198 protein-coding genes, 6 tRNA genes, 8 rRNA genes, 5 pseudogenes and 2 riboswitches (2 of these 219 cut by a window edge) are annotated in these 230,686 nt (G+C 52.6%); of the genes and pseudogenes, 106 read left to right on the top strand and 111 right to left on the bottom strand.

What is annotated here, in order from left to right:
- From ubiC to malK, 4 genes are all read right to left on the bottom strand, one after another.
- A protein-coding gene (gene ubiC / locus E6P06_RS05120) for a chorismate lyase (RefSeq protein ID WP_003031688.1) crosses the window boundary here: on the bottom strand, positions 1-105 show its start. It extends 393 nt beyond the left edge of the window; the window shows 105 of its 498 coding nt (coding positions 1-105); its start codon is at positions 103-105; its stop codon lies beyond the left edge, outside the window.
- A 180-nt stretch (positions 106-285) separates the two neighbouring features.
- Positions 286-1,233 (bottom strand): maltose operon protein MalM, encoded by a 948-nt coding sequence (gene malM / locus E6P06_RS05115; RefSeq protein WP_139935001.1) that lies wholly within the window; start codon positions 1,231-1,233, stop codon positions 286-288.
- Positions 1,234-1,346: 113 nt separating this feature from the next.
- Entirely contained in the window at positions 1,347-2,702 is a 1,356-nt protein-coding gene (locus E6P06_RS05110; protein ID WP_003031683.1) for a maltoporin, read from the bottom strand.
- Between the two features lie 77 nt (positions 2,703-2,779).
- Positions 2,780-3,889 carry a maltose/maltodextrin ABC transporter ATP-binding protein MalK gene (gene malK / locus E6P06_RS05105; protein WP_139935000.1) on the bottom strand — a complete coding sequence of 370 codons (1,110 nt, stop codon included), beginning with the start codon at positions 3,887-3,889 and terminating at the stop codon, positions 2,780-2,782.
- A gap of 360 nt (positions 3,890-4,249) precedes the next feature.
- Between malK and malE the strand changes: the two genes are divergently transcribed.
- From malE to nhaC, 5 genes are all read left to right on the top strand, one after another.
- Entirely contained in the window at positions 4,250-5,440 is a 1,191-nt protein-coding gene (gene malE / locus E6P06_RS05100) for a maltose/maltodextrin ABC transporter substrate-binding protein MalE (RefSeq protein ID WP_003031680.1), read from the top strand.
- Between the two features lie 131 nt (positions 5,441-5,571).
- Positions 5,572-7,116, top strand: coding sequence for a maltose ABC transporter permease MalF (gene malF / locus E6P06_RS05095; RefSeq protein ID WP_044702287.1), 1,545 nt, complete (start codon positions 5,572-5,574; stop codon positions 7,114-7,116).
- Between the two features lie 14 nt (positions 7,117-7,130).
- Positions 7,131-8,021 carry a maltose ABC transporter permease MalG gene (gene malG, locus E6P06_RS05090; protein WP_060854503.1) on the top strand — a complete coding sequence of 297 codons (891 nt, stop codon included), beginning with the start codon at positions 7,131-7,133 and terminating at the stop codon, positions 8,019-8,021.
- 302 nt (positions 8,022-8,323) lie between these two features.
- Positions 8,324-9,502: a MalY/PatB family protein gene (locus tag E6P06_RS05085; RefSeq protein ID WP_032948311.1), complete on the top strand. Its 1,179-nt coding sequence runs from the start codon at positions 8,324-8,326 to the stop codon at positions 9,500-9,502.
- Positions 9,495-10,946 (top strand): Na+/H+ antiporter NhaC, encoded by a 1,452-nt coding sequence (nhaC, locus tag E6P06_RS05080; RefSeq protein ID WP_032938203.1) that lies wholly within the window; start codon positions 9,495-9,497, stop codon positions 10,944-10,946. Before E6P06_RS05085 ends, nhaC begins: the two co-directional genes overlap by 8 nt.
- Before the next feature lie 75 nt (positions 10,947-11,021).
- On the opposite strand, the gene psiE is transcribed toward nhaC, so the two are convergent.
- Positions 11,022-11,432, bottom strand: a complete 411-nt coding sequence (psiE, locus tag E6P06_RS05075; RefSeq protein WP_003031674.1) for a phosphate-starvation-inducible protein PsiE — start codon at positions 11,430-11,432, stop codon at positions 11,022-11,024.
- A 138-nt stretch (positions 11,433-11,570) separates the two neighbouring features.
- On the opposite strand from psiE, the gene E6P06_RS05070 reads away from it, so the two are divergent.
- Positions 11,571-12,023 (top strand): acyltransferase, encoded by a 453-nt coding sequence (locus E6P06_RS05070; protein ID WP_139934999.1) that lies wholly within the window; start codon positions 11,571-11,573, stop codon positions 12,021-12,023.
- A gap of 97 nt (positions 12,024-12,120) precedes the next feature.
- On the opposite strand, the gene E6P06_RS05065 is transcribed toward E6P06_RS05070, so the two are convergent.
- From E6P06_RS05065 to pgi, 5 genes are all read right to left on the bottom strand, one after another.
- Positions 12,121-14,217, bottom strand: a complete 2,097-nt coding sequence (locus E6P06_RS05065) for a YjbH domain-containing protein (protein ID WP_003031671.1) — start codon at positions 14,215-14,217, stop codon at positions 12,121-12,123.
- A complete protein-coding gene (locus E6P06_RS05060; protein WP_139934998.1) occupies positions 14,217-14,954 on the bottom strand; it encodes a capsule biosynthesis GfcC D2 domain-containing protein in 738 nt (245 codons plus the stop codon). The genes E6P06_RS05065 and E6P06_RS05060 overlap by 1 nt, the downstream gene beginning before the upstream one ends.
- Positions 14,951-15,589 (bottom strand): YjbF family lipoprotein, encoded by a 639-nt coding sequence (locus tag E6P06_RS05055; RefSeq protein ID WP_032938210.1) that lies wholly within the window; start codon positions 15,587-15,589, stop codon positions 14,951-14,953. The genes E6P06_RS05060 and E6P06_RS05055 overlap by 4 nt, the downstream gene beginning before the upstream one ends.
- A 119-nt stretch (positions 15,590-15,708) precedes the next feature.
- On the bottom strand, positions 15,709-15,951 hold the full coding sequence (gene yjbE, locus E6P06_RS05050) for an exopolysaccharide production protein YjbE (RefSeq protein ID WP_003826562.1): 243 nt from the start codon (positions 15,949-15,951) through the stop codon (positions 15,709-15,711).
- A gap of 419 nt (positions 15,952-16,370) precedes the next feature.
- Positions 16,371-18,020 (bottom strand): glucose-6-phosphate isomerase, encoded by a 1,650-nt coding sequence (gene pgi / locus E6P06_RS05045; RefSeq protein WP_139934997.1) that lies wholly within the window; start codon positions 18,018-18,020, stop codon positions 16,371-16,373.
- Positions 18,021-18,334: 314 nt separating this feature from the next.
- Between pgi and lysC the strand changes: the two genes are divergently transcribed.
- Positions 18,335-19,684 carry a lysine-sensitive aspartokinase 3 gene (lysC, locus tag E6P06_RS05040; RefSeq protein WP_003844704.1) on the top strand — a complete coding sequence of 450 codons (1,350 nt, stop codon included), beginning with the start codon at positions 18,335-18,337 and terminating at the stop codon, positions 19,682-19,684.
- A gap of 42 nt (positions 19,685-19,726) precedes the next feature.
- Here the strand turns inward: lysC and E6P06_RS05035 are convergent, their stop codons facing one another.
- The gene (locus E6P06_RS05035) at positions 19,727-20,512 is read right to left on the bottom strand and encodes a nucleotidyltransferase domain-containing protein (RefSeq protein ID WP_139934996.1); all 786 of its coding nucleotides are present in this window, start codon (positions 20,510-20,512) and stop codon (positions 19,727-19,729) included.
- 5 nt (positions 20,513-20,517) lie between these two features.
- Positions 20,518-21,645 carry a slipin family protein gene (locus E6P06_RS05030; protein WP_139934995.1) on the bottom strand — a complete coding sequence of 376 codons (1,128 nt, stop codon included), beginning with the start codon at positions 21,643-21,645 and terminating at the stop codon, positions 20,518-20,520.
- A 448-nt stretch (positions 21,646-22,093) separates the two neighbouring features.
- On the opposite strand from E6P06_RS05030, the gene rtcR reads away from it, so the two are divergent.
- The gene (gene rtcR, locus E6P06_RS05025) at positions 22,094-23,680 is read left to right on the top strand and encodes an RNA repair transcriptional activator RtcR (protein ID WP_139934994.1); all 1,587 of its coding nucleotides are present in this window, start codon (positions 22,094-22,096) and stop codon (positions 23,678-23,680) included.
- 20 nt (positions 23,681-23,700) lie between these two features.
- Here the strand turns inward: rtcR and E6P06_RS05020 are convergent, their stop codons facing one another.
- Together E6P06_RS05020 and E6P06_RS05015 are read right to left on the bottom strand one after the other, a co-directional pair.
- Positions 23,701-24,039, bottom strand: a complete 339-nt coding sequence (locus tag E6P06_RS05020) for a helix-turn-helix domain-containing protein (RefSeq protein ID WP_003841397.1) — start codon at positions 24,037-24,039, stop codon at positions 23,701-23,703.
- A complete protein-coding gene (locus E6P06_RS05015) occupies positions 24,036-24,392 on the bottom strand; it encodes a type II toxin-antitoxin system RelE/ParE family toxin (RefSeq protein WP_016149391.1) in 357 nt (118 codons plus the stop codon). The genes E6P06_RS05020 and E6P06_RS05015 overlap by 4 nt, the downstream gene beginning before the upstream one ends.
- Before the next feature lie 191 nt (positions 24,393-24,583).
- Between E6P06_RS05015 and E6P06_RS05010 the strand changes: the two genes are divergently transcribed.
- Positions 24,584-24,856, top strand: coding sequence for a DUF3811 domain-containing protein (locus E6P06_RS05010; protein ID WP_003031655.1), 273 nt, complete (start codon positions 24,584-24,586; stop codon positions 24,854-24,856).
- On the opposite strand, the gene rluF is transcribed toward E6P06_RS05010, so the two are convergent.
- Positions 24,853-25,734 (bottom strand): 23S rRNA pseudouridine(2604) synthase RluF, encoded by an 882-nt coding sequence (gene rluF / locus E6P06_RS05005; RefSeq protein WP_003031653.1) that lies wholly within the window; start codon positions 25,732-25,734, stop codon positions 24,853-24,855. The two genes, E6P06_RS05010 and rluF, sit on opposite strands and share 4 nt — an antisense overlap.
- 343 nt (positions 25,735-26,077) lie before the next feature.
- On the opposite strand from rluF, the gene E6P06_RS05000 reads away from it, so the two are divergent.
- From E6P06_RS05000 to E6P06_RS04965, 8 genes are all read left to right on the top strand, one after another.
- The gene (locus E6P06_RS05000; RefSeq protein WP_003844696.1) at positions 26,078-27,031 is read left to right on the top strand and encodes a sugar-binding transcriptional regulator; all 954 of its coding nucleotides are present in this window, start codon (positions 26,078-26,080) and stop codon (positions 27,029-27,031) included.
- Between the two features lie 70 nt (positions 27,032-27,101).
- On the top strand, positions 27,102-27,908 hold the full coding sequence (locus E6P06_RS04995; protein WP_088902849.1) for an SDR family oxidoreductase: 807 nt from the start codon (positions 27,102-27,104) through the stop codon (positions 27,906-27,908).
- Between the two features lie 9 nt (positions 27,909-27,917).
- Positions 27,918-28,325 carry a mannose/fructose/sorbose PTS transporter subunit IIA gene (locus E6P06_RS04990; RefSeq protein ID WP_139934993.1) on the top strand — a complete coding sequence of 136 codons (408 nt, stop codon included), beginning with the start codon at positions 27,918-27,920 and terminating at the stop codon, positions 28,323-28,325.
- Positions 28,325-28,819, top strand: a complete 495-nt coding sequence (locus E6P06_RS04985) for a mannose/fructose/sorbose PTS transporter subunit IIB (RefSeq protein WP_003844693.1) — start codon at positions 28,325-28,327, stop codon at positions 28,817-28,819. The genes E6P06_RS04990 and E6P06_RS04985 overlap by 1 nt, the downstream gene beginning before the upstream one ends.
- A 65-nt stretch (positions 28,820-28,884) precedes the next feature.
- The gene (locus E6P06_RS04980; RefSeq protein ID WP_044715019.1) at positions 28,885-29,682 is read left to right on the top strand and encodes a PTS mannose/fructose/sorbose transporter subunit IIC; all 798 of its coding nucleotides are present in this window, start codon (positions 28,885-28,887) and stop codon (positions 29,680-29,682) included.
- Positions 29,683-29,693: 11 nt separating this feature from the next.
- Entirely contained in the window at positions 29,694-30,518 is an 825-nt protein-coding gene (locus E6P06_RS04975) for a PTS system mannose/fructose/sorbose family transporter subunit IID (RefSeq protein WP_003031641.1), read from the top strand.
- Positions 30,519-30,585: 67 nt separating this feature from the next.
- Positions 30,586-31,809: an L-sorbose 1-phosphate reductase gene (gene sorE, locus E6P06_RS04970; protein WP_139934992.1), complete on the top strand. Its 1,224-nt coding sequence runs from the start codon at positions 30,586-30,588 to the stop codon at positions 31,807-31,809.
- 1 nt (position 31,810) lies between these two features.
- Positions 31,811-32,623, top strand: a complete 813-nt coding sequence (locus tag E6P06_RS04965; protein ID WP_139934991.1) for a shikimate 5-dehydrogenase — start codon at positions 31,811-31,813, stop codon at positions 32,621-32,623.
- Positions 32,624-32,672: 49 nt separating this feature from the next.
- Here the strand turns inward: E6P06_RS04965 and E6P06_RS04960 are convergent, their stop codons facing one another.
- On the bottom strand, positions 32,673-33,029 hold the full coding sequence (locus E6P06_RS04960; protein ID WP_106108076.1) for a hypothetical protein: 357 nt from the start codon (positions 33,027-33,029) through the stop codon (positions 32,673-32,675).
- 131 nt (positions 33,030-33,160) lie between these two features.
- Between E6P06_RS04960 and E6P06_RS27610 the strand changes: the two genes are divergently transcribed.
- The 3 genes and pseudogenes from E6P06_RS27610 to E6P06_RS28190 all read left to right on the top strand — a co-directional run.
- The gene (locus E6P06_RS27610) at positions 33,161-33,334 is read left to right on the top strand and encodes a hypothetical protein (RefSeq protein ID WP_032938222.1); all 174 of its coding nucleotides are present in this window, start codon (positions 33,161-33,163) and stop codon (positions 33,332-33,334) included.
- 70 nt (positions 33,335-33,404) lie between these two features.
- Positions 33,405-33,566 carry a phage protein gene (locus tag E6P06_RS04955; protein ID WP_003841416.1) on the top strand — a complete coding sequence of 54 codons (162 nt, stop codon included), beginning with the start codon at positions 33,405-33,407 and terminating at the stop codon, positions 33,564-33,566.
- Between the two features lie 22 nt (positions 33,567-33,588).
- Positions 33,589-33,696 (top strand): annotated as a pseudogene (locus tag E6P06_RS28190) (DNA-binding protein); the annotation flags it as partial.
- A 9-nt stretch (positions 33,697-33,705) separates the two neighbouring features.
- Here the strand turns inward: E6P06_RS28190 and E6P06_RS04950 are convergent.
- Positions 33,706-34,023 carry a helix-turn-helix domain-containing protein gene (locus E6P06_RS04950; RefSeq protein WP_003844682.1) on the bottom strand — a complete coding sequence of 106 codons (318 nt, stop codon included), beginning with the start codon at positions 34,021-34,023 and terminating at the stop codon, positions 33,706-33,708.
- Positions 34,013-34,372: a type II toxin-antitoxin system RelE/ParE family toxin gene (locus E6P06_RS04945; protein ID WP_003844680.1), complete on the bottom strand. Its 360-nt coding sequence runs from the start codon at positions 34,370-34,372 to the stop codon at positions 34,013-34,015. The genes E6P06_RS04950 and E6P06_RS04945 overlap by 11 nt, the downstream gene beginning before the upstream one ends.
- A 213-nt stretch (positions 34,373-34,585) precedes the next feature.
- Here E6P06_RS04945 and pepE point away from each other — a divergent pair, with 213 nt between their 5' ends.
- A complete protein-coding gene (gene pepE / locus E6P06_RS04940; RefSeq protein ID WP_139935893.1) occupies positions 34,586-35,275 on the top strand; it encodes a dipeptidase PepE in 690 nt (229 codons plus the stop codon).
- 65 nt (positions 35,276-35,340) lie between these two features.
- Here the strand turns inward: pepE and E6P06_RS04935 are convergent, their stop codons facing one another.
- Both E6P06_RS04935 and metH read right to left on the bottom strand, forming a co-directional pair.
- A complete protein-coding gene (locus tag E6P06_RS04935; RefSeq protein WP_003031618.1) occupies positions 35,341-36,972 on the bottom strand; it encodes a Na/Pi cotransporter family protein in 1,632 nt (543 codons plus the stop codon).
- Positions 36,973-37,211: 239 nt separating this feature from the next.
- Positions 37,212-40,895 carry a methionine synthase gene (gene metH / locus E6P06_RS04930; protein ID WP_139934990.1) on the bottom strand — a complete coding sequence of 1,228 codons (3,684 nt, stop codon included), beginning with the start codon at positions 40,893-40,895 and terminating at the stop codon, positions 37,212-37,214.
- A 195-nt stretch (positions 40,896-41,090) separates the two neighbouring features.
- On the opposite strand from metH, the gene iclR reads away from it, so the two are divergent.
- Positions 41,091-41,915, top strand: coding sequence for a glyoxylate bypass operon transcriptional repressor IclR (gene iclR, locus E6P06_RS04925; RefSeq protein ID WP_003844677.1), 825 nt, complete (start codon positions 41,091-41,093; stop codon positions 41,913-41,915).
- Positions 41,916-41,936: 21 nt separating this feature from the next.
- On the opposite strand, the pseudogene aceK reads toward iclR, so the two are convergent.
- From aceK to E6P06_RS04875, 10 genes and pseudogenes are all read right to left on the bottom strand, one after another.
- A pseudogene (gene aceK / locus E6P06_RS04920) lies at positions 41,937-42,875 on the bottom strand (bifunctional isocitrate dehydrogenase kinase/phosphatase); the annotation flags it as partial.
- A gap of 39 nt (positions 42,876-42,914) precedes the next feature.
- Positions 42,915-44,122 (bottom strand): IS3 family transposase gene (locus E6P06_RS04915; protein ID WP_089617520.1). Its coding sequence is split into 2 segments (ribosomal slippage): positions 42,915-43,801 and positions 43,801-44,122, totalling 1,209 coding nucleotides; the frame shifts between segments, so codons are not numbered across the junction.
- Positions 44,123-44,211: 89 nt separating this feature from the next.
- A pseudogene (locus E6P06_RS04910) lies at positions 44,212-45,036 on the bottom strand (isocitrate dehydrogenase kinase/phosphatase AceK regulatory subunit); the annotation flags it as partial.
- A gap of 102 nt (positions 45,037-45,138) precedes the next feature.
- Entirely contained in the window at positions 45,139-46,443 is a 1,305-nt protein-coding gene (gene aceA / locus E6P06_RS04905; RefSeq protein WP_003031609.1) for an isocitrate lyase, read from the bottom strand.
- A 31-nt stretch (positions 46,444-46,474) separates the two neighbouring features.
- Positions 46,475-48,076 carry a malate synthase A gene (gene aceB, locus E6P06_RS04900; RefSeq protein ID WP_032948287.1) on the bottom strand — a complete coding sequence of 534 codons (1,602 nt, stop codon included), beginning with the start codon at positions 48,074-48,076 and terminating at the stop codon, positions 46,475-46,477.
- A gap of 268 nt (positions 48,077-48,344) precedes the next feature.
- Positions 48,345-49,274: a homoserine O-succinyltransferase gene (metA, locus tag E6P06_RS04895; RefSeq protein ID WP_103849047.1), complete on the bottom strand. Its 930-nt coding sequence runs from the start codon at positions 49,272-49,274 to the stop codon at positions 48,345-48,347.
- Between the two features lie 136 nt (positions 49,275-49,410).
- Positions 49,411-49,824: a YjaA family stress response protein gene (locus E6P06_RS04890; RefSeq protein WP_138828092.1), complete on the bottom strand. Its 414-nt coding sequence runs from the start codon at positions 49,822-49,824 to the stop codon at positions 49,411-49,413.
- An 84-nt stretch (positions 49,825-49,908) separates the two neighbouring features.
- Positions 49,909-50,024 (bottom strand): 5S ribosomal RNA (rrf, locus tag E6P06_RS04885).
- A gap of 95 nt (positions 50,025-50,119) precedes the next feature.
- Positions 50,120-53,024 (bottom strand): 23S ribosomal RNA (locus E6P06_RS04880).
- A gap of 233 nt (positions 53,025-53,257) precedes the next feature.
- A 16S ribosomal RNA gene (locus tag E6P06_RS04875) occupies positions 53,258-54,798 on the bottom strand.
- Together the 16S, 23S and 5S rRNA genes form the textbook arrangement of a ribosomal RNA operon.
- A 621-nt stretch (positions 54,799-55,419) precedes the next feature.
- On the opposite strand from E6P06_RS04875, the gene purH reads away from it, so the two are divergent.
- On the top strand, positions 55,420-57,009 hold the full coding sequence (purH, locus tag E6P06_RS04870) for a bifunctional phosphoribosylaminoimidazolecarboxamide formyltransferase/IMP cyclohydrolase (protein WP_139934989.1): 1,590 nt from the start codon (positions 55,420-55,422) through the stop codon (positions 57,007-57,009).
- Between the two features lie 15 nt (positions 57,010-57,024).
- Positions 57,025-58,314: a phosphoribosylamine--glycine ligase gene (gene purD / locus E6P06_RS04865; RefSeq protein ID WP_003033057.1), complete on the top strand. Its 1,290-nt coding sequence runs from the start codon at positions 57,025-57,027 to the stop codon at positions 58,312-58,314.
- On the opposite strand, the gene zraR is transcribed toward purD, so the two are convergent.
- Together zraR and zraS are read right to left on the bottom strand one after the other, a co-directional pair.
- Positions 58,311-59,636: a sigma-54-dependent response regulator transcription factor ZraR gene (gene zraR / locus E6P06_RS04860; protein ID WP_139934988.1), complete on the bottom strand. Its 1,326-nt coding sequence runs from the start codon at positions 59,634-59,636 to the stop codon at positions 58,311-58,313. The two genes, purD and zraR, sit on opposite strands and share 4 nt — an antisense overlap.
- 5 nt (positions 59,637-59,641) lie before the next feature.
- Complete coding sequence (gene zraS / locus E6P06_RS04855; RefSeq protein WP_139934987.1) at positions 59,642-61,027, bottom strand: two-component system sensor histidine kinase ZraS; 1,386 nt, start codon at positions 61,025-61,027, stop codon at positions 59,642-59,644.
- A 57-nt stretch (positions 61,028-61,084) separates the two neighbouring features.
- Here zraS and E6P06_RS04850 point away from each other — a divergent pair, with 57 nt between their 5' ends.
- On the top strand, positions 61,085-61,273 hold the full coding sequence (locus E6P06_RS04850; RefSeq protein WP_139934986.1) for a hypothetical protein: 189 nt from the start codon (positions 61,085-61,087) through the stop codon (positions 61,271-61,273).
- Positions 61,274-61,291: 18 nt separating this feature from the next.
- Positions 61,292-61,735, top strand: coding sequence for a zinc resistance sensor/chaperone ZraP (zraP, locus tag E6P06_RS04845; RefSeq protein ID WP_032945657.1), 444 nt, complete (start codon positions 61,292-61,294; stop codon positions 61,733-61,735).
- Between the two features lie 61 nt (positions 61,736-61,796).
- Here zraP and E6P06_RS04840 read toward each other — a convergent pair whose 3' ends face one another.
- The 6 genes from E6P06_RS04840 to nudC form a co-directional block, all read right to left on the bottom strand.
- Positions 61,797-62,489 (bottom strand): DUF1481 domain-containing protein, encoded by a 693-nt coding sequence (locus E6P06_RS04840; protein ID WP_003842011.1) that lies wholly within the window; start codon positions 62,487-62,489, stop codon positions 61,797-61,799.
- Between the two features lie 11 nt (positions 62,490-62,500).
- Positions 62,501-62,773, bottom strand: a complete 273-nt coding sequence (gene hupA / locus E6P06_RS04835; RefSeq protein ID WP_001044509.1) for a nucleoid-associated protein HU-alpha — start codon at positions 62,771-62,773, stop codon at positions 62,501-62,503.
- Positions 62,774-62,959: 186 nt separating this feature from the next.
- The gene (locus tag E6P06_RS04830) at positions 62,960-63,550 is read right to left on the bottom strand and encodes a YjaG family protein (protein ID WP_003842015.1); all 591 of its coding nucleotides are present in this window, start codon (positions 63,548-63,550) and stop codon (positions 62,960-62,962) included.
- Between the two features lie 33 nt (positions 63,551-63,583).
- Positions 63,584-64,264, bottom strand: coding sequence for a deoxyribonuclease V (gene nfi, locus E6P06_RS04825; protein WP_003033072.1), 681 nt, complete (start codon positions 64,262-64,264; stop codon positions 63,584-63,586).
- 9 nt (positions 64,265-64,273) lie between these two features.
- On the bottom strand, positions 64,274-65,338 hold the full coding sequence (gene hemE / locus E6P06_RS04820) for a uroporphyrinogen decarboxylase (RefSeq protein ID WP_057102433.1): 1,065 nt from the start codon (positions 65,336-65,338) through the stop codon (positions 64,274-64,276).
- A gap of 50 nt (positions 65,339-65,388) precedes the next feature.
- Positions 65,389-66,162 (bottom strand): NAD(+) diphosphatase, encoded by a 774-nt coding sequence (nudC, locus tag E6P06_RS04815; RefSeq protein ID WP_003033074.1) that lies wholly within the window; start codon positions 66,160-66,162, stop codon positions 65,389-65,391.
- Positions 66,163-66,258: 96 nt separating this feature from the next.
- Between nudC and E6P06_RS04810 the strand changes: the two genes are divergently transcribed.
- The 7 genes from E6P06_RS04810 (at position 66,259) to thiH (ending at position 72,369) form a co-directional block, all read left to right on the top strand.
- Positions 66,259-66,747: an Rsd/AlgQ family anti-sigma factor gene (locus E6P06_RS04810; RefSeq protein WP_003033077.1), complete on the top strand. Its 489-nt coding sequence runs from the start codon at positions 66,259-66,261 to the stop codon at positions 66,745-66,747.
- A gap of 51 nt (positions 66,748-66,798) precedes the next feature.
- Positions 66,799-66,921, top strand: a riboswitch (TPP riboswitch).
- An 80-nt stretch (positions 66,922-67,001) separates the two neighbouring features.
- On the top strand, positions 67,002-68,900 hold the full coding sequence (gene thiC / locus E6P06_RS04805) for a phosphomethylpyrimidine synthase ThiC (RefSeq protein WP_048216976.1): 1,899 nt from the start codon (positions 67,002-67,004) through the stop codon (positions 68,898-68,900).
- Complete coding sequence (thiE, locus tag E6P06_RS04800; RefSeq protein ID WP_032937283.1) at positions 68,900-69,535, top strand: thiamine phosphate synthase; 636 nt, start codon at positions 68,900-68,902, stop codon at positions 69,533-69,535. Before thiC ends, thiE begins: the two co-directional genes overlap by 1 nt.
- On the top strand, positions 69,528-70,286 hold the full coding sequence (locus tag E6P06_RS04795) for a HesA/MoeB/ThiF family protein (protein ID WP_032937282.1): 759 nt from the start codon (positions 69,528-69,530) through the stop codon (positions 70,284-70,286). Before thiE ends, E6P06_RS04795 begins: the two co-directional genes overlap by 8 nt.
- Positions 70,267-70,467 (top strand): sulfur carrier protein ThiS, encoded by a 201-nt coding sequence (gene thiS / locus E6P06_RS04790; RefSeq protein ID WP_003033088.1) that lies wholly within the window; start codon positions 70,267-70,269, stop codon positions 70,465-70,467. The genes E6P06_RS04795 and thiS overlap by 20 nt, the downstream gene beginning before the upstream one ends.
- Position 70,468: 1 nt before the next feature.
- Positions 70,469-71,239 carry a thiazole synthase gene (gene thiG, locus E6P06_RS04785; RefSeq protein ID WP_032937281.1) on the top strand — a complete coding sequence of 257 codons (771 nt, stop codon included), beginning with the start codon at positions 70,469-70,471 and terminating at the stop codon, positions 71,237-71,239.
- On the top strand, positions 71,236-72,369 hold the full coding sequence (gene thiH / locus E6P06_RS04780) for a 2-iminoacetate synthase ThiH (RefSeq protein WP_139934985.1): 1,134 nt from the start codon (positions 71,236-71,238) through the stop codon (positions 72,367-72,369). Before thiG ends, thiH begins: the two co-directional genes overlap by 4 nt.
- A gap of 119 nt (positions 72,370-72,488) precedes the next feature.
- Here thiH and cspG read toward each other — a convergent pair whose 3' ends face one another.
- A complete protein-coding gene (gene cspG, locus E6P06_RS04775; protein ID WP_003033098.1) occupies positions 72,489-72,701 on the bottom strand; it encodes a cold shock protein CspG in 213 nt (70 codons plus the stop codon).
- A 1,091-nt stretch (positions 72,702-73,792) separates the two neighbouring features.
- On the opposite strand from cspG, the gene E6P06_RS04770 reads away from it, so the two are divergent.
- Together E6P06_RS04770 and E6P06_RS04765 are read left to right on the top strand one after the other, a co-directional pair.
- Positions 73,793-74,098 (top strand): PTS sugar transporter subunit IIB, encoded by a 306-nt coding sequence (locus tag E6P06_RS04770; RefSeq protein WP_003033102.1) that lies wholly within the window; start codon positions 73,793-73,795, stop codon positions 74,096-74,098.
- Between the two features lie 4 nt (positions 74,099-74,102).
- The gene (locus E6P06_RS04765) at positions 74,103-74,420 is read left to right on the top strand and encodes a PTS lactose/cellobiose transporter subunit IIA (RefSeq protein WP_003033104.1); all 318 of its coding nucleotides are present in this window, start codon (positions 74,103-74,105) and stop codon (positions 74,418-74,420) included.
- 111 nt (positions 74,421-74,531) lie between these two features.
- Here the strand turns inward: E6P06_RS04765 and rpoC are convergent, their stop codons facing one another.
- From rpoC to E6P06_RS04700, 13 genes are all read right to left on the bottom strand, one after another.
- Complete coding sequence (rpoC, locus tag E6P06_RS04760) at positions 74,532-78,755, bottom strand: DNA-directed RNA polymerase subunit beta' (protein ID WP_003033107.1); 4,224 nt, start codon at positions 78,753-78,755, stop codon at positions 74,532-74,534.
- A 76-nt stretch (positions 78,756-78,831) separates the two neighbouring features.
- Positions 78,832-82,860 carry a DNA-directed RNA polymerase subunit beta gene (rpoB, locus tag E6P06_RS04755; protein WP_003033111.1) on the bottom strand — a complete coding sequence of 1,343 codons (4,029 nt, stop codon included), beginning with the start codon at positions 82,858-82,860 and terminating at the stop codon, positions 78,832-78,834.
- 320 nt (positions 82,861-83,180) lie between these two features.
- On the bottom strand, positions 83,181-83,546 hold the full coding sequence (rplL, locus tag E6P06_RS04750; protein WP_003033114.1) for a 50S ribosomal protein L7/L12: 366 nt from the start codon (positions 83,544-83,546) through the stop codon (positions 83,181-83,183).
- Between the two features lie 66 nt (positions 83,547-83,612).
- A complete protein-coding gene (rplJ, locus tag E6P06_RS04745) occupies positions 83,613-84,110 on the bottom strand; it encodes a 50S ribosomal protein L10 (protein WP_001207203.1) in 498 nt (165 codons plus the stop codon).
- Positions 84,111-84,528: 418 nt separating this feature from the next.
- Positions 84,529-85,236, bottom strand: a complete 708-nt coding sequence (gene rplA / locus E6P06_RS04740) for a 50S ribosomal protein L1 (RefSeq protein WP_003033119.1) — start codon at positions 85,234-85,236, stop codon at positions 84,529-84,531.
- 3 nt (positions 85,237-85,239) lie between these two features.
- The gene (gene rplK / locus E6P06_RS04735; protein ID WP_003033122.1) at positions 85,240-85,668 is read right to left on the bottom strand and encodes a 50S ribosomal protein L11; all 429 of its coding nucleotides are present in this window, start codon (positions 85,666-85,668) and stop codon (positions 85,240-85,242) included.
- Between the two features lie 154 nt (positions 85,669-85,822).
- Entirely contained in the window at positions 85,823-86,368 is a 546-nt protein-coding gene (gene nusG, locus E6P06_RS04730) for a transcription termination/antitermination protein NusG (RefSeq protein WP_003033125.1), read from the bottom strand.
- Position 86,369: 1 nt separating this feature from the next.
- A complete protein-coding gene (gene secE, locus E6P06_RS04725; protein WP_003033128.1) occupies positions 86,370-86,753 on the bottom strand; it encodes a preprotein translocase subunit SecE in 384 nt (127 codons plus the stop codon).
- A 230-nt stretch (positions 86,754-86,983) separates the two neighbouring features.
- On the bottom strand, positions 86,984-88,168 hold the full coding sequence (gene tuf / locus E6P06_RS04720; protein WP_003031109.1) for an elongation factor Tu: 1,185 nt from the start codon (positions 88,166-88,168) through the stop codon (positions 86,984-86,986).
- 118 nt (positions 88,169-88,286) lie between these two features.
- Positions 88,287-88,362: transfer RNA gene (locus E6P06_RS04715), tRNA-Thr, on the bottom strand.
- A 5-nt stretch (positions 88,363-88,367) separates the two neighbouring features.
- Positions 88,368-88,442 (bottom strand) — tRNA-Gly (locus E6P06_RS04710).
- A gap of 114 nt (positions 88,443-88,556) precedes the next feature.
- Positions 88,557-88,641, bottom strand: a tRNA-Tyr gene (locus tag E6P06_RS04705).
- An 8-nt stretch (positions 88,642-88,649) separates the two neighbouring features.
- Positions 88,650-88,725: transfer RNA gene (locus tag E6P06_RS04700), tRNA-Thr, on the bottom strand.
- Positions 88,726-88,744: 19 nt separating this feature from the next.
- Here E6P06_RS04700 and E6P06_RS27890 point away from each other — a divergent pair.
- A pseudogene (locus E6P06_RS27890) lies at positions 88,745-88,825 on the top strand (hypothetical protein); the annotation flags it as partial.
- 290 nt (positions 88,826-89,115) lie between these two features.
- On the top strand, positions 89,116-90,066 hold the full coding sequence (gene coaA / locus E6P06_RS04690) for a type I pantothenate kinase (protein WP_003031107.1): 951 nt from the start codon (positions 89,116-89,118) through the stop codon (positions 90,064-90,066).
- 32 nt (positions 90,067-90,098) lie between these two features.
- Here coaA and birA read toward each other — a convergent pair whose 3' ends face one another.
- The 9 genes from birA to btuB form a co-directional block, all read right to left on the bottom strand.
- Complete coding sequence (gene birA / locus E6P06_RS04685) at positions 90,099-91,061, bottom strand: bifunctional biotin--[acetyl-CoA-carboxylase] ligase/biotin operon repressor BirA (protein ID WP_003031105.1); 963 nt, start codon at positions 91,059-91,061, stop codon at positions 90,099-90,101.
- Positions 91,058-92,086, bottom strand: coding sequence for a UDP-N-acetylmuramate dehydrogenase (gene murB, locus E6P06_RS04680; protein ID WP_044703033.1), 1,029 nt, complete (start codon positions 92,084-92,086; stop codon positions 91,058-91,060). The genes birA and murB overlap by 4 nt, the downstream gene beginning before the upstream one ends.
- A gap of 221 nt (positions 92,087-92,307) precedes the next feature.
- Positions 92,308-92,423 (bottom strand): 5S ribosomal RNA (rrf, locus tag E6P06_RS04675).
- Between the two features lie 95 nt (positions 92,424-92,518).
- Positions 92,519-95,424 (bottom strand): 23S ribosomal RNA (locus E6P06_RS04670).
- 198 nt (positions 95,425-95,622) lie between these two features.
- Positions 95,623-95,698: transfer RNA gene (locus E6P06_RS04665), tRNA-Ala, on the bottom strand.
- Positions 95,699-95,803: 105 nt separating this feature from the next.
- Positions 95,804-95,880, bottom strand: a tRNA-Ile gene (locus E6P06_RS04660).
- Between the two features lie 72 nt (positions 95,881-95,952).
- A 16S ribosomal RNA gene (locus E6P06_RS04655) occupies positions 95,953-97,494 on the bottom strand.
- 378 nt (positions 97,495-97,872) lie between these two features.
- On the bottom strand, positions 97,873-98,724 hold the full coding sequence (gene murI / locus E6P06_RS04650) for a glutamate racemase (RefSeq protein WP_003028870.1): 852 nt from the start codon (positions 98,722-98,724) through the stop codon (positions 97,873-97,875).
- The gene (gene btuB, locus E6P06_RS04645; RefSeq protein WP_003028868.1) at positions 98,669-100,525 is read right to left on the bottom strand and encodes a TonB-dependent vitamin B12 receptor BtuB; all 1,857 of its coding nucleotides are present in this window, start codon (positions 100,523-100,525) and stop codon (positions 98,669-98,671) included. Before btuB ends, murI begins: the two co-directional genes overlap by 56 nt.
- Before the next feature lie 64 nt (positions 100,526-100,589).
- Positions 100,590-100,777: riboswitch (cobalamin riboswitch) on the bottom strand.
- Between the two features lie 115 nt (positions 100,778-100,892).
- Between btuB and trmA the strand changes: the two genes are divergently transcribed.
- Positions 100,893-101,993, top strand: coding sequence for a tRNA (uridine(54)-C5)-methyltransferase TrmA (gene trmA, locus E6P06_RS04640; RefSeq protein ID WP_003028866.1), 1,101 nt, complete (start codon positions 100,893-100,895; stop codon positions 101,991-101,993).
- Between the two features lie 82 nt (positions 101,994-102,075).
- Here trmA and E6P06_RS04635 read toward each other — a convergent pair whose 3' ends face one another.
- Both E6P06_RS04635 and fabR read right to left on the bottom strand, forming a co-directional pair.
- On the bottom strand, positions 102,076-102,435 hold the full coding sequence (locus E6P06_RS04635; RefSeq protein ID WP_003028863.1) for a YijD family membrane protein: 360 nt from the start codon (positions 102,433-102,435) through the stop codon (positions 102,076-102,078).
- Positions 102,436-102,450: 15 nt separating this feature from the next.
- The gene (gene fabR, locus E6P06_RS04630; protein WP_003028862.1) at positions 102,451-103,086 is read right to left on the bottom strand and encodes an HTH-type transcriptional repressor FabR; all 636 of its coding nucleotides are present in this window, start codon (positions 103,084-103,086) and stop codon (positions 102,451-102,453) included.
- Positions 103,087-103,277: 191 nt separating this feature from the next.
- Here fabR and sthA point away from each other — a divergent pair, with 191 nt between their 5' ends.
- Positions 103,278-104,678 (top strand): Si-specific NAD(P)(+) transhydrogenase, encoded by a 1,401-nt coding sequence (gene sthA, locus E6P06_RS04625; protein WP_003028860.1) that lies wholly within the window; start codon positions 103,278-103,280, stop codon positions 104,676-104,678.
- On the opposite strand, the gene oxyR is transcribed toward sthA, so the two are convergent.
- From oxyR to argC, 4 genes are all read right to left on the bottom strand, one after another.
- Complete coding sequence (oxyR, locus tag E6P06_RS04620; protein ID WP_003028858.1) at positions 104,661-105,578, bottom strand: DNA-binding transcriptional regulator OxyR; 918 nt, start codon at positions 105,576-105,578, stop codon at positions 104,661-104,663. The genes sthA and oxyR overlap by 18 nt on opposite strands.
- Before the next feature lie 263 nt (positions 105,579-105,841).
- Positions 105,842-107,215, bottom strand: a complete 1,374-nt coding sequence (gene argH, locus E6P06_RS04615; RefSeq protein ID WP_003028856.1) for an argininosuccinate lyase — start codon at positions 107,213-107,215, stop codon at positions 105,842-105,844.
- 62 nt (positions 107,216-107,277) lie between these two features.
- Complete coding sequence (gene argB, locus E6P06_RS04610) at positions 107,278-108,051, bottom strand: acetylglutamate kinase (protein WP_003028854.1); 774 nt, start codon at positions 108,049-108,051, stop codon at positions 107,278-107,280.
- A gap of 9 nt (positions 108,052-108,060) precedes the next feature.
- Positions 108,061-109,065 (bottom strand): N-acetyl-gamma-glutamyl-phosphate reductase, encoded by a 1,005-nt coding sequence (gene argC, locus E6P06_RS04605; RefSeq protein ID WP_048234190.1) that lies wholly within the window; start codon positions 109,063-109,065, stop codon positions 108,061-108,063.
- Between the two features lie 155 nt (positions 109,066-109,220).
- Between argC and argE the strand changes: the two genes are divergently transcribed.
- The 12 genes from argE to nagE all read left to right on the top strand — a co-directional run bounded on the left by argE (position 109,221) and on the right by nagE (position 126,878).
- Entirely contained in the window at positions 109,221-110,372 is a 1,152-nt protein-coding gene (argE, locus tag E6P06_RS04600) for an acetylornithine deacetylase (RefSeq protein ID WP_139934984.1), read from the top strand.
- 269 nt (positions 110,373-110,641) lie between these two features.
- On the top strand, positions 110,642-113,293 hold the full coding sequence (gene ppc, locus E6P06_RS04595; protein ID WP_003840542.1) for a phosphoenolpyruvate carboxylase: 2,652 nt from the start codon (positions 110,642-110,644) through the stop codon (positions 113,291-113,293).
- A gap of 211 nt (positions 113,294-113,504) precedes the next feature.
- The gene (locus E6P06_RS04590; RefSeq protein ID WP_139934983.1) at positions 113,505-115,238 is read left to right on the top strand and encodes a phosphoethanolamine transferase CptA; all 1,734 of its coding nucleotides are present in this window, start codon (positions 113,505-113,507) and stop codon (positions 115,236-115,238) included.
- 151 nt (positions 115,239-115,389) lie between these two features.
- Positions 115,390-116,241, top strand: a complete 852-nt coding sequence (locus E6P06_RS04585; RefSeq protein ID WP_139934982.1) for an AraC family transcriptional regulator — start codon at positions 115,390-115,392, stop codon at positions 116,239-116,241.
- Positions 116,242-116,485: 244 nt separating this feature from the next.
- Positions 116,486-117,148 (top strand): fructose-6-phosphate aldolase, encoded by a 663-nt coding sequence (gene fsa, locus E6P06_RS04580; RefSeq protein ID WP_016151282.1) that lies wholly within the window; start codon positions 116,486-116,488, stop codon positions 117,146-117,148.
- A 12-nt stretch (positions 117,149-117,160) separates the two neighbouring features.
- The gene (locus E6P06_RS04575) at positions 117,161-118,264 is read left to right on the top strand and encodes a glycerol dehydrogenase (RefSeq protein ID WP_016151281.1); all 1,104 of its coding nucleotides are present in this window, start codon (positions 117,161-117,163) and stop codon (positions 118,262-118,264) included.
- A 171-nt stretch (positions 118,265-118,435) separates the two neighbouring features.
- Complete coding sequence (locus tag E6P06_RS04570) at positions 118,436-119,182, top strand: DeoR/GlpR family DNA-binding transcription regulator (protein ID WP_048234192.1); 747 nt, start codon at positions 118,436-118,438, stop codon at positions 119,180-119,182.
- Positions 119,183-119,345: 163 nt separating this feature from the next.
- On the top strand, positions 119,346-121,769 hold the full coding sequence (locus E6P06_RS04565) for a formate C-acetyltransferase/glycerol dehydratase family glycyl radical enzyme (protein ID WP_139934981.1): 2,424 nt from the start codon (positions 119,346-119,348) through the stop codon (positions 121,767-121,769).
- Between the two features lie 13 nt (positions 121,770-121,782).
- Positions 121,783-122,697 (top strand): glycyl-radical enzyme activating protein, encoded by a 915-nt coding sequence (locus E6P06_RS04560; RefSeq protein ID WP_048234194.1) that lies wholly within the window; start codon positions 121,783-121,785, stop codon positions 122,695-122,697.
- A gap of 9 nt (positions 122,698-122,706) precedes the next feature.
- Positions 122,707-123,444, top strand: a complete 738-nt coding sequence (nagB, locus tag E6P06_RS04555; RefSeq protein WP_048234195.1) for a glucosamine-6-phosphate deaminase — start codon at positions 122,707-122,709, stop codon at positions 123,442-123,444.
- A gap of 16 nt (positions 123,445-123,460) precedes the next feature.
- A complete protein-coding gene (gene nagA, locus E6P06_RS04550; RefSeq protein WP_048234196.1) occupies positions 123,461-124,603 on the top strand; it encodes an N-acetylglucosamine-6-phosphate deacetylase in 1,143 nt (380 codons plus the stop codon).
- Positions 124,604-124,865: 262 nt separating this feature from the next.
- Positions 124,866-126,878: an N-acetylglucosamine-specific PTS transporter subunit IIBC gene (nagE, locus tag E6P06_RS04545; protein ID WP_139934980.1), complete on the top strand. Its 2,013-nt coding sequence runs from the start codon at positions 124,866-124,868 to the stop codon at positions 126,876-126,878.
- Between the two features lie 45 nt (positions 126,879-126,923).
- Here nagE and katG read toward each other — a convergent pair whose 3' ends face one another.
- The 3 genes from katG to E6P06_RS04530 form a co-directional block, all read right to left on the bottom strand.
- Positions 126,924-129,104 carry a catalase/peroxidase HPI gene (katG, locus tag E6P06_RS04540; protein WP_003028832.1) on the bottom strand — a complete coding sequence of 727 codons (2,181 nt, stop codon included), beginning with the start codon at positions 129,102-129,104 and terminating at the stop codon, positions 126,924-126,926.
- A gap of 168 nt (positions 129,105-129,272) precedes the next feature.
- The gene (metF, locus tag E6P06_RS04535; RefSeq protein ID WP_003028830.1) at positions 129,273-130,160 is read right to left on the bottom strand and encodes a methylenetetrahydrofolate reductase; all 888 of its coding nucleotides are present in this window, start codon (positions 130,158-130,160) and stop codon (positions 129,273-129,275) included.
- A gap of 157 nt (positions 130,161-130,317) precedes the next feature.
- Positions 130,318-131,226, bottom strand: a complete 909-nt coding sequence (locus E6P06_RS04530; RefSeq protein WP_139934979.1) for a LysR family transcriptional regulator — start codon at positions 131,224-131,226, stop codon at positions 130,318-130,320.
- Positions 131,227-131,315: 89 nt separating this feature from the next.
- Between E6P06_RS04530 and E6P06_RS04525 the strand changes: the two genes are divergently transcribed.
- Entirely contained in the window at positions 131,316-131,693 is a 378-nt protein-coding gene (locus E6P06_RS04525) for a carboxymuconolactone decarboxylase family protein (RefSeq protein ID WP_003028825.1), read from the top strand.
- A gap of 38 nt (positions 131,694-131,731) precedes the next feature.
- On the opposite strand, the gene E6P06_RS04520 is transcribed toward E6P06_RS04525, so the two are convergent.
- Complete coding sequence (locus tag E6P06_RS04520; RefSeq protein ID WP_032950720.1) at positions 131,732-133,288, bottom strand: bifunctional UDP-sugar hydrolase/5'-nucleotidase; 1,557 nt, start codon at positions 133,286-133,288, stop codon at positions 131,732-131,734.
- A 133-nt stretch (positions 133,289-133,421) separates the two neighbouring features.
- Between E6P06_RS04520 and E6P06_RS04515 the strand changes: the two genes are divergently transcribed.
- On the top strand, positions 133,422-134,597 hold the full coding sequence (locus tag E6P06_RS04515) for a cytoplasmic protein (protein ID WP_139934978.1): 1,176 nt from the start codon (positions 133,422-133,424) through the stop codon (positions 134,595-134,597).
- Between the two features lie 35 nt (positions 134,598-134,632).
- Here the strand turns inward: E6P06_RS04515 and metL are convergent, their stop codons facing one another.
- Both metL and metB read right to left on the bottom strand, forming a co-directional pair.
- Positions 134,633-137,065, bottom strand: coding sequence for a bifunctional aspartate kinase/homoserine dehydrogenase II (metL, locus tag E6P06_RS04510; RefSeq protein WP_071697854.1), 2,433 nt, complete (start codon positions 137,063-137,065; stop codon positions 134,633-134,635).
- Between the two features lie 2 nt (positions 137,066-137,067).
- On the bottom strand, positions 137,068-138,228 hold the full coding sequence (gene metB, locus E6P06_RS04505) for a cystathionine gamma-synthase (RefSeq protein ID WP_003028818.1): 1,161 nt from the start codon (positions 138,226-138,228) through the stop codon (positions 137,068-137,070).
- 264 nt (positions 138,229-138,492) lie between these two features.
- Between metB and metJ the strand changes: the two genes are divergently transcribed.
- Complete coding sequence (gene metJ / locus E6P06_RS04500; protein ID WP_003028816.1) at positions 138,493-138,810, top strand: met regulon transcriptional regulator MetJ; 318 nt, start codon at positions 138,493-138,495, stop codon at positions 138,808-138,810.
- 52 nt (positions 138,811-138,862) lie between these two features.
- Here metJ and E6P06_RS04495 read toward each other — a convergent pair whose 3' ends face one another.
- The 3 genes from E6P06_RS04495 to rpmE all read right to left on the bottom strand — a co-directional run bounded on the left by E6P06_RS04495 (position 138,863) and on the right by rpmE (position 141,600).
- Entirely contained in the window at positions 138,863-140,287 is a 1,425-nt protein-coding gene (locus E6P06_RS04495) for an MFS transporter (RefSeq protein WP_003028813.1), read from the bottom strand.
- A gap of 78 nt (positions 140,288-140,365) precedes the next feature.
- Positions 140,366-141,046 (bottom strand): oligogalacturonate-specific porin KdgM family protein, encoded by a 681-nt coding sequence (locus tag E6P06_RS04490; RefSeq protein ID WP_003028811.1) that lies wholly within the window; start codon positions 141,044-141,046, stop codon positions 140,366-140,368.
- A gap of 341 nt (positions 141,047-141,387) precedes the next feature.
- The gene (gene rpmE / locus E6P06_RS04485; protein WP_003028810.1) at positions 141,388-141,600 is read right to left on the bottom strand and encodes a 50S ribosomal protein L31; all 213 of its coding nucleotides are present in this window, start codon (positions 141,598-141,600) and stop codon (positions 141,388-141,390) included.
- 204 nt (positions 141,601-141,804) lie between these two features.
- Between rpmE and priA the strand changes: the two genes are divergently transcribed.
- From priA to E6P06_RS04440, 8 genes are all read left to right on the top strand, one after another.
- Positions 141,805-144,003, top strand: a complete 2,199-nt coding sequence (gene priA / locus E6P06_RS04480) for a primosomal protein N' (protein WP_139934977.1) — start codon at positions 141,805-141,807, stop codon at positions 144,001-144,003.
- A 156-nt stretch (positions 144,004-144,159) separates the two neighbouring features.
- The gene (cytR, locus tag E6P06_RS04470) at positions 144,160-145,185 is read left to right on the top strand and encodes a DNA-binding transcriptional regulator CytR (protein WP_003028807.1); all 1,026 of its coding nucleotides are present in this window, start codon (positions 144,160-144,162) and stop codon (positions 145,183-145,185) included.
- 93 nt (positions 145,186-145,278) lie between these two features.
- Positions 145,279-146,259, top strand: coding sequence for a cell division protein FtsN (ftsN, locus tag E6P06_RS04465; RefSeq protein ID WP_003840513.1), 981 nt, complete (start codon positions 145,279-145,281; stop codon positions 146,257-146,259).
- 91 nt (positions 146,260-146,350) lie between these two features.
- On the top strand, positions 146,351-146,881 hold the full coding sequence (gene hslV, locus E6P06_RS04460) for an ATP-dependent protease subunit HslV (protein WP_003028805.1): 531 nt from the start codon (positions 146,351-146,353) through the stop codon (positions 146,879-146,881).
- 9 nt (positions 146,882-146,890) lie between these two features.
- Positions 146,891-148,222, top strand: a complete 1,332-nt coding sequence (hslU, locus tag E6P06_RS04455; RefSeq protein ID WP_003028803.1) for an HslU--HslV peptidase ATPase subunit — start codon at positions 146,891-146,893, stop codon at positions 148,220-148,222.
- Between the two features lie 67 nt (positions 148,223-148,289).
- Positions 148,290-149,219 carry a 1,4-dihydroxy-2-naphthoate polyprenyltransferase gene (gene menA / locus E6P06_RS04450; RefSeq protein WP_003028801.1) on the top strand — a complete coding sequence of 310 codons (930 nt, stop codon included), beginning with the start codon at positions 148,290-148,292 and terminating at the stop codon, positions 149,217-149,219.
- 92 nt (positions 149,220-149,311) lie between these two features.
- Entirely contained in the window at positions 149,312-149,797 is a 486-nt protein-coding gene (gene rraA / locus E6P06_RS04445; protein WP_003028798.1) for a ribonuclease E activity regulator RraA, read from the top strand.
- Positions 149,798-149,957: 160 nt separating this feature from the next.
- Positions 149,958-150,701: an SDR family NAD(P)-dependent oxidoreductase gene (locus E6P06_RS04440; protein WP_096890306.1), complete on the top strand. Its 744-nt coding sequence runs from the start codon at positions 149,958-149,960 to the stop codon at positions 150,699-150,701.
- A gap of 202 nt (positions 150,702-150,903) precedes the next feature.
- Here E6P06_RS04440 and zapB read toward each other — a convergent pair whose 3' ends face one another.
- Complete coding sequence (gene zapB / locus E6P06_RS04435; protein ID WP_088732415.1) at positions 150,904-151,149, bottom strand: septal ring assembly protein ZapB; 246 nt, start codon at positions 151,147-151,149, stop codon at positions 150,904-150,906.
- 428 nt (positions 151,150-151,577) lie between these two features.
- Between zapB and E6P06_RS04430 the strand changes: the two genes are divergently transcribed.
- The 4 genes from E6P06_RS04430 to fpr all read left to right on the top strand — a co-directional run bounded on the left by E6P06_RS04430 (position 151,578) and on the right by fpr (position 155,941).
- Positions 151,578-152,423, top strand: a complete 846-nt coding sequence (locus E6P06_RS04430) for an MIP/aquaporin family protein (RefSeq protein WP_003028793.1) — start codon at positions 151,578-151,580, stop codon at positions 152,421-152,423.
- Positions 152,424-152,444: 21 nt separating this feature from the next.
- Positions 152,445-153,953 carry a glycerol kinase GlpK gene (gene glpK, locus E6P06_RS04425; RefSeq protein ID WP_003028792.1) on the top strand — a complete coding sequence of 503 codons (1,509 nt, stop codon included), beginning with the start codon at positions 152,445-152,447 and terminating at the stop codon, positions 153,951-153,953.
- Positions 153,954-154,088: 135 nt separating this feature from the next.
- Positions 154,089-155,099 carry a class II fructose-bisphosphatase gene (gene glpX, locus E6P06_RS04420; RefSeq protein WP_139934976.1) on the top strand — a complete coding sequence of 337 codons (1,011 nt, stop codon included), beginning with the start codon at positions 154,089-154,091 and terminating at the stop codon, positions 155,097-155,099.
- Positions 155,100-155,194: 95 nt separating this feature from the next.
- Positions 155,195-155,941, top strand: coding sequence for a ferredoxin--NADP(+) reductase (gene fpr / locus E6P06_RS04415; RefSeq protein WP_003840504.1), 747 nt, complete (start codon positions 155,195-155,197; stop codon positions 155,939-155,941).
- Positions 155,942-155,998: 57 nt separating this feature from the next.
- On the opposite strand, the gene E6P06_RS04410 is transcribed toward fpr, so the two are convergent.
- Positions 155,999-156,427 (bottom strand): DUF805 domain-containing protein, encoded by a 429-nt coding sequence (locus E6P06_RS04410; protein ID WP_003840502.1) that lies wholly within the window; start codon positions 156,425-156,427, stop codon positions 155,999-156,001.
- 100 nt (positions 156,428-156,527) lie between these two features.
- Here E6P06_RS04410 and E6P06_RS04405 point away from each other — a divergent pair, with 100 nt between their 5' ends.
- On the top strand, positions 156,528-157,124 hold the full coding sequence (locus E6P06_RS04405; RefSeq protein ID WP_016151274.1) for a YiiQ family protein: 597 nt from the start codon (positions 156,528-156,530) through the stop codon (positions 157,122-157,124).
- A 111-nt stretch (positions 157,125-157,235) separates the two neighbouring features.
- Positions 157,236-158,003: a triose-phosphate isomerase gene (tpiA, locus tag E6P06_RS04400; protein ID WP_003028783.1), complete on the top strand. Its 768-nt coding sequence runs from the start codon at positions 157,236-157,238 to the stop codon at positions 158,001-158,003.
- A 39-nt stretch (positions 158,004-158,042) separates the two neighbouring features.
- On the opposite strand, the gene E6P06_RS04395 is transcribed toward tpiA, so the two are convergent.
- The 7 genes from E6P06_RS04395 to cpxP all read right to left on the bottom strand — a co-directional run bounded on the left by E6P06_RS04395 (position 158,043) and on the right by cpxP (position 165,750).
- The gene (locus tag E6P06_RS04395) at positions 158,043-159,515 is read right to left on the bottom strand and encodes a DASS family sodium-coupled anion symporter (RefSeq protein WP_016151273.1); all 1,473 of its coding nucleotides are present in this window, start codon (positions 159,513-159,515) and stop codon (positions 158,043-158,045) included.
- Between the two features lie 113 nt (positions 159,516-159,628).
- A complete protein-coding gene (locus E6P06_RS04390; RefSeq protein ID WP_139934975.1) occupies positions 159,629-160,933 on the bottom strand; it encodes an SLC13 family permease in 1,305 nt (434 codons plus the stop codon).
- Positions 160,934-161,006: 73 nt separating this feature from the next.
- Positions 161,007-161,756 carry a CDP-diacylglycerol diphosphatase gene (locus E6P06_RS04385; RefSeq protein ID WP_044701838.1) on the bottom strand — a complete coding sequence of 250 codons (750 nt, stop codon included), beginning with the start codon at positions 161,754-161,756 and terminating at the stop codon, positions 161,007-161,009.
- Positions 161,757-161,860: 104 nt separating this feature from the next.
- The gene (gene sbp / locus E6P06_RS04380; RefSeq protein WP_139934974.1) at positions 161,861-162,850 is read right to left on the bottom strand and encodes a sulfate/thiosulfate ABC transporter substrate-binding protein Sbp; all 990 of its coding nucleotides are present in this window, start codon (positions 162,848-162,850) and stop codon (positions 161,861-161,863) included.
- A 203-nt stretch (positions 162,851-163,053) separates the two neighbouring features.
- Positions 163,054-164,016 (bottom strand): 6-phosphofructokinase, encoded by a 963-nt coding sequence (pfkA, locus tag E6P06_RS04375; protein WP_003028778.1) that lies wholly within the window; start codon positions 164,014-164,016, stop codon positions 163,054-163,056.
- 183 nt (positions 164,017-164,199) lie between these two features.
- Positions 164,200-165,102 carry a CDF family cation-efflux transporter FieF gene (gene fieF / locus E6P06_RS04370; protein WP_003028775.1) on the bottom strand — a complete coding sequence of 301 codons (903 nt, stop codon included), beginning with the start codon at positions 165,100-165,102 and terminating at the stop codon, positions 164,200-164,202.
- 147 nt (positions 165,103-165,249) lie between these two features.
- Entirely contained in the window at positions 165,250-165,750 is a 501-nt protein-coding gene (gene cpxP, locus E6P06_RS04365; protein WP_003028767.1) for a cell-envelope stress modulator CpxP, read from the bottom strand.
- Positions 165,751-165,900: 150 nt separating this feature from the next.
- Between cpxP and cpxR the strand changes: the two genes are divergently transcribed.
- Both cpxR and cpxA read left to right on the top strand, forming a co-directional pair.
- Complete coding sequence (cpxR, locus tag E6P06_RS04360) at positions 165,901-166,599, top strand: envelope stress response regulator transcription factor CpxR (protein WP_003028763.1); 699 nt, start codon at positions 165,901-165,903, stop codon at positions 166,597-166,599.
- Positions 166,596-167,969 (top strand): envelope stress sensor histidine kinase CpxA, encoded by a 1,374-nt coding sequence (gene cpxA / locus E6P06_RS04355; RefSeq protein ID WP_003840485.1) that lies wholly within the window; start codon positions 166,596-166,598, stop codon positions 167,967-167,969. The genes cpxR and cpxA overlap by 4 nt, the downstream gene beginning before the upstream one ends.
- Before the next feature lie 61 nt (positions 167,970-168,030).
- On the opposite strand, the gene yiiM is transcribed toward cpxA, so the two are convergent.
- Positions 168,031-168,705 carry a 6-hydroxyaminopurine reductase gene (yiiM, locus tag E6P06_RS04350; RefSeq protein WP_003028749.1) on the bottom strand — a complete coding sequence of 225 codons (675 nt, stop codon included), beginning with the start codon at positions 168,703-168,705 and terminating at the stop codon, positions 168,031-168,033.
- 152 nt (positions 168,706-168,857) lie between these two features.
- Between yiiM and E6P06_RS04345 the strand changes: the two genes are divergently transcribed.
- A complete protein-coding gene (locus tag E6P06_RS04345) occupies positions 168,858-169,754 on the top strand; it encodes a dihydrodipicolinate synthase family protein (protein WP_139934973.1) in 897 nt (298 codons plus the stop codon).
- A 41-nt stretch (positions 169,755-169,795) separates the two neighbouring features.
- On the opposite strand, the gene kdgT is transcribed toward E6P06_RS04345, so the two are convergent.
- On the bottom strand, positions 169,796-170,779 hold the full coding sequence (gene kdgT / locus E6P06_RS04340) for a 2-keto-3-deoxygluconate transporter (RefSeq protein ID WP_003028743.1): 984 nt from the start codon (positions 170,777-170,779) through the stop codon (positions 169,796-169,798).
- 233 nt (positions 170,780-171,012) lie between these two features.
- The gene (gene sodA, locus E6P06_RS04335) at positions 171,013-171,633 is read right to left on the bottom strand and encodes a superoxide dismutase [Mn] (RefSeq protein WP_003840480.1); all 621 of its coding nucleotides are present in this window, start codon (positions 171,631-171,633) and stop codon (positions 171,013-171,015) included.
- Between the two features lie 289 nt (positions 171,634-171,922).
- On the opposite strand from sodA, the gene rhaT reads away from it, so the two are divergent.
- Complete coding sequence (gene rhaT / locus E6P06_RS04330; RefSeq protein WP_003840477.1) at positions 171,923-172,957, top strand: L-rhamnose/proton symporter RhaT; 1,035 nt, start codon at positions 171,923-171,925, stop codon at positions 172,955-172,957.
- Here the strand turns inward: rhaT and rhaR are convergent.
- Positions 172,954-173,802 (bottom strand): HTH-type transcriptional activator RhaR, encoded by an 849-nt coding sequence (gene rhaR / locus E6P06_RS04325; RefSeq protein ID WP_003840475.1) that lies wholly within the window; start codon positions 173,800-173,802, stop codon positions 172,954-172,956. The genes rhaT and rhaR overlap by 4 nt on opposite strands.
- 131 nt (positions 173,803-173,933) lie before the next feature.
- Complete coding sequence (gene rhaS, locus E6P06_RS04320) at positions 173,934-174,782, bottom strand: HTH-type transcriptional activator RhaS (RefSeq protein WP_139934972.1); 849 nt, start codon at positions 174,780-174,782, stop codon at positions 173,934-173,936.
- 303 nt (positions 174,783-175,085) lie between these two features.
- Between rhaS and rhaB the strand changes: the two genes are divergently transcribed.
- The 5 genes from rhaB (at position 175,086) to rhaM (ending at position 180,368) form a co-directional block, all read left to right on the top strand.
- A complete protein-coding gene (gene rhaB, locus E6P06_RS04315; protein ID WP_054527929.1) occupies positions 175,086-176,555 on the top strand; it encodes a rhamnulokinase in 1,470 nt (489 codons plus the stop codon).
- Positions 176,552-177,811, top strand: coding sequence for an L-rhamnose isomerase (gene rhaA, locus E6P06_RS04310; RefSeq protein ID WP_049002116.1), 1,260 nt, complete (start codon positions 176,552-176,554; stop codon positions 177,809-177,811). The genes rhaB and rhaA overlap by 4 nt, the downstream gene beginning before the upstream one ends.
- A 143-nt stretch (positions 177,812-177,954) precedes the next feature.
- A complete protein-coding gene (rhaD, locus tag E6P06_RS04305) occupies positions 177,955-178,782 on the top strand; it encodes a rhamnulose-1-phosphate aldolase (protein WP_086529718.1) in 828 nt (275 codons plus the stop codon).
- Positions 178,783-178,908: 126 nt separating this feature from the next.
- Positions 178,909-180,057, top strand: a complete 1,149-nt coding sequence (gene fucO, locus E6P06_RS04300; protein WP_139934971.1) for a lactaldehyde reductase — start codon at positions 178,909-178,911, stop codon at positions 180,055-180,057.
- Positions 180,054-180,368 (top strand): L-rhamnose mutarotase, encoded by a 315-nt coding sequence (rhaM, locus tag E6P06_RS04295; protein WP_139934970.1) that lies wholly within the window; start codon positions 180,054-180,056, stop codon positions 180,366-180,368. The genes fucO and rhaM overlap by 4 nt, the downstream gene beginning before the upstream one ends.
- Positions 180,369-180,425: 57 nt before the next feature.
- Here rhaM and E6P06_RS04290 read toward each other — a convergent pair whose 3' ends face one another.
- Positions 180,426-180,974, bottom strand: a complete 549-nt coding sequence (locus tag E6P06_RS04290; RefSeq protein WP_003028726.1) for a helix-turn-helix domain-containing protein — start codon at positions 180,972-180,974, stop codon at positions 180,426-180,428.
- A 101-nt stretch (positions 180,975-181,075) separates the two neighbouring features.
- On the opposite strand from E6P06_RS04290, the gene E6P06_RS04285 reads away from it, so the two are divergent.
- The 6 genes from E6P06_RS04285 to E6P06_RS04260 all read left to right on the top strand — a co-directional run bounded on the left by E6P06_RS04285 (position 181,076) and on the right by E6P06_RS04260 (position 186,948).
- Positions 181,076-181,735: an AzlC family ABC transporter permease gene (locus E6P06_RS04285; RefSeq protein WP_139934969.1), complete on the top strand. Its 660-nt coding sequence runs from the start codon at positions 181,076-181,078 to the stop codon at positions 181,733-181,735.
- A complete protein-coding gene (locus tag E6P06_RS04280) occupies positions 181,735-182,058 on the top strand; it encodes an AzlD domain-containing protein (protein WP_003847885.1) in 324 nt (107 codons plus the stop codon). Before E6P06_RS04285 ends, E6P06_RS04280 begins: the two co-directional genes overlap by 1 nt.
- Before the next feature lie 182 nt (positions 182,059-182,240).
- Positions 182,241-182,687, top strand: a complete 447-nt coding sequence (locus tag E6P06_RS04275; RefSeq protein ID WP_003847887.1) for a PTS fructose transporter subunit IIA — start codon at positions 182,241-182,243, stop codon at positions 182,685-182,687.
- 10 nt (positions 182,688-182,697) lie between these two features.
- Complete coding sequence (locus E6P06_RS04270) at positions 182,698-184,143, top strand: PTS fructose-like transporter subunit IIBC (protein ID WP_003847888.1); 1,446 nt, start codon at positions 182,698-182,700, stop codon at positions 184,141-184,143.
- The gene (locus tag E6P06_RS04265) at positions 184,133-185,203 is read left to right on the top strand and encodes an aminopeptidase (RefSeq protein WP_003847889.1); all 1,071 of its coding nucleotides are present in this window, start codon (positions 184,133-184,135) and stop codon (positions 185,201-185,203) included. Before E6P06_RS04270 ends, E6P06_RS04265 begins: the two co-directional genes overlap by 11 nt.
- Positions 185,203-186,948 (top strand): putative frv operon regulatory protein, encoded by a 1,746-nt coding sequence (locus E6P06_RS04260; protein ID WP_003847892.1) that lies wholly within the window; start codon positions 185,203-185,205, stop codon positions 186,946-186,948. Before E6P06_RS04265 ends, E6P06_RS04260 begins: the two co-directional genes overlap by 1 nt.
- Before the next feature lie 55 nt (positions 186,949-187,003).
- On the opposite strand, the gene E6P06_RS04255 is transcribed toward E6P06_RS04260, so the two are convergent.
- Positions 187,004-187,216 carry a DUF1471 domain-containing protein gene (locus E6P06_RS04255; protein ID WP_139934968.1) on the bottom strand — a complete coding sequence of 71 codons (213 nt, stop codon included), beginning with the start codon at positions 187,214-187,216 and terminating at the stop codon, positions 187,004-187,006.
- 129 nt (positions 187,217-187,345) lie between these two features.
- Here E6P06_RS04255 and E6P06_RS04250 point away from each other — a divergent pair, with 129 nt between their 5' ends.
- Entirely contained in the window at positions 187,346-187,867 is a 522-nt protein-coding gene (locus E6P06_RS04250) for a Crp/Fnr family transcriptional regulator (RefSeq protein ID WP_003847894.1), read from the top strand.
- Between the two features lie 58 nt (positions 187,868-187,925).
- Positions 187,926-188,432: a YgjV family protein gene (locus E6P06_RS04245; RefSeq protein WP_003847896.1), complete on the top strand. Its 507-nt coding sequence runs from the start codon at positions 187,926-187,928 to the stop codon at positions 188,430-188,432.
- Here E6P06_RS04245 and fdhD read toward each other — a convergent pair.
- Positions 188,399-189,235 (bottom strand): formate dehydrogenase accessory sulfurtransferase FdhD, encoded by an 837-nt coding sequence (gene fdhD, locus E6P06_RS04240; RefSeq protein ID WP_003847897.1) that lies wholly within the window; start codon positions 189,233-189,235, stop codon positions 188,399-188,401. The genes E6P06_RS04245 and fdhD overlap by 34 nt on opposite strands.
- A gap of 192 nt (positions 189,236-189,427) precedes the next feature.
- On the opposite strand from fdhD, the gene fdnG reads away from it, so the two are divergent.
- Genes fdnG through fdhE form a run of 4 tightly spaced genes read left to right on the top strand, consistent with a single transcriptional unit; the run spans position 189,428 to position 194,951 of the window.
- Positions 189,428-192,478, top strand: a complete 3,051-nt coding sequence (gene fdnG, locus E6P06_RS04235; RefSeq protein WP_139935892.1) for a formate dehydrogenase-N subunit alpha — start codon at positions 189,428-189,430, stop codon at positions 192,476-192,478.
- Between the two features lie 12 nt (positions 192,479-192,490).
- Positions 192,491-193,393 carry a formate dehydrogenase O subunit beta gene (gene fdoH, locus E6P06_RS04230; protein ID WP_003847898.1) on the top strand — a complete coding sequence of 301 codons (903 nt, stop codon included), beginning with the start codon at positions 192,491-192,493 and terminating at the stop codon, positions 193,391-193,393.
- The gene (gene fdoI / locus E6P06_RS04225; RefSeq protein ID WP_003028686.1) at positions 193,390-194,025 is read left to right on the top strand and encodes a formate dehydrogenase cytochrome b556 subunit; all 636 of its coding nucleotides are present in this window, start codon (positions 193,390-193,392) and stop codon (positions 194,023-194,025) included. Before fdoH ends, fdoI begins: the two co-directional genes overlap by 4 nt.
- A complete protein-coding gene (gene fdhE / locus E6P06_RS04220) occupies positions 194,022-194,951 on the top strand; it encodes a formate dehydrogenase accessory protein FdhE (protein ID WP_003840450.1) in 930 nt (309 codons plus the stop codon). The genes fdoI and fdhE overlap by 4 nt, the downstream gene beginning before the upstream one ends.
- 36 nt (positions 194,952-194,987) lie before the next feature.
- Here fdhE and E6P06_RS04215 read toward each other — a convergent pair whose 3' ends face one another.
- Together E6P06_RS04215 and E6P06_RS04210 are read right to left on the bottom strand one after the other, a co-directional pair.
- Positions 194,988-195,362 carry a type II toxin-antitoxin system VapC family toxin gene (locus E6P06_RS04215; protein WP_003840448.1) on the bottom strand — a complete coding sequence of 125 codons (375 nt, stop codon included), beginning with the start codon at positions 195,360-195,362 and terminating at the stop codon, positions 194,988-194,990.
- The gene (locus E6P06_RS04210; RefSeq protein ID WP_043018956.1) at positions 195,362-195,604 is read right to left on the bottom strand and encodes a CopG family transcriptional regulator; all 243 of its coding nucleotides are present in this window, start codon (positions 195,602-195,604) and stop codon (positions 195,362-195,364) included. The genes E6P06_RS04215 and E6P06_RS04210 overlap by 1 nt, the downstream gene beginning before the upstream one ends.
- A 205-nt stretch (positions 195,605-195,809) precedes the next feature.
- Here E6P06_RS04210 and E6P06_RS04205 point away from each other — a divergent pair, with 205 nt between their 5' ends.
- A complete protein-coding gene (locus E6P06_RS04205; RefSeq protein ID WP_003840443.1) occupies positions 195,810-196,718 on the top strand; it encodes an alpha/beta hydrolase in 909 nt (302 codons plus the stop codon).
- A gap of 150 nt (positions 196,719-196,868) precedes the next feature.
- Here the strand turns inward: E6P06_RS04205 and fabY are convergent, their stop codons facing one another.
- From fabY to E6P06_RS04170, 6 genes are all read right to left on the bottom strand, one after another.
- Complete coding sequence (gene fabY / locus E6P06_RS04195; RefSeq protein ID WP_003825286.1) at positions 196,869-197,810, bottom strand: fatty acid biosynthesis protein FabY; 942 nt, start codon at positions 197,808-197,810, stop codon at positions 196,869-196,871.
- A 44-nt stretch (positions 197,811-197,854) separates the two neighbouring features.
- On the bottom strand, positions 197,855-198,292 hold the full coding sequence (gene dtd, locus E6P06_RS04190) for a D-aminoacyl-tRNA deacylase (protein WP_003028671.1): 438 nt from the start codon (positions 198,290-198,292) through the stop codon (positions 197,855-197,857).
- Entirely contained in the window at positions 198,289-199,161 is an 873-nt protein-coding gene (locus E6P06_RS04185) for a virulence factor BrkB family protein (protein WP_139934967.1), read from the bottom strand. The genes dtd and E6P06_RS04185 overlap by 4 nt, the downstream gene beginning before the upstream one ends.
- Positions 199,155-199,754: a glucose-1-phosphatase gene (yihX, locus tag E6P06_RS04180; RefSeq protein ID WP_003028663.1), complete on the bottom strand. Its 600-nt coding sequence runs from the start codon at positions 199,752-199,754 to the stop codon at positions 199,155-199,157. The genes E6P06_RS04185 and yihX overlap by 7 nt, the downstream gene beginning before the upstream one ends.
- Positions 199,755-199,859: 105 nt before the next feature.
- Positions 199,860-200,663 (bottom strand): DeoR/GlpR family DNA-binding transcription regulator, encoded by an 804-nt coding sequence (locus tag E6P06_RS04175; RefSeq protein ID WP_003847907.1) that lies wholly within the window; start codon positions 200,661-200,663, stop codon positions 199,860-199,862.
- Positions 200,664-200,696: 33 nt separating this feature from the next.
- Positions 200,697-201,593, bottom strand: coding sequence for a sugar kinase (locus E6P06_RS04170; protein WP_003847909.1), 897 nt, complete (start codon positions 201,591-201,593; stop codon positions 200,697-200,699).
- Positions 201,594-201,759: 166 nt separating this feature from the next.
- Here E6P06_RS04170 and yihU point away from each other — a divergent pair, with 166 nt between their 5' ends.
- The 8 genes from yihU to ompL all read left to right on the top strand — a co-directional run bounded on the left by yihU (position 201,760) and on the right by ompL (position 211,399).
- Positions 201,760-202,656 (top strand): sulfolactaldehyde 3-reductase, encoded by an 897-nt coding sequence (gene yihU / locus E6P06_RS04165; protein ID WP_003847911.1) that lies wholly within the window; start codon positions 201,760-201,762, stop codon positions 202,654-202,656.
- A gap of 10 nt (positions 202,657-202,666) precedes the next feature.
- A complete protein-coding gene (gene yihT / locus E6P06_RS04160) occupies positions 202,667-203,542 on the top strand; it encodes a sulfofructosephosphate aldolase (RefSeq protein WP_003847913.1) in 876 nt (291 codons plus the stop codon).
- 14 nt (positions 203,543-203,556) lie between these two features.
- Positions 203,557-204,798, top strand: coding sequence for a sulfoquinovose isomerase (gene yihS / locus E6P06_RS04155; RefSeq protein ID WP_032938394.1), 1,242 nt, complete (start codon positions 203,557-203,559; stop codon positions 204,796-204,798).
- A gap of 18 nt (positions 204,799-204,816) precedes the next feature.
- On the top strand, positions 204,817-205,659 hold the full coding sequence (locus E6P06_RS04150; protein WP_139934966.1) for an aldose-1-epimerase: 843 nt from the start codon (positions 204,817-204,819) through the stop codon (positions 205,657-205,659).
- A 48-nt stretch (positions 205,660-205,707) separates the two neighbouring features.
- Entirely contained in the window at positions 205,708-207,744 is a 2,037-nt protein-coding gene (locus E6P06_RS04145; RefSeq protein WP_003847919.1) for an alpha-glucosidase, read from the top strand.
- A gap of 45 nt (positions 207,745-207,789) precedes the next feature.
- Entirely contained in the window at positions 207,790-209,172 is a 1,383-nt protein-coding gene (locus tag E6P06_RS04140; protein ID WP_003028647.1) for an MFS transporter, read from the top strand.
- A gap of 46 nt (positions 209,173-209,218) precedes the next feature.
- Complete coding sequence (locus tag E6P06_RS04135; RefSeq protein WP_003028645.1) at positions 209,219-210,640, top strand: MFS transporter; 1,422 nt, start codon at positions 209,219-209,221, stop codon at positions 210,638-210,640.
- A gap of 66 nt (positions 210,641-210,706) precedes the next feature.
- Positions 210,707-211,399: a porin OmpL gene (ompL, locus tag E6P06_RS04130; protein WP_003028643.1), complete on the top strand. Its 693-nt coding sequence runs from the start codon at positions 210,707-210,709 to the stop codon at positions 211,397-211,399.
- Between the two features lie 70 nt (positions 211,400-211,469).
- On the opposite strand, the gene typA is transcribed toward ompL, so the two are convergent.
- Positions 211,470-213,293, bottom strand: coding sequence for a ribosome-dependent GTPase TypA (gene typA, locus E6P06_RS04125; RefSeq protein WP_003028641.1), 1,824 nt, complete (start codon positions 213,291-213,293; stop codon positions 211,470-211,472).
- 380 nt (positions 213,294-213,673) lie between these two features.
- Between typA and glnA the strand changes: the two genes are divergently transcribed.
- The 4 genes from glnA (at position 213,674) to E6P06_RS04100 (ending at position 218,056) form a co-directional block, all read left to right on the top strand.
- Positions 213,674-215,083, top strand: coding sequence for a glutamate--ammonia ligase (glnA, locus tag E6P06_RS04120; RefSeq protein WP_003028638.1), 1,410 nt, complete (start codon positions 213,674-213,676; stop codon positions 215,081-215,083).
- A gap of 281 nt (positions 215,084-215,364) precedes the next feature.
- The gene (gene glnL, locus E6P06_RS04110; RefSeq protein WP_003028636.1) at positions 215,365-216,414 is read left to right on the top strand and encodes a nitrogen regulation protein NR(II); all 1,050 of its coding nucleotides are present in this window, start codon (positions 215,365-215,367) and stop codon (positions 216,412-216,414) included.
- Positions 216,415-216,424: 10 nt separating this feature from the next.
- Positions 216,425-217,834, top strand: a complete 1,410-nt coding sequence (gene glnG / locus E6P06_RS04105; RefSeq protein ID WP_003028633.1) for a nitrogen regulation protein NR(I) — start codon at positions 216,425-216,427, stop codon at positions 217,832-217,834.
- A gap of 111 nt (positions 217,835-217,945) precedes the next feature.
- On the top strand, positions 217,946-218,056 hold the full coding sequence (locus tag E6P06_RS04100; RefSeq protein WP_003028631.1) for a YshB family small membrane protein: 111 nt from the start codon (positions 217,946-217,948) through the stop codon (positions 218,054-218,056).
- A gap of 89 nt (positions 218,057-218,145) precedes the next feature.
- Here E6P06_RS04100 and hemN read toward each other — a convergent pair whose 3' ends face one another.
- The 3 genes and pseudogenes from hemN to E6P06_RS27885 all read right to left on the bottom strand — a co-directional run bounded on the left by hemN (position 218,146) and on the right by E6P06_RS27885 (position 220,571).
- Positions 218,146-219,519 carry an oxygen-independent coproporphyrinogen III oxidase gene (hemN, locus tag E6P06_RS04095; protein ID WP_139934965.1) on the bottom strand — a complete coding sequence of 458 codons (1,374 nt, stop codon included), beginning with the start codon at positions 219,517-219,519 and terminating at the stop codon, positions 218,146-218,148.
- Between the two features lie 188 nt (positions 219,520-219,707).
- Positions 219,708-220,217, bottom strand: a complete 510-nt coding sequence (yihI, locus tag E6P06_RS04090) for a Der GTPase-activating protein YihI (RefSeq protein WP_003028627.1) — start codon at positions 220,215-220,217, stop codon at positions 219,708-219,710.
- 168 nt (positions 220,218-220,385) lie between these two features.
- Positions 220,386-220,571 (bottom strand): annotated as a pseudogene (locus E6P06_RS27885) (hypothetical protein).
- 209 nt (positions 220,572-220,780) lie between these two features.
- Between E6P06_RS27885 and yihA the strand changes: the two are divergent.
- A complete protein-coding gene (gene yihA, locus E6P06_RS04085) occupies positions 220,781-221,413 on the top strand; it encodes a ribosome biogenesis GTP-binding protein YihA/YsxC (RefSeq protein WP_003840416.1) in 633 nt (210 codons plus the stop codon).
- 333 nt (positions 221,414-221,746) lie between these two features.
- Here the strand turns inward: yihA and polA are convergent, their stop codons facing one another.
- Entirely contained in the window at positions 221,747-224,533 is a 2,787-nt protein-coding gene (polA, locus tag E6P06_RS04080) for a DNA polymerase I (protein ID WP_003028623.1), read from the bottom strand.
- A gap of 363 nt (positions 224,534-224,896) precedes the next feature.
- Between polA and E6P06_RS04075 the strand changes: the two genes are divergently transcribed.
- Complete coding sequence (locus E6P06_RS04075) at positions 224,897-225,832, top strand: acyltransferase (protein ID WP_003028622.1); 936 nt, start codon at positions 224,897-224,899, stop codon at positions 225,830-225,832.
- A 13-nt stretch (positions 225,833-225,845) separates the two neighbouring features.
- Here E6P06_RS04075 and dsbA read toward each other — a convergent pair whose 3' ends face one another.
- From dsbA to E6P06_RS04060, 3 genes are all read right to left on the bottom strand, one after another.
- Positions 225,846-226,469: a thiol:disulfide interchange protein DsbA gene (gene dsbA, locus E6P06_RS04070; RefSeq protein ID WP_003028621.1), complete on the bottom strand. Its 624-nt coding sequence runs from the start codon at positions 226,467-226,469 to the stop codon at positions 225,846-225,848.
- Between the two features lie 16 nt (positions 226,470-226,485).
- Positions 226,486-227,472 (bottom strand): serine/threonine protein kinase, encoded by a 987-nt coding sequence (locus E6P06_RS04065; RefSeq protein WP_134216438.1) that lies wholly within the window; start codon positions 227,470-227,472, stop codon positions 226,486-226,488.
- Between the two features lie 76 nt (positions 227,473-227,548).
- Positions 227,549-227,818: a YihD family protein gene (locus E6P06_RS04060; RefSeq protein ID WP_003028616.1), complete on the bottom strand. Its 270-nt coding sequence runs from the start codon at positions 227,816-227,818 to the stop codon at positions 227,549-227,551.
- 126 nt (positions 227,819-227,944) lie between these two features.
- On the opposite strand from E6P06_RS04060, the gene mobA reads away from it, so the two are divergent.
- Together mobA and mobB are read left to right on the top strand one after the other, a co-directional pair.
- Positions 227,945-228,472 (top strand): molybdenum cofactor guanylyltransferase MobA, encoded by a 528-nt coding sequence (gene mobA / locus E6P06_RS04055; RefSeq protein ID WP_230320601.1) that lies wholly within the window; start codon positions 227,945-227,947, stop codon positions 228,470-228,472.
- Positions 228,469-228,972: a molybdopterin-guanine dinucleotide biosynthesis protein MobB gene (gene mobB / locus E6P06_RS04050; protein WP_032938387.1), complete on the top strand. Its 504-nt coding sequence runs from the start codon at positions 228,469-228,471 to the stop codon at positions 228,970-228,972. Before mobA ends, mobB begins: the two co-directional genes overlap by 4 nt.
- Positions 228,973-229,102: 130 nt before the next feature.
- On the opposite strand, the gene rrf (E6P06_RS04045) is transcribed toward mobB, so the two are convergent.
- Positions 229,103-229,218, bottom strand: a 5S ribosomal RNA gene (rrf, locus tag E6P06_RS04045).
- Between the two features lie 95 nt (positions 229,219-229,313).
- A 23S ribosomal RNA gene (locus tag E6P06_RS04040) occupies positions 229,314-230,686 on the bottom strand (it continues 1,532 nt past the right edge of the window).

The following is a 230,686-nucleotide window of genomic DNA, read 5'->3' as shown; positions in this document are numbered from 1 at the left end:
CATGGAATCTTCCAGTAACAACCAGTCGAGCAGTTGGGGGTCCAGCGCCGGGATCGCATCAAAATAACGCAGCGCACGCAGTTGCGTTAACGCAGGGTGTGGCATGCCTTACTCTCCGATTTATAACCTGAAGGCATTGTATCGCAGAAAATGCATTACGGGGTGAGCAAACACAATTAAGTGATCGTCAGAGCAACATAAGTGTAACAATTAGCACCGAAGGATAAAAAAAGGTGCGCCAGGAGACGCACCAGTTGTTGCAAAATCAGCACTGCGGGGAGACGTTTACCCCTTGCCTTTTACACTGCTGATAAAGGTGGATCGGGCAGATTTGGATCCCAGACGTTCAGCTTCATCAAGCAGCTTCAGCGCTTTATCGACATCGCCTTTCGCCACGGCATCCTTAATGCCCTGGTTAAAATAACTTTCCGTGTCATTTAACATCGGCTCACTTTTCTTCACCGGTTGTGGCGCTGGAGCGGCAACGGCTGCCACCGGAGCCGCATAAGTAACTGCAGGCGCTGCGGTATTACCCACCGTGACAGGGCCAGGGCCGGATGAGCCAAACAGCGGCCCTACCAGCACGCTGGAGGAGGAACTGGTTTTGACTTTCAGCTTCAGCAGACCGTCGGTGGTATGACGGGCGATCGGGTCAGGGATATCCGGAACAGCGTTACCTACCCCCTTGGCATAGGCTTTTGCCGGGTCAAGCAGGGTCGTGGTCTGCTGGAGATCTTTATCTGTGGTAAAGACCAGAACATAGAGCTTTTGCTGGCCCAGCGCTGGCGTCAAACGCATTACGCCTTCCAGACGATCGGCACTCATCACGCCGGGTTCCTGGTAGGTGAAATAGCTGCTGGGGAAGAACGCAGATGGCGTCATGTTCTGATCAAGAATTAAAACGTTTGGTGCAAATACACTGGTTTGTTTGTTGACTTCACTGGTCAGCGTCAGAGTTAACTCACCAATATTCGCGGGGACGCTGTACGCGGCGACTGGGCCAGTAATACCAGCAACATCCAGACGCTGACCCGCTGCCGCGAGTTGTGTCGCCTGGGTTTTGGATTGATCAACCGGCGTCCAGGTTAACTGTTGTAGCGCAGCAGTGGGAATAGTTGGAGCCGCGGTGGTGTTCTGCGGAACAATATTTACATCGGCCAGGCTGATGCCAGGCGCGCTGGCAAATAACCCTGCAGATAAACAAAGGGCAACGAGACTTTTCTTCATTTTCATTGTTATCACCTCAGATAGCATGGGTTCAGCGGTGGCCAGGCAATAGCGCGCTAAACCGTAATCAAGAGGGGCTGGCGCCCCTCTTTCGGTCTCTACGTCAGGTTAGTGCTGAATTACCACCAGATTTCCATCTGGGCACCGAAGGACCACTCATCGCTGTCGCCACGGCTGGTTGTGCTGATACCAGAGTTGGTTGCAGCGGCGTATTTGGTTACGTCGTTACCATTTTTAACGTAGCCCCACTCTTCATCCCATTTGGCATAGGTTGCAAAGACACGAATTGCCGGGCGGGACCAGATGCTGTCGCCAGCCTGCCACTGTTGCGCCAGGGTGATTTTGTACTGGCTGTTGCGATCGCCAGTTTGCTGAGATTTGACGTTGTCGTAACCGACTTCCAGCAGGGTGCTCATGATCGGTGTCCATTTGTACATCGGACGAATACCGACGGTGTACCATTCGGTCCCCAGGTCGTTATCCATATCGAGGTTCTGGTACATACCGACGTACATCAGATCCCATTTGTCGCCCAGGGAGATTGCACCGTGGTCAAGTACGCGGAACAGGCTACCGTTGTTATTAATAACGTTATTGGCGTAATTCGTTTTACTACCGTCTGGGTTAGTAACGGTGAAGGAGGATGAACCGTAAGACCCTTGGTTCAGACCTTTACCCTGAGTGGTCATAGAATCTGTCGCGTACTGAACAACAAACTTGTTGTAGCCCTTCAGCATGCTCTGGGTATGTTCAGCGGTGAACATCCAACCATCTTTAGATGCGCCGTCTGCCAGGTGGTAATCATCGGTGGTATTCGCACGGCCATAGTCAACGCCCAATTCCAACATCCCATCCGGGTTAGTTGCCAACTGTGCTAAACGAACGTCAAATACGTCGTTGGCGGTGTCTTTGGTACGATCATAGATATTCTGGCTGCTGAAAGCATATGAACCACCCGCTTCCTGTGAACGGCTCGCGGCCAGAGACAGTTTACCGAAGCCCAGATCGATGTTTTCAATACCAGCACCAGGACCTGAAATATCCCAGTAGTAGAAGTCGATCATGTGAACATCATGACGCTGATAGAAGCGCTTACCTGCCCAGATAGTGGAGCCTGGCAGCCATTCAATCAGGTTTTTACCCTGCACGTTGGCTTCACGGAAGGCCGGGTCAGTCCCTTCCCAGTCATTCTGCTGTGCGACGGAATAGGCAACGTTAGTGTCGAAGTAGAAGCTCTTATCGCCCTCTTTCCACACTTCCTGACCTAATTTAATTTCCGCATAGGTTTCACATTCGTTACCAAGACGGTATTTACTTTGGGCGCCGGTTGCCTGGAAACACTGTTGTTCACCGCCGCTACCCGTCCAGCCAATACCGGAACGTGCATAGCCATGGAAATCCACAGCCATTGCCTGAACAGACATAATGCCTGCCGCCACAGCAACCGCCAGAGGGAGTTTGCGCAGAGTAATCATCGTTCTATCTCCTGAGATCATTGCTTTTCTTTAAACGCTTCACCTTGACGGTTTTGCGCTTTTTTTAATGGGATACCTTAAACACCCGGCTCTTGATGCAACCGACGACATGCACTGCCATCCTCACGGAACAGATGGCAACGCTCTGGCGGCAGGCCGATAGCGAATGTGGCACCCTCTTCTACCAACACCACGTCGTTCTGGCGGTAAACCAGGTTTTGACGGATGGCGGGGATCTGGATATGAATTTGTGTTTCGTGACCAAGCTGCTCGACCACCTGCACTTCACCTTCGAGGGTGACATCGGCGATATCGCTGGGCAGCAGATGTTCCGGGCGGATACCTAAAGACATGTTGGCACCAACCTGCACCGCATGGCTGTCTACCGGGAGCCATATTTGCTGGCGGTTAGGCAGTTCAACCTGCACCTGATCGATGGCCGTCCCGGTGACTTTCACCGGCAGGAAGTTCATCTTCGGCGAGCCAATAAACCCGGCAACAAAGCGGTCAGCCGGGTAGTGGTATAGCTTCAGCGGTTTACCGACCTGCGCTACGCGACCGGCATCCAGCACCACAATTTTGTCAGCCAGGGTCATCGCTTCGACCTGATCGTGGGTGACGTAAATCATCGTGCGACCAAGACGTTTATGCAGGCGGGAGATTTCAATACGCATCTGGACGCGCAGCGCGGCGTCGAGGTTTGACAGCGGTTCGTCCAGCAGGAATACACGCGGTTCGGCGACCAGCGTACGGCCAATCGCCACACGCTGACGTTGTCCGCCGGAAAGCGCTTTTGGTTTACGCTCCAGCAGGTGTGCCAGTTGCAGAACTTCCGCAACCTGGTTCACACGTTGGTTCATCACCTCTTTTTTCGCCCCGGCCAGTTTGAGGCCGAATGACATGTTTTCCGCGACAGATAAATGGGGGTATAACGCGTAGGACTGAAAGACCATACCCACACCGCGTTCGGCGGGCGGAATGTCGTTCATCCGGGTCTCCCCGATAAACAAGTCACCACTGGTGATGGTTTCAAGCCCGGCGATCATACGCAGCAAGGTCGACTTACCGCAGCCTGACGGTCCGACAAACACCACGAATTCCCCTTCGTGAATGTCGAGATTGATATCTTTCGATACCACCACGTCACCCCAGGCTTTTGTTACATTTCGCAGCTGTACGCTCGCCATGCCCTTCTCCCTTCGTTACAACCTGTCATCGACAGCAACATTCATGATGGGCTGACTATGCGCGATCACTTGACTGCGTGAATCCTCCACCCCCCGGCTTTTTTATGGGGGAGGAGGCGGGAGGATGAGAGAGCAGCGTCTGAGACCCAGGCTACCCGCCGCAGAGGAATTTCGTGATGCAGCCTGCAAAAATCGGTGGGTTTTTATGTGCGCCAGTACGCAATACTCACATTTATGTAACACAGATCACATAAAGAGCGGGTGGGGCGTAGGGGTAAGGAGGATGGAAAGAGGTTGTCGTATAAAGAAACTAGTAACCGTTAAGCCACCTCTGCAAAATCACCAAACAGGATGGGAACTATGAAAATCAAAACTGGCGCACGCATCCTCGCATTGTCTGCATTAACGACGATGATGTTTTCCGCCTCGGCTCTCGCCAAGATTGAAGAAGGTAAGCTGGTTATCTGGATTAACGGCGACAAAGGCTATAACGGCCTCGCTGAAGTGGGCAAAAAATTCGAGAAAGACACCGGGATCAAAGTCACTATTGAGCACCCGGACAAACTGGAAGAGAAATTCCCGCAGGTTGCCGCGACCGGCGACGGCCCGGACATCATCTTCTGGGCTCATGACCGTTTTGGCGGTTACGCTCAGTCTGGCCTGCTGGCTGAAATCACGCCTGACAAAGCGTTCCAGGACAAACTCTATCCGTTCACCTGGGATGCCGTACGCTATAACGGCAAACTGATTGCCTACCCGATCGCGGTTGAAGCGCTGTCGCTGATTTACAACAAAGACCTCGTGCCAAACCCACCGAAAACCTGGGAAGAAATTCCTGCACTGGATAAAGAGCTGAAGGCGAAAGGTAAATCCGCGCTGATGTTCAACCTGCAAGAGCCGTACTTCACCTGGCCGCTGATTGCCGCCGACGGCGGTTACGCATTCAAGTTTGAAAACGGCAAGTACGATGTGAAAGACGTGGGCGTGGATAACGCCGGCGCGAAAGCGGGTCTGACCTTCCTGGTTGACCTGATCAAGAACAAACACATGAACGCGGATACCGATTACTCCATCGCCGAAGCGGCCTTTAACAAGGGCGATACCGCGATGACCATCAACGGTCCGTGGGCGTGGTCCAATATCGACAAGAGCAAAATCAACTACGGCGTCACGCTGCTGCCAACCTTCAAAGGTAAAGCGTCTAAACCATTTGTTGGCGTTCTGAGCGCCGGTATCAACGCCGCCAGCCCGAACAAAGAACTGGCGAAAGAGTTCCTCGAAAACTACCTGCTGACCGATCAGGGTCTGGATGAAGTGAACAAGGACAAGCCGCTGGGCGCCGTTGCGCTGAAATCCTTCCAGGATCAGTTAGCAAAAGACCCACGCATCGCCGCCACCATGGATAACGCCCAGAAAGGCGAAATCATGCCGAACATCCCACAGATGTCCGCATTCTGGTATGCCGTTCGTACCGCAGTGATCAACGCAGCCAGCGGCCGTCAGACCGTCGATGCCGCGCTGAAAGATGCACAAGGTCGTATCACCAAGTAATGCTGTAGCACACGTGCCGGATGGCGGCATAAATGCCTTATCCGGCCTACAACACACCGTAGGCCTGATAAGCGCAGCGCCATCAGGCACGCTGACCAACAGGTTTTCATTGTTGTTGAGGATTGAACCCCATGGATGTCATTAAAAAGAAACACTGGTGGCAAAGCGACACGCTGAAATGGTCAGTGATGGGTCTGCTTGGGCTGCTGGTCGGTTACCTTGTTGTTTTGATGTACGCTCAGGGGGAGTACCTGTTTGCCATCATGACGCTGATTTTAAGCTCTGCTGGCCTGTATATTTTCGCTAACCGTAAAGCCTATGCCTGGCGCTATGTTTACCCGGGCGTTGCCGGTATGGGGCTGTTTGTCCTGTTTCCGCTGATTTGTACGATCGCCATTGCCTTTACCAACTACAGCAGTACTAACCAACTGACCTTTGAACGTGCTCAGGAAGTCCTGATGGATCGTTCGTATCAGGCTGGGAAAACCTACAACTTTGGCCTGTATCCGGCGGGTGATGAGTGGCAATTGGCTCTCACCGACGGTGAAACCGGCAAGAATTATGTTTCCGACGCCTTCAAATTTGGCGGCGAACAGAAACTGCAACTGAAAGAAACGGATGCTTTGCCAGCGGGCGAGCGTGGGACGCTGCGCATCATCACGCAGAATCGCCAGGCGCTGAACCAACTGACCGCCATCCTGCCGGATGAAAGCAAAGTGATTATGAGCTCGTTGCGCCAGTTCTCCGGCACGCAGCCACTTTATACGCTCGCTGATGACGGTACGCTCACCAACAACCAGAGCGGCGTAAAATACCGCGCCAATAACGATATTGGTTATTATCAGGCGATTAACGCTGACGGTAGCTGGGGTAGCGAAAAACTCAGTCCAGGCTATACCGTTGCCATCGGCTGGGATAACTTCACTCGCGTGTTTACCGACGAAGGCATCCAGAAACCGTTCTTCGCCATCTTTGTCTGGACGGTGGTCTTCTCCGTTCTGACCGTGATCCTCACCGTTGCTGTGGGGATGGTGCTGGCCTGTCTCGTACAGTGGGAGTCTCTCAAAGGCAAAGCGATTTACCGTGTCCTGTTGATTCTTCCGTATGCCGTACCGTCGTTTATCTCGATTCTGATTTTTAAGGGCTTATTCAACCAGAGCTTTGGTGAAATCAACATGATGCTGAGCGCACTGTTTGGCATCAAACCGGCCTGGTTCAGCGACCCAACCACCGCGCGTTCGATGATTATTATCGTCAACACCTGGCTCGGTTATCCATACATGATGATCCTGTGCATGGGTCTGCTGAAAGCGATTCCTGACGATCTGTATGAAGCCTCGGCGATGGATGGTGCAGGTCCGTTCCAGAACTTCTTTAAGATAACGCTACCGCTGCTGATTAAGCCGCTGACACCGCTGATGATCGCCAGCTTCGCCTTTAACTTTAACAACTTCGTGCTGATTCAGCTGTTGACCAACGGTGGCCCGGACCGACTCGGCACCACCACGCCAGCCGGTTATACCGACCTGCTCGTGAGCTACACCTACCGTATCGCCTTTGAAGGCGGCGGTGGTCAGGACTTCGGTCTGGCGGCGGCGATTGCCACGCTGATCTTCCTGCTGGTGGGTGCGCTGGCGATTGTGAACCTGAAAGCCACACGTATGAAGTTTGATTAAGGGAGACAACGAACATGGCTATGGTACAACCCAAATCTCAGAAACTGCGTCTCTTAACAACGCACCTGCTGCTGCTGATTTTCATCGCGGCGATCATGTTCCCGTTGCTGATGGTTATCGCTATCTCGCTGCGCGAAGGTAACTTTGCTACCGGCAGTTTGATCCCGGAAAACATCTCCTGGGAACACTGGAAACTGGCGCTGGGCTTTAGCGTTGAACACGCGGATGGCCGCGTGACGCCACCGCCGTTCCCGGTATTGTTATGGCTGTGGAACTCGGTGAAAGTGGCCAGCATTACCGCGATCGGTATCGTGACGCTTTCCACCACCTGTGCTTACGCCTTTGCCCGTATGCGTTTCCCGGGCAAAGCAACCCTGCTTAAAGGGATGCTGATTTTCCAGATGTTCCCGGCGGTGCTGTCTCTGGTCGCGTTGTATGCTTTGTTTGACCGCCTGGGCCAGTACATCCCGTTTATCGGCCTGAACACGCACGGCGGCGTGATCTTCGCCTATCTTGGCGGTATTGCGCTGCATGTATGGACGATTAAGGGCTATTTCGAAACCATCGATGGTTCGCTGGAAGAAGCGGCCTCGTTAGACGGCGCGACGCCGTGGCAGGCATTCCGCCTGGTGCTGCTGCCGCTTTCCGTTCCGATTCTGGCGGTCGTGTTTATTCTGTCTTTCATTGCCGCTATTACCGAAGTACCGGTCGCGTCACTGCTGCTGCGTGATGTGAACAGCTATACCCTCGCGGTAGGTATGCAGCAGTACCTCAATCCACAGAACTATTTGTGGGGCGACTTTGCCGCCGCAGCTGTACTTTCAGCCATTCCGATCACTCTGGTGTTCTTGCTGGCGCAGCGCTGGCTGGTCAACGGACTGACGGCAGGTGGTGTGAAAGGTTAAGTTTTACCGAAGTAACTGCCCGGCAACGGGCAATGCCACTGCAACCCTCAACTTATGTTATCCCAACCTGTGACTGTTATTCGGCGCTCTACGGAGCGCCCTTTTTTTATGTAAATTACAGGCGGTTAAGCGATGTAAAACGTTTACACTCGCCGGATTATTTTTATTGACAGATAGTTAACATCTTTGTGATAAGCATCACATATGCAAATTTTCATAATGACGAAAACAAAATACAGAATAACACTTCCACCCTCGAAATATTACATTACTCTAAAGATGAAATCGGGCGAGTAACAAATATGAAAGTTTATAATTTTGATAAAGTTATTTCACGCGACGGAACCTATAGCGCTAAATATAATAACAAGGGGCGTGAAATCATCCCTCTATCTGTAGCTGATATGGATATCCCGGTAGCTGATTTTATGGTTTCTGAATTATCAGTCGCAAATCAGAAAGGTATCTACGGTTATACATTATTAAGTGATGACTGGCAGCAAGTGACAGCACAGTGGTATCAACGCCATTACTCGTGGAAGGTCAACCCTGAACACATTGTTTTTTGCCCACGAGTGGTACAAGCCGTTTCATTATATATCCAGAATTTTACCCAACCGGGAGATGCTATTGTCAGCCTGGCACCAGCCTATCATCCTATTAGCCATGCAGTTGAAGTCAACCATAGAGTATTGCTGGAAAGTGCGTTGCTTTATCGTGACCGCTCCTATGAAATAGACTTTGCGGATCTCGAAGATAAGTTTAAAACGGCTTGTTGTTTCATTCTAATATCGCCGCATAATCCAACAGGAACAATCTGGTCAGAAGATAATCTAAGAAAAATAGCTTCATTAGCAGAGAAATACAACGTTTTTATTATTTCTGATGATGTTCATGCAGACTTCAATTTCATCAAAAAACAACATCAAACAATTTCTTCGATAAGTTCATACGTTGCACAAAACTCATTTATTTGTACATCTCCGGCAAAAACATTCAATATGGCCGGACTTGAAATCGCCAATATTGTTATTGCTAATGATAAGTGTCGAGAAAAGTTTAAATCAGCTCTTATTGCAGCAGGTATCCATAATCCTGGTTATTTCTCTGTTCCTGCATTTCTCTGTGCTTACCGCCATGGTGATTCTTGGTTAGCAGCATTAAAAGATTATTTAGCCGAAAACAGGAGCTGGGTTCAATCCTTTTGCCAGACTCATTTTCCAGACTGGGTTTTAGCCTCTGGTGGCGGAACTTACATGTTGTGGATTGACTACCGAGCGATGAACATCAGCGAAGAGCAGCTACGCCATTGGTTTGTTTCGCTCGCAGGTGTTGAGATGAGTTGGGGATCAGATTTTGGCGATGAAGGACTTGGTTTTTTCCGTGTGAACATTGCCACGCCGAGAACCATTCTTAAAGAAGCATTTGAACGGATTTATCAGAGCATACCCTACACTAAAGGAGTTTCCCTCCATGAATAATAACAATACTCCAAGAACACCAACTCTGGTGGAATCAATGTTACCGATACTGGCGATGGTCTTATTGCTGGGGGTTGGTTATGCGGCTTTCGATCTACCACCTGAGCCATTAATGGTCCTTTCGACCGTCATTGCGGCACTATTGGTTAAGCGTTTGGGGTACGGCTACAACGCAATCCTTGAATCAATTTCGCAGAAAATCGCCAAAACGATGCCCGCTCTCTTAATTTTGATCAGCGTGGGCCTACTGATTGGGACATGGATGATAGGCGGTACTATTCCGCTGATGATTTATTACGGCCTTAATCTGATAAACCCTTCAATGATCTATGTGACAGCCCTGCTTGTCACTGCAGTCGTCTCTGTGTGCACAGGAACATCCTGGGGCTCAGCGGGCACAGTCGGTGTAGCGTTTATGGGCGTGGCCATCGGAATGGAGGCTAATCTGGCAGCAACTGCTGGCGCTATTGTGGCGGGAGCTTACTTCGGGGACAAACTGTCTCCCCTTTCTGGTGACACTAACCTGGCAGCGATGGCCGCCCAGATAGATCTCTATGAACATATCGCTCATTTACTTTACACAACCCTTCCTTCCTTGATCCTTTCTGCTGTTGTCATGACTCTCTATGGTATGAATGGCGATCTCGGCGGCTCAACCGTTCCCGATAAAGTTCAGTTAATTACAGAGGGATTAAAGGGTATTTACCATTTTAATTTGTTGTTACTGTTACCCATTGCTATTGTCCTGTACGGCTCGATTACCAAGAAACCAACCATTCCAATTATGTTAGTTTCGGCACTGGTTGCCATGATCAACGCCAGCGTCATTCAGGGTTTCACTCTGCACGATATTGTAAAAAGCGCCGTAGACGGATTTAACGTTTCAATGCTTGCCGATAAAGATGTTAATCCCCTACTGGGTAATTTGCTTAACCGTGGTGGCATGAACTCGATGATGAGTACGCTGCTGATTTGTTTCTGCGCCCTTTCATTTGCGGGAACATTGGCTCTGAGCGGTGCTTTAGAAGTCATTGTCCACAACCTACTTAAACTAGTTCATTCCACAGGAACCATGATTCTTGCGACTATTGCCTGTGGTTTAACAATGATTAGCGTGACCTGTAATGGTCAGATCTCAATCCTGATTCCGATTGAAATGCTACGAAGCGCTTATATTGAGCGTGGGCTACACCCAAAAAATCTGGCAAGGACAGTAGAAGACTCTGCCACCATATTCGAGCCGATTCTGCCCTGGACTGCGGCGGGAGCCTACATGGCAGGTACGCTTGGTGTTGCAACATTAAGCTATCTTCCGTGGGCGATTCTCTGCTGGAGTGGCATTTTCTTTGCGACGTTATGGGGTTTCACTGGTTTTGGCATTGCTCGCTTATCCAAAGAAAAGCAGCAACAGCTCATGATGGAAGCAGCAAATGAAAGCAAGTAGTACCAGCCTGATTAAGATATTTGCCAATAATTAACTACGTCTACACGCCGCAGCCCGATTGCGGCGTGTTGTCTTTTACTCTCGCTTCAGCCGTTTGGAATTACACAGCCACAGGGTGATCACCAGCAGCAGGATCGCTGCAGAATAGATCAGCACATCCATCGGCGCTTTATGATCGACAATGATCAACCGCACAATCGCAGTGATCCCGATATAGACAAAGTAGCGCAACGGAAAGTGAAACCCTGACTGAAAGTACTTCACAATCAACGCGATAAATTCAAAGTAGAGGAAGTAAACCACCAGCCCTTCCACCAGCTCATACTTGCTGGTTTGTTCCGGCGCGAACAGCACGTCCGCCAGATGCAGCGTTTCTTTCCCGAGGAATACAACCAGGATCAGGCCCAGACTCAGCAGTCCCAGATTCAACACGGTCTGTAAAATAGTGGAGATAAACTCCACGCGCGGACGAGATAGCGACGTCATAGCAGCACCTCTTACTCAGTGGCGAGGTTCCTGTATAACGCAAAAATGTGACAGAGATCTACATTTTTTGTTTATATTTTGTGCAAGAAAGGTCAACGGAGAATGATGAATGCCACGATACATTTCACAGGATGAATTATGCAGCTAAGACAATCCGCTGTCCGCAACGTTACCTGCGGTGAGAACGTGGTGATTTATGAACCTGCCAATCTCTACGATTGCACATTGGGAGACAACGTTTTTGTCGGACCATTTGTTGAAATCCAGGGCAACACACAGATTGGCGCAGACAGCAAAATTCAGTCGCACACCTTCATCTGCGAATATGTCACCCTCGGCGCCCGCTGTTTTATCGGTCATGGCGTGATGTTCGCCAACGATATGTTCCGCGAAGGAAAACCCAACACCGACCGCAACAGTTGGGGAAGAATTACGATTGGCGACGATGTTTCGATCGGCAGCGGGGCGACCATTCTGGCGGTCACTGTCTGCGATGGCGCGGTCATCGGCGCAGGAAGCGTAGTGACCAAATCAATCACCGAGAAAGGCGTGTACGCGGGAAACCCGGCAAAATTATTGCGTCGCCTGTAACTTCCCTGATGACGGCGTAAATACCTTATCCGGCCTGCAATACAGGCTCTTTGTAGGCCGGATAAGCGTAGCGCCATCCGGCTGGCAAACGGCTCGATTACCGAAAATTCACGCTGCGATCGCTGGTCATATCGTACAGACCAAACTTACGCCCAAGCTGCTGACCGCCATCACGTGTTAACGGCGTCCAGCCAATCGCCGCACGGCTGCGGGTCGGACCAGACGAGAACAGATCCAGCGGCACGGAAACGTACACCCCTTTAGTAAAATCACCCTCGCCATACTCATCCGGCGAGGCGTTAGTGATAGTCGCATAACCACCCACTACGACACCGCTGTCGAAGCGTTTGGCGATCTCCAACGTTCCGCCCTTATCCCCGGCCAGATACTGACCCACGCTGGCTTTCACCAGCACATCCTGGGCGAAAGAAGGATTCCAGTACGCGGTCAAATGCCCGGTCTTCACGCTGTAGTCGGTGAATTTCATCATGTCCTGCGCGCTACGCCAGTCACGCTGTTTCACGTAGTTGGCATCAACACCAAACGCCCAGTTGCTGTCCAGCGGACGATACAGCACTTCTGCCCCCGCGCCGCCGTACATGGTCTCCAGATAGCCGCCGTACACCTGTCCGTAAAAGCCGTTGCCGAGTGACTGGAAGTAGTTGGCCTGCAGGTTATTCACGTAAACATCGTTTTGCACGTAGTCACGTACATGGGTACGCACACGCGGCAAATGCGAATCCTGCGGCGGGTTGGTGTAGTTAAACTTGTCATAGTTATTGGCGAGGTTGGCGAACAAACTCCCGGTGGTCAGCAGATGATCGGTCACCCACCAATCCGCCGTACCCATCACGCCCAACTGATACATATAGAAATTTTCCGGGCCACCCACCGACTGGTTTAGCACCGGATCGATATGGAAATCGAAGCGCGACTTATCGATATACCAGCCCTGCTCGGTCGTTTTCGGCACCACGGGCTCCACGCGTTTTTGCGCCAGTTGAGTCTCATGGCCCAAGGGCTCGCCTTCCAGATGGCGCTTGAGGCTGGAAACCTCTGTTTCGGTCGTCACCTGCGGCAAGTTAAGGCGATTTTCCGTAATACGGATCGTGCGGATCCCGTCAGGAAGATCGTTCATCACGATCCGGTTGGCACGCTCGATCCCCTCGCGCGAATCACGGTATTTCACCTGTTCGCCTGTTACATACAGCGTATCGCCCTGCACCTGGATTTTAGGATCCGCCAGCCCGGCATTGTATTTCAGCAGCGTTAGCTGATTCGCCACTACCGAATGTTGCAGGATCGCATCCTGCGGCTGCGGCTGATACTTCGGACGGGCGTTATCGTTATAGTTTGGTCGCAGATCGTTAAAGTTAGTCCGCAGCGTGACCCCAAACATAAAGGTGTTGCCGCGCTCATAGCTGAGGTTAACGTCGGCCCAATCGGTGACGCGATAAATAGCGCCGACGTTAAACTTGCTCTTCTGATCCAGCTTGCCCGCAAAATCCTGCTGGTAATTATTACCCTCATACTCCAGTTTCAGACGCAGCGGCTGCCAGGGTGTCTGATATTCCACGCCGCCAAACAGCGACGCCGGGCCGTGGAACATCTGGCTGCCGTCAATGGAACCCGCCTGCTTGTAACTGTTATCGCGATGACAGAATTTATCGCTGTATGAGCAAAACGGATTGCTGACGTTGCCGCTGGTCCCGAGGTATCCCCAGCCAAGACCGAGTGAGAAATCAAACGGTCCCCAGGCTTTGTTTGCCACAATATACTCCGCATCGAACAGGCCCGTTCCGCCAATATCGCGCGCACCTACCGCCACCTGCGGCATCCAGTAGCTCTCTTCCCACAGACGTAGTTTGAGATCAAAAGCTTTATCCTTGTATGTCTGATCGCCAGAAAACGACTCGACGCTGCTGTATTTTTTAGTACGCACATCGGTGTAGCGCAGCGTGGTTTCCAGCCACGGGAACAGTTGTACCGACGCAGAGTAATAGCGGTACTGATCGTTATCGCGGTAGTTAAGGCTCATTTCGCCCTCACGCGCCATGCGTGCGGTTGGGGTTTGCAGCAGCCCCACGCCGCCAAAATCGGACTGGGAAGGACCAATCGGCGCAGGATACGTTTCACCGTGACAGGCCGCACTGATACCCAGCGCCAACAGGCTGAGCAGATAAGTTTTTCTCATTATTCGGGTATCCGCTGGGTCAGGGTGCGAAGAATGTCGGCATTGATTTCATCCGGGGTGCTGCTCCAGACAGAGTCCGACAACCCGACAAAAATGATGCTGCCGGGCATCGGCTCAATGTAACGTTTGTTCCAGTAGGCGACCGGTACTTTTTGTGTGCGTCCGTCGGGATAGACAACCCAGGCGTAGCTACGATCCGCGCCGCTGAGCCGATGCTGCCCATCGAGATAGCTGGCAACATCACGTCCGGGTATAAACGGCTGTTTACCTGTGTGGCTTAGCAAACCCAACAGCGTGATATCCGTGGGCTGCGGTCCGACCCACAGTGTGTAATTACCCTGCAACGGCGGGTTGCCTGGCTCACTGGTACGCACTACATCCGGGTCGAGATTAATCGTCTGTCTACCGGCCACCTTCAGCGCCTGAATTTGCTGGCGTAATGCGTTGATAGCGCCAGCATCCTCACCGCTTGCTTCAGCGCTCAACGTCGCCAGACGAGCCAGTAATGCCTGCTGCTGACGTTGTGCCTCAGTTGTTGCCCGCTCTTCGCTGATAACCGCGCCTGGCCACCAGCTATTGCTTAACCGCGGCTGTCCAACCAGGTCGAGCAGATGTTCAGCCCCGGTCAGCATTTTTGCTTCTGTGCTACCTGTCGTAATCACTTTTACGCTGCCCGCAGCAAAAACAGATGCCGCGCACAGGCTGAATGTCAGCGCAGTAATCATTTGTTTCATCATGGTTTTGCCGCCTTAATCAGCGTGGTTTTCACCGGGAAGAAACCTGCGCCAAGATACTGTTCCGACTGGCGAATCATGCCGTCACTGTCTACCCAGTAGCGGTTATGCCAGCGCGTTTGATCGGTGGTGACCTCTTCATCAAGGATCCGTACCGGCGTGTTATCGCTGCCGACTTTGATGGTGTCTGCGCCATCCCATGTGAAAACCGAGCGCGCGGTGGCATAGCGTACCTGCTGATGTTCAGTCCAGCCCATCGTGCGGGTCCACGTTGTGCCGTCGACTATCTGATTTGGCTTGATGAGCGGGTCTGTCGCCAGATTATTCACCTCGATTAGGTTGTCCCCGCCAAGGTGCGTTTTCACAATGCGCCCATGCTGCGTGACGAGAATAGCCCGATCCTGAGTCACCCATTTCTGCTGTCCGTTTTCTGCAAACGCGAGTACCACAAACAGTTGGGGACCGCCGTTGAGCTGCATGTACTGGCTGGCGTAAGGCATGTTTTGAATTTCATCGTCCGTCATCTGTACGCCGGGAGTACCAAACACGCTATCCCACAGCGAATGACCCAGCCCTTCGGTAGTGGCTGAGCACGCCTGCAGTAGCAGGCAAACCATTATGATCGCTGGTCGCTTCACGACGTTTCTCCGCATTATTGCCGGGTGGCGCGACGCTTACCCGGCCTACAAATCCCACAGACTTTTGGCAATTCCAAAATAACCACACCGAAGTGTGGTTAGAATTAAACGTACCTTTATTACTGGGTACTGGTGGTTGTGGTGGTTGTGGTTCCGGTATTAGAACCATCGCCGCCGCCGGTCGCCGCCAGGGCAACCCCCACCGCAGAACTTACGGTGCTCACGCTGGTTGCGGAGGAACTTCCTGCCGAAACCGACGCGGCAGCCGACCCTGCAGCCTCACCCACCTGAACGGGGGCGGCATAGACAGAGGTCGCCGCAAGCGCAGATATAGCCCAAAGGCCATACAGAACTTTTTTCATCACAAATTCCCTTCATTGTATGAATGGAGATTTACCCAAAAGAATTTCGGGCGAGATCGAGTATACACAAGCGAAGTTTGTAAATTAGATCGAGAGGGAATTTAGGATAATTAGATAACGAGAGAAAATATGATTAACAACAAATAATAAAAACAACTTAATTCAAAGAGTTAAAATATAATAATAAAAACACAATACCCGGTAAATCTGAAAATATCAGAGGCAGGATAACGTTGATTGAATTATTTTAGGATTAAGCTCAATTAAAGAGTGAAGTAAAAACGTAGATATCCTGGAGTAATCTTATAAAAAAGCCGATATTAATATCGGCTTTTTTATTTCATTAATGCCGGATGGCGGCGAAACGCATTATCCGGCCTACAGGATATGTGCCAGTAGGCCGGATAAGCGCAGCGCCATCAGGCGCGCCAGGCTTTGTAACGGTTAATCAACCCATTAGTAGATACATCATGGGAAGAAACAGTTTTATCATCGTTCAGCTCTGGCAGAATGCGGTTCGCCAGCTGTTTGCCCAGCTCAACGCCCCACTGGTCAAAGGTGAAGATGTTCAGGATCGCGCCCTGAGTGAAGATTTTGTGTTCGTACAGCGCAATCAGCGCACCCAGGCTGAACGGCGTGATTTCGCGCAGCAGGATGGAGTTCGTTGGACGGTTACCTTCGAACACTTTGAACGGCACAACGTGCTCAAGCGTAACCGGATCTTTACCCTGGTCGCGATATTCCTGCTCAACCACTTCACGAGATTTACCAAAAGCCAGCGCTTCGGTTTGCGCGAAGAAGTTAGACAGCAGTTTCGGATGGTGATCCGACAGCGGGTTGTGGGTGATTGCCGGCGCGATGAAATCGCACGGTACCATTTTGGTGCCCTGGTGGATCAGCTGGTAGAACGCATGCTGGCCGTTAGTACCCGGCTCACCCCAGATGATTGGGCCAGTCTGGTAATCCACCGCATTGCCGTTACGGTCAACGTATTTACCGTTGGATTCCATGTTGCCCTGCTGGAAGTAGGCCGCGAAACGGTGCATATACTGGTCATACGGCAGAATCGCTTCGGTTTCGGCACCGAAGAAGTTGTTGTACCAGATACCGATCAGCGCCAGCAGCACCGGCAGGTTTTTCTCAGCCGGGGTGGTGGAGAAGTGTTTGTCCATCGCATGCGCGCCGGAGAGCAGCTCAACAAAGTTGTCGAAGCCTACGGACAGGATGATGGACAGACCGATTGCAGACCACAGGGAGTAACGACCGCCAACCCAGTCCCAGAACTCGAACATATTGGCAGTATCAATACCAAACTCGCCAACCGCTTTACCGTTAGTGGAGAGCGCTGCGAAGTGTTTGGCTACGTGCTTGTTGTCGCCAGCGGTCGCCAGGAACCAGTCGCGCGCGCTGTGGGCGTTGGTCATGGTTTCCTGGGTGGTGAAGGTTTTGGAAGCGACCAGGAACAGCGTGGTTTCCGGGTTCACTTTTTTCAGCACTTCGGCGATGTGCGTACCATCGACGTTCGACACAAAGTGCATGTTCAGGTGATTTTTATACGGACGCAGCGCTTCGGTCACCATGAACGGGCCAAGGTCAGAACCGCCGATACCGATGTTTACTACATCAGTGATGGCTTTGCCGGTATAGCCTTTCCAGCTTCCGGAGATGATCGCTTCAGAGAAAGATTTCATCTTCTCCAGTACCGCATTCACTTCCGGCATCACATCTTTGCCGTCAACGATGATCGGCGTATTGCTACGGTTACGCAGCGCCACGTGCAGCACGGCACGGTCTTCAGTACGGTTGATTTTCTCACCGGAGAACATGGACTTGATGGCACCCGCCAAATCGGTTTCTTTCGCCAGATCCTGCAGTTTAGCCAGCGTCTCTTCAGTGATGCGGTTTTTGGAGAAATCCACCAGCATCAGATCGTCAAACGTCGCGGAAAACTTAGTGAAACGATCGCTATCTTTCGCGAAAAGATCCGCAATAGTAACGTCTTTCATTTCTTCAAAGTGTTTTTGTAGTGCCTGCCAGGCTGAGGTCTGCGTTGGATTGATGTTTTTCATTAGCAATACTCTTCTGATTTTGAGAATTGTGACTGAGATCGATTGTAACGCCAGTCACAGAAAAGTGTGATTGTTTTAATGCCATTGCCAGGGCATCCGCCAAACGTGGCTAAAAAGTATAGCGGTTATCAGCGTTGTTATTAGTACCGTTACTCAACGCAGTTGCAGCATGAAAAATCCGCATAATCCCAGCGTTGACAGTGCAAGCTACACATTTTATTTATAAATACGGTATTTGCATTTGCGCCTGCACCGGTTTTCGTTCTGCCTTATGTGCCATGGTCGCTCTATTCATTCCCTGACACGAGGTAGTTATGACTGATGTAGTTGTCTCCAAGTTTGGTGGTACCAGCGTGGCGGATTTTGATGCCATGAATCGCAGCGCTGATGTAGTGCTTTCTGATGCTAACGTCCGTGTGGTGGTACTTTCCGCTTCTGCGGGAATCACCAACCTGCTGGTCGCACTGGCTGAAGGGCTGGAGCCAACCGCGCGCTTCGAAAAACTCGATGCCATTCGTCAAATTCAGTTCAATATTCTGGAACGCCTGCGTTATCCAAACGTGATCCGTGAAGAGATCGAACGTCTGCTGGAAAACATCACCACACTGGCAGAAGCGGCGTCACTGGCGACCTCAACCGCGCTGACCGACGAACTGGTCAGCCACGGTGAACTGATGTCTACCCTGCTGTTCGTCGAGATCCTGCGTGAACGCAACGTGCAAGCGCAGTGGTTTGACGTGCGTAAAGTGATGCGCACCAACGATCGTTTTGGTCGTGCAGAACCCGACGTCACGGCGCTGGCTGAACTGGCAACGCTCCAGTTGGCCCCGCGTCTGAGCGAAGGTCTGGTGATTACTCAGGGCTTTATCGGCAGTGAAGGCAAGGGCCGCACCACCACGCTGGGACGCGGCGGCAGCGATTATACCGCCGCCTTACTGGCAGAAGCCCTACACGCAACGCGCGTTGATATCTGGACCGACGTTCCCGGCATCTACACGACCGATCCGCGCGTGGTTCCGGCTGCGCAGCGTATTGATGAAATCGCCTTTGAAGAGGCCGCGGAAATGGCGACCTTTGGCGCGAAAGTGCTGCATCCGGCAACCCTGTTGCCAGCCGTACGTAGCGATATTCCGGTGTTTGTGGGCTCCAGTAAGGATCCAAAAGCAGGCGGTACGCTGGTATGTAATAAAACCGCGAATCCACCGCTGTTCCGGGCGCTGGCATTACGCCGTAAGCAGACGCTGCTGACGCTGCATAGCCTGAATATGCTGCACTCTCGCGGCTTTTTGGCGGAAGTGTTCGGCATCCTGGCACGCCACAATATCTCGGTCGATTTAATCACCACATCCGAAGTCAGCGTCGCGCTGACTCTGGATACCACCGGTTCAACGTCCACCGGCGATACACTGTTAACACAGTCTCTGCTGATGGAACTGTCTGCCCTGTGTCGGGTTGAAGTGGAAGAAGGCCTGGCGCTGGTGGCGTTGATTGGCAACGACCTGTCCAAAGCCTGCGGCGTGGGTAAAGAGGTGTTCGGCGTACTGGAGCCGTTCAATATTCGGATGATTTGCTATGGCGCGTCCAGCCATAACCTGTGCTTCCTGGTACCCGGTGCTGAAGCCGAGCAGGTGGTACAGAAGCTACACCATAATTTGTTTGAATAAGTAGACGTCAACGCCCGATGGTTCTTAGGCCATCGGGCGTTTTCAGCGCATCACCGTATCATATAACAGTCTGTCCAGTGCGCGGACATCCCCTTCCCGGCTGTCTGGTAAGGTCGGCGGGATTTCTCCTCTCTCCAGTTCGCCGCGGATAAACGCATGTAACAATGGACGACGCGGACCATACTCAGCCTCACCTGACCGCTGTTTGCGCGCCAGCAATTCGTCGATTTCCTGACGCAATGGCGCATCCAGTTCACTTCCCGCCAGCAGCTCGGCAAAACGCATTGGTGGCACGCCCTTGCCCGCTTCCACCCAACGTACCGCCAGCAGCGGCCGAATGACGTAGAAGTACTTCTTCAATCGCACGTCGTCACCTTGCAGATAACCACGGAAGTTTTTCCGCGCCATCGAGTAGTAGTGCCAGCGGGCACGCAGCGGGGAAAACCATTCAGGTACCAGCGCTTTCAGCGCCGACACGGTCGCGTCATCCTGCTGATAGACCACCGGCGAATCCAGCCACTCGATAAGCGTCGGGTTTGCGCCTTTGAGTAACCCCAGCGCCTTGCGCCATTCCCAGCCGCACACGTCCAGCTCATCATCTATCGGCAGCTCGATAACATCGCGAGGCGCTTCGACCCGCAGATACCATTCAGGGGGATGAACATAGAGAAATCGCACGTCGTAATCGCTGTCCGGCGAGGCAAATCCCCAGCCACGGCTGCCGGATTCACAGGCATACAGCACCCTGACGCCATAGCGCTGCTCAACCTCTTTTAGCTGGCGCAATACCCGTTCGCGCATTGCGCCGTCCACTGTGTTGTCGCTCATTATTCTTATCCTTTTATGTTCACAAGACCGTGCAGCACCTGATCCAGGCCCCCGAACACCGAGATTTTATCGATGCGCTCAGCAACTCTTTCGAGGGTTTCCAGTTCTTTTAAGCGCAGCGCTACCGGGTTGTTTTCCATCACTTTTGCCGTATTTAACAGCGATCGCGTGGCGGCAGTCTCTTCGCGACGTCGGATCACGTTGGCCTGGGCGGATTTTTCCGCTTCAACCAGTTGCGATAAAATAGCCTTCATATCGCCGGGCAGGACAATATCCTTCACCCCCAGTGAAGCCACCTCAATACCAAACGGCGTCATGCGGGCTTTCACCTGCGCGCTCACCACTTCATCGATCACCTGCTTATCTTCCAGCAATTCGTCCAGCTTGCGCGTTCCCACCGCTTCACGCAGCGCAAACTGCAATTCACGGTAAAGGTGATCCAGCGGTTTAGTCAGTTGACCAAATGCCAGCAACACATCGCTATAACGCCAGTTCGCCGCCAGGTTTAAACGCAGGTTGACCTTATCTTTGGTCAGTATCTCCTGGCCGCCAACCTCCAGCACCTGCAAACGGGTATCCACCACTTCCGCTTCAATCAGATGGTTTACCTTCCAGTATGCTGTTAACCCCGGCAGCAACAGCGCCTGAGTTTCACCATCAATTTTCAGTACACCGACGTGCCACGCCGGGACCTGCACCGTTAAGATAGCTTCGCGACCTTTCACCGCACCGCTGCGACGTGGCTGTAATACTGCATTCATGACGTCCGTTGGCACCTGAACCTCGCGCGTATCCATACGTACCAGCGTTAACGCTTCGTCGGCTCTCCAGTACAGACGGCGCGATGCCAGTGGCAAAATTTCCTGCAAGACGCCGTTCACATACAGCGCACCTGCTTCAGTATCGGTAAAATCAGCTACCACACAGTACTGCTCCACCCATGCAGGCTGGAAGCGACGTAAATACTCCGCGAGCGCTTCCGGAATTTCGCTGCCATCGGTATTGATTACCAGAACGTCCGGAGTGTTAAACCATGGCAAACGGTGCTCACCTGCATCCAGTACCTGATAGTAATCACCCTGTCGGGATAACAGGCCAAGCTGGCCTTTACGAATAGTGATTTTTTTCATCATTTTTTATTCCTTATTGTGAGTCAGGTGCGGGTGCAGGGGCGAAGCGACAGGGGAATTCCTTTTTGCCTGTCACACGGCATCATTACCGGCAGCCTGTTCTGGAGCGTGCTAACTGCGCATCACTCCGCTTTATTTCTATGATTAACAACCAGTTTTCATTCCGGGATGAAATTGGGAATCGAACCCACTGTGTGTCATCGGCTGACGGAACACTCCCGGAAAACAGCCTGTGCCGTTCCTGACATGCCGGCGGGGTTTAACCCCCTGCGCTTTCAGCGTGATTGACGCAAGTGTTATTGCCAGAAGCGTGCCAGGAATTAAAACAGGCATATTTAATTTTTAATTAATTGATTTTTATTATTTTAATTATTAACCCCAATAATGGCGGTTGTCTCGACGGGTTAATTTTTTTATCTTTTATTCTCTTATTTATCTTTTTGGATAAACCATGAAAAAGCGACGGGTAGTGATTGGCGTACTGGGTACGGTGCTCGATAAGCGCGGCAAGCGGGCCAATCGGTTTAAGAAGTGGCGACCCACGGTTGGGCTATGCCAACAACCCGATTTCCCTGTCGACAGGCTGGAACTCCTCCACCAACCACGCGATGAGAGCATGGCGCAAAGGTTGATTGAAGACGTCGCGCTGCTTTCGCCGCACACCCATGTTCGCCCGCATGCCGTCACCATTAACGATCCGTGGGACTTTGAAGAGGTCTACGCCGCGTTTCTCGACTTTGCCACGCATTATGAATTTGATACGGAAAACGAAGAGTATCTGGTGCACATCACCACCGGCACTCACGTGGCACAAATCTGCTGGTTTTTGCTGACGGAAGCCCGCTACCTGCCCGCCAGCCTGCTGCAAACCGGCCCCGCGCCACGCGGTTCATCAGATGAGTCCATCGCCGCTGGCGTCTGCTCGGTTATCGATCTCGATTTAAGCCGCTACGCCACGCTCACCAGTCGTTTTCAGCGCGAACAGCAGCAGTCGGTCTCTTTTCTGAAAGCCGGGATTGATACGCACAACGCCACCTTCAATAAACTGATCGATCGCATTGAGCGGGTCGCTCTGCGTTCGACCGACCCGATCCTGCTCACCGGCCCTACCGGCGCGGGCAAATCCTTCCTCGCGAAACGTATTTTTCAGCTACGCCAGTCGCGGCATCTGGTGGCGGGAAAACTGGTGGCGGTTAACTGCGCGACCTTGCGCGGCGATAATGCAATGTCCACGCTGTTCGGTCATGTGAAAGGGGCGTTTACCGGTGCGCTCACGGCGCGTAGCGGATTACTGCGAGAGGCCGATGGCGGCGTGCTGTTTCTCGATGAGATAGCCGAATTAGGGTTGGACGAGCAGGCCATGCTACTCAAAGCAATTGAAGAAAAAACCTTTTTCCCGTTTGGGTCAGACAAAGAAGTACGCAGCGATTTTCAGCTGATTGCCGGCACCCATCGCGACATGCGGCAATGGGTCGCTGAAGGCCGTTTTCGCGAGGATCTCTACGCGCGTATCAACATGTGGTGCTTCGCCCTGCCCGGTCTGGCGCAGCGGCGGGAAGATATCGCGCCGAACGTCGAGTATGAGCTGCAACGTTTCTCCAACAGCAAACAGACGCAAATCCGTTTCGATAAAGAAGCCCGCGCTTCCTATCTGGCATTTGCCTGCTCCCCACAGGCGCAATGGCGCGGCAACTTTCGCGAACTCAGTTCATCCATCGCGCGCATGGCGACGCTTGCCGAACAAGGTCGCATCACCTTATCCCTTGTCGAAGAAGAGATTGCGCTGCTAAAGGAGAGTTGGCAGATAGCAACTCCGCAGCCTGAAGTGAATATGGACATTGACCTGTTCGATCGCCGCCAGTTAGAAACGGTACTGGAAGTGTGCCGCCGCTGCGCGTCGCTGTCGGAAGCCGGACGCGAACTGTTTGCCGTCTCACGGCAGAAAAAAGCCAATCCTAACGATGCAGACCGCCTGCGCAAATATCTCGCTCGTTTCGGGCTAAGCTGGGAAAGCGCTCACAGCGATCAGATACAATGAAACAATATCTAGATCTAATATTACCCAATCTGAACTGTTACTGGTTTTCCTAACTTCACCAGCATCATGACCAGCGCATCAAGAGTAAATTTGTTGGTTTTCTGATTAACAACATCTGAAACACGGGGCCGGGAAATATTCAGTTTCACAGCAGCTTCCGCTTGTTTCAGATGGTTTTCATGAATCCATCCGGAAATTTCTTGCATCAACTGCTGCTTCAGGAGAATGAGTTGTTCGACCTCGCATTCAGCATCATGCTTTAAGCTCTTCGCTTCCGCTTCTGCAAACCCCAGTTCGGCAAAAATATTGACATCCGGAGAGGTTACATGGCGAACCTTATTATCAACGGTATTGTTCATTTCTGATTCCTGTCTTCTTGCAAAGCCGTTCGATATCTAACTTTAGCAATGTGTTTATCGTGCTCAGAAGTACGTTTTGTCTTTTTATTGAAGCAATGCAGTACATAGACCGCGTTAGCATAGCGAGCAATGTAGATAATTCGGTATGCGCCAGATTCATACCTGAGCCTTACCTCCTCAACACCGCGACCTATCTCTGGCATCGGCTTCCAGTCAGCAGCTTCTAATCCCGCCTGTAAACGATGTAACTGAAAACCAGCGGTTTTACGTATATCTTCAGGAAAGCTTCGTAAATCATCAAATGAACTGCCAATCCAGACAATGGGCTTTAAGGCCCGCCTTATTGAAAGCATAACACATCCTTGTATAAAATTTTATACAAACAATAAAATGTGTAACCCACACGTTTTCCTGTCATTACGCTAAATCAGAATAGAAATTCCGTCACTTCAACAAGCTATATTTTGCGAGGCTCTTTCAGGATTAGTTTTATTCTGCACGAATTACCGTACACTGAGGATATCGGCTAACAGAGGGCACCCGTATGGCACTCCCCCGCATTACCCAAAAAGAGATGACCGAGCGCGAACAGCGTGAACTAAAAACGCTGCTTGACCGCGCGCGCATTGCACATGGTCGCCTGCTGACCAACGCTGAAACAAACAGCATCAAGAAAGAGTACATCGATAAACTGATGGCCTTGCGCGAAGCAGAAGCTAAAAAAGCCCGCCAATTGAAGAAAAAGCAGGCTTATAAACCGGATTCAGAGGCGTCATTCTCCTGGTCGGCGAATACGCCAACGCGCGGCAGACGTTAACGTCCTTTCTTCTTACGCCCCGGTGAGATAAAACGCTTGCCGTTTGCCGCCGGGCGCGATTTCTCTTTCTCCGCCGATTTTTCGATTTTCACTACCGGGCGCTTGATGCCTGCAGTGGCGGCTTTTGGCTTCGCTTTCGCCTTCGGTTTAGCTTCTGATGATGAATTCTCAATCAGCTTGAACAGATCGATCAGTTCGTCATCCGTCAGGTCACGCCATTCACCCAATGGCAAGCCGGACAAACTCACGTTCATGATGCGTGTGCGCTCAAGCTTGGTAACTTCATAGCCAAAGTGTTCGCACATACGACGGATCTGACGGTTCAGCCCCTGAATCAGCGTGATGCGAAACACAAACGGCGCTTCTTTCTTCACCTTACATTTCTTGGTGACGGTACCGAGGATTGGCACACCAGCCCCCATACCACGGATAAAGTCATCAGTGACCGGCTTATCTACCGTCACCAGATACTCTTTTTCGTGATCGTTACCGGCACGCAGGATTTTATTCACCAGGTCGCCGTGGTTGGTCAGAAAGATTAGCCCCTGGGAATCTTTATCCAGACGGCCAATGGGGAACACGCGCTTGCTGTGATTCACGAAATCAACAATGTTGTCGCGTTCGCTGTCTTCGGTGGTGCTGACAATTCCTACCGGCTTGTTCAGCGCGATAAAAACCAGATCTTCCGCTTCACGCGGCTCAATCAACCGACCATTCACTTTTACGACGTCGCCAGGCATCACCTGATCGCCGATGGTGGCGCGTTTACCATTCAGGAAGACATTCCCTTGTTCGATAAAGCGATCCGCCTCGCGACGCGAGCAGATTCCGCTTTCACTGATGTATTTATTTAATCGGATGGATGAGTCGGGCAGCATAATTTCTCCTTTGACAGCGAAATATACCCTACCTTGCGGACGATAAAAAATAATCGTGCTCGACTGCCCACGCGCTATTTGTGATCCGTCACACCTTTTGACACAAAAGTGTCAGCGATTCATCCCTGCAATTTTGTTGGGTGAAAACATGCAGAATCAATACATTAGAGAGACAAGCACATCTGTGCCGACAGCACGCCATCACCACATCAAATGTGCAACACAATCGGTCATTACAGGGCACTGAAATAAGTGAAAATAGCTTTGAGATGGAGAACAGTTGGGGTTATATCAGATCAAGAAGACAATTTCGTGATTTGCACAAATGTGCAGGAGTCCAAAAATGGCGACGGAAAACAGCGATGATATCCGCCTAATCGTAAAGATAGCGCAGCTGTATTACGAACAGGATATGACACAAGCGCAAATCGCCCGCGAGCTGGGTATTTACCGCACCACGATCAGCCGTTTGCTTAAACGTGGACGCGAGCAGGGTATCGTCACCATCGCCATTAATTACGACTACAACGAAAATCTGTGGCTGGAACAGCAGCTAAAACAGAAATTTGGCCTGAAAGAAGCGGTGGTGGTCTCCTGCGACAGTGAACAGGAAGACGAACAACTCACCATGATGGGTGTGCACGGTGCACAGTTGCTGGAACGCTTACTGGAACCTGGGGACATTATCGGGTTCTCATGGGGCCGCGCGGTGCGGGGACTGGTGGAAGGGTTATCCCCTGCCAGCCAGTCGCGCCAGCTGATCTGCGTGCCGATTATCGGCGGACCGTCCGGCAAGCTTGAAAGCCGTTACCACGTCAATACGTTGACCTACGGCGCTGCGGCAAAGCTTAAAGGGGAATCACACCTGGCAGATTTCCCGGCACTGCTGGAAAACCCGCTGATCCGTAACGGGATCATGCAGTCACGACATTTTAAATCGATTTCCGCTTATTGGGATAATCTGGACATCGCGCTGGTTGGGATTGGATCTCCGGCAATACGTGATGGCGCCAACTGGCACGCTTTTTACGGCAGTGAAGAGAGTGATGACCTGCATGCTCGCCAGGTCGCCGGAGACATTTGCTCGCGCTTTTACGATATCAACGGTGCAACCGTAGAAACCAATATGAGTGAAAAGACGCTCTCCATCGAAACCAATAAATTAAAACAGACGCGTTACTCCATTGGCATTGCAATGGGTGAAGAAAAATACAGTGGGATATTAGGCGCATTACGTGGGAATTATATTAACTGTTTAGTCACCAACAGCCATACCGCTGAATTATTGTTGAAGTAAATAAATTCTAATTGGTCCTGCCATAATTAATTTTATGGGGGATCCCCTTATCTAAAATCGGGAGTTAATTATGCAAACGTGGTTAAACTTGCAGGGCAAAGTCATTATTGTTACCGGTGGTGCATCCGGAATTGGGCTAGCGATTGTTGAAGAGTTATTAGCGCAGGGCGCTAATGTGCAAATGGCAGATATTCACGGTGGTGACGGTAAATATGAAGGCCATAGAGGATATCATTTCTGGCCGACAGATATTTCCAGCGCCGAAGAAGTTAATCATACCGTTACCGAAATTATCCACCGCTATGGGCGTATCGATGGTTTGGTGAATAACGCAGGCGTTAATTTTCCGCGGCTACTGGTCGATGAAAAAGCACCCGCCGGGCAATATGAACTCAACGAAGCCGCTTTTGAAAAAATGGTGAATATCAACCAAAAAGGTGTGTTCTTAATGTCGCAAGCAGCGGCACGCCAAATGGTAAAACAGCGTAATGGCGTGATTGTGAATGTCTCTTCAGAAAGCGGGCTGGAAGGTTCAGAGGGCCAAAGTTGCTATGCCGCCACCAAAGCCGCATTGAATAGCTTTACCCGTTCCTGGTCGAAAGAGTTGGGCAAACACGGCATTCGTGTGGTGGGCATTGCACCTGGCATTCTGGAAAAAACCGGACTGCGGACCCCCGAATATGAAGAAGCGCTGGCCTGGACTCGCAACATTACCGTCGAACAGCTGCGCGAGGGCTACACCAAGAACGCGATCCCAATTGGTCGCTCAGGGCGCTTAAGCGAAGTCGCTGATTTTGTTTGTTATCTTTTGTCTGAGCGCGCCAGTTACATAACCGGAGTAACCACTAACATTGCGGGCGGAAAAACGCGCGGCTAAGGAGGTTTTATGGTCAATGCAATCTTCTGCGCTCACGGCAAACTGGCCTGCGCCATGCTGGAATCGGTACAGATGGTCTACGGTGATGCCAACGTTGAAGCCGTGGCATTTGTCCCCGGAGAGAACGCCAGCGACATCGTGGAAAAGCTGAAAAAGTTAGTAAGTATTCACACTGGCGATGAATGGCTGATTGCCGTCGATTTGCAGTGTGGCAGTCCCTGGAATGCTGCCGCGACGCTGGCAATGCACAATCCGGCGATACGGGTCATTAGCGGGTTATCACTGCCGTTGGCGCTGGAGCTGGTAGACAACCAAAGCAGCATGAATGTGGATGAACTGTGCGAACACCTGACGACCATTGCTCAACAAACCTGTGTCGTCTGGAAACATCTGGAAACGGCCGATGAGGATTTCTGATGAACATTACCCTTGCTCGTATTGATGACCGCCTGATCCACGGTCAGGTCACCACCGTCTGGTCGAAGGTGGCAAATGCCCAACGGATTATTATCTGTAATGACGACGTTTATAACGATGAAGTACGTCGTACATTATTACGTCAGGCCGCCCCGCCGGGAATGAAAGTGAACGTTGTTAATATCGAAAAGGCGGTCGCAGTTTACCATAATCCGCAATACCAGAACGAAACCGTTTTTTATCTATTTACCCGCCCGCAGGATGCATTAGCAATGGTAAAACAAGGGGTAAAAATCACCACATTAAATATTGGCGGCATGGCCTGGCGACCAGGTAAAAAACAATTAACCAAAGCCGTTTCTTTAGATAACGACGATATTCATGCGTTTCGTGAGTTAGATAAACTGGGTGTCGCGCTGGATTTACGCGTCGTCGCATCCGATCCATCTATTAATATTCTCGAAAAAATAGAAGAACAATCGTTCGCTGAATAAATAAAAATGCCTGTGTACTTATGCTTTAACAGGCAGGGATGATCACATTCACAAGGTGACATATTATGGAAATAAGTACCCTACAAATTATCGCCATATTCCTATTTTCCTGTATTGCCGGGATGGGCAGCGTGCTGGATGAGTTCCAGACCCACCGTCCGCTAATTGCTTGTACCGTTATCGGCCTGATCCTCGGTGATTTAAAAACCGGGATTATGCTCGGCGGCACGCTGGAGTTAATCGCTCTTGGCTGGATGAACGTCGGCGCAGCGCAGTCTCCCGATTCGGCGCTCGCCAGTATTATCTCTGCCATTCTGGTTATCGTCGGTCAGCAAAGCATTGCTACCGGTATCGCCATCGCCCTGCCGGTGGCGGCGGCAGGCCAGGTACTGACGGTATTCGCCCGTACCATTACCGTGGTGTTCCAGCACGCGGCGGATAAAGCCGCCGAAGACGCCCGTTTTCGTACCATCGACATGCTGCACGTTTCCGCTCTCGGTGTACAGGCGCTGCGCGTTGCCATTCCCGCATTAATCGTCTCGCTGTTTGTCAGCGCCGATATGGTCAGCAATATGCTCAACGCCATTCCGGAATTCGTCACCCGCGGATTGCAGATTGCCGGTGGCTTTATCGTGGTGGTCGGCTACGCCATGGTGCTGCGCATGATGGGGGTGAAGTACCTGATGCCCTTCTTCTTCCTCGGGTTTATCGCTGGGGGTTATCTCGATTTGAGCCTGCTGGCTTTCGGTGGGGTTGGCGTGATTATCGCGCTGGTCTACATCCAGTTGAACCCACAGTGGCGTAAGACTGAACCGCAGGCGCAAGCCCCCTCTTCTCAAGCTCTTGATCAGCTTGAAGACTAACGGAGCCCATCATGGAACAGAAAAAACTGACCAAATCCGACCTGTTTAGCATGTTCGTTCGCTCCAACCTGCAACAGGCGTCATTCAACTTTGAACGCATTCATGGGCTGGGCTTTTGCTACGACATGATCCCCGCCATCAAGCGCCTGTATCCGCTGAAAGAAGACCAGGTTGCAGCACTCAAACGGCACCTGGTGTTCTTCAATACCACACCTGCCGTTTGCGGCCCGGTGATTGGCGTGACCGCCGCGATGGAAGAAGCTCGCGCCAACGGTGCGGAAATTGACGACGGTGCCATCAACGGTATCAAAGTTGGGCTGATGGGTCCGCTGGCCGGCGTCGGCGATCCGCTGGTATGGGGAACACTGCGCCCGATTACCGCCGCGCTCGGCGCATCGCTGGCGCTGTCCGGCAACATTCTCGGCCCACTATTGTTCTTCTTTATTTTCAATGCAGTACGTCTGGCAATGAAGTGGTACGGCTTACAGCTTGGCTTTCGTAAAGGGGTCAACATCGTCAGCGACATGGGCGGCAACCTGCTACAGAAACTGACCGAAGGCGCATCGATTCTCGGCCTGTTTGTGATGGGAGTATTGGTCACCAAATGGACCAGCATCAACGTGCCGCTGGTGGTATCGCAAACGCCTGGCGCAGACGGCACCACCGTCACCATGACCGTGCAGAACATTCTCGACCAACTCTGCCCCGGCCTGCTGGCGTTGGGTCTGACGCTGCTGATGGTGCGTCTGCTCAACAAGAAAATTAATCCGGTATGGCTAATATTCGCCCTGTTTGCGCTGGGAATTATCGGTAACGCACTGGGCTTCCTGTCCTGATTTTTCGCTCCGGCAATGCCGGGGCAACTTCAACAAATAGTCCTCGAAAGAGGAAGAGGTGGTAACAATGCAAACAACAACAGCTTTACGTCTTTATGGTAAACGCGATCTGCGCCTGGAAACCTTCGACCTTCCTGAAATGCAGAACGATGAAATTCTGGCCTCAGTCGTAACCGACAGTCTGTGCCTTTCTTCCTGGAAAGAGGCTAACCAGGGCGAGAACCACAAAAAGGTGCCGGACGATGTGGCCACCAACCCGATCATCATCGGTCATGAGTTTTGCGGCGACATTATTGCCGTAGGCAAAAAATGGCAGCATAAGTTTCAGCCCGGCCAGCGCTATGTCATTCAGGCTAACCTGCAACTGCCGGATCGCCCGGACTGTCCCGGCTACTCCTTCCCGTGGGTGGGCGGTGAAGCCACGCACGTCATCATTCCTGATGAAGTCATGGAGCAGGACTGCCTGTTGGCCTACGAAGGTGAAACCTATTTTGAAGGTTCGCTGGTTGAGCCGCTATCCTGCGTGATTGGCGCATTCAACGCCAACTATCACCTGCAGGAAGGCTCTTATAACCATAAGATGGGCATTCGTCCGCAGGGACATACACTGATACTCGGCGGCACCGGTCCGATGGGACTACTGGCGATCGACTATGCACTGCATGGCCCGGTTAACCCGGCGCTGCTGGTGGTAACCGACACCAATAACGACAAGTTGAGCTACGCCCGCAAGCACTATCCATCAGAACCACAAACGTTGATCCATTATCTCCACGCCCAGGATGCGAGTTATGACACCTTGATGGCGCTGAGCGGCGGGCACGGGTTTGATGACATCTTTGTGTTTGTGCCCAACGAACAGCTGGTTACGCTGGCCTCTTCCCTGCTGGCTGCCGATGGTTGCATGAACTTCTTTGCTGGTCCGCAGGATAAGCAGTTTAGCGCGCCGATTAACTTCTACGACGTACACTACGCCTTCACCCATTATGTTGGGACGTCTGGCGGCAATACCGACGACATGCGCGCGGCGGTTAAACTTATCGAAGAGAAGAAAGTTCAGGCGGCAAAAGTGGTGACGCACATTCTGGGGTTAAATGCGGCAGGTGAAACAACACTGGAACTGCCAAAAATCGGCGGCGGGAAAAAACTGGTTTATACCGGCAAAGCCTTACCATTAACCGCGCTCACGCAGATTGATGATCCAGCCTTGCGCGATATCCTGGAGCGTCATCAGGGGGTCTGGTCGCAGGAAGCCGAACAGTACATATTGTCTCACGCCGAGGAAATTTAACATGATTAACCGCGACACCCAGTTGTGCATGTCGCTTGCCGGTCGCCCTGGCAACTTTGGCACTCGCTTTCACAACTATCTGTATGAAAAATTAGGGTTAAATTTTATCTACAAAGCCTTTACCACGCAGGATATTGAGGCCGCAGTGAAAGGCGTTCGCGCGCTGGGTATCCGCGGTTGCGCGGTATCAATGCCGTTTAAAGAGAGCTGCATGCCGTTTCTGGATGCCATCGATCCTTCCGCAAGCGTCATTGATTCCGTCAACACCATCGTCAATGACAACGGTACGCTGACAGGATTTAACACCGACTATATTGCGGTAAAAAGTCTGATTGCCAGCCACCAGCTCGATAGCAGTGCACGCGTGATGATTCGCGGCAGCGGCGGCATGGGCAAAGCCGTCATCGCCGCGTTTCGCGATGCCGGTTTTCGCAATGTGATTATTGCCGCACGTAATCGCGAGAGCGGCCCGACGCTGGCAAAACAGTACGGTTTCCAGTGGCAGCCCCAGTCGGAAGGGATTGCCTGCGATATTCTGGTCAACGTGACGCCCGTCGGCATGGCGGGTGGTAAAGAAAGCCATGAGCTGGCCTACAGCGAAGCGATGGTCGCTGCCGCCAGCGTAGTGTTTGACGTCGTCGCCCTGCCGCCAGAAACACCGGTGATTAAGCTGGCACAGCAGTTGGGTAAAAAGACCATCAGCGGTGCAGAGGTGATTGCCTTACAGGCTGTAGAGCAATTCGCCATGTACACCGGCATGCGCCCGGATGACGCGCTGATTGCCGAAGCCGCAGAATTTGCGCGGGCGGGGTAAAGAAGCAGGAACAGAGCGCCGGGGATGGGCGCTCTGTTTATTTTAGGTACTATGCAACAGCAAACAATTGCTGGTCAGCTTTCGCTTCCAACTGCGCCAGCGCGGGAATCAACTGGCTGATATTTACCAGACTGTGTCCTAACTGGCATATGCTCTCATAGGCAAAATGTTCCTGACCTTCACCCGCCATGGTCAGCAGGCTTTCTCCCATAAAATTCAGCGTCTGGTACAACCCTGCCAGCGCCTCTTCACAGCCAAACGATAGCGCCAGATTTTCTTCGGTGGTGAGATGGCGACAATCAAGATGGCGGAACGCCTCGGCGAGTGGAAAATAAAGCAGGTCAGCTTGCGGTATGAGAGAAGAAGACGCAAAACAGGCGTTAGTGGTACTATTAGCATCAGCCATAGCATTACCTCGTATAATGTTGTGGTTAGAAGCTCGGTATGTGTTCGCGCACTGCCGGGCTTCGTTGTTTCTGTAAGACAATTGACTTACACTTGTCTTACGATCATCAATGTAAATCAGGTGTCAGACACATGTCAACGGTAGAATTCAAAAAGAAAGGTAACAAACAAATCGCGTTACGTGTCGAGCCGGAACTGGAAGCAGGGATCCAGAAAGCGCTTTCAATGGATGGTGACGCGTCAATATCCGCATGGATTAAGCGAATTATTAGGAAAGAACTGAAGCAGAAAGGGATTGAAGTATAGAAGTTGGTATTTCTGGCTTGTAAGAGTAGTGTGTCATCACACATCTCGTATAATCAAGGTGCCAACACACATGAACGAAAGAAGAGGCAATCCCCCGTTTCAATTCCGTCTGGATCCGGAACTGCGCAAAGCGATGGAAGAAGCACAGCGGCAGGATGGCGATGAATCGTTGGCAGCCTGGATTAAACGTGTGATTAGAAAAGAGCTGAAGCAGAAAGGGATCGAAGTCTAGCGATCAGAATTATGTATCGTTTTCTGAAGAACACCTCTATCGCTCGTTTAGTGAGAAAGGAAACCCGACGCTGAAAACCACGCTGGCAGTGATGAAGGCGCTCGGTATTGGATTGACGGTTAAGGTTTGAAGTTGGATATCAGCCAAATTTCACTTTCAGCTTTCCTGACATATTGCCCTCTTTCCCGACAACAATCTCTACATCACGGCCCAGCCTCACCAGGCATTCGAGCATCTTTGCTTCACTGATACCGCGAAACTGGCCGCGTAGCAGATTGGAAAGTTTAGGCTGTGTCATTCCCAGTAACTGCGCGGCCTGCTGCTGCGTTAACCCTTTGCGTTGCAAAATCTCACCAATCACCATTGCCAGCTGCGCTTTCAACTGCATCTGTTCTGCGTCATACGCACCTAAATCGGCGTAAACATTACCGCTACTGGTTTCGACATCATGTGACATATCCACTCTCCTGCGCATGGCGCTGTGCAGCCTTGAGCCGCTGATAAATCAGGTCAATTTCAGGTTTCGGGGTTGCTTTCCCGGAAACGGACTTCTTCTGAAAAACATGGAGAACATAAACCGCATTTTTCAACTGGATGGTGTAAACCGCCCGCCAGGCGTTGCCGTGATAATCCTCAACGACTTCCAGAACCCCCGCTCCACCAAATCCTTTTAATGGTTTAGTCTGTGAATGCTGTTTACCCTGCTGCGCAAGCCAAAGAGCAAACCCAAACGTATCCCAAACGTGTTCTGGCATTGCAATCAGGTCTTTTCTGGCCTGCCCAACCCAGTAAAGTGGTTTCGTCATCCTTTCCTCTTGATTATATCCATTTAGGTATAAAACACCATTACCCACCAGAAGAATAAATCAACAATACCTCTTTCAGCCGAAATAAAACGCCAGTCTGCGAGGCGCTTTCCAGAACCTCACTTCCAACATCGTGAGCCATATCAGTAAGGCGTCAGGCTGATAGTGGTAGCATTAGCGCGGTTTGTAATTTTCTGATTACATGGAGAAATGATGGAACTGCTTTTATTGAGTAACTCGACGCTGCCGGGCAAAGGCTGGATGGAACATGCGCTGCCGCTGATCGCAGAGCAACTGAATGGTCGCCGTACGGCGGTGTTTATTCCGTTCGCCGGCGTGACGCAAACCTGGGATGAGTACACGGCGAAAACGGCAGCCATCTTTGCGCCAATGGGCGTCAACGTTACGGGTATTCATACCGTTGCCGATCCGATTGCAGCCATTGAAAACGCCGAGCTGGTGATTGTCGGCGGGGGTAACACCTTCCAGTTGCTGAAAGAGAGCCGCGAGCGCGGGCTGCTGGCGTCGATTGTGGATGTCGTTAAACGCGGTGCGCTGTACATCGGCTGGAGCGCGGGTTCCAACCTCGCCTGCCAGACCATCCGCACCACCAACGACATGCCGATTGTCGATCCCAAAGGTTTTGATGCGCTGGGTCTGTTCCCGCTGCAGATTAACCCACATTTCACCAACGCGCTGCCGGAAGGCCACAAAGGCGAAACGCGTGAACAGCGCATTCGCGAGCTGCTGGTGGTTGCCCCAGAGCTGACGGTGATTGGCTTGCCGGAAGGTAACTGGATCAAGGTGAGTAACGGTCAATCTGTGCTCGGCGGCCCGAACACCACGTACATCTTTAAAGCGGGTGAAGAGGCGGTTGCCGTTGAGGCGGGCCACTGTTTTTAATTGATTAATTGTCTGATGCCGGATGGCGGCATAAATGCCTTATCCGGCCAACCGCTTCACCTCACTCAATAATCATCCCGCTCATCGTCTTCATCCGGCTGTTCCAGCACGCTGTAGGCCACGGAGCAAAACAGCGAGTTCAGACGCTGCATATCGCCCAACAGTGCCAGGTGCAAGGAGCTGGTTTCGATGCTCTGCACGTTCTGCTGATGCAGACGGTCAACGTGCGCGTGCGAATAACGACGGTTGAGAATACGGAAACGGTGCTTGCTGCGGCGCAGACGGCGGGCGCTGGTCACATCGCCTGAGAAGAACACCGACATCGCCAGCTGCAGATTGCTGAGCAGCTGATCGTAAAGCGCATCCAGCTCTTTCAGCCCTTCCACAGAGAATGCCCGACGGGCGGCCAGCGACTTATCGGCAATCTCGCTGCCCATACGTTCAACGATATCGGAAGCCTGTTCGAGGTTGAGCGACATTTCGATAATCTCCGCCCAACGGCGTGATTCCTCTTCCGCCAGTTCATCCTTTGGCATCCGCGCCAGATAGAGCTTAATCGCCGTGTACAGCACGTTGATGTCATCCGCCATCCTGCGCAACTCTTTCTCTTCGCGCGGCTCGCCGTGCATCACCTTCTTCAACCCGTCCATCATCTGCTCCATGGCGTCGCCAATACGCAGGGCTTCGCGGGCGGCATTCGCCAGCGCAAGTGTTGGCGTATCGAGCGCGCTGACGTCCAGATGCTTGGGCTTCAGGTGGGCGTCCAGTTCCGGTTCATCGCGGATGATGCGTTTACAAAAACGCGCCATTGGCTCAGCGAACGGTACCATCGCCACGCAGCGCACCAGGTTGTAGAACACGTGGAAGTAGATAACCAACTCGGATTTCGGCAGCGGCAGTTCATCCATCAGATTCGCCAGCGGATGCACGAATGGCAGAATGATCAAGCTGCCCACCAGCTTAAACAGCAGGCTGCCGAGCGCCACGCGGCGGGCGGCGGCGTTAGCGGCGCTGTTGTTGAGCATCGCCAGCAGGCCAGAACCGAGGTTGGCGCCAATCACCAGACACAGCGCCACCGGGAACGAGATAATGCCCGCCGCGGTCAAGGTAGCCGTCAGAAGGACCGCCGCCAGACTGGAGTAGCTGATAATCGCGAACATCGCGCCAATCAGCGCATCAAGCATGATATCGCCAGTAAGCGAGGCGAAAATAACCTGTACGCCGTTAGCCTGGGTGATCGGCGTTACCGCCTGCACGATTAGCTCCAGCGCCAGTAAAATCAACCCCAGCCCAATACCAACCCGCCCCAGTTGCCCAACGCGGGACTGCTTACGTCCGAGAAAGAAGATCACGCCGATAAAAATCAGCAGTGGCGACAGCCAGGAGAGATCGAAGGTCAGGATACGCGCCATCAGCGCGGTCCCCACGTCGGCACCAAGCACAATCACCAGCGCAGGAGTCAGCGCCACGAGATCTTGTGCAACAAACGAGGTCACCAGCATGGTGGTGGCGTTGCTACTTTGCACCAGCGCCGTCACGCCGATACCCGCACAAAAGGCGAGCGGTTTCTTTTCAACGCTACGGCTGAGCACGGTGCGTAAACGCGCGCCAAAGACGCGCATCACACCAGTACGCACAATATGCGTACCCCAAACCAGCATCGCGACGGCAGAAAGCAGGTGTAACAGAGTTAACACGGAATCAGGTACTCCTTATCGTTATATGTTCCTGGGCTCGGCGCAGATAGCGTGCCTGATGGCGCTGCGCTTATCAGGCCTACAGAATGTCCCTTGTAGGCCGGATAAGGCGTTTACGCCGCCATCCGGCAAACAGCGCTCGCGAACCTTCTTTCAGTATAAGGGTTTAAACGTAATAAAGAGACAGGGCACTCATTGAGTGCCCTGTTTGTTGTAAAGAAAGATGACAGTTTTGTGAATCAGTCGGCGTCGTAGCCGAGGTTCGGCGCTAACCAGCGCTCCACTTCTGCCACGCTCATCCCTTTACGGAAGGCATAATCTTCAACCTGATCGCGCTGGATTTGCGCCACAGCGTAGTACTTGCTGTCCGGATGACTGAAATACCAGCCGGAAACCGACGCACCTGGCCACATGGCGAAGGATTCGGTGAGCTTCATCCCGGTATGCGCCTCCACGTCCAGCAGTTCCCAAATGGTGGCTTTTTCGGTGTGTTCCGGACACGCCGGATAGCCCGGTGCCGGGCGAATCCCCTGGTAGTTTTCGCGGATCAGCTCCTCGTTACTGAGATTCTCATTCGCCGCATAGCCCCAGTAGACTTTACGTACGCGCTCATGCAGATATTCTGCGAACGCTTCCGCCAGACGGTCAGCGATCGCTTTCACCATGATCTTGTTGTAGTCGTCATGCTGGGCTTCGAAGGCGTCCGCCAGCGCATCTTCTTCCAGACCACCAGTGACCGCAAAAGCACCGATGTAATCCGCTTTACCGCTCAGTTTCGGCGCAACAAAGTCAGACAAGCAGTAGTTGGCGAAACCGACTTTTTCCGTCTGCTGGCGCAGGTGATGACTCACGTTGATGACGTGCGTACGCGTCTCGTCACGGTAAATCTCGATGTCGTCACCCACGCGGTTGGCCGGGAATAAACCCACCACGCCACGCGGATTCAGCGTCTTCTCAGCGCTGAGTTTATCCAGCATGTCGTTGGCATCTTTGAACAGGCGCTTCGCCTCTTCGCCCACTACTTCATCTTCGAGGATGCGAGGATATTTCCCGGCCAACGACCAGGTCATAAAGAACGGCGTCCAGTCGATGTAGTTGCGCAGGGTTTCGATGCTGGCTTCCACTTCCTGTACGCCCAGACGGTGCGCCACCGGCGGGGTGTAGTTTTCCCAGTCAAAGGCCAGATCGTTGTCGCGGGCAGCCTGTAACGTTACGGGCGGAGTACGCGGTTTCTTACGCGCATGCTGGATACGCACGGTTTCATACTCTTTACGCGTACGGGCGACAAAGTCATCACGCTGGGTATCAGAGAGCAGCGCAGCGACGACGCCAACGGTACGCGAGGCGTTCTGCACGTACACCGTCGGGCCGCTGTAGTTCTGCTCAATTTTCACCGCGGTGTGCGCTTTCGAGGTGGTCGCGCCGCCAATCAGCAGCGGAATAGTGAAGCCCTGACGCTCCATCTCTTTCGCCACGTTGACCATTTCGTCCAGCGATGGGGTAATCAGCCCGGAAAGGCCAATCAGATCGGCATTCACTTCACGCGCCGTTCTGAGGATTTTCTCCGCGGGCACCATCACGCCAAGATCGACGATTTCGTAGTTGTTACATTGCAGTACCACGCCGACGATATTTTTACCGATATCGTGCACATCGCCCTTCACGGTTGCGATGACCATTTTGCCGTTGCTGGAACCTTTCTCTTTGCTGGCCTCAATGTACGGTTCAAGGTAGGCCACCGCCTGCTTCATCACGCGAGCGGATTTCACCACCTGCGGCAGGAACATTTTGCCCTCACCGAACAGGTCGCCAACCACGTTCATGCCGTCCATCAGCGGTCCTTCAATAACCTCGATCGGGCGCGCGGCCTGCTGGCGAGCTTCTTCGGTATCCAGCTCAATAAACTCGGTTATGCCTTTCACCAGCGAGTATTCGAGGCGCTTTTTCACGTCCCAACTGCGCCACTCCGCCATCTGGGCATTCGCCGTGTCGTCGGTTTTACTGCCGCGATACTTCTCAGCAAGCTCCAGCAGTCGTTCGGTGCCATCGTCACGGCGGTTGAGGATCACATCTTCAACCGCATCGCGCAGCTCGGTGGGCAGGTCGTCGTAAATTGCCAGTTGTCCGGCGTTGACGATCCCCATGTCCATGCCGTTGCGAATGGCGTAGTAGAGGAATACCGCGTGAATGGCTTCACGTACTGGGTCGTTGCCACGGAACGAGAATGAAACGTTAGAAACGCCGCCGGAGATCAGCGCGTGCGGCAGTTCGCGTTTGATATCTTCACAGGCCCCGATAAAGTCCTGCGCATAGTTATTGTGTTCCTCAATGCCGGTCGCCACCGCAAAGATGTTCGGGTCGAAGATGATATCTTCCGGCGGGAAGCCGACTTCTTCGGTCAAAATTTTGTAGGCGCGACGACAGATCTCAATTTTGCGCGCGCGAGTGTCGGCCTGGCCCTGCTCGTCAAAGGCCATCACCACCACTGCAGCACCGTAGCGACGCAGCAGCTTCGCGTGATGGATAAAGGTCTCAACCCCCTCTTTCATCGAGATGGAGTTAACGATGCCTTTACCCTGAATGCACTTCAGCCCTTTTTCGATTACTTCCCATTTCGAGGAGTCGATCATAATCGGCACCCGGGCGATATCCGGTTCACCGGCAATCAGGTTGAGGAAACGAACCATCGCCGCTTCGGCGTCGAGCATCCCCTCATCCATGTTGATATCGATGATCTGCGCGCCGCTTTCTACCTGCTGGCGGGCGACGTCCAGCGCCTCGCTGTATTTCTCTTCTTTGATCAGGCGCTTAAACTTCGCCGAACCGGTAACGTTGGTACGCTCGCCGACGTTCACAAACAGGCTGTCGTCGCCGATGTTCAGCGGCTCAAGACCGGAAAGGCGGCAGGCAACCGGGATTTCCGGCAAGCGGCGTGGCGGCAGTCCGTCCACTGCGCGACTCATGGCGGCGATGTGTTCCGGCGTGGTACCGCAGCAGCCGCCAACAATATTCAGGAAGCCCGCCTCGGCCCATTCGCGGATTTGCGCCGCCATGGTGTCGGCATCGAGATCGTACTCACCAAAGGCGTTCGGCAGCCCGGCGTTCGGGTGTGCGGTAACGTAGCATTCGGCAATACGCGACAGTTCCTGCACGTACTGGCGCAGCTCGTCCGGACCTAAGGCGCAGTTCAGACCGAAGGTCAGCGCATCGGCGTGGCGCAGAGAGTTGTAGAATGCTTCGGTGGTCTGGCCGGAGAGCGTACGCCCGGAAGCGTCGGTGATGGTGCCGGAGAGCATAATCGGCAGCTCAACGCCCAGCGCTTCGAATTCAGTTTTAACCGCGAAAATAGCGGCTTTGGCGTTGAGGGTATCGAAAACGGTTTCAATCAGGATCAGGTCACTGCCGCCTTCCACCAGCGCTTTGGTGGATTCGCGGTAGGCGGCCACCAGCTGATCAAAGGTAATATTGCGGTAAGCCGGGTCGTTGACGTCGGGGGAGATAGACGCCGTACGGTTGGTTGGGCCAAGCACGCCCGCGACGTAGCGCGGTTTGTTCGGCGTGCGCGCCGTCCATTCGTCTGCCGCCACGCGCGCCAGTTTGGCTGCCGCAAAGTTGATTTCCGCCGACAGGGATTCCATCTGGTAATCCACCATGGCAATAGTCGTGGAGTTGAAGGTGTTGGTTTCGATGATGTCCGCGCCCGCCTCGAAGTAGGCGTTGTGAATCGCGGCGATCACCTCCGGTTTGCTGAGCACCAACAGGTCGTTGTTGCCTTTCAGATCGCACGGCCATTCGGCAAAGCGTTCGCCGCGGAAATCCTCTTCGCTCAGACGATATCCCTGGATCATGGTGCCCATACCGCCGTCCAGCACCAGAATACGTTCATTTAACTGCTGACGTAATTGTTCTACTTTGCTGCTCACACTCGCTCCCGACAACGCTCAACCAGACCGAAAAAAACTCAACAGGTCATACTGGCACAAACCTGAGAGGCGGAAAAGAGAACAACGGCCAACATGAGACATGTTCAGCTTCACTCATCCGATCAGTACAGGAATTCTTGCATTATAATTGAATAAAACGAAAATGATTTCCACGATACAGAAAAGGAGTCTGCCATGGTTGCCCCCGTTCCCGCGAAACGCGGTAGAAAACCCGCCGCTACTACTGCGCCCGCAACCGGGCAGGTTCAGTCCCTGACACGCGGCCTGAAGCTACTGGAGTGGATTGCGGAATCCAACGGCAGCGTGGCGCTGACCGAGCTGGCGCAGCAGGCCGGCCTGCCAAACTCCACGACTCACCGATTATTGACCACCATGCAGCAGCAGGGATTTGTTCGTCAGGTCGGTGAATTAGGGCATTGGGCCGTGGGTGCACATGCGTTTATCGTCGGCAGCAGCTTTTTGCAAAGCCGTAATCTGCTGGCGATTGTGCATCCAATCCTGCGCAAGCTGATGGAAGACTCCGGTGAGACGGTCAACCTCGCCGTGCTGGATCAAAGCGATCATCAGGCCATTATTATCGACCAGGTGCAGTGCACCCAACTGATGCGCATGTCCGCGCCTATCGGCGGCAAACTGCCGATGCATGCTTCCGGGGCGGGCAAAGCGTTTTTATCCCAACTGAGCGAAGAACAGGTGACAGGGTTGCTGCACCGCAAAGGACTACACGCTTATACCCACGCCACGCTGGTGTCGCCAGTGCATCTGAAAGAGGATTTGGCCCAGACGCGCAAGCGCGGCTATTCCTTTGATGATGAGGAACATGCGCTGGGTCTGCGCTGCGTGGCGTCGTGCATTTATGACGAGCACCGCGAGCCGTTCGCCGCGATTTCCATCTCCGGACCCATTTCGCGTATTACCGACGATCGCGTGACCGAGTTCGGCGCCATGGCGATCAAAGCGGCGAAAGAAGTGACGCTGGCGTACGGCGGATTTCGCTAAGATGGGGTTGCCGGGTGGCGGTTACGCCTTACCCGGCCTACGGTCGGTTTCATAACGCACGCTGAAACGCTGTTTGCGTCGGTAGGCGTAAACATCTTCCACATGCCCGTTTTTAATCCGCGTTTGCAGACCACGCCAGTAGTCGGCGCTGAACAAGTCAGCGTGCATCTCTTCAAATAGCGGCCCGATACGCGGGTCGGCACATAGCCAGTGGCGAAACTCTTCCGGGAAGACATCTCCAGGCGATACGCTGTACCACGGCTCAGCGCTCATCTCATCTTCCGGGTAGCGTGGCGGCGGGATATGACGGAAATTAACCTCCGTCATGTAGCAGATTTCATCGTAGTCGTAGAACACCACGCGCCCGTGACGGGTGACGCCGAAGTTCTTAAACAGCATATCGCCGGGGAAAATATTGGCGGCGGCCAGCTGACGAATCGCGTTGCCGTACTCTTCAATGGCATCGCGCAGTTGTTGACCTTCGACTTGCTCCAGCCAGATATTCAGCGGCACCATCCGTCGTTCGATATACAGATGGCGAATGACAATCTGATCGCCAAGATCGGTAATTTTTTCCGGGGCTTCCTGCAATAACAGCGCCATCAGCGCCGGATCGATTTGCCGTTTATCCAGCACAAAATTCTCGAACTCCTGGGTGTCAGCCATCCGCCCCACACGGTCGTGCTCTTTGACCAGTTGATAACAGGCGCGGACGTGGGCGGCAGACATCTCTTTTTGCGGCGCAAATTTGTCTTTGATGATTTTAAACACCCGGTCAAAGCCCGGCAGGGTAAACACCAGCATCACCATACCGCGGATCCCCGGTGCTTCAATAAACTGCTCATCACAGTTGGCCAGGTAGAGCAGATACTCCCGATAACTTTCCGTTTTTGCATGCTTCTGACAGCCAATCGCCATATACAATTCAGCGGTGGTTTTACCGGGCAGGATCTCGCGCAACCTGATCTTGACCCTCCATCTCCGAACAGCTTTTGTATCTTAAGTTAACGATGTCCGCTGCCGCCGGTATTCCCTCGGGGAGTGATATCCCAGCGCGCTGTGCGGGTGGTTTTCATTGTAATGCGTGAACGCTACTGCAAGGTTTCGCAGTGCTGTTCTCACATCCGGTTTTGGCATGAACGCGATATAGTCTTCTTTCATCGTTTTCACGAACCGTTCGGCCATGCCATTACTCTGCGGGCTGCTCACCGCTGTTGTGCAGGGCTCCAGATTCAGCTCTCTCGCGAACCTCCGCGTTTCATACGCGGTATACGCTGAACCGTTATCCGTCAGCCACTGCACCGCTGTGTCGGGCAACCTGTCGCCGAAGCGCTTTTCCACCGACCTCAGCATCACATCCTGCACGGTCGAACTGTCATAGCCTCCCGTGCTTGCTGCCCAGTCTATGGCCTCACGGTCGCAGCAGTCCAGCGCGAACGTTACCCGCAGTTTTTCGCCGTTGTCGCAGCCGAACTCGAAGCCATCTGAACACCAGCGCATATCGCTTTCTGCCACCGCTATCTTGCCCTTATGTTCACGCTTCGGTCGCTCTGGTTTGTGATGCAACAACAACAGGTTATGCTCGCTCATTATCCTGTAAAGCCGTTTGGCATTCACAGGTGGCTGTCCCTCTGTGCGACGTTGCTTGCGCAGGATGCCCCACACGCGTCGATAACCATAACTCGGCATATCGCTGATAATGTTGAGGATAGCCGACAGTATTTCTGCGTCTGCTTCTTCATTACGCCGGTTACAGCGCCTGTCCTGCCAGTCGGCAGAACGGTTAATCCGCAGTGACAGTTGCGCACGCGACACGCCCATGGTCCGGCTGACCATGGCTATTCCCCGTCCTTTGGCAACAAGGGCGCGTGCGCTATCCATTTTCGCGACTGACCGTACTCCACGGCTTCTTTCAGGATCTCAACTTCCATCGTTTTCTTGCCCAGAAGGCGCTGAAGCTCCCGGACCTGCTTCAGAGCAGCAGTAAGCTCAGAAGCAGGAACGACTTCCTCTCCAGCCGCAACGGCGGTGAGGCTGCCTTCCTGATATTGCTTCTTCCACTTAAACAGCAGGCTGGGCTGGATACCATGCAGGCGGGCGACATGGGAGACATTCATACCCGGCTCCATCGTCTGCTGGATAATGGCGATCTTCTCCTGAGGAGTTTTACGTTTACGGACTTCTTGCCCTAACAGGATCCCGGTCATCTCAAAATTGGCGTTAGTGTTAGACATATATTCAAGCCTATCTCTTATCTGGAGATACAGCTACTGTCCGGTGTTTCAGGGGGCTACATCAGGATCTCGCGCAACCACTCCACCAGTGCCGCGGGCAGCGGGGCATACACCATGAAGTAGGAGCGAGCGAAGCCAAACACAATGCTCGCCTCCGCCGTCGTGGTCAGACAGGTATCGACAAACAATTCGCCTTCGTCTGTCCGGTGGATTGGCAGTAAAAACGGCAGCGTCCCGGAAGGGGTAATCAGCTTCCCGACCAGCCAGGCGGCCTTGTTACGATAAAACAGTTCATTCGCCACCTGTAAATGGCAGCCTGGCAACACATCCGCTCCCAAGGTTTCGGTCAGGTGTTCGATGATGTAGTGGATATCACGATGTTTATTCTGCCATGGAAGACGTAGGGGAAGATCGCTAAGGACGCGAGTTAGCAGCCACTCCCAGCCGGTATCAGGAAAAAAGTCTTTCGCCAACGGGCGTGGGATCGTGCGGAAACGACGCTCTGGCTGAGAACTGAAAATAAACAGCCGCTCGGGAGTCAGCGAGCGGTGGTCAAATAACCGACAGTAAACGGAGTTAAAAAAGCTCTCCGCAATCTCGAAGCGCGGGTAATCCGGCAGTAGCCGGGTGTAATGCTCTTTCACGCGAAGTAAAAAATCCGCGTCGGTACTTTTGCCGTCTGTAATGCAGCGCAACTGCTCCACCACCAGACCTACGTGATGATCATAAAGGTGAATACGGCTTTTCATCGCCTGCTGAACCGCATGCCAGTCGGCATGTTCAAAACGCTGCTGCGCGCCGGAGGTGACTTCCAGAAAACGCCCGTACTGGGCGTCGAAACCTTGCAAAATCGTCTGAGCAATCAGTAATTCCAGGCCACGCGTCATCGACTTCTCCCATCCGGCACAACGTCATGCCGGATGGCGCGTTCGCTTATCCGGCCTACATCCCTTCGTAGGCCCGGTAAGCACAGCGCCACCGGGCATTAATCAAAACTGCGATTCTTCGGTCGAGCCGGTCAGCGCGGTCACCGAGGAAGCGCCGCCCTGAATGATAGTAGTTACTTTGTCGAAGTAGCCTGTACCCACTTCCTGCTGATGGGACACGAAGGTGTAACCGTCTTTAGCCGCCGCAAATTCTGGCTGCTGAACCTTCTCAACATAGTGGCGCATGCCTTCACCCTGCGCATAGGAGTGTGCGAGGTCGAACATGTTGAACCACATGCTGTGGATGCCCGCCAGGGTAATGAACTGGTATTTGTAACCCATATCCGACAGTTGCTGCTGGAAGCTGGCAATAGTTTTGTCGTCCAGGTTTTTCTGCCAGTTAAATGACGGCGAACAGTTGTAGGCCAGCAGTTTGCCGGGGAATTTCGCGTGAATCGCATCGGCAAAGCGCTTCGCCAGTTCGAGATCCGGCGTGGAGGTTTCACACCACACCAGATCCGCATAAGGTGCATAGGCCAGACCACGGCTGATCGCCTGCTCAATACCCGCATGCGTACGGTAGAACCCTTCGCTGGTACGTTCGCCGGTGATGAACTCGCTGTCGTATGGGTCGCAGTCAGACGTTATCAGATCGGCTGCGTCAGCATCAGTACGCGCAATAACCAGCGTCGGAACACCCATGACGTCGGCTGCCAGACGGGCGGCCACCAGTTTCTGGATAGCTTCCTGAGTCGGCACCAGAACTTTGCCGCCCATGTGACCACATTTTTTTACCGATGCGAGCTGATCTTCGAAGTGAACGGCCGCTGCACCAGCCTCAATCATCGATTTCATCAGTTCAAACGCGTTCAGTACGCCGCCAAAACCCGCTTCCGCATCGGCAACGATCGGCAGGAAGTAATCCACATAGCGCGGATCGTTCGGTTCAATACCGGTTGACCATTGGATCTGATCGGCGCGACGGAATGTGTTGTTGATCCGATCCACCACTGCCGGGACGGAGTTCGCCGGATACAGCGATTGGTCCGGGTACATGCTGGATGCCAGGTTGGCATCTGCCGCCACCTGCCAGCCTGAAAGGTAGACCGCTTCAATACCGGCTTTCGCCTGCTGCAGCGCCTGACCGCCAGTCAGCGCGCCGAGGCTGTTGATATAACCTTTCTTCGATTCGCCGTGCAGCAGACGCCACATTTTCGCCGCGCCAAGCTGAGCCAGCGTGCATTCCGGGTTGACCGAGCCACGTAATTTCACCACTTCCTCCGCGCTATATGGACGGGTGATGCCTTCCCAGCGCGGTTGAGTCCATTCTTTCTGTAATTCTTCGATTTGTTGAGTACGGGTTTTCATGTGCAGATGCTCCATATTGTTATGTGGTGGATTACGCCAGCAGGCGGTAGCCTGGCAGGGTCAAGAAATCGATCAATTCATCAGAGGTAGTGATTTGCTCCATCAGGCGCGCGGCATCGTCAAAACGTCCGCTGCTGTAGCGGTGTTCGCCCAGCTCGTCCTGAATCACCAGCATCTCTTCGGCCAGCATCTGACGGAACAGCGGTTTGGTAACCGGCTTGCCGTTGCTGAGCGTCTTCTGGTGGTGGATCCACTGCCAGATGGAGGTACGGGAGATTTCGGCAGTGGCCGCATCTTCCATCAGACCGTAAATCGGTACGCAGCCGTTACCGGAGATCCACGCTTCGATGTACTGCACCGCAACACGAATGTTGGCGCGCATGCCTTCTTCAGTACGCTCACCTTCACAAGGCGCCAGCAGTTGTTCTGCGGTAATCGGCGCATCTTCTTCACGGGTCACGAACAGCTGATTTTTGTTTTCACCGAGCACGTCGTTGAACACCGCCATTGCGGTATCTGCCAGTCCCGGATGGGCAATCCATGTGCCGTCATGACCGTTATTGGCTTCCAGCGCTTTGTCCGCTTTTACCTTGGTCAGAACCTGGTTGTTACGTTCCGCATCTTTGCTGGGAATGAAAGCTGCCATGCCGCCCATCGCGAATGCGCCACGTTTATGACAGGTTTTAATCAGCAGACGCGAATAGGCGCTGAGGAATGGCTTATCCATCGTCACCACCTGACGGTCCGGCAGCACGCGATCCGGATGGTTCTTCAGCGTTTTGATATAGCTGAATATGTAGTCCCAGCGACCGCAGTTCAGACCGACAATATGGTCACGCAGGGCGTGCAGAATTTCGTCCATCTGGAAGACGGCCGGCAGCGTTTCAATCAGCAGAGTCGCTTTGATGGTGCCGCGTGGCAGATTAAAGCGATCTTCTGCATAGCTGAACACTTCGCTCCACCATGCTGCTTCTTGCCAGGCCTGCGTTTTTGGCAGGTAGAAGTAAGGGCCGCTGCCTTTTGCCAGCAACGTTTTGTAGTTGTGGAAGAAATAGAGGGCAAAATCGAACAGGCTGCCCGGGATGGATTCGCCACGCCAGGTGACGTGTTTTTCCGGCAGATGCAGGCCACGAACGCGGCATACCAACAGAGCCGGATTAGGTTTGAGCTGGTAAATTTTACCCGCTTCGTTGGTATAGCTAATGGTGCCATTGACCGCATCGCGCAGGTTTATCTGCCCGTCGATAACTTTGCTCCACTCAGGAGCCAGCGAATCTTCGAAGTCAGCCATAAAGACTTTGACGTTCGCGTTCAGCGCGTTGATAACCATCTTGCGCTCAACGGGTCCGGTTATCTCTACGCGGCGATCCAGTAAATCATCAGGAATACCGCGAATCTTCCAGTCACCCTCACGAATGGAAGCTGTTTCCGAAATAAAATCAGGCAACTTACCGTCATCAATATCCTGCTGCTGCTGAATACGTGCAGCCAGAAGTTTATTGCGTTTTGGCGTAAATCTTGTCACCAGTTCAGTCAGAAACTCTACTGCTTCAGCGGTCAGAATTTGTTGCTCCTGTTCGCCACGCGGCCTGGTGAAGACCAGTTCATCGGTTGTCGTTGCCTGTTGATTCATTGCGTAGTTCCTCGTCATTGATCCAAACACATCCCCAATGCGAACGAAGGATCGTTGTGCGCTTTTCGTTCAGCACAACTAAGACTACTCATTTAAATTTCAAAATCAAAAACAATTTCCATTTTTAATTTAATTATCAATTAACCTATTGATAACAATATAAATAAAATTTAATTACACCGTGAGGTGCGTTTCGGAAATAAAAAAGGCACCCGAAGGTGCCTGATTCAATATGCTGAAACGCTTAAGGATCGTCTGCTACAGAAGATTAATCCAGCGTTGGATTCATGTGACGCAGATCATATGGCGTGATCTGGTAGACGTAATAGTTGAGCCAGTTGGTAAACAACAGATTACCGTGGCTACGCCAGGTTGCCCGCGGTTTGTTTTGCGGGTCATCTTTCGGGAAATAGTTATAGGGCACTTCCGGCGTTAGGCCCGCTTCGACGTCACGAAAATACTCACTGCCGAGCGTATGGGCATCATATTCCGGATGGCCCGTCACAAAGGCAATTCGTTTATCTTTGCTGGCAAACAGGTAGGCATCTCCCTCTTCGGTTTCAGCAAAAATCTCGAGATCGGTGTAGTCGCGAATAAGCGCAGCAGGAAAATCGGCATAGCGCGAATGCGGAGCCAGGAACGCATCATCGAATCCACGCGTCAGCAGCGCATGAGGATGCAGAATATGGTGCTCATAGACGCCTGAAAGTTTGTCCGTACGGGTTTGCTTAGGAATTCCGTACAGGATATTCAGCGCGGCCTGCACCGCCCAACAAACAAATAGCGTTGAGGTAACGTGATCTTTCGCCCATTCAAGCACTTGTTGAATCTGCGGCCAGTAAGCCACGTCATCAAATTCGACCAGACCCAACGGCGCGCCGGTCACGATCAGTCCGTCAAAGTTCTGATCGCAGATATCCTCGAAATTACAGTAAAAGTTATTCAGATGCTCCGTAGGGGTGTTACGTGACTCGCGAGCATCGATGCGCAATAGCTGAACATCTACCTGTAGCGGTGAGTTAGACAGTAAGCGCAGGAACTGGTTTTCCGTTTCAATCTTCTTGGGCATCAGGTTGAGGATGAGCACCTTCAGTGGTCGAATTTCCTGACCGGAAGCGCGGGATGTCGTCATCACAAAGACGTTTTCCTCACGCAAGAAATTGACGGCGGGTAGCTCGTCCTGCACGCGAATTGGCATAACCTGATAACCTCACTACATACGTTTAAACGTTTAGACATCCAGATAGCTGAAGATACCCAGGAATCATGCGAATGTCGAGCGTGTATGTTGAAGGTGAGAAAGTTTCACGTCATAACCAATAGTCACAGCGTGTTCAGGAGTGCCGACTATTGCGGAAATCAGTTTCCCCCTGGAGAAAAGTGCTCCGCACCCCGGCATCGCTCAGAGGCACCTTACCAGAGATAACCTGAGGACACTTAGCCCTACCGTCTGCGGCACCAAAGGTCACTTCAAGGATGGCTCGCTCTTCAACCTGCGACAGTCCACCTTCGTTCATCTCCAGCGCATGGGCCAGAAGCCCAAAAGAGTTCCGCCAAAAAAGCTGACGCCACTTAGAGCGTGGCATCAGTTGATCGACAAGGTCTTGTATCAGTTTTTCTGCTTCGAAGAACTCGGCAATCAGGAGTCGCTGATTGCTGAAGGTTCGGAATCCGGAAACTTCTTGCTGAGTGGTAGTATTGCGTACAACTACACGGTTTTTATATAGTTGAACGTAGAGAATGACCATCGGAATTTCCTTTATCAGTCCGTGATAAAATCGGAAACGCAAAAAAGCCCATCCGTCAGGATGGGCTTTTTCACTTTATTTGATGCCTGGCAGTTCCCTACTCTCGCATGGGGAGACCCCACACTACCATCGGCGCTACGGCGTTTCACTTCTGAGTTCGGCATGGGGTCAGGTGGGACCACCGCGCTACAGCCGCCAGGCAAATTCTGTTATTAACCCGCTTTTCGCCGGTTAATCTAATCTGTATCAAGCTGAATATGATGTCTGTCTTTCGCCAAAACACCTTCGGCGTTGTAAGGTTAAGCCTCACGGTTCATTAGTATCGGTTAGCTCAATGTATCGCTACACTTACACACCCGACCTATCAACGTCGTCGTCTTCAACGTTCCTTCAGGAGACTTATAGTCTCAGGGAGAACTCATCTCGGGGCAAGTTTCGTGCTTAGATGCTTTCAGCACTTATCTCTTCCGCATTTAGCTACCGGGCAATGCCATTGGCATGACAACCCGAACACCAGTGATGCGTCCACTCCGGTCCTCTCGTACTAGGAGCAGCCCCCCTCAATTCTCCAGCGCCCACGGCAGATAGGGACCGAACTGTCTCACGACGTTCTAAACCCAGCTCGCGTACCACTTTAAATGGCGAACAGCCATACCCTTGGGACCTACTTCAGCCCCAGGATGTGATGAGCCGACATCGAGGTGCCAAACACCGCCGTCGATATGAACTCTTGGGCGGTATCAGCCTGTTATCCCGGAGTACCTTTTATCCGTTGAGCGATGGCCCTTCCATTCAGAACCACCGGATCACTAAGACCTGCTTTCGCACCTGCTCGAGCCGTCACTCTCGCAGTCAAGCTAGCTTATGCCTTTGCACTAACCTCCTGATGTCCGACCAGGATTAGCTAACCTTCGTGCTCCTCCGTTACTCTTTAGGAGGAGACCGCCCCAGTCAAACTACCCACCAGACACTGTCCGCAACCCGGGTAACGGGTCCACGTTAGAACACCAGCCATTAAAGGGTGGTATTTCAAGGATGGCTCCATGCAGACTGGCGTCCACACTTCAAAGCCTCCCACCTATCCTACACATCAAGGACCAGTGTTCAGTGTCAAGCTATAGTAAAGGTTCACGGGGTCTTTCCGTCTTGCCGCGGGTACACTGCATCTTCACAGCGAGTTCAATTTCACTGAGTCTCGGGTGGAGACAGCCTGGCCATCATTACGCCATTCGTGCAGGTCGGAACTTACCCGACAAGGAATTTCGCTACCTTAGGACCGTTATAGTTACGGCCGCCGTTTACCGGGGCTTCGATCAAGAGCTTCTCCTTACGGATAACCCCATCAATTAACCTTCCGGCACCGGGCAGGCGTCACACCGTATACGTCCACTTTCGTGTTTGCACAGTGCTGTGTTTTTAATAAACAGTTGCAGCCAGCTGGTATCTTCGACTGATTTCAGCTCCACGGGTAAACCGCTTCACCTACATATCAGCGTGCCTTCTCCCGAAGTTACGGCACCATTTTGCCTAGTTCCTTCACCCGAGTTCTCTCAAGCGCCTTGGTATTCTCTACCTGACCACCTGTGTCGGTTTGGGGTACGATTTCGTGTTACCTGATGCTTAGAGGCTTTTCCTGGAAGCAGGGCATTTGTTACTTCAGCACCGTAGTGCCTCGTCATCACACCTCAGCGTTAAAAAGGTACCGGATTTACCTGGAACCTCCGCCTACATGCTTAAACCGGGACAACCGTCGCCCGGCTAACATAGCCTTCTCCGTCCCCCCTTCGCAGTAACACCAAGTACAGGAATATTAACCTGTTTCCCATCGACTACGCCTTTCGGCCTCGCCTTAGGGGTCGACTCACCCTGCCCCGATTAACGTTGGACAGGAACCCTTGGTCTTCCGGCGTGCGGGTTTTTCACCCGCATTATCGTTACTTATGTCAGCATTCGCACTTCTGATACCTCCAGCATACCTCACGATACACCTTCAACGGCTTACAGAACGCTCCCCTACCCAACAACACATAGTGTCGCTGCCGCAGCTTCGGTGCATGGTTTAGCCCCGTTACATCTTCCGCGCAGGCCGACTCGACCAGTGAGCTATTACGCTTTCTTTAAATGATGGCTGCTTCTAAGCCAACATCCTGGCTGTCTGTGCCTTCCCACATCGTTTCCCACTTAACCATGACTTTGGGACCTTAGCTGGCGGTCTGGGTTGTTTCCCTCTTCACGACGGACGTTAGCACCCGCCGTGTGTCTCCCGTGATAACATTCTTCGGTATTCGCAGTTTGCATCGGGTTGGTAAGTCGGGATGACCCCTAGCCGAAACAGTGCTCTACCCCCGAAGATGAATTCACGAGGCGCTACCTAAATAGCTTTCGGGGAGAACCAGCTATCTCCCGGTTTGATTGGCCTTTCACCCCCAGCCACAAGTCATCCGCTAATTTTTCAACATTAGTCGGTTCGGTCCTCCAGTTAGTGTTACCCAACCTTCAACCTGCCCATGGCTAGATCACCGGGTTTCGGGTCTATACCCTGCAACTTAACGCCCAGTTAAGACTCGGTTTCCCTTCGGCTCCCCTATACGGTTAACCTTGCTACAGAATATAAGTCGCTGACCCATTATACAAAAGGTACGCAGTCACCCCATAAAGAGGCTCCCACTGCTTGTACGTACACGGTTTCAGGTTCTTTTTCACTCCCCTCGCCGGGGTTCTTTTCGCCTTTCCCTCACGGTACTGGTTCACTATCGGTCAGTCAGGAGTATTTAGCCTTGGAGGATGGTCCCCCCATATTCAGACAGGATACCACGTGTCCCGCCCTACTCTTCGAGTTCACAACCTGTGCATTTTGGTGTACGGGACTATCACCCTGTACCGTCGGACTTTCCAGACCGTTCCACTAACACACAAGCTGATTCAGACTCTGGGCTGCTCCCCGTTCGCTCGCCGCTACTGGGGGAATCTCGGTTGATTTCTTTTCCTCGGGGTACTTAGATGTTTCAGTTCCCCCGGTTCGCTTCATTACGCTATGTATTCACGTAATGATAGTGTGTCGAAACACACTGGGTTTCCCCATTCGGAAATCGCCGGTTATAACGGTTCATATCACCTTACCGACGCTTATCGCAGATTAGCACGTCCTTCATCGCCTCTGACTGCCAGGGCATCCACCGTGTACGCTTAGTCGCTTAACCTCACAACCCGAAGATGTTTCGTAAAACACCCACGTGTTGCGAAAATTTGAGAGACTCGAACACACCGTTTATCTGTTCTTATTACGGAGAACAGACACAGTGTGTCGTTTCAATTTTCAGCTTGATCCAGATTTTTAAAGAGCAAAACTTCTTAATGCACTCGAAAGTACATTCAGAAGTTCATCATTCATCAGACAATCTGTGTGAGCACTACAAAGGCAGGTTCTTTAAGGTAAGGAGGTGATCCAACCGCAGGTTCCCCTACGGTTACCTTGTTACGACTTCACCCCAGTCATGAATCACAAAGTGGTAAGCGCCCTCCCGAAGGTTAAGCTACCTACTTCTTTTGCAACCCACTCCCATGGTGTGACGGGCGGTGTGTACAAGGCCCGGGAACGTATTCACCGTGGCATTCTGATCCACGATTACTAGCGATTCCGACTTCATGGAGTCGAGTTGCAGACTCCAATCCGGACTACGACATACTTTATGAGGTCCGCTTGCTCTCGCGAGGTCGCTTCTCTTTGTATATGCCATTGTAGCACGTGTGTAGCCCTACTCGTAAGGGCCATGATGACTTGACGTCATCCCCACCTTCCTCCAGTTTATCACTGGCAGTCTCCTTTGAGTTCCCGACCGAATCGCTGGCAACAAAGGATAAGGGTTGCGCTCGTTGCGGGACTTAACCCAACATTTCACAACACGAGCTGACGACAGCCATGCAGCACCTGTCTCAGAGTTCCCGAAGGCACCAAAGCATCTCTGCTAAGTTCTCTGGATGTCAAGAGTAGGTAAGGTTCTTCGCGTTGCATCGAATTAAACCACATGCTCCACCGCTTGTGCGGGCCCCCGTCAATTCATTTGAGTTTTAACCTTGCGGCCGTACTCCCCAGGCGGTCGACTTAACGCGTTAGCTCCGGAAGCCACGCCTCAAGGGCACAACCTCCAAGTCGACATCGTTTACGGCGTGGACTACCAGGGTATCTAATCCTGTTTGCTCCCCACGCTTTCGCACCTGAGCGTCAGTCTTTGTCCAGGGGGCCGCCTTCGCCACCGGTATTCCTCCAGATCTCTACGCATTTCACCGCTACACCTGGAATTCTACCCCCTCTACAAGACTCTAGCCTGCCAGTTTCGGATGCAGTTCCCAGGTTGAGCCCGGGGATTTCACATCCGACTTGACAGACCGCCTGCGTGCGCTTTACGCCCAGTAATTCCGATTAACGCTTGCACCCTCCGTATTACCGCGGCTGCTGGCACGGAGTTAGCCGGTGCTTCTTCTGCGAGTAACGTCAATCGTTGCGGTTATTAACCACAACGCCTTCCTCCTCGCTGAAAGTACTTTACAACCCGAAGGCCTTCTTCATACACGCGGCATGGCTGCATCAGGCTTGCGCCCATTGTGCAATATTCCCCACTGCTGCCTCCCGTAGGAGTCTGGACCGTGTCTCAGTTCCAGTGTGGCTGGTCATCCTCTCAGACCAGCTAGGGATCGTCGCCTAGGTGAGCCGTTACCCCACCTACTAGCTAATCCCATCTGGGCACATCCGATGGCAAGAGGCCCGAAGGTCCCCCTCTTTGGTCTTGCGACGTTATGCGGTATTAGCTACCGTTTCCAGTAGTTATCCCCCTCCATCGGGCAGTTTCCCAGACATTACTCACCCGTCCGCCACTCGTCACCCAAGGAGCAAGCTCCTCTGTGCTACCGTTCGACTTGCATGTGTTAGGCCTGCCGCCAGCGTTCAATCTGAGCCATGATCAAACTCTTCAATTTAAGTTTGATGCTCGTGAATTAAACTTCGTAATGAATTACGTATGTTCACTCAGAGACTTGGTATTCATTTTTCGTCTTGCGACGTTAAGAATCCGTATCTTCGAGTGCCCACACAGATTGTCTGATAAATTGTTAAAGAGCAGTTGCGACGCGCTTTAGCGCTCTGTCGCGAGGTGGCGTATATTACGCTTTCCTCTTTCAGAGTCAACCCTCATTTTCAGGTTTTTCTCTTCAACCGAACCGGCTGTTTGTGTGAAGTGATTCACATCCGCCGTGTCGATGGAGGCGCATTATAGGGAGTTTCCTGTGGCCCGCAACCCTTAAATGACAGAAAAATGACTGACTGCTGCATTCCACAGCAAAACCCCGCCTTATACCCATTTACGCACAGAGTTATCCACAAACCACACGATCGTTTCTACGATCCTCTCGTTATATCAGCCTCTTTCAACTGAAAAAGAAGAGGTCAAAATCGAAAATTAAAAATTCGCGAGCGTTGCGCAAACGTTTTCGTTACAATGCCCCCGCACAACAAGGATGCCCCGTAAGGGGCGTTAGCTGAGTTTTTAGCCAAGAATTCACCTAACGCTCTCTGTAATAGTCAAATCCAGGGGATTTACCATGCAACAACGTCGTCCAGTCCGCCGCGCTCTGCTCAGTGTTTCTGACAAGGCCGGTATCATCGAATTCGCTCAGGCACTTTCCGCACGTGGTGTGGAGCTGCTATCTACAGGTGGCACTGCGCGCCTGTTAGCGGAGAAAGGTCTGCCAGTGACCGAAGTTTCCGATTACACCGGCTTCCCGGAAATGATGGATGGACGCGTGAAGACCCTGCATCCGAAGGTCCACGGTGGCATTCTTGGTCGTCGCGGTCAGGATGACGGAATAATGGAACAACATGGTATCGCGCCTATCGATATGGTGGTTGTTAACCTGTATCCATTCGCCCAGACCGTCGCCCGCGAAGGCTGTTCTCTGGAAGATGCGGTAGAGAACATTGATATTGGCGGCCCGACCATGGTGCGCTCCGCAGCCAAGAACCATAAAGATGTAGCTATCGTTGTGAAGAGCAGCGACTACGACGCCATTATTAAAGAGATGGATGCCAACGACGGTTCTCTGACCCTCGACACCCGTTTCGATCTCGCGATTAAAGCCTTCGAACACACCGCCGCTTACGACAGCATGATCGCCAACTACTTCGGCAGCATGGTTCCGGCTTACCACGGTGAAAGCAAAGAAGCCGCCGGTCGCTTCCCACGTACGCTGAACCTGAACTTCATTAAGAAGCAGGATATGCGCTACGGCGAGAACAGCCACCAGCAGGCAGCCTTCTATATAGAAGAGAATGTTAAAGAAGCTTCCGTTGCCACCGCGCAGCAGGTACAGGGCAAAGCACTTTCCTACAACAACATCGCCGATACCGATGCGGCGCTGGAGTGCGTGAAAGAGTTCAGCGAACCGGCATGCGTTATCGTTAAGCACGCAAACCCATGCGGCGTGGCGGTAAGCACTTCTATTCTCGACGCTTACGACCGTGCGTATAAAACCGACCCGACCTCCGCGTTCGGCGGCATCATCGCCTTTAACCGCGAGCTGGATGCCGAAACCGCGCAGGCGATTATCTCCCGCCAGTTCGTGGAAGTGATCATCGCGCCATCCGCCACCGAAGAAGCCCTGAAAATTACCGCAGCCAAGCAGAACGTTCGCGTGCTGGTCTGCGGCCAATGGGCGCAGCGCGTTCCGGGTCTGGACTTCAAGCGCGTGAACGGCGGCCTGCTGGTTCAGGACCGTGACCTGGGTATGGTGACCGAAGGTGAACTGCGCGTAGTGACCAAACGCCAGCCGACCGAGCAGGAACTGCGCGATGCGCTGTTCTGCTGGAAAGTGGCGAAGTTCGTGAAATCCAACGCCATTGTTTATGCCAAAGAGAACATGACTATTGGCATAGGCGCAGGCCAGATGAGCCGCGTGTACTCCGCGAAAATCGCCGGGATCAAAGCGGCCGACGAAGGCCTGGAAGTGAAAGGTTCTGCAATGGCTTCTGACGCTTTCTTCCCGTTCCGCGACGGGATTGATGCCGCTGCTGCCGCCGGTGTGACCTGCGTGATCCAGCCGGGTGGTTCTATTCGCGATGACGAAGTGATTGCCGCCGCCAATGAACACGGCATTGCGATGGTATTTACCGATATGCGCCACTTCCGCCATTAATCCACGGAGCAGACGATGAAAGTATTAGTGATTGGCAACGGCGGGCGCGAGCACGCCCTGGCGTGGAAAGCGGCGCAGTCGCCAAAAGTCGAAACAGTATTTGTCGCCCCGGGCAATGCGGGCACCGCGCTGGAACCCACGCTGCAAAACGTGGCCATCGGCGTAACCGATATCCCGGCGCTGCTGGACTTTGCCCAGAACGAGAAGATCGATCTGACCATCGTTGGCCCGGAAGCGCCGCTGGTGATTGGCGTGGTTGATGCCTTCCGCGCCGCCGGTCTGAAAATCTTCGGCCCAACCGAAGGTGCCGCGCAGCTGGAAGGCTCCAAAGCCTTCACCAAAGATTTCCTCGCGCGCCACCAGATCCCAACGGCGGAGTACCAGAACTTCACCGAAATCGAACCTGCGCTGGCTTACCTGCGCGAGAAAGGCGCGCCGATCGTTATCAAAGCCGATGGCCTGGCTGCCGGGAAAGGCGTTATCGTGGCGATGACGCTGGAGGAAGCCGAAGCCGCGGTTCATGACATGCTGGCCGGCAACGCGTTTGGCGACGCGGGCCACCGCATCGTGATTGAAGAGTTCCTCGACGGTGAAGAAGCGAGCTTTATTGTCATGGTCGACGGTGAGCACGTGCTGCCGATGGCCACCAGCCAGGACCACAAGCGCGTGGGCAATGGCGACACTGGCCCGAACACCGGCGGGATGGGTGCCTACTCCCCTGCTCCGGTAGTGACTGACGAAGTCCACCAGCGCACCATGGAACGCATCATCTGGCCAACCGTGAAAGGCATGGCGGCGGAAGGTAACACCTATACCGGTTTCCTGTACGCGGGTCTGATGATCGACAAACAGGGCAACCCGAAGGTTATCGAGTTCAACTGCCGCTTCGGCGATCCGGAAACCCAGCCGATCATGCTGCGCATGAAGTCCGATCTGGTGGAGCTGTGCCTCGCCGCCTGTGACGGCAAGCTGGATGAGAAAACCTCCGAGTGGGACGAACGCGCCTCGCTGGGTGTGGTCATTGCCGCCGGAGGTTATCCGGGTAATTACAATACCGGCGATGAGATCCACGGTCTGCCGCTGGAAGACGTCGCTGACGGTAAAGTGTTCCACGCGGGTACCAAACTGTCTGCAGACGATCGCGTGCTGACCAACGGTGGTCGCGTGCTGTGCGCCACCGCGCTGGGTAACACCGTGGCTGAAGCGCAGAAACGCGCTTACGCCCTGATGACCGACATCCGCTGGGATGGCAGCTTCAGCCGTAACGACATCGGCTGGCGTGCCATTGAACGCGAGCAACGCTAACGCGAAATTTTCGCCAGCAGCGTTTTACGCGTAATGCCTAACTGACGGGCGGCTTCCGTTTTATTGCCGCCCGTTTTTTCAAGCGCCGCCAGAATCACCTCCTTTTCGACATCCACCAGCGGTTGGATCTCGCCACTGAATTCCGTTTTTATCGGCGTCGCGGCAATCGCCATCGGCAGTTCACGTTCGGAAATATATTCCCCCGTCAGCAGCACCACCGAGCGCTCAATCGCATTTTCCAGCTCACGAATATTGCCCGGCCAGTCGTAGTGGATCAGCAGATCCATCGCCTGCGGAGTAAAGCCTTTCACCGCTTTACGGTTACGCGCGGCAAAACGCTGGAGAAAATGTTCGGCTAACAGCGGAATATCTTCCCGGCGCTGGCACAGCGCTGGCATTTCAATAGTGACGACGTTCAGACGATAGTAGAGATCCTGACGAAAGTGCCCGGCGCTGACTTCCTCTGCTAGATCGCGATGCGTAGCGGCTATCAGCCGGACATCAACCGCAATGGTCTGATTGCTACCAACTCGCTGCACTTCTCGCTCCTGGATAGCCCGCAGCAAACGCACCTGCATCAGCGGTGAGATATCGCCAATTTCATCAAGAAATAACGTGCCACCATCGGCTTCCACAAAGCGCCCTTCCCGGCGTTTATCCGCCCCGGTAAACGCCCCTTTCTCGTGACCAAACAGCTCGGACTCCAGCAGCGATTCATTAAGCGCCGCGCAGTTGAGCGTCACCAGCGGCTTATCGCGACGGGCGCTGCTGGCATGCAGCGCCCGGGCCACCAACTCTTTCCCCGTGCCGGAGTCTCCGTGAATGAGCACTGTCGCATCTGAGGGCGCAACCATCGCGATTTCATTGAGCAACTTCTGCATCGCCGGACTGCTGCCAATCATGCCAAACTGCGCAGCCGACGCCGATGGCAGTTCAGCGCCCATTTCCCGCGTATGCGCCAGCGCCTTTTCCAGCGTCTCCTGCAGACGGTCAAAATCCAGCGGCTTGATTAAGTAGTCCAGCGCCCCGGTTTTAAGCGCCTCAACGGCGGTCTCTACGCTGGAGAACGCCGTCATGATCAAGACCGGAATCGCCGGATTCAGCGCTTTAATCTCTTTCAGCGTTGCGATACCGTCCATCTCCGCCATGCGTACATCACACAGCACTAAATCAAATACGCGTTCGCGCACCTGTTCCAGCGCCGCTCGCCCGCTATAGGCCAGCGCGACCTCATAACCCCAGCCGCGCAGCAGCGCCTGTAAAATGGTGCAGTGGCTGATATCGTCATCTACTACCAGAATATTGATTTTTCCGCGCGTCATCCTTGTTAATCCTGTTGTTTCGCTTTGGTCGGCAGCCAAAGGGTAAAGGTCGCACCTTTGCCCTCAACGCTTGCCACCTGAATGGTGCCACCATGCTGTTCGATAATGTTCTGCACTACCGCCAGCCCGAGGCCGGTTCCGTCAGCTTTGGTTGTAAAGTAAGGCGTAAAAATGGCCTCCAGCTGTTCCGCTGCAATTCCCTTCCCGCTATCGGTAACCACAATTTTAACGCGATCGCCGCTGCTTTCATTCGCTTCAACCGTGATCGTGCCCTGACGACCAATCGCATGAATGGCGTTCAGATACAGATTTAACAAAACCTGAGTCAGTCGGTCAGGATCGGCCTGGATAGCGGGCAGCGTAGAATTGGCCGAAAAGCGGAGCTGGATTTCCCTGCTTGCCGCATCCTGACCCACCAGGTGTAATGAGTGGGTGATAACCTCATTGAGATCAACCTGTTGCAGCGTCAGATGTGCAGGCTTCACCAGCTCCAGCAGCTCGCTCACCACCCGATTTAAACGATCCGCCTCTTTTGCCATCACCTGTGCCAGCTCATGCGACTCGCCTCCTGCCGGGGTTCGCTCGGCAAAATACTTCGCCAGACCTTTGATCGATGAAAGCGGGTTACGAATTTCATGCGCCACTCCAGCCGCAAGATGCCCGAGCGCTAACAGTTTTTCTTTACGCTTCATCGCATCCTGAAGTTCTTTGTACGAACGCTGATAGCGCTGATACCAGAAGAACGTCAGTACGGTAGCCAGCAACACAGCCGCCAGCGCACAGAGGACTATCAGTGTGTTACGCCACTCTCTTGCCTGAGTCGCTGTCAGATCGCTGGCATCAAAGGCGATAAATATGATTTGCGCTGGGGTGATAAGCTGCCCGTCATTGCTGGCACAGCGCGCCATGCCGTGGCGTCCTGGACCATACATCGGCTGAAACTGGCGATAAATTTCCAGGGCCGGCGTTTTTTCACCATCCCTCGCTGGAATTTCAATATTCCGCCAGCTTTCTTGCTCCCCGGGACTAAGCTGTCGCAGGACATCCGGTGAATAGAGCGTTTTCCCGACCATCGCGGAATTGCTGTGAGTAATAATGACACCATGCTCATCGACGACGGCAAACCATAGCACGCCTGGTTGTACGGCCATTTCCTCCAGGAGCGTCTGCTGCTGGGCATGATGCATGCGCATCCCCATGCCTACACGGGTGCCGGACTCCAGGGCGCGAATCAACACACTGCCTTTTTCCAGTAGTGTTTGTCGGGCGGCATCACTTTCCCGACCATAGTCCCGTATGGTCATAATCGAAAACCAGCCGACTAACATCAGGATTGCCGCCAGCAAGAGTCGGCTCAACCACTTTGCCACCGTATCCTTATAAAGACGCATACGCTCTCCCTTCACCCCACTTGTTCCTTTCATCGTTGCAGGTATACAGCAGAAATCATGCCATTTTTTCCCCCTGATAACCCTGCCCTCAGACACAAACAGCTGAAAGTACCGGGTAAAAATGACTCGCAGGCGCGTTCTGGCGGGTCATTTTTACTCGTTTCCCTGCAAAGACGGCGGGTACAACGCCCGCAGGACTGGGATTGCCGCTTTGGCACGGAAGATGCAAAAGGGAATGTAAGCTAACCAACAGGAGAACGAACGATGAAACGGAACAACAAACTGGCACTGATTGCACTTTCTCTTATCGCACTGGGCTCCACCCCGGTACTGGCGCAGAATCACTGGGGATATGGTGATGGAATGCAGCAACGGGGCGGTACCCCAATGACCGCTGAACAGCAGGCTGCCGCACAGAAAATCTATGATGATTACTACTCCCAGACCAGCGCGTTGCGCCAACAGCTGACATCCAAACGTTATGAGTACAATGCACTATTAACGGCCAGCTCGCCGGACACGGCAAAAATTAATGCCGTTGCAAAAGAGATGGAAGCGTTGAACCAGTCTCTGGACGAGCAGCGTGTTAAACGCGATGTCGCAATGGCGCAGGCTGGCGTGCCACGTGGCGCGGGAATGGGCTACGGCGGATGCGGCGGTGGCGGTAACCATCGCGGCGGCGGCCATATGGGAATGGGTCACTGGTAAAAGACTTAATGCCTGATGACGCCATACGGATCAGGCCTGCTGACTACCTGTCTTCAGGTTTTCAGAAAGTTTTGGCTGTAGGCTGCCAGTGACAAAAATCTTCATTGGCGACTAGCAGTAGCTGCGACCCTTCGGGCGCTTCCAGCCATGCCACACTCACCTCTACGGATGAATGTTTCTGGCGGCGCTCGATATGGTTTATTGCCCACGACTCCAGGTCTGGCTTCAGCGTTTCACCTTCACAGGTTGTGACCGTGTTATCCGCATGCCAACGTCCCTGACGCAATATCACCCGTCCCTGACGCAGCGCATCGCTGGTCTGGCGAATTTGATCGGCGCGATAGCGGTAAAGCGCGATTTGATCGCTGGAAAGCTGCTGCTTTTGCCCGTCGACTTCACGCTGCATGAAGCTCAGTTCGCCCCGGTCATCGAAGCGTATACGGACATGTTCAGCCGGTTTACTGTAAACGTTGAGTTCTATGAGAGAGAGCGAATCACCCTGCCAGCGGTATTCACTGGTAGTGGTTTCGCCTTTTCGCCACGGACTAAATACCGAGAGCAAGTGAACATCGTCACCGGAGTCTTTACGCCAAATGCGTACCGCCCCCTGATCGCCAACATAGCCGCTGGCCGTGAACGGAGGAAGCTCAGAATGGCTACCGCAGGCAGACAGTAACAGAACACCTGAAAGCCAAAGCGTATGACGCCAGATGGACAAAAGGGGCGAAACCGCCCCTTCGTTAAAACTGTTCACTGCCACGCGAATTACTTAACCGCGTCTTTCAGTGCTTTACCAGAAACAAATGCCGGTACGTTAGCTGCGGCAATTTTGATTTCTTTACCGGTCTGCGGGTTGCGGCCAGTGCGCTCAGCACGGTGGTTCACTTTGAAGGTACCGAAACCAACCAGTTGTACAGCATCGCCTTCTTTCAGAGACTCAGTAATAGCAGCCAGAGTGGATTCCAGAGCAGCTTTAGCCTGTGTTTTAGACAGTTCTGCTTTGTCTGCAATTACATCAATCAGTTGAGTCTTGTTCATAAGTTATCCTTACAATGTGTTTATCGCTTGCTAAGCATCGAGTGCGACGGAAATGCCAGAAAAGCACTCTCCTGCATACACGCACCGATAGCCACTTTTTTTCGCCCCCCAAATGTAGACCAGACCGGGGGCGGATGGGAAGCCTTCAGGCACGACAAATCAGGCGTTAAATCACGTTTTGTGGTGTCATTGCTGAAAATTTATACCAATATTGCTCTCGCCAGCCTCGCGCAGGTCTGCACGCAGCCCTTTTATCAGCTCAATATCGCGTTCTTCACAGTCGGCTAAAAGTCGGAAAATTTCCCACTGAATATCCCATTCTTGCTCAACGGCAGGGTTCTCTTTGAGCTCCTCATCGGTCATTTCGCGACCAGCCTGGGTCATTTCCAGCATCGCTACCGTCGTAATCGAAGCTTTACTAACTTCAATTGCATGCTCCAGCGTTTCACCGCTAAGACGTGAATGCATCAGTTCGCTTAATGCCACACAGGCATCAATCGCCGGATAAACGCCGTACAGATCGTAATCGTCTGCAGAAGGAATGGCCTCTTCAAACTTTTCCAACTGGCTGTCGAAATTGATTTTCGCGTCTTTAACCGTCAGCGCTTCCCAAATCAGATCCAGAATTCGGCGGTAAATCTGTCCATCGCCAAATTCAGTTTGCTTGCAGAACATGGCGTAATTCGGGTACATGCGTTCGCACAGACAGGCCATAAATGTGACGTGCTGCCAGCTTTCCAGCTTCTCCAGACGCAGGTGAATCGGATTTTGTAACATGATGAGTTCTCAAATACGGAAATTAGCCGCAGTTTACCCGATATGGGGCGCTTTTGCTGCAAGCCGCGTAAAAGCCGGGCGTTCGGATGCCACCGCATCTGCCCAGCGCGTTGGTTCCGGCAGACGATAGCCGTTCATACAGCGTTGTACCCACGCCAGTGCGCTGTCCATACTCACGCGGTGGCCCGTAGAGATAAACAACGGGTTACAGCGCGCTTTGCTGCGCCAGACCCATGCCAGCTGTTCGCCTTTATCCAGCAATGGCACTAGCGCACCGGGTTCAGCAGCGAGCGGTTCAAACTTGCCACACAGCCGTTTTTTCGCCACACCGATCGTTGGGACGTCCACCAGCAGGCCAAAATGGCTGGCCACGCCCAGACGGCGCGGGTGCGAAATTCCGTGCCCGTCAACGAACAGCAGATCTGGCTTGTGCGAGAGCAGTTGCCAGGCGGCCATCAGCGCGGGGGTTTCACGAAAGGAGAGAAAACCGGGAATGTAAGGCATGGTAGTGGCGATACGCGCCACCTTGTATTCAACCAGTTCAAGCGTGGGATACTTCAGTAAGACCATCGCGGCTCGCGTCACTTCGCCACCCTGCTCAAACCCAACGTCCGCCCCGCCGATCAGATCCGGCGGATCGTTCTTCAGACGATCCTCGCGGATCAATGAAGAGGCCAGTTCAAGCTGCTGCGCGCGTAATGACGCGAGATCCATAATGACTCCTTAACGGTGGTACTGTTCGGACAACCGATGTACCGCCTCCACAAAGACACCCGCATGTTCTGGCGGGACGTCCTGATGAATGCCGTGACCCAGGTTAAAGACATGCCCTTCGCCCTGACCGAATCCGGCCAGAATTGTCGCCACCTCTTCTTCGATGCGGGCTGGCGGTGCATACAGCATGGACGGATCCATATTGCCCTGTAGCGCCACTTTATGACCTACACGACGACGCGCATCGGCAATGTCAGTGGTCCAGTCGAGACCTAACGCATCACAACCGGTTTCCGCCATCGCTTCCAGCCACTGACCACCGCCTTTGGTAAACAGGGTCACAGGTACGCGACGACCTTCGTTCTCGCGTAGCAGGCCATCGACGATTTTGTGCATGTAGTACAGGGAGAACTGCTGATAGTCGCGACCGGTCAACACACCGCCCCAGGTATCGAAAATCATCACCGACTGCGCGCCAGCTTTAATCTGCGCGTTCAGATACAGCGTGACGCTCTTCGCCAGCTTATCAAGCAGCAGATGCAGCGCTTTAGGGTCGGCATACATCATCTTTTTAATCACGGTGAAGGCTTTGCTGCTGCCGCCTTCAACCATGTAGGTCGCCAGCGTCCACGGGCTACCGGAGAAGCCGATCAGCGGCACTTCGCCTTTCAGTTCACGGCGGATAGTGCGCACCGCGTTCATCACGTATCCAAGCCCATCTTCCGGGTCCGGGATCGGCAGTTTGTCGACGTCAACCTTGCTGGTAATCGGAGAGGTGAAGCGTGGACCTTCTCCTGCTTCAAAATACAGCCCGAGTCCCATCGCATCCGGGATCGTCAGGATATCGGAGAAGAGGATCGCGGCATCAAGTTTATAGCGACGCAGCGGCTGCAGCGTAACTTCGCAGGCCAGCTCGGCATTTTTGCACAGCGCCATAAAATCGCCCGCTTCGGCACGGGTAGCTTTGTATTCCGGTAGATAACGGCCTGCCTGGCGCATCATCCATACCGGAGTGACATCGACGGGCTGGCGCAGCAGCGCACGCAGATAACGATCGTTCTTCAGTTCGGTCATTTTTGCAGTTCCTTATTGCGTCAGTCCATCAGTGTATCACCACTCGCTCTTTACTCGTACTCAGCCCGACACATTGCCACAGTATCTTCAATCAATCGACGCGCGACAGTACCCGGCGGGGGCAAGAGCGGTAAATCGTCATAGCGATACCAGTTCGCTTCCAGCAGCTCTTTCGGGTCGATGACGATTTCGCCGCTATCATACTCCGCCATAAATGCGGTCATCAAAGACTGTGGGAACGGCCACGGCTGAGAAGTGACATAACGCAGGTTTTTCACCTTAATGCCGCTCTCTTCCATGACTTCACGCGCCACCGCCTGCTCAAGGGTTTCGCCCACTTCGACAAAACCTGCCAGCACGGTATGCACGCCGTTGCGATGGCGAACATGTTGGGCGAGCAGGATGGAATCATCTCGGCGAATAGCGACGATTATACAGGGAGCAATTTGCGGGTAATAACGTTCGCGGCAGTGACTACAGAGCATCGCCCACTCCGTTTTACTCGGGTGCATGGGATGGCCGCAGTAACCGCAGAATTTATGCGAGCGGTAAAACTCCGCCAGCTGTACGCCTCGTCCGGCCAGTTGAAACAGGCCAACGTCCTGGTCAATGACCTGGCGCACCGACCCCATATCGTGTCGACGCTGCTGCTGCACCAGCCAGACAGTTTCCCCTTCCCACTCGCCTATTGGCAGCGCGCGCTGACCAATCAGATCAAAACGGGCTGCGTCGCCATAAGGTAGCTCGCCATGAGGTAACCATAACTTTTGCTCATGACTGACAATCCACCAGCCGCTATCTAATTTTTCAATTATACGATCCATATCTCTTGCGCAACCTTTGCTTCACAGGCATGTTGTTTACATTATTTTTACATTTACGGGTGAGCAGTTCCTAAACACCATCTTGCGGAGTCAATCATGCTAAACCAGCTGGAAAGCCTGACGGAGCACGTCGGAGGAAGTAATAAACTGGTTGATCGCTGGCTACATGTACGTAAGCACCTGCTCGTGGCTTACTACAATCTGGTTGGCATTAAGCCTGGCAAAGAATCGTACATGCGACTTAATGAAAAGGCGCTGGATGATTTTTGTCAGAGCCTGGTCGATTACCTCTCCACCGGACACTTCAGTATTTATGAACGTATTCTCCATAAATTGGAAGGGAACGGGCAGCTTTTAAAAGCCACAAAAATTTGGCCGCTGCTGGAAGCTAATACGCAGCTGATCATGGACTACTATGACTCCAGCCTGGAAACTGCGATTGATCATGATAACTTCCTTGAGTTTCAAAAGGTTTTATCGGATCTCGGCGAAGCGCTGGAAGCCCGGTTCGTGCTCGAAGATAAGCTGATCATGCTGGTATTTGATGCGATGCACGAGAGTGGCACTCTCAAACGTCCTGCTTGAGATTTGTCGCATTAACGCGTAGTTTACATTCATTACCTCTAAGATAGAGGTTACTTCTTGTCGGAGTGCTTATTTTCCACAACAGCATGAGTGGAAAAGGCTGAGACCGTTAATTCGGGATCCGCGGAACCTGATCAGGTTAAGACCTGCGAAGGGAACAAGAGTCAATCTACAACCGTTCGCCTTTGGGCGATCGCCTCTCTTGCTTCATCCGTCGTCTGACAAGCCACGTCCTTACTTTTTTGGAATGAGCTATGTCTGCCACTACTAAACCATCACGCCGCGAACAGCGCGCGCAAGCCCAACACTTTATCGATACCCTGGAAGGGACCGCCTTCCCTAACTCAAAACGCATTTATATTACCGGTTCGCAGCCGGATATCCGCATTCCGATGCGCGAAATCCAGCTTAGCCCGACGCTGATTGGCGGCAGCAAAGACAACCCGCAATTTGAAGACAACGAAGCCGTGCCGGTGTACGACACCTCCGGGCCGTATGGCGATCCTGACGTGGCGATTAACGTCCAGCAGGGTCTGGCGAAACTGCGCCAGCCGTGGATTGCGGCGCGTAACGACAGCGAAGAATTAGACGACCGCAGCTCCGCTTACACCAAAGAGCGCCTGGCCGACGATGGCCTGGACGAGCTGCGTTTCAGCGGCCTGCTGACGCCAAAGCGCGCCAAAGCCGGTAAGCGCGTGACCCAGCTGCACTACGCCCGTCAGGGGATCGTCACGCCGGAGATGGAGTTTATCGCCATCCGTGAAAATATGGGCCGCGAGCGTATTCGTAGTGAAGTGCTGCGCCACCAGCATCCGGGGATGAACTTTGGCGCTCGTCTGCCGGAAAATATCACCCCGGAATTCGTGCGTGATGAAGTCGCTGCGGGCCGGGCGATTATTCCCGCCAACATCAACCACCCGGAATCCGAGCCGATGATCATCGGCCGCAACTTCCTGGTGAAGGTGAATGCCAACATCGGTAACTCGGCGGTCACTTCCTCTATCGAAGAAGAGGTAGAAAAACTGGTGTGGTCGACCCGCTGGGGCGCAGATACGGTGATGGACCTCTCCACCGGTCGCTATATTCACGAAACCCGCGAGTGGATCCTGCGTAACAGCCCGGTGCCGATCGGCACCGTACCGATCTACCAGGCGTTGGAGAAGGTCAACGGGATCGCCGAAGATCTCACCTGGGAAGCGTTCCGCGATACGTTGCTGGAACAGGCCGAACAGGGCGTCGACTACTTCACCATTCATGCTGGCGTGCTGCTGCGCTACGTGCCGATGACCGCTAAACGCCTGACCGGAATTGTCTCACGCGGCGGTTCAATTATGGCGAAATGGTGCCTCTCACATCACAAAGAGAACTTTCTGTTCGAACATTTCCGCGAGATCTGCGAAATCTGTGCCGCCTACGACGTTTCCCTGTCACTGGGCGACGGTCTACGCCCTGGCTCGATTCAGGATGCCAACGACGAAGCGCAGTTCGCCGAGCTGCATACGCTGGGCGAGCTGACCAAAATCGCCTGGGAATACGACGTACAGGTGATGATTGAAGGCCCGGGCCACGTGCCGATGCATATGATTCAGCGCAACATGACCGAAGAGCTGGAGAGCTGCCACGAGGCACCGTTCTACACCTTAGGGCCGTTGACCACCGATATCGCACCGGGCTATGACCACTTCACCTCCGGCATTGGCGCGGCAATGATCGGCTGGTTCGGCTGTGCGATGCTGTGCTACGTGACGCCGAAAGAGCACCTCGGCCTGCCGAACAAAGAAGATGTGAAGCAGGGGCTGATCACCTACAAAATCGCCGCCCACGCCGCGGATTTAGCCAAAGGGCATCCGGGCGCGCAGATCCGCGATAACGCCATGTCGAAAGCGCGCTTCGAATTCCGCTGGGAAGATCAGTTTAACCTCGCGCTCGACCCGTTTACCGCCCGTGCCTATCACGATGAAACCCTGCCGCAAGAGTCCGGCAAGGTCGCCCACTTCTGTTCCATGTGCGGGCCGAAATTCTGCTCAATGAAAATCAGCCAGGAAGTACGCGACTACGCCGCTGCGCAAACCATTGAAGTGGGGATGGCGGATATGTCGGAAAACTTCCGCGCCAAAGGCGGCGAAATTTACCTCAAACGGGAGGAAGCCTGATGTATCAGCCTGATTTCCCAACCGTACCGTTCCGACTCGGACTTTACCCGGTAGTGAACAGCGTTGCATGGATTGAACGTCTGCTGGAGGCGGGCGTACGCACAATCCAGCTGCGTATCAAAGATAAACGCGATGAAGAGGTGGAAGCCGACGTTATCGCCGCCATCGCGCTGGGGCGTCGCTATGACGCCCGCCTGTTTATTAACGATTACTGGCGGCTGGCGATTAAGCACAACGCCTACGGCGTGCATCTGGGCCAGGAAGACCTCGAAACCACCGACCTGAAGGCGATTCAGGCGGCGGGCTTACGCCTGGGGGTTTCCACTCACGATGATATGGAGATTGATGTCGCGCTCGCTGCTAAGCCTTCTTATATCGCACTCGGCCACGTTTTCCCCACGCAAACCAAGCAGATGCCTTCCGCTCCGCAGGGGCTGACGCAGCTGGCAAGTCATATTGAACGACTGGCCGATTACCCGACCGTCGCCATTGGCGGCATCAGCCTGGAACGTGCGCCCGCGGTGCTGGCAACCGGCGTCGGCAGCATTGCCGTGGTCAGCGCCATTACCCAGGCGGCTGACTGGCAGGCAGCCACGGCGCAGCTGCTCGACATAGCGGGAGTCGGCGATGAATGACCGCGACTTTATGCGTTACAGCCGGCAGATCCTGCTCGGCGATATCGCTATTGAGGGCCAACAAAAGCTGCTCGACAGCCATGTGCTGATTATCGGTTTAGGCGGGTTAGGTTCGCCTGCCGCGCTGTATCTGGCGGGAGCAGGTATCGGCAAACTGACGCTGGTAGACGATGACGACATTCATTTGAGCAATCTGCAGCGCCAGATCCTGTTTACCACTGATGATATCGCGCGTTCAAAATCGCAGATTGCCCAGCAGCGCCTGACGCGGCTCAACCCAGATATCGAACTGGTATCGCTCCAGCAGCGACTGAAAGGCGATGCGCTCCGGCATGCGGTAGCGCGTGCCGACGTGGTGCTCGACTGTACCGACAACATGGCCACGCGTCAGGAAATTAACGCCGCCTGCGTGTCGCTGAATACACCTTTGGTTACCGCCAGCGCCGTCGGTTTCGGCGGCCAGTTGATGGTGCTCACGCCACCGTGGGAGCAAGGTTGTTACCGCTGCCTGTGGCCGGATGATGTAGAGCCTGAACGCAACTGCCGTACCGCCGGTATCGTCGGCCCGGTTGTCGGCGTGATGGGCACCTTGCAGGCGCTGGAAGCCATCAAACTGCTTAGCGGCATTGCGACGCCCAGCGGCGAGTTACGCCTGTTTGACGGTAAAACCAGCCAGTGGCGCAGCCTTGCGCTGCGTCGGGCCAATGGCTGCCCGGTATGTGGAGGGCAACATGCAGATTCAGTTCAATGATGAGCCGATGCAGTGCGCCGAGGGACAAACCGTCAGCGGGCTGCTCACCGAGCTTAATCAGCTTAAACCGGGCGCGGCGCTGGCGCTCAATCAGCAGATCCTGCCGCGCGAGCAGTGGCAGCAGCAAATCGTGCAGGAAGGCGACCAGATCCTGCTTTTTCAGGTTATTGCAGGGGGTTGATATGTTACGTATTGCCGACAAAACGTTTGGTTCACATCTGTTCACCGGTACCGGAAAATTTGCCTCATCGCAGCTGATGGTCGAGGCGATTCGCGCCTCCGGCAGCCAGCTGGTCACGCTGGCCATGAAGCGCGTGGATTTGCGCCAGCATAACGATGCCATTCTGGCCCCGCTTATCGACGCGGGCGTGACGCTGCTGCCTAACACCTCCGGAGCGAAAACCGCTGAAGAGGCGATTTTCGCCGCCCAACTGGCGCGTGAAGCGTTGGGCACAAACTGGCTGAAATTAGAAATCCACCCAGATGCCCGCTGGCTATTGCCGGATCCGATTGAAACACTAAAAGCTGCCGAAGCGCTGGTGAAACAGGGCTTTGTGGTGCTGCCCTACTGCGGTGCGGACCCGGTACTGTGCAAGCGGCTGGAAGACGTGGGCTGCGCGGCGGTGATGCCGCTCGGCGCACCTATCGGCTCTAACCAGGGGCTGGAAACCAAAGCGATGCTGGAGATTATTATCCAACAGGCCACTGTGCCAGTGGTGGTCGACGCCGGGATCGGCGTGCCCAGCCATGCGACGCAGGCGCTGGAAATGGGCGCTGACGCGGTGTTGGTCAACACGGCGATTGCCGTGGCGGACGATCCGGTGATGATGGCCACCGCTTTCCGTCTGGCGGTTGAAGCGGGCCTTCTGGCGCGCCAGGCCGTCCCCGGCAGCAAAAGCTCGCTCGCGCAGGCCACCAGCCCGTTGACGGGATTTCTGGAGGCACTGGCATGAATACCTTCAGCGACCGCTGGCGACAGCTGGACTGGGACGACATCCGCCTGCGCATCAACGGTAAAACCGCCGCTGATGTGGAGCGCGCCCTCAACGCTTCGCATCTTAGTCGCGACGATCTGATGGCATTGCTCTCTCCTGCCGCCGCCGATTATCTGGAGCCGCTTGCGCAACGGGCGCAAAAGCTCACCCGCCAGCGTTTTGGCAACACGGTGAGCTTTTACGTGCCGTTGTATCTCTCCAACCTTTGTGCCAACGACTGCACCTACTGCGGTTTTTCGATGAGCAACCGTATCAAACGCAAAACGCTGGACGAAGATGAGATACAACGTGAGTGTGCGGCTATCCGTGAGCTGGGCTTTGAGCATCTGCTACTGGTCACCGGTGAACATCAGGCCAAAGTGGGGATGGATTACTTTCGTCGCCATTTGCCTGCCATTCGCCGCCAGTTTGCTTCTTTACAGATGGAAGTACAGCCGCTGTCAGAGGCTGAATATGCGGAGCTGAAGACGCTGGGGCTGGATGGCGTGATGGTGTATCAGGAGAGCTATCATGAGGCGATTTACGCCCGCCACCATCTGAAGGGGAAAAAGCAGGATTTCTTCTGGCGACTGGAAACGCCGGACCGGCTGGGCCGCGCAGGGATCGACAAAATCGGTCTTGGCGCGTTGATTGGTTTGTCCGACAGCTGGCGGGTTGACTGCTATATGGTAGCTGAACATCTGCTGTGGATGCAGCAGCATTACTGGCAGAGCCGCTACTCTATCTCCTTCCCTCGCCTGCGCCCATGCACCGGAGGCGTTGAGCCTGCATCGATCATGGATGAGCGACAGTTGGTCCAGACCATTTGCGCGTTTCGTTTACTGGCACCAGAAATTGAGCTGTCGCTCTCCACCCGCGAATCGCCATGGTTTCGTGACCATGTGATCCCGTTGGCGATCAACAACGTCAGCGCCTTCTCAAAAACCCAGCCCGGTGGTTATGCCGATAACCACCCCGAACTGGAACAGTTCTCCCCGCACGACGATCGTCGCCCGGAAGCCGTTGCTGAAGCACTGATGGCGCAGGGATTACAGCCCGTGTGGAAAGACTGGGACAGCTATCTGGGACGCGCGGCACAGATGCCCTAAGTCCAACGCTATCGCATAAACAAAAAAACCCGCTTTCGCGGGTTTTTTCTTCACTGGTGCTTAACTGCTCGGGCTCTGGCCTTCATCGCTATCGTAAGCCTTCGTGAAATTATCGGCGTTTACAGCGCGACAACGTTAACAGCAGACGGGCCTTTAGCGCCATTCTCCACGGAGAACTCCACCTTTTGACCTTCGTCTAACGTTTTAAAATCGTTACTCTGGATAGCGGAAAAATGCACAAACACATCCTTGCTACCGTCCTGAGGAGTGATAAAGCCGAAGCCTTTATCAGAGTTAAACCATTTTACTAAACCAGTCATTTTGTTAGACATAGATACTTCCTTTCATGTTTTTGAGCCGCTTATGCAGCGAAGATGGCCTGTTTTGCAGAAATTAACTTATGGGGCACTTAGGGAGGAGGCTCATGAAGAAGAGTATCTGAGGATAACGCTTGAACTGAGAACTGCTTTACTAAAACTGCTTGCATAAGGTCTGTGTTCCAAACCGATGCCGCTATAGTAGACCTACTTCTAATCATTAAGCAAGCATTAATTTTTTTAATACCCACTGAGTGATGCAATGTTGAACCAACGCGGCTAAGCATCCTGGATAACAGCTTGATCTACAATGAACAAAAGCCCCGACTATTGCAGTCAGGGCTTTACGTTACTACACACTTCAAATTTAACATTAATAAACTTAACGATTTAATACTGCTGATGGTACTACTTTAAAATGTACACGTTTACTACAGATAATATTGGATATTGATACTAACTAAAGCTTTCCTCTATTTACCGTTAAACACATTCCACCCGCTTGATAATAGAACTCAAGGCTGGTGACCTAAACAAGTACACTTCCCCTCGCGACATATACTCTTTGATGCGTTGCCTTATTTCCCTCGTGATAACTAAAAAGCAGAAATCACGAACAATTACTATTAAATCATGGCGTTACATCGTCGCGTTTTACTGATTTTTTGCGATTAGATATATCAACTACGTGGCCTGAAAGCATTGTCGAGGTGAAAAAATAGCGTTTTCAGCATCGACTATCCCATACAAAAATACTTCGTGGCCTTTATCGCAAACCCCAATCAAGCTCTACTAACACTTACTACGTTAACAGCAAACTACAATTTCTCCGCTGTTAAGTATTAACATACGGGTTTAAAAAACGCTGTCAATACTGTTTTTTATAACATGTCTTTATTGACAGTAATTATATATTCCAGCATGTGATAAGCGAGTCAAAAAGCCGCTGGTCCCGGTCCAGATCGCAGGGTTTGGCCTCTTTTTGTAACCGGTTTCAGAAAAAGCGGCTTTCTTTGTGATGCCTTGCACACAATCGTTGCAAAGCAGTTGTTGCTATAGCTGGCTCGCGATAATTATCAACTCACACATGTTGATCGAGACTGCTTATGAAAAACATCGTTTTATGCTGTGCCGCCGGAATGTCCACCAGTATGCTGGTGCAAAGGATGAAAGATGCCGCCCAGAAAAAAGGCGTCGACGTCACTATCAAAGCCGTCCCGGTGGCCGAGTTTGAAGAGAATATCGCTACAGCGGATATCGTTTTGCTCGGTCCACAGGTTAAGTATGAACAGGCCAAGCTACAGGCGATCGCCGACCCACTAGGCAAAAAGGTCGCCGTTATCGACATGATGGATTACGGCATGATGAAAGGCGATGCGGTACTGGACAAGGCGCTGAAACTACTGGAGTGATGGTATGGAAGAGTTAGAAACGATCATCATGGAGTTATTGGTAAACGCTGGCGCTGCACGCAGCCAGGCCCTGACGGCATTGCAACTGGCGCGTAAAGGTGATTTCTCCGGTGCAGAACAAGCGATGACGGAATCACGCGAGTACGTTAAACAAGCGCATAAAATCCAGACCCAGCTGATCGGAATTGACGAAGGAACCGGCAAGCTACCGGTTAATCTCATCACCGTCCATTCGCAGGATCACCTGATGAACGCGATGGTGATTCAGGATTTGGCGGGAGATATGATTGAGCTTTATCGGCGGTTACCGCCGGTAAATTAATGACACTGCCGGATGGCTTCGTAGCCTCGTAGACCTGATAAGCGCCATCAGAAATAAACCTGGACATAAAAAAACCCGCCGAAGCGGGTTTTTTATTATGGTCGGCAACGATTAATCGTTGTCAGAACCGCCCAGGCCTGCGTTCAGCAGTTCTGCCAGGCTGGCAGACGCATCTTCAGCAGTCACCTGCGGTGCAGCTGGCAGTTCGCCCGCTGCGCGACGGCGCATACGATCCTGGTGGTACGCGTAACCGGTACCTGCCGGGATCAGACGACCCACGATTACGTTCTCTTTCAGACCGCGCAGTTCATCACGTTTACCTGCAACAGCGGCTTCGGTCAGGACACGCGTGGTTTCCTGGAACGATGCTGCAGAGATGAAGGACTCGGTTGCCAGAGACGCTTTGGTGATACCCAGCAGATCGCGGGAGAACGTTGCACCCACTTTGCCGTTCGCTTCCAGCTCGCGGTTAGCGATCTTGACGCGGGAGTATTCAACCTGCTCGCCTTCCAGGAAGTCGGAGCTACCAGCGCTTTCGATGGTGGCTTTACGCAGCATCTGACGAACGATAACTTCGATGTGTTTATCGTTAATCTTAACACCCTGCAGACGGTATACGTCCTGAACTTCGTTAACGATGTAACGAGTTACAGCATGCACACCACGCAGACGCAGGATGTCGTGCGGCGCTTCCGGACCGTCGGAAACCACGTCACCACGTTCTACACGTTCACCTTCGAACACGTTGAGCTGACGCCATTTCGGAATCATCTCTTCGTACGGTTCGCTACCGTCTACCGGGGTGATAACCAGACGACGTTTACCTTTGGTTTCTTTACCGAAGGAAATGATGCCGCTGATTTCAGCCAGGATTGCCGGCTCTTTCGGACGACGTGCTTCGAACAGGTCAGCAACGCGCGGCAGACCACCGGTGATATCCTTGGTACCGCCGGATTCCTGCGGAACACGCGCCAGGGTGTCACCAGAACTGATCTGTACGCCATCTTCCAGCTGAACAATCGCTTTACCCGGCAGGAAGTACTGAGCAGGCATATCGGTGCCTGGGATCAGAACGTCGTTGCCCTGAGCATCAACAATTTTCAGTGCCGGACGCAGGTCTTTACCACCCGCAGTACGCTCTGCAGAATCCAGAACCACCAGAGAAGACAGACCGGTCAGCTCGTCGGTCTGACGAGTAATGGTCTGGCCGTCGATCATGTCAGTGAAGCGGACGAAACCACTCACTTCGGTGATAACCGGCATGGTGTGCGGATCCCAGTTTGCTACGGTTTCGCCGCCAGCAACCTGTTCGCCATCACCTTTCGCCATAACGGAGCCGTAAGGCACTTTATAGCTTTCTTTGGTACGGCCGAATTCGTCGATCAGTTTCAGTTCGGTGTTACGTGAGGTGATAACCAGTTTACCGCTGGAGTTCACAACCGACTTCGCGTTGCTCAGACGGATGCTACCTTTGTTTTTCACCTGGATGCTGGATTCAGCAGCCGCACGAGATGCCGCACCACCGATGTGGAACGTACGCATCGTCAGCTGTGTACCCGGTTCACCGATGGACTGTGCCGCGATAACGCCGATTGCTTCACCTTTGTTGATGATGTGGCCACGCGCCAGGTCACGACCGTAGCAGTGCGCACATACACCAAAGTCGGTGTCACAAGATACAACAGAACGGACTTTGACGGAGTCAACGGAGTTCTCTTCCAGCAGGTCACACCACTGTTCGTGCAGCAGCGTGTTGCGTGGAACCAGAATATCCGCCGTACCCGGCTTCAGAACGTCTTCAGCAGTTACACGACCCAGAACGCGATCGCGCAGCGGCTCTTTAACATCACCACCCTCGATAACCGGGGTCATGGTGATGCCTTCCAGAGTGCCGCAATCGTCTTCAGTAACAACCAGGTCCTGCGCAACGTCGACCAGACGACGAGTCAGATAACCGGAGTTCGCTGTTTTCAGTGCGGTATCCGCCAGACCTTTACGCGCACCGTGAGTAGAGATGAAGTACTGGAGTACGTTCAGACCTTCACGGAAGTTCGCGGTGATTGGCGTTTCGATGATGGAGCCATCTGGCTTCGCCATCAGACCACGCATACCGGCCAGCTGACGAATCTGTGCTGCAGAACCACGCGCACCGGAGTCGGCCATCATGTAGATGCTGTTGAAGGAAACCTGCTGCTCTTCTACGCCGTCACGGTTAATAACAGTTTCGGTTTGCAGGTTATCCATCATCGCTTTGGATACACGATCGTTCGCCGCAGCCCAGATATCGATAACTTTGTTATAGCGTTCGCCCGCGGTTACCAGACCGGACTGGAACTGCTCCTGGATCTCAGCAACTTCAGCTTCCGCTTCAGAGATGATCTCGTGTTTCTTCTCTGGGATGACCATGTCATCAATACCAACAGATGCACCTGAACGCGCTGCATAAGCAAAGCCGGTGTACATTGTCTGGTCAGCGAAGATAACGGTCGGCTTCAGGCCCAGAATGCGGTAACAGGTGTTCAGCATTTTGGAGATAGCTTTCTTGCCCAGCGCCTGGTTAACGATGGAGAAAGGCAGACCTTTCGGTACGATCATCCACAGAATGGCGCGACCAACGGTCGTGTCTTTCAGACTGGTGTGCGCAACGAATTCGCCGTTTTCATCTTTTTCGTATTCAGTGATACGCACTTTAACGCGCGCATGCAGAGAGGCCAGACCTGCGCGATAGATACGCTCAGCTTCTTTCGGGCCAGTCAGCACCATGCCTTCGCCTTTGGCGTTAACACAGTCACGGGTCATGTAGTACAGACCCAATACAACGTCCTGAGACGGAACGATGATAGGTTCGCCGTTCGCCGGAGACAGGATGTTGTTGGTAGACATCATCAGCGCACGCGCTTCGAGCTGGGCTTCCAGCGTCAGCGGTACGTGAACAGCCATCTGGTCACCATCGAAGTCGGCGTTATATGCCGCACAAACCAGCGGGTGAAGCTGGATAGCTTTACCTTCGATCAGTACCGGTTCAAATGCCTGGATACCCAGACGGTGCAGTGTTGGTGCACGGTTCAGCAGTACCGGGTGTTCGCGGATAACTTCGTCCAGGATATCCCAAACGACAGCTTCTTCACGCTCAACCATTTTCTTAGCGGCTTTGATGGTGGTGGCCAGGCCACGCAGTTCCAGCTTGCCGTAGATGAACGGTTTGAACAGTTCCAGTGCCATTTTCTTCGGCAGGCCGCACTGATGCAGACGCAGGTATGGACCTACGGTGATTACAGAACGACCAGAGTAGTCAACACGCTTACCGAGCAGGTTCTGACGGAAACGACCCTGCTTACCTTTGATCATGTCGGCCAAAGATTTCAGAGGACGTTTGTTAGAACCGGTGATCGCACGACCGCGACGACCGTTATCCAGCAGGGCGTCAACCGCTTCCTGCAGCATACGTTTTTCGTTGCGTACGATGATGTCCGGCGCAGCCAGATCCAGCAGACGCTTCAGACGGTTGTTACGGTTGATAACGCGACGATACAGATCGTTCAGATCCGACGTTGCGAAACGACCACCATCCAGCGGAACCAGCGGACGCAGATCTGGCGGCAGAACCGGCAGAACGGTCAGGATCATCCACTCTGGCTTGTTGCCAGACTGTACGAAGGCTTCCAGCAGTTTGATACGCTTGGTCAGCTTCTTACGCTTGGTTTCGGAGTTGGTTTCGTTCAGCTCTTCGCGCAGAGTTTCACACTCTTGCTCCAGATCCATGCTCTTCAGCAGGGCCTGGATTGCTTCCGCACCCATCTTCGCGTCGAATTCGTCACCGAACTCTTCCAGCGCGTCCAGATACTGCTCTTCAGTCAGGATCTGTTGACGTTCCAGATTAGTCATACCGCCTTCGATAACCACATAAGATTCGAAGTACAGTACGCGTTCGATATCACGCAGCGGCATATCAAGCAGCAAACCGATACGGGACGGCAGAGATTTCAGGAACCAGATGTGAGCAGTCGGAGACGCCAGCTCGATGTGGCCCATACGCTCACGGCGTACTTTAGTCTGGGTCACTTCAACGCCGCACTTCTCACAGATCACACCACGGTGTTTCAGGCGCTTGTACTTACCGCACAGGCACTCGTAGTCTTTTACCGGCCCAAAGATACGGGCGCAGAAAAGGCCGTCACGTTCAGGTTTGAACGTACGGTAGTTGATGGTTTCCGGCTTCTTAACTTCACCGAAAGACCATGAACGGATCATGTCTGGCGAGGCCAGAGCAATTTTGATCGCATCAAACTCTTCGGTTTTAGTCTGCGCTTTCAGAAACTTTAATAAATCTTTCACGGATTTGCTCCCGTCGGAGTTAGCACAATCTGGCGCTGGCTGTTACGCCAGCACCAGTGACCTGTTTGATCGAGAGTTACTCGTCTTCCAGCTCGATGTTGATACCCAGCGAACGAATCTCTTTCAACAGTACGTTGAAGGATTCCGGCATGCCTGGTTCCATCTGATGGTTGCCGTCCACGATGTTTTTATACATCTTAGTACGACCGTTCACGTCATCAGACTTAACGGTGAGCATTTCCTGCAGGGTGTATGCTGCGCCATATGCTTCCAGCGCCCACACTTCCATCTCCCCGAAGCGCTGACCACCGAACTGCGCCTTACCACCCAGCGGCTGCTGAGTAACCAGGCTGTAAGAACCGGTAGAACGCGCATGCATCTTGTCATCAACCAGGTGGTTCAGTTTCAGCATGTACATGTAGCCAACGGTAACCTGGCGCTCGAACTGCTCACCGGTACGACCGTCGAACAGTGTGATCTGACCGGAAGTCGGCAGGCCACCCAGCTGTAACAGTTCCTTGATTTCAGACTCTTTCGCACCGTCGAATACCGGCGTTGCGATCGGCATACCTTTTTTCAGGTTTTCAGCCAGACGCAGAACTTCTTCATCACTGAAGGTATTCAGGTCAACTTTCTGACGAACATCTGAACCCAGATCGTAAGCACGCTGGATGAATTCGCGCAGTTTCGCGACTTCCTGCTGCTGTTTCAGCATGGCGTTGATCTTATCGCCGATACCTTTTGCAGCCATACCCAGGTGGGTTTCAAGGATCTGACCGATGTTCATACGCGATGGTACGCCCAGCGGGTTCAGTACGATATCTACCGGCGTACCGTTAGCATCGTGTGGCATATCTTCGATCGGGTTGATCTTAGAGATTACACCCTTGTTACCGTGACGACCTGCCATCTTATCACCAGGCTGGATCCGACGTTTAACCGCCAGATAAACCTTAACAATCTTCAGCACGCCCGGTGCCAGATCGTCGCCCTGAGTGATTTTACGGCGTTTCGCTTCGAGTTTTTTCTCGAATTCGTGTTTCAGTTCGTCGTACTGCTCAGCCAGTTGTTCCAGCTGATTCTGTTTTTCTTCGTCGGTCAGGCCGAGTTCTAACCAGCGGTCGCGTGGCAGTTTGTCGAGCTTCTCAGCTTCAACACCACCGGAAACCAGCACAGCGTAGATACGGCTGAACAGGCCAGCTTCGAGGATCTGCAGTTCTTCAGACAGGTCTTTTTTCGCCTGCTTCAGCTGCATCTCTTCGATTTCCAGCGCACGTTTGTCTTTTTCTACGCCATCGCGAGTAAAGACCTGAACGTCGATAATCGTACCGGAAACACCGTTTGGCACGCGCAGAGAAGAGTCTTTAACGTCAGACGCTTTCTCACCGAAGATCGCACGCAGCAGCTTCTCTTCTGGCGTCAGTTGGGTTTCACCTTTCGGCGTTACCTTACCAACCAGAATGTCGCCACCGGTCACTTCCGCACCGATATAAACGATACCGGATTCATCCAGTTTGGAGAGCGCAGCTTCACCCACGTTCGGGATGTCAGCGGTGATCTCTTCTGGCCCCAGCTTGGTGTCACGGGACACACATGCCAGTTCCTGAATGTGGATGGTGGTGAAACGGTCTTCCTGGACAACACGCTCGGATACGAGGATGGAGTCTTCGAAGTTGTAACCATTCCATGGCATGAATGCCACGCGCATGTTCTGGCCCAGCGCCAGTTCACCGAGGTCGGTGGACGGACCGTCAGCCAGCACATCACCACGTTCAACCGGCTCGCCCAGAGATACGCAAGGCATCTGGTTGATACAGGTGTTCTGGTTAGAACGGGTGTATTTGGTCAGGTTATAAATGTCGATACCTGCTTCGCCCGGGTACATCTCGTCTTCGTTAACTTTGATAACGATACGGGAAGCATCCACGTACTGAACAGTACCGCCACGTTTAGCAACTGCAGTAACACCGGAGTCAACGGCAACAGCACGTTCCATACCGGTACCAACCAGCGGCTTATCAGCGCGCAGAGTCGGAACCGCCTGACGTTGCATGTTCGCACCCATCAATGCACGGTTGGCGTCATCGTGTTCCAGGAACGGGATCAGGGACGCACCGACGGATACCACCTGCTGGGTGGATACGTCCATGTAGTCAACCTGATCACGGCTGAACAAGCTGGATTCGCCTTTGCTACGGCAGGTAACCAGATCTTCTACAAAGTGGCCTTCGTCATCCAGGTTGGAGTTCGCCTGAGCGATAACGTAGTTGCCTTCTTCGATAGCAGACAGGTAATGAATTTCGTCAGTTACAACACCGTCGGTCACTTTACGGTACGGAGTCTCGAGGAAGCCGTATTCGTTAGTCTGTGCATACACGGACAGGGAGTTGATCAGACCGATGTTCGGACCTTCAGGCGTTTCGATTGGACATACGCGACCGTAGTGAGTCGGGTGTACGTCTCGAACTTCGAAGCCTGCGCGTTCACGGGTCAGACCGCCTGGGCCGAGTGCAGAGATACGACGTTTATGCGTAATCTCAGACAGCGGGTTGTTCTGGTCCATAAACTGAGACAGCTGGCTGGAACCAAAGAACTCTTTCACTGCTGCAGAAATCGGCTTGGCGTTGATCATATCCTGAGGCATCAGGGTATCCAGATCGCCCAGAGACAGACGCTCTTTCACCGCACGCTCAACACGTACCAGGCCAACGCGGAACTGGTTTTCCGCCATTTCGCCTACGGAACGGATACGACGGTTGCCGAGGTGGTCGATATCATCGACTTCGCCTTTACCGTTACGGATATCGATGAGCTTCTTCATCACTTCGATGATGTCGTCTTTGCTCAGGATACCGGAACCTTCGATTTCGTCGCGCAGCAGAGAACGGTTGAACTTCATACGACCGACCGCAGACAGGTCATAGCGGTCTTCGGAGAAGAACAGGTTCTCGAACAGGCTTTCAGCAGCTTCACGAGTCGGCGGCTCACCAGGACGCATCATGCGGTAGATTTCTACCAGTGCGCTCAGACGATCGTTGGTTGGGTCGACGCGTACAGTTTCAGAAATGTACGGACCGTGGTCCAGATCGTTAGTGAACAGCGTTTCGATACGCTTGTGACCAGACTGGCTCAGCTTAGCCAGCAGATCCAGGCTCAGCTCCATGTTAGCTGCGCAGATCAACTCGCCAGTAGATTCGTCAACGTAGTCTTTAGCCGCAACTTTACCAGCAATGTATTCAACCGGAACTTCGATATGTTTGATATCGTCTTTTTCCAGTTGGCGAATGTGGCGCGCAGTGATGCGACGGCCTTTTTCGACGTAGACTTTGCCGTTAGCTTCAATGTCAAAGGAGGCGGTTTCACCACGCAGGCGTTCCGGCACCAGTTCCATCTGCAGCTTGTTGTCGCGAATTTCGAAAACAACTTTTTCAAAGAACAGGTCAAGGATCTGCTCAGTGGTGTAGTTCAGTGCACGCAGAATAATGGTCGCAGGCAGTTTACGGCGACGGTCAATACGTACGAACAGGTTGTCCTTCGGATCGAATTCGAAGTCCAGCCAGGAACCACGGTAAGGGATGATGCGCGCGTTATACAGCACTTTACCCGAAGAGTGGGTTTTACCTTTGTCGGAGTCAAAGAAGACGCCAGGACTACGGTGCAGCTGAGAAACGATAACACGCTCAGTACCATTGATTACAAAGGTACCGTTGTCAGTCATGAGCGGAATTTCGCCCATGTAGACTTCTTGTTCTTTAATGTCTTTTACGGTGCCTTCCGGCGCTTCGCGCTCGTAGATCACCAGACGCAGTTTTACGCGCAGCGGTGCGGAATAGGTCACGCCACGGATCTGACATTCCTGAACGTCAAACACCGGTTCGCCAAGGCGGTAGCTGACGTATTGCAGCTCGGAATTACCGCTGTAGCTCTGAATCGGGAAAACGGAACGGAAAGCTGCTTCCAGACCATACTGCCCTTCAGGATCTTGCTCGATGAACTTCTGAAACGAGTCAAGCTGGATAGAAAGGAGATAAGGTATGTCCAACACTTGTGGACGTTTACCAAAATCCTTACGAATACGTTTTTTCTCGGTATAGGAGTAAACCATTAGGGTTCCTCAGCTCGCTGACAAGTCGACCCATCTGTCCGACGAAGGGACAGTTTGTGCAACACTATTTTGTTGACCGGAAAATCGAATACTTTCCGCAATGCCTGTTGCTATCACGCTTAAACCATTTCATTGCGATTTACACAGAACTGATGCTCTGTCGCAGTATATTAAGACGTCGATAGAAACAAGCATTGAAAGGCACAGCAGTAGTCAAACAGTGTGAAATGCTACTGGCGCCTTACAGCGCAAAAAGGCTGGTGACTAAAAAGTCACCAGCCATCAGCCTAATTTCTTAGGCTGCAACCAGAAAAGTTGGCTTATTTAACTTCAACTTCAGCGCCAGCTTCTTCCAGAGATTTTTTCAGTGCTTCTGCGTCGTCTTTGCTGATGCCTTCTTTCAGGGCAGCCGGAGCAGATTCTACCAGGTCTTTAGCTTCTTTCAGACCCAGGCCAGTTGCGCCACGTACTGCTTTGATAACAGCAACTTTGTTAGCGCCAGCAGCTTTCAGAATTACGTCGAATTCAGTTTTTTCTTCAGCAGCTTCAGCCGGGCCAGCAGCTACAGCTACAGCAGCAGCAGCGGAAACACCGAATTTTTCTTCCATTGCAGAGATCAGTTCTACAACGTCCATTACGGACATAGCGGATACTGCTTCAATGATTTGATCTTTAGTGATAGACATTTAAATTGTTCCTGAAAATCAGAATAAGTTTATACGTAAGCAGATGCTTGAGAAAGATAACTGCGATTAAGCAGCTTCTTTCGCATCGCGTACAGCAGCCAGAGTACGAACCAGTTTGCCAGCCGAAGCTTCTTTCATGGTTGCCATCAGGCGTGCAATTGCTTCTTCGTAGGTCGGCAGAGTTGCCAGGCGATCGATTTGCGATGCCGGGATCAATTCACCTTCAAAGGCTGCGGCTTTGACCTCAAATTTTGCATTCGCTTTCGCGAACTCTTTGAACAGACGAGCAGCAGCGCCCGGGTGTTCCATAGAGTATGCAATCAGGGTCGGACCAACAAACGTGTCTTTCAGGCACTCGAACTGAGTACCTTCAACGACGCGGCGCAGCAGGGTGTTACGAACAACACGCATGTATACGCCAGCTTCACGACCTGCTTTACGCAGTTCAGTCATTTTATCTACAGTTACGCCACGGGAATCCGCAACTACTGCAGACAGCGCGCCTTTGGCTACTTCGCTGACTTCAGCAACAATCGCTTGTTTGTCTTGAAGATTTAAAGCCATTAGCTTTGCTCCTGGATGTTTGCCGGAACTCATGTTCCGGAACTCACTTCACTCTCACCAACGGAAAGAGCGTCTAAATACGGTGAGCAGAAACAAGCCAGAGTATCAGAAATAATCTTAGCGTTCTGTCACCGTCTACGCAGGGCATTAAGTTTCTTACGAAACACCTGCGGTCTTCGACGGAGGCCTGGATAGGCCAGGCTCCAACGAACAAATCTTATCTATGACTTCGCCCTTTGAACCGTAGCTGTGTTAGCTGCTCTCGTTCACACCGGTCATGTAGTTAACTACACTCCCGGCGATTCACTCAATTGCTGCCTTGCTACAATTCAAATGACTCGCATAGAGTTCTGTTTATTTCAACAGAAACGTGGGGGTAAGATTGTAGACAAAATCACCGCCCACGTAAAGGCGAATATTAGTTCGCCACAGTCGCAGTCAGACCGGACTGATCAACGGCAACACCAGCACCCATGGTGGTGGAGATGCTAACTTTCTTGATGTACACGCCTTTAGCCTGAGTCGGTTTCGCTTTTTTCAGCGCAACCAGCAGAGATTCCAGGTTTTCTTTCAGTTTGTCAGCGTCAAAATCCACTTTACCGATGGTAGTGTGAATGATGCCGTTTTTGTCGTTACGGTAACGAACCTGACCTGCTTTAGCGTTCTTAACCGCTTCAGCAACGTTAGGGGTTACAGTACCAACTTTCGGGTTTGGCATCAGGCCACGCGGGCCCAGAACCTGACCCAGCTGGCCAACAACGCGCATTGCATCCGGGGAAGCAATAACAACGTCAAAGTTCATTTCGCCTTTCTTGATCTGGTCAGCCAGATCTTCCATACCTACCAGCTCAGCGCCTGCAGCTTTAGCAGCTTCAGCGTTTGCGCCCTGGGCAAATACGGCTACGCGAACGGAACGGCCAGTACCGTGCGGCAGTACAGTTGCACCACGTACGTTCTGGTCAGATTTACGAGCATCGATGCCGAGGTTAACGGCAACGTCTACGCTTTCTACGAATTTAGCAGTGGCCAGCTCTTTCAGCAGAGCAATAGCTTCGTTGATGTCGTACTGTTTAGTTGCATCAACTTTGTCACGGATCACGCGCATACGCTTGGTCAGTTTAGCCATTTCTTAGTCCTCCACTACCAGGCCCATGGAACGTGCAGTACCTTCAATGGAGCGAGTCATCGCTTCAATGTCGGAACCAGTCATGTCGGCAGCTTTGGTCTGCGCGATTTCCTGCAGCTGAGCGCGGGAAATTTTACCCACTTTGTCTTTGTTCGGCTTACCGGAACCAGACTTGATACCAGCCGCTTTCTTCAGCAGAACTGCTGCCGGAGGCGTTTTGGTAACGAAAGTGAAAGAACGGTCAGCGTAAACGGTGATAACAACCGGGATCGGCAGACCTTTTTCCATGGAATCAGTTTTTGCGTTGAACGCTTTGCAGAATTCCATGATGTTCACGCCTTGTTGACCCAGTGCTGGACCTACCGGCGGACTCGGGTTAGCCATACCAGCTGCAACTTGCAGCTTGACGTAGGCCTGGACTTTCTTAGCCATTCTAAATTCCTCTAGTTGGGTTATAGCGCCTCAAGGAGGCTCCCCGTGATTAAATTCGTTTTACGGACAGGGTCCATAAAAACAAAAGGCGCGAAATTGTATTCCAATCTCGCGCCTTGTGCAACGATTAAATCGCCGCTTTTTTGATCGCTGTTTAGGCTTTTTCTACCTGGGCAAAGTCCAGTTCTACCGGGGTCGCACGACCAAAGATAGAAACAGAGACTTTCAGGCGGGACTTCTCGTAGTCCACTTCTTCAACCACGCCGTTAAAGTCAGCAAACGGACCGTCACTAACGCGAACCATTTCACCTGGCTCAAACATCGTTTTCGGACGCGGTTTATCACCAACCTGCTGCAGACGGTTCATGATCGCATCAACTTCTTTGTCGCTGATCGGCGCCGGACGGTCAGATGTACCGCCGATAAAGCCCATCACACGCGGCACGCTACGCACCAGGTGCCAGCTTGCGTCATTCATCACCATCTGGACCAGTACATAGCCCGGGAAGAATTTACGTTCGCTCTTGCGACGCTGGCCACCACGGATTTCGACCACTTCTTCGGTCGGCACCATGACTTCGCCAAACAGCTCTTCCATATTTTGTAACTTGATATATTCGCGCAGCGACGTGGCTACGCGGCCTTCAAAACCGGAAAACGCCTGAACGACGTACCAGCGCTTTTTAGGGGCTTCAGACATCTTAGAACCTCAGGCCAGTGATAAAGGATACCAGGCGAACCAGAATACCATCCAGTCCCCACAGGATCAGTGACATTACTGCGGTAACCGCAGCCACAATTAATGTGGTGTGCAATGTTTCCTGGCGAGTTGGCCAAATGACCTTACGGACTTCGGTTCTCGCTTCACGGGCAAAAGCAACGGTCGCTTTACCTTTTGTTGTCAACAGCGCGACACCACCCGCTGCGGCAATCAGAATCACTACGGCCAGCGCACGCAGCGGCAGCATCATGTCACGATAGAGGTAGTTGCCAACGATAGCTACAAGCAGCAATACAGCGACAACAACCCACTTCATCGCTTCCAGGCCGCGCCCGCTTCCTTGAGCTTCGGTATTCGCACTCATAAACCAACCTGTCAGAAGTATTCTACAAACATTTTCACCCCGCGTAAGCGAGGCGATCCAAACCGAAATGCTCTGGTGCGTTTCGGACTAAACGCCCTCTTCAGAGCCTGTCTCAGCAATGATTATGACAAAAAAAATCACTGATGAGCCAGGTTCTGGTGTGAAAGCGTGCAAAAAGGGCATCAAATGATGCCCTTTTATTGCGCATTGCGTCAAATGTTATTCGGCAATTAGCTCATTACTTTGGCAACAACGCCCGCACCAACAGTACGGCCGCCTTCACGGATTGCGAAACGCAGACCGTCGTCCATCGCGATCGGGTGGATCAGGGTAACAACCATTTTGATGTTGTCGCCCGGCATTACCATCTCTACGCCTTCCGGCAGTTCGATGGTACCAGTCACGTCAGTAGTACGGAAGTAGAACTGCGGACGGTAGCCTTTGAAGAACGGAGTATGACGGCCGCCTTCGTCTTTGGACAGAATGTACACTTCAGATTCGAACTTGGTGTGCGGCTTGATAGAGCCCGGCTTAGCCAGTACCTGACCACGTTCGATTTCTTCACGTTTGATACCACGCAGCAGAACACCAACGTTCTCACCAGCACGGCCTTCGTCCAGCAGTTTGCGGAACATTTCAACGCCAGTACAGGTAGACTTAGCAGTCTCTTTGATACCAACGATTTCAACTTCTTCACCAACTTTGATGATACCGCGCTCTACACGACCGGTAACAACGGTACCACGACCGGAGATGGAGAATACGTCTTCGATAGGCAGCAGGAACGGCTTGTCAATCGCACGCTCTGGTTCTGGGATGTAAGAATCCAGGAAGCCAGCCAGTTCGATGATTTTCGCTTCCCACTCTGCTTCGCCTTCCAGCGCTTTCAGAGCAGAACCACGAACGATCGGAGTGTCGTCGCCCGGGAAATCGTACTGAGACAGAAGTTCACGAACTTCCATTTCTACCAGTTCCAGCAGCTCTTCGTCATCAACCATGTCGCATTTGTTCAGGAACACGATGATGTACGGAACGCCTACCTGACGACCCAGCAGGATGTGCTCACGAGTCTGCGGCATCGGGCCGTCAGTCGCAGCAACAACCAGGATCGCGCCGTCCATCTGCGCAGCACCGGTGATCATGTTTTTAACATAGTCGGCGTGGCCCGGGCAGTCTACGTGTGCGTAGTGGCGAGTCGGGGTGTCATATTCAACGTGAGAAGTGTTGATGGTGATACCACGTGCTTTTTCTTCCGGCGCGTTATCGATCTGATCGAATGCGCGAGCAGCACCGCCGTAGGTTTTAGCCAGAACGGTAGTGATTGCAGCGGTCAGCGTTGTTTTACCATGGTCAACGTGGCCGATAGTACCGACGTTAACGTGCGGTTTAGTACGTTCAAATTTTTCTTTAGACATCGATTGTCCCTCTAAGACACGGATAAATCGGTGATATCACCACATCAACCAGGCAATATACCTGAGCTGTTGAATGCTTTTAAAAGTAAACAGAGAGAAACGGGAAGGAGAAGTGAAGTGGTGCTGATACCCAGAGTCGAACTGGGGACCTCACCCTTACCAAGGGTGCGCTCTACCAACTGAGCCATATCAGCACGTCTGGAGCGGGCAGCGGGAATCGAACCCGCATCATCAGCTTGGAAGGCTGAGGTAATAGCCATTATACGATGCCCGCATCCTGAAACTCGGCTACCCAGTTCTTTCTGTAACAAAAAAGAGATTTCTCTCTTTTCTGTTCGAGCTGATTAATTTTTTAATCAACTCAGGCGGCGATAACGCTGCCAGAAAGTGGTGGTGGGGGAAGGATTCGAACCTTCGAAGTCTGTGACGGCAGATTTACAGTCTGCTCCCTTTGGCCGCTCGGGAACCCCACCGGACTTGATGGTGCCGACTACCGGAATCGAACTGGTGACCTACTGATTACAAGTCAGTTGCTCTACCTACTGAGCTAAGTCGGCATCAAGTAGCGCGCATTTTATGGAGACATGCGCACTCATGCAACTAAAAAATTGCATAAAATGTTCTATCGCTCACATTTTGCACTATGCGACCGATAAATAATCTATTTCTTCTTTGGATTGGACAAATTTCCAACGCCAGGTGCCACCTCAGGGAGGAATTTTGCTCCGGCATGCGCGCGTTGATAGAGAGAAAGCACATCTTTATACATCTGGAATACCCGTCACATTGCATTTCAGAGGATGATTTTTTCTTATTATTCCCCTCCATCTGGTGTTACCCTCCTGCCCATTGTCCAAATTAACTGAAATGTGCGTGCCATTGCGTACCGGGGATGATTTCGTTTTTTACCGCAGACCTGATATAGCAATGACAGCCAGACCATGCGTATGAGTATAAAAGAGCAAGCGTTAACGTCGCCTTACCTACAGTTTGATCGCAACCAGTGGGCTGCGCTTCGTGATTCCGTGCCGATGACCCTGACCGAGGAAGAGATTGCTCGTCTTAAAGGCATTAACGAAGACTTATCGCTGGAAGAAGTTGCCGAGATTTATTTGCCTCTCTCGCGTTTGCTAAACTTTTACATCAGTTCAAACCTGCGACGTCAGGCAGTGCTGGAGCAATTTTTAGGCACGAATGGCGAGCGTATTCCTTATATTATTAGTATTGCTGGCAGCGTTGCCGTCGGTAAAAGTACGACAGCGCGTGTTTTGCAGGCCTTGCTCAGTCGCTGGCCAGAGCATCGTAAGGTTGAATTGATTACTACCGATGGCTTTCTCCACCCTAACCAGGTATTGAAAGATCGTGGACTAATGAAGAAGAAAGGCTTCCCCCAGTCCTATGATATGCATCGCTTGGTTAAATTCGTTTCCGATCTGAAATCAGGCGTACCTAACGTCACGGCACCGGTCTATTCCCATCTCATCTATGATGTGATCCCTGATGGCGACAAAACCGTTGCCCAGCCCGACATATTAATACTCGAAGGGTTAAATGTATTACAAAGCGGGATGGACTATCCTCACGATCCACATCATGTATTTGTTTCTGACTTTGTCGACTTTTCTATTTATGTTGATGCGCCAGAAGAATTACTCCAGACGTGGTATATCAACCGCTTTCTGAAATTCCGTGAAGGGGCGTTTACCAACCCGGACTCTTATTTCCATAACTATGCAAAATTATCAGAAGATGAGGCTATCAATACTGCCACATCGCTATGGAAAGAAATTAACTGGTTGAATTTAAAGCAAAACATTTTACCAACGCGTGAAAGAGCCAGCTTAATTATGACTAAAAGCGCCAATCATGCCGTTGAGCAAGTCAGGCTACGTAAATAAATACAAAAGGGGAGCCTCAGCTCCCCTTCTTATTATTCAGCACTTCTCAGCGATATTTCTCCACCCATCCAGGGTTTGATCTCGCCATTTTGTTCAAGCAATAATGCACCTTGCGCGTCTATTCCACGAGAGATACCAAATATTTCTTTATCACCAATAATAAGTTTTACCGGCCGGTCGATAAAGTTATCCAGTTTCTTCCAGCGAGACAGATACGGTGCTAAACCTTCGTGCTCAAAGAGCACCAACGCAGCGCGCAACTCACGTATCAGTCGGGCAGCTAGGGTATTGCGGTCAATGTTAATGCCCGCTTCCTGCAGGTTAATCCAGCCTTGATTAACCACATTTTCTTCAACCCGGCGCATGGACATATTAATACCTGCGCCGATAACAATTTGCGCGGCATCACCTGTCTTACCGGTCAGTTCAACCAGGATCCCTGCCAGTTTACGGTCGAGTAAATAGAGGTCGTTGGGCCATTTTACACGGACTTTATCCGCACCCAGATCGCGCAAAACCTCAGCCATGACGATACCAATAACCAGACTCAGACCAATCGCGGCTGCCGGTCCTTGTTCCAGCCGCCAGAACATTGAGAGGTAAAGGTTGGCACCAAACGGTGAAAACCATTTCCGACCACGGCGACCGCGCCCGGCCTGCTGATATTCAGCGACGCAGGCATCCCCTGACTCCAGCTGACCTATTCGGTCCATCAGGTACTGATTGGTTGAGTCGATAACCGGCAGGACAGTGATATTTCCACCATCCAGTTGAGAATGAATAAGTGAGGCATCTAATAGTTGGATAGGCTCCGGTAAGCTGTATCCTTTACCTGGAACAGTAAAGACATCAACCCCCCAGTCGCGCAACGTCTGGACATGCTTATTGATTGCGGCGCGGCTCATTCCCAACGTTTCACCGAGCTGCTCACCGGAATGAAATTCTCCATCGGCCAATAATGAAATAAGCGTCAGAGGGACGGTATTATCCTTCATGCAATGATCTCCACAGCATTCATTTCCCCCTGCGGACCAATAAACCGGACCTCTGGTTCGAGCCAGACATTAAATTTCTCACCGACTTTTTGGCGCACATGGTGTGCAAGTTGCACTACATCCTGACTCGTCGCATTATCTGCATTGATCAGCACCAGTGCCTGCTGCTGATGTACCGCCGCGCCACCAATGCGCATACCTTTTAGCTGGCACTGATCGATAAGCCAGCCTGCTGCCAGTTTCACAGAACCATCAGCCTGCGGGTAATGAGGTGCTGTTGGGAATTTAGCCAGGAGCTCCTGCGCAATATTCCCAGTGACAACTGGGTTTTTAAAGAAGCTACCCGCATTACCGTTTACTTTCGGGTCGGGCAGTTTTGTCGTGCGCATATGGCAGACTGAATCAAAAACCTGCTGAGGTGTAACTGTTGTAGGATCCAGACGCGTCAGGTCACCGTAAGTCAAAACGGGCTGCCACTGTTTAGGTAAGCGCAGACCAACGGCTACAATTGCGAAACGATCCTGGTATTCATGCTTGAAGATGCTGTCACGGTAACCAAAACGGCATTCTGCTGCGTTAACGCGCAGATGTTTGCCAGTCGAAAGCTCAACGCAGTCTACGTATTCGCAGACGCGCTGCAGCTCTACGCCATAGGCACCAATATTCTGGATTGGCGATGAACCCACGCAGCCGGGAATGAGTGCCAGATTTTCCAGGCCAGGCATGTTGCGCTCCAGCGCATAGCACACCAACTGATGCCAGTTTTCACCCGCGCCTACGTGCAAATGCCACGCATCAGGTTGCTCTGTAATCTCAATACCCTTAATACGATTGACAATCACCGTACCCTGGAAGGTATCAAGAAACAGGACGTTACTCCCTTCGCCCAGAATCAGTACTGGATGATGCGATGCATTGGCTGATTGCCAGGCATTCAGTAATTGTTGTTCATTTTCGGCGCAGACAAGTTCATTCGTTTGCTGATCGATACCGAAGGTGTTCCAGGCTTTAAGGGAGTGATTCATAGACGCTTTCCTGATGCAAAATCGCGCCTAGTTTACCGCATATACTGCAGAATGGCTTGTGTTATGGAGGCTCAGGATATTGCTTTGCACCCGATGGTGCTGCGATGTGCGTGATGCGCTGCGCTTATCAGGCCTGCACAATACGTTCAGCCCGGCGGTTTTACCCCGCACACACGCAAAAAAGCCCATCCGTCAGGATGGGCTTCTTCACTTTATTTGATGCCTGGCAGTTTCCTACTCTCGCATGGGGAGACCCCACACTACCATCGGCGCTACGGCGTTTCACTTCTGAGTTCGGCATGGGGTCAGGTGGGACCACCGCGCTACAGCCGCCAGGCAAATTCTGTTATTAACCCGCTTTTCGCCGGTTAATGTTATCTGTAATCAATGCTGAAAATCGTCTCAATTTCGCCAAAACATCTTCGGCGTTGTAAGGTTAAGCCTCACGGTTCATTAGTATCGGTTAGCTCAACGTATCGCTACGCTTACACACCCGACCTATCAACGTCATCGTCTTTAACGTTCCTTCAGGAGACTTATAGTCTCAGGGAGAACTCATCTCGGGGCAAGTTTCGTGCTTAGATGCTTTCAGCACTTATCTCTTCCGCATTTAGCTACCGGGCAATGCCATTGGCATGACAACCCGAACACCAGTGATGCGTCCACTCCGGTCCTCTCGTACTAGGAGCAGCCCCCCTCAATTCTCCAGCGCCCACGGCAGATAGGGACCGAACTGTCTCACGACGTTCTAAACCCAGCTCGCGTACCACTTTAAATGGCGAACAGCCATACCCTTGGGACCTACTTCAGCCCCAGGATGTGATGAGCCGACATCGAGGTGCCAAACACCGCCGTCGATATGAACTCTTGGGCGGTATCAGCCTGTTATCCCCGGAGTACCTTTTATCCGTTGAGCGATGGCCCTTCCATTCAGAACCACCGGATCACTAAGACCTGCTTTCGCACCTGCTCGAGCCGTCACTCTCGCAGTCAAGCTAGCTTATGCCTTTGCACTAACCTCCTGATGTCCGACCAGGATTAGCTAACCTTCGTGCTCCTCCGTTACTCTTTAGGAGGAGACCGCCCCAGTCAAACTACCCACCAGACACTGTCCGCAACCCGGGTAACGGGTCCACGTTAGAACACCAGCCATTAAAGGGTGGTATTTCAAGGATGGCTCCATGCAGACTGGCGTCCACACTTCAAAGCCTCCCACCTATCCTACACATCAAGGACCAGTGTTCAGTGTCAAGCTATAGTAAAGGTTCACGGGGTCTTTCCGTCTTGCCGCGGGTACACTGCATCTTCACAGCGAGTTCAATTTCACTGAGTCTCGGGTGGAGACAGCCTGGCCATCATTACGCCATTCGTGCAGGTCGGAACTTACCCGACAAGGAATTTCGCTACCTTAGGACCGTTATAGTTACGGCCGCCGTTTACCGGGGCTTCGATCAAGAGCTTCTCCTTACGGATAACCCCATCAATTAACCTTCCGGCACCGGGCAGGCGTCACACCGTATACGTCCACTTTCGTGTTTGCACAGTGCTGTGTTTTTAATAAACAGTTGCAGCCAGCTGGTATCTTCGACTGATTTCAGCTCCATGAGTAAATCACTTCACCTACATATCAGCGTGCCTTCTCCCGAAGTTACGGCACCATTTTGCCTAGTTCCTTCACCCGAGTTCTCTCAAGCGCCTTGGTATTCTCTACCTGACCACCTGTGTCGGTTTGGGGTACGATTTCGTGTTACCTGATGCTTAGAGGCTTTTCCTGGAAGCAGGGCATTTGTTACTTCAGCACCGTAGTGCCTCGTCATCACACCTCAGCGTTAAAAAGGTACCGGATTTACCTGGAACCTCCGCCTACATGCTTAAACCGGGACAACCGTCGCCCGGCTAACATAGCCTTCTCCGTCCCCCCTTCGCAGTAACACCAAGTACAGGAATATTAACCTGTTTCCCATCGACTACGCCTTTCGGCCTCGCCTTAGGGGTCGACTCACCCTGCCCCGATTAACGTTGGACAGGAACCCTTGGTCTTCCGGCGTGCGGGTTTTTCACCCGCATTATCGTTACTTATGTCAGCATTCGCACTTCTGATACCTCCAGCAACCCTCACAGGCCACCTTCAACGGCTTACAGAACGCTCCCCTACCCAACAACACATAGTGTCGCTGCCGCAGCTTCGGTGCATGGTTTAGCCCCGTTACATCTTCCGCGCAGGCCGACTCGACCAGTGAGCTATTACGCTTTCTTTAAATGATGGCTGCTTCTAAGCCAACATCCTGGCTGTCTGTGCCTTCCCACATCGTTTCCCACTTAACCATGACTTTGGGACCTTAGCTGGCGGTCTGGGTTGTTTCCCTCTTCACGACGGACGTTAGCACCCGCCGTGTGTCTCCCGTGATAACATTCTTCGGTATTCGCAGTTTGCATCGGGTTGGTAAGTCGGGATGACCCCCTAGCCGAAACAGTGCTCTACCCCGAAGATGAATTCACGAGGCGCTACCTAAATAGCTTTCGGGGAGAACCAGCTATCTCCCGGTTTGATTGGCCTTTCACCCCCAGCCACAAGTCATCCGCTAATTTTTCAACATTAGTCGGTTCGGTCCTCCAGTTAGTGTTACCCAACCTTCAACCTGCCCATGGCTAGATCACCGGGTTTCGGGTCTATACCCTGCAACTTAACGCCCAGTTAAGACTCGGTTTCCCTTCGGCTCCCCTATACGGTTAACCTTGCTACAGAATATAAGTCGCTGACCCATTATACAAAAGGTACGCAGTCACCCCATAAAGAGGCTCCCACTGCTTGTACGTACACGGTTTCAGGTTCTTTTTCACTCCCCTCGCCGGGGTTCTTTTCGCCTTTCCCTCACGGTACTGGTTCACTATCGGTCAGTCAGGAGTATTTAGCCTTGGAGGATGGTCCCCCCATATTCAGACAGGATACCACGTGTCCCGCCCTACTCTTCGAGTTCACAACCTGTGCATTTTGGTGTACGGGACTATCACCCTGTACCGTCGGACTTTCCAGACCGTTCCACTAACACACAAGCTGATTCAGACTCTGGGCTGCTCCCCGTTCGCTCGCCGCTACTGGGGGAATCTCGGTTGATTTCTTTTCCTCGGGGTACTTAGATGTTTCAGTTCCCCCGGTTCGCTTCATTACGCTATGTATTCACGTAATGATAGTGTGTCGAAACACACTGGGTTTCCCCATTCGGAAATCGCCGGCTATAACGGTTCATATCACCTTACCGACGCTTATCGCAGATTAGCACGTCCTTCATCGCCTCTGACTGCCAGGGCATCCACCGTGTACGCTTAGTCGCTTAACCTCACAACCCGAAGATGTTTCACTTCTGATTGCGAAAATTTGAGAGACTCGAACACACCGCTTTTCATTTCTTATTACGGAGAAATGAAACAGTGTGTCGTTTCAATTTTCAGCTTGATCCAGATTTTTAAAGAGCAAAACTTCGCAGTGAACCTTTTCAGGTACACTCTGAAGTTTTCTTGTGTTTTTGCAGTAAAGATGGTGGAGCTATGCGGGATCGAACCGCAGACCTCCTGCGTGCAAGGCAGGCGCTCTCCCAGCTGAGCTATAGCCCCATCGTAGTTATCTCATTCACCTTAATTCCTGCTGAGACAAGGCGTGGAGCGGCGAAGCATACTGAAGTATGCGAGTCGTTTCACAACGCGGTATCAGAAAGAATTTGGTAGGCCTGAGTGGACTTGAACCACCGACCTCACCCTTATCAGGGGTGCGCTCTAACCACCTGAGCTACAAGCCTGCAGAGATTTTCTTACTGCTAATTTTTCATCAGACAATCTGTGTGAGCACTACAAAGGCAGGTTCTTTAAGGTAAGGAGGTGATCCAACCGCAGGTTCCCCTACGGTTACCTTGTTACGACTTCACCCCAGTCATGAATCACAAAGTGGTAAGCGCCCTCCCGAAGGTTAAGCTACCTACTTCTTTTGCAACCCACTCCCATGGTGTGACGGGCGGTGTGTACAAGGCCCGGGAACGTATTCACCGTGGCATTCTGATCCACGATTACTAGCGATTCCGACTTCATGGAGTCGAGTTGCAGACTCCAATCCGGACTACGACATACTTTATGAGGTCCGCTTGCTCTCGCGAGGTCGCTTCTCTTTGTATATGCCATTGTAGCACGTGTGTAGCCCTACTCGTAAGGGCCATGATGACTTGACGTCATCCCCACCTTCCTCCAGTTTATCACTGGCAGTCTCCTTTGAGTTCCCGACCGAATCGCTGGCAACAAAGGATAAGGGTTGCGCTCGTTGCGGGACTTAACCCAACATTTCACAACACGAGCTGACGACAGCCATGCAGCACCTGTCTCAGAGTTCCCGAAGGCACCAAAGCATCTCTGCTAAGTTCTCTGGATGTCAAGAGTAGGTAAGGTTCTTCGCGTTGCATCGAATTAAACCACATGCTCCACCGCTTGTGCGGGCCCCCGTCAATTCATTTGAGTTTTAACCTTGCGGCCGTACTCCCCAGGCGGTCGACTTAACGCGTTAGCTCCGGAAGCCACGCCTCAAGGGCACAACCTCCAAGTCGACATCGTTTACGGCGTGGACTACCAGGGTATCTAATCCTGTTTGCTCCCCACGCTTTCGCACCTGAGCGTCAGTCTTTGTCCAGGGGGCCGCCTTCGCCACCGGTATTCCTCCAGATCTCTACGCATTTCACCGCTACACCTGGAATTCTACCCCCCTCTACAAGACTCTAGCCTGCCAGTTTCGGATGCAGTTCCCAGGTTGAGCCCGGGGATTTCACATCCGACTTGACAGACCGCCTGCGTGCGCTTTACGCCCAGTAATTCCGATTAACGCTTGCACCCTCCGTATTACCGCGGCTGCTGGCACGGAGTTAGCCGGTGCTTCTTCTGCGAGTAACGTCAATCGTTGCGGTTATTAACCACAACGCCTTCCTCCTCGCTGAAAGTACTTTACAACCCGAAGGCCTTCTTCATACACGCGGCATGGCTGCATCAGGCTTGCGCCCATTGTGCAATATTCCCCACTGCTGCCTCCCGTAGGAGTCTGGACCGTGTCTCAGTTCCAGTGTGGCTGGTCATCCTCTCAGACCAGCTAGGGATCGTCGCCTAGGTGAGCCGTTACCCCACCTACTAGCTAATCCCATCTGGGCACATCCGATGGCAAGAGGCCCGAAGGTCCCCCTCTTTGGTCTTGCGACGTTATGCGGTATTAGCTACCGTTTCCAGTAGTTATCCCCCTCCATCGGGCAGTTTCCCAGACATTACTCACCCGTCCGCCACTCGTCACCCAAGGAGCAAGCTCCTCTGTGCTACCGTTCGACTTGCATGTGTTAGGCCTGCCGCCAGCGTTCAATCTGAGCCATGATCAAACTCTTCAATTTAAGTTTGATGCTCGTGAATTAAACTTCGTAATGAATTACGTATGTTCACTCAAGAGACTTGGTATTCATTTTTCGTCTTGCGACGTTAAGAATCCGTATCTTCGAGTGCCCACACAGATTGTCTGATAAATTGTTAAAGAGCAGTTGCGACGCGCTTTAGCGCTCTGTCGCGAGGTCCCGTATATTACGTTTTCCTCATTCAGAGTCAAGCATTTATTTTTGCTTTTCTCTACGAGATTCTCTGGAGAACCCCGCTGACCCGGCGGCTTGTAATCCGTTGTTCCGTGTCAGTGGAGGCGCATTATAGGGAGTTATTTCAGGCTGACAAGGGGAAATTTAAAATAATCTTCCGAGTGCGTGTTTTTTCATCAAAACCACTTAAACTGACAGTTTTTCGAGCGTTTTAAAGCCATAGCGCTGTAGCACTGGCAATAGTTGTTCGGCTTCTGTCGTCATTGCCATACAAAATGCAACGTTCTCATCGGTTGATTTCGCATCTGGCGCTTCATGTTCTAATAACCAGGCGGTGCGGCGCGCAATCGCGGCACCAGAATCCACCAGCCGCGTCCCCTCGGGCAGGACCTGTAAAAGCTCTTCCTGTAATAGAGGGAAATGAGTGCACCCGAGCACTACCGTATCGGGTGGTTCCGACATCCGCAGCCACGGACGCAGAATACGCCGCAGATCTTCCAGAGAAACTGTTTCACCGTGCAGCTTCGCTTCCGCCAGTTCCACCAGCTCAGCAGAACCCAACATTGCAATTTGGCATTCGTTAGCAAACCGCGCAATCAGCTCATGGGTATACGAGCGCTTCACCGTTGCACGCGTAGCCAGCAGCCCCACTACGCCATTCGCCGTGAGTCGCGCCGCCGGTTTAATCGCAGGCACCACGCCCACAACCGGGAAGGCAAACTTCTCACGTAACGCAGGAAGCGACACCGTGCTTGCTGTATTACATGCGATGACCGCAAGAGAAAGGGGATAGCGCTGCTGGACAGCAGTCACAATCTCAACAACACGCTCGACGATAAACTCCTCGCTCTTCTCTCCATAAGGAAAGGCGACGTTGTCGAAAGCGTAGATATAGTGGAGATCCGGCAGAAGACGCCGGATCTCGTCATAGACCGACAACCCACCGACGCCGGAATCAAACACCAGCACGGTGGGACGGGGATCAGAAGGTGTAGCTGCCAGACAAGGTGTATTCCCGTCCTGCAGTTGCGTAGCCATAAACTGTCTCGTAATCTTTATCGAACAGGTTGGCGATTTTACCACGAACTGTCAGCTGTGAGGTGATTGGATATGATAATCCGATATCCCATAAGCTGACGCCGCCCAATTTAACATCACGATTATTGTCGTAATCATTATCGTAACGTTCACCTATATATTGATACGCAACGTTCCAGCCCAGATCCTGGACCTGTCCGGTTAACTCATACTTAACCTGCTGTTTTGCACGGCGATAGAGCACCTTGTTTGTGTCATCATCGCGCGGATCAACGTATTGTAGCGTTAGATGATGTTCTACAGGGCCAGTCGTAATGTTTCCGGTCCATTCCAGCCCCTTAATCGTGGCTGATTTAACGTTGACGTACTGGTTATTCTTGTAGTCGATCAGGTTTTGAATTTCATAGTGGTATGCGGAAAGACGCCAATCAAGCGGCCCTGTCAATCCATCAATTCCTGCTTCCCACTGTTTGGATTCTTCCGGTTTCAGGTTCGGGTTGGCGGCAATACCCGGCCCATAGGATGAGGCAAAGCGCGTCGCCCCGTACTGCTGACCCAGCGAGGGTGCCAGGAAACCAGTACCGTAAGAGAGCGTTGCGCGATAACCATCAACAAACTCCCAGCCGGCTGCGGTCTGCCAGGTGCCATGCCAGCCGAATTGTTCGTCATGATCTTCACGCCCCGAAGCTTCCAGCGTGACGCTGTCAATTTGTTGCTGTCCGGTCAGATAAAGCCCGGTCGTATCACGTTTATAGCTGTCGGATAACGTCGTGCTACTGGAGGTCAGTTTTTCCTGTTTCCAGTCAACACCGCCGTTGATCGCCCCATGTCCAACCTCAATGCTATTCCCCCACTGGATATAACGCTGTTCCATATCATCCAGCGTGGCATCTCCTGCGTAGCGGCCAAGCTCGTTACTGTAGTTGTAATCCTTCAGGCGCTGGTAGTTAGCAATTAACTGAGAAGAGTAAATGCCAGAGTTGTACCGTAAACCCGTATCCCAGGACTGGTTGTAATTCTGGGCTTCGTCATTACCGCCCGGATAACCCCACGCCCCTTGGTCATAATCGCTATTCGCGGTGTAGCCGTAGCCACGGAAAAAACCGGAGAAATTATTGTCGAACTTATGCTGTACCGCGCCCCAGAACAACTTGTTACGGTAACCATCCCGGTCGCTGTCACCGCTGTAGGGTGAATCGGGCTGAATGTTAAAGCCTTTCGTCGTCTGATATGCGCCGGCAGCGGTCACCACCGTGTCGCCGAAACGCTTGTTGATAGCGCCATCGTAAGTCTGATAACCGTTACTACCCATGCCTGCGTTGATCTGCGATTTCTCTTCATCACTCATCGTAATGATGTTAACCACACCACCGATCGCACCAGATCCATACACCGCTGAACGCGGTCCGCGAATGTATTCAACCCGCTGCACCAGCGATACCGGAATCTGGCCAATATCAACACCATTGGAAATGCCTGGCCGTGCCATTGGAACACCGTCAATCAGTACCAGCACATGACGCGCTTCAGTCCCACGCACATATAGAGAAGAGCTGCTCCCCATCCCACCGGTCTGCGAGATATCTACCCCCGGCAATCGACGCATGACATCATTCAGATCTTTTGACTGCCAGCGCTGAATATCTTCACGCGTGACCACATCGGTGGGGGCAAGAACAGTATTAACAGGCTGCTGAAAACGGTTGGCAGTGACGACGAGAGTATCCGGGCGAGTGTCCTGTGCCCAACCAGAAAATGCCGTGACGGACAGCGCCGTGCACAGCAATGATTTTTTGATCATTGTAAAGCATCCACAATTTAAGAAGGATGCCGCAGGTCCCACCGATAGTACGCGATGATGAAAACCAGATGCGACGTTAGCCGGCAGGTCTTCGGGCTTGGAGGCGACTTAAAGAGACGATGACTTCCCGCGGCAATCCGCAGTGTCTGCACCAGGTGCGCTCATCTCTTACCTTCCTTACCGCTGCGCGTCAGCTCCAGATTTACACTGGATTCCCTTTTAACTCACAGGACCGGAAAACGGATGCTACAGTTTGTTACAACCTGGTGTCCAGACCGCGTATCACATTATCGGAAATCATCAATGACTGGACATCTGTTGAGCAATCCCTACAATCCCCGCGTACTTTTATTTTTCAGGACGCATCATGACCCCCGAACACCTTCCGACAGAACAGTACGACGCCCAGTTAGCTGAGAAAGTAGTGCGTCTGCAGAGCTTAATGACGCCATTTTATGCACAGGCTCCGGAAGTGTTTCGCTCACCGGTCAGCCATTACCGTATGCGCGCCGAATTCCGCCTGTGGCATGACGGTGATGACCTGTACCACATCATGTTCGACAGCCAGACCAAAAACCGTATTCGCGTCGACAGCTTCCCGGCTGCCAGCGAGCTCATCAACACGCTAATGACGGCAATGATCGACGGCGTTCGCAACAACCACGTCCTGCGCCACAAACTGTTTCAGATTGATTACCTCACAACCCTGAGCGATCAGGCGGTGGTTTCGATGCTGTACCATAAAAAGCTGGATGATGAATGGCGTAAGGAAGCCGAAGCGCTGCGAGATGCGCTGCGGGCGCAAAACCTGAACGTGCATTTGATTGGTCGGGCTACCAAAACCAAAATTGAGCTGGACCAGGACTACATTGACGAACGCTTGCCGGTTGCAGGTAAAGAGATTATCTACCGCCAGGTTGAGAACAGCTTCACCCAGCCAAACGCCGCCATGAATATTCAGATGTTAGAGTGGGCGATTGATGTCACCAGGGGCTCAAAAGGCGACCTGCTGGAGCTGTATTGCGGCAATGGCAATTTCTCGTTAGCCCTGGCGCAAAACTTCAACCGCGTACTGGCCACTGAAATCGCCAAACCGTCCGTGGCTGCTGCACAGTACAACATCGCGGCTAACCATATTGATAACGTACAAATTATCCGCATGGCGGCCGAAGAGTTTACACAGGCGATGAACGGTGTTCGCGAGTTCAACCGTTTGCAGGGAATCGATCTGAAGAGTTACCAGTGTGAAACTATCTTCGTTGACCCACCGCGCAGCGGTCTGGACAGCGAAACGGAGAAAATGGTGCAGGCGTATCCGCGCATTCTGTACATCTCCTGCAATCCGGAGACGCTGTGTAAGAACCTGGAAACGTTAAGCCAGACGCACAATGTTTCACGTCTGGCGCTATTCGATCAGTTCCCGTATACGCACCATATGGAGTGCGGAGTACTGTTAACGAAGAAGTAAGACTGAACGGAAGCCGGATAAGCACTACCGGTTCAGATTGCCGGATAGCGGCTTTGCCTTATCCGGCCTACAGCGACAACTATTACTCCACAATTTCCTGTTTACGGTTACGCACTTTAAAGCCGATCCAGAACACCAGAATCACCGACAGCACCGCCGGGAAGAAGTTAGAGCCAATATCTGGATATTCAGCGCGTACCACGGTGCTGTACAGCAGAACACCGAGAATAAAACAGGCGGCGGCCAGGCCCGGCAATCCCACAGGCATGGTGCGGTTCTGATAGCGTTGATGCAAACAATAAACCGTCAGCACCAGCGAAATAATCGGGAATACGGAGAATGGCACAATGGAGCTAAACAGCGCCGCAAATGTACCATTGATCGATAAGCCAGCAACCAGCGCCAGCAGCAGCGTACCTTTATCTTGACCTGACTGTTTCATTGCTTGTCCTTCTCGTTACTCGGAGTGGTGCGTCATCTTCTCTTGTTCACGGCGGTACCAATAAAATGCGCCTTTCGCGATCATGCGCAGTTGCAATACCAGCCGCTCTTCTAGCTGTCGACGCTGTTCAGCGCCAACATCCAGTGCTTCTGCCCCGGCGCTGAAAACAATGGTTACCATGGCTTCGGCTTGCGCTTCAGTAAACGCACGAGGCATATGGTTTTCGAGTTCCAGATAGTCCGCAAGTTCCGCAATGAAGTGCTGAATTTCACGTGCGACCGCTGCACGAAACGCTGCGGATGTCCCCGAACGCTCGCGCAATAATAAACGGAAGGCGTTGGGATTGTTGCCGATGAACTCCATAAATGTTGAGACCGAGGTGCGGATCACACTCCCGCCCTTCGCGATACGCTGGCGCGCCTGGCGCATCAATTGACGCAGCATCAGACCGCTTTCGTCCACCATCGTCAGGCCGAGTTCATCCACATCGCGGAAATGGCGATAAAACGAGGTTGGCGCAATGCCCGCTTCACGAGCAACTTCGCGTAAACTGAGGCTGGCAAAACTACGCTCAGCGCTCAGTTGACTAAATGCGGCTTCTACCAGCGAACGCCGGGTTTTTTCTTTTTGTTGCGCTCTAACGCCCATCACGATGTCTGAATCCTTCCACATACCTTGCTGGCACTATACCAGAGATTAGGCGGTTGGCATGGCTTTGTGAATGATTGTTTACGCGCAGTTTGTGCTTCGACTTCGCAAAAAAGCACAACGATAATTGGGTTATCCTGACAACGATGTTACTATTCTGTTGCTTTTATGTATAAGAACAGGTAAGCCTGACCATGTCACATTCCTACGATTACGATGCAATAGTAATAGGTTCCGGTCCCGGCGGCGAAGGCGCTGCAATGGGTCTGGTTAAGCAAGGAGCGCGCGTCGCGGTGATTGAGCGCTATCATAACGTCGGCGGAGGCTGTACCCACTGGGGCACCATCCCGTCGAAAGCCCTCCGCCACGCCGTCAGCCGCATTATTGAATTCAATCAGAACCCACTGTACAGCGACCACTCCCGACTCCTTCGTTCTTCTTTTGCCGATATTCTCAACCACGCTGATAACGTTATTAATCAGCAAACGCGTATGCGGCAAGGATTTTACGAGCGCAATCACTGCGAAATTTTGCAGGGGAATGCCCGTTTTGTTGATGAACACACGATCGCCCTGGAATGTCACGACGGTACGGTGGAAACGCTGACTGCGGATAAGTTTGTTATTGCCTGCGGTTCGCGTCCTTATCGCCCTGTTGATGTCGACTTTTCGCATCCACGGGTTTACGACAGCGACTCTATCCTGAGCCTGCACCACGAACCCCGCCATGTGCTGATTTATGGCGCGGGGGTCATTGGCTGTGAATATGCGTCGATCTTCCGTGGAATGGATGTCAAAGTTGATTTAATCAACACCCGCGATCGTCTGCTGGCATTCCTCGATCAAGAGATGTCCGACTCCCTCTCTTACCACTTCTGGAACAGCGGTGTGGTCATTCGCCACAACGAAGAGTATGAGAAGATTGAAGGCTGCGATGACGGCGTCATCATGCACCTGAAATCCGGTAAGAAACTGAAGGCAGACTGCCTGTTGTACGCCAATGGCCGTACCGGTAATACCGATTCGCTGGCGCTGGAAAACATTGGTCTGAAAACCGACAGCCGTGGGCAGCTCAAAGTGAATAGCATGTACCAGACGGCGTTGCCGCATGTGTATGCCGTAGGGGATGTGATCGGTTATCCGAGCCTGGCATCGGCGGCCTACGACCAGGGACGCATTGCCGCCCAGGCGTTGGTAAAAGGCGAAGCCACCGCACATCTGATTGAAGATATCCCGACCGGGATTTATACCATTCCAGAAATCAGCTCCGTTGGTAAAACCGAACAGCAACTCACGGCAATGAAAGTTCCATACGAGGTTGGCCGCGCCCAGTTTAAGCATCTGGCACGTGCGCAAATCGTGGGTATGAGTGTCGGAACGCTGAAGATCCTGTTCCATCGCGAAACCAAAGAGATTCTGGGGATCCACTGCTTTGGGGAGCGCGCGGCCGAAATTATTCACATCGGACAAGCGATAATGGAGCAAAAAGGTGGTGGTAACACTATCGAGTACTTCGTTAACACCACCTTTAACTACCCAACCATGGCAGAAGCCTATCGGGTAGCAGCGCTAAATGGCTTAAACCGCCTGTTTTAACGCACTGTCGAAATGGCCATCCATTGATCCACGGATGGCCTCTGCCAACTGTTCATAACGGCTGCGCAGCGGCGAACCAGGACGGTACACCAGACCAATCGTACGACGCGGTTCGGGTTTAATGCATGGCAGATAAACGACACCATCACGCTTACGCTCCGGCGGAACAGCCAGCGCAGGCAGTAAGGTAATACCGCTTCCTGCCGCCACCATGTTACGCAGCGTTTCCAGACTGGTTGCCCGAAAATGGGTATCTTCATCAGCACCCGCTTCAAAGCAGAAGCCCATTGCCTGATCGCGCAGGCAGTGGCCATCTTCCAGCATCAGCAGTTTTTCACCCGCCAGATCGGACATCGGTACACAGTCACGGTTTGCCCACGGATGATCTTCATAGATCGCCAGCAGCATAGGCTCATCAAATAGCGGTACTTCGATGAACGCCTCACTCTCTTTCACCAGCGCCAGAATGACGCAGTCGAGCTTGCCGCTATCCAGTTGCGCTAACAGCTGATGTGTCTGCGCTTCATGGAGATACATTTCCAGTTTTGGGAAGGTCTGGTGCAACATCGGAATAATATGCGGCAGCAGGTATGGCCCCACCGTTGGGATCAAACCAATATGCAGCGGGCCAGACATTGTCTCGCCTTGTTGGCTTGCCATCTCCTTGAGCACTTTGACCTCGCGCAGCACGGTGCGCGCCTGATCCACCAGCAGCAAACCAGCCTGGGTGAACAGCACCTTGCGACTCGTACGCTCCAACAACATGACGCCAAGCTCATCTTCCAGCTTGCGGATCTGCCCGCTCAGCGTTGGTTGGCTAACGTGACAGGAGTCTGCCGCTCGTCGGAAGTGACGATGTTCGGCTAGCGCTACCAGGTATTCAAGATCACGAATATTCATTATTCATCCTCCATCGCCACGATAGTTCGTAGCGATAGGTAGCATAGCAACGAACGATTATCCCTATCAAGCTTTCTGTTTAATAATGCACCACAGAAACGGAACGGTACCCCTTTAACCCTTGAAGCTACTGTCCGTTTTGAGAGTTTCTCTCATACTCGAAATAACTAAAGCCAACGTGAACTTTTGCGGACCTTGTGTCCGCATTTTTTTTGCATAAAAAAGCCCGGCGTGACGCCAGGCTCGAATGATTACCCATCAATTTATGCCAGACGCGCCTTCGCGTAGTCGATCGCCTGTGCAACCTGCTGGGGTGACACGCCGCCTTTCGCCGCACGCTTGTCCAGGCACGATTGCAACGAGAGGATCGGGTAAACGTCATCGCCAATCACCTGGCTAAACTTTTGTAAGTCAGCAAGCGACAGCGCCTCCAGCGGTTTGCCCTGTCGAATCGCCTCGACCACCGTTTCACCTACGATATGGTGCGCTTCGCGGAACGGAACACCTTTCGCCACCAGATAATCCGCCAGTTCAGTGGCGTTAGCATAGCCCTGCTGCGCCGCTTCCTGACAACGCGGACGTTTCACCTGGATACCATCCAGCACCAGCGCGGCCATATGCAGACAGTCCAGCCAGGTGTCGAGCGCGTCGAACAGCCCTTCTTTGTCTTCCTGCATATCTTTGTTGTATGCCAGCGGGAGGCCTTTTAACGTCATCATCATGCCGGTCAACGCACCCTGCACGCGACCGCATTTGCCACGGATCAGCTCCAGCGCATCCGGATTTTTCTTCTGCGGCATCAGAGATGAACCCGAAGTCACACGATCGGACAGCTCGACAAAGCCCGCTTCGCCGGTGTTAAAGAAAATCAGGTCTTCAGCAAAACGCGACAGGTGTACCATGCCGATAGAGGCGTCTGAGAGTAACTCCAGCACGTGGTCACGGTCAGAAACGCTGTCCAGACTGTTGCGCGTAGCCGAAGCAAAGCCCAACCAACCCGCCAGCTGCTCGCGATCGATTTCATACGCAGTACCCGCCAGCGCGCCGCAGCCTAACGGACTGACGTCCAGGCGTTTGAGCGCATCCTGCAGGCGGCTCTCGTCACGCGCCAACATTTCAACATAGGCCAGACACCAGTGAGCAAACGTCACCGGCTGCGCACGTTGCAGGTGGGTGTAACCCGGCATGACGGCGTCCTGGTTATTCTCCGCCGTCACCACCAGCGCAGTTTGCAACTGACGATTGGCCGATAGTAATTCGATAACCGTGTCTTTGCACCACAGCTTGAGATCGGTCGCGACCTGGTCGTTACGGCTACGTCCGGTATGCAGTTTTTTACCAAGCTGGCCGACTTTATCAATCAGCTTACCTTCCACCCAACTGTGAATATCTTCGGCATCGCTTTGCAGAATCTGCTGAGGATTCGCGCGAACCTCTTCCAGCAGATTATTCAGCGCTTCTTCCAACCGCAGCTGTTCATCAGCAGTCAGTACACCGACCGTTACCAACGCTTTGGACCAGGCCACAGAGCCAACAATATCCTGTTCTGCCAGGCGGTAGTCAAAACGCAACGAGTCGTTGAACTGTTTGAACCGCTGATCTGCTGCCTGTGTAAAACGCCCACCCCAAAGTGCCATAACGAATTTCCTTAATATGATATTTTTGCCCGGTGGCGCTGCGCCATCCGGCACATTAGTAGTTAAGCCAGAATACGCGTACCAATTGGCGTGCCGTTAAACAGCGCCGGGAGTTGCTCTGCATGACGCCAGGAGGCGATATCCACCGGACGACCCAGCGTACGCGCGGCATCCAGCGCCGCATTCACCTTCACGATCATGCCATCGGTAATAATGCCCTGTTCAATCAGCTGTTCCGCTTTCGCTGCAGTCATTTCGGCAATACGCTGGCCTTTGCCATCCAGAATACCGCTTACATCAGAGAGCAGGATCAGATCCGCACCCAGCGTTGCCGCCAGCGCCGTTGCCGCCTGATCGGCATTCACGTTCATCAGCAGCCCATCATCAGTGACGCCAATAGAGCTCACTACCGGCAGAAAACCGCTTTCCAGCAGCGTGTTAATCAGCTTAGGCGAACCCGGCTGCGCCAGTCCAACATGACCCAGTTCTTTATCGAGCGGCGTCACTTTTACGCTGTCGCCATCGCCAAGATACAGACCCACAGACGCGATGTGATGCTTTTTCGCCCAAGCCAGCAAGGTTTTATTCGCCGTTCCCGCCAGGGCACCGGTAATAATGTCAATTTGATCGGCAGGCGTGACGCGCAGACCATTTTTCTTTTTCACCGGCAGATTCAGCTGCTTCATCAGCTCGTCGACCACGCAGCCGCCACCGTGCACAATGACCAGCGGACGCTGGTGCGACTCACGATAATTCACCAGTGCGGTAAACAAGCGCTCCAGCGCCTCTTCGCTATCCAGTAAAACGCCGCCCAACTTGATAATTAATGGATTCATTGTTGCACCCTAAATAAGAGACTGCGTTTGGGCAAAGCCAAAACGAATATTTGCGCACTGCATCGCCTGTGCCGCCGCGCCTTTCAATAAGTTGTCTTCCGTCGCCACGACGATCAGGTGTTCACCCTGTACGGCAAACCCGATATCGCAGAACGGTAATCCAACCACATTCTTCAGCGCCGGAACCCCTTTGTCATACAGACGCACCAGCGGTTTATCGCCATACGCCTGTTGCAGCGCCTGAGCCACCTGAGCATGGGTTACGCCCGCCTTAAGGCGGCAAGTGATAGTTTCCAGAATTCCGCGCGGGAAGTTACCCAGATGCGGGGTGAAAATCACTTCTGTCCCCAGATGAGTGGCGATTTCCGGCTGATGACGATGGGTAAACACGCCATACGGCTGCAGGCTCACCTCACAAAAGCTGTTGGAGATAGCCGCTTTACGCCCCGCACCGCTCACGCCGCTGGTCGCATTAATTACCGGCCACTGGCTGAGATCCAGCAGCCCGGCATCAATCAACGGTTTCAGCGAAAGCTGCGCCGCCGTCGGGTAACAACCTGGCACAGCAATCAGATTCGCTTCTTTCAGTTTGTCCGCGTTCCACTCCGCCAGCCCATAAACGGCCTGCTCCAGCAGCTCAGGATGCTGATGCGTAAAGCCATAATATTTTTCATAGAACGTGCCGTCGTTTACGCGAAACGCGCCCGAAAGGTCAAACACCACGCAACCGGCCTGCAAAAACTGCGGAGCCAGGTCATGACTCACCTCATGAGCCGTTGCGAGGAACACAACATCCACCCCTGCGCTAAACTCGCTGATATCTGACATTGGCTGCAACGGTAAATCGACAATGCCTTTCAACTGCGGATGCAAATCGGAGATTAATTTTCCTGCATCATTGCTTTGCGCTGAGACGGTCAAAGCGGTTATGGTCATATCAGGATGGCGATTTACATAGGTCACAAGCTCTGCGCCGGCATAGCCACTGGCGCCCACAATCAGCGTATTCAACATCGGGGCAGCTCACCTTCTTAGATTCTGTTGCCAGGTATAAGCCTTTATCACCTCACCTTACACTTGGTGGGTTTTATTACGCTCAACGTTAATGTATTTTTATTCACAAATACTGCATGAATATTGATACTATCATGACCCGAGGTGTGTCAACAATGAAAAACAATTTACCGCCATTTATCGAGATTTACCGCGCTCTGATTGCCACGCCATCGATCAGTGCCACCGAAGAAGCGCTCGATCAAAGCAATGCAGGTTTAATCACTCTGCTGGCGGGCTGGTTTAAAGATTTAGGCTTCAATGTGGAGGTCCAACCGGTTCCCGATACGCGAAATAAATTCAATATGCTGGCGAGCATTGGACAGGGCGCTGGCGGCCTGTTGTTGGCGGGCCATACCGATACCGTACCCTTTGACGACGGACGCTGGACACGCGATCCGTTCACTCTAACCGAGCATGACAATAAGCTGTATGGTTTGGGTACGGCGGATATGAAAGGCTTCTTCGCCTTTATCCTCGACGCGTTGCGTGATGTCGACGTCACGAAACTGAAAAAACCCCTGTACATTCTGGCCACTGCTGACGAAGAGACCAGCATGGCGGGAGCTCGCTACTTCTCTGAAACTACCGCTCTGCGCCCGGACTGCGCGATCATTGGCGAACCCACATCCCTGCAACCGGTGCGCGCGCACAAAGGCCATATATCTAATGCGATACGTATTCTGGGACAGTCGGGTCATTCAAGCGATCCGGCGCGTGGCGTTAATGCGATTGAACTGATGCATGATGCCATCGGCCATATCATGCATCTGCGCGATGACCTGAAAGCGCGCTATCACCATGATGCCTTTACCGTCCCGTATCCAACGTTAAATTTGGGCCACATCCACGGCGGTGACGCCGCCAACCGAATCTGCGCCTGCTGCGAACTGCATATGGATATTCGCCCGCTACCGGGTATGACGCTAAACGATCTCAATGGGTTACTTAACGAAGTGCTGGCCCCTGTCAGCGAACGTTGGCCGGGTCGCCTGACCGTATCGGAACTGCATCCGCCGATTCCCGGCTATGAGTGCCCACCTGACCATCAACTGGTAGAGGTGGTTGAGAAACTGCTGGGCGCACAGACTGAAGTGGTGAACTATTGCACCGAAGCGCCGTTTATCCAGACGCTTTGCCCAACGCTGGTATTGGGTCCAGGCTCCATTAATCAGGCGCATCAGCCGGATGAGTATCTGGAAACGCGCTTTATTAAGCCAACCCGCGAATTAATCACCCAGGTTGTGCACCATTTCTGCTGGCATTAACTGCTTGTCACCCCGCTAATCCCTTAGTGGTAAGCGGGGCGATTTTTTAACATTTCCATAAGCAACGCTTATTTGATTGGATGTGAATTAAATAACGTAAATTCACGGCATTTATTCGTTTGCTGAACCGATTTCGCAGCAATTGACGTCACGTGTTTTACGTGGCTTTATAAAAGACGGCTAAAAAGTTAAGTCCGCAAGATTTTGCGTGATAGTCAGGCGCGAAAGATACAGGACATATTCAAAATAGATGGGGTGTCTGGGTTAATATGAACGAACAATATTCCGCGTTGCGTAGTAATGTCAGTATGCTCGGCAAAGTGCTGGGAGAGACCATCAAGGATGCGTTGGGAGAGAACATTCTTGATCGCGTAGAAACAATTCGAAAGCTGTCCAAATCATCTCGCGCTGGCAATGAAATTAATCGCCAGGAATTGCTCACCACACTGCAAAATCTGTCTAACGACGAGCTGCTGCCGGTTGCCCGCGCATTTAGCCAGTTCCTGAACCTGGCCAACACCGCCGAGCAGCACCACAGCATTTCGCCAAAAGGCGAAGCAGCCAGCAACCCGGAAGTGATTGCTCGCACTCTGCGTAAACTGAAAGAGCAGCCCAACCTCAATGACGCCACCATCAAGAAAGCCGTAGAATCACTCTCTCTGGAGCTGGTACTCACCGCCCACCCGACCGAGATCACTCGTCGTACGCTGATCCATAAAATGGGTGAAGTGAACGCCTGCCTCAAGCAGCTTGATAACAAAGACCTCGTCGATTATGAACGCAACCAACTGATGCGCCGTCTGCGTCAGCTCATTGCTCAGTCCTGGCATACGGATGAAATCCGCAAACTGCGCCCAAGCCCGGTTGATGAAGCCAAATGGGGATTCGCGGTTGTTGAAAACAGCCTGTGGGAAGGTGTGCCGAACTACCTGCGCGAGCTGAATGAGCAACTGGAAGAGCATCTTGGATATAAGCTGCCAGTTGATTTTGTCCCGGTTCGATTTACCTCCTGGATGGGCGGCGACCGTGACGGCAACCCGAACGTAACGGCGGATATCACCCGTCACGTGCTATTGCTCAGCCGCTGGAAAGCGACAGACCTGTTCCTGAAAGACATCCAGTTTCTGATTTCTGAGCTGTCGATGGTGGATGCCACGCCGGAGCTGATGGCGCTGGTAGGTGAAGAAGGCGCAGCTGAACCATACCGCTATCTGATGAAAACCCTGCGTTCTCGTCTGATGGCGACCCAGGCCTGGCTTGAAGCCCGTCTGAAAGGCGAGAAATTGCCGAAACCTGCGGGACTTCTCACCCAAAACGAACAGCTCTGGGACCCGCTTTACGCGTGCTACCAGTCTCTACAGGCCTGTGGTATGGGCATCATCGCCAATGGCGAATTGCTCGACACCCTTAGGCGCGTGAAGTGTTTCGGCGTACCGCTGGTGCGTATTGATATTCGTCAGGAAAGCACCCGTCATACTGAAGCCTTGGGCGAACTGACTCGTTATCTGGGCATTGGCGACTACGAAAACTGGTCGGAAGCAGATAAACAGGCTTTCCTGATCCGCGAACTGAATTCCAAGCGTCCGCTCCTGCCGCGTAACTGGGAGCCGAGCAATGACACCCGTGAAGTGCTCGACACCTGTCAGGTCATTGCCGAAGCCCCGTATGGCTCCATTGCCGCCTATGTTATCTCGATGGCGAAAACGCCGTCGGATGTGCTGGCCGTGCATCTGCTGCTGAAAGAAGCCGGAATTGGTTTTGCTATGCCGGTCGCTCCGCTATTTGAAACGCTGGACGACCTCAACAATGCCGATGACGTCATGTCCCAGCTTCTGAATATCGACTGGTACCGCGGCTTTATCCAGGGCAAACAGATGGTCATGATTGGCTACTCTGATTCCGCAAAAGACGCGGGCGTGATGGCAGCGTCCTGGGCGCAATACCAGGCTCAGGACGCGCTGATCAAAACCTGCGAAAAAGCCGGTATCGAACTGACGCTGTTCCACGGTCGCGGTGGATCCATTGGTCGCGGCGGCGCGCCTGCGCATGCGGCGCTGCTCTCTCAACCACCAGGCAGCCTGAAAGGCGGTCTGCGCGTGACAGAACAAGGGGAGATGATCCGCTTTAAGTACGGCCTGCCAGAAGTGACCATCAGCAGCCTGTCGCTGTATACCGGAGCAATTCTGGAGGCCAACCTGTTACCACCGCCAGAACCGAAGGATAACTGGCGTCATATCATGGATGAGCTTTCCGATATTTCCTGCGAGCTATACCGTGGATATGTGCGTGAAAACAAAGACTTCGTCCCTTATTTCCGCTCAGCCACACCGGAGCAGGAACTGGGTAAATTGCCGCTCGGTTCACGTCCGGCAAAACGCCGTCCGACCGGCGGCGTTGAGTCTCTGCGTGCTATACCGTGGATCTTTGCCTGGACGCAGAACCGTCTGATGCTCCCGGCCTGGCTTGGTGCTGGTACCGCGCTGCAAAAAGTGGTTGAAGATGGTAAGCAAAGCGAACTCGAAGCGATGTGCCGCGACTGGCCATTCTTCTCCACACGCCTTGGCATGCTGGAAATGGTTTTCGCGAAAGCAGACCTGTGGCTGGCAGAGTATTACGATCAGCGCCTGGTCAAAAAAGAGCTGTGGCCGCTGGGTGAAGAGCTACGCCAACGCCTGGCAGCAGATATCGATGTCGTACTGGCGATTGCCAACGACTCACATTTGATGGCCGACCTGCCGTGGATTGCCGAGTCCATTCAGTTAAGGAATGTTTATACTGACCCGCTGAACGTCTTACAGGCAGAGTTGTTACACCGCTCACGCCAGGCCGAAGAACAAGGCCATGAACCGGATCCACGCGTTGAACAAGCGCTGATGGTGACTATCGCTGGTGTTGCAGCCGGTATGCGCAATACAGGCTAACGCCCCTCCCGCTGTCGCCTTCGTGCTACTGTACGAAGGCGACAGTAAAAACCGCTGTTACAACCACTTCATTTTCAATATATTCCTGCCTGAACATATTCACTACGTGAATATTACAACAGCAAAACACGATCCTGAGATCGTGATGCTTCAGTTCCTCTTAATGTTTAGTCGCTACTCTTGGCGCTACGATTAAAGACAGGCTCACATTATGCAATCCTTACAATTCCAGTCTAAACCCGCCTTTAGCTGGAAAGCCCTGGGTTGGGCGCTCCTCTATTTTTGGTTTTTTTCCTCATTACTACAGGCCGTTATCTATTTTAGCGGCTATAGCGGATCTACCGGCCTACGCGACTCCCTGCTGTTCAGCTCGCTGTGGTTGATCCCGGTATTTTTATTTCCAAACCGTATCCGCATTATTGCTGCCGTCATTGGCGTAATTCTATGGGCGGCCTCGCTGGCAGCTCTGAGCTATTACGTCATTTACGGGCAAGAGTTCTCGCAAAGCGTTCTGTACGTAATGTTTGAAACCAATGCGAACGAAGCCAGCGAGTACCTGAGTCAATACTTCAGCCTGAAGATCGTCTTAATTGCGCTGGCATATACAGCAATGGCAATTCTGCTATGGAGACGTCTGCGTCCGGTACATATTCCATCACCCTGGCGCTATCTGGTGTCGTTTGCACTGTTATACGGATTGATTCTGCATCCGATGACAGTGAACACATTTATCAAACATAAGCCGTTTGAAATAACGTTGGATGGCCTTGCTTCACGTATGGAGCCCGCCGCGCCGTGGCAATTCATCTCCGGGTATTATCAATATCGTCAGCAGTTGACCTCGCTCAATAGCCTGCTGAATGAGAACAATGCCCTGCCGCCGCTGGCCAACTTTAAAGACAGTTCAGGTGACGCACCGCGTACGCTGGTACTGGTGATTGGTGAGTCAACGCAACGTGGCCGCATGAGCCTGTATGGCTATCCGCGTGAAACGACGCCAGAACTGGATGCGCTGCATAAATCCGATCCTAACTTCACCGTATTCAATAATGTCGTGACTTCCCGTCCGTACACCATTGAAATCCTGCAGCAGGCGCTGACCTTCGCTAACGAAAAGAACCCGGATCTGTATCTGACTCAGCCGTCCCTGATGAACATGATGAAACAGGCGGGTTATAAAACCTTCTGGATCACTAATCAGCAGACGATGACCGCCCGCAACACCATGCTGACGGTGTTCTCTAAGCAGACGGATAAACAGTTCTATATGAACCAGCAGCGTACGCAAAGTGCGCGCGAATATGACAGCAACGTGCTGGCGCCATTTAAAGAAGTCCTGGCCGACCCGGCACCGAAAAAGTTCATCATCGTGCATCTGCTGGGTACGCATATTAAGTACAAATTCCGCTATCCGGATGGCCAGGGTAAGTTCGATAATAATATCGACCATGTTCCCGCAGGCCTGAGTAACGATGAGCTGGAAGCCTACAACGATTACGACAGCGCGAATGTTTACAACGATCATATTATTGCCAGCCTGATCAAAGACTATAAAGCGACCGATCCGAACGGCTTCCTGCTGTACTTCTCCGATCATGGCGAAGAGGTTTACGATACGCCACCGCACAAAACGCAGGGTCGTAATGAAGACAACCCAACGCGCCATATGTACACGGTGCCGTTCCTGTTGTGGACTTCGGAAAAATGGCAGGCCGCGCACCCGCGTGACTTCTCACAGGATGTGAATCGTAAATACAGCAGCTCAGAGCTTATCCACACATGGTCTGACTTAGCGGGCTTCACCTACGATGGCTTCGATCCAACTCGCGCCATTACCAATCCGCAGTTCAAAGAGACAACCCGCTGGATTGGCAATCCGTACAAGAAAAATGCCCTGATAGATTACGATTCCCTGCCTTACGGCGATCAAATCGGTAATCAATAACCGTCTGCCGGATGCGCTACGCTTATCCGGCCTACAGCTCGCAAAGACTTGTAGGCCGGATATGGCATTAGCCGCCATCCGGCAATAATCACTTGAGGGCGATTGTTTTCAACGTTACTGTTTCCCTGTCTGCTGCCTGCAAGGGATTAACATGTATCACGACGTCAGCCATCTTCTCTCCCGCCTGATTAACGGCCCCACGCCGCTGCGGCAGATTTATTTCGCCAGCACCAATAGCACAACGCCGGAACTGGCGTATCAGGTCGATTTTCCCCGGCTGGAAATTGTGCTGGAAGGTGAATTTGCGGATTCTGGCATCGATAAGGTGCTTAACCCCGGCGATGTCTTGTTTGTTCCGGCTGGCGGCTGGAATATTCCGCAGTGGGCCACACCGGTCACGACACTCAGCATTCTGTTCGGCAAACAGCAACTGGATTTCAGCGTCGTCCAATGGGACGGCAAGCAATATCAAAACCTTACCCGCCAGCACGTCGCACGGCGTGGGCCGCGTATTGGCTCTTTTCTGCTGCAAACGCTCCATGAGATGCAAATGCAGCCGCAGGAGCAGCAAACGGCCAGGCTAATCGTTGCAAGCTTGCTGAGTCACTGTCGCGATCTACTCGGCAGCCAGATCCAAACCGCATCACGTAGTCAGGCGCTTTTCGACGCCATTCGCGGCTATATTGACGAACGCTACGCTTCGCCGCTCACCCGAGAATCCGTCGCGCAGGCGTTTTACATTTCACCCAATTACCTCTCCCACCTGTTTCAAAAAACGGGCGCTATCGGGTTTAACGAATACCTGAATCATACGCGACTGGAACATGCAAAAACGCTATTAAAGGGTTACGAGCTGAAGATCAAAGACGTGGCGCACACCTGTGGGTTTATTGACAGCAACTACTTCTGCCGCCTGTTTCGCAAGAATACTGAACGTTCGCCGTCAGAGTATCGTCGGCAGTATCACAGCCAGTTGACGGAGAAAAAAACTGACCAGTTATAATCGCATACTGGGACAGAAAACGGAGACAAAGGTAATATTTACTGGATTTTTGTATTATCAAAAAACATATACCATCACATATCACTTACATGTGAGGTATCTCTCACTTTTATAGACATATTACATTTATCCAGCTTTTGACAGATTTGTCAGATAGCACCGCGTGACGAAACACTCTTATCCTGTGCATAGCAAAGCAACCCGGCAACGGGCAGCTAACGGAAAACGTAGAGGGTGTTTTTGTATGGAACTTTATCTTGATACCGCCAACGTCGCGGAAGTCGAACGTCTGGCCCGCATCTTCCCTATCGCGGGCGTCACCACCAACCCAAGCATTGTGGCAGCAAGCAAAGAATCCATCTGGGATGTGCTGCCACGCCTGCAGAACGCCATTGGCAAAGAGGGCATTCTGTTTGCCCAGACCATGAGCCGGGATGCGCAGGGCATGGTGGAAGAAGCTAAACGCCTGAGCAATGCGGTGCCCGGTCTGGTAGTGAAAATCCCGGTGACATCCGAAGGTCTGGCCGCGATCAAGATGCTGAAAAAAGAGGGTATCACCACGCTGGGAACCGCCGTTTACAGTGCTTCTCAGGGGCTACTGGCTGCGCTGGCAGGAGCGAAATATATCGCGCCTTACGTTAACCGTATCGACGCGCAGGGCGGCGACGGGATTCGCACAGTACAGGAACTGCAAACATTGCTGGAACTGCATGCACCGAACAGCATGGTACTGGCGGCCAGCTTTAAAACTCCACGTCAGGCGCTGGATTGCTTGCTGGCAGGATGTGAAGCAATCACCCTGCCATTAGACGTAGCGCAACAAATGCTCAATACCCCTGCGGTAGAGTCAGCAATAGAGAAGTTTGAGCAGGACTGGAACAACGCATTTGGTCACATCAACCTGTGAGGGAAATAAAGTATGGATCGCATTATTCAATCACCTGGTAAGTACATCCAGGGTGCTGATGTTATTACCCGTCTTGGCAGCTACCTCAAACCACTGGCAGAGCGCTGGCTGGTCGTTGGAGACAAGTTTGTCTTAGGCTTTGCCCAGGGTGCACTGGAAAAAAGCTTCCAGGATGCCGGACTGGCGCTGGAGATTGCACCGTTTGGCGGCGAATGTTCACAAAACGAAATCGACCGTCTGCGCGTCGTAGCGGAAAAAGCGCAGTGTGCGGCAGTACTTGGTATTGGTGGCGGTAAAACGCTGGATACCGCCAAAGCGCTGGCGCACTTTATGGGCGTGCCTGTCGCCATTGCGCCAACCATCGCCTCTACCGATGCGCCGTGCAGCGCGCTGTCCGTCATTTACACCGATGCCGGTGAATTCGATCGCTATCTGCTGCTGCCCAATAACCCGGACAGGGTCATTGTTGATACCAAAATTGTCGCGGGCGCACCGGCGCGTCTGTTAGCTGCGGGTATTGGCGATGCGCTGGCGACCTGGTTCGAAGCGCGTGCCTGTTCACGCAGCGGCGCAACCACCATGGCGGGCGGTCAGTGTACTCAGGCGGCGCTGGCGCTGGCAGAGCTGTGCTTTAATACGCTGATCGAAGAAGGTGAAAAAGCGATGCTGGCTGCAGAGCAGCACGTGGTTACACCAGCACTGGAGCGCATTATTGAAGCCAACACCTATCTGAGTGGCGTCGGTTTTGAAAGCGGTGGTCTGGCAGCGGCTCACGCCATTCATAACGGTCTGACCGCAATCCCGGATGCACATCATTATTACCACGGCGAGAAAGTGGCTTTCGGTACGCTGACACAGCTGGTGCTGGAAAACGCGCCGGTCGATGAAATTGAAACCGTTGCCGCGCTGTGCCATTCCGTTGGCTTGCCGATTACCCTGGCGCAACTGGATATCAAACAGGATATTCAGGCGAAAATGCGCATTGTGGCTGAGGCAGCCTGTGCCGAAGGCGAAACCATCCACAACATGCCTGGCGGCGCAACGCCGGACCAGGTGTATGCCGCCCTGCTTGTGGCTGACCAGTACGGTCAACGTTACCTGCAAGAGTGGGAATAAAAGCTGTTTGCCGGATGAGTAAGATGTTTTAGCGTTGCCATCCGGCAGTTTTGTTCCTGCCGCTATGTTCTTTTATGTTCTTTTCATCGCATGTTGCCAGCATGAGATGTGTGTTTTATAGTGCGCTTTTCCTTCAAACGAAGCGTGACTATGCAATCATCAGACAGAAGAATGAGCATTTACGCCATTCTGCAGCAGGACAAGAAAGTCGTCGTTAACGAACTCGCAGAAAAATTTGGCGTCACCAAGATGACCATTCGCCGCGACCTCTCCTTCTTTGAAAAACAAGGGATTGTCAAAACAACCTACGGCGGCGCTTACCTGACCAGCGGTGCCAGCGTAGAGCCCAGCTTCCAGCTAAAATCCGTGCAAATGGTCGATGATAAGCATCTGATAGGCCAGAAAGCCGCCGAACTGGTCGAAGACGGCGACACGATTATTATAGATTGCGGCACCACGCTGCTGGCCTTTGCACAATTCCTGTTTGATAAAAAAATCATGGTGATCACCAACTCTATTCCAGTGGTTAACCTGCTTAAAGGAAGGCGGGGGATAAAACTGATTGTTGCGCCTGGCGAATATGAAGATGATACGCAGGGGATGATTTCATCCTGCACGTCTAATTTTTTCAATAATATTCATGCCGATAAGGTCTTCCTCAGCACCCAGGGCATCAACGAAGCTGGCGAGCTCACCGTTCCCAAACTGCCGGATGCTCACGTCAAACAAGCTTTGCTACGCGCCGGACGACAAAAAATTCTGCTGGCAGATAAAAGCAAGTTTGGGCAGACATTTCTTGCCGGGCATGGTCGTATTGCTGATTTTAACTACATCATCAGTCAAAGCGGTGTACCCGATACCCTTACCGCACAACTTAACGGACATGTTCAGCTACTGTTAGCTGATACCCCTTCCTGAGTTCCCCCCTCTTAAACGCACATCTTTCTGTGCGTTTCTGTCCTCTTTAAATGTTCTTTTTATATTTTTATGTGATCAAAGGAACAAAATAGATCATAAGCAGATTGACAATCGAACACCTCAGGCGTGGAATACGAAAACCCCTTCCCACATTGAGGTCTTTATGAACGGATTACTCAGTTTTAAACCCACCAACAACGATTGCGATTTTGCCAGGATTGCGAAAAAGCAGGATCAGATGTTCCACCGTACCGCGACGTTATGCCCGGAACGCGCAGAAATCATTACCGAATCGTTTAAACGTTCAGAAGGCAAACCGATCGTTATTCGCCGGGCGTTGGCGCTGGCCGACATTCTGGCAAACATGACCATTTACATTGAGCCGGATATGTTGATCGTCGGCAACCAGGCCAGCGCCAACTTCGCTGCGCCAGTATTTCCGGAGTTCTCTTTCAACTGGGTGATTGATGAACTCGACGAATTTGACAAGCGGTCTGGCGACAGCTTCCAGGTATCTGAAGAGACCAAAGCACGTCTGCGTGTATTGCAAGACTACTGGCAGGGTAAAACCCATCAGGATGAAGTATTAACCAACCTACCGCAAATTAACCGCCTGGCGGAAAAGCAGGGCGTATTGCACCGTGGTGGTATCAGCATGTCCGGTGATGGTCACATCATTCCAAACCATGATTTCGTACTCGAAGTCGGTTACGGCGGCATGCGCGATATCGCCAAACAACATCTGGCAGAAGATCAACACCTGACCGAAGAACAGACCGATTTCTACCAGGCCGTCATCATCACCATGGACGCCGCCCTGAACTACTGCAAACGCTTCTCTTTGCTGGCCAAAGAAGAGGCGGCAAAAACCAGCGATACTAAACGTCGCGACGAGTTGCTGGCAATGAGCGATATGTTCGCCCACTTGATGGAAGGCAAAGCGCAGAGCTTTTGGGAAGCGGTAGAAACAGTCTATCTAACCCATTTACTGATGATGATCGAAAGCAACGGCCACTCGTTCTCCTTTGGCCGTTTTGACCAGTACGTCTGGTCGTTCTACGAAGCGGATATTCACTCAGGAAAAATCAGTAAAGAGAAGGCGCTGGAGATCCTGACCCACTTCTTCATCATGACCAACAGCCTCAACAAAGTACGCCCGTGGGGCCACACTCAGTATAGCGGCGGTTACCCACTTTATTCCAACCTGATGGTCGGAGGCATGAAGCCGGACGGCACTGACGGCACCAACGATCTCTCTTATTTATCGCTGGAAGCGATGGCGTTAACCGGCCTGCCAGAACCAAACTTAAGCGTACGTTTCTCTAAAGATACCCCGCATTCACTGATGCAGGATTCGGCAAAACTGATCCGCAAGGGCTTTGGCATGCCGTCCATTTTCTGTGATGAAGTGGTGATCCCTGCAATGATGACGCTTGGTCTGACGGAAGAGGTCGCCCGTGAATATGCCTCAATGGGCTGCGTGGAAACCGCTATTCCTGGCCGTTGGGGCCACCGCGCTACCGGTATGACCTACGTTAACTTCGGCAAAATTCTTGAACTGGTGATGAACAACGGCTGCTGCCCGGCAACCGGCGTACAGCTGGTAAAAGTGAACGGCAAAGAAGGCCGCGAAATTAACTATGCGTCTTATGATGAAGTGTGGGCTGCGTGGAATCAGTTGCTGGAGTTCTACTCCGACCTGGCGGTGGACTGCGATCTGGTGTGCGATCGTGCACTGAAACATCACGATGCCGACGCTTTCGCTTCCGCGACCATTAACTGCTCTCTGGAGCGCGGTAAAACGCTGAAAAACGGCGGCGCAGAGTACGACTTTGTCAGTTCCTCCAATATCGGGCCTTCGGTAGTTGGTGACAGCCTCGCTGCGGTGAAGAAGTTGGTCTTTGATGACCAGGTGCTAACACTCAAGCAACTGCGTGATGCCATGGACAGCAACTTTGAAGGCATTGAAGGCGCACGCGTACGCAAGCTATGCCGCAACGCGCCGAAGTTTGGCAACGATATCGACTACGTTGATTACATTGTCGCCGACGTGTTCGAGTCCTATCTGAAGCTGCTGCCGAAGTACAAAACCGATCGCTACGGCAAAGGACCGAAAGGCTGCGGTTACACCATGTCCACGTCCAACATCACCTCCTACGTCCCAAACGGCTTTGACGTTGGCGCAACGCCAGATGGTCGCCTGGCGACTCTGCCATTAAACGAAGGTGCATCACCGTGCCTCGGCGCGGATAAAGAAGGGCCAACGGCGGTGATCAACTCCGTGGCGAAGCTGCCAAACCAGAAAATCGCCGGTGGCCAGTTGCTGAACATGAAATTCACGCCGAGCGCACTGGAAGGCGACGATAACCTGGAGAAATTTACCCATTTCATGGAAGCCAGCCGGATGAAGAATATCTTCCACAACCAGTTCAACATCATCGATTCAAATATTCTGCGAGCAGCGAAAGCGCACCCGGAAGATTATCCGAACCTAATGGTGCGCGTAGCGGGTTATTGCGCTTTGTTTTCGACGCTGATGCCGGAAGCGCAGGACGCGATTATCGCCCGTACAGAACTGGCATGGTGAGGAGAACGTTAATATGAGAACAGGCCTGATCTCCCGCATTCAGCATTATTCCACCAAGGATGGCCCTGGAATACGCAGCACCGTCTTTATGCAGCAGTGTAATTTACGCTGTCAGTGGTGTGCGAATCCGGAAACCATCAGGCCTGGTTTCAACGTTTTCTGGTTTAAAGAGCGCTGCCGCCAGTGCGGGACCTGCGTACAAGCGGCGGCAAACAGCGCGATTACCCTCGCACAACCCGGCAACGGGGTGAATATCGACCGGAAAAAGTGCACCAATCTGCTGGATATCGTCGACATGTGCCCCTATGACGGCTACGAGAAAGTCGGCCAAGAGATGACATCTCACCAACTGGCAGACCTGCTGCTGCGCGACAAAGCGTTTTACGATGAAAGCCACGGCGGCGTCACCTTTTCCGGCGGTGAGCCGGCGCTTCAGGCTGAGTTTGTCAGGGAAACCGCCCTGCTGTTGAAGGCGGAAGGGATACATGTCTGCCTGGATACCGCCGGTTATATTCGCTGGGAAAAACTCCGCCCTCTGGTTGAAGCCGTCGATCTTGTTTCCTACGATTTTAAAGTCTTTGATGCAGAAACCCATCTCAGTTGTACAGGTGTTGATAACCGGTTGATCCTGGAGAATGCCAAAGCGATCGCAGCAATGGGCAAGCCGATCCTGGCACGCATGGTGATCGTACCAACACGTAATGATGATCCAGCCGATATCCGTAAACGCCTCGATTTTATCCGCACACTCGGTAGCGCGGTGCAGCAGGTCGATATTCTCGAGTATCACATTTATGGCATCGGTAAATATCAAAAACTAGGCATTCCTTATTTATTAAAAGACATTCCCGCTTGCCAACACGAGATGACGGAACAAATTAAACAATATGCCGAAGAGATTGGCCTGAGGGCCACCATTGGCGGTTAAAGGACGAACATGCTTAATTTTATTATTACCGAAACCTATACAGAAATGAGCATGCTGGCGGCAAAACGCGTTGCCGCGGCATTGATAAATAAACCCGACCTGGTTATGGCTATTCCAACGGGTGGAACGCCAGTAGGCATGCTGGCAGAAATGAGTCGCATGGCGAAAAATGGTGACGCTGACTTTACAAAAACATTCGCCTTCAATATCGATGAATATATTCCGCTACGTAACACAGACCCACAAAGTTATTACTATTTCCTGCAACAACACCTTTATCAGTACGCAAATATCCCCGCCGAAAATACTTTTGTTCCCGATGTTCTGGCCGCCAATTTAACCGCAGAATGCGCCCGCTATGAGCAAACTATCGTTGATCACGGCGACTTTGATATGACCATCCTCGGCATCGGTCACGACGGCCATATCGGTTTTAACGAGCCGCATGCTACTCATAGCCCAGTATGTCATGTCATTAATCTCAACGTGGATACTATCGAAGCCAACGCCCGATTCTTTGCACGACAGGAGGACGTGCCGCAGCAGGCGATTACACTCGGCATGGGAACCATTCTGAGAAGCAAAGAGATAGTCCTGATTGCTAACGGCAAATCAAAATCCTCAGTGATTAAACAGCTTCACGACTGCACCCGCATTGACCCGCAATTTCCAGCGTCGTTTCTGTTAATGCACCCAAATGTGACGGTAATTTGCGATCGCGAGGCGGCATCACAGCTTCATATTTAATTATCCGGAGGCGCGTATGATTATTCAGAGTGAACGGGTATGGCTTTACGGGAGTTTTTTTCCAGCGCACATTACCGTTGCGAACGGAAAAATTATTGATATTAACGTCGGACTAATCGCCGACGCCGATTATGATTTTGGTCTGCGTCGAATTGTTCCTGGCTTTATTGATATGCACGCACATGGCGGATGGAACTACGACACAAACGAAGATGACGCCGCTGGCCTGCGCCGCTGGCTCTCGCATTTACCGCAGGAAGGCGTCACAGCCTTTTGCCCAACAACGGTCACTGACGATCACCCAATTCTGCTTGCAGCACTACGCAATATTGCTCATGTTATGCACCACCCATCGGCTGGCGCGGAGATCCTCGGTATTCATCTTGAAGGGCCTTTCCTGAATCCTCTGTATCGTGGCGCACAGCCCGAAAAGGCCATTCGTCAGGCCAGCCTTACCGATTTCGCCGCTTACGAACAGGCAGCAGAGGGGCAAATTATCGCTGTCACTCTGGCACCGGAGATGGACCCGGGCCACACTCTAACCCGCTACTGCAAAGAGAAGAACATCATCGTCAGTATGGGGCATTCCGATGCTTCCTTTGAACAGGCACTGGAAGCCACGGGCAACGGCGCAAGCAGCGTCACCCACGTTTACAACGGGATGGCGAAATATGTTAACCGCGAGCCAGGTTTATTGGGGGCCGCCTGGCAGCTGGATGGGCTGTATGGCGAATTGATTGCCGATGGTATTTTTGTCAGCCTGGTTTCAGCGGCACATTTATTCCATGCCAAAAATGATGACTATATCATTATGATCAGCGACTCAATGAAAGCCAAAGGTGAAGCACCTGGCCGCTACATGTTTGGCGGAGAGCCGATGATTCTTGGTGAAGACGGTGCCACACGGCGAGAAAACGGCGTACTGGTCGGGAGCACACTTCAATTGAATCGCGGCCTGTATAATATGGTCGAGAGGGCGATGGTTCCCTTTAGCTCTGCGTTAAAATCCTGCACAATTAATCCCGCTCGCCTTCTCGGAATAGACGATCGTAAAGGGAAATTACAGCGCGGATACGACGCCGATATTGTCGTACTGGAAGATAATTACCAGGTCAATACCACTTTCTGTAAAGGAGAAATCACCTGGTCAATTAATTAATTGGTATTATATTTACCTATTTCTATTCAGCGGTTGTTAAATAACGACCGCCAAATTTTATTTATATTTTATAAAGGAAGCTAATTTGTTATTTTAATAAAATGAGATACAAACCACATTAATCGCATTTATATTCACTTAAAAATAACGCACAAAATAATAACTATACACCCGCCACATTTACCTCCCATCGCAAACATTATTAACCATTCAGAATATATATTTCTGATCTGATGATTTCTATCTGCTTATAGGGAATGCCATGAATATTTTGGGTTATTTGCAAAAAGTGGGCCGTGCATTAATGGTGCCAGTAGCAACGTTACCAGCGGCCGCTATTTTAATGGGTATCGGATACTGGATCGATCCAACGGGTTGGGGAAGTGCCAACGCGCTGGCCGCCTTATTTATTCAATCTGGCTCCGCTATCATCGACAATATGGGAGTGCTGTTTGCTGTCGGTGTGGCGTATGGAATGTCAAAAGATAAAGATGGTGCTGCGGCGCTGGCGGGGTTTGTCGGCTTTCTTGTATTAACGACCCTCTGTTCACCCGCCGCCGTGGCGATGATCCAGCAAATCCCACTGGAGCAGGTGCCAGCGGCCTTTGCTAAGATTAAAAACCAGTTTATTGGCATCATGGTTGGCGTCATCTCTGCTGAACTGTATAACCGCTTTGGCAGCGTCGAACTGCCAAAAGCTCTTTCGTTCTTCAGCGGACGCCGTCTCGTCCCCATCATCACCTCTTTCGTGATGATTATTGTCGCTTTTATCATGATGTTTATCTGGCCTGTCGTTTTCAGCGGCCTGGTGGGTTTTGGCGAACATATTCAAAAGCTCGGTTCAGTTGGTGCGGGGATCTACGCATTCTTTAATCGATTGCTGATTCCTGTGGGCTTGCACCATGCACTAAATTCTGTGTTTTGGTTTGATGTTGCCGGGATTAACGATATCCCCAATTTTCTCGGCGGCGCACAATCAATTGAAACGGGAAAAGGCATTGTCGGCATCACGGGGCGTTATCAGGCGGGTTTCTTTCCGATCATGATGTTTGGTCTGCCGGGCGCTGCGCTGGCGATTTATCAATGCGCACGTCCTGAGAACAAAGCAAAAGTCATGGGGATCATGATGGCTGGCGCGTTCGCCTCATTTTTCACAGGCATCACTGAGCCGCTGGAATTTTCCTTCATGTTTGTCGCGCCGATGCTGTACGTCATTCACGCGTTGCTATCAGGGATTGCCGTTTTTGTCGCGGCCAGCCTGCACTGGATTGCCGGTTTTGGCTTCAGCGCTGGCCTGGTAGACATGGTGCTTTCTTCACGTAATCCGCTCGCCGTGCAATGGTATTTTCTCATACCTTTGGGACTGGTATTTTTCGTTATCTACTATCTGATGTTTCGTTTCACCATCATCAAATTTGATCTGCTCACCCCTGGGCGCGAGCTGGCCGTTGCCGGGAGTTGTGCCGATGGTCAGGACACCAATATCAGTAGCCCTAAAGATCAAAATGTGAGTGAACTGGCGCGTCAGTACATCGCGGCTATTGGTGGCTCAGAAAACCTGACCGGCATTGACGCCTGTATCACTCGCCTACGGCTGAGTGTCAACGATTCCTCACTAGTCAATGACGCCCTGGCAAAACGATTGGGTGCTACGGGGGTTATCCGTCTGAACCAAACCAGCGTGCAAATCATCGTCGGATTCGTCGCAGAAAAAATCGCCAACGCGATGAAAACTATAGGCTATGTAGAAGCAGCCAGAGCCGTTGCCGCCGCTCCCACTTCGGTTAAACCACAGATGACAAAGCATACTGCCGTCATCACTGAACTGGTCGCTCCGGTAAGCGGTAAGGTCGTCATGCTGGAACACGTGCCGGATGAAGCCTTCGCCAGTAAAGCTGTTGGGGATGGTGTTGCTATACTCCCGACAGGCAGCACGGTTGTTTCACCCGCAGCAGGCACTATCGTAAAAATCTTTAACACTAACCATGCGTTCTGCCTGACAACGAACACGGGCGCGGAGATCATCGTCCATATGGGGCTAGATACTGTTGCGCTTAACGGGCAGGGATTCTGTCGTCTGGTAGAAGAAGGGAGTGATGTTGTCGCAGGCCAACCGATACTGGAAATGGATCTCGATTTCCTGAATGCCAGCGTCCGCTCAATGTTAAGCCCGGTGGTATGCAGCAATATTGAAGATTTTACGGAGATAGAGTTCAGGATGCCAGACGGTAACGTCATTGCGGGAAAGACCCCGCTCTACATCATCAAGGGATAAATGACAAAATCAGCGACTGCCTTTGGCAGTCGCTGATTTATTGACTTACAGCAGGTCGAAACGATCCAGGTTCATCACTTTCACCCATGCGGCCACGAAATCTCTCACGAACTTCTCGTGGGCATCGCTGCAGGCATAAACTTCAGCCACTGCGCGCAGTACAGAGTTAGAACCAAATACCAGATCAGCGCGGGTTGCGGTGTATTTTACTTCGCCGCTCAGACGGTCACGACCTTCAAACAGTTCTTGTGACTCATCAACCGCCTTCCACTCATGGCGCATATCCAGCAGATTGACGAAGAAGTCAGTGCTGAGTACGCCTGGACGATCGGTAAAGACACCGTGCTGGCTACCATCAAAGTTGGTGCCCAGTACGCGCATACCTCCCACCAGCACGGTCATTTCCGGTGCGGTTAGCGTCAGCTGCTGTGCTTTATCGATCAGCAGCGACTCGGTGGTCGATACGTCAGGACGGGCGCGGTAGTTACGGAAGCCATCGGCGATTGGCTCAAGCAGTTCAAACATCTCAATATCCGTTTGATCCTGGCGCGCATCCACGCGACCCGGCGCAAAAGGTACCTTAATGCTGACACCCGCAGCACTTGCCGCCTGCTCGATGCCGACAACACCTGCCAGCACGATAATATCGGCCAACGAGGCGGTATGGGCAGACTTATAAATCCCTTCCAGCACAGGCAGAACGCGTGCTGCGGTGGCATTCACATCCCAGCCGCGCTGTGGATCCAGCGCCAGACGGGCACCGTTAGCGCCGCCACGTTTATCCCCACCGCGGAAAGTCGATGCCGACGCCCATGCTACTGATACCAGTTCGCCCACGGACAGCCCGGAAGCGGCAATGGTCGCTTTCAGCTTCAGGATATCTTCTTCGCTTGGGTTGAAGAACGCATGCGGCAGCGGGTCTTGCCAAATCAGATCTTCTTTTGGCACTTCCGGTCCGATGTAACGCGCTTTCGGCCCCATATCACGGTGCGTCAGTTTAAACCACGCACGGGCAAACGCTTCGTTGAACGCCTGTGGATCGTTCAGGAAACGGCGGGAGATTTTCTCGAACTCAGGATCGAAACGCAGCGTCAGGTCGGTAACTAGCATTGTTGGCTTGCGTTTTTTCGACGGATCAAACGGATCGGGGATAATCTCCGGTGCGTCAACCGCTTCAAACTGAATAGCGCCTGCCGGGCTGCGAGTTTGTACCCACTCGTATTTGAACAGGTTCTCGAAGAAATAGTTGCTCCATTGGGTTGGCGTCTGCGTCCAGACCACTTCCAGACCGGATGTAATGGCATCCGCGCCCGCGCCGCTGCCGTAGCTGCTCGCCCAGCCCAGGCCCTGTGCTTCAATCGGTGCGGATTCAGGATCGGCGCCTACGTGCGAAGCCGGTGCAGCGCCGTGGGTTTTGCCCAACGTATGACCACCGCCAATCAGCGCCACGGTTTCTTCGTCGTTCATACCCATATTACCGAAGGTCGCGCGAATAGCCGCTGCCGCTGAAAGCGGTTCGCCGCTATGGTCCGGCCCTTCCGGGTTCACATAGATAAGGCCCATTTCGGTTGCGCCCAGCGGCGCTTTGGCCAGTTCTTCCGGGTGACGGTGAGTCAGCCAGGCTTTTTCATCACCCCAGTTTACGTCGAGATCCGGTTCCCAGACATCTTCACGACCAGCACCAAAGCCGAAGGTGCGGAAGCCTGAGTTTTCCAGCGCCACGTTACCCGCGAGGATAAACAGGTCGGCCCAGGAAATTTTCTGGCCATATTTCTGCTTGATTGGCCACAGCAGACGACGCGCTTTATCAAGGCTGACGTTATCCGGCCAGGAGTTCAGTGGTGCAAAACGCTGCTGTCCGCGACCCGCGCCACCGCGTCCATCGATGGAGCGATAGGTCCCTGCACCGTGCCATGCCATGCGGATAAACAATCCAGCATAGGTTCCCCAGTCAGCGGGCCACCACGGTTGAGATTCGGACAGAAGGGCTCTGAGATCCCCTTTCAGGGCAGAGTAGTCGAGTTTGCTAAACTCTTTGCGGTAGTCGAAGTCCTCACCCAGCGGGTTAGAACGGTTGGAATGTTGGTTTAAAAGATCAACGCGCAGTTGATTTGGCCACCAGTCGCGGTTGTTCGTTCCTGCTCCCGCGCTCTGGTCGTGACCGCCCTGATGAAAAGGACACTTACCGGCAGTTGATGTGTTCTGGCTATCGTCGGACATGCTCATCTATATGCTCCCTTTACAGTGTTCTGACTACGATATACACCACCAGAGATAAGATATAGTCGAAAAAACCCACAGATTCGATAGCTAATTCCTTTTATATTTTACGTTACAGAGATGTAGATCAAAATGATCAACAAAAAGCCCTCCGTAGAGGGCTGGGGCATCTGTTTAGTTCGGTCTTACACCCAGTGTGTGACAAATAGCGTAGCTCATCTCGGCACGATTAAGGGTATAGAAGTGAAAATCTTTCACCCCTTCGCGGCTGAGAATCTTCACCATGTCCATAGCGATATTAGCGCCCACCAGCTTGCGGGTTTCCGCGTCATCATCCAGACCATCAAACATGGTCGACATCCACGCCGGAATGCGGACGTTGGTCATGTCGGCAAATTTTTTCGCCTGCTTAAAGTTGGAGACTGGCAGGATACCCGGAATAATTTCCACGTCGATTCCCGCAGACACACAGCGATCACGAAAGCGCAGATAGCTTTCTACATCGAAGAAGAACTGGGTAATCGCACGGTTCGCACCGGCATCAACCTTACGCTTCAGGTTCAGCAGATCGGCCTGAGCGCTCTTCGCTTCCGGGTGCACTTCCGGGTAAGCCGCAACGGAGATATCAAAGTCTGCAACGTCTTTCAGTAGCGTCACCAGGTCAGAAGCATACATATCCGGTTTACCGCTTCCCGGCGGCAGGTCACCGCGCAGGGCAACAATATGACGAATACCGTTGTTCCAGTAGTCCTGAGCAATAGTCCGCAGCTCATCGCGGGTTGCATCAATACAGGTCAGGTGCGGCGCTGCTTCAAGGCCAGTGCGATCCTTAATGCCTTTAATAATGCTGTGCGTACGGTCGCGCTCACCAGAGTTTGCACCGTAAGTGACTGAAACAAACTTCGGCTTCAGGCTGCTCAGGCGATCGATGGAGTTCCACAGGGTTTGCTCCATTTCACTGGTGCGCGGCGGGAAAAACTCAAATGAAACGTTAATCTGACCGGCAACTTCTGCCAGGCTCTGATTCAGGGCTTCCCGCTGGTTGGCGTGAAAAAAGCTCATACCTTACCTCATCAATCTTTTGTCGTTATATGTTGTGTTGTGAACTGCTATACGTTTAGACGTCTAGATGTAAAAATGACGGAAAAGCATGCTGGCGTCAACACAAAAATCATCGCTAAAGGTGAGGAATACTCAGCCAACGTGAAAAAAATTCACATCAGTCTGAATTGATGAGGGATTGCGCCATGACCGTCTGCAGCCATGCTAATTTTTTTACGTTTTCAGGCAGCACCAGCAACCCCGTGCTAATACGCAATTCGGTATCGGTAAGCGGCAGGAATATCACCCCCCGACGTTGGATAGCGGAAAAGGAGGCCGGAAGTAGGCTCAGACCTTCACCCTGCGCGATCCGCGCCAACAACACATCATGTTCCAGCGGTTCTTCAATACAGGCAGGAGAGTAACCAGCATGACTAAAAATATGTCGGGTGTAATCAAAAAAGGCGGGGTTACGTTCACGTTTGAACCAGAACAGTGGTCGGTGGCTCAGCGACATTAACGAGAGCGAAGGCAGCGCCGCCTCTGGCCAGAGCGCGGGTAAGGCGACGATCAACGATTCTTGCCAGCCGAGCGGTGTGACGCTAAGCCCCGAAGTCTCAAGCGGTAACGCCACCAGCGCGGCATCCAGCTTTCCACGACGCACCAGACGCGCGAGTTCAGGCGAACCATGACGGACAATATGTCGCTTCTGCACATGCGTAGTCAGCTGTGACTCAAGCGCCGCAAAAACGCCCTGTTCAAACGCCGTGCTTAACCCTAAGCGCAGAGATGGTTCCCCGACTTGCGTTAATTGACTCAACGCAGCGTAGGTTTTGTCCTGGAGATCAAGCAGCGGGCGCACCATTTCAAGTACGCGCTGGCCGTCCTCCGTCAGCGTTAATCCACGGGTATGACGGACAAACAGCGTGACCCCCAGGCGATCTTCAAGCTGGCGAATGTGGCGGCTCAACGGCGGTTGCGACATAAACAAGCGCTGCGCAGCCCGGCTCATATTGTTCTCTTCCGCTACTACGGAAAAGTAACGCAGTAGACGAATATCCAGAGAGTGTAATGGCGATGTTGTCATACCGAAAAGGTATCACGGAAACGGTATTATCCAAATCATTCTACACCCCCTATTCTCTAGCCATACGCCACACCTACGAGGGAAAAATCATGGAGTCAGAACGTTTTATTACCGGCCAGAAAATGCTGCAACAGGTAGATGGTAAAGGGGGAGAGGCCGTCGTTGAGAGCCTGAAGGATATCGCGCCGGATTTTGCCCGCTACCTGCTGGAATTTCCGTTTGGCGACATCTATGCACGTCCAGGTCTGGACCTGCGCAGCCGGGAAATTGCCACTGTCGCCGCTTTAACGGCAATGGGCAATGCCGCCCCGCAGTTGAAAGTGCATATTGGCGCGGCATTACACGTTGGTTTAACGCAGGATGAGATCGTTGAAGTGATTATGCAGATGGCCGTATATGCCGGCTTCCCTGCCGCACTCAATGGTTTGTTCGCCGCGAAAGAGGTATTTGCCTCTCACAGAGGCTAAAACAACAGGCCAGCGGATTGTCTGCTGGCCTGAGCTCACTATGGTTTCACATCTGCCACACGCATGCCTTTAAGCTGCTCATCCGTCAGCGTATTTCCCGCCTTGAAATAGTCAACGACAGCATTAGAGACATAGTAACCGCCGGAGGTATTTCGCGCTTTTCCTTCGGTAAATGCCGTAAAACCATCACCGCCGTCTGCCAGGAAGCTATTGGTGGCAATGTGATAAACCGTGGCATCCTCAATCGGTTTACCGTTTAACGTTAGTACGGTGACGCGCTGACCGACTGGTTTACTGCTGTCATACTTCATCTCCAGTCCTTTGGACACCTGCAATACACCGTTGCTTAAACCCGCGCCGTGCTCCATCAGGCTACGCAACTGTTTACCGGTGAGATCCATTGTTGCCAGCTCGTTGGGGAACGGGAAGGTGCTAATGACTGCACCCATCGTGATAGCACCGGCTGGGATTTCATTACGGATACCGCCCGAATTAGTGAGCGCTAATTGAGTATCTTTACCTGCCGCCACCAGCAACGCATCCGCCGCCAGATTGCCCAACGAAGAAGATTCACCGTAAGCACGCGTCAGCTCAACCGGAGAGTTTGCAACCGTCTGTTGTACCACCTTATCAAGCTTTTTATTCCAGCCATCAATGACCTGTTTCGTCTGCGGGTCTGGCTGCCACTCATCAGCATAAATGGTCTTCAGCTCGAAGTTCTTCACGGTAAATTGATGCGGTTTCTGCTGATAATCCAGCACCAGTTTACCCACATCAATACCGCCGCTGTCGGTAGAAAGAATCAGAGTGTTACCGACTTTAATCGGCTCCGGCGTGCCCACATGCGCATGGCCGGTAATCAGGATATCCAGCCCCTTTACCTGACCTGCGGTCTGGATGTCTTTATCCAATGCACGGCGCACATCTGTACTTCCCTGGCTAGACTGACGCGCTGGCGTACCTTCATGGATCAGCGCCACAGTGAGATCGACTTTACCTTTAAGCTCATCGATATAGCGTTGCAACCACTTCACTTCATCCCGCGCTTCAATACCGACACGTGTCGCAGCAGAAACCGTATCATCAAAAGCAAACACGCCGTGCAGGCCAATCACACCAATCTTCACGCCATCTTTTTCAATAATGGTGTAAGGCTTATCCCAGAACATTTTGCTGCTGTTCTGATAAAAGATATTACCCTGCACGATGGGGAATTTCGCCTGACTCAGTTGTAGTAGCGTGTTATCCCAACCGTGATCGAATTCATGATTACCCATGGTGACAGCATCAAAATTCATGGTGTTCATAATATCGATAATCGCCTTACCCTTGGTCAGGCTGCTGATATACGGCCCGGTAAAATAATCACCGGCATCAAAAAACCAGGTGGCGCTATTTTTCGTTTTTTCCTGCTTCACCATCGTCGTGATATTAGCCCAACCACCAATATCACGCGTGCCATTGGCAATCCATGGGACTTTATAAGGTTCAACGTGGGCGTGAAGATCGTTGGTATAGATAATCGTGACATCTTTGGCACTCGCCCAAAGCGGCAACGATACCAGAACACCAACAGCAAGCATTTTTAACTTCATAATCAATCCCTTTCAGTCATATAAAGAATCGCTACGTTACGTTCTGAAAGGTTTTTTTATGTGAGAACACTCACATCCGCTGGTGATAGTCGCGGGTCAAAATCAACGACCATTAAAAATCGTTGGTAATACGATGACGTCACTGTTCACCATCAATTGCTGTAAGTCCTTCGGCTGTAAAAATCTGGGGCTGGCGAGCTCACCAGATTACAGCTGGCCCGAGTATCGGTTGGGTTATGCTGCGCTGCATTGCCGGGCATGCGGCAGCTATCCACCGCTGTTTAATGAGGAACAGTTTGGTGGATGGTTGTCAGCATATTTAACGGATTTTGCCGCCCAAAGCGGTCATTTTTGCCCACGATGTTATCAGCGGGAAACCATCCTCTATGGGCATAATCCTCAGGGCAGCCAACGCGTTCAGTGCCGGAGCTGCAAACATGTCTGGACACCAAAGCAGCAGCCGCTCACCACCATTGTTCCACCAGAACAAATAGCGACGGTTCCCTTAATCGTCCCTTTTCAGGGAGCCTGCACCGACCAGAAACTTTATGTATTACTCAGTTTTGACGCTATTCGCGGCAATATTTTGCATATTTCCAGTAATTTCACGCCCCATCTCGTAGGGGATACATTACGATACCGCTGGCGTAACAACGTTGAACCCGCGGTCATTCATGACGATATCGTTGAACGAGTAAGACAGAGGGAAACCCTGTTTTTACGCCGCAGCCAGTTTGATGAAATCCAGTACGGCAGTGCCATGCTCAAACGAAATGCCAATGGCGCAGTTTTACGCCCGGTCATTACCGCGCACGGACATTTCCGCATACTGAGCCATCTCTGGCCTGAGGTAAAAACGCACATTATTGCCCACGAATGTTTTCTGCGCGGCGCGGCGATTACCGCATGGGCGCAGCAATATCGCGATCATCACGCTTCGCTTTGGTTTATTGATGAAGAGATCAATAGCGATAAGTGCACACTGCCCTGGCGATTACTGGGTAAAACCTGGCAGGGGTGGTGGCGAAACCAGTGGCAAATTTGGCAACAAGGCGACACACGCAAAATGGTGTGTCTGTTAACGGAGGGTCAGGTTGAAAAAGGGGCGTCAATCACACTGGCGGCAGGCCACCATTTTCTCGCCTGGTTACAGCAGCAGGCGGAGTTTCGGGATAGCGCCCGTTACTCGGCTCATTCGGTGTTTCAGACGATAAGGACGCTGGCGGAGCAATACAACACCCTGATCACCCAGCGCGATTTGCCCGGTGGCGCTGCCGCTTACCCGGCCTACGGTTCATGCCATATGTAGGCCGGATAAGCGTAAGCGCCACCCGGCAACGCAAACTACAGCAACTGCGCCAAACGGTTGATGTCAGACTGAATCGCCCCAGCGGTAACGTCACGGCCCGCGCCCGGTCCACGGATCACCAGCGGGTTATCGCGATACCAGCGGCTCTCTATGGCGAATACGTTATCGCACGGCAACAGCGCCGCCAGCGGGTGTTCAGGGCGAACCGCTTCAACACCAACGCGAGCTTTGCCGTTAGCATCAAAACGCGCCACATAGCGCAGCACCAGCCCCATTTCACGCGCCGCTTCCAGACGCTGCACCATCTGCTCGTTCAGCTCATCGCCATTCTCAAAGAAATGGTCAATAGAGCCTTCTTCACAATGCGCAGGCACCAGCGATTCCACGCGAACCTGGTCCGGTTCGATGTCGTAACCCGCTTCACGCGCCAGAATCACCAGCTTACGCATCACATCTTTGCCGGAAAGATCTACGCGCGGATCGGGTTCAGTCAGACCCTGTTGCCATGCCTGATCCACCAGATCGGTGAATGGGACCGTGCCATCAAATTGCAGGAACAACCACGACAACGTGCCGGAGAAGATCCCGCTGATCGACAAAATAGTATCCCCGCTATCAATCAGATCGCGCACGGTATGGTTGATCGGCAAACCTGCACCCACGGTGGCGTTATATAACCAGTGGCGACCCGTTTTTTCGAAAGCGTCATGAATCTGGCGGTAATTATTACTGCTGCTCGCCCCGGCCAGTTTGTTGGCGCTGATGACGTGGAAACCATGGCTGGCAAAATCCAGATACTGACCCGCCAGTTGCTCGCTCGCTGTCACATCCAGCACCACTAAATCATCATACGGGTGAGCACGCATCCACAGGAATAGAGACTCTTCATCCTGCTCTACCGCCTCGTCATCAAAGAAAGCTAACGCGCGGCTGGCATCCAGCCCTTCGTAATTCAGCAGGCTACGACGGCTATCAACCACACCCGCCAGCACAAACTCTAATCCGGTACGCGCCGAGAGCGTGCTCTGCTCGCGAGCGAACAGCTCCAGCCAGCGCGACCCAATGTTGCCTTTGCCGAACAACACCAGACCAATGCGTTTTTCAGCACGGAAGATTGACTGATGCAGACCCTGAATCAGGCTCTCCGTTGGCCCAGTACGCAGTACCGCGACCAGGCTGATGCCCTCTTCCGACTGCCAGGTGAATTCAACCGGCTGACCTTTCAACTGTTGCCAGAAACGGTGGCAGTGCAGCGGATTACGGGTGACGCCCGCCCCGACCATCGCCACCAGCGCCAGCCCCTGGCGCAGACGCAGCTCGCCTGGCAGGCCAGCTTCATCCAGAATTTTCAGCGCGCTGTCAGCGACTTCGGAGGTGTAGCAAAATTGCAATAGCTGGCGGTCAGGATGCACGCCCACTGCCAGCGGACGCACCTGGCTACGTTTTAAAACCTGGTCAATCTCTTTATAAGCCAGCTTAAAATCCTGGCCAGTCGGAACCAGAAACTCAATCAGGCAGACGTCATCATGACTGGTCACAATACGCGCCCCGGTACCGGAGGCCAGTACTCGCTCAATACGCGTTGAACCCTGCTCTGGGGTATAGCTACAGCGCAACTGGAGATCGATATCGCTACCGGAAACCGGCTGTAAGGTACGGGCATGGAGAACCGGTGCCGCCAGACGCGCCAGCTCGCTGGCTTCATCCAGACGCAACAGCGGCAGCAAACAGGCGTCTTTTACTTTACGCGGATCCGCGCTGTAAACCCCGGCGACATCGCTCCAGATGGTTACTCGGGAAACGCCCGCCAACGCACCAACCTGCGTCGCCGAGTAGTCAGAACCGTTACGCCCCAGTAGCACTGTTTCACCGGCATTGCTGCGGCTAATAAAGCCGGTAACCACCAGGCGTTTACCCGGATGCTGCGCCAACAGTTGCTGCAGTAATGGGTAAGAAAGACCTTCATCTACCTGCGGCTGGGCACCGCGTTCAGCACGTAAAAAATCGCGCGCATCCAGCCAAGCCGACTCCAGCCCCTGTTGATTAAGGACGGCAGACATCAAACGCGCGGACCATACCTCGCCATGCCCAACAACCTCAGCATAGACGGCATCGTTCACGCCGCTGTCGAGTAACCCGGCCAGACGCTCCAGATCGTGAATAAACGCGCCAATCAGTCCATCCGCCACCTCGGGAGGTAACAAACCGCTGATAAGCTCACTTTGATAGCGACGTAACGCCTGTTGAACCTGATGCGCAGAAAGGCGATCGGTCTGGCTTAATTTCAGCCAGCTAATCAACTGGTTAGTGGTACTGCCTGCGGCTGAAACAACCATCATGTCATCAGGCTGCGAGTAATCCGCCATAATGCCTGCGACACGCAGATAACATTTCACGTCTGCCAGACTACTACCACCAAATTTGTGCAGTTGACGACCCTTCGCCCCTGCCTGCGCAATCACACTCATGTTTACCCCTTGTTTGCAGCCCGGAAGCCATTTTCCAGGTCGGCAATTAAATCTTCGCCATCTTCAATACCGGTGGAGATACGCAGCAGCGTTTCGGAAATTCCGGCAGCAGCACGCGCTTCTGGTGCCATGCCCGCGTGTGTCATGGTTGCGGCGTGGGAGATCAGACTTTCAACGCCCCCTAACGATTCCGCCAGCGTAAACAATGACAACCCGCCGAGGAAACGGCGCAGCGTTTGCTCATCGCCATCCAGTTCAAAACTTAACATCGCGCCAAAGCCTTTTTGCTGACGCGCAGCAATCTCATGGCCCTGATTATCCGGCAATGACGGGTGATACAATTTTTTCACCAGCGGCTGAGTTTGCAGATAATCGACTATCGCCTGAGCATTACGTTGCGCCACCTCCATACGAGGAGACAAAGTACGCAGGCCGCGCAACAGCAGATAACTATCAAACGCGCCGCCGGTCACACCAATATTATTCGCCCACCATGCCAGTTCAGTGACCGTCTCCGGATCTTTGGCTATAACCACACCAGCCACCACGTCTGAGTGACCGTTTAAATATTTCGTGCATGAATGCAACACCAGATCGGCGCCTAATGCCAGTGGATTTTGCAGTGCCGGGCTTAAAAAAGTGTTGTCGACCACGCTGACCGCGCCAGCTTCACGCGCCAACTGGCAGATTTTCGCAATATCCACCACGCGCAGCAGCGGGTTGCTTGGGCTTTCTACCAGCACCAGCTTCGGTTTTTCTGCCAGCGCCGCCTGCAACGCCTGTTCATCGCCTTGATCGACAAACAGGACGCGATAACAGCCACGCTTTGCCAGACTGTCAAACAGTCGGTAGCTCCCGCCGTAGCAGTCGTGCGGTGCAACCAGCAGATCGCCAGGCTTAAGGAAGACAGTGGTCACCAAGTGAATCGCCGACATGCCAGTATTGGTCAGTACAGCACCTGCACCACCTTCCAGTTCCGCCAGCGCACGCTGAACGACATCGCGCGTTGGGTTGCCGCGACGCGAATAGTCATGAGCACGGGGTTCATTAAATCCGGTAAAGTTATAGGTGCTGGAGAGGTGAATCGGCGGGACAACGCAACCGTACTGTTCGTCGTCATTTAACCCGCTACGCACTGCGATGGTGGCCTGTTTACGCGTCATATTGAGAAGATCCTGGCTGAGTCGGTGAAAAGTCAGGCACCAGAGTAATCATAGTTATGATAGCCGTCAATACATCTGGACATCTAAACTTCTTTGCGTATAGATTGAGCAAACTGGAAATAGCCGTTAAAATTATATGCATTAGCGTACATCTGCGTCGGCTACTTCGTGTCAGGGCCGCGCCACTACGATAAACTACGCACAATTATGGTCCGGGCTCAGGTTCTGGCCTCAATATTAATGACAAAGAGGATTAGGTATCTCATGGCTGAATGGAGCGGCGAATATATCAGCCCATACGCTGAGCACGGTAAGAAGAGTGAGCAAGTCAAAAAAATTACGGTTTCCATTCCTCTGAAGGTGTTAAAAATCCTTACCGATGAACGCACGCGTCGTCAGGTGAATAACCTGCGCCACGCCACCAACAGCGAACTGCTGTGTGAAGCGTTTCTGCATGCTTTTACCGGGCAACCATTACCCAACGATGAAGACCTGCGTAAAGAGCGCAGTGATGAAATCCCGGAAGAAGCAAAGGTAATCATGCGTGAACTGGGTATCAACCCGGAAACGTGGGAATACTGATTGTTAGAACAGATGAGAAAAGGCGGGATTGCTCCCGCCGATTCTCGCTATGTTACTTACTGATACCATTGAGTTTATTCAATGTCTCTTCCATTTTGAGCGTCTCTTTACGGTTCAATGGATAGAAATAAATCAGAATGACCGCCGCCAAAAACAGGCATAGTGCCGGCAAGAGATTCGCCATCGTATAAATATTTTCCTGCACAATGCTGGTTTGCACAGCGCCACCTGTTGACGATGATTGATAACCAATGATGGCCAACATAAAGCCGCCAATGGCCCCTGCACACGCCTGACCAACCTTGCGGGCAAAGAAGTTCACACCATAGACGGTACCATCCTCGCGATCGCCGGTGACATACTGGTGATAATCACAAACATCGGTCATAAACGCCCAAATCATCAGGTTGAATAGTCCGGCCCCCAACGTCGCCAGGAACAGGAAAACCAAATAGACTTTCGCGTCGGTAATGTGGATGAAGTACATAATCAAATACATCGCTACTGCAAAGAGTAGCGCGCCGACGCTGGCCTCTTTTTTACCAAACCGCTTCGTGAGCCAGGATGCCGATGGTGCCAGCAAAACCAGGGAACCAAAGGTAAACAGCAACGCGACTGACATCGCCTCTTTATTGTGGAAATAGTCATTAAACAGGTAAGTCATATTAGTACCGGACAATCCCTGATTAATCACAATCAGCAAATCCACAACCACTAAAACAATCAGCGCCTTATTGCGTGCCAGTCCCTTCAGCAACACCGAAACGGGCATGCTCTCTTTTCTCTCCACGCGCACGCGTTCGGTCGTTAACTGACAGGTCAAGGATAAAAAGATAAAGCCCAGCACTGCGCAACCAATGGAAATCCAGAAGAAGTGTTGCCCGGAAATCACCTGGCTTCCGTCCACCAGGGTGGTGTACATCAGGATCGGAATGAAAAAGCCGGTTGCCCCACCGCCGATAGCTGACCCAACGCTGCGCCAGGTTGACAGCGAGACACGATCATCCGGATTCGAGCTAATCGCCGCAGACATAGCACCGTACGGAATACTCACGGTCGATAACAGCGAACCGTAAATGAAATAGGAGCAACAGATGTAGATAATTTTCGCCGTATAAGAAAAATCATTCACAAACGGCAGGAACAGGACAACTGCAATGATGCAAAATGGATACTTCATGCGACGCACCCACGGGTTAAAACGTCCATGTACCGTCAATTTAGAGGTATCGCATAAGCGCCCTACACCAACATCAACGAACGCATCAAAGAGTTTGGTCACAAAATAGAGTGAGCCAACAATAACGCCGGAAATACCGAGGACGTTAGTGTAATAAATCATTAAAAAACTATTAACTAAGCCAAGAATAAAACAGGTTCCGAGGTCACCACATAAATAACCAATTTTATCTCGAATTCCGAAAGGTCTGACGGCAGTGGGTTCATTATTTCCGATAATAGTTCCATCATTAGACATGATGTCAACTCCTTAGACATATTATTCACACAAACTATGCTTATCGATGTAATCAGTCGATATGAAAGCTATTACCGGTTAGAAGTTATAACCAAGACCGACACGATAACGGGTCTGACGATCGTCTGTCGTTGTTGTGTTATAACCCGAGGAAACGTTACCAACCTCAACAAATGGAACCCAGGAGCCTAGTTTATACGCCACGCGGAAGTTATATTCATAATCATCTTTCCGGTTGTTATATAAATCTTCGCTATCGGCAATTTTATAAATACCATTTAACTCAAACATCCAGTCATTGACGTTATAACCAAGCCAAGCTTCCGGACGATAGACCATGCGGTCATCTTTGCCGTCAGTGTTTCTGCGCATGTACTCCTGACGATAGCGGAACGCGGTCCACCAGCTGTCGTTAATGTTGTACTGCACGCGGATATAAGGTTTATAAATCGTGATGTTATCGCCCGTTTCGATCGCAATACCTGGCTGCCAGATAAGATCCCGCCAGGTAAACTGATAGCTTGCAGTATACTCGTTGCCATTACTTTCCATATTATTCCACGCATCATTAGATTGCGTATCTTCGGAACGTGAAATGGCTTCGACTGCGACACCAAAACCAGTCGCAAAACGGTGAGACATATAAACACGATCGTAATTACGCCCATCGTCATAATATTCATGCCGGTAATCAACATAACCCGCTTGTGCGGCCGCAGAGAATAATGGAATCAGTAATAACGCAGATTTAAATTTCATGACAATCCCTCTTCACACTCAACAACGGAAATTCCCCATCTCGTCCCGTCCATTAATGGGAAACGATGAAGGATTAAGAATAATTTTATATTTCCACGAAAGTGTATTTTAGAAAGAAAGCAGAAACCTTTGGTATTTTGCCAACAATTGGCATGAGTGGCAGAAATCAGAAGATAAAAATGACGCAGATCACTACTAGAAACATTTTACCCAAAAAATAAAAACACTGTTTCATTTATTAAACAAAAAAAACACCATTCAACACATCAATATAAATTTTAGTCTTCAAGCGCAGATACAAAAAAAGCGCCATAAGGCGCTTTTTTTCTGACAGCTGAAACTTACTTGCTGCCTGGGATGCTGAAACGCTTGTTGAAGCGATCAACACGGCCACCGGTAGCAACATCACGCTGCTTGCCAGTATAGAACGGGTGGCACTTGCTGCACACGTCGAGGTTCAGATCGTGACCGACAGTAGAGCGGATTTTAATGACGTTACCGCAAGAGCAGTTTGCAGTAATTTCTTCGTATTTCGGGTGAATATCTTTTTTCATGGGAAAACCTCGGTTTAAGGCCGCGTCGCTCTTCCAGCCCTAACGCCAGACACCACGCGATGTTAATAGTATAGGTCAGTGATACAAATTTGTATCAAAGGCGGCGAATCATACAGAAATTAACCTGCTCATGCAAACTGATCCGCATTCTACCCTCCACTAATGTGTATACTAACCCGCCAGATTTCAAGTCAGGATGATTCAATGCCCGTTGCGCACGTTGCCTTACCTGTTCCGCTACCTCGCACCTTTGACTACCTCCTGCCGGAAGGCTTGAGCGCCAAAGCCGGGTGTCGTGTACGCGTGCCTTTTGGCAAGCAGCAGGAGCGCGTGGGTATCGTCCTGTCCGTCAGCGAGCACAGTGAACTACCGCGGAGCGAATTGAAAGCCGTTCTCGAAGTGCTGGACAGCGAACCGGTCTACTCAACCTCTGTCTGGCGTCTGCTGTTGTGGGCGGCGGATTATTATCATCATCCTATCGGTGACGTACTGTTTCACGCTCTGCCAATTTTACTGCGCCAGGGACGTCCGGCGACAAACGCGCCCATGTGGTACTGGTTTGCCACTGAAGAAGGCCAGGTTATTGACCTCAACAGCCTGAAGCGTTCTCCCAGGCAGCAACAGGCGCTGGCTGCGCTACGCCAGGGAAAAATCTGGCGCGACCAGGTGGCTGAACTGGAATTTAATGACGCCGCATTACAGGCACTGCGGAAAAAAGGGCTGTGCTCCCTGGCGAGCGAAACGCCAGGCTTTAGCGACTGGCGTACGCACTACGCGGTTTCCGGTGAGCGTCTGCGGCTGAATACCGAACAGGCCACCGCCGTCGGGGCGATCCACAGCGCATCTGACAGTTTTAGCGCCTGGCTATTAGCGGGCGTGACGGGATCGGGTAAAACAGAGGTCTATTTAAGCGTACTGGAAAATGTGCTCGCTCAGGGCAAACAGGCACTGGTAATGGTGCCGGAGATTGGCCTGACGCCGCAAACTATTGCCCGTTTTCGCGAACGCTTCAATGCGCCGGTCGAAGTTCTGCACTCGGGTTTAAATGACAATGAACGTCTTTCGGCATGGCTGAAGGCGAAAAATGGTGAAGCGGCAATTGTTATCGGCACGCGCTCGTCGCTGTTTACGCCGTTTAAAAATCTGGGCGTGATTGTCATCGACGAAGAGCACGACAGCTCTTATAAACAGCAGGAAGGCTGGCGTTATCATGCGCGCGACCTCGCGGTTTATCGCGCCCATAGCGAACAAATTCCCATCATTCTCGGCTCAGCCACCCCTGCGCTGGAAACGCTGTGCAACGTGCGGCAGAAAAAATACCGCATGTTGCGCCTGACGCGCCGTGCCGGGAATGCACGCCCAGCCATTCAGCACGTGCTGGATCTCAAGGGTCAGCAGGTACAGGCCGGGCTCGCCCCTGCGCTTATCGCCCGTATGCGTCAGCATCTGCAAGCGGATAACCAGGTGATCCTGTTTTTAAACCGCCGGGGTTTTGCGCCTGCCCTGCTGTGCCACGACTGTGGCTGGATTGCTGAATGCCCGCGCTGCGATCACTACTACACGCTGCATCAGGCGCAACACCATCTGCGCTGCCATCACTGCGACAGTCAGCGTCCGATACCGCGTCAATGCCCTTCCTGCGGCTCAACGCACATGGTTCCGGTAGGACTCGGCACCGAACAGCTTGAGCAGGCTCTGGCGCCTTTTTTCCCCGGCGTGCCAATCTCACGCATCGATCGCGACACTACCAGCCGCAAAGGCTCGCTGGAGCAGCATCTGGCGGAAGTGCATCGCGGCGGCGCGCGAATCCTGATCGGCACGCAAATGCTGGCGAAAGGCCACCATTTCCCGGACGTCACCCTGGTGGCGTTGCTGGACGTTGACGGCGCGCTGTTCTCCGCAGATTTCCGGTCGGCAGAACGCTTCGCCCAGCTCTACACGCAGGTTTCCGGGCGTGCCGGCCGCGCCGGGAAGCAGGGCGAAGTGGTACTGCAAACGCACCACCCTGAACATCCGCTGCTGCAAACCTTGCTGTATAAAGGGTATGACGCCTTTGCCGAGCAGGCGCTGGCAGAGCGACAAACGCTCCAGCTTCCCCCATGGACCAGCCATGTGATCGTGCGGGCAGAAGATCACAACAACCAGCATGCGCCGATGTTCTTACAGCAGTTACGAAATCTGATTCAGGCCAGTCCGCTGGCCGATGAAAAACTGTGGGTGTTAGGCCCAGTTCCCGCCCTGGCGCCCAAACGTGGCGGTCGCTATCGCTGGCAAATTTTGTTGCAGCACCCGTCGCGAATTCGCCTGCAGCATATCGTCAGCGGAACGCTGGCGCTGATTAATACGTTACCCGATGCACGTAAGGTTAAATGGGTGCTGGATGTCGATCCCATCGAGGGATAATCCCTCACGATGCGAGGCGGATCGTAAAATTAAATATCCATCACACTTTTTATGAAAATTCTGTAACCGCTTCCATTCACTATCTGATAAAAATGTTTCAGATGAAGGCTATTCAAGGACGAGTCTGTGCCAGCAGCTCTCTGGCGAGGAGAAAGAGTGAAACCGAATAAGCAGGTTGCCGCCGCTACGATGAAAGATGTTGCTCTGAAGGCGAAAGTCTCAACGGCAACCGTATCCCGCGCATTAATGAACCCAGACAAAGTCTCGCAGTCAACCCGTAACAAGGTTGAGCAGGCAGCGCTTGAAGTGGGATATTTACCCCAATCAATGGGGCGTAACGTTAAGCGTAATGAATCGCGTACCATTCTGGTGATTGTGCCGGATATCTGCGATCCATTTTTTAGCGAAGTGATTCGTGGCATCGAAGTCACCGCCGCAGAACAGGGATATCTGGTGCTTATCGGCGATTGCGCGCACCAGAACCAGCAGGAAAAGACCTTCCTCAACCTCATAATTACCAAGCAGATCGATGGCATGGTGCTGCTCAGCTCGCGCCTGCCGTTTGATGCCAGCGTGGAAGAGCAACGCAACTTGCCACCGATGGTTATGTCCAACGAGTTCGCGCCAGAGCTGGAACTGCCCACCGTGCACATTGATAACCTCACCGCCGCCTTCAACGCGATGAACTATCTGCTGGAACTGGGGCATAAACGCATTGGCTGTATCGCCGGGCCCGAAGATATGCCGCTGTGCCATTATCGTCTGCAAGGTTACGTTCAGGCACTACGTCGCAGCGGAATTACGGTCGATCCGCATTTCATCGCGCGCGGTGACTTTACCTATGAAGCGGGGGCCAATGCGCTTAAACAGCTCCTGGCGCTACCACAGCCGCCTACCGCGGTCTTTTGTCACAGCGATGTCATGGCGCTTGGCGCCCTCTCTTACGCCAAACGTCAGGGTCTGAAGGTGCCCGACGATTTATCGATTATCGGCTTCGATAACATTTCGCTCGCGGAATTTTGTGATCCACCCCTGACAACCGTCGCACAGCCGCGTTTCGATATCGGACGTGAAGCTATGCTGTTACTGCTCGATCAATTACAAGGACAGAACGTCAGCAGTGGCTCACGATTACTGGACTGCGAGCTTATTATTCGGGGCACTACCCGGGCACTGACGTAAAGTAAAGTGCTTTCGGACTCCCCTGTCTGGTCAAAGGCCCGCCGCTTAAGTAACATGGCGGGCTGACGAACGAATAAATACAGCGAAACGATAGTGGCACAACGAGATTATGTACGTCGCGGCCAACCGGCACCTTCGCGGCGCAAGAAGAGCACATCACGGAAAAAACAACGCAATACGCCTGCGGTATCGCCCGCAATGGTTGCTATTGCTGCAGCCGTACTCGTGACCTTTATCGGTGGTCTGTACTTCATTACGCATCACAAGAAAGAAGAGTCCGAAACGCTGCAAAACCAGAAAGTCACCGGTAATGGCATCCCGCCAAAACCGGAAGAGCGCTGGCGATACATTAAAGAGCTGGAAAGCCGTCAGCCTGGCGTACGTGCGCCTACCGAACCGTCTGCCGGCGGCGAGGTGCTGAACGCCGACCAATTAACCAATGAGCAGCGCCAGCTATTGGCGCAAATGCAGGCTGATATGCGTCAACAGCCAACGCAGCTCAACGAAGTGCCGTGGAACGAACAAACGCCTGAACAGCGTCAGCAAACGCTGCAGCGCCAGCGTCAGGTACAGCAACAGCAATGGGCCAACACGCAGCAGCAGGCTCAACAGCCGCGCACGCAACCACGGGTAGCGGAACAGCCTTACCAGCAGCCGCAAACGCGTACGGCGCAAACCGCGCCGGTACAGCAGCCGAAAGCACAGCCAAAACCGGCGGCGCAACAGCCGTATCAGGATTTGCTGCAAACGCCTGCGCATACCACCGCCGCTCAGCCGAAAACGCAACCGGCCGCGCCAATAACGAATGAAACGCAACCGCCAAAACAGACAGCGGAGAAAAAAGATGAACGCCGTTGGATGGTTCAGTGCGGGTCATTTAAAGGCGCTGAGCAGGCAGAAACCGTGCGCGCGCAGCTGGCCTTTGAAGGGTTCAACTCGCGTATTACCACCAATAACGGCTGGAATCGCGTGGTCATTGGTCCGGTCAAAGGCAAAGAGAATGCCGACAACACCATCAGCCGCCTGAAGGTGGCTGGTCACACAAACTGCATTCGACTCGCCACTGGGGGTTGAAACCCCCAAAATCCCCCCCATCTATACTTGCATTACGCCCCGCACACTGTGCGGGGCCTGTACATTGCATTTGTAACCAAGGGGTCTGCTCGTGACAACAATAGTAAGCGTACGCCGTAACGGCCATGTGGTAATCGCCGGTGATGGTCAGGCCACACTGGGTAACACCGTAATGAAAGGCAACGTGAAGAAAGTCCGCCGTCTTTACAACGACAAAGTCATCGCGGGCTTTGCGGGCGGTACTGCGGATGCATTCACGCTGTTTGAACTGTTTGAACGCAAGCTGGAAATGCACCAGGGTCACCTGGTGAAGGCTGCCGTTGAACTGGCAAAAGACTGGCGTACAGACCGTATGCTGCGCAAACTCGAAGCGCTGCTGGCCGTCGCAGATGAAACGGCATCGCTCATCATCACCGGTAACGGCGACGTCATCCAGCCAGAAAACGATCTGATTGCCATCGGCTCCGGCGGTCCCTACGCCCAGGCTGCTGCACGCGCTCTGCTGGAAAACACCGAGCTTGGCGCACGCGAGATTGCTGAGAAAGCGTTGGATATTGCAGGGGATATCTGCATTTATACCAACCACTTCCATACCATCGAAGAATTGAACTCCAAAGCGTAAGGATCCCCCATGTCTGAAATGACCCCACGCGAAATTGTCAGCGAACTGAACAAACACATCATCGGCCAGGATAACGCTAAGCGTTCCGTGGCGATTGCCCTGCGTAACCGCTGGCGTCGTATGCAGCTCAACGAAGAGTTGCGTCATGAAGTCACGCCGAAAAACATTCTGATGATTGGCCCGACCGGCGTCGGTAAAACCGAAATCGCCCGTCGCCTGGCAAAACTGGCCAACGCGCCGTTCATCAAAGTTGAAGCAACCAAATTCACCGAAGTTGGCTATGTTGGTAAAGAAGTTGACTCGATCATCCGCGATTTGACCGATGCTGCCATTAAGATGGTCCGCGTTCAGGCAATCGAGAAAAACCGCTTCCGCGCTGAAGAGATGGCGGAAGAGCGCATTCTCGACGTGCTGATCCCACCGGCTAAAAATAACTGGGGACAGTCTGAACAGCCGCAGGAACCTTCTGCAGCGCGTCAGGCGTTCCGTAAAAAACTGCGTGAAGGCCAGCTGGATGATAAAGAGATTGAAATCGATCTCGCGGCCGCACCGATGGGCGTTGAAATTATGGCACCTCCGGGAATGGAAGAGATGACCAGCCAGCTGCAGTCCATGTTCCAGAACCTGGGCGGTCAGAAGCAAAAACCGCGTAAGCTGAAAATCAAAGACGCGATGAAACTGCTGATTGAAGAAGAAGCGGCCAAACTGGTGAACCCGGAAGAGCTGAAACAAGAAGCTATCGACGCCGTTGAGCAGCACGGGATCGTGTTTATCGACGAAATCGACAAAATCTGTAAACGCGGTGAATCCTCCGGCCCGGACGTGTCCCGCGAAGGCGTACAGCGCGACCTGCTGCCGCTGGTTGAAGGCTGCACGGTCTCCACCAAGCACGGTATGGTGAAAACAGATCATATTCTGTTTATCGCCTCTGGCGCATTCCAGGTGGCGAAACCGTCCGACCTGATCCCAGAACTACAGGGTCGTCTGCCGATTCGTGTCGAGCTGCAGGCGCTGACCACCAGCGATTTTGAGCGTATCCTTACCGAACCGAATGCCTCCATCACCGTGCAGTACAAAGCGCTGATGGCGACTGAAGGTGTGGACATCAACTTCACTGAATCCGGTATTAAACGCATTGCCGAAGCGGCCTGGCAGGTTAACGAAACCACCGAAAACATCGGTGCACGTCGTCTGCATACCGTTCTGGAACGTCTGATGGAAGATATTTCCTATGATGCGAGCGATTTGAACGGCCAAAGCATCACAATTGATGCCGAATATGTGAGCAAACATCTGGATGCGCTGGTCGCAGATGAAGATCTGAGCCGTTTTATCCTATAATCGCGTTCAATGCATTTTCATCACTGTTGATGGGGCTGATAAAGCCCCATTTTTATTGGCGCTAAATATGACTGAACAACAACAAATTAGCCGCTCACAAGCCTGGCTGGAAAGTTTACGACCTAAGACCTTACCGCTCGCCTTCGCGGCGATCATCGTCGGTACGGCATTAGCATGGTGGCAAGGATACTTCAATCCGCTGGTTGCTCTGCTGGCATTGATTACGGCGGGATTGCTGCAAATTCTGTCCAATCTCGCTAACGACTATGGCGATGCCGTCAAAGGCAGCGACAAGCCCGACCGCATAGGACCGCTGCGCGGTATGCAAAAAGGGGTCATCACCCAACAGCAGATGAAGCGGGCGCTGATCGTCACCGTGGTCTTGATCTGCCTGTCCGGTCTGGCCCTGGTTGCTGTGGCCTGCCACACGCTGGCAGATTTTGTCGGCTTCCTGGTGCTCGGCGGCCTGTCGATCATCGCCGCAATCACCTATACCGTAGGCAATCGCCCTTACGGATATATCGGTCTGGGCGATATTTCCGTGCTGGTGTTCTTCGGCTGGCTGAGCGTTATGGGAAGCTGGTATCTGCAGGCGCATACGTTGATTCCGGCGCTCATTCTGCCTGCTACCGCCTGCGGCCTGCTGGCAACTGCCGTGCTCAACGTCAACAATCTGCGCGATATCAACAGCGACAGAGAGAACGGCAAGAACACGCTGGTCGTGCGTTTAGGCGCTGTCAATGCCCGCCGCTACCACGCCTGTCTGCTGATGGGCACGCTGGTCTGCCTGGCCCTGTTTAACCTGTTCTCACTGCAAAGCCTGTGGGGATGGCTGTTTATCCTCGCCGCTCCGCTGCTGATTAAACAGGCGCGATACGTGATGCGTGAGATGGATCCTGCGGCAATGCGCCCGATGCTGGAACGCACCGTAAAAGCGGCATTGTTAACTAACCTGCTGTTTGTCGTTGGAATTTTCTTAAGTCAGTGGTCTCTTTAACTGACAAATATCAATTAACAATTGATGATTTTGCCAACAGTACACATAGCGCGATATACTAAAAATTCTCGCAGCAACTGAACGTTGAGCCTATGAAATACGATACATCCGAGCTTTGTGACATCTATCAGGAAGATGTCAACGTCGTGGAACCACTGTTCTCTAACTTTGGAGGACGGTCGTCGTTTGGCGGACAAATCATCACGGTAAAATGTTTCGAGGACAACGGGTTGCTGTACGATCTGCTCGAACAAAACGGCCGTGGTCGCATTCTGCTGGTCGATGGCGGTGGTTCTGTCCGTCGTGCGCTGGTCGATGCCGAACTGGCTCGACTGGCCGTACAGAATGAATGGGAAGGTCTGGTCATCTACGGCTCAGTCCGTCAGGTAGACGATCTGGAAGAACTGGATATCGGCATTCAGGCGATTGCCGCAATTCCGGTCGGTGCCGCAGGGGAAGGTATTGGAGAAAGCGATGTGCGCGTCAACTTTGGCGGTGTAACGTTCTTCTCTGGCGATCACCTGTACGCCGACAACACCGGGATAATCCTCTCCGAAGACCCGCTCGATATCGAGTAAAGAAAACACCGCAATTCGGTGTGATGCCAGTCGGTTAAACAACTGACTGGCTTTTTTTTTGCCACACCACCCTTCCGATTCCCCCATCCAGCGCATTGACGAAGAAAAAACTCTCTCTATACCTAATGATGAATCTCATCACTCTCATCACGAGGTCATCATGCATATCGATCTGACAGGTAAAAAAGCGCTGGTCACCGGAGCCAGTCGTGGATTAGGGCGCGCCATTGCACTGTCGCTGGCGAAAGCCGGTGCTGATGTTGTTATAACCTATGAAAAATCTGCGGAGAAAGCCCAGGCCGTTGCCGATGAAATTAAAGCACTTGGCCGCCATGGTGAGGCGATTCAGGCAAACAGTGCAGACGCTCAGGCGATTCAGAATGCCGTAAACCGCACGGTACAGTCACTCGGAGGACTGGATATCCTGGTCAACAACGCAGGGATCGCACGCGGCGGCCCGCTGGAGTCGCTGTCACTGGAGGACATCGACGCATTGATTAACGTGAACATCCGTGGCGTGGTAGTTGCCATACAGGCCGCGCTACCGCATCTCCCTGAAGGTGGGCGAATCATCAATATTGGCAGTTGTCTTGCCAACCGCGTCGCCCAGCCGGGGATTGCCGTCTACGCGATGACTAAATCAGCGCTCAACTCGCTAACCCGTGGCCTGGCTCGCGATCTCGGCCCACGGGGTATTACCGTTAATCTTGTCCATCCCGGCCCAACTGACAGTGATATGAACCCGGCAGATGGCGAGCAGGCAGAATCCCAACGGCAGCTTATTGCTACAGGGCATTACGGAACACCGGAGGATGTTGCAGCGGCGGTGACGTTTCTGGCAAGCCCAGCGGCTGGGCAGATTTCCGGCACCGGTCTGGACGTAGATGGGGGTTTGAATGCCTGAAATTAACGTTGTGTTGCGGTAAAACGATTGTATTGCCGGATGACGGCTTACGCCTTATCCGGCCTACACAGGAACGATTACGCAATAGATTTCGTGTTGTAGCAAGGCGGCAAACGAAGGTATCCCCAGGAGCGTAGTAAACTACGTGACTGGGGTAACTGAGCGCAGCCAACGCAGCTACGGCACGAAAGATGAAGCGTAATTAGACTTCTTCCATACGACCCAGCAGGGCATGCAGACGATCCTGCCAGCCATTCTGCTGTTCTTTCAGGTTGTTGTTCTCACGCTCCAGCTCTTCACGCTGCTGCTGTGCAGTCTGAACTTCCTGCGACAGTGAGTTGTTCTTTTCTTTCAGCTCTTCGATTTCCATCTGTAACAACGTGATGGTATCAATCGCCTGCTGTACTTTTGCTTCCAGTTTCTCAAACACTTCTAATGACATCGTCATACCTCTCCTGAATTGCAAGGCGTTGATGGATAAAAATCCTCGTCCCGATAACCGGCGACGCCTTAATAAAAACGAGCGCACTCTACTTAACACCGATTGTATGAAGCCGCGTCATCGCTGTCCAGCGGCATCCCGCGCAGATTGCGGTTTGCAACACTTTTAGTCTTTCTCCTGGTGACATGACTGTCATAACTCTTAAGTGTTAACAGATTGATCAGTGAAATGATTCAGCTCACACTATTTTTGTATAACAAATACCGCACAATGGCGCGAAAACGCTCATTTTGTTGATGCAGTACACACATTTTAATTTCGATATTTCTCGTTTTTGAGCGTTAACGATAAATTAACAGTGTGCCTACCGGCTCCGGGGATGTCAGTGACCTTCTCGCACACAATAAACATTAAACTCTCTTCAGGATCCGATTATGAGTCAAACCTCAACCTTAAAAGGCCAGTGCATTGCTGAATTCCTCGGTACCGGGTTGTTGATTTTCTTCGGTGTGGGCTGTGTCGCTGCACTCAAAGTAGCTGGTGCTACTTTTGGTCAGTGGGAAATCAGTATCATCTGGGGTCTGGGGGTAGCGATGGCTATCTATCTGACCGCAGGTGTTTCTGGTGCACACCTGAATCCCGCGGTAACCATCGCACTCTGGCTGTTCGCCTGTTTTGATAAACGCAAAGTTGTCCCTTTTATTATTTCGCAAATTGCCGGCGCCTTTTGCGCAGCGGCATTGGTTTACGGGCTTTATTACAATCTTTTCATCGATTTTGAACAAACCAACCATATCGTGCGTGGCACTACCGAAAGCCTGGGTCTGGCGGGTACTTTCTCCACCTATCCGAATCCGCATATCAATTTTGTGCAGGCCTTCGCGGTTGAAATGGTCATTACCGCTATTCTAATGGGGCTGATTCTGGCTCTGACCGACGATGGTAACGGTGTACCTCGTGGTCCGCTGGCACCACTGCTGATTGGCTTATTAATTGCCGTTATTGGTGCTTCCATGGGTCCGCTGACAGGTTTTGCGATGAACCCGGCACGTGACTTCGGACCGAAACTCTTCGCCTGGATGGCCGGATGGGGTGAGATTGCCTTCACAGGTGGTCGCGATATCCCTTACTTCCTGGTTCCGGTGTTTGGCCCGATTACCGGCGCGATTTTGGGCGCATGGGCATATCGCAAACTGATTGGTCGCCATTTACCGTGCGATGTCTGCGTGATTGAAGAAAAAGACGCGGCGGCCAACACTCAACAAAAAGCTTCGCTGTAATGTGACTACGGGACAAAAATTATGACTGAAAAAAAATATATCGTTGCGCTCGACCAGGGCACCACCAGCTCCCGCGCGGTCGTAATGGACCACGATGCGAATATCGTTGCCGTTTCACAGCGCGAATTCGAGCAAATCTACCCGAAAGCAGGTTGGGTAGAACACGACCCAATGGAAATTTGGGCAACCCAAAGCTCTACGCTGGTTGAAGTTCTGGCGAAAGCCGATATCAGTTCCGATGAAATTGCAGCGATCGGTATTACCAACCAGCGTGAAACCACCATCGTCTGGGAGCGTGAGACCGGTAAACCAATCTACAACGCCATTGTGTGGCAGTGTCGTCGTACCGCAGATATCTGCGAAAAGCTTAAGCGCGATGGCATGGAAGAATACATCCGTAACAACACCGGCCTGGTGATTGACCCGTACTTCTCTGGCACCAAGGTGAAATGGATCCTCGACCACGTTGAAGGCTCGCGTGAACGCGCTCGTCGCGGCGAACTGCTGTTTGGTACCGTGGACACCTGGCTTATCTGGAAAATGACGCAGGGACGCGTACACGTCACGGATTACACCAACGCTTCACGTACCATGCTGTTCAACATCCACTCCCTGGACTGGGATGACACGATGCTGGATGCGCTGGATATTCCGCGCGCCATGCTGCCAGAAGTGCGTCGCTCTTCTGAAGTGTACGGTCAGACCAACATTGGTGGTAAAGGCGGCATTCGTATTCCTATCTCCGGTATCGCCGGTGACCAGCAGGCAGCTCTGTTTGGCCAGCTGTGCGTAAAGGAAGGGATGGCGAAAAACACTTACGGTACCGGCTGCTTCATGCTGATGAATACCGGTGAGAAAGCCGTTAAGTCCGAAAACGGACTGCTGACCACCATCGCCTGCGGACCGACCGGGGAAGTGAACTACGCGCTGGAAGGTGCGGTATTTATGGCTGGCGCATCCATTCAGTGGCTGCGCGATGAAATGAAACTCATCAGCGATGCATTCGACTCTGAGTATTTCGCCACCAAAGTGAAAGACACCAACGGCGTGTACGTCGTTCCGGCATTTACTGGCCTGGGTGCACCGTACTGGGACCCGTATGCACGTGGCGCCATCTTCGGCCTGACCCGTGGCGTAAACTCCAACCACATCATCCGCGCAACGCTTGAGTCTATCGCTTATCAGACGCGTGATGTTCTGGAAGCGATGCAGGCTGACTCCGGTATTCGTCTGCACGCCCTGCGCGTTGACGGCGGTGCGGTCGCCAACAACTTCCTGATGCAGTTCCAGTCTGACATTCTGGGCACCCGCGTAGAGCGTCCGGAAGTTCGCGAAGTCACCGCATTAGGTGCAGCGTACCTGGCTGGCCTGGCAGTAGGCTTCTGGCAGAATCTGGATGAGTTGCAGGAGAAAGCGGTCATCGAGCGTGAATTCCGTCCAGGCATCGAAACCACCGAGCGTAACTTCCGTTACAGTGGCTGGAAAAAAGCGGTCAAACGCGCCATGGCATGGGAAGATCACGACGAGTAATACGTCATTGCCGGATGGCTACTTTGGCTTATCCGGCAAAATCTTCGTGCGGGGGCAACCCCGCACACACATCAATAATCTCGCCCCCTCCCCTGTGCTACACTTCGCGCCATTCCTTTCAGCTACGAGTTTGCAATGAGACGAGAACTTGCCATTGAATTTTCACGCGTGACCGAAGCGGCCGCGCTGGCTGGCTATAAATGGTTGGGCCGCGGCGATAAAAATACCGCTGACGGCGCGGCAGTGAACGCCATGCGTATTATGCTCAACCAGGTCAACATCGACGGCACCATCGTGATTGGCGAGGGTGAGATTGATGAAGCGCCGATGCTGTTTATCGGTGAAAAAGTCGGGACCGGTCTTGGCGATGCGGTCGACATCGCCGTCGATCCTATCGAAGGTACACGCATGACGGCAATGGGTCAGGCAAACGCGCTGGCCGTACTGGCTGTGGGCGATAAAGGCTGCTTCCTGAATGCGCCAGATATGTACATGGAAAAGCTGATTGTCGGCCCAGGCGCAAAAGGGTCTATCGACCTGAACCTGTCGCTGGAAGCCAACCTGCATAACGTTGCCGCTGCACTCAATAAACCGCTGAGTGAGCTGACCGTAACCATTCTGGCCAAACCACGCCATGATGAAACGATCGCCGAAATGCAAAAACTGGGCGTGCGCGTCTTCGCTATTCCAGACGGCGACGTTGCGGCCTCCATTCTGACCTGCATGCCAGACAGTGAAGTTGACGTGCTGTACGGCATTGGCGGCGCACCTGAAGGTGTGGTTTCCGCAGCTGTGATCCGCGCACTGGACGGCGACATGCAGGGCCGTTTGCTGGCGCGTCATGACGTCAAAGGCGACAGCGAAGAGAACCGTCGCATTGGCGAACAAGAACTGGCTCGTTGCGCCGCCATGGGCATTGAAGCGGGCAAAGCGCTGCGCCTCGATGAAATGGCGCGTAGCGACAACGTCATTTTCTCCGCCACCGGCATCACCAAAGGCGATTTGCTGGAAGGGATTAGCCGTAAAAGTAATATCGCCACCACCGAAACGCTGCTGATCCGCGGCAAATCACGTACGATCCGTCGCATTCAGTCGATTCACTACCTCGATCGTAAAGATCCCGATGTGCAGGCGCACATCCTGTAATTGATTTGATCAATAGAGCCTTCCAGCCCATATGGGCTGGAAATCTTTCGTCCAACGAACGAAGATAAGGCAATCAAAGCAGACAGGAGAAAACCATGGCAGATTGGGTAACAGGCAAAGTCACAAAGGTGCAAAACTGGACCGATGCCCTGTTTAGTTTGACCGTGCGAGCTCCAGTTCTTCCTTTCACTGCAGGTCAGTTCACTAAACTTGGCCTTGAGATCGACGGCGAACGCGTCCAGCGCGCCTATTCTTACGTAAATGCCCCTGATAACCCCGATTTAGAGTTTTATCTGGTGACGGTTCCCGACGGCAAACTCAGCCCTCGTCTGGCAGCACTGAAGCCAGGCGATGAAGTGCAGGTGGTGAGTGAAGCTGCTGGTTTCTTCGTGCTGGATGAAGTCCCCGATTGCGAAACGCTATGGATGCTGGCGACCGGCACGGCTATCGGCCCATATTTGTCGATTCTGCAGTTAGGCAAGGACCTGGATCGCTTTAAAAATCTGGTGCTGGTCCACGCCGCGCGCTATGCCGCCGATTTGAGCTATCTACCGTTGATGCAGGCGTTGGAAAAACGCTACGAAGGTAAATTACGCATCCAGACGGTTGTCAGCCGTGAAACAGCCGCAGATTCGCTGACCGGACGTGTACCGGCGTTGATTGAAAGCGGTGAGCTAGAAAAAGCAGTCGGGTTGCCAATGGATAAAGAAACCAGCCATGTGATGCTGTGCGGAAACCCGCAAATGGTACGCGACACGCAGCAGTTGCTGAAAGAGACCCGGCAAATGACCAAACACCTGCGCCGTCGACCGGGCCATATGACCGCAGAGCACTACTGGTAAGAACGTTTTAATGCCCGGTAAACACCCGGGCATTTTGCCGGATGGCGCTTATCCGGCCTACGAGTCAGCTCTGTACTTTACGTCCTGCGTATCCTTACCATATTTATTTGCGTCCTGGGTGCCAATGAACGCCCCCAGATCGATAAGCATACCAACCAGAATCAACGTTGGAACAAAGCGGCCTACCGCCCATTGCCAGACGCCGGGTAATATCGCCCAATTTCCGGCCAGCAGCATCCACGCCAGGATCATCAACAGCGCCCACGCTCCGGAGCGCCCCCGGTCATGCAGACGTTTTACCGTCACTGCCGCCGTTGGCCATAGCAGACACACCAGACAAAAAGCCGCGGTCTGAATATCGAGTAATTGTTTGCTCGCCAGCGAAAACAGAACCAGCATGCTGACGATCCATAGGCCAATCCAAATCCAGAAATCACGGCGCCCGATGCGCCCTTTAAATGAGAATAACCACTGCTGTATGGTCATGTAAGTTCCTTTATTATTACCTTCCAGAACAGTTTACCCTTTTGACAAGCTCGACGGTTACCGTTTTAATCGTGAGCAATGAGAATGAAAGGTACGATTGATGAAGCAAGGATTTACACTGTTTTTATTATTGTTTTCAGCCTTAACCGCGAGCACTGCGGTACTGGCGGAAGAGCCATCGACGGCAACCACGGCCCCCTATTTACTGGCGGGCGCGCCGACCTTTGACCTGTCGATTAGCCAGTTTCGTGAAAACTTTAATACGCAGAATCCGAAGCTTATTCTGAATGAGTTCCGCGCCATCGACAGCAGTCGCGATCGAGCAAATCTCACCCGCGCAGCCAGTAAAATCAATGAAAACCTGTATGCGTCTTCCGCTCTTGAACGCGGCACCCTTAAAATCAAAAGCATGCAGATAACCTGGTTACCCATTCAGGGGCCAGAACAAAAGGCAGCCAAAGTGAAAGCGCTGGAATACATGACCGCCGTCATCCGCACCGTCGCACCGCTACTGACGAAGGAACAGAGCCAGAAAAAGCTGCAAAAACTGCTCGCCGCAGGCAAAGGTAAGCGCTATTACGCTGAAACAGAAGGCGCAATTCGCTATGTTGTTGCTGACAACGGTGAAAAAGGACTGACCTTCGCTGTTGAACCGATTAAGCTGGCACTATCAGAAAGTCTTGAGAAGGCGAATTGATGACAAAAAGCAAAGCCTTTCAGGGGATGAATCTCTATACTGTTTCACAGACCATGCTGCCCTCACGGGCGGCCATATTCCTTAATTCGCTGACAAGCGTGGAGAAATGAAATGCGACATCCTTTAGTGATGGGTAACTGGAAACTGAACGGCAGCCGCCACATGGTAAACGAACTGGTTGCTAACCTGCGTAAAGAACTGGCTGGCGTTGCTGGCTGTGCAGTAGCGATTGCTCCGCCGGAAATGTATATCGACCTGGCGAAACACGCCGCTGCCGGTAGCCACATCATTCTGGGCGCGCAGAACGTTGACCTGAACCTGTCTGGCGCATTCACTGGTGAAACAAGTGCTGAAATGCTGAAAGACATCGGCGCGCAGTACATCATTATCGGTCACTCTGAGCGTCGTACTTACCACAAAGAATCTGACGAGCTGATCGCTAAAAAATTCGCCGTGCTGAAAGAGCAGGGTCTGACTCCAGTTCTGTGCATCGGTGAAACCGAAGCAGAAAACGAAGCGGGCAAAACTGAAGAAGTTTGTGCACGTCAGATCGACGCGGTTCTGAAAACTCAGGGCGCAGCAGCATTCGAAGGCGTCGTTATCGCTTACGAACCAGTATGGGCTATCGGTACCGGCAAATCTGCAACTCCTGCTCAGGCTCAGGCTGTTCACAAATTTATTCGTGACCACATTGCTAAAGCTGACGCGAAAATCGCTGAGCAAGTTATCATCCAGTACGGCGGTTCTGTAAACGCAGCTAACGCGGCAGAACTGTTCGCTCAGCCGGACATCGACGGTGCGCTGGTTGGTGGTGCTTCTCTGAAAGCAGACGCCTTCGCAGTCATCGTTAAAGCAGCAGAAGCCGCTAAACAGGCTTAAGTTGTTAAGGCGGGAGGAGCCCTCCTCCCGCTGTATTAACTACCAGTATCCCAACCAGTGCCACCAGAAGGCGCCGGTCACACCCCAAATGGTCAGGTTGACCACACTCATCACCAGCCCCGTTTTCCACCACTCCGCCAACGTGACATAGCCCGAACCAAAGATAATAGGCGCAGTACCCGTGCCATAGTGCGTGAGCGACATCATCAAGGAGGAGGAGAAACCGAGCATTAAACCAAGCAGCGCTGGCGGCGCGCCGAGGCCTAAGCCTGCGGCGAAGAACGCAGCGAACATAGCCGTAATATGCGCAGTTGTGCTGGCGAAAAAGTAGTGCGAGTAGACGTAAAGCAGGATTAACAGCAGCGTCGCAACACTCCAGTGCACGCCAAGATGGTCGATTGCGCTACCCACGCTGGTTGCCAGCCATCCCACCAATCCCAGTTTGCTGAGAAAATCCGCCATCATCACCAGCGCGGCAAACCAGACTATCGTATCCCATGCCCCGCGGCATTTAAGAATGTCATCCCAGCTCAATACACCCGCCATCAATAGAATCGACAATCCAATTAACGCGGCGCTAGTGGGGTTTACGCTCCAGGCACTGCCCATCAGCATTGCTGGAACACCCGCCCATAGACAGAGCAGCAAAATGAACACCCCCAAGGTGATTTTCTCTGCCAAAGAAAGTGGACCCAGCGCATCCAGTTTTTGCCGCGCAAACTGCGGCGCATTTGGCGTGCGCGTGATAGCTGGCGGATAGAGCCACCAGATTACAATCGGCATAACAACCAGTGATACCAGTGCGGGAAGAAGCGCCGCAATAGCCCACATTCCCCAGGTCATGTTCAGCACGCCATCCGTCCCCTTTGTCAAAAAACTGACGATTAACGGATTAGGTGCGGTCGCGGTGATGAACATTGCCGAGCTGATCGGGTTAATGTTGTAGTTCACCAGCGCGAGATAACGGCCCGTTGAGCCATTCTCGGCATGGCCTGGCTGCGAGCCGAGGCTCTCCGCAATCGCCCGCATTACCGGGTGGATAATGCCACCACCACGCGCGGTATTGCTTGGCGTTACGGGTGCAATTAGCGTTTCCGCAAGGGTTAATGCCCACGCAATACCCAGCGTTCTTTTACCAAATAGCGCAATAAACCCGTAGCCAATACGCGCGCCCAGGCCGGTCTTTAACAGACTTTGCGACAGCATAATGGATAAACCAATCAGCCAGATTAGCTGGTTAGAAAAACCACTCAATGCATCGTTCAATGCCGCCGAGGGTTTGCCTGGGTTAGTAACGCCTGTCATCGCCACCAGCATAATCGCCACAATCGCAATTGCACCAATGGGCATAGCTTTACCGATAATCGCGGCGATCGTACCAATAAACAGTGCCAGCAGGTGCCATGCTTGCGGGGTTACGTCAGGAGGACACGGGATAACAAACCAGATGGTCAGCGTAATCACAAGCGAGATGATGGCAGGCCAGCGGCGGATGGGGGTCAAACTGTCCATGAATCAATCCTTGAGTTTCCAGTGCGCAAATCTGCGCTCAGGCATTAACCGATATTGCCGCGCATAATACAATTCACTCACTCACAAAACATAAAATTAACATTTTGATACAGCTACAGTTTTCCCAACACCGTAAACCAGGCGTAATCCAGCGGCAGAAGAATCAAATACGTTGCCGCCGCCAGTGCGATACACAGCAGCATCCCTGCCCTTGCAGGTACTTTCCCGAGCGCCATCGCCACCACGATCGGTGAAGCCTGATACGGCAACAGTGGTGTGGAATAACCCAGCACCTGGATCATAATCACCGACAGCAGCGGGAATCCCGTCGCATCGGCAAAGCTTTGCGCCAACGTGGTATACAGCGCCGGAACACCGTTCGCCGTCATAATAAAATTAAGCGCCGTGGTAATACCGGTCAGCGCGAGGAAACTGGTAAACGGCTTTTCCGCATCCAGCGGCATCACCTGTAACAGCGCTTCGCCAACGGCGCTACCAATACCTGTCTGCGTGACGGTGATCGCCAGCCCCAGAATACCCGCCACATAAATACAGGTACGAATGTTGACCCCAGTGGAAAACTCGTCGCCATTGATAAAGCCAACCCGTGGGAGCAATGTGATAACTGCCGCCGCCAGCCCGGTCCACGCGGGGCCAATGCCGTGCCAGCTTTCGCTTACCCAAAGAAGCAACACCACTGCTAACATCCAGGCCAGACGTTTTTCATCTCCACTCATCGGTTCCGACGGCGTGAGATCGCGCGGCGCATGGGGCTTGCCAGGGAACAGCCAGCAGATAAGCACGATGAGAACCGCGCCTTTAAGCCAACCCAGAACCGGCGTATGCAGCAGCAAATAGGGAAGATAATTGAGGTGGATGCCGTAAGAGCCTTCCGCCGCGCCGCTCATCACCAGATTCGGTACGTTTGCGGGTAAAATCGTCGCAGAAAGCTGGAATGTCCCAAACCCAACGGCCAGTGCCAGACCATACCAGGCGCGCGTACCATCGTTAATTCCAGCTCGTTTCGCCATCGCTGCGACAATCGGCATCAGCAGCGCAATGCGGCCCATGTTGGATGGCATTACAAACGCCAGCGCGTAACTCAACAGCACCACACTCGCCACCATTAACGGCCAGGAGTCGGTCAACCGTGATGACAGCGCCCTCGCCGCCCTGTCCGCCAGCCCCGTTTTACGAATCGCGATACCCAGCACAAAGCCGCTAAACACCAACCAGAATGCGGAGGACGCAAAGCAGCCAAAGATCACATCCGGAGGCGCGATTTTGGCGACCATCGCCACGGCAAAGAACAGCAGCGCCGTTATAAACTCCGGCAGCAGCGACGTAGCCCAGAGCAGAATGGTGATGCCAACCACCAGAGAGGGGATAAACAGAGGGTGTGTAAGCCAGAGCGACATGCCTGTCTCCTGTTGTTTTTTTCAACAAGAATACGGGGACAGGCATGCGGAGTAAACGCCAGATTAGGTGGGGTTAACGCAGAATATCACATTGATGATCCTGAATTTCCTCAGCGGAGGCGAGATTCAGCGCCAGCAGATTGCGCTGAGTAGCCAGCAGAACAAAGGATTCATCGCTCTGACGCACCATCGCCAACGCATAGCTGCCCATATGCTCACGTGCATCCGGCACCTCTTCTGCCAGCATCATAAATGGGCTGCGTTGTGCCAGTTCATTTTCCGTGACGCGACGCGCCAGATATTCATGACCGCGCAGCCCACCTGGTAGAGGTAGCCAGCGGGTGCTGATTTTCGCCAGGTTGTCATCCAGCTGTTTTCTGACATCGGTTCGCAGGCAGGAGATATGAATATGCAGGTGATTTTGAGTACGCCCGCTACGTGAGTTAATGGTCAGAGAGACTGCTTTGTCAGGGATTTCCTGGCCGTATTTTTGGCTCATAAAGCTACGCGCCTGCCAGGCCAGCCAGAAAAAGTTCGGCGTGCCTGATTTCAACAGCAGTGGGCTTTCCGTACCGTTAATGCGATAAGTGGGCATCAACAAATATTGCAAAGGGCCGTTACGGTCTTTGAACACCACATATCCGGCATCCAGCTTCACTTCTGCGCATGGTGCAGGATCCTGCTGCTGCAACTGGTGCGGCAAGCATTGTTGAAGGACGATCTGGCGTAATGCGTCCGGGTTGCTGGTGAATTTCCAGTACCCGATGCCTGCAGCGGCGGCGACTACAATCACCGCCAGTAAAAGATAGCCTGCTTTTTTCATTACGCGTTTCCTGTATCCCATTGAAGGGCAAGAGTAACGCAAAACCATGACAAATAAAAAACCCGGTCGCGTTAGGCCACCGGGTCGGTAAATCACAGACTTATTTAGCGTTTGCTGATCTGGTCGAACGTACCGCCATTAGAGAAGTGCTCTTTCTGCGCTTTTGTCCAGCCGCCAAACTCTTCGTCGATGGTGAACAGCTTCAGCTTCGGAAATGCATTTTCGTATTTCTTCGCAACGTCTGTATCACGTGGACGATAGTAGTTTTTCGCTGCAATTTCCTGGCCTTCCGGAGAGTAGAGATACTTCAGATAAGCTTCCGCCACCGCTTTGGTGTCTTTCTTTTCCACCACTTTATCGACCACGGAAACGGTCGGCTCCGCGAGAATAGATTCACTCGGCGTCACTATCTCAAATTTGTCTTTACCCAGCTCGTTCGTTGCCAGCAGCGCTTCGTTTTCCCAGGCGATCAGCACATCACCGATACCACGCTCAACGAAAGTATTGGTTGAGCCACGTGCACCAGAATCGAGCACCTCAACGTTTTTATACAGGGCCTTCACAAAGTCTTGTGCCTTGGCCTGATCGTTGTTGTTGTGGTGCAGTGCATAGCCCCATGCCGCCAGATAGTTCCAGCGTGCGCCGCCTGAGCTTTTCGGGTTTGGTGTAATCACTGACACGCCCGGTTTGATCAAATCGTTCCAGTCATGAATTTGTTTGGGGTTGCCTTTGCGGACCAGGAACACGATGGTGGAGGTGTAAGGCGCAGAGTTATCCCGCAAACGCTTAATCCAGTTTTTATCAATTCGACCACGTTCAGCAATGGCATCCACGTCGTACGCCAGTGCCAACGTCACGACATCGGCTTCAATACCGTTGATGACAGAGGTCGCCTGTTTACCAGAGCCGCCGTGCGACTGGCGGATAACGACGTTATCGCCCGTTTCCTGCTTCCAGTGCGCGCTGAAGGCTTTATTGTACTGCTCGTACAGTTCACGTGTTGGATCGTACGATACGTTAAGTAACTGAATATCCTTTGCCAGAACGCTGGTCGATGCCAGCAATAATGTTAACCCTACGCCCCATTTGTTCATCGCCCAGCTCTCTTATGTGATGTTGTGATGAGCAAAGCGTGCCAGAAAGGCATCCAAACATTAAAGAATAAAAAAAGATTTGCTATAACTTCGGGGAATAAATGAGGAAGGTTGTGCCGGATGACGACTTACGCCTTATCCGGCCTACAAGAGTACACGCTGTAGGCCCGGTAAGCGAAGCGCCACCGGGCAACAAAAAACAATCAGTACAGTTTTTTCGCGCAGTCCAGCCAGTCACCTTTGAACGGACGCTTCATGTTCTCGATAGCATCGATGATGTCGTGGTGAACCAGCTGCTCGTTCTGAATACCGACACAGCGACCGCCATGACCTGCCAGCAGCAGTTCAATAGCATATGCGCCCATACGGGATGCCAGGATACGATCGTAAGGAACCGGGGAACCACCACGCTGAATGTGACCCAGCACGGTTGAACGCGTTTCGCGGCCCGTTTCCTTCTCGATGTAATGCGCCAGTTCGTCAACGTCACACATGTGTTCAGTGATCGCTACGATTGCGTGTTTTTTACCTTTCGCGATGCCCGCTTTGATTTCAGCAACTAAATCGTCGCGACTGAATTCCACTTCCGGAACCACTACGAACTCACAACCACCGGCAATTGCAGCCGCCAGGGTCAGATCGCCACAGTAGCGGCCCATCACTTCAACGATGGAAATACGCTGGTGAGAAGAAGAGGTATCACGCAGACGGTCAATCGCTTCTACTACAGTACCCAGAGCGGTGAAGTAACCGATGGTGTAGTCGGTGCCCTTGATATCGTTGTCGATAGTGCCCGGCAGACCGATGCACGGGAAGCCCATTTCAGTCAGGCGTTTTGCACCCATGTAAGAACCGTCACCGCCGATAACAACCAGCGCATCAATGCCACGCTTTTTCAGGTTTTCGATAGCCACCGCACGCACGTTTTCGTCGCGGAATTCCGGGAAGCGAGCTGAACCGAGGAAAGTACCGCCACGGTTGATCATGTCGGATACGCTGTAGCGGTCAAGCTGGACCATACGGTCTTCATACAAACCCAGGTAGCCATCATGGATCCCCATGACTTCCAGCCCTTCCGTCAACGCTGCACGTACAACACCACGGATTGCTGCGTTCATGCCCGGCGCATCACCGCCGCTTGTCAACACACCGATTTTCTTAATCATGACTACCTCTGAACTTTGGAATGCAAAATGAAATCTGCTGCCGGAAGTCGATTCCGCATATCGAAACGATCCAACGAATATGCAGATAGTATAACAATCACTTCCTGCTGAATTGATTCAGGTCAGGCCAAATGGTGGTAATTTATACACAAAATGCTGGCCCGGTTCACTTTTTACAACGAATTATGAAAGCTCAAACACCTTGCCTTCCTTGGGTACGACTGAACAGGGATCCTGATGAATGATGACATCCGATCCCGGGAAACGCCGTAAAATTGCCTGCTCAACCTGTTCAGCCACTAAATGCGCCTGAACGAGCGGCAGATTATCTTCCATTTCCAAATGAATCTGAATAAAGCGGGTCGGCCCTGACTGCCGCGTGCGAAGATCGTGAGCGCCGCTGACCCCAGGCCATGACGTCACGATATCAATAATTTCCTGACGTTCCTCATCGGGTAAAGCGCGATCCAGCAAAGATTGCACTGCCTCATACCCCATGCGTAATGCGCTATATAAAATATAGATGCCAATCCCGAGCGCAAACAAGGCATCCGCACGATGCCAGCCGTACCATGCCAGCCCGAGCGCAATGAGAATCGCACCGTTCATCATAACATCAGACTGATAATGAAGCATATCTGCCCGAACGGCCTGACTTTGCGTACGCTTCACTACCCAGCGCTGAAACGAGACCAGAATGATTGTACACACTAACGCAATGATGGTGACAACCACCCCAACGCCGGGATCTTTCATCGGCGTCGGTTGGATGAGATGCTGAATCCCGGTCAGGAATAAAAACAGCGCCGAACCGGAAATAAACATGCTTTGCGCCAGCGCCGCCAGTGATTCCGCTTTTCCGTGTCCGAACGTATGTTCATCATCGGCCGGTTGCAGCGAATAGCGCACCACCAACAGGTTGGTTAACGACGCCGCGATGTCCACCAGAGAATCCACCAGTGCAGCCAGAATACTGACCGATCCGGTGTACCACCACGCAAAAATTTTGATCAAAAGTAACAGCGATGCCATCACGGTCGCCGCGATTGCCGCCCGGCTCACCAGCCGCCCATAGGTATGATTCATAAACACTCCAGCCAGAATATGCCGCTAGTATAACGGATGAAGTAAAACAGTCAGGCAATAACCGAGTGACAAATTTTGGGCAAAAAAAACCCCCACATCATGTGGGGGAAGACAGGGATGGTGTCTATGGCAAGGAAAACAGGGTTACTACTGGGAACGTGAGTTGCTACTACTCAATAAATTCAACGATGAGCTTTTTTTCCAGTGCGCTACGTCGCGCAGTTGCTCCATTCGTTGTTCATGTTTCTCATTTAAAACCGCTTGCTGCTCGGGCGTTAACAGGCGATACATCTGGTTGCGGATCCTGGCTATTTCAACCTGGCGGGCAACCTGTTCTTGCGCCATTCTTTCTGCCTGAGCGCGCACTGCGCTTTCATCAAATTTCTCTGCGGTGACAAGGCGATGCATTGTCTCCATTTCGCTAACATTAACAGGAGGCTGTTCGTGTCTTGCCTGCTGCATTAAATCTCGCATCTGTTGACGTTGATGTTCGGTTAAACTGATACCGTCAAACATGTGGCTCTGAACGCTACGTTGCGATGAGCCTTCACCCAGGTGCCAGTGATCGCCTGTGACGACTTCAGCTGCATGGCTAAATGTACTAAGTGCCAGCGTTGAGGCCATGACGGCAGCGCTAACTTTGCCCATCACTTGCTCCCAAAATCTTTTCTGTCGCGATTCAACGAGAGACAGTTTACGATTCGGGCTGCAAACATGCGTCAGGGGGTGTAAAACAACGTAAAGTCATAGATTAGCGACGCCTGATGACGTAATTTCTGCCTCGGAGGTACGTAAACAATGAATAAAATCCTGTTAGTTGATGATGACCGAGAGCTGACTTCCCTGTTAAAGGAGTTGCTCGAAATGGAAGGTTTCGATGTGCTGGTTGCCTATGATGGGGAACAGGCGCTTGAGCTTCTGGATGACAGCATCGATTTACTTTTGCTCGACGTCATGATGCCGAAGAAAAACGGCATTGATACGCTGAAAGCACTTCGTCAGACACACCAGACACCCGTAATCATGCTGACCGCTCGCGGCAGCGAATTGGATCGCGTACTTGGCCTTGAGCTGGGCGCGGACGACTATTTACCCAAACCGTTTAACGACCGTGAACTGGTCGCGCGCATCCGCGCTATTCTGCGTCGCTCACACTGGAGCGAACAGCAGCAGAACAGCGATAACGGCTCGCCGACTCTGGAAGTAGATGCGTTAAGCCTTAATCCGGGTCGCCAGGAAGCCAGCTTTGACGGGCAAATTCTGGAGTTAACCGGCACCGAATTCACCCTGCTTTATTTGCTGGCACAGCATCTCGGTCAGGTGGTTTCGCGTGAGCACCTGAGCCAGGAAGTGCTGGGTAAACGCCTGACGCCTTTCGATCGCGCTATCGATATGCATATCTCGAACCTGCGTCGTAAGCTGCCAGAGCGTAAAGACGGACACCCGTGGTTTAAAACCCTGCGTGGTCGCGGCTACCTGATGGTTTCCGCTTCATGATAGGGAGCTTAACCGCGCGCATCTTTGCCATCTTCTGGTTGACGCTGGCACTGGTGTTGATGTTGGTACTGATGTTACCCAAGCTCGACTCACGCCAGATGACCGAGCTACTGGACAGCGAGCAGCGCCAGGGGTTAATGATTGAGCAACACGTTGAAGCTGAACTGGCGAACGATCCACCCAACGATTTGATGTGGTGGCGTCGCTTGTTTCGGGCGATAGACAAGTGGGCGCCACCAGGACAGCGGTTATTACTTGTTACGACGGAAGGACGCGTGATCGGCGCAGAACGCAATGAAATGCAGATCATTCGTAACTTTATTGGTCAGGCCGATAACGCCGACCATCCGCAAAAGAAAAAATACGGTCGCGTTGAGATGGTCGGGCCTTTCTCCGTCAGAGACGGTGAAGATAACTACCAGCTGTATCTCATTCGACCAGCCAGCAGCTCACAATCTGACTTTATCAACCTGCTGTTTGACCGACCGCTGTTGTTGCTGATCGTCACCATGTTAGTCAGCTCTCCGCTATTGCTCTGGCTTGCCTGGAGTCTGGCGAAACCAGCGCGTAAGTTGAAAAACGCTGCGGATGAAGTGGCCCAGGGCAACCTGCGTCAACATCCGGAGCTGGAAGCCGGTCCGCAGGAGTTTCTGGCGGCAGGTGCCAGCTTTAACCAGATGGTGACGGCGCTGGAACGGATGATGACCACGCAGCAACGTCTGCTGTCGGACATCTCTCACGAGCTGAGAACACCGCTAACGCGTCTGCAACTGGGTACCGCTCTGCTGCGCCGTCGTAGCGGTGAGAGCAAAGAGCTGGAGCGCATTGAAACAGAAGCACACCGACTAGACAGCATGATCAACGACCTGCTGGTGATGTCACGTAATCAGCAGAAAAACGCGCTGGTCAGTGAAACGGTGAAAGCTAATCAGCTGTGGGGCGAAGTGCTGGATAACGCCGCCTTTGAAGCTGAGCAGATGGGTAAATCGCTCACGGTGAATTTCCCGCCGGGTCCGTGGCCGCTGTACGGTAACCCAAATGCGTTGGAAAGTGCGCTGGAAAACATTGTGCGCAATGCCCTGCGCTATTCACATACGAAGATTGAAGTTGGCTTCGCGGTGGATATCGACGGGATTACCATCACCGTGGACGACGATGGCCCAGGTGTAAGCCCTGAAGACAGAGAACAGATTTTCCGTCCGTTTTATCGTACCGATGAGGCGCGCGATCGCGAGTCTGGCGGAACAGGTCTGGGTCTGGCGATTGTTGAAACCGCAATCCAGCAGCATCGTGGCTGGGTGAAGGCCGAAGACAGCCCGCTGGGTGGTTTACGGCTGGTAATTTGGTTACCGTTGTATAAGCGTTCCTGAGTCTCTCTGTGTTGCCGGATGGCGGCGTAATGCCTCATCCGGCCTCCACGGACAGGGGGAATTATTTCCCCCACAAACGGCGGGAATTGTCTTCGATCTTGCCGCTTAAACGACGCTTTTGCATCGTTCTGGTCCAACTTTTTGATAACCCGGCAGCCGACAGTAAACGGTGATATTGCGAATCATCAAACGGCATATGCCAGGCGATAGCAATTGCCTCCCGCACGCTGACGTCGCTCACGCGTGACGCCAGGATCAACGGCGCGTCTGCAGATACCAGCCCTGCCGCGACGACGCTACACAGCCAGCCTGTCTTACCTGCATCCTGCATCTGGCAGGCCATATCGCTGATGCCAAAATGGAAATTCAACTTAAAGCACGGCGAGCGCGGCTGCGTGACCTGAATCAACGCCTCTCCCCACTGGAAAATGTCACCAATATACACATTCTCTTCAGTCAGCCCCTCAGTAGAGAGGTTCTCACCAAACGCGGGCGCGACAAATAGCTCCGCCTGCTCCGGAAACGCTTGTCTCCAGTGCTGATAGTGTTCACGCGGATAGTGACACAGCGCGCGATCCGGCCCGCCATGAATTTTCGCTTCCGCCTGTTCATCTCCCGTCAGCCCCAGTTCGGTCAGCATCAGCTCACCGTCAATCTGGACTTTAGCAATCGCGCTGGGACGGCTTCCCGTGTAGTCCCGAACTTTGCCCGTAAAAACATCGACCGGATATCGCATCTGTTCCCTCTCCCGATAAATTTCCCCCATTACACCACATTTATTTTACCCCAGTCGCTCAAAATGAGAGCACGGTTCACATGAAACTTAGGGACACATGCTATCAATGTAAGCTGGTTTTGAAACATCATTTCAAATAAGGAGTCGACAACGTGACTGGTCAATCGCAATTTGCTGGCGTCTGGTGTCCTTCCATTACGCCAATGGACAATGACGGTAAGATCGATCTCAACGGTCTAAGCCAGCATCTCAAACGCCTTACCGAGGCCAAAATCGATGTGATTTTGCTGATGGGTAGCATCGGGGAATTTGCTTCCTTTACGCTCGAAGAAAGGCTATTGCTGATCCGCGAGGCCCGCGCCATGAGCTCGCTGAAGATGGTCGCCAACGTCTCATCCACCTGCCAGAATGATGTATTGTTGATGGCGCAGGAAGCGTATCGCTCAGGTTACGATGCCGTGATGATCCTGCCGCCCTACTACTACGGACAAACGGCGAAACAGCTGCTGAGCTACTTCCGTCAGTTGGGGCAGAAACTCAGCGGCAAATGGTTTGCCTATAACTTCCCGGCACGCACCGGCTGCGATTTAACCCCCGAGCTGGTTGCCTCCCTCGCCGCTGAGTTCCCGAATTTCGCTGGTATCAAAGACACCGTCGACTGCCAGTCTCATACCCGCAGTATGATTCAGACCACCCGCGCCGTGCGGAAGGATTTTGCCGTGCTGTCCGGCTACGACGAATACTATATTCCCAACCTGTTAGCAGGTGGCGCAGGGATTATTTCAGGGTTGAACAACGTCATGCCGGAACTGTTTGTCAGCGCGCGGGAAGCGTTTAAACAGGGCGACCTGGCAGCGCTTCGCGATATTCAGGACCAGATTGGTACCTATATGTCCATCTATGCCATCGGCGAAGATTTTGTCACCACCATCAAAACCGTGGTATCGCGTAAGTTTGGCTATTGCTCCGGCGTGTCACGTAATGCCGGTGGAGAGTTGAACGAGAGTGAGTGTAGAACAATCGATGAGGTGTTTGTCGTCAAACGGTAAATAATTAAGCCGGATGGTGCAGACCATCCGGCTTAAGAGACTTACTTCACGGTGCCACGAAGATCAATTTCTGCCGCCCTTGCTTTGGCCCTTTTCGACCAGATAGACGTGATAATCGGCACCAGAATGGAGGTCACAATCACCGACGTGGCGACCAGGGAAGTTGCTGCCGGTGCCATCGGTTTAAATGCCGGAACCATTTCAGCAATCAGCACAGGCGTAGCAACCGCCGCCCCCGCAGAACTGGAAGCCGCAATCCCCGCCGTACCATCGCCACCACCAATCAGTTTATCGGCGATAATCAATGGAATACCAGTGATGATAATCACTGCCACGCCCAGCAGAATACCCAGCACGCCGGTCTGAGCAATCACGCTCAAATCAATGGTGTTACCTAATGCGAAGGCAAAGAACGGGATCAGCGTCTGCACGGCCTTACTGAAGAATTCCCGCAGCTCAGGATCCAGATTACCCAGTGCAAAACCAATCAGGAACGGCAATACTGCGCCAACAAATACGTGCGGTTCAAACGACGCGATCCCGGCAGTTCCCAGAATCACCATGGTCATCAGCGGGCCAGACTCCAGCGACATCAGGACAAACGCCCCAGCCTCTTCTTTGGTGCCGTACTGCTGCATAATCGAGGCATACAACCCGCCGTTGGTCATATCCATCGCGGCCACCAGCGCCAGCGTAGACAACCCAGCGAAGAATCCGACCTCTACGCCATGTTCCGGCAGAATGCGTGAGGCAATCGCTGCAACCACCCACGCCACCAGAATCTTGGTTATGACTAACGTACCTGATTTACGCAGCACGGTGCCGGTAGCGCTTAGCTTGATCGACGCCCCCATGCAAAAGAACCAGACCGCCAGGATAGGTACCGTACCGGTGATCATACCGTTGGTAAAGGAGCCGAAGTATTTCCCGGCGCCGGGGGAAAAGGTGTGACACAACGCGCCCAGGAAAAGCGGCACCAGCATCATACCGCCTGGGATTTTCTCTATCGTACGTTTGATCTGCATTTCCATCACCTGTAGACATAAAAATGGGGCAATTTTTATGGGCGATTGCATCTTGCTTTGAGATGCGCCCGTCTTGATGAAAAGAAGATAGACATTCATAGAGACTATAAAAGTGATCCCACTCGCATAATAAAACCTTGTTTCAATTTAAGTGGATCATTGTTTTTATATTGAGTTTGATCACAAAAAAACCCCACAAGCATCGCTTGCAGGGCTTCGTTAAAGCGTAGAACTTATTTTTTTGCTGCGAAACGTGCGGCAGCTTCGTCCCAGTTCACGACGTTCCAGAACTCTTTGATGTAGTCCGGGCGACGGTTCTGGAATTTCAGGTAGTAAGCGTGTTCCCAAACATCCAGGCCCACGATTGGGAAACCGGAAGCGCCAGAGATAGCTTCACCCATCAGCGGGGAATCCTGGTTGGCGGTGGAAACAACAGCCAGTTTGTCACCTTTCAGCACCAGCCACGCCCAGCCGGAGCCAAAGCGGGTTGCCGCTGCTTTTTCAAATTCAGCTTTGAAGTTGTCAACGGAGCCAAAGTCACGTTCGATAGCCGCTTTCAGGTCACCCTGCAGCGTAGTACCGGTTTTCAGGCCTTTCCAGAACAGGCTGTGGTTAGCGTGACCGCCCGCGTTGTTACGCAGTACGGTTTTCTTGTCTGCTGGCAGTTGATCCAGTTTGGTGATCAGCTCTTCAGCGGACAGGCTGGCGAATTCTGGCAGGCTTTCCAGCGCAGCGTTCGCGTTGTTTACGTAAGCCTGGTGGTGTTTGGTATGGTGGATTTCCATCGTCTGCTTATCGAAGTGCGGTTCAAGGGCATCATAAGCGTACGGCAGGGATGGCAGTGTATAACTCATAATCATCTCCAGTATTGTCGGGCGGCCTGTGTTAACGCCGCGTAAGCAGTTGGGTCATTATAGTTAATTAAATGATATTGAAAATGATTATCAATGCCGTACTTTTTACAAGGTTTTAATAGCGCATGTTGATTGCTAAAGATGTGAACCGAATCACCCAGTTAACGTGATGATTGCCAACATGCGCAAAATGGCGGCAATCGTTAAAAGGTTAACACCCTGCGTAATTTTTAAACTCGTTTGGTCGGAGGGGTCATTACCGACGATAAAAAATAACGAGGATTAAGTCATGAGTAACGCGATTACGATGGGTATCTTTTGGCATTTGATAGGCGCAGCCAGTGCCGCCTGTTTCTATGCCCCGTTCAAACAAGTCAAACATTGGTCATGGGAAACGATGTGGTCGGTTGGCGGGATCGTCTCTTGGCTTATCCTGCCATGGACCATTAGCGCCATGTTGCTTCCCAATTTCTGGGCCTACTTCAGTTCTTTCAGCCTCTCTACGCTGGCGCCTGTGTTTCTGTTCGGCGCGATGTGGGGGATTGGCAATATCAACTATGGTCTGACCATGCGCTATCTCGGTATGTCGATGGGGATCGGCATTGCAATTGGGATTACGTTGATTGTCGGCACGCTGATGACCCCAATTATCAACGGCAACTTTGATGTGCTGATCAATACTTCCGGCGGACGCATGACGCTGCTTGGCGTACTGGTCGCGCTGATTGGCGTCGGTATTGTGACTCGGGCCGGTCAGTTAAAAGAACGCAAAATGGGCATCAAAGCGGAAGAGTTCAACCTGAAAAAAGGGCTGGTTCTGGCGGTCATGTGCGGCATTTTCTCCGCCGGGATGTCATTTGCGATGAACGCCGCTAAACCAATGCACGATGCCGCCGCCGCGCTGGGTGTCGATCCATTGTATGTCGCCCTGCCCAGCTACGTGGTTATCATGGGCGGCGGCGCGTTAGTCAACCTGGGCTTTTGCTTCATTCGTCTGGCAAAAGTGAAAAACTTGTCGATAAAAGCCGACTTCTCGTTAGCCAAGCCACTGATTATCACCAACGTGCTGCTGTCTGCGCTTGGTGGCCTGATGTGGTATTTGCAATTCTTCTTCTACGCCTGGGGCCACGCGCGTATTCCGGCTCAATATGATTATGTAAGCTGGATGCTGCACATGAGCTTCTATGTTCTGTGCGGCGGGATTGTCGGGCTGGTACTGAAAGAGTGGAAAAACGCGGGTCGCCGTCCGGTCAGTGTGCTAAGCCTTGGCTGCGTGGTGATCATTGTCGCGGCAAACATTGTGGGTCTGGGAATGGCCAGCTAATCATGTTGGGTGCTGAGATGACGCCACTGGCTCGGCGTCATCCCGGTTTCGCGCGTGAACACTACCGAAAAGTAGTTACTGTCCTCAAAGCCGCAGCGCATGGAAATCTCACTGATCATTAACCGGCTATGCTTGAGCAGATACTGAGCATGGCAGACCCGCACCTGGCGGAGATACTGGTTGATGGTCATGCCGGTCTGGCTGCGAAACTGCTGGCGCAAAACGCGCTCGCTGCACCGTTCGCGCTCGCAAAACTTATTCAGTTCGAACGCATGCTCATGACTACCGGCTAACGCGGTGATCAGTTTATCCAGCAGCGTTTCGCTCGACGTCGCCGGGAGCGTATCCGTGGCATAACGATGCCGCTTAAGGTGGGTCACCAGTTGCCCAAACAGCAGCTCAGCCATGGTAAAAGCCTGCGCATCCCGTTGATTACTTTCATGCTCAAGCTGGCTTATCACCTGTCTGACCTGGCTCATGCCAACGCTACCGAGTCGCCAGTGCGGGTGCCTCGGCGCACCATCAAATCCGGGGATCGCCCCTTGCCAGTCAACATTCAGCGTCAACCGCTCCGGGCAGTAGATGATATTTTGCAGCACAAGGTCGTTAACGGAAGTGTAGGAGTGTTTATCTTCGGCGCGAATGTAAAACAGATCGCCACGGGTTATCCGGTACGGGCGATCGTTAAGGACATGCAGGCCATTACCGCGCCAGACCAGAACCAGCTCGCAAAACTCATGGGTATGCTCAGCAAAGACATCCTGCGGATAACGATCGGCTACGGCGACAGCCTGCTGTTCATGCGCAAAAAAGTCTGATTTCAGAAGGACCAGATGGTTCGCCATCACAATATTCCCTGCCGGGTGGCGGCTACGTGTCACGTAATCTGTAGGCCGGATAAGGCGTAGCCGCCATCCGGCGTTAAGGAACATGATTATCTGAGATTCGGCGATAAAAAACGTTGATAGCTTTCGCGTTACTGGAGGCTGCTTGCCACAACGAGATCGCGCCCCTGACGAATATCGCGTGGCGACCACTTGAACTCACGGCGAAAAAGCGTCGAAAAGTGGTTACTGTCGCCGAATCCGCAGATATAAGCGATGTCTGTCACGCTATCATCACTGTGACGAAGCAGATGCCGAGCCTTGATCAGCCGCAAGCGGTTAAGGTAGCGCTGCGGCGTCAATCCGGTTTGCTGTTTGAGCTGGCGATGCAGAGTACGCAAAGAGAGGGAAAACTTCTCGGCCAGCGCCTCCCAACACACCTCGTCGGCAAAGTTATCCTCCAGCCACGCCATCAGGAGGTTAAGCCGCGCGTCGTTATCGGTCGCTGCTTCCATCAGGCTGCTTTTACGCAGCAGCACCAGCAACTGCATAAACAGGATCTCGCGATTTGCCGCCGTTGGTGTATCCATCCCCTCACCGAGCGCTTCCATCTGCCCCACCAGTTGTCGAACCTGCTGCAACACACCCTGATTCACCCGCCAGTGCGAAGGATACTGCCCATTCTGTTCCTGAGGTAAAAGCTGATTCAGCCCAGCCAGAAATTGAAACGCATCCGGGGAGCGATACAACACATTGGTCAGGCACAGATTGTCAGTATGTTCATATAAATGCCGGTCATGATCGCGAACGAAACACACCGTACCGCCGCTGATGGTGTAAGGCTGTCCGTTGAACACATGGATCCCCGTTCCATGTTCGACCACCACAATTTCATGAAAATCATGATGATGTTCTGGAAACGCAGGTTGAGGAAGCCGCGGTTCAATAGCCACTGGCGCTTTACCTGTCGGAAAAAAATCCACGCAATGCAATATCGTCATGATGACATCCTTCCCGATCAAATGAACATGGCTGAATAGTAATTAAGGGTTATCACCCTCACCTTAAATTTTTGACGCCAAAGTGCGTAAACACGGTCAATTCTTCAAGAAATGGCGGGAAAGATCGGGAATTGCGGAAGACGTCACATCCGCTAAAACCGACCCTATTAATAGAAATTGTGAACAGCATCACGTTCACCTTTGCCATGTTGCCAGCCGCTAATTGTGGCTGTCACTGTCAAGAAGGTACGCGTTATCTGGGGTTCTTAGACTGAGTGCAATAAAACTCAGAAGGACCTCGCTATGACTTTTCGCCATTGTGTCGCAGTCGATCTCGGCGCATCCAGTGGGCGCGTAATGCTGGCGCGTTACGACAGTGAACACCGCACCCTGACGCTGCGTGAAATCCACCGCTTCGTGAACTGCCTGCAAAAAACAGACGGTTTTGACACCTGGGACATCGACAGCCTGGAAAACGATATTCGTCTTGGCCTGAAAAAAGTCTGCGATGAAGGCATTCGGATAGACAGCATCGGAATTGATACCTGGGGCGTGGATTACGTTCTGATCGATAACGTCGGTCGACGTGTCGGTCTGCCGGTCTCTTACCGTGACAGCCGCACGACCGGCATTATGGCGCAAGCGATGGCGCAGCCGGGTAAAGGTGAAATTTACCGCCGTAGCGGCATTCAGTTTCTGCCCTTTAACACCCTGTATCAGTTGCGTGCGCTGGTTGAACAACAGCCAGAACTGCTCCCGCAGGTGGCCCATGCCCTGCTGATCCCCGACTACTTCAGCTTTCGCCTGACCGGCAAAATGAACTGGGAATACACCAATGCCACCACCACCCAGTTAGTCAATATCAATACCGACGACTGGGATGACACTCTGCTGGCGTGGACCGGAGCAGACAAAGCCTGGTTTGGTCGTCCGACGCATCCGGGGAACGTAATTGGTCACTGGATTTGCCCGCAGAAAAATCAAATTCCGGTCGTAGCCGTCGCCAGTCACGACACGGCCAGCGCGGTCATTGCTTCTCCGCTGGCCGACAAAAACAGCGCCTATCTCTCTTCCGGGACCTGGTCGCTGATGGGCTTTGAGAGCAGAACGCCGTATACCAACGATGCGGCACTGGCGGCGAATATCACCAACGAAGGCGGCGCGGAAGGGCGCTACCGTGTCCTGAAAAATATTATGGGGCTGTGGCTGCTCCAGCGCGTATTAAAAGAGCGCCAGATTTCCGATCTGCCAACGCTTATCAGCCAAACGCAAGCGCTGCCGGCCTGCCAGTTCCTGATAAACCCGAACGACGATCGCTTTATCAACCCCGACGATATGAGTGCAGAAATTCAGGCAGCATGCCGTGAATCAGGCCAACCCGTACCCCTGCAAAACGCCGAACTGGCGCGCTGTATCTTCGACAGCCTGGCGTTGCTGTACGCCGACATCCTGCAAGAGCTGGCACAACTGCGTGGTGCAGCATTTAGCCAACTGCACATTGTCGGTGGCGGCTGCCAGAACACCTTACTGAACCAGTTGTGCGCGGATGCCTGCGGTATTCGCGTGATGTCCGGGCCAATTGAGGCCTCCACGCTCGGCAATATTGGCATCCAGCTGATGACGCTGGACGAGCTGAACAACGTTGATGATTTCCGTCAGGTGGTGCGCGCTAACTACGAACTGACCACCTTCATTCCCAATCCTGAAAGTGAAATTGCCCGCTACCAGGCGCAGTTTCAATCACTACGACAGACAAAGGAGCTTTGCGCATGACCACTCAACTTGAACAAGCCTGGGAACTGGCAAAACTGCGTTTCGCCGCGGTAGGCATTGATGTCGAGGCGGCCTTACGCCAGCTCGATCGTCTGCCGGTCTCCATGCACTGCTGGCAGGGCGATGATGTCGCCGGTTTCGAAAATCCGGAAGGTTCGCTCACTGGCGGTATTCAGGCTACCGGTAACTATCCGGGTAAAGCGCGTAACGCCACCGAACTGCGGGCCGATCTGGAGCAGGCGCTGAGCCTGATTCCGGGTCCAAAACGTCTGAATTTGCACGCGATCTATCTGGAATCTGATACGCCGGTTGCCCGCGATCAAATCAAACCTGAGCACTTTAAAAACTGGGTGGAGTGGGCGAAAACGAACCAGTTAGGACTGGATTTCAACCCATCCTGCTTCTCACACCCGCTGAGCGCCGACGGTTTCACGCTGGCCCACGCCGATGACACCATTCGCCAGTTCTGGATCGATCACTGCAAAGCCAGCCGTCGCGTCTCGGCGTATTTTGGCGAGCAGTTGGGTACGCCATCAGTGATGAACATCTGGATCCCGGATGGCATGAAAGACATCACTGTTGATCGTTTAGCGCCGCGCCAGCGTCTGCTGGACGCGCTGGACGAAGTGATCAGCGAGAAACTCGACCCGGCGCACCATATCGATGCCGTCGAAAGCAAGCTGTTTGGCATCGGTGCGGAAAGCTACACCGTGGGCTCTAACGAGTTCTACATGGGTTACGCCACCAGTCGCCAGACGGCGCTGTGTCTGGATGCGGGTCATTTCCATCCGACCGAAGTGATTTCCGACAAAATCTCCGCCGCCATGCTGTACGTGCCGCGCCTGCTGCTGCATGTCAGCCGTCCAGTGCGTTGGGACAGCGATCACGTGGTGCTGCTGGATGATGAAACGCAGGCGATTGCCAGCGAGATCGTGCGCCACAACCTGTTTGACCGCGTACACATCGGCCTCGACTTCTTCGACGCCTCCATTAACCGCATCGCCGCGTGGGTGATCGGTACCCGCAATATGAAAAAAGCCCTGCTGCGCGCGCTGTTAGAACCGACCGAGCAACTGCGCCAGCTCGAAGCCAGCGGCGACTACACCGCACGCCTGGCCCTGCTGGAAGAGCAAAAATCGCTGCCGTGGCAGGCCGTCTGGGAGATGTATTGCCAGCGTCACGACACGCCAGCGGGCAGCCAGTGGCTGGACAGCGTGCGCACTTATGAAAAAGAGATTTTGAGCAAACGTAGCTAACCGTGACGCCAGGCTTGTAGGCCGGATAAGACGCCCCGCGTCGCCATCCGGCAATGAATGAAACACGATTGCCGGATGGTGCTTCGCTTATCCGGCCTACGTAAGACCCGATAACGTTCGGGCAATAAACAGGAACACCGAACATGCAAAACATTACTACTTCCTGGTTCGTCCAGGGGATGATCAAAGCCACTTCTGATGCGTGGCTGAAAGGCTGGGACGAGCGTAACGGCGGCAATCTGACGCTGCGTCTTGATGAAGCAGATATCGCGCCATTTAGCGCCGATTTCGACGAAAAACCACGCTATATCGCGCTGAGTCAGCCGATGCCGCTGCTGGCGAATACGCCGTTTATCGTCACCGGTTCGGGGAAATTTTTCCGCAACGTCCAGCTCGATCCAGCAGCCAATTTGGGCGTGGTGAAAATCGACAGCGACGGTGCGGGCTACCACATCCTCTGGGGCCTGACTCACGAGGCCGTACCGACCTCTGAACTGCCGGCTCACTTCCTCTCTCACTGTGAACGCATTAAAGCGACGAACGGTAAAGACCGCGTGATCATGCACTGCCATGCCACCAACCTGATTGCTCTGACCTACGTGCTGGAAAACAACACCGCGCTGATTACCCGCAAGCTGTGGGAAGGCAGCACCGAGTGCCTGGTGGTGTTCCCGGATGGCGTTGGCATTCTGCCGTGGATGGTGCCAGGTACAGATGAAATTGGTCAGGCGACCGCCGAGGAAATGCAGAAACACTCGCTGGTACTGTGGCCATTCCACGGCGTGTTCGGCAGTGGACCCACCCTCGACGAAGCGTTCGGTTTGATCGATACCGCAGAGAAATCCGCTGAAGTTTTAGTCAAAATCTATTCGATGGGCGGTATGAAGCAGACCATTACGCGTGAAGAGCTGATCGCACTTGGCAAACGCTTCGGCGTGACGCCGCTGGCCAGCGCCATAGAGCTGTACTGATACCTCCCCACTCAACGCCGGATGCAGCTTCGCCTTATTCGGCCTACATGACGGTGCGCATTTCACCGTAGGCCCGATAAGCGTAGCGCCATCGGGCACCAGGGAATTTTTTTAAGGAGAATAGTGATGAGCTTTATGTTGGCACTGCCAAAAATTAGCCTGCATGGCGCCGGCGCGATTGCCGATATGGCGAACCTCGTGGCGAATAAACAATGGGGCAAAGCGCTGATCGTCACCGATGGTCAACTGGTAAAGCTGGGCCTGCTGGATAGCCTGTTTGCCGCGCTGGATGAACATCAGATGTCTTACCACCTGTTTGATGAGGTGTTTCCAAACCCGACGGAAGACCTGGTGCAGAAAGGTTTCGCGGCGTATCAGAACGCAGAATGTGACTACATTATTGCCTTCGGTGGCGGTAGCCCGATCGATACCGCTAAAGCGGTGAAGATCCTGACCGCCAACCCCGGCCCTTCTACTGCTTACTCCGGCGTAGGCAAAGTGAAAAATGCGGGTGTACCGCTGGTCGCCATCAATACCACCGCCGGTACGGCAGCAGAGATGACCAGCAACGCGGTCATTATCGACTCTGCTCGTAAGGTCAAAGAGGTGATCATCGACCCGAATATCATCCCGGATATCGCCGTGGATGACGCCAGCGTCATGCTGGACATCCCGGCATCCGTCACCGCCGCAACCGGTATGGACGCCTTAACCCACGCGGTGGAAGCCTATGTTTCCGTTGGTGCGCATCCGCTCACCGACGCTAACGCGCTGGAAGCGATTCGCCTGATCAACCTGTGGCTACCAAAAGCGGTCGACGACGGTCATAATCTCGACGCTCGTGAGCAAATGGCGTTTGGTCAGTATCTGGCGGGGATGGCCTTTAACAGCGCTGGTCTCGGTCTGGTGCATGCGCTGGCGCACCAGCCGGGCGCAACCCATAATCTGCCACACGGCGTCTGCAACGCCATCCTGCTGCCGGTAATCGAAAACTTTAACCGTCCAAACGCCGTGGCGCGCTTTGCCCGCGTAGCGCAGGCGATGGGCGTCGATACCCGTGACATGAGCGATGAAGCGGCAAGTATGGAGGCCATCAACGCGATTCGTGCACTCAGCAAGCGTGTCGGTATTCCTACGGGCTTTAGTTCACTTGGCGTGACGAAAGAGGATATTGAGGGCTGGCTGGATAAAGCGTTGGCCGATCCGTGTGCGCCGTGCAACCCGCGCACCGCCAGCCGCGACGAGGTCCGCGAGCTGTATCTGGAGGCGTTATGATTCGCAAGGCCTTTATAATGCAGGTGAATGCCGACGCGCACGTTGAGTACCAGCGTCGTCATAACCCCATCTGGCCAGAACTGGAAACAGTGCTGAAAGAACATGGCGCCCATCACTACGCGATTTATCTCGATCAGACGCGCAATCTGCTGTTCGCCACCGTTGAGATTGAGTCCGAAGAACGCTGGAATGCCGTTGCCAGCACCGACATTTGCCAACGTTGGTGGAAGCATATGCGCGACGTAATGCCGACCAACCCAGACAACAGTCCGGTCAGCGCAGAGCTAAAAGAAGTGTTTTATTTGCAGTAGTCTTGTAGGCCGGATATGGCGCTAACGCGCCGCATCCGGCACAACGCAACATAACAGCTAGTTCTGCTCAGAAACCAGAATCGCCTGGGTGTCAGGCTCCAGCGCTTTAAAGATATGCGCCTGGTCAGCGGGGTAACAAATATAGTCGCCCTCGCCTAACTCCTCCGGTGCTTCCGTCAATCCCACCATCGCCTTACCCTGCGTCACGATGATGTGTTCAACCGATCCCGGCGGATGCGGCTGTGAAATCCGATCCGCGCCCGGCTGCGTCAGCAGCAGATAGATATCCCGCCGTGCCCCCGGTGGGCAGGCGGCCAGTAAAATGGCCTGATAGTGGGCCTGCTCAGCCACAACTTTTGTTCCTTCGCCGCGGCGAATCACCTGCGTTTTTTGTTCCTGCGGCTCCAGCAGGCGCGCAAAGGGAATATCCAACGCCACACACAGCGACCAGAGCGTTTCCAGGCTAGGATTGCCATTGCCCGCTTCCAATTGCGAGAGTGTCGATTTTGCAATCCCTGCGCGACGGGCAATCTCTGCCAATGACAAACCGGTGCGCTGACGTTCACGCACCAGGCTTTTCGCGATCATACTGATGGGCTGGGTCATTCACGACTCCATGTTCTTTATATCGAACGAATCGTTCGACTTGTAATATTAACTGGTCGCGTTCATTATAATGGAAATTCGTTCGATATGGCTAAAATGGTATGAAACATTATTTTTCCAGTCTCAAAGGCGACACAATAAAAGCAATATTTTTAGTCTGTCTGGCCGTCGGCGTAGTCGGCATGTCATACGGCTCGCTGGCAATGGCCTACGGCTTCCCGCTGTGGGTACCGTTTGTGCTCTCAATTACCGTGCTGGCGGGTGCATCCGAGTTTATGTTTATCGGCATCGTCGCCAGCGGCGGTAACCCACTGGCGGCTGCGGCTGCCGGTTTACTGGTCAACGCCCGACACATCCCGTTTGGCGTCACGGTGCGCGATCTTGTGGGCTCCCGGGCTGCGAGTTTCCTCGGCTGTCATATCATGAACGACGAAAGCGTAGTATTCGGCCTGTCGCAAAAAACACCCGAACAACGTAAAGCAGCCTATTGGCTGTGCGGTCTGGGCGTCTCTATTTTCTGGCCTGTTGGCACACTGATCGGCGCGGGCGTCGGCAAACTGCTCCCCGCCCCGGAAACCATCGGTCTGGATGCCGTCTTCCCTGCAATTTTATTGGCCTTAGTGGTCCCGGCCTTTAAAAACCGCACCACACTGATTCGCGCCTGTAGCGGTGCCGGGTTGTCGCTTGCCGCCATCCCCTTTGCGCCGGTCGGTTTACCAGTTTTGCTCTCACTGTTTGGCTTACTGACGAGGAAAAAATAATGGGCAACATGACGCTGTTTATCGTCGGTATCGCCATCTTATCTCTGGGAACCTATTTAATGCGTTTAGGCGGAGCGAAGCTTGGGAGTCGTTTAGCGTTCTCGGAACGCTCGCAGGCGCTGCTTTCCGACGCCGCAACGGTACTACTGTTCTCCGTTGCGCTGGCGACCACCTTTTACGAAGGCGAACACTTTGCCGGTATGGCGCGGGTTCTTGGGGTTGGCTTCGCGGTATTTCTCGCCTGGCGCAAGCTGCCGCTAATCGTGGTGATCGTTGCCGCCGCGGTGGTGACCGCATTGTTAAGGATGGCGGGAATACACTAAAAAAATAATTACCCTGGCGAAATATTCATCAGGGTAATCGCCTGTAGCGTTGTGTGTTTTACCCCACAAAACCACGCGCTAACTCGGCCCCAAATTGTCATTCCACGCTGACATATTGCCGCTCATCTCTTCGCCATCTCGCCGTTAGAATCAAATCAAATAGTTTTAACGGAGCCCCCCACATGACAACCCTTACAGCTAACTGCATTGACCTGAATATTCAGGGGAATAGCGTGTATGCCATCCTCAAGCAACTGGCAGATATGGCGTTTCAGAATGGCTATGTCTCCGATCGCAGCATTTTCCTGCAAACGCTATTGCTGCGCGAAAAGCTGCATTCCACCGGCTTTGGCTCGGGTATTGCCGTCCCGCACGGTAAGAGCGCCTGCATCAGGCAGCCCTTTGTGTTGTTCGCGCGCAAGTCAGAAAACGTGGACTGGAAAGCCAGCGACGGCGAGGACGTCAACTGCTGGATCTGCCTCGGCGTGCCACAAACCGGCGAGGACGATCAGGTCAAAATCATCGGCACCCTGTGCCGCAAAATCATTCATCAGGATTTCATCGATCAACTGAAGCAAGGTGACGCCAGCCAGGTGCTCGCCCTGCTTAATCAGACCTTAACCTCATAAGGACGCGGCTATGGAGTCATCCTTACGTTTAGTGGCGATCACCAACTGTCCGGCGGGGATCGCCCACACTTATATGGTGGCAGAGGCGCTGGAGCAAAAAGCGCGCTCGCTCGGCCACACGATTAAAGTCGAAACCCAGGGCTCAAGCGGCGTCGAAAACCGCCTGAGCAATGAAGAGATTGCCGCTGCCGATTATGTCATTCTGGCCACCGGTCGCGGCCTGAGCGGCGAAGACCGGGCACGTTTTGCCGGGAAAAAAGTCTATGAAATCGCCATTTCCCAGGCGCTAAAAAATATCGACCTGATTTTTACGCAGTTACCGACGCATTCCCAACTTTTCGCCGCCGATAGCAGCGTGAAACTGGGAAAACAGGAGGTCCAGCACGGTAGCGTAATGAGCCACCTGATGGCGGGCGTTTCCGCCGCGCTGCCGTTTGTTATCGGCGGCGGTATTCTGGTCGCCATCGCCAATATGCTGGTGCAGTTCGGTTTGCCCTATACCGATATGTCGAAAGGCGCGCCGTCGTTCACCTGGATTGTTGAATCGATCGGCTATCTGGGCTTTACCTTTATGATCCCGATTATGGGGGCATATATTGCCTGGTCGATTGCCGATAAACCCGCTTTTGCCCCAGCATTTCTGGTGTGTTATCTGGCGAACGATAAAGGCCTGCTGGGTACGCAGTCCGGCGCAGGATTTCTCGGCGCGGTCGTACTCGGGCTGGCAATTGGCTACTTTGTCCTTTGGTTTCGCAAGGTTCGCCTCGGCAAAGCGCTACAGCCACTGCTTGGTTCTATGCTGATCCCGTTTGTCACTTTACTGGTGTTCGGCGTACTGACTTACTACGTCATCGGCCCGGTGATGTCCGACATCATGGGCGGTCTGCTGCACTTCCTGAACACCATTCCTCCATCCATGAAAATGGGCGCGGCCTTCCTCGTTGGTGCGATGCTGGCATTTGATATGGGCGGGCCAATCAATAAAACGGCCTGGTTCTTCTGCTTCTCACTGCTGGAAAAACATATCTATGACTGGTACGCCATCGTCGGCGTGGTGGCGCTGATGCCGCCCGTCGCGGCGGGAATCGCTACCTATTTAGCGCCTAAACTGTTTACGCAACAGGAGAAGGCCGCCGCCAGCAGTGCGATTGTCGTCGGCGCCACCGTCGCTACCGAGCCGGCCATCCCCTACGCACTGGCCGCGCCGCTGCCGATGATTACCGCCAATACGCTCTCCGGTGGCGTTACCGGCATGCTGGTTATCGCCTTTGGAATCAAACGCCTCGCGCCGGGTTTAGGTATCTTTGATCCGCTGATTGGCCTGATGTCTCCGGCGGGATCATTTTACCTGGTGCTGGCTATCGGTCTGGCACTGAACATTTCGTTAATTATTATCCTGAAAGGGTTGTGGCTGAAACGTAAAGCCGCGCAGCAGGAGCTTGCCCATGAACATTGAGTTACTTCAGCAGTTATGCGAAGCCAGCGCCGTCAGCGGCGATGAACAGGAAGTTCGTACTCTTCTCATTAACGCGCTGGAATCCAGCGTCGATGAAATCACCTTCGACGGCCTCGGTAGCTTTGTCGCCCGCAAAGGCAACCGCGGGCCGAAGGTGGCGGTTGTCGGCCATATGGATGAAGTCGGCTTTATGGTCACGCATATCGACGAGAGCGGATTTTTGCGCTTCACCACCATTGGTGGTTGGTGGAGCCAGTCGATGCTGAACCACCGGGTCACCATTCGCACACGCAAGGGATTTAAAATCCCTGGTATTATCGGCTCCGTCGCTCCGCACGCGTTGACGGAAAAGCAGAAACAGCAGCCGCTGACCTTTGACGAGATGTTTATCGATATTGGCGCTAACAGCCACGAAGAAGTAGAAAAATACGGGATTGCGATCGGTGACTTCATTAGCCCGGAAGCCAATTTCGCTCGCTGGGGCGAAGATAAGATCGTCGGTAAAGCGTTGGATAACCGCGTCGGCTGCGCGCTGATGGCTGAGCTGTTACAAACCGTCGATAACCCTGACATTACCCTGTACGGCGTGGGCAGCGTGGAAGAAGAGGTCGGGCTGCGCGGAGCGCAAACCTCGGCCGAGCATATCAAGCCCGACGTGGTGATAGTGCTGGATACCGCAGTTGCGGGCGATGTGCCCGGAATCGACGCCATCAAATACCCGCTCAAGCTTGGCGATGGCCCTGGCCTGATGCTGTTCGATAAGCGCTATTTTCCCAATCAACAGCTGGTCGCCGCGTTAAAAGCGTGTGCCAAAAACAGCGATGCGCCTTTGCAGTTCTGCACCATGAAAACCGGGGCGACGGACGGCGGACGCTATAACGTTATGGGAGGGGGTCGTCCGGTGGCGGCACTCTGCCTGCCGACACGCTATCTCCACGCCAACAGCGGCATGATTTCCGCAGCAGATTACGACGCGCTGTTTACGCTGGTGCGCGAGCTGCTGAGCTCGCTGACGGCAGAAAAAGTGAAATCCTTCACCGACTTTCTCCAGGTGAATTAATGTTATCGGAACGCCAGTTAAAAATTGTGGATATTCTTGAACAGCAGCCGTGTCCGTTGGGCGAGCTGGCGCGACAAACTGGCGTTTCGAGTCGAACCATCCTGCGTGATATTGATTACCTCAATTTTACCCTCAGCGGTAAGGCTCGTATTCAGCCTGGCGGCAACGCGGGTTATCAACTGGATATCGTCGACAGACGCGGTTATTTTCAGCTTCTGCAACGCCATGATAATGATGACCGGTTGCTGGCCTTTCTTCTGCTTAATACCTTTACACCCCGCGTACAGCTGGCTTCAGCACTCAATTTACCTGAAACCTGGGTGGCAGATCGTCTCCCGCGTTTGAAACAGCGCTATGAGCGCGCCTTTTGTCTTGCCAGCCGCCCGGGCGTCGGTCATTTCATTGATGAACCAGAAGAAAAACGCATAATCCTGCTGGCAAATCTGCTTAAAAAAGATCCACTCTTAATTCCACTGCCAGGTATTACCCGAGACAACATCGACAGGCTCAACACTGCATGTGAAAAACTTGATGAATTCCCGTTCATCTCGGGAGAGTACCTGGCAAGTCTGGTGCTGGCAGTCTACGCCCTGCGTAATCAGCTCACCGGATCGTGGCCGGAGTGTCGGTATATATCACTGAAAAATGCGGTGGAACAAGGAGGAGTCTACCTTGGCGAAAACGCTTTCAGAACCCTGATCGGTCTTCTGGAAATCAGGCAACGTCAGGCAATGACCATCTCGGCCGATGCGGTGACCTGCTTGTTAAAAAGCGTTCCCGGCATTGCCGCGTTGAACGTTATCGATGCCCAACTGGTTGAAAATATTACTGGCCACCTGTTGAGATGCGTCTCTGCCCCGGTTTGGGTACCGGAGCATCGCCAGAGCAGTATGCATAACCTGAAGTCTACCTGGCCTGCCGCTTTCGATTTGAGTTTGCGTTTTATCGCCCTGTTGCGCGAAAAACTGGATATCCCGTTGTTCGATAGCGATCTCATCGGGCTTTACTTCGCCTGTGCGCTGGAGCGGCATCAAAACGAGCGTCAGCCGGTCATTTTATTATCCGACCAGAATGCTATCGCCACCATCAACCAACAGGCTATTGAGCGGGATGTCCTGAATTGTCGGGTGATCATTGCGCGAAATACAAGTGAAGTCAGCGCCATCAGCGAAGAAGTCACCCCGCTGTTAATCGTCAACAATAGTCACTATCTGCTTGATGAATCTCTAAAAAACACCTTAACCATCAAGAATATTATCACCGCAGCGGGTACCGAGCAGATCAAACACTTCCTTGCGACGGCCTTTATCCGCCAGCAGCCCGAACGTTTCTTTTTACAGCAGGGCTGCTTCCATTACGCCAATATGAAGGCCGAAAGCTGGCAGAGCATCATCGGTCGGATCTGCGGCCAGCTTGTGGCCCAGGGCCATATCACTGAGGACGAAGCGCTACGCATTTGCGCCCGGGAGCATGAAGGTGAAAACTTGATAGTGAATCGCCTGGCGATTCCTCATTGCTGGAGCGAACAGGAGCGTCGTTTCCGCGGTTTCTTTATCACCCTCGCACAGCCCATTTTGGTGAATAACGAACCCGTCAGTCATGTCCTGATCGCCTGTGCCGCCGCCGAGGCGCGGCATGAACTAAAAATCTTCAGTTATTTATCCAGCGTACTGAGCAGCCATCAGGCTGATACTATTGCGGGATTGACCGGATATGAAGCGTTTATTGCATTGCTCAGGCAGTAATATCAGAAATGAAAAAAGCGCCTCAAGGGCGCTCTTTCGACAGTACTGAGGTATCTTATTTCAGCAGTTCAGCAGTCATGTGCACGCGGTTACCGGTGTAAGCCTGAGTGATTTTATAATCGCTGGCGCCTGCACGTTCAGCCTGGGCGGCAATTTTTGCTTCAGCACTTTCCAGCGTAGAACCGGTTGCAGTAACTGTCTGAGCAGCGAAAGAACCGAAAGAAGTAGCCAGAGCGATAACTGCGACAAAAGTTTTGATGTTTTTCATGATATAAACCCTTTAACTTAGTTGTTTGAGTAAGGCACCGTGCCTTGATGTGATAAATAATAGCCCTCACATCGCACAACTAAAAGCGGAAGGATTTGCCAGTCTTATTCAAATTATTTGAGAGATAAAGTGTCACGTAATCAGGAATCACAATGGCTTGCTGGCAGCCGTAGAAAAACGCAACCGGCAGGTAGTTGGTTACTTCGTCAAGGTGAACCACAAAGTAAAATTCATCTTTTGCATCATGGTGTTGCTCGTGCGGTTTATCACGCGGACAACGGCATTGAAAGGGTTAAAGAATTCTACTTTGCCGGAGAATACTGCTTTCTGTACCTGAACTGGCTAACTAACACGCCTGCCGATTACAGTCTGCAAATGATCGCCGCTGGAGAAACCACTGAAATCCCCTTGGCGTTGCTGAATGCACCGGAAAATCAGGAGATTAAGACCCAGCTACTGATCCAGCAATTGATCTACAAAGAGAAAAAAGAGCAAATGCTGCTGCTCAATACCCCAGAGCAACGCTACCAGTACGTACAAACACACTTCCCGGACTGGGAGTCGCAGCTCACTCAGCGTGATCTCGCCAACTATATCGGCATTACCCCCGTTAGCCTGTCCCGTATTCGCCAGCGTCTTAACAAAGGTTAACGCCTTACGTTGATGCGTCGATTATTGTCCCGTCACTCTTTAATCGATGGCGACCACAATGAACGCATTTCTTCTCTCTCAGATGCTGGCTGGCATCAGCTTCTTACTGGATATTTCCGCTTTTCATTTTCAACGCCGGGCTATCACTTTAACGCTGCTCACCGGCTCTACTTCCCTGTTAGCTATCCATTTCTATCTTTTGGATCAACACGCTGCGGCTGGGCTAATGATCATTGCCGCTTGCCGCTATGCGACGGCCATCATCACGTTTCACCGCTGGGTGATGTGGGGATATATGCTGGGATCGCTGCTGTGTAGCATTTATCTTTGGCAAAATCTGTCGAGTATTTTGCCGCTGATGGGAAGCCTGTTGATGACTTTTGCGTCGTTTCAAAAACGCAGCGGAAAATTACGGGGATACACATTGTGCGGAAGCCTGTGTTGGCTACTGAACAATGTGATTGTTGGCTCGCCGGTTGCCGTAATCATGGAACTAGCATTTTCAGGCAGTATTATGGCCGCCTGGTGGCGTCACTGCGCGACCAGACGCTGTGGATGCGTATAAATCGTCGCCCTGCCCGGTTTGCAAAAGCCCACCAGCGTCAGGTTGCAGCGCTCGGCAACTTCTACCGCCAGCGTTGTCGCCGCAGAAACAGCAAACAGGACCTCCACGCCGCACATCGCCGACTTCTGCACCATCTCGTAGCTGGCGCGGCTGGAGACTATTACCGCGCCCTGTTGCCAGGTTTCCCCTTCGATTGCGCGTCGCCCCAGCAGTTTATCCAGCGCAACATGACGCCCAACATCTTCATGCCCGCCCGCCAGATGACCTGACGGCTGTACCCAGGCAGCCGCGTGCGTGCAGCCTGTCAGTTGCCCCACGGGTTGAAAATCATTGAGATGGCGTAAAGCGTGATCGAGATTCGTCAGATCGAATGTCTGGGTAAACGGCAGCGGCTGGACTGGCTTGCCAATGTCATTGAGCTGCTCCACGCCACAAACGCCGCAACCGGTGCGACCGGCCAGCGCGCGACGACGCTCCTTCAGCCCCATAAATCGACGACTGGACAGCTCAACCTGCACTTCTAATCCGTTACAGGAAGGAACCACTTCCATTGCGTAGATATCCTGCGGGCGCTCAATAATGCCTTCAGAAAGTGAAAAGCCCATCGCAAAGTGCTCAAGATCTTTCGGTGACGCCATCATTACCACGTGCGAAATCCCGTTGTAAACCAGCGCAACCGGTACTTCTTCAGCGACGACATCCGGCTGAGGATGTTGCAAATCCTCGCGTTTCCAGAGGGTCAACTGGCGCGATCCTGTCAAAGTCGTCACATTTTTGATGTTTTCTCGAATAATCTTATTCACTTTCTTTTAACCATATTGGAACACGCATACCAACATTGTGGTATTCTTTACAAACCCCTCCTGGACGGAGGGAAATTCACCCAATTCTGGACCTTTGCGGTCCCGTCCGCAAAGAAAAATAACAACCACTTCCCTCACGCTCGAGTAACGGAAAAGTGAGGGAACGTGACAATGTCGAAAAAGGAGCAAACCATGCAGGTCAGCAGAAGGCAGTTCTTTAAGATCTGCGCTGGCGGTATGGCAGGCACCACGGCAGCGGCACTGGGTTTTGCACCCGGCGTAGCGCTCGCGGAAACACGGCAATATAAACTGCTGCGTACCCGCGAAACCCGTAACACCTGCACTTACTGTTCCGTTGGCTGTGGACTGTTAATGTACAGTCTCGGTGACGGAGCAAAAAACGCCAAAGCATCCATCTTCCATATCGAAGGGGACCCGGATCACCCGGTGAACCGTGGCGCGTTGTGCCCGAAAGGGGCAGGACTTGTGGACTTCATCCACTCCGAAAGTCGCCTGAAATTCCCGGAATACCGCGCACCAGGCTCTGATAAGTGGCAACAGATTAGCTGGGATGAGGCATTTGACCGCATCGCTAAGCTGATGAAAGAAGACCGCGACGCAAACTACGTTGCACAAAACGCCGAAGGCGTAACCGTTAACCGCTGGCTTTCCACTGGGATGCTGTGTGCTTCCGCTTCCAGTAACGAAACCGGCTATTTAACGCAAAAATTCTCCCGCGCGCTCGGTATGCTCGCGGTCGACAACCAGGCACGCGTCTGACACGGACCAACGGTAGCAAGTCTTGCTCCAACATTTGGTCGCGGTGCGATGACCAACCACTGGGTCGACATTAAAAACGCCAACCTCGTTGTGGTGATGGGCGGTAACGCCGCTGAAGCCCACCCGGTCGGATTCCGCTGGGCGATGGAAGCTAAAATTCACAACGGCGCGAAGCTGATTGTGATCGATCCGCGCTTTACGCGAACCGCAGCGGTGGCTGATTTCTATGCGCCGATTCGTTCCGGTACTGACATTGCTTTCCTGTCAGGCGTCTTGCTGTACCTGCTGAACAACGAAAAATTCAACCGCGAATACACTGAGGCCTATACCAACGCCAGCCTGATCGTGCGTGAGGATTACGGTTTCGAAGATGGCCTGTTCACTGGCTACGACGCGGACAAACGCAAGTATGACAAAACCAGCTGGAACTACGAGCTGGATGAAAAAGGCTTCGCCAAACGCGATGTCACCCTGCAACACCCGCGCTGCGTGTGGAACCTGCTGAAACAGCACGTCTCCCGCTACACGCCGGATGTTGTAGAAAATATCTGCGGTACGCCAAAGGCTGACTTCCTGAAGGTCTGTGAGTACATCGCAGAAACCAGTGCCAAAGATAAAACCGCGTCGTTCCTGTACGCCCTTGGCTGGACACAACACTCCGTAGGTGCGCAGAACATCCGTACCATGGCGATGATCCAGTTGCTGCTTGGCAACATGGGGATGGCCGGCGGCGGTGTTAACGCCCTGCGCGGTCACTCCAACATTCAGGGTCTGACCGACTTAGGCCTGCTGTCACAAAGCCTGCCGGGCTATATGACGCTGCCGAGCGAAAAACAGACTGACCTGCAAACCTACCTTGCCGCCAACACGCCAAAACCGTTGCTGGAAGGTCAGGTGAACTACTGGGGCAACTACCCGAAATTCTTCGTCTCAATGATGAAAGCCTTCTTTGGCGATAAAGCGACAGCGGAAAACAGCTGGGGCTTCGACTTGCTGCCGAAGTGGGATAAAGGGTACGACGTGCTGCAGTACTTCGAGATGATGAACCAGGGCAAAGTGAATGGCTATATCTGCCAGGGCTTTAACCCAGTCGCGTCATTCCCGAATAAAAACAAGGTCGTGGCTTCACTGTCCAAACTGAAATTCCTGGTCACCATCGACCCGCTCAACACCGAAACGTCTACCTTCTGGCAGAACCACGGTGAGTCGAACGATGTTGACCCGTCGAAAATCCAGACCGAAGTATTCCGTCTGCCGTCCACCTGCTTCGCCGAAGAGAACGGTTCTATCGTTAACTCCGGTCGCTGGCTGCAGTGGCACTGGAAAGGCGCGGATGCCCCGGGGATTGCCGTTACCGATGGTGAAATCCTCGCCGGTATCTTCCTGCGCATGCGCAAGATGTATGCCGAGCAGGGTGGCGCGAACCCGGAACAGGTGCTGAGCATGACCTGGAACTACTCCACACCACACGAACCGGCTTCGGAAGAAGTGGCGATGGAGAGCAACGGTAAAGCGTTGGCCGACATTATCGACCCGGCAACAGGTGCAGTCATCGTTAAGAAAGGCCAACAGCTTAGCTCGTTCGCCCAACTGCGTGACGACGGCACCACTTCCAGCGGCTGTTGGATTTTTGCCGGTAGCTGGACGCCGGAAGGCAACCAGATGGCACGTCGCGATAACGCCGACCCATCAGGCCTTGGCAACACGCTGGGCTGGGCATGGGCGTGGCCGCTCAACCGACGCATTCTGTATAACCGCGCTTCCGCTGATCCGCAGGGGAATCCGTGGGATCCAAAACGTCAGATCCTGAAATGGGATGGGGCGAAATGGAGCGGGATGGATATTCCGGACTACAGCGCCGCCGCACCTAGCAGCAACGTTGGTCCGTTCATCATGCAGCCGGAAGGGATGGGACGCCTGTTTGCTATCGATAAGATGGCGGAAGGTCCGTTCCCGGAACACTACGAGCCGTTTGAAACGCCGCTGGGGACTAACCCGCTGCACCCGAACGTTATCTCTAACCCTGCCGCGCGCATCTTTAAAGGTGACGCGGAAGCACTGGGTAAAGCAGATAAATTCCCGTACGTCGGTACGACCTATCGTCTGACCGAGCACTTCCACTACTGGACCAAGCATGCGCTGCTCAATGCCATCGCACAGCCGGAACAGTTTGTGGAAATTGGCGAGAAGCTGGCGAATAAGCTCGGTATCTCTCATGGCGATACCGTCAAAGTCTCCTCTAACCGCGGCTACATTAAAGCCAAAGCAGTGGTGACTAAACGTATTCGCACGCTGAAGGCCAACGGTCAGGATATCGACACCATCGGTATTCCGATTCACTGGGGCTACGAAGGTGTGGCGAAAAAAGGCTTTATCGCTAACACGTTAACGCCATTCGTCGGTGATGCGAACACGCAGACGCCGGAATTTAAGTCCTTCCTCGTGAACGTGGAAAAGGTGTAACGGAGACGACCTATGGCTTATCAATCGCAAGACATCATTCGTCGTTCCGCCACTAACGGTTTCACCCCCGCGCCTCAGGCGCGGGACCATCAGGAAGAGGTGGCGAAGCTTATCGACGTCACCACCTGTATCGGCTGTAAAGCGTGTCAGGTGGCGTGTTCTGAATGGAACGACATCCGTGATGAAGTGGGCAACAACGTTGGGGTGTACGACAACCCGGCTGATTTGACCGCTAAATCCTGGACGGTAATGCGCTTCTCGGAAGTGGAACAGAACGACAAACTGGAGTGGCTTATCCGCAAGGATGGCTGTATGCACTGTGCCGATCCGGGCTGCCTGAAGGCGTGTCCGGCTGAAGGCGCAATCATTCAGTATGCCAACGGTATCGTCGACTTCCAGTCCGAGCAGTGCATCGGCTGTGGCTACTGTATCGCAGGCTGTCCGTTCGACGTGCCGCGCCTCAACCCGGAAGACAATCGCGTCTACAAATGTACGCTGTGCGTTGACCGTGTCGTGGTCGGGCAAGAACCGGCCTGCGTGAAAACCTGCCCAACCGGCGCGATTCATTTCGGTACTAAAGAGTCGATGAAAACGCTGGCAGGCGAGCGTGTGGCGGAGCTGAAAACGCGTGGTTACGAAAACGCGGGTCTGTACGATCCGGCAGGCGTTGGCGGTACGCACGTCATGTACGTATTGCACCATGCTGACAAGCCGAATCTGTATCACGGCCTGCCGGAGAACCCGGAAATCAGCGCCACCGTGAAATTCTGGAAAGGCATCTGGAAACCTCTCGCAGCCGTCGGCTTTGCAGCGACATTTGCGGCCAGTATCTTCCACTACGTCGGTGTAGGCCCAAACCGCACGGAAGAGGAAGAAGACAACCTGCATGAAGAAAAAGACGAGGTGCGCAAATGAAACGACGTGACACCATCGTGCGCTACACGGCGCCGGAACGCATCAACCACTGGATCACCGCCTTCTGCTTCATTCTGGCGGCAGTGAGCGGGATGGGCTTTCTCTTCCCGTCTTTTAACTGGCTGATGCACATCATGGGCACACCGCAACTGGCACGAATTGTGCACCCGTTTGTCGGCGTGATCATGTTTGCCTCGTTTATCATCATGTTTTTCCGTTACTGGCACCACAATCTAATCAATCGGGATGATATCTTTTGGGCGAAGAATATTCGTAAGATTGTCGTCAACGAGGAAGTAGGTGACACGGGACGTTATAACTTCGGCCAGAAATGCGTATTCTGGGCGGCGATTATCTTCCTGGTCCTGTTGCTGGTGAGCGGAGTGGTCATCTGGCGTCCGTATTTTGCACCTGCTTTCTCAATCCCGGTGATCCGATTCGCGTTAATGCTGCATTCATTTGCCGCAGTAGCGCTAATTGTGGTTATCATGGTGCACATTTACGCCGCCCTTTGGGTGAAAGGCACCATTACCGCGATGGTGGAAGGATGGGTTACCAGCTCATGGGCGAAGAAACATCACCCGCGCTGGTACCGTGAAGTCCGCCAGAAACAGGAAAAGTCATCTGAATGAGTATTCGCATAATCCCGCAAGATGAGCTGGAGAAGAGCGAGAAACGCACGGCGGATATGATTCCGCCGTTATTATTCCCCAGACTCAAAAATTTGTATAACCGCCGCGCTGAGCGCCTGCGCGAGCTGGCCGAGAGCAACCCGCTGGGCGACTACCTGCGCTTTGCCGCGCTGATCGCCCACGCGCAGGAAGTGGTGCTGTACGACCATCCGCTGCAGATGGATCTGACCGCGCGCATCAAAGAAGCGAACGATCAGGGCAAACCGCCGCTGGATATCCACGTCCTGCCACGCGACAAGCACTGGCAAAAGCTGCTGCAGTCGTTGATTGCTGAGCTGAAGCCAGAGATGAGCGGTCCCGCGTTAGCGGTGATCGAGAATCTGGAAAAAGCCTCAGAGCAAGAACTGGAGCTGATGGCCAGCGCGCTGTTTGCCTCTGATTTCGCCTCCGTCAGCAGCGACAAAGCACCGTTCATTTGGGCTGCCCTGTCGCTCTACTGGGCGCAGATGGCAAGCCTGATCCCCGGCAAAGCCCGTGCGGAATACGGTGAACAGCGTCAGTACTGCCCGGTGTGTGGTTCAATGCCGGTTTCCAGCATGGTGCAAATCGGTACCACCCAGGGTCTGCGTTATCTGCACTGCAACCTGTGCGAAACCGAGTGGCACGTGGTGCGCGTGAAGTGCAGCAACTGCGAACAGAGCCGTGATTTGAACTACTGGTCACTGGATAACGAACAGGCGGCAATCAAAGCTGAAAGCTGCGGCGACTGCGGGACTTACCTGAAGATTCTCTATCAGGAAAAAGACCCGAAAGTCGAAGCCGTGGCCGACGATCTCGCCTCACTGATGCTGGACGCGCATATGGAGCAAGAGGGCTTTGCCCGCAGCTCCATCAACCCGTTCCTGTTCCCGGGTGAAGGGGAGTAAGTTCTTCGCACTACCGGGCGGCGTAAGTCGCCCGGGTTATAATGTATACGGTGTGACCACACCGGATAGGCCTGCAAAATCCTTAGTATTTCGCGTAACCAGCGTAAGACGATGAATCTGTGCTGTTGCCAAAATAATGGCATCCGGCAATTTCATCCCAAATTCCTGTCTGATACTCACGCTTCGTTCAGCAATATCCTGTGAAACGCCGATCACGTTAAAAGCACCTAGCGCAACACGAGTACGGGCTTCCTGATGGTATTTTTTTGCACCCACCATCACCTCCATCCATGTAATGAGGCTGATTGCATTCTGCGGCGGCCATGTTTCTATCGCTAGTTTTGCTTCATTTCTCCCACTAAACAGATCAATGAGGATGTTGGTATCAAAAAGCGCGGATCCTTTGACCATTACCATTCCTCACGGAGTTTACGCTGGTATTCAACACCATCTTCCTCACAGCCTTGCCACAGCCCAAGAGCACGTGAAATTGTGGTTTCAGCCTGATCCTGCCTCTCAAGATACTGTTCAACGGCCTCCCGTAAAAGTTCTGCTCGCGGCAGGTTGCGCTGCACCTTGAGATCATCAAGACGTTTAATCACTTCATCTGATAAATCGAGTAAAATTCTGCCCATATCCATCCCAGCCATCATACTCATATATACCTCCAGTATATCATCAGCGATTAATTTCCACACAACATACACCTGAAAAAAGCAAGAAAATAGCCTCCACGCGAACGATTTTTACTTTTGCGAGCCGCTTTCCAAAATCATACCCATCCCTATTTTTCCCATTTTCATTCTTAGTAATCCAGGTTATAAACCTGTATATCCATACAGAGCAGAGTATTTAAAAATGGCACTGGAAAGCGGGATTGCGCAGTTAGTTGAGGCATTTATCGCGGCGGGACGCCCTTCTTCCCGTGAGCAGAATATTGATGACCGGAGAGCGGCCTATATTGCCAGTACGGCGCTGGCCGGAGAAACTGAAACCCGCGTACAGGTTGAAGATATTGAACTCGACGCCATAGCATTTCGCGTTATTTCGCCGCGGGGCAGCACGGGAAATCTCCCCTGCGTTATCTATTATCACGGCGGTTGCTTTGTCAGCGGTGGATTTGCCACACATGATAACCAGCTAAGGCAACTCGCCTGGTACAGCGGCTGTCGGGTCATTGCGGTGCAGTATCGCCTCGCACCAGAGCATACCTTCCCGGCAGCACATAACGATGCTGAAACCGGGGCCAATATCATCTGGAAGTATGCCCAGAAACTGGGAGTAGACCGGGACAACATTACGCTTGCTGGCGACAGCGCAGGTGGACACCTGGCGCTGGTCACCGCACTACGCCTGAAAGCTGCCAGGCAATGGCAACCTGCACAGCTTATGCTGATCTACCCGATGCTGGACGCAACTGCCAGCTTTGCGAGCTATGACCATAATGGACGGGATTACATTATCACCCGCGATACACTGCTTTCGGGCTACGAAATGTATATGCCGAAAACCGATCCATTACATCCCGAAGTCAGCCCACTCTGGCGCAAAGACTTCAACGGTTTACCGCCCACGCACATCATTACTGCCGAATTCGACCCACTGCGAGATGAGGGTGAAGCCCTGTATCAACGGTTCCTGGAGCAAGGCGTGGAGTGCTCTTGCCAACGCTATCTCGGCGTTATCCACGGTTTTTTCCAGTTGGCAGGGGTGAGCCCGGCGGCACGAAATGTGATGCGAGATGTGGCCTGGCGGCTTGGCCAATAAGGATGTTCATGAGTTCTGAAATTAAGGAAGGTACCCGTCAATACAATCATCGACAGCATGCGATTTTTATCAAAATACGGATTATGGCATTTTCATAATCCGCATTTTACATCAGCAAATGAACCCAACATTACATTTTAGCCAGAGGACCTACTCTTCCTCGTTACCGCCTTCTTCATATGCGCCAAACGGTTTCGCAGGTAGCACAATGTAAGTACCTTCAAACACGACGCCCGGTGTGTCATCGCCAAACACCCCGACCTGCATCTGAACGCGCGCCTTGCGACCTCTTGCCAGGCGGTCGAGGTCACCGCTCAACGACCCCAGATCGGCAATAGCAGTTGGTTTCCCGGTGATCGGCCTGCTGTATCGGATATGCGCGTCGGCCAGGATTATTGTCCCACCCAGATGACGCTCGCGCAGCATCAGCCAGATAAGTCCCCAGCCCGTTAGCGTAGCCAGTGAAAACAGGCTACCGGCAAACAGGGTATGGTGCGGATTCTGATTGCCTGTCTCGGGCATCGTGGTGATAAATTTCTGCCCAGTGTACTGCTGAATGCGTACGCCCATTTTCTCACTCAATGGAATATGTTCGTACCAGGCTTGTTGTAGCTGTCCGCACCAGTCCCCGCGATGGAGAATATCGTCCAGCGTCGCAATGGGCTTAATCATCAAAAAGTGGCGCACCGGCGTGGTTTGCGGCGTGGTGATTTCTCCCTGGCTCACAAAACCGAGCTTGGCGAAAAATTCGACCGCATCTTCACGGGCACTACAGGTTACGCGTTTGACCCCTTCCTGACGCGCCACAGACTCCAGAGTCATCGCCATCAGCGTGCCCAACCCTTTCTCTTGCACGGAAGGGTCTACTGCCATAAAGCGTATGGAAGCTTCGTTATCCGCATTGATATACAGACGCCCTACCGCAACCAGATTCCCCTCTTCGTCCACCACCATCTGGTGATGCGCCATCGCGTCCCAGGCATCCCGTTCGGAGCCTTTTGGCTGGTGCAATGGTTTACGCAGCATCTCCCAGCGAAACTGGTAGTAGCGCTCCAATTCTTCTTCTGTTTGCGGTACTCGAAGGTGATACATAGTCGTATTCTCTCTTGTTGTCCGCGGCCATACCGGTAGCTGGTTCATACTTGTAACCAGAACGTCACCGGGCCATCATTAACCAGTGAAACCTGCATATCCGCAGCGAATCGACCGGTTTGCGTATTCATTTCCTGTTGGCGGCAACGCTCAACAAAGTATTCATACAGCGCTTCTGCACGCTCGGGCGCTGCGCCTTTCGAAAACCCCGGGCGCATGCCACGCTCGGTATCTGCCGCCAGCGTAAACTGTGAAACCACCAGTACACTCCCCCCTGATTGCTGCACATTAAGGTTCATTTTGCCTTCGGCATCGCTAAAGATTCGATAACCGAGTACACGCTCGCACAGGCGATTCGCTTTCTGTTCGTCATCATCCCTTTCGACACCTAACAGGACCAAAAGTCCTGGGCCAATTTCACCCGTCACCTCACCCTCCACGGTGACGCTGGCACGGGTTACGCGCTGAATTAATGCAATCATGGTTGCTCTGCTTCTTCTTCTTTTGCGGCTTGTTTAAGTTTGCGGTATTCCCCGAGAGTGACAGTTATTTCCGCGCCTAGCAAGACGATACACCAGGTCCAGTATACCCAGACAAATAAAATAGGGATCACCGCCAGAACACCGTAAATGAGCTGATAAGACGGAAACATCGTGATATAGAGCGCAAATCCTTTCTTTCCGGCTTCGAACAACACAGCAGCCACAAAGGCACCAATAACCGCATCACGGTTGGGTACACGCGTAGTCGGTACGATGCTGTAAAGCAGCCAGAACGAGAGCCAGGAAAGCACCAGCGGGAAAATACGCAGGACGTTATCAATCACCGTGTTGAGATCGCTGGCCCAGCGCAATGACAACAGATAAGAGCTGATCGCCAGACTGGCCCCCGCCAACAGCGGCCCCAGCGTTAAAATCATCCAGTAGACGGCGAAAGAGTAAACTTTAGGGCGAGTACGCTTACTGCGCCAGATAGTATTCAACGCATTATCGATGGCGTACATCAACAATAACGCTGTGACAATCAGCCCGCATGCCCCAACGGCCGTCATTTTGTTCGAGTTGGCGACAAACTGTTCGATATAACGCTGAATGACGTCTCCCGTCGCCGGGATAAAGTTTGCGAAAATAAAATGACGTAACTGGACACTGACGTCGGAAAACATCGGAAATGCGGCGAAAAGCGCAAATACGACGGCAATAAGCGGCACTAATGAGAGCAATGAAACATAGGCAAGATTCCCTGCCAGCGTCGTCATGTTGTCCTCATCAATCCGCAGCCATAATAGCTTCAGCCAGTCTCGTACAGGACGCGTATGATGCCTGGCTTGCTGCTGAACATTTTTTAGCATAACAACGTCGCGAAATAGTCAGGAATGGTCTTTTTATCGACGACCTGGATACTGGTGATCCCTAACCGGTTAGCCCCTTCAATATTATCGGCGTTATCGTCAAAAAAGACCGCATCGTGCGCAGAAAAACCTTCAGACTGCAGGACGTGCTGGTAAATCCGCGCTTCCGGTTTACGCATGCCCAGTTCCTGGGAAAGGTAAATATGGTCAGCAGCCTGACGGATCTCGGGATATTCATCCGGCCAAAACGTGGTGTGCAGGCGGTTGGTATTCGACAAGACGACCACCCGATGCCCCTGCTCACGCAGCTTTTGCATGATGTCGATGACCTCAGGGCGCAAGGCGACAAAAACGGCCTGCCAGCCGTGAGAGAACTGCTCGTAACTTAGCGGCAGCGCCATCTCATGACATAGCGCCTCGGCAAAGGCTTCATCCGTTATTTCACCTCGCTCGTGCTGGTGAAAAGCCTCCCCCATGGTGAAACTTTGCTTTAGCGAAGCCAACGGTACACGACTTAGATCGCTCCATGTGCCCAACACGCGGTTGAAGTCAATATCGACAATCACATTACCCAAATCAAAGATATAGAGCATGCCCTTCTCCTTATTCGCCGTGGATGAATAACTGTAGCGGGAAAGGAGAAGTTTGACTATGCGAGAGTGATGGCTGCGAAGTTATCGGGCCATCATTGGGAAGAATTACACGGCCAGAGCATCATCCTGTGAAGGACTCACCTGCACAATTTCAACCTGCTGTGACTGGAGTAAATTGTGCAATGCCGGACCTGGGTATTCATCAGTAAACAGCGCAGTCACCTGAGACACGTTACCAATTTCTACCGCGGCAGAAGCCGTATATTTCGTATGATCCGCTGCCAGCAGAATGTGTCTTGAATGGGACATCATCGTTTTCACTACGCTGGCTTCATTGACATCAAACTCCAGCAGTGCGCCATCACTTTCGATCGCACCAACGCTGGTAACCAGGTAGTCGGCCCGAAAATCAGCCACAAATGCTGAAGCAGAAGGGCCAATGATGCCGCTGTTGTGCGGGCGTAACGTTCCACCTGGTACCATAACTTCAAAACGTGGGTTGTTATACAGAATGTGCGCCACGCGTAGGCTGTTGGTAATAATGCGCAAATGATTATGGTTTAACAGCGCGCGGGCCACCTGCTCAACGGTGGTGCCAATGGTAATAAACACCGTTGATCCATCGGGAATGTAGTCAGCCACCGCTTCCGCGATGGCCTTCTTCTCTTCCGTCCAGGAAACTTCACGCTGCTCAAACGCCGTATTCACCACGCTGGAGGCTCTGCCCGCGCCACCATGATGACGCGTAATTAATCCCTGCTCGCTGAGTTTACGAATATCACGACGCACAGTTTGCGTGGACACGTCCAGCAGGCTCGCCAGCTCGTCGATATTCATATAACCGCGCTCGCTGATCAGCATCAACAGCTGATCGTGCCGCGGGTTACCGGTCAGTTCGGTAAGACTCATGAAATTTCCTCGAAAAACCATTGCCCTGGCATTTTATACAAAAAGTGACAGAAAAGATCGGGTTTGATCACAGTCAGGGATTCCGGCCCTTCCTCCCGGGCGAGTGCATTTTAACGCAGCAACCCCACTGGCAAACCTGACGGCCTCTTCTGGAGCATCGCCACCCGCCAGGCTGAATGCGAGCGCACCGTGGAAAACATCCCCAGCTCCCGTAGTATCCACAACATCGACTTTAAATCCAGATTGATGCTGCAACGTATTATTTTTTATCCAGTCACAGCCTTCGCTCCCTCGTGTCACATAGACATGACCATTTGTGAGCGTTTTTGCTTGTTTAAGTCCAGCTTCAGAATCATTTATCCCGGTTAAACGCGCCAGACCCGGTTCAGAGAACGCCGCATGATCGCTCAACGCCACCAGCTCACTGATATCTTGTGGCGTGACGTCACCATCCAGTACCGTCATCACTCCCGCCCGACGCGCCAGCGTGAACGCCTGCCTGGCGCCTTCGTGCCAGCGAACATCCGCCAACACCACATCCCACTGGGAAAAATCGATCTCATTCAGCCAGGCAGCATCCGGCAGTAAATCCGGGCTGGGATAGTTAACGATAATCCGTTCTCCTTGCGCATCAACCATAATTGCCGATTGCGAAGACTTTGCCCCCGCATAGCGCCGGGTGTAACGGGTGTTTACCCCCAGGGATTCCAGCTCCGCCAGCAGGCTATTTCCGGTGTCGTCATCGCCCACACGGCCAACAAAGTCCACCTGCGCGCCCAGCTTCGCTGCAGCCACTGCGGCCGTTGCAGCAGGCCCGCCGCCCACTTCCGTATAACGCTTCGCCACATACTTACCTCCTTCGGTCGGTAAACCTTCCACGTAATAGATGCGATCCATCACGGCAATACCTACACAAGCAATACGAATCATGGTCATTCCTTAGGCGTTTCAAGATGGGATCATTTTAATTTCACAAAATGTTTAAAAAGTGACGGCTGTCAATTTTTTGACCATAAATTACAAATACGATCAAAAACAGACAAAAACAAACGACCTTAAATGACAAAAAATGACATCCACGTCTCAGGAGAACGTTATGGCAGTTATAGCATTTATCGGATTAGGTCAGATGGGTTCACCCATGGCGAGCAACTTGCTGAAGCAGGGTCATCAACTCAGCGTCTTTGACGTTAACCCGGATGCCGTTCAGCGCCTGGTGGAAAAAGGAGCTCAACCTGCCAGTAGCCCGGCTCAGGCAGTAAAAGGGGCAGAATTTGTCATCACAATGCTGCCAAACGGCGATCTGGTGCGCAGCGTACTGTTCGGTGAGCAGGGTATCTGCGAAAACCTCTCCCCGCAGGCATTAGTGATTGATATGTCGACTATTCACCCACTGCAAACCGACAAACTGATCGCCGATATGCGTGACAAAGGCTTCGACATGATGGATTGCCCGGTTGGACGTACCTCCGATCACGCTATCGCAGGAACGCTGTTGCTGCTGGCAGGTGGAACGGCACAGCAGGTAGAACGCGCCACACCGGTTCTGATGGCGATGGGTAATGAATTGATCAACGCAGGCGGCCCCGGTATGGGCATTCGCGTCAAGCTCATCAACAACTACATGAGCATCGCGTTAAACGCCTTGTCTGCTGAAGCCGCCGTGTTGTGCGAAGCGCTCGGCCTCTCCTTCGATGTGGCCTTGCAAGTCATGAGCGGCACTCCCGCCGGGAAAGGCCACTTCACTACCTCCTGGCCGAACAAAGTGCTGAAAGGCGATCTTTCCCCGGCTTTTATGATCGATTTAGCTCACAAGGATCTTGGCATCGCGCTGGACGTTGCCAACCAACTACATGTGCCGATGCCGCTCGGTGCCGCCTCCCGCGAAGTCTATAACCAGGCACGCGCCGCTGGCCGTGGCCGGGAAGACTGGACGGCCATTCTTGAACAGGTTCGCGCATCCGCCGGGCTAAATAAACACACAGATAAGTAAGGACTGAACAATGACGAAGTACACCCTGAAAGATATCACCCGAGCTTCCGGCGGTTTTGCCATGCTGGCGGTCGATCAGCGCGAAGCCATGCGCTTAATGTTTGCCGCTGCGGGTGCAAAATCCCCGGTCAATGACAGCGTGCTGACCGATTTCAAAGTCAATGCGGCAAAGATCCTGTCCCCCTATGCCTCCGCCATTCTGGTCGATCAGCAGTTCTGCTACCGCCAGGTTGTAGAGCAAAACGCGGTAGCCAAAAACTGCGCCATGATTGTGGCCGCTGATGAGTTTATTCCGGGTAACGGAATTCCGGTCGATAGCGTAGTGATTGATAAAAAAATCAACCCGCAGGCTGTGAAGCAAGATGGCGCCAAGGCTCTCAAATTGCTGGTGCTGTGGCGTAGCGATGAAGATGCCCAACAGCGTCTTGATATGGTGAAAGAATTTAATGAGCTATGCCATTCCAATGGACTGCTGAGCATCATCGAGCCGGTTGTTCGCCCACCGCGTCGTGGCGATAAGTTCTGCCGTGAACAGGCCATCATCGATGCCGCGAAAGAGCTGGGCGACAGCGGTGCCGATCTCTACAAGGTCGAAATGCCGCTGTACGGCAAAGGAACCCAACAGGAATTGCTTAGCGCCTCTCAGCGCCTGAATGAAAACATCAACATGCCGTGGGTCATTCTCTCCTCTGGTGTGGATGAAAAACTGTTCCCACGCGCGGTCAGCGTAGCAATGACCGCAGGCGCATCCGGCTTCCTGGCCGGGCGTGCGGTCTGGTCATCCGTCGTGGGTCTGCCGGATACCGAACTGATGCTGCGTGATGTTTCCGCACCGAAGTTGCAGCGTCTGGGCGATATCGTCGACGAAATGATGGCCCGCCGCTAATAGAGGATCAAAGCATGAAATGGTTTAACACCTTAAGCCACAACCGCTGGCTGGAACAAGAAACCGATCGCATCTTTAACTTTGGTAAGAACGCGGCGGTGCCCACCGGGTTTGGTTGGTTAGGAAACAGTGGTCAGGTCAGAGCGGATATGGGAACGCATCTGTGGATCACCGCCCGCATGCTGCACGTCTATTCCGTTGCCGCCTCCATGGGTCGCCCAGGTGCATATCAACTCGTCGACCACGGCATTAAGGCGCTGAACGGCGCGCTACGCGACACACGCTACGGCGGTTGGTACGCCTGCGTCAATGACGAAGGCGTGATGGATGCCTCCAAGCAGGGTTATCAGCATTTCTTCGTTTTACTTGGCGCGGCAAGCGCGGTCACTACCGGTCATCCACAGGCCAGAAAATTGCTGGATGACGCCATCGAGGTGATTGAGAAGTACTTCTGGAGCGAAGACGAACAAATGTGCCTGGAGTCCTGGGACGAAGCCTTCAGCCAGACAGAAGATTATCGCGGCGGCAACGCTAACATGCACGCGGTCGAGGCTTTCCTGATCGTGTATGACGTTACTCATGACCGTAAATGGCTCGATCGCGCACTGCGTATCTCTTCGGTGATTATTCACGACGTGGCCCGTAGCGGGGAGTACCGCGTCAATGAACACTTCGATTCACAGTGGAACCCAATCCGCGATTACAACAAGGACAACCCAGCTCACCGTTTCCGCGCCTACGGTGGCACGCCGGGTCACTGGATCGAGTGGGGCCGCCTGATGCTGCATCTGCATGCTGCGCTGGAAGCTCGCTTTGAAACGCCTCCTGCCTGGCTGCTGGAAGATGCAAAAGGACTTTTCCACGCCACTATCCGCGACGCCTGGGCACCGGACGGCGCAGACGGTTTTGTCTATTCGGTGGATTGGGACGGCAAACCGATCGTTCGCGAAAGAGTGCGCTGGCCGATAGTCGAAGCGATGGGTACCGCCTACGCCCTGTACACCCTCACAGGCGACAGCCAGTACGAAGCCTGGTACCAGAAATGGTGGGATTACTGCATCACCTACCTGATGGATTACGAGACCGGTTCATGGTGGCAGGAGCTGGACACCGATAACAAGGTGACCACCAAAGTCTGGGACGGCAAGCAGGATATTTATCACCTGCTGCACTGCCTGGTGATCCCACGTCTGCCGCTGGCTCCGGGCCTTGCTCCGGCTGTTGCCGCCGGTCTGCTGGATATCAACGCTAAATAAGTAACAAGGTGGGCTGCCATGCATAGCGGTGGAAAAACCATTCATCTTCAGGCCGGACACTACCAGGCGAAAATCGTCACGGTTGGCGCTGGGCTAGCAGAATTGACGCACCGTGGGCGTCATATCGTTATTCCCCACAAACCGGAAGAAATGCCACTGGCACACTTGGGGAAAGTGTTAATCCCCTGGCCAAACCGCGTTGTAGACGGCAGCTATCACTATAACGGCAAGGATTACCAGCTTGCCGTTAACGACTCGGTTTCACATACCGCCATTCATGGGTTACTGGCCTGGCGGGACTGGCAGATTAACCAGCAGTCGGCATCGGAAGTGTCGCTGACGATTTTTCTGCCGTCTTCTTATGGTTATCCCTTCGCGCTGGTTTCAGAGGTGATTTACCGACTGGAGGCAACCCGTGGACTGCACGTTTTTATCCGCACACAGAATGTGGGTGATGAAATCGCGCCGTATGGCGCGGGAGCACATCCCTATTTGACCTGCAATCTGCAACCCATTGATGACTGTGAATTAACACTCCCGATGAGTGAAGAAACATGTGATGAACGATATTTCACCACGCCGCAACGCATTGCACAGACCGCTATCGATCATACGTTCAGGACTCTGCCACCTGACGCTGAGTGGGAAGTCAGGATGACCAGCCCATCGCAAAACATGTCCACTTTTTTACGCAGCCACCAGCCCTGGTTGCAAGTGTATACCGGCGAAAAATTAGCACGGCGTGGCCTGGCGGTTGAACCGATGACCTGCCCGCCAGACGCCTTTAACTCCGGAATTAGCCTGATTCATCTCGCGCCCGGAGAACAACATCAGATGCATTTTTTAATCGGCAGTGAATAACAGATTTCCGACAAATTACCGAATTACCCTATTTTTACGGAGACGACAATGAATTCGCTACAACAACGGTCAACCGCCATAGAACTCACATCATTACCTGATGGATTTGCTTTAACGTACCACCAGCGCCTGATTTTACGCCACAGCACAGAAACGCCCTGCCTGTGGGTCGGCGCTGGCGTTGCCGACATTGACATGTTTCGCGGCAACTTCAGCATTAAAGACAGGCTCAATGAGAAGATTGCTCTGACTGGCGCCACGGTAAGCGAGTCCCCAGACGGCTGGCGGGTGCATTTCAGCCGCGGTGATACCATCAACGCCACGCTGCATATTTCCACCGATGAACAGGGTCGCCTGAAGCTGGATCTGCACAACGGCGATCTCAACCATAACCGCATCTGGCTGCGTCTGGCCGCCAGGGCGGACGATCATATTTACGGCTGCGGCGAACAGTTCTCTTATTTCGACTTACGCGGTAAGCCGTTCCCGCTGTGGACCAGTGAACAGGGCGTGGGCCGAAACAAAAACAGCTATGTCACCTGGCAAGCCGACTGTAAAGAGAACGCCGGTGGCGACTACTACTGGACCTTCTTCCCACAGCCGACCTTCGTCAGCACGCAGAAGTACTACTGCCACGTTGATAACAGTTGCTATATGAATTTCGACTTCAGCGCGCCGGAGTATCACGAACTGGCGCTGTGGGAGGACAAAACCACCCTGCGCTTTGAGTGCGCTGATACCTACATCTCTCTGCTGGAAAAACTGACTGCGCTGTTAGGACGCCAGCCGGAGCTGCCGGACTGGATCTACGATGGCGTCACGCTCGGTATTCAGGGCGGTACTGAGGTTTGCCAGAGCAAACTGGACACCATGCGTAACGCAGGCGTGAAAGTAAACGGCATCTGGGCGCAGGACTGGTCCGGGATCCGCATGACCTCCTTTGGCAAGCGCGTGATGTGGAACTGGAAGTGGAACAGCGACAATTATCCGCAGTTGGATAGCCGTATTAAGCAATGGAAAGAAGAAGGCGTGCAGTTCCTCTCCTACATCAACCCGTATGTTGCCAGCGATAAAGATCTCTGTGCCGAAGCGGCCAAACACGGTTATCTGGCGAAAGATGCATCCGGCGGCGATTACCTCGTAGAGTTTGGCGAGTTTTACGGCGGCGTGGTCGATCTGACCAACCCGGAAGCCTACGACTGGTTCAAAGAGGTCATCAAGAAAAACATGATCGAACTGGGCTGCGGCGGCTGGATGGCAGATTTTGGCGAATACCTGCCGACAGATACGCATCTGCACAACGGCGTCAGCGCCGAGATCATGCACAACGCCTGGCCCGCACTGTGGGCGAAATGTAACTACGAAGCGCTACAGGAGACCGGCAAACTCGGCGAGATCCTGTTCTTTATGCGTGCGGGTTACACCGGCAGCCAGAAATACTCCACCATGATGTGGGCGGGTGATCAGAACGTGGACTGGAGCCTTGACGACGGTCTGGCTTCCGTCGTTCCTGCAGCGCTGTCGCTGGCGATGACCGGTCACGGTCTGCACCACAGCGATATCGGCGGCTACACCACCCTGTTTGACATGAAACGCAGCAAAGAACTGCTGCTGCGCTGGTGTGACTTCAGCGCCTTCACGCCGATGATGCGTACCCACGAGGGTAACCGCCCAGGCGATAACTGGCAGTTTGATGGTGATGCTGAAACCATCGCCCACTTTGCACGAATGACCGCCGTGTTTACCACCCTGAAACCGTATCTCAAACAGGCCGTCGCGCAAAACAGCGCTACCGGTCTGCCGGTGATGCGCCCGCTGTTCCTGCATTACGAAGACGATGCGCGTACCTATACCCTGAAATATCAGTATCTGCTGGGACAAGATCTTTTGGTCGCGCCGGTTCACGAGCAAGGCAAGTCCGACTGGACCCTGTATCTGCCGGAAGATAGCTGGATAAATGTCTGGACCGGGGAAACCTATCAGGGCGGTGAAATTACCGTGGATGCGCCGATTGGCAAGCCTCCGGTGTTTTATCGCGCGAAGAGTGAATGGGCGTCACTGTTTGCCACTTTACGCAACATCTAATACGGCTCGCCCGTGGGGAGACTCACGGGCACATGGAGAATAATAATGAGTCAGACTTCTTCTAATCCGGCAACCCTACGCTTGCCGTTCAAAGAAAAACTCGCCTATGGGATGGGTGATTTAGGTTCCAATATCCTGCTGGACATAGGTACGCTCTATTTACTCAAGTTTTATACCGATGTTCTTGGTTTACCTGGAACTTATGGCGGTATCATTTTCCTTATCGCCAAGTTTTTTACCGCGTTTACCGATATGGGGACTGGGATTATGCTCGACTCGCGCCGCAAAATCGGCCCGAAAGGCAAATTCCGCCCGTTCGTTCTGTATGCCGCATTTCCAGTGACGCTGCTGGCGATTGCGAACTTTGTCGGTACACCATTTGAAGTCACCGGTAAAACGGTGATGGCAACGGTACTGTTTATGCTGTACGGACTGTTCTTCAGTATGATGAACTGCTCTTACGGTGCGATGGTCCCCGCGATCACCAAAAACCCGGACGAACGCGCCTCGCTGGCTGCCTGGCGACAGGGCGGAGCCACTCTTGGCCTGCTGCTGTGCACCGTCGGTTTTGTGCCAGTAATGAACCTGATCGAAGGCAACTCACAGTTGGGCTATATCTTCGCTGCCACCTTATTCTCTCTGTTCGGCTTGCTGTTTATGTGGCTGTGCTATGCCGGGGTTAAAGAACGCTACGTGGAGGTGAAACCCGTTGATGCCGCGCAAAAACCGGGATTGCTGCAATCCTTCCGCGCCATCGCAGGTAATCGCCCGCTGTTTATTCTGTGCGTTGCCAACCTTTGCACACTTGGCGCGTTTAACGTCAAGCTGGCGATTCAGGTCTATTACACCCAGTACGTACTGAACGACCCGATCCTCCTTTCCTGGATGGGCTTTTTCAGCATGGGCTGTATCTTCATCGGCGTCTTCTTGATGCCGGGAATGGTCAGACGTTTCGGCAAGAAAAAGGTCTACATCGGCGGTTTGTTGATTTGGGTCGCGGGCGATCTGCTGAACTACTTCTTTGGCGGCGGTTCCGTCAGCTTTGTCGCTTTCTCGTGCCTGGCGTTCTTCGGCTCAGCATTCGTCAACAGCCTGAACTGGGCGCTGGTCTCCGACACGGTGGAATATGGCGAATGGCGTACCGGCGTACGTTCGGAAGGAACGGTATACACCGGCTTCACCTTCTTTCGTAAAGTGTCACAAGCGCTGGCAGGATTCTTCCCCGGCTGGATGCTGACGCAAATCGGCTACGTCCCCAACGTGGTGCAATCTGCCAGTACGGTCGAAGGGTTGCGTCAGCTGATCTTTATTTATCCCTGCGCGTTGGCGGTGATCACCATTGTAGCTATGGGCTGTTTCTACAACCTTAACGAGAAGATGTATGTCCGCATCGTTGAAGAGATAGAAGCGCGTAAACAAACCGTTTGATAATAATAATGAATAGCGCTCTACGGGGCGCTATTGAGGAGCGATTATGTCTTTTCATGATCCGCTAACGCTAAAACTGAGCCTGCGTGAAAAATTCGCCTACGGAGTGGGTGACTTCGGCTCAAATTTGATGCTGTGTATCGGCACACTGTATCTGCTTAAATTTTATACCGATGAACTAGGGATGCCGGCCTGGTACGGTGGGATTATCTTTTTGGTGGCGAAGTTCTTCACCGCCTTCACCGATATTCTGACCGGCGTGTTGCTGGACTCAAGGCGTAATATTGGCGCAAAGGGGAAATTCAGACCCTTTATTTTGTATGCGTCATTTCCTGTCGCCGTCGTCGCCAGCGCACAGTTTTTAGCGACAGGATTTACGCTAACAGTGAAAACGGGGCTGGCAACGGTGTTGTTCATGCTGTTCGGCCTGTTCTATAGCCTGATGAACTGTTCCTACGGCGCGATGGTGCCTGCAATTACTAAAAATCCACATGAACGCGCTCAGCTCGCCGCCTGGCGTCAGGGCGGCGCTACCGTAGGCCTGTTACTGTGTACCGTTGGCTTTATGCCGATTCAGGCGCTATTTGTCAGTTCGCCTTCGCTGGGGTATCTGATTGCCGCACTGCTCTTCTCTGTCTGCGGATTGTTCAGTATGTGGTGGTGCTTTAGCGGTGTGAAGGAACGCTATATCGAAATCGTGCCGGATCACCATAAACCCAGTATTCTCAAATCGTTCTGCGCCATTTTCCGTAACCCTCCACTACTGGTGCTATGTGTTGCCAACTTGTGCACGCTGGCGGCATTCAACATTAAGCTGGCAATTCAGGTGTATTACACCCAGTACGTGCTGAACGATATACATCTGCTGTCGTGGATGGGTTTCTTCAGCATGGGATGCATTCTGGTTGGGGTACTGCTGGTTCCCACAGCTGTAAAACGCTTCGGTAAAAAACAGGTTTACCTCGGCGGTCTGGCGCTATGGGCAATCGGCGATGTGCTGAACTTTTTCTGGGGCAGCACGTCATTTTTATTCGTGATGTTTTCTTGCATGGCCTTCTTCGGAACCGCTTTTGTTAACAGCCTGAACTGGGCGCTGGTTCCGGATACGGTCGATTATGGCGAATGGAAGACGGGGATCCGTGCGGAAGGCTCGGTATATACGGGTTATACCTTTTCGCGCAAAATTTCCGCGGCGCTCGCAGGCTTCCTGCCTGGGATTATGCTGACACAAATCGGTTATATCCCCAACATAGCCCAGAGCGATGCTACCCTGCTCGGTTTGCGTCAACTTATTTTTCTCTGGCCTTGCGGACTTGCGATTATTGCAGCACTCACAATGGGCTTCTTTTATAAACTCAACGAAACACGTTTTGCTTTTATTATTGAGGAAATCAGCCAACGGAAGAAAAACAACATCCAACCGGACCCTATTACCAATAAAAAGAATACCTCTGCTGTAAACGTATAAAAATAATAGCCGCCTATTCCATCCAAATGGATGGCGGCCTCCCTACGCTTAAAAAATGGATTTATCATGAAAAAATTAACGACAATAATTTTCTTATCCTCTGTGGTATCAACCTCTGCTTTCGCTGGAGCCTATGTAGAAAACCGCGAAGCATACAACCTGGCATCCGACCAAATAGAGGTCATGATGCGCGTCGGCTATAACTCTGATATGGGTGCGGGCATCATGCTCACCAACACCTACACGATGCAACGCAAGGATGAGCTAAAACACGGCTATAACGAAATAGAGGGCTGGTATCCGTTATTTAAACCGACAGATAAATTAACAATCCAACCTGGCGGGCTAATAAACGATAAGAGTATTGGTTCTGGCGGTGCTGTTTATCTGGATGTTAACTATAAATTTACACCATGGTTTAATCTTACCGTGCGTAATCGATATAATCATAATAACTACAGTTCAACCGACCTGAACGGTGACCTGGATAATAATGATACCTATGAAATAGGTAACTACTGGAACTTTGCCATTACCGATAAATTTTCCTATACCTTTGAACCGCACTATTTTATGCGAGTCAATGACTTCAATAGCAGCAACGGAAAAGATCATCACTGGGAAATTACCAATACCTTTAAATATCGGATCAATGAACACTGGTTGCCCTACCTGGAATTACGCTGGTTAGATCGCAATGTTGAACCCTATCATCGCGAACAAAACCAGATTCGTGTTGGGGCAAAGTATTTCTTCTGATACTGCTGATGATAAAAAAAGCCGCTGATAATCAGCGGCTTTTTTATGCTTACCTGAGAAAGAGCGTTAATTACTCTTCTTTCGCGCCACGCATTGCACGGCGACGATCGTTTTCAGTCAGGTGACGCTTACGAATACGGATAGAGGTTGGGGTAACTTCTACCAGTTCGTCGTCATCGATGAATTCCAGAGCCTGCTCCAGAGTCATCTTAACCGGCGGAACCAGAACCGTTGCTTCGTCAGTACCGGACGCACGCATGTTGGTCAGTTTCTTACCGGTCAGGCAGTTTACAGTCAGGTCGTTAGAGCGGCTGTGAATACCGATGATCTGGCCTTCGTAAACTTCAGCACCGTGGCCCAGGAACAGCTTACCGCGGTCCTGCAGGCTGAACAGTGCGAACGCAACTGCTTTGCCCTGGCCGTTAGAGATCAGTACGCCGTTCTGACGCTGACCCACATCACCCGCACGAACATCGTCGTAGTGGCTGAAGGTGGAGTACAGCAGACCGGTACCGGAAGTCATGGTCATGAATTCTGAACGGAAGCCGATCAGACCACGGCTTGGGATCACGTAGTCAAGACGTACGCGGCCTTTGCCATCTGGATTCATGTTTTTCAAGTCGCCTTTACGCTCACCCAGAGCCTGCATGACAGAACCCTGATGCTGCTCTTCGACGTCCAACGTTACGTTTTCGAACGGCTCTTGTTTACGGCCATCGATTTCGCGGAAGATAACTTTCGGACGGGAAACCGCCATTTCGAAACCTTCACGACGCATGTTTTCAATCAGAACAGACAGGTGCAGCTCACCACGACCGGATACGCGGAACGCATCCGCATCTTCGGTTTCTTCAACGCGCAGCGCAACGTTGTGCACCAGCTCTTTGTTCAGGCGGTCAAGGATCTGACGAGAGGTAACATATTTACCTTCTTTACCACAGAACGGAGAGGTGTTTACGCAGAAGAACATGGTTACGGTCGGTTCATCAACGGACAGAGCCGGCAGCGCTTCGACGTTCTGCGGATCGCAGATGGTGTCGGAGATGTTCAGTTCGCCCAGACCGGTGATCGCGATGATATCGCCGGCTTCGGCAATATCGCTCTCGATACGTTCCAGACCCAGATGAGTCAGAACTTTACCGACTTTACCGTTACGGGTTTTGCCTTCGCTATCAATGATAGTGATCTGCTGGTTCGGTTTAACTTTACCGCGTTTAATGCGGCCGATACCGATTACGCCAACGTAGTTGTTGTAGTCCAGCTGAGAGATTTGCATCTGCAGCGGGCCATCAAGATCTACGTTCGGAGCCGGTACACGATCAACGATAGTCTGATACAGCGGAGTCATGTCTTCAGCCATATCTTCGTGATCCAGACCTGCGATACCGTTCAGCGCGGAAGCGTAAACGATCGGGAAGTCCAGCTGTTCGTCGGTAGCGTCGAGGTTAACGAACAGGTCGAATACCTGATCAACAACCCAGTCAGGACGCGCGCCAGGACGGTCAACTTTGTTGATAACAACAATTGGCTTAAGGCCATGGGCAAAGGCTTTTTTGGTCACGAAGCGCGTCTGCGGCATCGGACCATCCATTGCATCCACCACCAGCAGCACGGAGTCGACCATGGACATTACACGTTCAACTTCACCACCGAAGTCGGCGTGCCCCGGGGTATCAACGATGTTGATGCGGTAGTCATTCCATTTGATAGCGGTGTTTTTAGCGAGGATGGTAATCCCACGCTCTTTCTCCAAATCGTTGGAGTCCATCACGCGCTCTTGGGTTTCAGCACGTGCATCGAACGTACCGGATTGTTGGAGCAGCTTGTCTACCAGGGTCGTTTTACCATGGTCTACGTGCGCGATGATGGCGATGTTACGCAAATTTTCGATCACAACTTTGCCTCAGGCATTTTAGAAATAGCGCGTTATTGTACACGGATTAATCGCAGTACAAAACAGGATCACAAACATCCTCCGCAAACAAGTATTGCAGAGTTTCTTTGTGATCACATTCACGGAGCGTTAAAAGGGGTAATCTGACATGCCTTGCACCAACATGGTGCTTAATGTTCACATTAAAGCACTATAATGGTGCAATACAACCTTCATGGTGCAGCCCCTTTGCACGATAGTGCGCATGATAACGCCTTTTAGGGGCAATTTAAAAGTTGGCACAGATTTCGCTTTATATTTTTTACGGCGACACGGCCAATTTTTTGCAGAATTGAAGACTTCGTTACCACGACGACCATGACCAATCCGGGAGAGTAAGTATGTCCGCTGAACACGTTTTGACGATGCTGAACGAACACGAAGTGAAGTTTGTTGATTTGCGCTTCACTGATACCAAAGGTAAAGAACAGCACGTCACTATTCCTGCTCATCAGGTAAATGCCGAATTCTTTGAAGAAGGCAAAATGTTTGACGGCTCCTCAATCGGTGGCTGGAAAGGCATTAACGAATCAGACATGGTTCTGATGCCAGATGCGTCTACTGCACTCATCGATCCGTTCTATGAAGAGTCTACCCTGATCATCCGTTGCGATATCCTGGAACCGGGTACGCTGCAGGGCTATGACCGCGACCCGCGCTCCATCGCAAAACGCGCTGAAGAGTATCTGCGTTCTACCGGCATCGCAGACACCGTTCTGTTCGGGCCAGAGCCAGAATTCTTCCTGTTTGACGACATCCGTTTCGGCGCGTCTATTTCCGGTTCCCACGTGGCAATCGATGACATCGAAGGCGCATGGAACTCCTCCACCAAATACGAAGGTGGTAACAAAGGTCACCGTCCTGGTGTGAAAGGCGGTTACTTCCCGGTTCCTCCGGTAGATTCTTCTCAGGACATCCGTTCTACCATGTGTCTGATCATGGAAGAGATGGGCCTGGTTGTTGAAGCGCATCACCACGAAGTGGCGACCGCTGGCCAGAACGAAATCGCGACCCGCTTTAACACCATGACCAAAAAAGCGGACGAAATTCAGATCTACAAATACGTCGTGCACAACGTTGCGCACCGTTTCGGTAAAACCGCGACCTTTATGCCAAAACCGATGTTCGGTGATAACGGTTCCGGTATGCACTGCCACATGTCCCTGTCCAAGAACGGCGTAAACCTGTTCTCTGGCGACAAATATGCGGGTCTGTCTGAGCAGGCGCTGTTCTACATCGGCGGTGTAATCAAGCACGCTAAAGCGATCAACGCCCTGGCTAACCCGACCACCAACTCCTATAAGCGTCTGGTCCCAGGCTACGAAGCGCCGGTAATGCTAGCTTACTCTGCGCGTAACCGTTCTGCTTCTATCCGTATTCCGGTTGTTGCTTCTCCGAAAGCGCGTCGTATTGAAGTGCGTTTCCCGGACCCGGCTGCTAACCCATACCTGTGCTTCGCAGCACTGCTGATGGCCGGTCTTGACGGCATCAAGAACAAGATCCACCCGGGCGAAGCCATGGACAAAAACCTGTACGACCTGCCGCCAGAAGAAGCGAAAGAGATCCCACAGGTTGCTGGTTCTCTGGAAGAAGCACTGAAAGAACTGGATCTGGACCGTGAGTTCCTGACTGCAGGCGGCGTGTTCACCAATGAAGCGATCGATGCGTACATTACGCTGCGTCGCGAAGAAGATGACCGTGTGCGTATGACTCCGCACCCGGTAGAGTTTGAGCTGTACTACAGCGTTTAATCGTTTGAGTTGCCGTGGAACTTTTAGCCTGCTCAGGCAGGCTTGAGATCGATGGCGAATGATAGGACGCCTGATGGCGCAAGCTTATCAGGCCTACCGGTAACATCACCTTGTAGGCCGGATAAAGCAAAGCCGCCATCCGGCATCTGCGTTTGCCAGTCATCTGTAGCCCATCCCAGGATGGGCTTTTTTCTCCACTAACAACCTGCTTTCTCGCGCTTTTTTGATGTAAAAAGCTATAATGCACTAAATTGGTGCAACACTTTTCAGGAGACTGCTGAATGGCAACCGGCACGCTGCCCGATGCTGGGCAGATCCTCAATTCTTTAATCAACAGCATTTTGCTCGTCGACGATGAGCTGGCGGTACATTACGCCAATCCGGCGGCACAGCAGCTGCTCGCCCAAAGCTCCCGCAAACTGTTTGGTACACCGCTTCCCGATCTGTTGAGTTATTTCTCCTTAAACATCGGACTGATGCGAGAGAGCCTGGAAGCAGGCCAGGGCTTTACGGATAACGAAGTGACGCTGGTGATAGACAGCCACTCACATATCCTGTCAGTGACCGCTCAGAGGCTGCCTGATGGCCTTATCCTGCTGGAGATGGCGCCAATGGATAACCAGCGCCGTCTGAGTCAGGAGCAGCTCCAGCACGCCCAGCAGATTGCCGCCCGCGATCTGGTGCGCGGTCTGGCGCACGAAATCAAGAACCCTTTAGGTGGATTACGCGGCGCAGCGCAGCTACTCAGTAAAGCGCTTCCGGACCCGGCGCTGACCGAATATACCAAAGTCATTATTGAGCAGGCCGACCGCCTGCGTAATCTGGTCGACCGTCTGCTGGGACCACAACAGCCTGGCATGCATGTCACGGAAAGTATTCACAAGGTGGCGGAGCGCGTGGTGGCGCTGGTCTCAATGGAGCTCCCGGAAAACGTCACGCTGATTCGTGATTACGACCCGAGTCTGCCCGAATTACTGCACGACCCGGACCAGATCGAGCAGGTTCTGTTAAACATCGTGCGCAATGCTTTGCAGGCGCTGGGAGCGGAAGGCGGTGAGATCATTCTGCGTACCCGCACCGCGTTTCAGCTCACGCTGCACGGCGTACGTTATCGCCTGGCGGCACGGATTGATGTTGAGGACAACGGTCCGGGTATTCCCTCGCATTTGCAGGACACGCTGTTCTACCCAATGGTCAGCGGTCGCGAAGGCGGTACCGGGCTTGGATTATCCATCGCCCGCAATTTAATTGATCAACATTCCGGCAAAATTGAATTTACCAGTTGGCCGGGTCATACCGAGTTCTCGGTTTACCTGCCTATCAGGAAATAAGGTGACGTTTATGCAACGAGGAATAGTCTGGGTCGTTGATGACGATAGTTCCATCCGTTGGGTGCTTGAACGTGCGCTCGCAGGGGCAGGGCTAAGCTGTACCACATTTGAAAGTGGTAAAGAGGTGCTGGACGCGCTGGCCAGCAAAACGCCTGACGTACTGTTGTCGGATATTCGCATGCCGGGCATGGACGGTCTGACGCTGTTAAAACAGATTAAACAGCGGCATCCGATGCTTCCGGTCATCATAATGACCGCGCACTCCGATCTGGATGCTGCCGTCAGCGCCTATCAGCAAGGGGCGTTTGATTATCTGCCCAAACCTTTTGATATTGATGAAGCCGTGGCGCTGGTCGAACGTGCCATCAGCCATTATCAGGAACAGCAGCAGCCGCGCAATGTTCAGATAAACGGCCCAACAACTGACATCATCGGCGAAGCGCCGGCAATGCAGGACGTCTTTCGCATTATTGGCCGCCTGTCCCGATCGTCAATCAGCGTATTGATTAACGGGGAGTCCGGGACCGGTAAAGAGCTGGTCGCCCATGCGTTGCACCGCCATAGCCCGCGCGTCAAAGCGCCGTTTATCGCCCTGAACATGGCGGCAATCCCAAAAGATTTGATCGAATCTGAGCTGTTTGGTCATGAGAAAGGCGCGTTTACCGGGGCGAATACCATTCGTCAGGGGCGCTTTGAACAGGCCGACGGCGGTACGCTATTTCTCGATGAAATAGGTGATATGCCGCTGGACGTGCAAACGCGTTTATTGCGCGTATTAGCCGATGGACAGTTTTACCGCGTTGGCGGCTATGCGCCCGTGAAGGTGGACGTACGTATTATCGCCGCCACGCACCAGAATCTGGAACTACGCGTACAGGAAGGCAAATTCCGCGAAGACTTATTCCATCGTCTGAACGTCATCCGCGTGCATTTGCCGCCGCTGCGTGAACGTCGGGAAGATATCCCACGTCTGGCGCGCCATTTCCTGCAGGAGGCCGCGCACGAACTGGGGGTTGAAGCCAAACAATTACACCCGGAGACCGAGGCGGCGCTGACCCGTCTGGCCTGGCCGGGTAACGTGCGTCAGCTTGAGAACACCTGCCGCTGGTTAACCGTCATGGCCGCCGGCCAGGAAGTACTGATTCAGGACTTACCAGCCGAGCTGTTTGAAACCACCGTGCCTGACGCACCGTCCCATATGCAGCCAGACAGCTGGGCAACCCTGTTGGCACAGTGGGCAGACCGGGCCTTGCGTTCCGGTCATCAAAACCTGCTTTCTGAGGCTCAACCGGAAATGGAGCGCACGCTGTTGACCACCGCGCTACGTCATACCCAGGGGCACAAACAGGAAGCCGCACGCCTGCTTGGCTGGGGCCGTAATACCTTGACGCGTAAGTTAAAAGAACTCGGAATGGAGTGACGATTCGTCACTGTGTAAAGATTGATAATTGAGCGCAAATTGCTGCTATTTTGCGCTTTACTGTTCCGATGAGTTAAGTATGATCGTGCCCGGCAAACGGGGGAAGTCATCATGCTGGAATCAATGATTAATCTGCTGTCGAGCGGTGCGGTCGAAAGCCATACGCCACAAACTGCGGTTGCCGCAGTGCTGTGTGCGGCGCTGGTTGGGCTGTTCAGCTGAAGGCGCGCCGGATGGCGCTAACGCTTATCCGGCCTACAGATTATTGCGACGTGTAGGCCCGGTAAGCGTAGCGCCACCGGGTAACCCGGTTAAATGACGCGGGAGAACTGCTGCATGCGTGCTTTCTGCCGCAGATAGGCATCAAAGCACATGCAAATATTACGGATCAACAGGCGCCCCTTCGGCGTAACCTGAATCCCCTTCTCATCCACATCCACCAGCCCATCTTTCGCCAGCGGTGCCAGCAGTTTCAGGTCTTCGGCAAAATAGTCAGCGAAGTTCAGAGCCCATTGCTGTTCCACAGCGGCATAGTCGAGGCGGAAGTTACAGATCAGGAGCTTAATAACATCACGACGAATGCAGTCATCGCGGGTCAGGGCAATTCCGCGCCACAGTGAGTTCCCCTGCTCGTCAACCTGCTGATAATAGCGCTTCAGCTCTTTCTGGTTCTGCGCGTAGTTGTCACCAATCATACTAATGGCTGACACGCCCATTCCCAGCAGATCGGTATCACCCTGGGTGGTATAACCCTGGAAATTACGATGCAGCACACCCTTGCGTTGAGCAATCGCCAGCTCATCATCCGGCCGAGCAAAGTGATCCATACCAATGAACTGATAACCGGTTTCGGTCAGTGAAGAAATGGTTTCCTGCAGGATATCCAGCTTCTGCTGCGCGCTGGGCAGGTCGGCGTCTTTAATCTTGCGCTGAGCGGCAAACAGCGTCGGCAGGTGCGCGTAGTTGAAGACGCTCAGTCGGTCTGGATTCAGCTCAGCAACGCGTTTCAGGGTAAAGGCGAAACTTTCCGGCGTCTGTTTTGGCAAACCATAAATCAGATCGATATTCGTTGAGGTAAAGCCAATCTCACGCGCATGATTCAGCAGCGCAAAGATAAACTCCTCATCCTGCTCACGGTTCACCAAGCGCTGAACTTCTTTATTGAAGTCCTGCACCCCCATGCTCAGGCGGTTAAAACCTTCAGCGCGTAAATGATCGAGCACATCCAGCTCAATTTCACGCGGATCCACTTCGATCGAGATTTCGGCGTCGTCGTTAAAGTTAAAGTTGCCACGCAGCAGCGACATCAAACGGCTGATTTGCGCTTTATTCAGATACGTTGGCGTGCCGCCGCCCCAGTGCAGCTGACTGACATGACGTCCGGCAAACAGCGGTGCGCGATGAATAATTTCTTGTTCTAAGACATCGAGGTATTGATCGGCTTTATGCTGCTGGCGAGTCACGACCTTGTTACAGCCACAGAAATAACACAGCTTGTGGCAGAACGGGATGTGAACGTACAGCGAGAGAGGACGCTCAGGATAACGCGCCACGGCCTTTAGAAATGCTTCAGTGCCGTAGTCTTCAGAAAACTCCAGCGCGGTCGGGTACGAGGTATATCGTGGCCCGGAATAGTTATATTTCTGGATCAGGGCCAGGTCCCAGTCTATAAACTGCTCTGACATGCTCACTCCTTCCGATGGCGTCTCTGGCGGGTACGGCGTACCGACTTAACCCCAGTACGGGTGATAAGTCGGTTGCGCAGCCACTTCTGTCGCCGCGACAACCGCTGTAGTTTAACGAATAACCACACCAGATAACATATAACCGGAAGGGTTATAAGCAGGACGGGAAGACCCACGGTGTAAAACCGTTAGTTGCCGCCTTTCAGCAGGCGCATCATGTCTTCCTGCTTTTCTTCTTCTTCCTCTTCTTCCTCGTCATCGTAAGAAAGACCCAGCTTTTGCATCAGCTCATCAATGCGGTCCAGCTTGGCATCAACCCAGGACTGATCTTCCGCGCTCAGGGTCTCTCCTGCTTCAAGACGCTCCAGCAGCGCATCCAGGCGCTCATCCGTTTCCAGTAAATCCAACTCAGCCTGTGGTGAAAGCATAGGTTTCTCACTCTTCGGTTTGTGCTGTTTGGTGACTTTTTCAGTCACGCCCAATGGAATGGGGGTTTTGCTGCCAATACGAGGATCTTTTTGCTTATTTTGGTTTCCGCCACCAGATGCGCCTTCGCTACCGGACGCACGGCTACCTGCCGCATGACCACGGTGTTTTTTCTGGCGCTTACGGTCGCGAGCTTCCTGGTTAATTTCTTCGCGTGTTTTACGACGCGCTTTTGCAGGACCTTTACCGCGTGGTGTAGAAGTTGGTTTCATCATGATTCGTCTTTGGCTGTTTTATTCAGTATATAATTGCGCCGGAATCTAGCAGAAATAAAGAAAAAAGGCGACAGAGTAATCTGTCGCCTTTTTTCCTGACTCTCAACCCTTACGGGCTCTACAATCCCTGTTGGCTATCAACACACCCTGTTTTTCCCTTAGCCTCTAACATTCCGTGTTGTTTCCATTTCCTTTTACTAACGTCTCCGGACGTTTGTCTTCCTGACAATCCTGTGTCTTCGCCTCCTGGCGCTCCTGACCCTCATCCTGAGTCGTCTATCCTGTCAGCTTCCTCGCTATGGACGCTACTTTACCGTTTTGGTTTAAACGTACAAGTAACCTGGGTAACAATTTCTGATTTTAAGAATAGCGCCCAAATATAACTCTATGATTTATTTTAGTTCTGTCATTTTTTACTCTGTCATCTCGTATAGAAACTGTCGGCAATGTCTCACAAAGCGCGTGGTTTTTACTCACACTGCCCACTCGTCGAAAAACCAGCCTTTTGCTGGGGTTCAGGTATAATCGCTGCAAAGCCCTGATTGATGGAGAGGACTGCTTTGACTAACTTGAATTATCAACAGACGCACTTTGTGATGAGTGCGCCTGATATTCGCCACTTACCTTCCGACACGGGTATAGAAGTGGCTTTTGCTGGCCGTTCCAACGCAGGCAAATCCAGTGCGCTAAATACCCTGACGAATCAAAAGGGTCTGGCGCGTACATCTAAAACGCCAGGTCGTACTCAGCTCATCAACCTGTTTGAAGTCGTTGACGGCAAACGCCTGGTCGATTTGCCAGGATACGGTTATGCCGAAGTTCCAGAAGAGATGAAGCGCAAATGGCAGCGCGCGCTGGCTGAATATCTGGAAAAACGTCAGAGCCTGCAAGGTCTGGTGGTACTGATGGATATTCGTCATCCGTTAAAAGATCTCGATCAACAGATGATCCTGTGGGCGGTTGAGAGCAACGTTCAGGTTCTGGTACTGCTGACTAAAGCAGATAAGCTGGCCAGCGGTGCACGCAAAGCGCAGTTGAATATGGTACGCGAAGCCGTACTGGCATTTAACGGTGATGTGCAGGTAGAAGCATTCTCATCGCTGAAAAAGCTGGGTGTGGACAAACTGCGGCAAAAACTGGATAGCTGGTTTAGTGAACTGGCACCGATTGAAGAGATGCAGGACGGGGAATAACCCACCGTATTGCCGGATGGCGCCGCTGCGCGTCTTATCCGGCCTACAGCATGTACAAAACTTTTCTTTCGCACAATAAAAAACGCCCCAGTCATTACTGACTGGGGCGGCTAAAATATTCAGCCAAATCCGATTACGTGAAGTAAAAGGTCTGAAAGATAGAACATCTTACCTCTGTACCCTACGAGAATAACTTTACTCTTTTTTGAGCAGCTCAGAAAGCACTTTTTGTAATTTTTTTTCATTCCTTACATAGGGAATTCTAATGGACATCACAAAAAGCTCTCTCTTATGTTGCTTAGTTACGAAAAAGAGCCGTTATTCAGTAAACCCTTAGTGCGCCTGATCCCAGTTTTCGCCACTACCGACTTCCACCAGCAACGGCACGTCAATCTGGGTCTCGTTTTCCATCAGTTGGTGGATCTTTTTAGAGACGCTTTCGAGGTCATCTTTATGCACTTCAAACACCAGTTCATCGTGTACCTGCATGATCATACGCACACGCGGTTGCTCGGTTTGCAGCCATCTGTCCACCGCAATCATCGCTCGTTTGATAATGTCTGCGGCAGTACCCTGCATCGGGGCGTTAATTGCCGCGCGTTCTGCACCTGCACGACGAGCACCATTACTGGATTTAATATCCGGTAAATAGAGACGGCGACCTTCCAGCGTTTCTACATAACCCTGCTCTTTCGCCTGCGCGCGGGTACGTTCCATATATTCCAACACGCCTGGGTAGCGTTCGAAGTAGAGATCCATGTACTTCTGCGCTTCTTTACGCGGAATATTCAACTGGCGCGCCAGACCAAAGGCGCTCATCCCGTAGATCAAACCGAAGTTAATGGCTTTCGCACTGCGGCGTTGCTCGCTGGTCACAGAATCAAGCGGTAAACCAAAGACTTCTGCCGCCGTTGCGCGGTGAATATCTTTCCCTTCGGCAAACGCGGTAAGCAGACCTTTATCACGTGAAAGGTGCGCCATGATACGCAGTTCAATCTGTGAGTAGTCCGCAGAGACAATCACGTAGTCTTCTGGCGCAATGAACGCCTGACGAATACGACGACCTTCGTCATTACGTACCGGGATGTTTTGCAGGTTCGGATCCGTTGAAGACAAGCGACCCGTTGCGGTAACTGCCTGATGATAGGAAGTGTGCACGCGCCCGGTCTTCTTGTTAATCATCAACGGAAGCTTATCCGTATAGGTCGACTTCAGTTTTGCTAACCCACGATATTCCAGGATAACTTTCGGCAACGGATAATCCAGCGCTAACTCTTCCAGCACCTCTTCCGACGTTGATGGTGCGCCGCCCGGCGTTTTCTTCAGCGGCTTAATACCCTGCTTTTCAAACAGGATGGTTTGCAGTTGCTTGGTGGAAGACAGGTTAAACGCTTCTCCGGCGATCTCGTGCGCTTTTTGCTCCAGCTCGTTCAAACGCAGCGTCAATTCTTCTGAATGCTTGTGCAGAACAGCCGGATCGATTTTCACACCGTTGCGCTCAACACGAGACAAAACTGGCACCAGCGGCATATCAATATTTTCAAAGACGTTCAGTGGCCCTTTATGCTGCTGTAATTCTGGCCACATTTTCAGATGCAGCTGTAGCGTAACGTCGGCGTCTTCCGCAGCGTAACGACCGGCCTCTTCCAGTGCTATCTGGTTAAAGGTCAGCTGGTTTTTGCCCTTTCCGGCGATCTCTTCAAAGGTGATGGTTTTATGTTTAAGCCAGCGGTCCGACAGGCTGTCCATATCGTGTCGGCCAGCGACACTGTTAAGAATGTAGGATTCAAGCATGGTGTCAAAGGTGATGCCGCGCAGCTCGATGCCATAGTTCGCCAGGATACCGCGATCGTACTTCAGGTTCTGCCCGACTTTATGCGCATTCTCATCTTCAAGCAGCGGCTTCAGCAGCTCCAGCGCGCGATCGCGAGCTATTTGATCGGGGGCATCCAGGTAATCGTGGGCAACAGGAACATATGCCGCCACACCCGGTTCAATGGCAAAAGACAGGCCAACCAGATTCGCGGAAATATTGTCCAGGCTGTCAGTTTCCGTATCGAAGGCAAAGACAGGTGCTTTTTTCAGCTTCGCGATCCACTCTTCCAGCGTCGCTTCGTCCAGAATCGTCACATAGTTATCATACGAAAGAACCGTAGCCGGCTCCTCAGGCGTTTCATCGACGACAATAGTTTCTTGCGGTTTTGCCGCCGGCTTCGTCCCTTTCGCCTGTAGCCATTTACCCGCTTCAACGTCAGTAACCCAACGTTTGAATTCATACTGTTTAAACAGGCCAAGCAGTTCTTCCGCTGCCGGTTGACGGACTTCCAGCTGCTCGCAGGTCAACTCCAGCTCAACATCCGTTTTGATAGTAGCCAATTGATAAGAGAGGTACGCCACCTCTTTATTCTGCTCAAGTTTGCCCGCCATGGTTTTCGCACCACGGAATGTCAGCCCTGCAATTTTGTCTGATTCAGCATAGAGAGTATCCAGCCCACCCAGCCCCTGCAGCAGAGCCTGCGCAGTTTTTTCACCTACGCCTGGAACGCCAGGGATGTTATCTGAGGAATCCCCCATCAGCGCCAGGAAATCGATGATCAGTTCCGGCGGGACACCGTATTTATTTACCACCTCATCCGGGCCGAGGATCGTATTGGTCATGGTGTTGATAAGGGTGATATTCGGCGTCACCAACTGAGCCATATCTTTATCACCAGTGCTAATCAGCACCGGACGACCCACCTTCTCTGCTTCCCGCGCCAGCGTACCGATGACATCATCCGCCTCCACGCCAGAAACCGCCAACAGTGGCAGCCCCATCGCTTTTACCATCGCATGCAGAGGTTCAATCTGCGCACGCAGATCGTCCGGCATGGGTGGGCGGTGCGACTTATAGTGTTCGAATAACTCATCACGGAAGGTTTTACCCTTGGCGTCGAATACCACCGCCGCGTGGGTCGGCTGATATTGCAAAATCAAGCTACGCAGCATGTTGAGGACACCGTACATCGCACCCGTAGGTTCTCCTGCACTGTTAGTCAGCGGTGGGAACGCGTGGTATGCGCGATACAGGTAAGATGAGCCATCTACAAGGATAAGTGGGTTTTCTGGGATCTGAACCATAATGTCCGTGCCTGTTTATCAGATTATGGGTAAAGGATGCCACAGACAGGATGAAAACATGAGTTTTTCGCCGCATTTGTCGAAAAACTTTTGTAGATCTTCTGCTTTGCTCGCAAAGACAGCTGTGGATAACTTTGTGAATAAATAATTTACAGCTCTTTAAATATAACAAGGCAATTATTGCCTCATAATATTTTTATATGTATTTCAATGAATTAAATAAATACACAGCATTTTATTCCATTTTTACAGCTTATATCCTGATGTGGATAGATATTCCTCTTTTTTCTATTGAGGGAAGATCCATCATTTGGTTCGTTTTCTGATAAAATCAGCCCCTTGCGCCTCTTTCGCGCACTGTCTATGGCTAACCTTTTGAATAATTTAATTATGACGAGAATACTCGCTGCGATAACGCTGTTGCTGAGTATCGTATTGACCATATTGGTCACGATTTTTTGTTCTGTGCCGATCATCCTTGCGGGAGTTGTGAAACTCCTTTTGCCTATTCCTGTCGTCTGGCGCAAGGTTTCTGTCTTCTGTAATTTCATGATGTACTGCTGGTGTGAAGGTCTGGCGCTACTGCTGCACCTTAATCCACGGCTAAAGTGGGATGTTGAAGGACTGGAAGGTCTTAGCAAGAAAAACTGGTATCTGCTCATTTGTAATCATTACAGCTGGGCCGATATCGTTGTGCTTTGCGTTCTGTTCCGTAAGCACATCCCGATGAATAAATATTTCCTCAAGCAGCAGTTGGCCTGGGTACCCTTTATTGGCCTGGCCTGCTGGGCGCTGGATATGCCGTTTATGAAACGCTATTCACGTGGCTATCTGCTTCGCCATCCGGAACGCCGTGGTAAAGATGTCGAAACAACGCGTCGTTCCTGCGAGAAATTTCGCGTACACCCGACAACCATTGTGAATTTTGTCGAAGGTTCGCGCTTTACCAAAGATAAACGTGAGCAAACCCGCTCGCCCTATCAAAACCTGCTCCCTCCTAAGGCGGCCGGTATTGCAATGGCATTGAATGTACTGGGTTCACAGTTCGATAAAATGTTGAACGTCACGTTGTGCTATCCGGAAAACAGCAGTCGACCGTTCTACGACATGCTGAGCGGTAAGTTAACGCGGATTGTCGTGCGGGTGAATCTGGAGCCAATTCATGAAGAGTTGCACGGTGACTACGTGAACGATAAGGGATTCAAGCGTCGGTTTCAGCTCTGGCTAAATACGCTATGGAGTGAGAAAGACGCGCAGCTCGACGCGATTAAAGCCTCAAATAAAAAAGCCGGTCAGTGACCGGCTTTTGCTTTTATTTCTGACCAACCAGGTACTTCACGGTATCCGCATACTGTTGTACGAAAATATCCATGCTGCTGGTATCCATGCCCTGCGGGTTGACCTGATATTTGCCATTCACGAACATCGCCGGAACGCCCTGCAGCTGTAAATCAGCCGCCGCTTTTTCCTGCTGTGCCACGAGTGATTTCACCACGAAGCTGTTCCATGCCGCATCATAGTCTTCACCTTTAATACCTGCGTCGACAAACACTTTACGGATATCAGCAACAGACTGAACGGTCTGGGTTTTCTGAACGCCTTCAAACAGCGGAACGGTGACCTGATCTTCAACGCCCAGCGCCATTGCAACCGCCCATGCCTGCGTCAGATCTTTACCCAAAGGCCCGAGAAACTCGACGTGGTATTTGGTCATCTTGGTGCCTTCCGGCAGCTTTTTCTTCACATTATCAGATACGTGAAGCACTTCTTCAAACTGGTAGCAGTGCGGGCAGTAGAAGGAGAAGAACTCCAACACTTGCGGTTCACCCGCAACTGGCTTTTCCAGAGTGATGTATTGTTTGCCATCCTGGAACTGCGCTGCAGATGCGCTAAAAGCTAAGACCATACCAGCCAGCGCCAGCCATATTTTTTTCATGTTCAAGTTTCTCCGATTAATACATTGGCGTTAATTGTAAGGGGGGCTCTTGCAGAATTTTTGCCTGCTCAATAAAGGTCGCGGTCTGACGATGCCAGTAATCTTCCCCGGTTAACCACGGGAAGTTTTTTGGAAATGCAGGGTCAGCCCAACGTCGAATTAGCCAGGCAAGATAATAAACTAAACGCATAGCGCGTAAAGGTTCTATCAGTCCGATTTCAGAGATGTCGAACTCACTAAACTCTTCATAAGCCTCGATAATGGTTTCAAGCTGCATACGTTGTTCAGCTTTATCGCCATTGAGGAGCATCCATAAATCCTGAATAGCCGGACCGTTGCGGGCATCATCTAAATCGACAAACATCGGGCCATCGCGCCACAGAATATTACCGGCATGACAATCACCGTGCAGGCGTAACGTGGTTAAACGCGTATGCCAGCGTTCAGTAACGATCGCGATAAGCGCATCCGTTGCCTTCAGGAAGGCCGCTTTTTGCCCTGATGGGATTAGCTGTGCGTGTTCAAAAACTTTACGCGGCTCAGTCAGGTATTCTTCAAGGCCGATCGTTGGGCGGAAGGCAAAAGTACGCTTGCATCCGGTCTGGTGCATACGCCCGAGATAGCGCCCCACCGCCTCCATCTGATCGATGTTGTCGGCTTCAAACTGACGTCCACCGACGCTGGGAAAGATCGCATAATGGAAACCCTGATGGCTTAATAGCGTTTGACCGCTGAATACCAGCGGAGCAGCTACCGGGACTTCATCGTTTACCAGTTCCAGAGCAAACTGGTGCTCTTCCTGGATCTGATCGACAGACCAACGTTCAGGGCGATAAAACTTAACGACAAAGCGTCGACGGTCTTCGTCCTGGAATTGATAGACACGGTTTTCATAGCTGTTAAGCGGGGTAAGCCCGGAGTCCACCCGGATCCCCTGCTCAAACAGTGCATCCATGATGGTATCCGGGTGTAGCGTCTGGAAATTAAAAGCGTTGTCGTTCATCCCATCATCCGGAAAATACTACGAATGATTCAGGATATCATTTCGCAGCGCTTTCGGTGGCGGCGATTACAAGCTTTTACTCTTTAATTACGCCACGTGCGCGGAGTAGTGCAGTTTTAAAATCTTCTTCATAATCTTTCTGAATACCTGGAATGACCGCATCTTTCGCCGAGTCACGCATTTTCAGGTGATAGATCAGAATGTCATCAGTTAAATCCGCCAGTTCGCCGTCAAAACCTGACTCTTGCGCCAGTTTCTGTAAAAATTGCATCAGGTTAAGATCGGGTTCCTTCTGCCAGGCAGGCTGGAGGAGTTCAATAACTTCATTCAGACGTTTACATTTCATGGTTGTGCTCCTTAGGCTCAATACAGATACGTTAGCAGGGTCAATCCCACATTAAAAGAGGCGATATCAGTGATTCTGGATAGTGCAATAACAGGGGTTGTGCTGGCTGGCGGTAAGGCCAGACGGATGGGCGGAACCGATAAAGGTCTGCTTGAGCTGGACGGTAAACCTCTTTGGCGACATGTGGCCGACATTCTCGCTTTGCAGGTCGAAACCGTGGTGGTTAATGCCAATCGCCACAGGGATATATACCAGCAAAGCGGCCTGAAAGTTATTCCCGATTCATTGGCCGATTTCCCTGGCCCACTGGCCGGGATGCTATCGGTATTCCTGCAGCAAACGGGGGAATGGTTTTTGTTCTGCCCGTGCGATATGCCCTATATTCCTCACGATCTGGTCGCTCGTTTAAAAGAGCAGCGCAAAGCAGCACCGGTTGTCTGGGTGCATGATGGTGAAAGAGATCACCCAACCATTGCGCTGATGCACCGCTCTATGCAGCCTTTACTGCAGGATTATCTTCAGTCCGGTGAACGACGCGTTATGGTCTTTATGCGTTTGGCAGGCGGTCATGCTGTCGATTTCAGCGATCATAAAGATGCGTTCGTAAACGTGAACACCCCCGAAGAGCTCGCAAAATGGCAGGAAAAATCATGATCCCATTACTCGCCATTGCGGCATGGAGCGGCACGGGAAAAACCACGCTGCTCAAAAAGTTGATCCCGGAACTACGTGCCAGAGGTATACGTCCCGGATTGATTAAGCATACTCATCACAAGATGGATGTCGACAAGCCCGGTAAAGATAGCTATGAGTTACGCAAAGCCGGTGCAGCACAAACGCTGGTCGCCAGCCAGCAACGTTGGGCATTAATGGTAGAAACACCGGAAGAGCCCGAACTGGATTTAGCGTATCTGGTAAGCCGGATGGACGCTTCAACGTTGGATATGGTGTTGGTCGAGGGATTTAAGCATGAACCTGTCGCTAAGATCCTACTTTTCCGCGAAGGCTGCGGGCATAGTCCTGAGGAATTGGTGATGGACGACTATGTTATAGCGGTTGCCAGTGACGTTCCGCTGGCGGTGGATGTTCCATTGTTAGATATCAACAACACACAGCAAGTAGCTGATTTTGTTACGCAATGGGCCAGAAGATAACTGCGGTGTCGTGATGTGCCTGATGCGCTGCGCTTATCAGGCCTGCACAATACATTCAGCCCGGCGGTTTTACCCCGCACACACGCAAAAAAGCCCATCCGTCAGGATGGGCTTCTTCACTTTATTTGATGCCTGGCAGTTCCCTACTCTCGCATGGGGAGACCCCACACTACCATCGGCGCTACGGCGTTTCACTTCTGAGTTCGGCATGGGGTCAGGTGGGACCACCGCGCTACAGCCGCCAGGCAAATTCTGTTATTAACCCGCTTTTCGCCGGTTAATCTAATCTGTATCAAGCTGAATATGATGTCTGTCTTTCGCCAAAACACCTTCGGCGTTGTAAGGTTAAGCCTCACGGTTCATTAGTATCGGTTAGCTCAATGTATCGCTACACTTACACACCCGACCTATCAACGTCGTCGTCTTCAACGTTCCTTCAGGAGACTTATAGTCTCAGGGAGAACTCATCTCGGGCAAGTTTCGTGCTTAGATGCTTTCAGCACTTATCTCTTCCGCATTTAGCTACCGGGCAATGCCATTGGCATGACAACCCGAACACCAGTGATGCGTCCACTCCGGTCCTCTCGTACTAGGAGCAGCCCCCCTCAATTCTCCAGCGCCCACGGCAGATAGGGACCGAACTGTCTCACGACGTTCTAAACCCAGCTCGCGTACCACTTTAAATGGCGAACAGCCATACCCTTGGGACCTACTTCAGCCCCAGGATGTGATGAGCCGACATCGAGGTGCCAAACACCGCCGTCGATATGAACTCTTGGGCGGTATCAGCCTGTTATCCCCGGAGTACCTTTTATCCGTTGAGCGATGGCCCTTCCATTCAGAACCACCGGATCACTAAGACCTGCTTTCGCACCTGCTCGAGCCGTCACTCTCGCAGTCAAGCTAGCTTATGCCTTTGCACTAACCTCCTGATGTCCGACCAGGATTAGCTAACCTTCGTGCTCCTCCGTTACTCTTTAGGAGGAGACCGCCCCAGTCAAACTACCCACCAGACACTGTCCGCAACCCGGGTAACGGGTCCACGTTAGAACACCAGCCATTAAAGGGTGGTATTTCAAGGATGGCTCCATGCAGACTGGCGTCCACACTTCAAAGCCTCCCACCTATCCTACACATCAAGGACCAGTGTTCAGTGTCAAGCTATAGTAAAGGTTCACGGGGTCTTTCCGTCTTGCCGCGGGTACACTGCATCTTCACAGCGAGTTCAATTTCACTGAGTCTCGGGTGGAGACAGCCTGGCCATCATTACGCCATTCGTGCAGGTCGGAACTTACCCGACAAGGAATTTCGCTACCTTAGGACCGTTATAGTTACGGCCGCCGTTTACCGGGGCTTCGATCAAGAGCTTCTCCTTACGGATAACCCCATCAATTAACCTTCCGGCACCGGGCAGGCGTCACACCGTATACGTCCACTTTCGTGTTTGCACAGTGCTGTGTTTTTAATAAACAGTTGCAGCCAGCTGGTATCTTCGACTGATTTCAGCTCCACGGGTAAACCGCTTCACCTACATATCAGCGTGCCTTCTCCCGAAGTTACGGCACCATTTTGCCTAGTTCCTTCACCCGAGTTCTCTCAAGCGCCTTGGTATTCTCTACCTGACCACCTGTGTCGGTTTGGGGTACGATTTCGTGTTACCTGATGCTTAGAGGCTTTTCCTGGAAGCAGGGCATTTGTTACTTCAGCACCGTAG

The organism is Citrobacter sp. CF971, assembly GCF_006385635.1.
Taxonomy (GTDB): domain Bacteria; phylum Pseudomonadota; class Gammaproteobacteria; order Enterobacterales; family Enterobacteriaceae; genus Citrobacter; species Citrobacter freundii.
Note: the sequence above shows the minus strand (reverse complement) of the source record. Positions and strands in the feature narration are given on the sequence as shown.

Bases quoted from the DNA above. Each gene is read 5' to 3' on its own strand.
- E6P06_RS04830 (WP_003842015.1), bottom strand. From the start codon at position 63,550: ATGTTACAAAATCCGATTCACCTGCGTCTGGAGAAGCTGGAAAGCTGG.
- priA (WP_139934977.1), top strand. From the start codon at position 141,805: ATGCCCGTTGCGCACGTTGCCTTACCTGTTCCGCTACCTCGCACCTTT.
- glpX (WP_139934976.1), top strand. From the start codon at position 154,089: ATGAGACGAGAACTTGCCATTGAATTTTCACGCGTGACCGAAGCGGCC.
- E6P06_RS04075 (WP_003028622.1), top strand. From the start codon at position 224,897: ATGGCTAACCTTTTGAATAATTTAATTATGACGAGAATACTCGCTGCG.
- E6P06_RS04270 (WP_003847888.1), top strand. From the start codon at position 182,698: ATGGAGTCATCCTTACGTTTAGTGGCGATCACCAACTGTCCGGCGGGG.
- E6P06_RS04575 (WP_016151281.1), top strand. From the start codon at position 117,161: ATGGATCGCATTATTCAATCACCTGGTAAGTACATCCAGGGTGCTGAT.
- fabY (WP_003825286.1), bottom strand. From the start codon at position 197,810: ATGTATCACCTTCGAGTACCGCAAACAGAAGAAGAATTGGAGCGCTAC.
- glpK (WP_003028792.1), top strand. From the start codon at position 152,445: ATGACTGAAAAAAAATATATCGTTGCGCTCGACCAGGGCACCACCAGC.
- malF (WP_044702287.1), top strand. From the start codon at position 5,572: ATGGATGTCATTAAAAAGAAACACTGGTGGCAAAGCGACACGCTGAAA.
- E6P06_RS04060 (WP_003028616.1), bottom strand. From the start codon at position 227,818: ATGAAATGTAAACGTCTGAATGAAGTTATTGAACTCCTCCAGCCTGCC.
- rpmE (WP_003028810.1), bottom strand. From the start codon at position 141,600: ATGAAAAAAGATATTCACCCGAAATACGAAGAAATTACTGCAAACTGC.
- metL (WP_071697854.1), bottom strand. From the start codon at position 137,065: ATGAGTGTGATTGCGCAGGCAGGGGCGAAGGGTCGTCAACTGCACAAA.
- yihI (WP_003028627.1), bottom strand. From the start codon at position 220,217: ATGAAACCAACTTCTACACCACGCGGTAAAGGTCCTGCAAAAGCGCGT.
- E6P06_RS04185 (WP_139934967.1), bottom strand. From the start codon at position 199,161: ATGCTAAAAAATGTTCAGCAGCAAGCCAGGCATCATACGCGTCCTGTA.
- argB (WP_003028854.1), bottom strand. From the start codon at position 108,051: ATGAATCCATTAATTATCAAGTTGGGCGGCGTTTTACTGGATAGCGAA.
- yihT (WP_003847913.1), top strand. From the start codon at position 202,667: ATGACGAAGTACACCCTGAAAGATATCACCCGAGCTTCCGGCGGTTTT.
- E6P06_RS04100 (WP_003028631.1), top strand. From the start codon at position 217,946: ATGCTGGAATCAATGATTAATCTGCTGTCGAGCGGTGCGGTCGAAAGC.
- rhaT (WP_003840477.1), top strand. From the start codon at position 171,923: ATGAGTAACGCGATTACGATGGGTATCTTTTGGCATTTGATAGGCGCA.
- rplL (WP_003033114.1), bottom strand. From the start codon at position 83,546: ATGTCTATCACTAAAGATCAAATCATTGAAGCAGTATCCGCTATGTCC.
- E6P06_RS04260 (WP_003847892.1), top strand. From the start codon at position 185,203: ATGTTATCGGAACGCCAGTTAAAAATTGTGGATATTCTTGAACAGCAG.
- E6P06_RS04565 (WP_139934981.1), top strand. From the start codon at position 119,346: ATGAACGGATTACTCAGTTTTAAACCCACCAACAACGATTGCGATTTT.
- iclR (WP_003844677.1), top strand. From the start codon at position 41,091: ATGGTTGCCCCCGTTCCCGCGAAACGCGGTAGAAAACCCGCCGCTACT.
- rhaR (WP_003840475.1), bottom strand. From the start codon at position 173,802: ATGGCGAACCATCTGGTCCTTCTGAAATCAGACTTTTTTGCGCATGAA.
- E6P06_RS05010 (WP_003031655.1), top strand. From the start codon at position 24,584: ATGGCACTCCCCCGCATTACCCAAAAAGAGATGACCGAGCGCGAACAG.
- E6P06_RS04440 (WP_096890306.1), top strand. From the start codon at position 149,958: ATGCATATCGATCTGACAGGTAAAAAAGCGCTGGTCACCGGAGCCAGT.
- zapB (WP_088732415.1), bottom strand. From the start codon at position 151,149: ATGACGATGTCATTAGAAGTGTTTGAGAAACTGGAAGCAAAAGTACAG.
- thiE (WP_032937283.1), top strand. From the start codon at position 68,900: ATGTATCAGCCTGATTTCCCAACCGTACCGTTCCGACTCGGACTTTAC.
- E6P06_RS04810 (WP_003033077.1), top strand. From the start codon at position 66,259: ATGCTAAACCAGCTGGAAAGCCTGACGGAGCACGTCGGAGGAAGTAAT.
- E6P06_RS05000 (WP_003844696.1), top strand. From the start codon at position 26,078: ATGGCGACGGAAAACAGCGATGATATCCGCCTAATCGTAAAGATAGCG.
- E6P06_RS04140 (WP_003028647.1), top strand. From the start codon at position 207,790: ATGAGTCAGACTTCTTCTAATCCGGCAACCCTACGCTTGCCGTTCAAA.
- pfkA (WP_003028778.1), bottom strand. From the start codon at position 164,016: ATGATTAAGAAAATCGGTGTGTTGACAAGCGGCGGTGATGCGCCGGGC.
- ppc (WP_003840542.1), top strand. From the start codon at position 110,642: ATGAACGAACAATATTCCGCGTTGCGTAGTAATGTCAGTATGCTCGGC.
- E6P06_RS04990 (WP_139934993.1), top strand. From the start codon at position 27,918: ATGGTCAATGCAATCTTCTGCGCTCACGGCAAACTGGCCTGCGCCATG.
- yihX (WP_003028663.1), bottom strand. From the start codon at position 199,754: ATGCTCTATATCTTTGATTTGGGTAATGTGATTGTCGATATTGACTTC.
- birA (WP_003031105.1), bottom strand. From the start codon at position 91,061: ATGAAGGATAATACCGTCCCTCTGACGCTTATTTCATTATTGGCCGAT.
- E6P06_RS04175 (WP_003847907.1), bottom strand. From the start codon at position 200,663: ATGAGTCTTACCGAACTGACCGGTAACCCGCGGCACGATCAGCTGTTG.
- fdoI (WP_003028686.1), top strand. From the start codon at position 193,390: ATGAAACGACGTGACACCATCGTGCGCTACACGGCGCCGGAACGCATC.
- nfi (WP_003033072.1), bottom strand. From the start codon at position 64,264: ATGGATCTCGCGTCATTACGCGCGCAGCAGCTTGAACTGGCCTCTTCA.
- E6P06_RS04245 (WP_003847896.1), top strand. From the start codon at position 187,926: ATGAACGCATTTCTTCTCTCTCAGATGCTGGCTGGCATCAGCTTCTTA.
- E6P06_RS04525 (WP_003028825.1), top strand. From the start codon at position 131,316: ATGGAGTCAGAACGTTTTATTACCGGCCAGAAAATGCTGCAACAGGTA.
- argC (WP_048234190.1), bottom strand. From the start codon at position 109,065: ATGTTGAATACGCTGATTGTGGGCGCCAGTGGCTATGCCGGCGCAGAG.
- E6P06_RS04280 (WP_003847885.1), top strand. From the start codon at position 181,735: ATGGGCAACATGACGCTGTTTATCGTCGGTATCGCCATCTTATCTCTG.
- E6P06_RS04265 (WP_003847889.1), top strand. From the start codon at position 184,133: ATGAACATTGAGTTACTTCAGCAGTTATGCGAAGCCAGCGCCGTCAGC.
- E6P06_RS04285 (WP_139934969.1), top strand. From the start codon at position 181,076: ATGAAACATTATTTTTCCAGTCTCAAAGGCGACACAATAAAAGCAATA.
- psiE (WP_003031674.1), bottom strand. From the start codon at position 11,432: ATGACGTCGCTATCTCGTCCGCGCGTGGAGTTTATCTCCACTATTTTA.
- trmA (WP_003028866.1), top strand. From the start codon at position 100,893: ATGACCCCCGAACACCTTCCGACAGAACAGTACGACGCCCAGTTAGCT.
- thiC (WP_048216976.1), top strand. From the start codon at position 67,002: ATGTCTGCCACTACTAAACCATCACGCCGCGAACAGCGCGCGCAAGCC.
- sodA (WP_003840480.1), bottom strand. From the start codon at position 171,633: ATGAGTTATACACTGCCATCCCTGCCGTACGCTTATGATGCCCTTGAA.
- rplK (WP_003033122.1), bottom strand. From the start codon at position 85,668: ATGGCTAAGAAAGTCCAGGCCTACGTCAAGCTGCAAGTTGCAGCTGGT.
- kdgT (WP_003028743.1), bottom strand. From the start codon at position 170,779: ATGCAGATCAAACGTACGATAGAGAAAATCCCAGGCGGTATGATGCTG.
- aceA (WP_003031609.1), bottom strand. From the start codon at position 46,443: ATGAAAACCCGTACTCAACAAATCGAAGAATTACAGAAAGAATGGACT.
- E6P06_RS04430 (WP_003028793.1), top strand. From the start codon at position 151,578: ATGAGTCAAACCTCAACCTTAAAAGGCCAGTGCATTGCTGAATTCCTC.
- metA (WP_103849047.1), bottom strand. From the start codon at position 49,274: ATGCCAATTCGCGTGCAGGACGAGCTACCCGCCGTCAATTTCTTGCGT.
- nudC (WP_003033074.1), bottom strand. From the start codon at position 66,162: ATGGATCGTATAATTGAAAAATTAGATAGCGGCTGGTGGATTGTCAGT.
- fdoH (WP_003847898.1), top strand. From the start codon at position 192,491: ATGGCTTATCAATCGCAAGACATCATTCGTCGTTCCGCCACTAACGGT.
- rluF (WP_003031653.1), bottom strand. From the start codon at position 25,734: ATGCTGCCCGACTCATCCATCCGATTAAATAAATACATCAGTGAAAGC.
- E6P06_RS05030 (WP_139934995.1), bottom strand. From the start codon at position 21,645: ATGATGAAAAAAATCACTATTCGTAAAGGCCAGCTTGGCCTGTTATCC.
- E6P06_RS04275 (WP_003847887.1), top strand. From the start codon at position 182,241: ATGACAACCCTTACAGCTAACTGCATTGACCTGAATATTCAGGGGAAT.
- E6P06_RS04520 (WP_032950720.1), bottom strand. From the start codon at position 133,288: ATGAAGTTAAAAATGCTTGCTGTTGGTGTTCTGGTATCGTTGCCGCTT.
- E6P06_RS04585 (WP_139934982.1), top strand. From the start codon at position 115,390: ATGTATCACGACGTCAGCCATCTTCTCTCCCGCCTGATTAACGGCCCC.
- argH (WP_003028856.1), bottom strand. From the start codon at position 107,215: ATGGCACTTTGGGGTGGGCGTTTTACACAGGCAGCAGATCAGCGGTTC.
- yiiM (WP_003028749.1), bottom strand. From the start codon at position 168,705: ATGCGATATCCGGTCGATGTTTTTACGGGCAAAGTTCGGGACTACACG.
- E6P06_RS04975 (WP_003031641.1), top strand. From the start codon at position 29,694: ATGGAACAGAAAAAACTGACCAAATCCGACCTGTTTAGCATGTTCGTT.
- rplA (WP_003033119.1), bottom strand. From the start codon at position 85,236: ATGGCTAAACTGACCAAGCGTATGCGCGTGATCCGTGACAAAGTTGAT.
- rplJ (WP_001207203.1), bottom strand. From the start codon at position 84,110: ATGGCTTTAAATCTTCAAGACAAACAAGCGATTGTTGCTGAAGTCAGC.
- nagB (WP_048234195.1), top strand. From the start codon at position 122,707: ATGCTTAATTTTATTATTACCGAAACCTATACAGAAATGAGCATGCTG.
- E6P06_RS04960 (WP_106108076.1), bottom strand. From the start codon at position 33,029: ATGGCTGATGCTAATAGTACCACTAACGCCTGTTTTGCGTCTTCTTCT.
- glnA (WP_003028638.1), top strand. From the start codon at position 213,674: ATGTCCGCTGAACACGTTTTGACGATGCTGAACGAACACGAAGTGAAG.
- purD (WP_003033057.1), top strand. From the start codon at position 57,025: ATGAAAGTATTAGTGATTGGCAACGGCGGGCGCGAGCACGCCCTGGCG.
- rhaD (WP_086529718.1), top strand. From the start codon at position 177,955: ATGCAAAACATTACTACTTCCTGGTTCGTCCAGGGGATGATCAAAGCC.
- ompL (WP_003028643.1), top strand. From the start codon at position 210,707: ATGAAAAAATTAACGACAATAATTTTCTTATCCTCTGTGGTATCAACC.
- purH (WP_139934989.1), top strand. From the start codon at position 55,420: ATGCAACAACGTCGTCCAGTCCGCCGCGCTCTGCTCAGTGTTTCTGAC.
- E6P06_RS04950 (WP_003844682.1), bottom strand. From the start codon at position 34,023: ATGTCACATGATGTCGAAACCAGTAGCGGTAATGTTTACGCCGATTTA.
- zraP (WP_032945657.1), top strand. From the start codon at position 61,292: ATGAAACGGAACAACAAACTGGCACTGATTGCACTTTCTCTTATCGCA.
- yihS (WP_032938394.1), top strand. From the start codon at position 203,557: ATGAAATGGTTTAACACCTTAAGCCACAACCGCTGGCTGGAACAAGAA.
- coaA (WP_003031107.1), top strand. From the start codon at position 89,116: ATGAGTATAAAAGAGCAAGCGTTAACGTCGCCTTACCTACAGTTTGAT.
- nagA (WP_048234196.1), top strand. From the start codon at position 123,461: ATGATTATTCAGAGTGAACGGGTATGGCTTTACGGGAGTTTTTTTCCA.
- E6P06_RS05015 (WP_016149391.1), bottom strand. From the start codon at position 24,392: ATGCTTTCAATAAGGCGGGCCTTAAAGCCCATTGTCTGGATTGGCAGT.
- hemE (WP_057102433.1), bottom strand. From the start codon at position 65,338: ATGACCGAACTGAAGAACGATCGTTATCTGCGTGCGCTGCTGCGCCAG.
- E6P06_RS05020 (WP_003841397.1), bottom strand. From the start codon at position 24,039: ATGAACAATACCGTTGATAATAAGGTTCGCCATGTAACCTCTCCGGAT.
- E6P06_RS04150 (WP_139934966.1), top strand. From the start codon at position 204,817: ATGCATAGCGGTGGAAAAACCATTCATCTTCAGGCCGGACACTACCAG.
- E6P06_RS04145 (WP_003847919.1), top strand. From the start codon at position 205,708: ATGAATTCGCTACAACAACGGTCAACCGCCATAGAACTCACATCATTA.
- E6P06_RS04385 (WP_044701838.1), bottom strand. From the start codon at position 161,756: ATGAAAAAAGCAGGCTATCTTTTACTGGCGGTGATTGTAGTCGCCGCC.
- cspG (WP_003033098.1), bottom strand. From the start codon at position 72,701: ATGTCTAACAAAATGACTGGTTTAGTAAAATGGTTTAACTCTGATAAA.
- E6P06_RS04410 (WP_003840502.1), bottom strand. From the start codon at position 156,427: ATGACCATACAGCAGTGGTTATTCTCATTTAAAGGGCGCATCGGGCGC.
- E6P06_RS04210 (WP_043018956.1), bottom strand. From the start codon at position 195,604: ATGATGGCTGGGATGGATATGGGCAGAATTTTACTCGATTTATCAGAT.
- nhaC (WP_032938203.1), top strand. From the start codon at position 9,495: ATGAATAATAACAATACTCCAAGAACACCAACTCTGGTGGAATCAATG.
- E6P06_RS04850 (WP_139934986.1), top strand. From the start codon at position 61,085: ATGCCATTTTTTCCCCCTGATAACCCTGCCCTCAGACACAAACAGCTG.
- secE (WP_003033128.1), bottom strand. From the start codon at position 86,753: ATGAGTGCGAATACCGAAGCTCAAGGAAGCGGGCGCGGCCTGGAAGCG.
- sthA (WP_003028860.1), top strand. From the start codon at position 103,278: ATGTCACATTCCTACGATTACGATGCAATAGTAATAGGTTCCGGTCCC.
- pepE (WP_139935893.1), top strand. From the start codon at position 34,586: ATGGAACTGCTTTTATTGAGTAACTCGACGCTGCCGGGCAAAGGCTGG.
- E6P06_RS04530 (WP_139934979.1), bottom strand. From the start codon at position 131,226: ATGACAACATCGCCATTACACTCTCTGGATATTCGTCTACTGCGTTAC.
- E6P06_RS27610 (WP_032938222.1), top strand. From the start codon at position 33,161: ATGTCAACGGTAGAATTCAAAAAGAAAGGTAACAAACAAATCGCGTTA.
- dsbA (WP_003028621.1), bottom strand. From the start codon at position 226,469: ATGAAAAAAATATGGCTGGCGCTGGCTGGTATGGTCTTAGCTTTTAGC.
- thiG (WP_032937281.1), top strand. From the start codon at position 70,469: ATGTTACGTATTGCCGACAAAACGTTTGGTTCACATCTGTTCACCGGT.
- E6P06_RS04290 (WP_003028726.1), bottom strand. From the start codon at position 180,974: ATGACCCAGCCCATCAGTATGATCGCGAAAAGCCTGGTGCGTGAACGT.
- E6P06_RS04390 (WP_139934975.1), bottom strand. From the start codon at position 160,933: ATGTCGCTCTGGCTTACACACCCTCTGTTTATCCCCTCTCTGGTGGTT.
- btuB (WP_003028868.1), bottom strand. From the start codon at position 100,525: ATGATCAAAAAATCATTGCTGTGCACGGCGCTGTCCGTCACGGCATTT.
- E6P06_RS04570 (WP_048234192.1), top strand. From the start codon at position 118,436: ATGAGCATTTACGCCATTCTGCAGCAGGACAAGAAAGTCGTCGTTAAC.
- cpxR (WP_003028763.1), top strand. From the start codon at position 165,901: ATGAATAAAATCCTGTTAGTTGATGATGACCGAGAGCTGACTTCCCTG.
- mobA (WP_230320601.1), top strand. From the start codon at position 227,945: ATGGGCGGAACCGATAAAGGTCTGCTTGAGCTGGACGGTAAACCTCTT.
- rtcR (WP_139934994.1), top strand. From the start codon at position 22,094: ATGAAAAAGCGACGGGTAGTGATTGGCGTACTGGGTACGGTGCTCGAT.
- dtd (WP_003028671.1), bottom strand. From the start codon at position 198,292: ATGATTGCATTAATTCAGCGCGTAACCCGTGCCAGCGTCACCGTGGAG.
- E6P06_RS05070 (WP_139934999.1), top strand. From the start codon at position 11,571: ATGCAGCTAAGACAATCCGCTGTCCGCAACGTTACCTGCGGTGAGAAC.
- lysC (WP_003844704.1), top strand. From the start codon at position 18,335: ATGACTGATGTAGTTGTCTCCAAGTTTGGTGGTACCAGCGTGGCGGAT.
- oxyR (WP_003028858.1), bottom strand. From the start codon at position 105,578: ATGAATATTCGTGATCTTGAATACCTGGTAGCGCTAGCCGAACATCGT.
- murB (WP_044703033.1), bottom strand. From the start codon at position 92,086: ATGAATCACTCCCTTAAAGCCTGGAACACCTTCGGTATCGATCAGCAA.
- malE (WP_003031680.1), top strand. From the start codon at position 4,250: ATGAAAATCAAAACTGGCGCACGCATCCTCGCATTGTCTGCATTAACG.
- E6P06_RS04955 (WP_003841416.1), top strand. From the start codon at position 33,405: ATGAACGAAAGAAGAGGCAATCCCCCGTTTCAATTCCGTCTGGATCCG.
- thiH (WP_139934985.1), top strand. From the start codon at position 71,236: ATGAATACCTTCAGCGACCGCTGGCGACAGCTGGACTGGGACGACATC.
- E6P06_RS04980 (WP_044715019.1), top strand. From the start codon at position 28,885: ATGGAAATAAGTACCCTACAAATTATCGCCATATTCCTATTTTCCTGT.
- rhaS (WP_139934972.1), bottom strand. From the start codon at position 174,782: ATGACGATATTGCATTGCGTGGATTTTTTTCCGACAGGTAAAGCGCCA.
- E6P06_RS04515 (WP_139934978.1), top strand. From the start codon at position 133,422: ATGACGTCACTGTTCACCATCAATTGCTGTAAGTCCTTCGGCTGTAAA.
- E6P06_RS04795 (WP_032937282.1), top strand. From the start codon at position 69,528: ATGAATGACCGCGACTTTATGCGTTACAGCCGGCAGATCCTGCTCGGC.
- zraS (WP_139934987.1), bottom strand. From the start codon at position 61,027: ATGCGTCTTTATAAGGATACGGTGGCAAAGTGGTTGAGCCGACTCTTG.
- E6P06_RS04405 (WP_016151274.1), top strand. From the start codon at position 156,528: ATGAAGCAAGGATTTACACTGTTTTTATTATTGTTTTCAGCCTTAACC.
- rpoB (WP_003033111.1), bottom strand. From the start codon at position 82,860: ATGGTTTACTCCTATACCGAGAAAAAACGTATTCGTAAGGATTTTGGT.
- E6P06_RS04770 (WP_003033102.1), top strand. From the start codon at position 73,793: ATGAAAAACATCGTTTTATGCTGTGCCGCCGGAATGTCCACCAGTATG.
- metJ (WP_003028816.1), top strand. From the start codon at position 138,493: ATGGCTGAATGGAGCGGCGAATATATCAGCCCATACGCTGAGCACGGT.
- malK (WP_139935000.1), bottom strand. From the start codon at position 3,889: ATGGCGAGCGTACAGCTGCGAAATGTAACAAAAGCCTGGGGTGACGTG.
- tpiA (WP_003028783.1), top strand. From the start codon at position 157,236: ATGCGACATCCTTTAGTGATGGGTAACTGGAAACTGAACGGCAGCCGC.
- thiS (WP_003033088.1), top strand. From the start codon at position 70,267: ATGCAGATTCAGTTCAATGATGAGCCGATGCAGTGCGCCGAGGGACAA.
- murI (WP_003028870.1), bottom strand. From the start codon at position 98,724: ATGGCTACGCAACTGCAGGACGGGAATACACCTTGTCTGGCAGCTACA.
- glnG (WP_003028633.1), top strand. From the start codon at position 216,425: ATGCAACGAGGAATAGTCTGGGTCGTTGATGACGATAGTTCCATCCGT.
- E6P06_RS04985 (WP_003844693.1), top strand. From the start codon at position 28,325: ATGAACATTACCCTTGCTCGTATTGATGACCGCCTGATCCACGGTCAG.
- hslU (WP_003028803.1), top strand. From the start codon at position 146,891: ATGTCTGAAATGACCCCACGCGAAATTGTCAGCGAACTGAACAAACAC.
- tuf (WP_003031109.1), bottom strand. From the start codon at position 88,168: ATGTCTAAAGAAAAATTTGAACGTACTAAACCGCACGTTAACGTCGGT.
- nagE (WP_139934980.1), top strand. From the start codon at position 124,866: ATGAATATTTTGGGTTATTTGCAAAAAGTGGGCCGTGCATTAATGGTG.
- rhaA (WP_049002116.1), top strand. From the start codon at position 176,552: ATGACCACTCAACTTGAACAAGCCTGGGAACTGGCAAAACTGCGTTTC.
- cpxP (WP_003028767.1), bottom strand. From the start codon at position 165,750: ATGGGCAAAGTTAGCGCTGCCGTCATGGCCTCAACGCTGGCACTTAGT.
- E6P06_RS05110 (WP_003031683.1), bottom strand. From the start codon at position 2,702: ATGATTACTCTGCGCAAACTCCCTCTGGCGGTTGCTGTGGCGGCAGGC.
- E6P06_RS04945 (WP_003844680.1), bottom strand. From the start codon at position 34,372: ATGACGAAACCACTTTACTGGGTTGGGCAGGCCAGAAAAGACCTGATT.
- malM (WP_139935001.1), bottom strand. From the start codon at position 1,233: ATGAAAATGAAGAAAAGTCTCGTTGCCCTTTGTTTATCTGCAGGGTTA.
- fpr (WP_003840504.1), top strand. From the start codon at position 155,195: ATGGCAGATTGGGTAACAGGCAAAGTCACAAAGGTGCAAAACTGGACC.
- mobB (WP_032938387.1), top strand. From the start codon at position 228,469: ATGATCCCATTACTCGCCATTGCGGCATGGAGCGGCACGGGAAAAACC.
- argE (WP_139934984.1), top strand. From the start codon at position 109,221: ATGAAAAACAATTTACCGCCATTTATCGAGATTTACCGCGCTCTGATT.
- rhaB (WP_054527929.1), top strand. From the start codon at position 175,086: ATGACTTTTCGCCATTGTGTCGCAGTCGATCTCGGCGCATCCAGTGGG.
- E6P06_RS04635 (WP_003028863.1), bottom strand. From the start codon at position 102,435: ATGAAACAGTCAGGTCAAGATAAAGGTACGCTGCTGCTGGCGCTGGTT.
- yihU (WP_003847911.1), top strand. From the start codon at position 201,760: ATGGCAGTTATAGCATTTATCGGATTAGGTCAGATGGGTTCACCCATG.
- sbp (WP_139934974.1), bottom strand. From the start codon at position 162,850: ATGAACAAATGGGGCGTAGGGTTAACATTATTGCTGGCATCGACCAGC.
- fdhE (WP_003840450.1), top strand. From the start codon at position 194,022: ATGAGTATTCGCATAATCCCGCAAGATGAGCTGGAGAAGAGCGAGAAA.
- E6P06_RS04490 (WP_003028811.1), bottom strand. From the start codon at position 141,046: ATGAAATTTAAATCTGCGTTATTACTGATTCCATTATTCTCTGCGGCC.
- metB (WP_003028818.1), bottom strand. From the start codon at position 138,228: ATGACGCGTAAACAGGCCACCATCGCAGTGCGTAGCGGGTTAAATGAC.
- zraR (WP_139934988.1), bottom strand. From the start codon at position 59,636: ATGACGCGCGGAAAAATCAATATTCTGGTAGTAGATGACGATATCAGC.
- nusG (WP_003033125.1), bottom strand. From the start codon at position 86,368: ATGTCTGAAGCCCCTAAAAAGCGCTGGTACGTCGTTCAGGCGTTTTCC.
- fucO (WP_139934971.1), top strand. From the start codon at position 178,909: ATGAGCTTTATGTTGGCACTGCCAAAAATTAGCCTGCATGGCGCCGGC.
- E6P06_RS04205 (WP_003840443.1), top strand. From the start codon at position 195,810: ATGGCACTGGAAAGCGGGATTGCGCAGTTAGTTGAGGCATTTATCGCG.
- hupA (WP_001044509.1), bottom strand. From the start codon at position 62,773: ATGAACAAGACTCAACTGATTGATGTAATTGCAGACAAAGCAGAACTG.
- E6P06_RS05035 (WP_139934996.1), bottom strand. From the start codon at position 20,512: ATGAGCGACAACACAGTGGACGGCGCAATGCGCGAACGGGTATTGCGC.
- E6P06_RS04395 (WP_016151273.1), bottom strand. From the start codon at position 159,515: ATGGACAGTTTGACCCCCATCCGCCGCTGGCCTGCCATCATCTCGCTT.
- hemN (WP_139934965.1), bottom strand. From the start codon at position 219,519: ATGTCAGAGCAGTTTATAGACTGGGACCTGGCCCTGATCCAGAAATAT.
- cpxA (WP_003840485.1), top strand. From the start codon at position 166,596: ATGATAGGGAGCTTAACCGCGCGCATCTTTGCCATCTTCTGGTTGACG.
- glnL (WP_003028636.1), top strand. From the start codon at position 215,365: ATGGCAACCGGCACGCTGCCCGATGCTGGGCAGATCCTCAATTCTTTA.
- E6P06_RS04890 (WP_138828092.1), bottom strand. From the start codon at position 49,824: ATGGTCATTCTCTACGTTCAACTATATAAAAACCGTGTAGTTGTACGC.
- fieF (WP_003028775.1), bottom strand. From the start codon at position 165,102: ATGAATCATACCTATGGGCGGCTGGTGAGCCGGGCGGCAATCGCGGCG.
- E6P06_RS04135 (WP_003028645.1), top strand. From the start codon at position 209,219: ATGTCTTTTCATGATCCGCTAACGCTAAAACTGAGCCTGCGTGAAAAA.
- E6P06_RS04995 (WP_088902849.1), top strand. From the start codon at position 27,102: ATGCAAACGTGGTTAAACTTGCAGGGCAAAGTCATTATTGTTACCGGT.
- E6P06_RS04215 (WP_003840448.1), bottom strand. From the start codon at position 195,362: ATGGTCAAAGGATCCGCGCTTTTTGATACCAACATCCTCATTGATCTG.
- polA (WP_003028623.1), bottom strand. From the start codon at position 224,533: ATGGTTCAGATCCCAGAAAACCCACTTATCCTTGTAGATGGCTCATCT.
- rhaM (WP_139934970.1), top strand. From the start codon at position 180,054: ATGATTCGCAAGGCCTTTATAATGCAGGTGAATGCCGACGCGCACGTT.
- E6P06_RS04065 (WP_134216438.1), bottom strand. From the start codon at position 227,472: ATGAACGACAACGCTTTTAATTTCCAGACGCTACACCCGGATACCATC.
- metF (WP_003028830.1), bottom strand. From the start codon at position 130,160: ATGAGCTTTTTTCACGCCAACCAGCGGGAAGCCCTGAATCAGAGCCTG.
- menA (WP_003028801.1), top strand. From the start codon at position 148,290: ATGACTGAACAACAACAAATTAGCCGCTCACAAGCCTGGCTGGAAAGT.
- malG (WP_060854503.1), top strand. From the start codon at position 7,131: ATGGCTATGGTACAACCCAAATCTCAGAAACTGCGTCTCTTAACAACG.
- E6P06_RS04560 (WP_048234194.1), top strand. From the start codon at position 121,783: ATGAGAACAGGCCTGATCTCCCGCATTCAGCATTATTCCACCAAGGAT.
- pgi (WP_139934997.1), bottom strand. From the start codon at position 18,020: ATGAAAAACATCAATCCAACGCAGACCTCAGCCTGGCAGGCACTACAA.
- E6P06_RS05085 (WP_032948311.1), top strand. From the start codon at position 8,324: ATGAAAGTTTATAATTTTGATAAAGTTATTTCACGCGACGGAACCTAT.
- sorE (WP_139934992.1), top strand. From the start codon at position 30,586: ATGCAAACAACAACAGCTTTACGTCTTTATGGTAAACGCGATCTGCGC.
- E6P06_RS04495 (WP_003028813.1), bottom strand. From the start codon at position 140,287: ATGTCTAATGATGGAACTATTATCGGAAATAATGAACCCACTGCCGTC.
- E6P06_RS04765 (WP_003033104.1), top strand. From the start codon at position 74,103: ATGGAAGAGTTAGAAACGATCATCATGGAGTTATTGGTAAACGCTGGC.
- E6P06_RS05060 (WP_139934998.1), bottom strand. From the start codon at position 14,954: ATGATGAAACAAATGATTACTGCGCTGACATTCAGCCTGTGCGCGGCA.
- E6P06_RS04965 (WP_139934991.1), top strand. From the start codon at position 31,811: ATGATTAACCGCGACACCCAGTTGTGCATGTCGCTTGCCGGTCGCCCT.
- katG (WP_003028832.1), bottom strand. From the start codon at position 129,104: ATGAGCATGTCCGACGATAGCCAGAACACATCAACTGCCGGTAAGTGT.
- E6P06_RS05065 (WP_003031671.1), bottom strand. From the start codon at position 14,217: ATGAGAAAAACTTATCTGCTCAGCCTGTTGGCGCTGGGTATCAGTGCG.
- E6P06_RS04170 (WP_003847909.1), bottom strand. From the start codon at position 201,593: ATGATTCGTATTGCTTGTGTAGGTATTGCCGTGATGGATCGCATCTAT.
- aceB (WP_032948287.1), bottom strand. From the start codon at position 48,076: ATGAATCAACAGGCAACGACAACCGATGAACTGGTCTTCACCAGGCCG.
- E6P06_RS04590 (WP_139934983.1), top strand. From the start codon at position 113,505: ATGCAATCCTTACAATTCCAGTCTAAACCCGCCTTTAGCTGGAAAGCC.
- rraA (WP_003028798.1), top strand. From the start codon at position 149,312: ATGAAATACGATACATCCGAGCTTTGTGACATCTATCAGGAAGATGTC.
- fsa (WP_016151282.1), top strand. From the start codon at position 116,486: ATGGAACTTTATCTTGATACCGCCAACGTCGCGGAAGTCGAACGTCTG.
- yjbE (WP_003826562.1), bottom strand. From the start codon at position 15,951: ATGAAAAAAGTTCTGTATGGCCTTTGGGCTATATCTGCGCTTGCGGCG.
- E6P06_RS04255 (WP_139934968.1), bottom strand. From the start codon at position 187,216: ATGAAAAACATCAAAACTTTTGTCGCAGTTATCGCTCTGGCTACTTCT.